This window comes from Pedobacter sp. Bi126 (assembly GCF_918698245.1).
Taxonomy (GTDB): domain Bacteria; phylum Bacteroidota; class Bacteroidia; order Sphingobacteriales; family Sphingobacteriaceae; genus Pedobacter.
The window spans coordinates 1-185,453 of the sequence record NZ_CAKKMS010000009.1; the positions used below are offsets into that span (position 1 = coordinate 1).

The window sequence follows — 185,453 nt, forward strand, 5'->3', positions numbered from 1 at the left end:
ACGTACTGAACTATTACGATGATTATGATTTTCCGGGCAACAGTTTTGGCCTCCCTACAGGCAGCCAGGCTCCGGCAGCACGCACCAAGAGCCTGCTTACGGGCAGCAAGGTGAAAAACCTGGGTACGGGAACGATGCTGCTTACGGTAAATTACTACGATCTTGAAGGGCGTGTGGTGCAGCGCAAAAGTGACCACCATATGAACGGTACCGATGTAGTGGACAATACCTATAACTTTAGCGGTGAGCTTACCGCGAGTACCCGCACGCATACCGCAAACGGAACGGCAACAACAATAGGCAACCGTTACGAATACGACCATATGGGCCGTAAAATCGCTACTTTTGAAAACATCAACAGCCAGGGAGAGGTGGCACTGAACCACCTGGAATACAACGAGATCGGGCAACTGAACAAAAAGAACCTTCATAACGATACCCAGGCGACCACTTTTGCCTATAACGAGCGCGGCTGGATGAAGAACAGTACATCCGATCAGTTCAGCATGGAGCTAAAATATAACGATGGCACTTTACCACAGTTCAATGGCAATATTTCCGGTCAGAGTTATACCAACGGTGCATCAAATGCTTTCAGCTATGCCTACGACATGCTGAACAGACTGACAAATTCTACAGCAGGCAACAGCCTGGGCGAGGCCATTGCTTATGATGTAATGGGCAATATCAGCAGTTTGACCCGAGATAATTTTGGTACGAACAGTTATACGGTTTACGAAGGCAACAGGCTTAAAACGATCAGCGGTTTTACCAATAGCAATTATGATTATGATGCCAACGGCAACCTGAAGAGTGACAGTCAAAAGAATATTACTTTAGGTTATAATTTCCTCAACCTGCCACAAACAGTAAGCGGGAGCCAGAATCTGAATTATACCTACAGTGCAGCTGGTGCAAAACTGAAAAAACAGAATGGAGCAACTACTACTGATTATGTTGGGGGCATCCAGTACACCAATGGAAATATAGATTTTATCCAGACGGAAGAGGGGATTGCGCGCAATAGCACAGGAAGTTACAGTTATGAATATAACCTGAGCGACCATCTGGGCAATGTGAGGGCTACTTTCTATAAAAACCCCAATACTGGACAATTAGAGGTACTGCAACGCGACGACTACTATGCATTTGGACTGAGAAAAGACCCAGTTGCAAAAGCGGGGCTTAACAAGTATCTTTACAATGGCAAAGAGTTGCAGGAAGAGTTAGCGCAGTATGATTACGGCGCTAGGTTTTATGACCCTGTAATTGGACGTTGGAATGTGATTGATCCACTGGCAGAGAAGATGCGGAGACATTCACCCTATAATTATGGTTTCAACAACCCGATAAGGTTTGTAGATCCGGATGGAATGATGCCATTTGATGATTACCACTTTGATGTAGATGGAAAACTAGACTATGTTGTTCAAACAAATAAAGATGATAAATTTATCCAGGCAGACCAAAATGGTAACAATAAAGAAATATCTTCATCTGAGCTTACTAGCGGTATGCAAGTAGAATATCGTTCAACTAAGATTGGTTTAGGTTTAGGCAGCTTGTCATTTGATAGAGGCGTTTATGACCCAAATGGAGCAAATATAGATGGAATGGCGACCGGGATTGGCATTATGGGTGCTGGTGGTGATTTGTTGTCTAAATCAAACGCTAGTTTTAGGATGACTAATGGTTTATACAATGGCTCTGGATTTAGCCCAAGAATATATTGGAATGGTTGGGGTGGAGGCAGTGTTGCCCAAATTACAACTTATAGTTTGTCGAAGTTTGGAACCAATTTATCTACTGCATCTGGTGCTGTAGGTGTAGGCTATGGTGTTTATCAAATTTATAACGGTAAACAAACCCTCATGACTTATCCAGATGTTGCGGTTGGAGCCGCTGGATTAACAGCAAGCGCAGCAGGGTACTTTGGAGGAGCGGCGGCAAGTGCTTGGATACCTGTTGTTGGCGAGGCGGCGGCACTTTATGGGGCTTCTAGATTATTATGGGATGTTTCCTTTAGTTTAGGACAAAATTATGGCCCAAGTAAATGGTATGGAACTGATCACACTAAATGGTTTAAGTAGTAGCATATGAAATTGTTTTATTTGATTTGGGCTGATGCAATTTTGAGTTTTAAAAGAAATAATCCAAAACGAAAAGATTGGAAAATAACATTGCTTTTATATTTGAGTTTCATCTTTGCGCTTAACTTTTGGATTTTACTCCTATGGTTGAAATTTTTTAATATACTTATAATCGAAATGCCAAAAATCAGGTTGTTCCCAGGAGATATCTTGAATGACTTTTTAGGATTTGTAATAGTGTTCGTTTTACCTTTTATTATAGCCAATTATTTATTGATTTTTTATAAAAACAGATATCAAGATATCGTAAATAAATATAAAAATTACAACTATAAATATGCTTTAATATATAGTTTGTCAATAATAGGCATGACCGTGTTTTCCGCTTTTCTGTATGGATTTTTAACAAGCTAACTTATCTTTCAATAAGTAAAATTGTGGCAAAGCCTAGCAGAAATGTTGGGCTTTGTTATTCTAAATCAAAATGAATCAGTAATCTGCCCACGCTGGTGCGAGCGTGTCGCTCGTATCAATATAATATCCAAAGCCTGGCAGTTTAAAAGCTTGCCAGGCTTTGTTATTTCTGTAGGAGTTCTAGTTTAAGGAGCCTTGCTTTAATTGCTCCATAGGTGCGGGAATGTAGTTTGGCGAGCTGGGTAATCTTAGCGCCATCGTTGAAACGTTGTGCCAGCAATGCATCTTCTTCTACACTCCAGGCTAAACCCTGGTTTCCTCTTTTTGGCGAGGGCTTCGAGTCGATTAATGGCGAAGAATAATGCCCTGATGATTTCGGGCTATCTGCAGGGAACACCCACGCTGGTGCGAGCGTGTCGCTCGTATCAATATATACCCAAAGCCTAGCAGAAATGTTGGGCTTTGTTATTTCTGCAAGAGTTCAAGTTTAAGCAAGGGTCAAAGAAAAAACGAATCAATAAATGAAAAAGTATTATTTTTTTTTAATTGTGGTAGTCCCCTTTTCTGGTCTTAGCGTCTCCAATGCTATTAAGTTAAGGTTTTTTGGATTTTGAGATAGTTTTTTTTAGTATATTTATATACAATCAAAAAAGATACATGAGTTTAATTTCCAGCAATATTTCCAAGGAGAAACATATCGTTTCTCCTAAAAAAAACATGTGATTTTATTCAAAAAAATCCTACCCCTGAGAAGTATATTACCAAAGCAAAGTTTTTCATCAGAAAGCGCTCACTTACCTTTCCTATCGTAGTTACCTCAATTTTGAATCTATTCAAGGAATCTGTTGAGTACAATATTTCAACTCTATTGCCCAAATTCAAAGTCAAAACAGTTACTGGGGCAGCTTTCTCACTGGCTCGTTATAAGGTCGAAATTTCATTTTTTAAGGATCTGAACAGCATACTTGTGGATTTTCATCAACGACACTATGTTAGACGTTGGAAAGGCTTTCAGTTGATCGCCGGCGATGGCTCAACGGTCTCGCTGCCTGCATCACCGGGTATAAAAAAACACTTTGACGTTTATTCTGAAAATGAAAATGGTGCCAAAAGTTGTCTTGCCCAATTGTTTATGCTTTTTGACATCAACACAAAGACGGTATTGGCGAGTCGGATAAGCGAGATGAAGAACTCAGAGAGAACTCTTTTCAAGGATTGCCTAAACAACCTTGCCGTCAATAAGGCTATTTTTATCTTAGACAGGGGATTTGGTTACTTCAATATATTCAAGAGGCTTATCGAAGAGAAAAGTGACTTTTGTATCAGGGTTAGCTCATCGAATTCTACCTTTGCCAAACAGGTAATGAATAATCCATCTGAGGATTTTATTACGGAGTGGCAACCAAGTTTAAGGGAAAAAAGGACCTGTGCCGAGCATGGGCAAGATTGCGAACCCATAAAAGTAAGAGTTTCGAAAATCAAACTAACAACAGGTGAGATCGAACTATTGATATCCTCACTTGAGCCTAAGAATATCAGCTTAGCAGATATTAACCAGCTTTATACGCTCAGATGGAGGATTGAAGAGGGTTTTAAAAAGCTCAAGCCCAAAATGAAACTCGAGCAGTTTGGTAGCCGTAAGCCAGAAGGCATAAACCAGGAATTTGAGGCCCATATTTTCATGATGAATCTCGTTGCTTTACTGGGGATTACCGCACAGGACAAGATTGAAAAAAACATGGATAAAAGAAGATACGGTTATATCTTCAACTGGCAAAATGCATTCAGATTTGTTAGGAACAGCCTAATTGAGTTAGTAATGGGATCAAAACTGAAAACAATAATTAAACAGCTAATAGAGCAAATTTCTAAAACTGTAGTTGCGGTAAAGCCAACAAGAAGCTTTCCCAGAATTAAAGTTCGGCAAAATAAAAGCAGGTTGCACCAAGCATATAAATAGCTTAACTTAATAGCATTGTTAGCGTCTCGCCAAGACCACCCTTGCTCTACCGATTATAACCTAAAATGATTAAGCGAATACAGTTGAACCTAAAGACATTAAAAAGACACATTATAAGAAGCTTAATTAATAGCTTTGTAAGCCAGCATATTTCATTTTACACTCCTTTTCCTTTTCAATTTAAAAAAACTTAATTTACGTTCGTCACGCCAAAACCCAATAATATCACTTCATTTCGATCGTTCGTCAAAAATATTGGGAAATTTATTAATTTCTTTGCATTTTACAGCCTTATCTCATTTAACCTAAAATGTGCTAAATAAATTAACGTTTACAATGAAAATAAATACATCTAAAAAGCTTAACGCCTACACCCTTACCGAGATTCTGATTGTTCTGGCTATTATTGGCATATTGATCCTTTTAGCACTGCCTAACCTAATGCCTTTGATTACGAAAGCAAAAACTACAGAGGCAAAAATGCAGTTGGAGCATGTGGCCAAACTAGAGCAGAGTTATTTTTACGAACATTCGAAATATTCGACAGATCTGCTTGAGATTGGATTTATCCAGGAAAAACTAACTTCTGATGCAAAGGATGGCAAAGCGAACTACAAAATAGAAATTACTGCCGCCTCTAATAATACCTTTACCGCTAAAGCTACTGCTGTAGCTGATTTTGATGGCGATGGAACTTACAATGTTTGGCAGATAGACCAGGATAAAAACTTAAAAGAAATCGTTGCAGACTAATGTTTTTGTTGCAGGGGGGGATTTTTATGGTGTTAGCGGGCATGCTTTATCAGGATTTAAAATACAGGGGGATTTATTGGTGGATGTTTCCTATACTTTTGCTGCTTTTGGCAATCGGTACCGTACAGATACTTGGTTTTTCCGAAATGATTGCGCAGGTAGTTAAAAGTTGTCTTTTTTTAGGACTACAATTTTTAGCCTTAACGGCCTACATTTCGATCAGGCAAAAAAAACTCACCAATGTATTCAATGGTTTTTTTGGCCTTGGCGACTTATTGTTTTTATTGGCCATATCTTTTGGTTTTTCCTTTTTAAACTATGTGCTTTTTTATCTTTTAAGTTTGATGATGGTGGTGCTTTTTACGGCGATTTTTGGTCATCACACTCAGGCACACGGAAAAAAAATTCCTTTGGCAGGTTATCAGGCCTTGCTGTTAATGATACTCATGGCGGTGAGTTGGTATAAGCCAGTTATAAACCTGCTTTCAGACGAGAACTTAATCAATCTGCTCAGTTATGGAAGTTAGACCAGAAATCCTCGGGCTCATATCCAAAGAGTTTGCCATGGAGTACCGGGTATTCCCAAAAGAACGTGGGGTGAATGGCGATCTGGTACTGTGTTGGGATGGCGTTGGCGATAGCAACCAGCTTACAGATGAGCTCCAGGTGATGCTGGGCTGCGGTATATCATTATTGCCTATAGATCAGCAGGAGATCAGCAGATTACTTTCCAAACATTATCTGGGCGATGTATCAAAAGGAAGTGCTGAAAAAGAAGTTTCGGTAATTACTGCAGGTGATGATTTTTTAAATGTTTTAATTGAAGAAGCCAGGCGATTGAAAAGCAGTGATATCCATATCGAAACTTTCGAAAAACGCTCGAGGGTTAGGGTAAGGATAGATGGGATGATGATTGAACGGTACCAGATAGAAAAGAAAGACTATCCGGCATTGATCAACAAAATCAAGATCATGGCCAACCTCGATATTGCCGAAAAACGTTTGCCTCAGGATGGAAGGATCCAATTCAGCTCTGCACGTTTTACTTCTTTTGATATCAGGGTTTCGGTACTGCCTACCCTTTACGGCGAAAAAATCGTGCTCAGGCTATTGAACAATAGCAGTACCGATATTGATCTGAGTACCTTGGGCTTATCAGAACAGGATATGCGTAATTACATGGAAGGCGTTCAGCGCCCGAATGGCATTATTCTGATCAGCGGGCCTACAGGATCGGGAAAAACAACAACACTTTATGCTACGTTAAAGCTTTTAAATAAAAGTACAAGAAATATTCTCACGATAGAAGACCCGATAGAGTATACACTTGAGGGCGTAAACCAGGTACAGTTGAGAGAAAATATCGGGCTTGGTTTCGCGGCCACCCTGCGTACCTTTTTAAGGCAGGATCCGGATGTGATCATGGTAGGAGAGATCCGTGATCCCGAAACAGCAAATATGGCCATAAGGGCTGCGCTTACCGGCCACCTGGTGCTGTCGACCATTCACACCAATTCGGCATGGGGAACCGTATCCCGTTTGATGGATATGGGCATACCAGGCTTTCTGGTGGCCAATACACTCAATACAACTGTTGCCCAAAGGCTGGTGAGGTTGCTCTGCCCTAAATGCAAAAAAGAAGAAACCGTTACTGAAGGGCTTTATCCGAGGCAGTTTAGACCGCCAGAGAAAGTTACCTCGCATTTTGTTGCCACAGGCTGCTCACACTGTTACTATACAGGTTATAGTGGAAGAAAGGCTGTGTACGAAGTGATCCCGATTGATGCAGACCTCTCTCAGGAAATCAGAAAAGGAAATATGGCCATTGAAACGATACTTGAAGAGAAAGAAATCAGTACACTTTCTAAAAATGCTTTTGCCCTGTTTGCCGATGGACTCACCTCCATGGAAGAAATTTACCCTTTATTACTCGCTATCTAAATGAACAATAAAAACGTATTAAATGTGCTGATCGGCATGGCCCTTTTGCTCTTAAGCCTGTCGGGTTTAACGGTATCAGCACAGGTTACCACTACAGCAGACCGCCTAAAGGCAATTGAAGAACGCTTAAGGAACCTCTCGGTAACGGTGCCGGGATTAAACCAGCCCGTTCAACTGTCCATGTCGGGCGCTTCTGCGCAGGAGTTTTTAAGGGCCCTGGCGCAATCGAACAATTTGAACATCAATATCGATCCTCAGCTCAATTTTAAGGTTTATACCAATTTCCGTAACGAAACGGCCATGAACGTGATATTGTTCATGGCAAAAGAATACGATCTGGATATCAATCTCATCGGATCGATTATGTCGGTTACGAAAGTACAGGTACCAAAGCCTGCTGTAGTACCGAAAGATTTCCGGGTAAACTATAATGCATCGAATGAATACCTGGGTTTTGAACTCAATAACGATACGCTGAGCCAGGTAGCCAAAAAAATCAGTCAGCTTTCGCAGAAGAATGTGGTGGTTCCGGTAGCACTGATGGGTAAAAAAGTAAGTGGTTTTATCGCCGCTGCACCTTTTGAGGTTGCGTTAGAAAAACTGGCTTATGCCAACGAGCTCAAAATGAACAAAACCAATGATGGGGTTTTTATTTTCCAATCTCTAGGCGAAGGAGAAGAGCTTTATGTGAACGGCGATAATGCAACCGCTGTAAAACGGGGCAATAAGGGCGCTGCACAAAGCGGTCCTTCTAACTTCAGCTTAAACGGGAAAAAAGATGCACAGGGCAACCGTACTGTAAGTGTTGATGCCCTAAATACACCTATATTAGACCTTATAAAATCGGCTTCGAGCGAGGTGGGTGCCAATTACTTTATTTATTCAGACATTAAAGGTACGGTGAGTACCAGGCTGAGCGGTATCGGTTATGATACTTTTCTCACCGCTTTACTTCAGGGTACCGAATATACCTTTAAAAAAGATGGAGGTGTTTACCTGATCGGTGACCGTAAATTAGAAGGCCTGCGGGCAAATCGAATTGTGCAACTGCAGCACCGCTCGTTGGATACCATCCAGATGATGATTCCAAATGAGTGGAAGAGGGGTGTAGAGATTAAAGAATTCCGCGAACAGAACACCTTGTTGCTTTCAGGATCTTCCCCTCAGGTAAATGAAATCGAGAATTACATTAAACAGATTGACCGGGTGGTGCCTATGGTACTGATCGAAGTAACATTGGTTGATGTTAGAAAAGGTAAATCTGTTAAAACAGGTATTTCGGCCGGGGTTTCGGATAGCGTTCGGACGGGAGGTACGATATTGCCGGGCATCGATTATACTTTTGGGGCAAATTCCATCAACAATTTTCTTTCCAAACTCGGTAGAAATGGTGCGGTAAACCTGGGTAGGGTAACCCCGAACTTTTACGTCAAACTTAGTGCATTAGAAAACAATAATAATGTAGATATCCGCTCGGTTCCGAAACTTTCAACCCTCAATGGCCACTCTGCCAATTTAAGTATCGGAAGTTCAAGGTATTACAGCCAGAGAACACAAAATGTAATCCCTTCACTTAATGCACAAACGGTTGTAACCGAGCAGTTTACCGAGGTAAATGCCAACCTGGAAATAGATATCAGGCCAGTAGTTTCGGGCGATGATCAGGTTACCCTAAACATTAAGGTAAACATATCCGATTTTATAGGCAACCCGCCGCTAAATGCACCTCCGCCAAAATCAACCAGTAAGTTTAGCTCTATTATCAGGGCAAAAAATGAAGATATGATCGTTCTGGGTGGTCTTGAACGTACGGAGAGTAGTGAGAGCGGTTCGGGCATACCAATCCTTTCGAGAATTCCTGTATTGAAGTGGCTCTTCAGCAGCCGTGAAAAATCAAATAACAAAGTGGTAACACTGGTATTTATTAAACCCACAATTTTATATTAAACATGTTCGAACCTTTTGAACATATACTGGGGATAGAACTCACGCTTTTACAGAATGAGACATACCGCTGTATTTATGCTGTGATTACCCGCAAAGGTGATAACATAGCTGCATCGGAACACCGCACCATAGAAGGAACACTTGTTAAAGTGTTGGAGCGTTTGCCACGTAAACATCCTGTAGTGCTCTCAGTCGGCGGTAAGGGAATTATACACAAGCAACTTAAAGGTGCTGAAAAAACGGATTTGTTTAGAACAGCTTTTTCTGCTGTTGAAAAAAAGGATTTTTATGTGCAGGAGGCTTTAGCTGAAGATTTGGCCTGGGTAAGTATTATCCGGAAAACCCTGGCAGATGATATTATAGGAAAGTTACAATCATCTGGCCTGAATGTTTATGCATTGAGCCTTGGTGGATTGCCAGTAATTTCTATATGGGAGTTGCTTAGTGGAACGGGTGAAGGCTTTTCGGCTAACGGCCATAAATTTGAAACCTCTCCGGAGGGCCACCTGATAGGCTATCGTTACCTCGAGGGGGAACAAAACACCGGAAACCTGAAACTAGGCGATACCAAGCTTGCATCAGCGCTTTTGGTACCTTACGCATTGGCTTTTCAGCTCTTTCTGCACGACAAACTTGCTGTAGTTAAAGTTGAAAATGAGCAGGTTGATCACCGCTTTAGAGATTTTCTTGAATTTTCGAAACTAAAAAAAACAGCTGGTATTTTTGTGTTTGCTTTGTTAGGATTGTTGGTGATCAGTTTTTTTGCACTTACGCACTACAATGCAGAAAATGCAAAACTGAACCTGCAGGTAGGGGCAATTACAGCTACAGCAGATCAAAGCGACCTGTTGAAAAAGGAAATTGCAGATCAAAAAGTATTATTGGAAAAACTTGGCTGGAATGGTGGTTATAGTCACGCCTTTTTGCTCAATGAAATTGGCAGCAGCAAGCCAAAGGCACTTACACTTAACGAAATACAATTCGACCGCTTAAAAGAGTCAGCAGAAAATAAGGATGTACTGGCTTCAATCAAAATCACTGGCGAAACCTCCAATTTATCGGCTGTGAACAACTGGATCTTTCTGCTCAAAGAAAAAAAATGGGCAAAAGAAGTCAGACTGCTTCGCTATCAGCAGGATACCGAGTCTGAAAGTTTTGTTTTTAACCTAATCATCCAATATTGATATGCTGGAAAAACTAAGCCCAAAGAACAAAAAGGTGATCATGGTTTTGCTAATGGCCATGGTCGTTTACCTAGCCTATGTATTTTCTTTCGAAAAGGCGATCTCAGCAGTTGCACTCAACAGGCAATTAAAACAGACGGAACATATCGGGCAGGAGCCTGATGCTGCTTTTCCACAGCTGGAAAAAAAACATGCCTTTTATCAAGCGGTACTTAAAGGTTATAAAGTACGCCGCGAAGATAGAGAAAACCGCTTGTGGCAATCCATCTCGGCCATGGCCATCGCTAAAAATGTAGATATCAACTTCAGTCCTAATTTGGGCAATGTAGAAAAAGATACCAGCGAACTCGCCCGTGGTATAGTGGTACAGAAATTCATTTTCAAAGGCAAATACTTCGATATGGTTAAGTTGCTTGATACCTTGGAAAAAAGCCAGGGAATAGGCCGGATCTCTGGTGCCAAACTGATGAAAAAGAAAGAAAATGGCAGCGAAGAAAAATCTGATAAACTTACACTCGAACTGCAAATTGTGGGCAAAGAAAATTAATCTTTTTACAGTTTTTTTGATAGAAGAATTGGTGTTTTAAGAATCGCCAAAATCAGTTCATCAAGAAAAAGGCATAGAATATCACTCGAAAAGCATCGTTCGTCAAAAAGATTTAACTATTTCTTTTTTATGATTTAGTTTCGCACGCCCATAATCGGGCCGATATACTTTAACTGAAAAAAATATGAAAACACAATTGACAGCTTAAATAAAGGCTGGTTTTGATTGAAAAAAATAGTCGAATTGTAATGTCTAAAACGCTTAAAAAATTACCAAAAAATACACGAAACCTCATTATGAAATTATTTAAATTATTCGTTATATTATTAATTAGTTCCCAAAATGTATTTTCTCAAAAAATACCAAGTCCATTTAATACTGTATCACCCAATAGTGCTGAACTTGTAACTAAAGGGGTTAATGTAGCCTCTAATCAATATAATGGTAGTTTAGGTGTTAATTTACCAGTTATAACTTTTAATCACAGAAATATAGAAATTCCAATAGAATTATCTTACCACTCTAACGGTATACGAATAGATCAGAGACCAACTGTTGTTGGGATTGGCTGGAATATTAATCTTGGAGGCGAGATTACAAGAATAGTACATGGTTATCCAGATGAAAAAAAGGCGACTAAATATACACCACATAGAGCAGGTTATTATACTACGAGCGGTGCTTATATCCCTCCAGTTCAATCGGTAGAAGATTTTGAAGATTATGATGGTTCTTATTTAAACTTACGTAATTTGTTAAATAACTTTAATGGAAATACACAGGATTTTATCAATAATTATGTTAAGCCTAATTATGATAATAAAATTATAGATCTGGCACCCGATGAATTTATTTTTAATTTTAATGGAATTAGCGGGAGTTTCTTCTTTAGTCCTGATGGAGGTGTAAAATTCATGAGTAAATCAGGTGTTCAGTTAAAAGTAGAATATACAATCCAAAATGGCGCAGTTATCAATGATTTATCCTTACCAAGAGCAATAACAAATTTTAAATTGACAGATAATAACGGTATTCAATACTTTTTTGGAGGAAAGAATGCAATTGAATGCAGTTATCCTGCGCAGGATGTATCGCCACTTGCAAGTTCTGGTCAACCGATCACAATAAAGTTTTATAGTCCAGGTGCAGCCGTTAATACTTGGAAATTAACCAAAATTATCATGCCAAATGGAGAAGGCATTTACCTGGATTATCATGTGAAAGAACAAATAATCGATAAAGCATTTATTAATATATTGGGTAAAATTGGTGCGAATGAATCTTTTGCAGACGGATATGATGTAAATTTATCAAGAAAGGCCGTAGTTAAACAATGTTTACTGGATAGTATATATGATACTATAGGGAACAAATTAAAGTTTAATTATCAGGTATCAACATCATTAGGGAGTATTACCACTTATGCTTCTGCTTTAGCATATAAACAATCATCAACAGGAGTAAATGCGGCTATGGGAAATGCTTTTCAAGTGTGTAGTAGTTATCCTGGATTAAACGATGGAACAATAATCGGGGACCTTAGAATTGCCCCTCAGCTATATGCATTGAAATCAATCACAAAGTCATATAATAACGCTATGATTGACTCCTGTTTGTTTAATTATAGAGATGAAACAGATAAACGTTTAAGACTTACCTCAATTTCAAAATCCGATTATCTTGGTAACCCCAGAAATATTTTTCAGTTCGAGTATAATCCGATTAATTTGCCTGAGTATACTTCTAAAAAAGACGATTTTTGGGGATTTTATAATGGAAATAATTTCTTTGATTATTCTGTTGAGGCAAAGAATTATACATACAATAAAATAAATTCGGACTTCATCAATTCAAAACAATCAAATTTTGATTATAGCAAGGCTGAAATTCTTGAAAAAATAATTTTCGAAACTAAGGGATATCAAAAATTTGAATATGAACCGAATGTTTGTTCTTCTATTTTAAATTATGATAATCGCCAGATTGAACAACTTTCATCAAATAACATTTCTGGTGGGATAAGGCTGAAGAGTATTACGGAATATAGTGATGCTGATCAGATTTTGACACAAAAAAAATATCATTACATTAAGAATTTTTCATTAAACGGTAATTTGTCTAGCGGTATACAGAGATGGAAAACAAGTACTATAGATAACTATTTGAAGAATATAAGTGAGTGGGTGTGGGATTTTCAATTAAAACCAGATTTTAAAAAAATTGGTCATGATGGAAATCTAGTCGCATACAGCGAAGTTACAGAAGAGATGGTAGGCAATGGGTTTAAAACATCATATTATGAAAATGATGATAGTATCTTAATTCCAGCCGGTCCAATCAATAATGGGTGGGACGTGCAGGAATTAAATAATTTTTATACCCTAAGAAATGGTTTGTTAAAAAAAGAGGAATACTATAATAAAGACAAAAATAAATTACATGAAAAAATTTATCATTACGATTATAATAACACGGAACATTTAACCTCAATTTCGTTTTTGCCTCCAATTCCTGACGCCATTTCGTCTGGAGACATGCTCATATTTGTTAACTATGTATTATTAAACGAAAACTATACAAATAATGTGTATACGCATAATCCTTTATTAATCAGTGTGGTAACGAATGATTTGCATGCTGGAAATATAATAACCAGTACTCAAAATTTTGAATATGATGTCAATTCTAAATTAATAAAGAAAGAGAGCATTTTAAATAGTAATAATCAAACCAGTTCAGTTGATTATAAATATCCTTATGACTTCCCTTCATCAAGTATTTACCAAGAAATGGTAAGCCGGAATTTAATAGCGCCTGTTATTGAAGAAATAAATAGTGTAAATAACATACAAACAAAATTGACCCGCACTAATTTTGATCAATTTGATTTCAGTGGTATATATCCTAAGAATGTTGAGGTACAGCTTGGTTCTGGCCCATTGCAAACTAAGACAAGTTTTTACAGGTATGATGCTTATGGAAATATTTTAGAGAAGCAAGATGGAAATTCTGCTTTAAAGGAGGTTTATTTATGGAGTTATAAATCTCAGTATCCAATTGCAAAAATTGTTGGTAATGACTTTACAACTATAAAATCCGCTTTAGGAGGAGATGATGCACTTTTATCTTTTAGCAGCACTGTCAACCCTGATAAAATTGCGGTTGATTCCTTTTTAGCACCTCTAAAAAGCGCGCTGCCTTACACTCAAATGATCTCCTATACGCACAAACCTCTAGTAGGAGTTTTGAGTATGACAGATATTAAGGGATTGAGTACTTATTATGAATATGATGGTTTTCAAAGACTGGCTTATGTGAGAGATCAGCATAAGAATATTATTAAAAGTTATTGTTATAACTATGCCGGGCAGATGGTTGATTGCAACCAGCTAAGTATCCCAACCCGTCCTTTTGGCATCAGAATAACAAACTAAAATATTTCTGCTGATTAATTACACGCTAAATCATAGTTTTATGAAATTTACAAACACCACAATAAAATACTTTATATTTTTTTTACTTTTAATACCTTTTCTCTCTAAAGGTCAAGTAACATTAGCTCCAAATGGTATGTTCTATTTGAGTAGCGATTTAGGCCCATATTTTTGGGATGAAGTGCCAACATATACTAACAAAATAATGTATGTCTCTCCGGGAAAAGATGTTGGGCCAGCGGCAATTTTTCAGACAATGGGAAGAAGATACCAAGGTAGCGGAAGTAGGTATAGTGATAGAAATGCGTGGTACTCACTTACTGATTGGGGTAATAGTAGTTCTAATAATTTTTTTGCAGGTGATGGCACTTTTAAATATGTGCCTAATCGAGCTTCTAATGGCAAAACGACCCCTGTTTATCAATTTGTTACTTTTTCGGGTCGAAAACCCAATAATCATACAACTACTCCGTATGATGCATTAAGATACAACACTTTTACAATTAAAGTAGAGGCACCAGATTTTGTTGGTATTGATAAACTACAGGAAATTACGGTCGGATCTGGCAATATTTCAATTTCGACTTTTTTTACTCCAGCAATAGCAGGAGTTACATTTACTTTTGACAATATTCCTGCTACCTCAATAGATTTAAGCAGTTTAACTAATGGAAGTCACACAATTAAAGCTACAAAACAATATGATAATGGCACTTATGTTGGACAGTTAAAAATTCAAGTTTCAAGGCAGAATATAATAGGCCAAGCTACTGAAAACTTAAGTAGAGAGAATAACTTTATATTAACCAGAACTTTTAAAAAAGCAGGTGTTAATGAAGTTAATATAGGTAACATCAGGTCTGTTGAAGATGAAAACCAAAGCGTTCAGTATATGGATGGCATAGGTAGGCCAGTCCAAACTGTTTCCGTTATGGGCAGTCCGGCTAAGAATGATCTTATACAGCCTTTTACTTATGATGCCTTCGGACGGGAAAATATAAAATATCAACCATATAGTACAACCAGTAATAATGGTGGCTTTAGAACGAATGCCCTCTCCGCACAATTGGATTTTTATACAAATCAAAATAGTTTATCCAGTATAAAAGCGACACAAAACCCTTTTAGTGTAAGTGTTTTCGAACCGAGTCCTTTAAATAGGATTGAGCAACAGGGCGCTCCGGGTGATGATTGGCAACCAGCTGCCAGTCACACCATAAAAATGGAATATAGTACCAATGGTACAAATGAAGTCCGTTTCTGGCAGGTTAATAATGATGGCGCTGTTGGAACAACTTTTTATGACGCGGGTAAACTATATAAATCAATAATCAAGAATGAAAATTGGATAAGCGGACATGAAAATACGACTGAGGAGTTTAAGGATTTTGAAGGTAAGATAGTATTGAAGCGTGGCTGGAAAGATAATTCTACCAGTTTAGATACCTATTACGTTTATGATGATTTAGGTGGTTTACGATATGTTTTACCTCCTGCTGTAAATGAGAATGGACAGAATATGATTGATAACTTTAATGAATCACTTCCTGCATTCCAGCATTTTATATATGGATATCATTATGACGGCTTAAAACGTCTAGTAAAGAAAAAAATACCGGGTAAAGGTTGGGAATATATGGTATACAATAAACTCGACCAATTGATCATGACCCAGGATGCGAACCAAGAGGAAAAAAAACAATATTTATGTATAAAATACGATGCTTTTGGCAGGGTAGTCATTACTGGTCTTTATACCGATACCAGAACAGCTGCACAGTTGCAAACCGACTTGGTAAATGAAACAGTTTTGTATGAAACACGTCTACCAGGATCAGATTATAATAACCTCTCTTTCCCACGCTCAGGTTTGGATATCTTAACGGTAAATTATTACGATGATTATGTTTTTCCAGATAATATTTTTGGTGCTGCTTCAGGTGACCAGGCTTCTGGTGAAAGGATCAAGAGTTTGTTAACCGGTACCAAAGTGAAAAATCTTGGCACCAGTGTTATGGATATGACCGTTAACTACTATGATATTGAAGGGCGTATTGTGCAAACAAAAGCCACAAACCATTTAGGGGGTACGGATCAGGTTGATCAAGAATATAATTTTCCGGGCGAATTGGTTTCCAGCACCCGTACCCATATTGCTAAAGGGATAACCACAACTATCGAAGATGTTTATACTTACGATCATATGGGTAGAAAGATCAGTACTAAGGAAAATATAAATAAACAAGGACAGGTTGTTTTGAATATGCTCGAATATGATGAGATCGGACAATTGAAAACCAAAAATATTTACGGTAAAAGTGCTACACCACAATCTCTTGTGCAACATGTGGTTCTTGATGCTGCAGACATAGTAGAGCCAGGGCAAACCCGGATCGTTACCGCAAGTAAAAGTATTACTTTAAGTGATGGTTTTATTGCCAAAGAAGGATCAGTATTTAAAGCCAGTATTATTGATGATTCGTTTTTACAAAGCACGCTATTCACCTATAATGAACGTGGCTGGCTAAATAAGGCGGAATCGGGGAAATTTAAAGAGGAACTTAAATATACAGCTACTGATTTAGCAGATATTCCTAATGCGCCGCAAGCAAACTACAATGGCAACATTTCGGCACAGCGCTACAATGGTAACCACAGCGGTGCACAATACTTTAAGTATGGGTATGATAAACTGAATAGGCTAGTTAGTTCCGTACATAGTAATGGTATACTATTAAACGAAACCATTGCATATGATGTAATGGGTAATATTATCAATCTGGAAAGAGCTGGCAATGGCAATCCCATAGTATATACTTATCAGAACACCAATCAGAGCAACGTACTGGATCATGTTAGTGGTGGATTAAACGGAAGTTATGGTTATGACCTTAATGGTAATGTGCGTACCGATGGTACCAAAGGAGGCACAGCTACCTGGACATATAATCATTTAAATCTTCCAATATCAATATCTGGTGCAGTAACGGCAAATTATACCTATGATGCTCTTGGTGCTAAATTGAAATCATTTATGGGGGGGATAAATCGAGATTATGTTGATGGAATTCATTATGAGGATGGAGTTTTAAAATTTATTGCAACAGAAACAGGTCGAGCTGTGAGGATTGGCAATACCCAGAGCTATAGCTATGAACACAATTTAAGCGATCATTTAGGTAATGTTAGGGTAACCATAGACGATCAGGGGAATAATGTAGCCAGGGTAGTACAAGAAAATGAATACTATGCATTCGGACTTGTAAAACCTGGAGGATATCTATTTGGAGATAAAAATAATTATCTTTATAATGCCAAAGAGTTACAGGATGGTTTGGGACAATATGATTACGGCGCAAGGTTCTACGACCCGGTTATAGGCAGGTGGAATGTAATTGATCCTTTGTCAGAAGCAGATAGATCTTGGTCGTCATACAATTATGGACGGAACAATCCGGTCAGATTTACCGATCCAGATGGTATGTTCTGGGGTGATTTTTTAAATGACAAAGGAAATAAAATAGGAACAGATGGGATAGCTGACAAACGTTTGTATCATGTCTCTAACAAGGCTGAACAGCAAAAAATAGCTGAAACTGACCGAGAAGGGGGAACAACTAAATTATCTGATGTTAGATCAGCACGAAGGGTTCTGAGTGTCGAATCGATTACAGGCGATCCTAGGGAAAATGAGAGAAGTGGTAAACCAGGGGGCGCAAGTTTCAATGGTACTTTTAACGAAAGTTTTACCCGCAATAAACAGGCATCAATAATCAATACGGCTTTGAATAGTGTGGACGGTTATATCGATGTTGCCCTAGAGTCAAATAGGGGTAAATTGGACTTTAAAAGTAAATTCAAAGCGGGAGAGTTAATTAGTTTAAATGGAATATATATGAACAACCATGAAGCGTTAAATTATTTATGGGGGGCGAGTATGAGCAGAATAAATTCGTCCAACAAAGCGGAAATAAGTGTCAGTGATGCGCTTCTGGGAGCAGAATTATACAATGTTTATGATTATACTTTTAAGGATAGTAAGACTTTTTCTAATCAGATGAATCATAGAGAGGCAATAGCGAGGGGTTATTTCGATTATTCGCTGGGATTTTCTTCATCGAATACCTACAGCAGAGATAGCAGAGTAAGGAAGGTAATCAGATAAGGTATGCAAGATTGTAAAATGATTAAAATTTTATGCACATTCTTTTTGTTTTTTTTGATCTGTGGATGCCATAATATCGATAACCGTTTACTCTTAATTAAGGCTGACATTGGTAAAGAGGATGAACTAGATACTTTAGAGTCCTATACCGCAAGGGATTTACACATTGTTCAGGTTGTTCGTCACAGCGGATTTGATGATTTTTCCCTCCACTATGGAGTACTGACACATAGTGGAGGAAGAACAATATTGTATGAAATGATAGGGACGGGCAAATATGGTAAAAGGATTTCTAAAGAGTTTATTACCGAGGTTGAACCCTATGGTAAAACAAACTGGGGTTGGTTTTCCGTTAAAAATGGCAAGCTTTCGGATACGCTGCCTGGAATGTCTAAGATACTTTTGGGGTTGGAATCTGAAAATAGCAAAGGGGAGTTCATCAAAGAAACAAATGGCTATATCAATTTTTATTTAAATGGTAAGACTGTAAAGGAAACTAATTATGGGGATTATGTTATAAAAGACTCGGCTTTGAATTTCTCTAGCATGAAATACGGTTTGTACAAGCTTTATAAAGGCAGTCTTAAATTAGTGGGAAAAAACGGAAACGATATTTTTAAAAAGAAAGATGGGGTGTTTTTTATCCCACAGCCAGGATATGGGGTTATAAATAAATATCGGAAAAGTCAGATCTTGGATGCGGTTGATTCAGCTGTACATCTTGGTGAGGAACAAAAAAAAATATGGATAAAACCAGAAAATTGATCTAATCAAGCTAAATCAAAAGGAATGATCCTTTTCTGAATAAACTGATGACACAGTTTGTTTTACCTACGCAGTGTATATGAATTTCATATTTAAGCTATTTAGTTTTAACGGCAATAAGTAGGAGGATACGATTTGTAAACTACCCTCCTTTATTCTAATATTTATTGAACAATTTAGACTTGACGTTCTAACTAGTTTGGATAAACCAATTTGATTAACCCCTTTCCCTCACTAGCGCAAGTCTATGCGTTAGGATTAGCGCGAGTGGATGTCTTATGCTTAAAAAATTATACTTTAGCCTGGCCTTAGTGCCAGGCTTTTGTGGCACTAAGCCTAATATGATTATGGAACGAGGTTTTGTGACCCCATAATTGGAGGGTTCAGGATTCAGTGGCGGAGTAGGTGAGGAGATATTTTACTTACAATTATGGATTCAATAATTTGATATATCATTTTTTCACACCTGCATCTTGTGTTATATTGCATATTGGGAAGTGGTATAAGACCGTTAGGAACCTTTGCTTGTAGGGATCTGAAACTTGTTTTAGTATTGTAATCTTGATAATCTCAAGACTAATCCATAGAACTTTGAGCCCAGAAGTTTTATAGAAAAAATTGTTAATCAGGCAGATAAGAGTCAGACTGATAAAGGCAGAATCGATATAATAGTTGAAAAACGCACAGAAATTCCTAAAAGTAGATTGTTCGCCCATGAAAAAATTAATTAAATTAATGGTGTTATTTGTTTTCTGTACTCAGATTGCAAGTTCACAGGATAAAATCAATGTACTGGAAAAAATCAAGGCCAATAAAATTCCAGATCAGTACTATGTTTTAGAAACAGATAGTGTAATTCATTTCAAAGGGAAAAGATATTTAATAGAATTTCGCGAATTTTTTAATGAAAATCAATTTGATAAAATTGCAATATGGAAACCACTTGGTTATTTGGAATTCTCTAATGTTGAAATTGCAAAATCCAGGAAGTTTATGCAGCTCTATAATATTAAACCAATAATTCAAGCTAGCATTACAGATGCTTATCACATCAATATTAATGGAAAAGCATTCTTAATAATTTCGCGGAATGTGAAATTGAAAGAGATATATTATTTTGATAGAAAATTTCCGAAGGAGCTATATATTTTAAAATACAAATAATAAATCTCGACTCTTTGGACGGGATTACAAATCTCGTCCATTTTGTAAAAAACCTTCCGAATAGATGAGAAAAATAGTACTATATATAATAATTATCTCATTTTGTTCTTGTGAAAGAAAAAATGAGATCGTAAAAGTGCTAGAACATAAAAATGACAATAGCTATTGGATACAGAAAAAACTGCTTGATGATGGGATATATTCTTTTAGCACGCTTCAATGGATCTTTTATAATGATGGTTCGTCTCAACCACTTTCTTCATTGGATGAAATAAAAAAGGTAGTCCATCATTATTAAATCTGGAAAGTTCGGGTAAAGGGACATGGAGTTTTAATAAAAAAGACAGTACCTTTAAGATTTGTGATGTTTGTGTTTTTAAGATAAAAAAAATCAGACATGATACTATTTTCATAACTGGGAAAGGTTATCGTGGTGATTTTATACTTGTTAAACACAAGTAGAGATTATTAACCTTATTGAAAAACAAAAGTGAAAGGAGATTTGCGTATAAAGCCTCTCAATTTATCTTAGTGCGTTATTAAGATAAAAGTAAAGTACATAACAAAGCCCAACAGAAATGCTGGGCTTCGTTTTAATAAGCCCGGTTGAATTAGGGGCTGCTTTCAACAAAATTTAATACATCATTTTTTCAATTTCATATTTGTGCATTAACTTGGAAGGTTTTTTCTAAAATAAAGCATTTTAATAAGCTTGGTAATGACATCGTGAAATAAAGTCATCACTCCAAAACATACGTTCGTCACTCGATATCGCACGTTCGTCAAAAAGATTTCTCTTTTTTGCTGATAGGTGATAGCTTGAGCATTAATTATAGATTAACTCAAGCCAAACCATGAAGATTAAATTTTTATCACTAGCATTAGTATTTATGAGCTGCTCTTCTGCAGTTTTTTCCCAACAAGTACTTGGAGATTTCACTAATACAGAAAACTTTGAATGGCCCAAAGTTATTTGGCAGCGGGATATCGCTGCAGGTTGGGATGAAGGACTTATTAAAACTTCACCATCTACTAGCGGTGTTGCCAGGAGTGGCTTTGGGATACACATGCACGAAAGTCGTCAGTTTAGTTTTTGGTCAACGAATCTTCAGCCGCTTTTAACTATTGAAGGAGGTTCCGGCAATACTTATATCAAAGGAAAGTTAGGTCTTGGAACCTATAATCCTCAGGCATTATTTGATATGGGGCAAACATTGGATGGTGGAAACCTGGGTATGGTGTTTGGCCGTATGACTGAGGGTAACAATGAAGGTAGCGGTACTTTTCTTGGTGTTAGGGGCTATGAAACTCAGAACGCTGCATACTCAGGTAAGGGGTTTTCTATTGAACATAATTTCTATGGGGTAACCAACAGCTCCATCAATTTTTACCGTGGATCGAGTCAATTTGGTGGTTTTATTACTTTTTCTACTAATAATAATACCGAACAGCTGAGGATAGATGGCTCAGGTAATGTGGGTATTGGCACAATATCTCCTAGAGAAAGGCTTTCTGTTAACGGAAACATCCGTGCCAAAGAAATTAAGGTAGAAGCCACCAATTGGCCTGATTTTGTTTTCAAGGAAGAGTACCAATTGCCATCCTTAAAGGAAGTTGAAAAGTATATCAAAGCAAACAAGCATCTTCCCGAAATACCTTCTGCAGCTGAAATAGAAAAAGACGGCGTTCAGCTGGGCGAAATGAACAGGTTACTTTTAAAGAAAATAGAAGAACTTACCCTTCATGTAATTAACCTGGATAAAAAAATGACTGCCTTAGAAGAGGAAAACAAAAACCTAAAGAAAAAATAGAAATGAGAAATAAAATAACTAAAATTTCGACTACGTTGATTTTATGCTTAGCTTTTACAGCGGCAGGGGCACAGAACTGGAATAAGTCAATATATATTGGCGGTGATGGTGTATCTGAATTAGGGAAATATATCGATTTTCATGAAAGTGATGGTGGTACTGAGGATTTTTCTTTAAGATTTTCAATTTTTGGAAATAGATTGATCTCTTCGGGTACATTTAGCATACCTGGGCTTGGTATCAATACCAATTCGTTTAACAATAACGAACTCCATATTTATGGCAGCTCACCCTCAGCTACAAATCTCATTCTATCGGCCAATTATGAGAACAGCTACCGATGGAAGTTCAAAACTACCGATAGGGGTAGTGCAATTGATCTCGATATTGTGGGAACAAACCAGGCAGATCAAGAAGAGCAGTTGATTAAGTTATCCCCATCATTTTCCGGCCGTCCTGAATTGAGTTTTATGAACGATTGGCTGGTGGTTAACAATGGTAATATTGGGATGGGTACGCTTACCCCGAACGAAAGATTATCCGTTAATGGGAATATCAGGGCGAGAGAAATAAAAGTTGAGGCTACCAATTGGCCAGACTATGTTTTTGGAGATAAGTATGCCATCATGCCACTTGATTCGCTCGAAGCTTATATAAAATCAGAAAAACATCTTCCTGAAATGCCAAGTGCAGCAATAGTGGAAAGTCAAGGCATTTCATTAGGCGAAATGAATAAAATGTTGTTAAAAAAGGTAGAAGAACTTACACTTCATTTAATCGAAAAAGATCACCAGATCAATAATCAACAAAAGAAGATGGATACCATGAACAATGATTTACAAGAAATAAAATTATTATTGAAAGATAAACTAAATGAAAAAAAGTAAAGAATTTTAAAGTTAACCTGTTTATTATCAAAAGGAAATGCTCTTTGAGGATATACAGGCCGGTGGATATGTTACCCGCCGAATCACTCACCTGTACTTTCTTAAACTCCCGGATAATCTTTTTATCCGGGAGTTTCATATTTGTTAGCCAATGTCTTGTTGCCCGCACCGCTTCATCATACGGCACATGGTAAAAAAGCACCATTGCTGAGCAACTGTATCAGATTATTGGCTCGTAAGGTTTATATTTTTAAAAATGCCCACTGCTGGTTACGTCCACCACTGTAAGACCATTGAACAGCTGTGCCACCGTTGTTGAGTGAAGATCCATTAATATCCAAAGCCTTTCCGCTATTTACATTAATGATCCTATAATATCCATTAGTGGTAATCTGAATTGACCATTTTTGATTTGCACCGCCACTGTAATCCCATAAAGCTGCCTGGCCGCCATCAGCAGTACTCCAGCCATTAATTTCTAAACACTTTCCGGTGGCATGCATTGGTGTTAACCTGTAATATCCACCTCCCACATCTTCCACCTTGAACTGCTGGTTTGCCCCCGCTACATAAGCCCATTGCTGAGCGGGTGTTTGATTGGCAGTACCCCATCCTCCAATCTCCAATGCCTTAAAACTGTATCTGTTTACAATCTGGTAAACCTGTCCCACCTGGATGGTTGAGGTTGTGTTATTTTGCGCGCCCTGCACCACCGCGGCAAGGCCTTGCTGATCAGCAACTCCATTTGTCTGCCTGTCAATGATTCTGAATGCATTGTTTCCACTTGATCCATCGTCGAAATAAAATGGAAGTAAGCCGTTTAAGAGTGCCTGATGGGTAACATGATTGATATAGTATGCCCTGCTGGCCAGATGCAGTGTCAACGCATCTCCAGAAAGCGTTGTCGACCGCCGGATTGCTCCATATTCTCCCAAAATAACCGGAATGCCCTTATCAATATATTTGGTCTTCATCAGCGAAAAATCTGCTCCGGCATTTGATTCTTCGCCAAAAGTGGCATTCCGTGAAGCATCAGTAGTAGAATGATAGCCATCTCCCCAATAATAAAACATATTGCCCCAACTTACATCCTGGGTAAGACCGGCAAAATTAAAGGGCGTATAATGGTGTACTTCAACCATCAGGCGATTGGCTGCAGGATCGGTGGGTAGGGTATTCATTAAATTATTGGTGTATTCAATGCTGGTTGTAGGTCCCTGGATAACCAACACCCTGTAACTATTTCGGCCACCAGTTGATCTGACCGCATTTACAAAGGTTTGATGATAGGAAAGCAGAACGCCCATTCCGGTAGCATCTGATACCGCAGGTTCATTAGCACTGGCAAACATAACATGTTCGTCAAAATCACGCATCTGCGTAGCAATCTGTTCCCAAAAGGCTTTTTGTAATGCATTAACCTGGGCCTGTTGGGCTGTGGTGCAGTTGTTCTCCAGCCAGCCTCCGTCCCAATGGATATTTAAGATTACATACAGGCCATCGTTAACACAGTATTGCACCACTTGCTTTACCCTATTTAGCCATGATTGCTGAAGTTCTGCTGTAGCACTGTTGGCCATGTATTGGTTCCATGAGCAAGGGATCCTAACGGCAGTAAAACCGCTTCTTTTCACCTGATCAATAAGCGCCTGGCTAACCATAGGATTGCCCCAGTTTGTTTCACCACCAATTGCCTCAAGTGTGTTGCCTATATTCCAGCCCAGTTTGAATTTTGCCGAAAGCTGCATCGCCGTGCTGTTTACTCCTGATTGGTCGGGTGGAAGAGGTGATAGATTATAACTTGGATAACTGGTTGCGGTTAAGGCCCTGGCAGTTGTTTTATTAGTTGTATCCGATTCTGGAACGGCAACTTCGGGCTTTTGGCATCTTGTTACTAAAAGGAACAGGAAGATGCCCATAAAATATTTTAAGGTTCTCATATTTTTGTAGATGATTTGGTTAGTAAATTGTATTAGATTGATATTCGATCCAATAACAGCTAATAATAGGTTAAGCGACTAGCTTTTTTACAGATGGTTTTTTTATTGATCGGATAGGAAACCATCGGTGCAAGTGATGCGGTTAGCCTTCTTTTTTTACTGAGTTAATACAGGAAAGCAGTTTGTTACCATCGGTTGATATTGTGTTTTTTCGGTTTCCGATTGTCGGTACACTGACGGGCCACGTACTTTTCGACATTAGCCAGAGCCGCAGTCTTGTTGGTTCTAACAGCCTTGTTAGGTTGATGATTTTCATGCTCATAATTTGTTTTTTTGGTTAGATATGATTTATTAGTAGGCTGAAGCTGATAAACCTGCAACGGAGGCAATATTAATTCGAACCAGCAATCACGCTGATTATAAATTAAGTGCCGGTGCATGGGTTTATAGAATCTGCATGCCAACAATTAAAAGTAACTATAGGTAATTTGTACACGGGGCATATATGTTACTAAATAGGTAACAAATGTTGCCTGTTAATTTTAGTATTTTACAGGCAAGGGTTGCTTACAATTATCCGTTAAAACATAAATGGTTTAGGGGATGTATTTGACTTTAGTTAACATAATCATTTCAGGATAAAGCCTAAAAATTGATAAAATGTTACATAAGGGAGCGATGTTTTTATAAGGCAAAATTATCTTGTTTTTTAGTTATTTGTCTGTTTTTCAGCGCTTAACAGGTTTTTTGTTTAGCTTTCTTATCAAAATACAATCGATAGTTATGTAACAAAAATATCCTTCTTTGTATCATTTGAGGCATTCGTCAGTTTGACTTGAAACTATATTTGACTATTCAAAGCCACTTGTTAATGGCAGGCAATTAAGATCAGTGATCACGGAAGAATAAACTCATCTACGTTTGCTGTTCTAAGGGCTGCTGCTTAATAAGGGGCGAAACAAACCAAAATAAACCAAATATGAACCAAACAATTTCTATTCGGAAATTACCGGCTTTTTTGCTGGTGGTAATTTTCTTAGTGCTTCTGCACTTAAAAGGTTATGCCCAGGAGAGGCAGATTACAGGAAAGATCGTGGGGAACGACAATCCCGCACCATTGCGCGGAGCCACCGTGCTGCTCAAGGCTAAGAACACGGCTGTATCAACAAATGAACAGGGACAGTATTCTATAAGGGCAAATACTGGAGATGTACTCGTTTTCAAAATGATCGGTTTTCAATCACAGGAAATAATGATCGGTGATGGTAGTGTCATCAATGTTACCTTAAGGATCGAATCTACTAAACTGGATGAAGTTGTTGTTATTGGCTATGGTGATAAGTCCAGGGGTGATCTTACGGGATCTATATCTTCGATTTCTGGCAAGGAACTCCTTAGAACACAGCCAACAACTGTTGATCAGGCACTGCAGGGAAAAGTTCCCGGTGTTGTGGTTCAACAGATTTCCGGCCAGCCAGGTGGAGGTGTTTCTGTTCAGATCCGCGGACTATCGGGCTTTAGTAATAATCCTCCTTTATATGTAGTAGATGGTCTTCAGATCTTGCCTTCAACCGGAGATAAGGGTACAAATCCATTATCCAGTATCAATCCATCCGAAATCGCTTCAATAGATATTTTGAAGGATGCTTCAGCTACCGCTATTTATGGTGCACAGGCAACCAACGGTGTGGTAATCATCACTACTAAACGAGGGGTTTCTGGTCCTCCGGTAGTGAGCTACGATGGTTATGCAGGTGCCCAGGCGCTGCCCAAATACTATGAAGTAATGAACCTTAAGGAATATGCAACCTTTATGAATGACAAGGCTGCAATCATCGGTTATGATCTCAGACCGCAGTTTGCAAATCCGGCATACCTGGGCGTGGGAACTGATTGGCAAAAAGCCTTATTCAGGACCGCACTCATGCAAAATCATAATGTGGCCCTTACCGGAGGTGATGCCAGAACGAAATATTATCTTTCAGGAACTTATTTTTCTCAGGATGGAATTGCTTTGGGATCTGATTTCAGAAGGATCTCCAGCCGATTGAATCTGGATAACAAAACAACCGATTGGTTAAAAATGGGGGTGAGCCTGCAATTGGCCAATGTAAAAGAAAATGTAACTACATCTGGGTCAGGTGTAATCAGACAAGCGTTAAACCAAACGCCGGATGTAAACGTAATAAATCCAGATGGTACCTGGGGTGGCAATGATCCCAATATTTATGGCGCTACCGGATTCAATCCATTTGCTTTGGCGAAAATCGTAAAAGACCTTAAGAACCGTTACGAATTATTCGGAAATGCTTATGCAGAAATTCAGTTTGCCAAAGGACTTACCCTGCGCAATGAGATCTCAGGGAATTTTACAACGGCTACCGAAGATCAGTTTGATCCTATTTATACGATGGGCGCTTACACCAAAACCTCTAATTCGGCAACTTATTTTAGCGGAAAAAATACATTTTATTCCCTTACCAATTACCTAACCTATTCGCATTCTTTTGCCAACAAATATAACCTGAATGCAATGGTTGGGCACGAGTCTAAACTGTGGGATTATGAAAACGTATCGGCAAAGAGAACAAATTTTCCCAGCAATAATGTACAGGCCATAAATGGGGGTGATGCCACAACGGCAACCAACTCTGGCGATAAAGGACAAACAGCTGGAGAGTCCTATTTCGGTCGTATTGATTTTAAATACGATGATAAGTATAACGTTACGCTTAACGTCCGCAATGATGGGTCATCCAAATTTGCTGCTGATAACAGATGGGTGACCACTTATTCTGGTGCATTCGCCTGGAAAATAAAACAGGAAAAATTTCTTAAAGACGTAAAAGCGATCGATGATCTGAAACTTAGGATCGGATATGGTTTGCAGAATAATCAAAATATTCGTGATTATGCCTACGGCTCAACTTTAATGACTGTAGCAACATCATTATCGGGTAATTCGCAGTTGATTGCTACCAGTGGTAATCCCGATGTAAAATGGGAAACAACAAAAGGATATAATACCGGTTTGGATGTAAGTATACTGAACAGAAGGGTCGACTTTTCGATAGATGCATATTATAAAAGAACGGATAACTTATTGTTAAGCCTCACCTTACCATTATATTCAGGTATGGTTGATGCTACAGGCTATGCCCCGGGATCGATCCAGTCTCCTTATATCAATATCGGTTCTGTGAGTAATAAAGGAATTGAATTTTCTGTAACCACCCATAATATTAAATCTAAAAACTTCAACTGGAGAAGTAATCTGACATTTTCCCGTAACAACAATAAAATCCTCACCTTAAATACCGATGCTGCCGCACTATACGGTTATGCAGGTAACACGGCAATTACCAAATCAACGGTGGGCCGATCGATTGGGGAATATTATGGTTATGAAGCGCTGGGTACCTATAAAAATGCAGAAGATTTTAAAAAGTATCCTGCCTTGCCGCAAAAAGGAGGTCTTCCAATACCAATTACCAATGGTTCGGGAGGCGTATGGGTAGGTGATGTTATATTTAAGGATCAAAATAACGATGGCGTGATCGATGAAAGCGACCAGGTTTATCTAGGCTCGCCAATTCCGAAATTCCAGTTTGGAATAAACAACAGCTTTAATTATAAAAACTTCGACCTGAATATTTTTATGGCCGGCAATTATGGCAATAAACTTTATAACCAGGTAAGGGTAGATGCCGAAAACCCGAATCAGAATTTTGGATACTTTAGAAATGTGGGAGATTTTGCCCGCATCGGGTTAATTAATCCTGCCGGTTCTGCTGCTGATATCAACAACGTATATATTACCAATCCCGAAACCAGTATCACCAGAATCAGTCAGTCCAGCGGTAACGATAATCAACGTTTTTCGAGCAAATATATCGAAGATGGTTCTTTTATAAGGTGTAAAAGCATTACACTGGGATATAATTTTAAAGAGAGCCTTTTATCTAAAATCCACCTGAAAAACTTGCGCCTGTATGCCCAGGTAACCAACGTATTTACAATTACAAAATATAACGGTTACGATCCTGAGATAGGTTCATGGAATCCCTTAGCAGCAGGTGTAGATAATGGATATTATGCGCAGCCACGTGTGTTTACTATTGGTGCCAACATCTCTATTTTAAACAACTAAGACCAAAAATTATGAAACATATTAAACTATACATACTCATTTTATTCGCCGCTACCACAATAATAAGCGGCTGTAAAAAAGACTTTCTGGATAGAGCGCCCTTGTCGCAAATAACAACAGATAATTTTTATAAGAGCGCTGCGGATTTAAGGCTTGCCACAGCTGCCATTTACGCGCAACCATGGAATGATTGGAACACTTTTCCTTTGCTTGGTATCGGCGACATTCTGAGCGGCAATATGTTGCAGCCTTATAATGCCGACCTTGCCCAGTTGACTTCCTTTGCGGTAACTAGCAATAATTCACAGATTGGTACATCTTGGCGCTGTTTTTATAAAATAGTGGCGCATTGTAACACCAATATTAAGGCAATCACTAATAAAGTACCAGATAGCGTATCCCTCAAAAGTAGAAATGGGGCGCTTGGCGAACTGAAGTTTTTGCGTGCCACTGCATATTTTCATTTGGCACAGTTATGGGGAGCAGTACCCATCATTGAGGATAATGATAAATTAATACAAAATCCCCTGTTGCCACGTCACCGGCTGAGCGATGTTTACAAATTTATCATCAGCGACTTAAGGTTTGCCGCAGGCGCGTTGCCGCCACGCGATCAGACGGGAAGGGTAACTACCTGGTCTGCCCAGGGTATGCTGGCCAAAGTATATTTAACAAAAGCTGGTATCAGCGGAAGCAGAAGCCAGTCAGATTTAGACAGTGCTGCATTTTTTGCTAAAAATGTGATCAATACTAGTGGATTAACCCTTTTGCCAAGTTATTACAATTTGTTCAGAACACAGTTTAATGATAACCAGGAATCACTTTTTGCCTTTCAGTGGGCACCTGGTGTAGGTTATGGAAATGGTAATGCGATCCAGACCCAGTTTGCACCCAGCGGAAGCATAGTTCCTCCTGGTGGAGGATGGGGCGGTGCCATTGGACCAACCGTTGATCTTGATACCTTATATACACCTCAGGATTCTATACGGCGCAAAGCGACTTTCATGCTTACAGGCGATCACTATCCCGAACTGAATGCTGCTGGCGGAGGATATACCGCAACCTCATGCAGTGTTAAAAAGCATATTGTTGGTACTGCCATCGATAATAATTCACCAACGATGGACATCTGGTCTTCTAGCGAACATAATGCGGTTTTACGCCTGGCCGATGTTTATCTGGTATATGTTGAGGCCTTACTAGGTACCAGTAGTTCAACTTCTGATGCAGAGGCATTAAGGGTTTTTAACATGGTAAGGAAAAGGGCTGGTGTTGATCCGGTAACAACAATTACTACAGAAACACTTAGAAATGAAAGAAGGATTGAGCTTGCATTTGAAGGGCAGTACTGGTTTGATCTGGTTCGCCTTTCATATTATAATCCACAAGGGGCTATTAACTTATTGAACAATCAGATTCAGAAGAAAACCAGGGTTCAGTTTGCTTATGATCCGGCTACAGGGAAGAAGACCAGAAATAACAATGGGATCGTGATTACTGCACCTACCATTGCAACCTTTACTTTGCCTATACCGGCCACAGAGATAACTGCCGATCCGAAATTATTGGATCCACCAGTGGCATATTATTAATTAGGACTAATTTATTTTTAATCAAAAAAGATATGAAAAATCTGTTAAACAGGGCCAATAGCCATTTGTTACTTATTTTAGTTGCAATAATATTTTTTGCAGTTCAAGGCTGTAAAAAAGATGCATCCTCATCATCATCATCAGGTCCGCCGGTTATTACAGGTGTACGTAATTATGTACCCAGTCCGGGCGATTCGCTCCTAACCAGAGTAGGAACCGGAAAATGGGTTGTAATTACAGGGAGTAACCTAAAAGGGGCACTCCAGATTTATTTTAACGGAGTAAAGGGCTCATTTAACGATGCTTGGTTTTCTGATACCAGTGCAATCGTATTAATGCCGGCAGTAATTCCATTCCCTTTGGTAGAGCCTTCGCAGCTTAATACCATACGTTTTGTAACTACAAAGGGCGAAACGACCTTTTCATTTCCGATCGTTGCTCCTGCACCCACGATTTCCGAAATATCAAATGAAAGCGCCAATCCCGGCGATAGCGTTACGATAAAAGGATTAAATTTCTTTTTTATTCAACGGGTGAGCTATGCGGGGGTAGAGGTTACGGGCTTTAAGGGCGCAAATGATGGTACCGTTATAAGTATGGCAGTTCCTGCAAGTGTTTCAACACCTGGGCCTGTTATTGTGACCACAAAATCGGGTACAGCCACCACCTTTTACAACGTTCATGATTTTACAACAGGTGTCTTAAATAACTATGATGGTATAAATACCTTTAGCTGGGGTTCCGATGTTTCGAACAGCGCTGTTAATTTCCCTGGGAATAATGGTAATTATGGGATATTAAAAGCCACAAATATCCCTGCTGGTAATGGAAGCTGGTGGGAAGGCGGACGTTCCATCAATACCAACGCTGTTCAATGGGTTCCTACAGCCAATTTGCAAGATACCCTGAACAAGTATTCATTAAAATTTGAAATAGCGGTTAAGAAGCCGTGGACCGATGGTTCCATTCAGATTGTTAAAGACTATACATTTACCTATTCTGCTTTTTATCGCCCTTGGAAAAATGCAAACGGGTCTAACGGTTCATTTAAAACAAATGGCTGGCAAACAGTCACTGTTCCATTATCGAACTTTTTAAAGAACGGACTGCCATCTCCAACCTTAACCGAGTTACTCGGTTCGACCGGAAACGGAGCAATCAACGTCACTTTTACCAATGATGGTTCAACGGTGGTCACCGATTTTGAAGCCGCTATTGATAATATCAGGATAGTAAAAACAAGATAAGCAATACCATCGGCCCGTAATTTTACGGGCCGGTATGCTTTAATTATAGTAACGAAGATTTTCTATCATCTTCGGAAGAAAATAAATAAACTTATGAGCCGCTTCGGAAATGTAAAAATAAAAGGATGCCTATATATGTTGGTATTGCTCGCCTTTAGCTTGCTTACCGCATATTGTAAAAAGAAAGAAGAAGTTCAACCCCAGCTCAACATTTCTACATCGGATGTTGCTTTTCTGCCTGATGGAGGCATCTCCAATATAACGGTTACCAGCAATGGTAAATGGAACACTAAAAACCCTGCCGATGTTTGGTTGCAGGTTAGCCAGACCGCAGGAAGTGAAGGAAATACTGAATTAAAGTTAACCGCAATGCCTAACCTTACAGGTGTTTCCCGTTCTGCGGTAATGGTGGTTAACTCGGATAACGGACAGGCCCGAAGGGTTACGATCTCGCAAACGAGCACGCTATATCCTTCCTATAATACATCGCCCAAAGCCCCTGACCAAACAGGTATGGGCAGCACAGCGGTACAACTGGCGGCGAAAATGAATTTGGGTCTGAATATTGGGAATACAATGGAAGCTCAGGGCGGCGAAACGGGTTGGGGTAACCCCCAGATTACCGAATCGTATGTGAAATTTGTAAAACAGACAGGTTTTAATGCCATACGCATTCCTTGCGCCTGGAACTGGAAACATTTGAGCGATGAGCAAAAGGCTACCATCGATCCTGCATGGCTTAACCGTGTTAAAGAAGTAATTAAATATTGTGTAGACAATGATATGTATGTGCTGCTGAATATCCACTGGGATGGGGGCTGGCTGGATCAGAATATCAACCAAGCGAAGAAAGATCTGGTTAATGCGAAACAAAAGGCCTTATGGGAGCAGATTGCTACAACCATGAGAGATTTTGATGAGCACCTGATGTTTGCCAGTGCAAATGAACCTCCTGCCGAAAATGCAGAACAGATGGCAATATTAAACAGTTACCACCAAACATTTATAAATACCGTTCGCGCTACAGGTGGCAGGAACAGCTATCGGGTGCTGGTTGTTCAGGGGCCAGGTACTGATTTCGAAAAAACAAATAATCTGATGAATACCCTTCCAACAGACCAGGTACCTAACCGCATGATGGTTGAAGTGCATAACTATACCCCATCTCAATTTACAATATTGCTTGATGGTGATGCCAGCTGGGGTAAAATGTTCTACTACTGGGGAACGGGGCATCATTCGGTTACCGATCCGAGCCGAAATGCAACCTGGGGTGAAGAAAATGAAGTATCAAGATTATATGCATTGATGAAAGCCAAGTTTGTCGATAAAGGAATTCCGGTAATACTGGGTGAATACGCAGCTTTCAGGAGAACAAATCCCAATTACCTGCCTTCAGATATGGCAAAACACAATGAGGCGATAGATTATTGGACAACTTATTCAACCCAACAGGCCATTAAATCTGGCCTTAAGCCATTCTTTTGGGAACAAGGCAGCGTTTTAGACCGTAGAAATAATAAAGTTCTCGATCAGGGGATCGTAAATGCCCTTATAGCTGGATCTAAATAAAAGCAGCTATAGTTATACATTAAGAAGTAATAAATCTACGGTTCTTCAAGGGCCGTAGATTTTGGTAAATATAAATCTCCCGGCCAGGTGGAAGCTTAGCAATTGATGGATGAAAACCTCCATCTCCGAGAGAGAATGATTATACACACAAATAATGAGCGTACGAATACAAGCCTGGTTTATATTTTTTATATTGCTCCTTTTTATCCAGGTAAAAGGTTATACCCAGATTGTTCTGCCAAAAATTTTTGGCGATAATATGGTTTTACAAAGAGGCATTAAAATTCCGGTTTGGGGAAACGCTACGCCCGGCGCACATATCATAGCTGAGCTCGGGCGATTCCGTGCTGTCGCGATAGCAGATCATAAGGGAAAATGGATGGTCCGTTTTCCGGTGCATAAAGCAGGCGGCCCCTATGCACTTAAAATTTCAGAACAGGGAAAACCGGAATCAGAAACCAAGCTTAATGGAATCCTTATTGGCGATGTATGGCTGGCTTCCGGGCAATCGAATATGGAGTGGCAGGTAAAGCAATCCTTGAATGCAGATAATGAAATTGCAAATGCCAATTACCCCGAAATACGCCTGCTTCAGGTAGCGCACGATAAGAAATTAACACCACAGTACAATATCCCAGGGGGAACGTGGGAAGTTTGTAATCCTGTAAACGTGCCGCAGTTTTCGGCTGTTGCCTATTATTTTGCCCGAAAAATACATCATGATCAGCGTGTTCCCATTGGCATTATCCAAAGCACCTGGGGAGGCACGCCTATAGAATCGTGGACAAGCCGGGCGCAATTGCTGACTTCACCGGTAACCAAAACAAATATAGCTGCCAACGATACTTTAAGTGAACAAAGTTTTGTAAATGATAGCCTTAAGCTGATCCGCTTCTGGGATATCGTATATCATCCGCAAAATAATACAGATAAAATAATATCAGCAACCGGGTATGACGATTCGGGCTGGCCGACTGTAGAAATGCCCCGGCTGATCAAAGATTTTGGCATCGGGCCTTATGAAGGGATGGTATGGCTGCGTAAAAAGATAACCTTGCCCGAATCCTTTTCCGGAAAAGACTTAACCCTGCATCTCGGGCACCCGGAGATGAACTATTCGATGTATTTCAATGGCGAAGAAATCTGTAAAACCATATGGAACAGTGATCCGAAACAATCCCATACCATTCCTGCTAAATTAATTAGAAAAGGTGAAAATACGATTAGCCTCAGGGTAGCAATGTTATGGGGTGGCGGTGGCTTAAATCCTCCAGCGGAGCGAATTAATATCACTGATGGTACCATTAAAGTTTCCTTAGCTGGAAAATGGCGCTACCAAAAAGACCTTGAACCAGGTTTGCCCAAAATAAAAAACTATCAAAATTATCCCTCATTGCTGTTCAATGCAATGATCAATCCGGTTATTCCTTTTGGAATCAAAGGATTTCTCTGGTACCAGGGAGAAGCCAATGAGGCTGACGCCTATAACTACCGAAAGTTATTTCCCATGCTGATTGACGACTGGCGAAAACGTTGGAAACAGGGCAATCTGCCATTTCTGTATGTTCAGCTCGCAAATTTCAAAACAAGAAAGCCGCTTCCTTCCGAAAGTGAATGGGCCGAACTGAGGGAAGCCCAAACGTTAACATTATTGCAACCCAATACTGATATGGCCTGCATCATCGATATCGGTGAAGCAGATAATATCCACCCAGTAAACAAACAGGAGGTTGGCCGGCGCCTGGCATTAAATGCCAATAAACTGGTGTATAAACAAAACGTAACAGCATCGGGGCCTTTGTATAAAAGTTATCGGAAAGAAGCAAATCGCATCTACATCAATTTTGCCAATGCTTCAGCTGGCCTTAGAAGCAAAGATGCCAAAGAAATAACAGGCTTCTCGGTAGCGGGTAATGATCAACAGTTTTACTGGGCGAAAGCCACCATAAAGGGAAAATATGTGGTGGTTTATGCCGATCAGGTGCGAGATCCTAAAGCGGTACGTTATGCCTGGGCTGACAATCCGGAATGTAACCTGATAAATTTCGAAGGTCTGCCTGCCATCCCTTTCAGAACAGATAATTGGAAAGGAATTACACAAAAATAATAAATAATCAATAACAGGTTAACCATACTTTTTACCGCATAAAATATATGAATAAAATTATAATCACAATTTTTTTGCTGCAGTTTAGCATTTGTGCAACAGCGCAGTACCAGGTAGCTCAGCACCCGAGGACACCGGGCTTCTATACGAATCCAATTTTTGCAGGGGATTATCCCGATCCCAGTATATTACGCGATGGGGATAATTATTACATGGTCCATTCATCCTTCGAATATTACCCGGGGTTATTAATCTGGCATTCAAAAGATCTGATCAACTGGAAACCGGTAACCCATGCTTTACACAAAAAAGTAGGTTCTGTGTATGCACCCGATCTGGTGAAGTATAAAAATAAGTTTTATATCTATTTCCCTGCAAATGGTACCAACTATGTAGTAACCGCAGATTCGGTCGAGGGTAAATGGAGTGAACCGGTTGACCTGAAAATCGGCAACATCGACCCCGGACATATTACAGATGAGCAGGGCAAAAGATATTTATTCTTTAGCGACGGAGGATTTGTGGCTTTATCTGATGATGGCCTTTCCACCACAGGAAACCAAAAGAGTTCATACAAAGGTTGGCCCATCCCCAGAAACTGGTCTATTGAGTGTTTTTGCCTGGAAGGCCCTAAATTGATAAAAAAGGGAGGATACTATTATATTACTGTGGCCGAAGGTGGAACAGCAGGCCCGATAACGGGCCACATGGTCGTATCCGCACGGTCAAAATCACTGTCCGGCCCATGGGAAAATTCTCCCTATAATCCGATTGTAAGAACAACAGAAAAATCTGAAAAATGGAGATCAAAAGGGCATGCTACCATAATTGATGATGTAAAAGGAAACTGGTGGATGGTGTTCCACGCTTACGAAAAAGACTTTTACAACAAAGGCCGCCAAACGATGCTTCTACCTATAGAATGGACAAAAGACGGCTGGTACAAAGTACCCACAGGTATAAACGACAGTAAACCGATCAAAAAGCCAAATTTGGCCCCTTCTAAAACCAATTTTAACCTGAACGACAATTTTGCGGGTAATAAATTAAAATCTCAATGGCAATTCTTTGAAGAACTGGATACCAACAGGTTTAAATTGGCTAATAACAGCTTGTCTGTTAAAGCAAAGGGAAGTGCTATAGGCAATAGTTCTCCCTTATTATGCATACCTGAAGACCATTCCTACACCGTTGATGTTGAAGTATTAATTGAAGGAAAAGCAACTGCTGGCTTGGCGCTTTTTTACAACAGCACTGCATCTTCCGGGATACTGGCCAACAATAAAGATATCGTAGCCGATTTGCGTGGCTGGAGGGCTCCGGCTGAAAAAAATGTAGTGAACAACCATGTGTTCGTGCGTCTTAAAAATGTAGAAAACACCGTAGATATGTATTACAGTAAAGATGGTGTGAAATGGAACAAAATTGAAAATTCCTTTGAGGTATCGGGCATGCACCACAATGTACTTAGCGGATTTTTGAGCTTAAGAATCGGCCTTTGTTCAATCGGAGAAGGAAAGGTAACTTTTAAAAACTTTAAGTATACTCCGATAAAATAGATATGATGTCAAACTGAGGGGTAATTTATTTTATAAAAATCAGTATGAATGACAGAGGGTTTTTAGTGCTATGTGCCAGCGAGGAATCGTCATTGCGAGGAGGCCTTCTCAGCCAACAAAGCAATCTTACAACTATCGCTAGTAGCGAGCGCTTTAAGATTGCTTCGTGCCTCGCAATGACGATTCTTCTACTGGGATCTGTCAATGGTAGCGGAGTCGATTGCTTTTAATATATCGAAAAACAGGTCTTCGACTACGCTCTCCACAGGAGTCCTTTGGACAGACTGACATACTAATGATTTATAATAAAATTTAAACAGGCTCTAAAAATCAGAATAAATAATATTAACCTAATTAAAATGAGATATACGCTTACCTTGGTTTTGGCACTTGTTTTTAGTGTTATAAACGCACAAACAGCCCCAAAAAAATATCATCAATGGGCATTAACACCGCCTCTTGGTTGGAACAGCTGGGATTGTTTTGGAACAACCGTTACCGAACAGCAAATAAAAGAACAGGCAGATGCGATGGCAAAATACCTTTTGCCAAGCGGATACAACTACCTCACAGTGGATATTCAATGGTATGAGCCTGAATCAAAAGGACATGCTTACGACCCGAAGGCGCTGCTTACCATGGATAAATATGGCCGCTTAACGCCAGGTTTGAAAAAGTTTCCTTCGGCTGCAGATGGAAAAGGTTTCAAACATCTTGCAGACTATGTGCACGCCAAAGGACTGAAATTCGGCATTCATATTATGCGCGGAATTCCCCGTCAGGCTGTTGAAAAAAATACACCGGTACTCGGCACAAACATAAAAGCGCAGGATATTGCCATTAAAAGTTCTACCTGTCCATGGAATCCTGATATGTACGGCGTTAATGCCAGTAGCCCCGGAGGTCAGGCTTACTATAATTCTATTGTGCAGATGTATGCTGACTGGGGAGTGGATTTTATCAAGTGCGACGATATTTCGCGTCCTTATGATGATGTACAAAAAGCAGAAATTGAGGCGCTTCGCAAAGCAATAGATAAAACCGGGCGGCATATCCTGTTAAGTTTATCTCCGGGAGCAACGCCGGTTGAAATGGGCGATCATGTGATGAACCATGCCAATATGTGGCGTATCACCGACGATTTTTGGGATAAGTGGGGATTGTTGCAAGCGATGTTTGAGCGAATGGATGTGTGGACACCTTTTCGTGGGCCCGGACATTTCCCAGATGCCGATATGCTGCCTATCGGAATTGTTGAATTCAAACGCCCGACCAATTTCACCAAAAGCGAACAATATACGCTGATGAGCCTTTGGGCTATTGGCCGTTCACCACTTATTTTTGGTGGAAATATGACTAAGCTTGACGATTTTACGAAGGAAATGCTTACCAATCCCGAAATGCTCAAAGTAAATCAACACAGCATAAATAACCGTCAGGTGTCGCGCGAAAAGAATCTGATCGTATGGACAGCCGATGTGCCTGATAGCAAAGATAAGTATGTGGCCCTTTTCAACGCGCAAAGCAAGGGAGAGCATATTGATTTCAACAATGCCGATTATGTAAGTCCAATAATTGCCGGCAATGGAAGTTCGCAAAAGGTAGAAGTATCGGTAAAAGACGGTAAAAAACTTGTTCTTCTCGTGAAAGATGGAGGCAACGGGTTTGATTCGGATCATATCGTTTGGGCAGATCCTGTCCTTCATGGCCCCAAAGGCGATCTAAAATTGACGAGCCTCAAATGGCTGAGTGCAACCTCAGGCTGGGGAGATGCAAATGTAAATCGTACCTGCGACAACAACCCAATTATTATAAATAATGAAACACGAGAGGGAATTGGTGCTCATGCAGCGTCTGTGATCGTTTATCAATTGCCTGAAGGATATGATTCTTTTACAGCAACTGGCTACGTAACACAAGAAAAAGGCTCAGTGACTTTTGGCGTTTTGGTTGATAAAGGAACATTAGATTTTCCCGACAAGGCCAATGTAAAAGTAAACTTTGAAGCTATTAATATAAAAGGCAAAGTAAAAGTGCGCGATTTGTGGAATCATAAAGATCTCGGAACTTTTGATGGGAGCTTTGAACGTGAATTGCCACAACATGGGGCTGGACTGTATCGGATAACGCCTTTGCGATAAGATACTAGTGCTAAGTTATTATATGGATTGTCATTTTATACTCCCGCTGATTACGCGGAATACGCTGATTTAGATGTTCAGCGATTATCACCTAAATCAGCGGGAAAATAGAACCGCCATTTACTATTATAACATTTAATCATACAAATTAATATAACACAACAAAGTGAGGAGCTTCAATTTATACAAAAGACAATATTTTGCAAAACAAATGGTATTCGCATTCATACTGTTTATCAGCTTTTTTTCAGGATATGCACAAAATGGTATCGAAAGAAAACAGTTATTTGATGATGACTGGAAATTCTTTTTAGGTGATACGCCAGAAGCTAAAGCAAATGATTTCAATGATTCGGGTTGGCGTACACTTGATTTACCGCACGATTGGAGTATCGAAGGAAAAACTCATCCTAGAAATGCTACAGGTGGAGGTGGTGGATTTTTTCCGTCGGGGATGGGCTGGTATCGAAAAACCTTTCAGGTGCCTGATAGCTGGAAGGTAAAAAAAACAGCTATTTATTTTGAAGGTATTTATATGAATTCCGAAGTGTTTATCAACGGAAAATCGCTGGGTGTGTATCCTTATGGTTACACTTCGTTCAGTTATGACCTTACACCTTACCTGAATTTCGGAAAAGAGAATGTTATTGCGGTACGTGTCGATAATGCACAACAGATGAACAGTCGCTGGTACAGTGGTTCGGGAATCTATCGTCATGTTTGGATGATGGTTACTGATCCTGTACATGTTGCACAATGGGGTGTTGCTGTTTCAACTCCTGACGTATCTTCAAAAAAAGCAACTGTGTTGGTAAAAACCAAGGTTAAAAATGAAACAGCATCCGCACAGCGTGTTGTTGTACAAACCCTTATTTGGAATAAAAATTCTAAAAATACGGGTAATGGCCAGATGAAGGTCGAGCTTCCTGCCAATAGCGAAAAGGAAATCACTCAAACGATACAAGTGTCAAGCCCGATGCTTTGGACACCAGAAACACCGAATCTATACGAGGCTCAGATTCAGGTGGTAAAAGACAAAAAAGTGCTGGACGATACAAAAACCAATTTTGGCATCCGTTCCATAAAATTTACTGTCGAAAATGGATTTCAATTGAATGGGAAAACAGTGAAAATAAACGGCGGTTGTGTGCATCATGATAATGGATGCTTAGGTGCTGCTGCTTTTGACCGTGCCGAAGAGCGTAAAGTTGAACTGCTCAAAGCCGGTGGGTTCAATGCGGTGAGAACTTCCCACAATCCACCTTCTGAAGCGTTTCTTGATGCCTGCGACAGATTAGGTCTTCTCGTAATGGACGAATCTTTCGACTGCTGGAAAATTGGAAAAAACAGTAACGATTATGCAAAATATTTCAACCAGTGGTGGAAAAAAGATTTGCAGGCAATGATTTTGAGGGATCGTAACCACCCTTCGGTTTTCATGTGGAGCATAGGGAACGAAATTGTAGAACGGGGAAAACCCGAGGCTGTTGAAACAGCTAAAATGCTTTTGCAGGAAGTAAAAAAAATAGATACTACAAGGCCTGTAACCTCTGCAGTTGTGAATTTTGGCAAATGGGAAAACCTGGATTCTTTGATAAACATACACGATGTTGCCGGTTACAATTACAACCTGAATACTGCGCCAGACGATCATAAAAGAGTGCCTTCCCGTATCATTGTTCAAACTGAATCCTATCCTAAAGATGCTTTTGCCAATTGGAAACTGGTACAGGAAAACAATTATGTAATCGGTGATTTTGTTTGGACAGCGATGGATTATCTGGGTGAGTCAGGCATCGGCCGTTGGTATTATTCTGGGGATACACCTGGTGAACACTGGGAAAATAATTTTTTTCCATGGCATGGCGCTTACTGCGGCGATATCGATCTTACCGGATGGCGGAAACCCATTTCCCATTACCGGAGTATGTTGTACAATACCAACGAAAAACTCTATATGGCCGTTCGTGAACCTGCTCCCGAACCTTTAGAAATTAAAGAAACCTGGTGGTCTGTATGGCCAACATGGGAAAGTTGGACATGGCCAGGTTTCGAAGGAAAAACAGTTCAGGTTGAAGTGTATTCCAAATACCCGAAAGTGAGGCTTTACCTTAATAATAAACTGATCGGCGAAGAGGCAACTACCATCGGACAACAGTTTAAAGCTACTTTTCAGGTACCATATGCTGTGGGTTTGATTAAAGCCGTAGGGGTAGAAGACAATAAAGAAACGGGATCAGCCGTCCTCAAAACTGCTGGCGAGGCTGCAAAAATAACACTAACAGCAGACCGGAAAGAGATCTTGGCCAATGGACAGGATTTATCGTATATCGCAATCGAAGTAACCGATAAAGCGGGAACAATTCAACCTAATGCGACCAACCGTTTACATTTCAAAATTGAAGGTCCGGGCGTAATTGCAGGAGTGGATAATGCTGATCTGAAAGATTTTGAACAGTACGTGGGCAATACACGTAAAGCTTGGAAAGGTAAAGCTTTAGTCGTGATAAAGAGCAAACATGAAGCTGGCGATATCAAACTAACGGTTACCTCGCCTGATTTACCAGCGGAAACTTTAACCATCAAAACAGCAATTAAGGATTTAAACCACAAGAACTAAGTTCTCATGTTAAAAAAAACTATACCACTAATTATATTAACACTGCTTATTTCGGTAATAAGTGTAAAATCGCAGGAAGTCAACCGGTTTTTCCCAGAAAAAGACCTGATTACAACAGGAATATACTATTATCCCGAGCACTGGAAAGAAAGCCAGTGGGAGCGTGATATCAAAAAGATTTCGGATATGGGCTACGAGTTTGTCCACCTTGCAGAATTTGCCTGGTTTAAAATGGAACCTGAAGAAGGAAAGTTTGATTTTAGCTGGCTTGATAAGGTGGTGGGTTTATGTGCGAAATATAAGCTTAAGGTGGTCATGTGCACACCATCTGCAACCACACCAGCATGGATGCGGGCCAATTATCCCGAAACCTTTATCATGGACGGGCATTATATCCGGGCCGAACACGGCACAAGGGGACTGGCTTCAATCGTTAATTCCAAGTATCGGTTGTTTGTCGAAAAAATTGTAACCGAGATGGGCAGGCGCTATGGTCAGCATAAAAATGTAACCGGATGGCAGTTGGATAATGAGCCCGATGCCAAACCCGATTATAGCGTGTCTTCGCAGGAGGCTTTCAGGCAATGGCTAAAAAGCAGGTATAAAACCATTGATGCTTTAAATGATGCCTGGGGTACAGCTTTCTGGAGCCAGTGGTACAATAATTTCGATCAGGTTATGATCCATAACACCAATCTGGTTGGTTGGTGGGGCAACAATCCGCATGCCCTGCTCGATTTTAAGCGCTACTGTGCCGATGCACAGGCCGAATTTCTTGATTTTCAGGCCGGCACCTTACGCGGACTCATATCGAAGCAGCAATATATCACCACTAATTATACCGCTGTTTCTCCCGGTTCTGATCCGGGGCGGACAAAGAAACTAGATTTTGCAGCTTATACTGCTTATCCCAATGGTGGCAGCGACAACATTGGCGAACTGGGATTTAGGATGGGAGATAGTAGGGTCATCCTTTTTGCATCAGAATATTTTAAGCGTGTAGGAGGCATCTCGGGGGTGATGGAAATTCAGCCTGGTCCTGTAAACTGGGGAAGCTACAACCCCCTTCTTTTGCCCGGAACGGTACGTATGTGGCTGTACCATACCTTTGCTGCAGGTGGGAAACTTGCCTGTTCTTATCGCTTCAGGCAGATTTTATACAGTGCCGAACAATACCATTCTGGTGTGATACAAACAGATGGGGTAACACCTTCGGCTGGAGGCGAAGAGTATATCCAGTTTATGAAAGAAATAAAAGAACTGAGGAAGCTGTACAAGCCAGGGGCTAAGGTGCCTGAAAAACTGATGGAACGCTCAACGGCCATTCTTTGGAACCTGGAAAATTACTGGACCATCGACAGGCAGAAACAGACCAACCAGTGGGACACATGGAACTATCCCGTTAAGTTCCTTGAAATGGCAAAATCTCTGGGAGCCCCTGTTGATGTAGTGCCAGAAACTACTAATCTGTCGAAATACAAGGTGGTAATTGTTCCTGCTTACGAAATGGCCGACTCTGCTCTGGTAAAGAAATGGAATGATTATGTAACCCGTGGCGGACATTTGATTATTACCTGCCGTACAGCAACCAAAAACCGCATGGGGCATTTCTGGGAGGGTAAACTGGCAGCGCCAATTTCGGGCCTTATCGGTGCGCAGATTACGGCAACCGATATGCTTTCAGCTTATGCGAAAGGAGACATCCAGATGGGCTCAGAACACTACAAATGGAATAAATGGGGCGATCTGTTGCAGCCCGATCAAAATACGGAAGTTCTTGCACGCTATGAAAACCAGTTTTATAAAGGAAAGGCAGCTGTTGTAAAACACAAAATAGGTAAAGGATCGGTAACCTACATTGGTGTAGCCACAGACGATTCGAAGTTGGAAAAGGATCTGTTACGCGACATTTACAGCAGAGCAGGGGCAACTACCGAAAATTATCCGCCAGGTATTTATGTTTATTGGAGGGATGGGTTTTATATGGCCGTAAATTATTCTTCCACTGATTATATCATAAATATTCCTGCAAATTCGAAGATTATTGTTGGAGAAAAAACATTGAAGCCCGCTGGCGTATTGGTTTGGAGCGAATAAATGCCTTTTGGCGAATGGCTGCAGTATTTTTCATCCGAACAGTGGTTTTTTGATCCAGAGAAGTGTTTGCTATTTAGATTTCCTTAAAGATTATAAGGATTTAACTGTAGCTTAGCTATACTGGAACCTTGACCAGTTATAACCATTTAGCGCTTTAACATTGATATTGGAGGCTACCTCAAATCATCAATCTATATTACAGTAACATATGTACCGGTTTTTTGCTTTGATCTTTGTATCTATCTTGTGTAATTCTCTTTTTGCGCAAGAAAACGTATATCAGTTTTCTCATCTCAACATTGCTAATGGCCTATCAGATAATCAGGTAAATACCATATATAAAGATAACATGGGATTTATGTGGTTCGGCACCCTGTCTGGCCTGAACCGCTATGATGGACACGAATTCAAGATATTTAAACACAGTTCAAAGGATAGTACCAGTATCCCTGAGGGTTATATCTTAGATATATTTGAGGGGCCGGAAAAACAGTTATGGATTGCCTCTGGTGGTGGTTTTAGCATTTACAGTCCCTCAACCGAAAACTTTGAACGGTTCCAGGATAAACACCTTAAAAAGTATAAACTTCCTGGTGGGTACCTGAAGGCGATAAAAACCAATAATAGCGGCAAGCTCTATTTCCTGATCGAAAACCTGGGTATTTTTTGCTATGATCCAAAAACTCATGCAACCATCAGGTATGGGCATCAGAAGGGCATACCCAATTCATTATATGCTGATCAGATAAGCGATGTTATTGATGACGAAAAAGGCAATTTATGGGTTATTTATACCAATGGTGTTCTTGATAAGTTCAACTTAAAGAACCGCAGGGTAACAAACAGGTATTTTGCCATCAACAAACGGTTTGGTGAGCAGGTAAATTCTTTCAATCTCAACCGCGATTCGGAAGGCAATATTTTTATTTATAGCAGGGGTAACCCTTTCGGTCTATATTACCTAAATGTGGCAAGCCAACAGTTTAGTTATTTTGGAAAAAAGCAGGATCAATCGGGATTAAGCTCGAATAACGTAAGTAAGGTAATTGAGGGCGACGATGGCAAAATCTGGATAGGGACCGATCATGGCGGAATTAATATCCTGGACAAGTATACCCACAAGTTAACCTATATTTTAAGTAAAGAAGATGATCCGAAGAGCTTAATTGATAATAGTGTAGCCGCCCTATATAAAGATAATAACGGAATAGTGTGGGTTGGGACCTATAAAAAAGGGATCTCTTATTACCATAAAAGTATTTATAAATTCCCCTTAAATCAGTATCTAACTGGGAAAAATGCGCTAAACGAGGATGTTAATTCATTTGCAGAGGACAACAAAGGCAACCTGTGGATCGGAACAAACGGAGCAGGCCTGTTGTACTTAAATAGAAGTACAGGCGAAATAAAAAGGTACCGTAATAATCCTGTCGGCAGTAATTCTTTAAGCAGTGATATTGTGATCAGCCTTACTATTGATCATTCAGGTGTTTTATGGATCGGTACCTATTTAGGAGGCCTTGATTCTTTTGACGGGAAGAAGTTTACGAATTTTAAGCACAGCGCTGATCCCTTGAGTATTTCAGATAACCGGATTTATGCTTTGCTGGAAGATTCTTCCAACAGGCTCTGGGTAGGCACCCTAAACGGTGGGCTAAATTTACTTGACCGTAGTACCGGAAAATTTAAACACTTCAACCCTTCGGTTAAAAATACATTAAATGCTTATGTGGTTACCTGTTTGTACGAAGATAAAAACAAAAACATCTTAATCGGCACCACGGCAGGGCTGAATATCTTGGATGCAAAAACCACTAAGTTTAGCTATTTTAAAAACAACAGCAGAGATACCAATTCCCTGATACAGGGCGTCGTAAATTCAATCACCAATGATAGCAGGGGATGGATTTGGATAGGCACAAGAGAAGGGATAAGCATATACAATCCTGCAAGCAGAAAGTTCACTAATTTAAGCGAAGAGGTTGGCCTGCCTGAAAATACAGTGCTTTCATTTATCGAAGATGAGGATCACAATATCTGGTACAGTTCCCTTAAAGGGCTTTATAAAATTTCGGTAATTGCTCAGGGGGAAAGCTATAAGTTCAGGTACAGTAAATACAACAAATCAGACGGGTTGCAGAATACGCAGTTCAACATCAATGCAGTACTCAAAACTAAGGTAGGCGAACTGGTTTTTGGAGGGCCAAACGGCTTCAATATTTTCAGGGCACGGCAGATCAAGAACAGCCAGTTTTCATCAGCATTGGTCATGACCGATCTAGAGGTGTTTTACCATAAGGTAAACGTTGGCGAAAAGATAAACGGGCATATTATTCTGCCCGAAACCATAACAGAACTTAAGAATTTAACCCTCACCTATAAAGAGAATATCTTTTCGGTCCAGTTTGCGTTGCTCAACTATCTTAATCCCCAAAAGGTAATCTATAAATACAGTCTGGAAGGATTCGATAAACGTTGGCTTACAGTACCTTCAGAAAGCCGTAAAGCTACTTTTACAAATCTCGATCCAGGAGAATACACACTCCATGTAAAAGCCTTTAACGAAAACGACGCTGCGCTCCTGGCCGAATCACAATTGAAAATTACCATTTTACCTCCCTTCTGGCGCACAACATGGGCGTATATCCTGTATGTTTTGGCCATTGGTTGCCTGTTGCTATTTATTAGGAGAAGGGGGATCAATAAATTAAGGAGGGAGTTTGCTTTGGTACAGGAAAGGATCCAGGCCCGGCAATTACGCGAGCAAGACCGTAAGGAGGCTGAAAGGTTACGGGAACTTGACCTGTTAAAAATTAAATTTTTAACCAACCTGAGTCACGAGTTCAGGACGCCTATTTCCCTGATCCTGGCTCCCGTAGACAAACTTTTGATCGAATCCAAAGAGAAGGAAAGGCACGGTCAGCTGGCCATGATCAAAAGAAATGCACGGCGGTTATTAAACCTGGTAAACCAACTGCTCGATTTCCGTAAAATGGAAGAGCAGGAACTAAGGTTAAATAATAGCGATGGCGAAATTGTTTCCTTCATTAAAGATGCAACAGATTCTTTTTATGATCTGGCAGAACGGAAGCAGATCAAACTTACTTTTAAAAGCACTATAGAGAATTTATATGTATCATATGATCAGGATAAGATAGAGCGGATATTGTTCAATTTACTTTCGAACGCATTTAAATTTACACCTACAGGCGGAACAGTAGGTGTTGAGCTACAAATACTGGATGGTAAACCAGGAGATGGCAGGGTTTCATTGGAGTTAAAAGTGATAGACTCGGGGATTGGTATTCCAAAAGATAAACAGGAAAAAATATTCGAACGGTTTTTCCAAAATGATACTTCTTCTTCCATTCTCAACCAGGGTTCGGGGATAGGCCTTTCCATCACCAGAGAGTTTGTCAAAATGCACGGTGGCGAAATAGTAGTAAAAAGCGAACCTGGTTTGGGGAGTTGTTTTACATTATCCCTCAATCTTGTACCTGTTGCAATTTCCGGGCAGGAGCAAAAATATCTTGAGGATGATGATGTGCCAGATGCCGCACCAGATAAAAAAGATGGAGAAAAAGAATCTGCCGACAAGCGCCTCCGCGTAAAAAATGCCCCTCTCATTCTGTTGGTTGAGGATAATGAGGATTTTAGGTTTTACCTTAAAGATAACCTGAGGGTTTTTTATAAAATCGAAGAGGCATCAAATGGTAAGGAAGGCTGGCAAAAGGCGCTTGCACTACATCCAGATCTGATTGTTTCCGATATCAGTATGCCAGAAATGACTGGCAATGAGCTTTGTGGGAAATTAAAATCAGACGAAAGGACAAAGCATATCCCAATTATTCTTTTAACGGCTTTAACGGGTGAAGAAGAACAGCTAAAAGGTTTAGAAATAGGCGCGAACGATTACATGACCAAACCCTTTAATTTTGAGATTTTACATTCCAAAATCAAGAACCTGCTCACGCTGAATCAAACCTTTAAAAAAACTTATTCCCGACAGGTGAGTATGGCATCGCCGGAAATGGAAATAGAATCCGATGATGTGAAATTCCTGAACACCGCATTGCTTTACATTGAAGACAATCTCCATAAGCCTCAATTATCAGTGGAAGATCTGAGTAAACATATGATGATCAGTAGGGTATCGTTATACAGAAAGTGTTTACGGGTTACCGGTAAAACCCCAGTTGATTTTATCAGGTCTGTTAAGCTCGAGAAAGCCGCTGTTTTATTGGAGAAAAGTAGTAAAACCATTTCTGAAATCTGTTATATGGTTGGTTTTAGTACTCCTAACTATTTTGCAAAGGCATTCAGGGAAAAATACCAGTTACTTCCTTCAGAATATAGAGCGAAAACAAAGGATTCGGATTAAAAACAGCTCCTTGCGCCTTTCGGACAGGATGATTGATTGATGGTGTTGAATTAAATAAAAACACAGCTGCGTTGCGGCTCGATGTTATTAAGTTAAGTCATCCCACACAAGCAAAAATAATTTAACCGCAGATAGAAAGGATGTATACAGGTATGAAATCTGTGTTTATCTGTGTGCATCTGTGGTTAAAAGCCCTTAACTTAGACATTTATCCTATCGGTTGGTGTCTCACCGACCGAAATAAAAGATATTCTTATTAGGAAATGGGTGGCCTGTGGTTCTTGGGGGTGCTCAGTCCCGCCATTCGCTAATTCCGATGAAGGATCGGAACCGCTGCTGTCGGGTTTAGGCACAAAGGTAGGTGCACCCTGCAAGCCAAAAAAAGAAACATTGTTTGAGCTGCTTAGCCCCGGTTGTAGCGTTACTAAAATGTTATTAAGTTAAGCCATTCGGCACAAGCAAAAATAATTTAATCACAGATAGGAGGGATGCACACAGATATGAAAATCCGTGTTTATCTGTGTACATCCGTGGTTAAAAGCCTTTAATTTAACGACATTGGTGTTGCGGCTTGGATAATATTATTCTTGGTGTGCGTTAAATGATCTGATTATAATCGTTGTTTTAACGTTTATTATTTATATTTGTGAAAGACCAAATATAAAACGCATGAAAAGAATAACATCAGTATTGCTTTTACTTTGTTCAATCTTCACAATTGATCAAACTTACGCACAGCAGAATTTTAAGAATTGGGCGAAGACTCCTCCAATGGGCTGGAATAGCTGGGACTGTTACGGCTCTTCAGTTACAGAAGCCGAAGTAAAAGTCAATACAGATTACATGGCTTCCAAATTGAAATCTTTCGGATGGGAATATATCGTTGTAGATATCCGCTGGTTTGTGGAAAATGATAAAGCAGGGGGATATAACCAAACGGATCCAAAATATGTAATTGATAAATTTGGCCGTTATCTGCCTGCTTTGAACCGGTTCCCGTCGGCAGCAGACGGACAGGGTTTTAAAAACCTGGCAAAATATATACATGCTAAGGGATTAAAATTTGGTATTCATATTATGCGCGGCATCCCTACGCTTGCCGTTAAAGAAAAGATGCCAATTAAGGGTACAAAATACACTGCCGATCAGATCTATAGCACTGCTTTGCAATGCAAATGGCTTACAGACAATTATACAGTGGATGCGACAAAACCCGGTGCCCAGGAATATTATGATTCAATAATGGAACTTTACGCCAGTTGGGGTGTCGACTTTATTAAAATAGATGATCTTTCCCGTCCTTATCATCAGGGCGAAATTGAACTCATCAGAAAAGCAATCGATAAAACTGGTCGCCCGATTGTGCTGAGCACTTCACCAGGCGAAACGCCGATAGAAAAAGCAGAACACGTTCAACAACATGCAAATATGTGGCGAATGGTGGATGATGTATGGGATACCTGGCCACATATTACGCACCTGATTAATGTTGCCCAGCCATGGGCGCCTTATATTAAGCCCGGAACCTGGCCTGATTGCGATATGATTCCTTTGGGTAGAATTTCCATTCGCGGAGAAAGAGGCGGCGACCGTGCAAGCAGATTGACCAAAGATGAGCAGCAAGTGCTGATGACCTTCTTCACCATATTCCGCTCACCCCTGATGTTTGGTGGTGATATGCCGAGTCTGGATCCCTTTACCACTTCGCTGCTTACCAATAAAGCTGTGCTTAAGATGCATAGAGAAAGTACGGATGTAAAATTTCTTTTTAACGATCGCAAGAAAGTTGCGGTAACATCAACGAATGCTAAAACCGGACAACATTATCTCGCCCTGTTCAATCTTTCTGATGAACCAGATCTAAAGGAAATTTCTGTAAAACACTCAGATTTAGGGATAACTAAAATAGCTAAAGTTACAGATAGCTGGACAGGGAAAATTGTTCAGAATGATGGAAAACAAATAACCGTAAATCTTAAACCTCATAGCTGCGTTTTGTATGAAATTAAGTAAGCTATCTATAGTGCTGGTGTTTCTGCTGTTTAGCAGAAACTCATTTGCAACAGAACCAACGCAACATGCTGCAGCTGATTCTGTTTACCTGTTTTCATACGTCAATGATGGATTACGGTTTGCATGGAGTGATGACCGAAATAATTGGACACCTGTTGGAACAGGACAGGTTTATCTTCGCTCAGACTTTGGCCGCTGGGGATCAGATAAAAAAATGTTTGCTCCATATGTCATTCAGGGGCGCGGGGGAGTTTGGCAATGTGTATGGAGCTTAAATGATCGGGTAAAGCAATTTGCCCATGCCCAAACAAGAAATCTGATTGACTGGGGGCCGCAAGGTTATCCCCTTTTTGAAAAAGGTAAGAATATCCTTCGTCCTGTGATTAGTTACCATAAAGATCTCGACATTTATCAGATTGTATACACAGATAGTGAGGGCGCCTATTTTCAGACAGAAACAAAAGACTTCAAAACCTATAGTCCGGCAAAGGAAGTACCCCTCTCTGCCTATAAAAGTAATACCATCACCACTACCATTCAAAACAATCCGGTAAGCGGACAGTTACACCGTGTTAAATGGGCGGTGGTTGAAGCGTTGAATAAAGCTGCGGAGCTCAGGAATTTCAAGGCACGGCAAGATGCGGAGACAACCAAAGAAGATCCGGTACGTTTTGCAAACTTAACAAAGCCCGAGCTGCATATTTCGGCCGAGCCTGAAAAAGCTAAAGCCATAAGCAAGCTGTTAACAGGGATATTTTTCGAAGATATCAACTATGCAGCAGATGGCGGGCTTTATGGTGAACTGATTCAAAATCGTGACTTCGAATACCAGCCATCAGATAAAGAAAACCATGATACAAAATGGAACAGCAATCATTCCTGGACATTCAAAGGCAAAGAAGGAGATTTTGCAATTCGAACAGATCAGCCACTACACCCGAATAACCCACATTATGCGGCACTAAATTTAACGGTTGATGGTAGTTCATTATCGAATGCTGGTTATGACGGAATTGCACTAAAAAAAGGAGAAAATTACCTGTTTTCCAGTTTTGTCCGGGTTGCAGAAGGAAAGAAGTCGTTTGAAGTAAGGCTCGTTAGTGAAAAATATGGCTTGCTTTCAAAGGGATTGATCAGTTGCAGTTCAAAATCCTGGAAGGAAATAAAAACAACACTTAAATCATCGGTTTCAGCGTCGGATGTTAGTTTGCAATTGTGGCCATTACAGAATGGCCGTATTGATCTCGACATGATTTCACTATTTCCCCAAAACACCTTCAAAAATCGCCGAAATGGCCTTAGAGCAGACCTCGCAGATACAATTGCAGCGATAAAACCGCGTTTTGTGCGTTTTCCCGGTGGATGTGTGGCCCACGGAGATGGGATCCATAACATTTACAGATGGAAAAATACAATCGGAGCCTTACAGGCCCGGGTTCCCGACCGCAATTTGTGGGGCTATCACCAGAGTATGGGACTGGGATACTTTGAGTACCTCCAGTTTTGTGAAGATATTGGTGCAGCACCAGTGCCTGTTATTGCTGCTGGGGTGCCCTGCCAAAACTCAGGAGCCAATGGAGGCGGACAACAGGGCGGAATCCCGATGGCAGATATGCCTGCCTATATTCAGGATATTATTGATTTAGTTGAATACTGTAATGGAGCCACAAATACAAAATGGGGGAAGGAACGTGCAGCAGCAGGGCATCCGAAACCATTTAATTTAAAATATATCGGCATCGGCAATGAAGACCAGATAACAGACGTCTTTCGTGAGCATTTCGCCATGATCTATAAAGCACTTAAAAAAGCACATCCTGAAATAACCATTATTGGAACTGCAGGGCCATTTTTTGAAGGCACAGATTATGAGGAAGGTTGGGCTTTTGCCAACGAAATGAAGGTTGATATGATAGACGAACATTACTATCGTCCACCAGGCTGGTTTATAAACAATCAGGATTTCTATGACAAATATGACCGCAGTAAATCAAAGGTATATCTGGGAGAGTATGCGGCAAGCCTCCCAGGGGGAAATAGGACAAACCTGGAAACCGCTTTAGCTGAAGCGTTGTATCTCACTTCCCTGGAGCGCAATGGAGATGTGGTATCTATGGCCTCCTATGCACCATTGTTGGCAAAGGAAAAACATACGCAGTGGAATCCTGATCTGATCTATTTTAATAATACAGAAATTAAGCCCACCATTGGATATTACGTGCAACAGCTTTACGGTCAAAACGTAGGAGATGAATTCATTCCTGCACGGGTTGATTTTTCAGTGAAGAGAGAAGATGTAATTAAGCGGGTGGCGTACTCCATTACCCGCGACCAAAAATCAGGAAAATTATTCATCAAAATTGTAAATATGCTTCCAGTCGCAGTTAAGACTAATATTGATCTGTCCAAGTTAAGTGCTGTGAGCAAACAAGTAATTAAAAAAGAAATATCAGGTCTTCCGGGCGATTACAAAATCCAACCTATAAAAACAGCTATGGATTTTTCGAATCTTAAATCTTTCGAACTAAAACCTTATTCCTTTACCGTATTTGAATTGTAAAACTAAATAAAAGCACTCGTCATCCGATAGTTATTGGATGCGAGAAGGCTTTTTTAGCCGACAGCCTGTGTCGATCTTTCGCGAAAGCAATCTTACAACTGTTGATACTAGTGTGCGCTTTAAACCCCTATCCGCCTATCGGCACCTTTCCCTGAAAGGGAAAGGGCTAAAAAACAAATTACCGCATCCTGCTATCTGCTCCCTGCTATCCGGCATAGCAGATTTTCGCAGGAAAAAGCACGGAAATCTGTGCATTTCCCCTCATTACCCCACAGCGCAAGGCAGGATCAAGCGGGTGTGCTGGGATAAGCCAGGGTAAGAGCCTCGATGCTGCCGCAATTAAGGTTTCCGTAGGTTTTTACAAGAATTGCGCAGCAATCTTTTATACCTATAAAAAACAATACAATCACATAAAAAACGGTGCAAGCCTTGATTTATGCCTTCTTAGTTGTTGTTTCATAGGTAGTCATGCTTTCGCTACGCTCAGGTTTGGTTACCTTTTTATCAAGAAAAAGGTAGGAGCCCCTTCGGCGGCGGTGAGCCGAGGCAAGGCCGAGCAAGGGGGAAAATCTACAATTATCATTCTGAACGCAGTGAAGAATCTTTTGGTAAAAGATCCTTAGTGCCTCAGGATGACAGAAAATTGTAGAAGCAAACGACGGAGTGACTGCCTATCTATCGCAGATAACCCATAGTGGTAAGATTGCTTCCTCGGCTGAAAAAGCCTCATCGCAATGACGGATTTATTGTTGTAGTAGAATCACCACCGTATTATAGCGGGCGCCTTAAACCCCTATCCGTCTATCGGCACCTTTCCCCTGAAAGGGAAAGGGCTAAAAAACAAATTACTGCATCCTGCTATCTGCTCCCTGCTATCCGGCATAGCAGATTTTCGCAGGAAAAAGCACGGAAATCTGTGCAGTTCCCCTCATTACCCCACAGCCCAAGGCAGGATCAAGCGGGTGTGCTTGGATAAGCCTGGGTAAGAGCCTCGATACTGCCACAATTAAGATTTCCGTAGGTTTTTACAAGAATTGCGCAGCAATCTTTTATACCTATAAAAAACAATATGATCACATAAAAAACGATGCAAGCCTTGATTGTTTGTTTCTTTATCATCAAGGATAAAGAAAGAGCCCCTTCGGCGGCGGTGAGCTGAGGCAAGACTGCGCCGAGGCAAGAATAATGACCGCTTTAAGATTAGCTTCGCTGAGCACCTCGTGATTTCCGCCTGCGCGGGATCCGATAGCTATCGGATGACGACAGTGTTATAGCTTATGCATCTGTCTGGGTTTACAATAAAAAAAGCACCCCAATCAGTGCTTACCAATTTACGGATCAGGAAAAAAATCGGATAAAAATATTTCCAATTCAAATGCTATTATTTAGCAAAAAAAGGTTTTTAGCGCTCAATATAACGCTAGTGTAACATTTCTTGCGGAAATTGAAAGATCTGATCTATTCCAAATGGTATCCTTGACCTAGTTTTGAGTCTAATAACCAATTATCCAAAAGAAGCTTATCCAGACTTCTTACTAATTATGAGAAATGCAAAAAAAGGAGTAAGGTGGCGTGCACACAAAGCTTCATTAATCACTAATACTATTGATAAGTTATGAACCGGTCAGTAGCCCAATTTTAAAGATAATGCGAAACCAACACAACACACTTAATTAACCAAATATTATAGATAAGCATGAATTTATATTCTTATTTTTTCATTGCCTGTGCATCGGCCTTTTGTTTTACAGGCAGGCCGGCTATTGCGCAGGAGACCAAAGTTGAGCCAATAATCATTAAGGCAGAACGCAATATCCTGCTCAGGAGTTTTATTGATCTTAATGGTGGTAAACGGGTTACGCATGCCATAAGCATAGGTAGTCCGTTGCAAGTGCATTATACCTACGACGCCGACAATGGCCAATTGGTACTATTGTGGAAAGGAGGATTTCTGGATGCCACACCAATGTGGCATGATAGGGGTGATGGTTCTTCACGGCCACTCGGAAAGGCAATCCAGATCGGCGATGCAATACCCCAGATTCAGCAGTTGGAAACACTACAAAGCGAGTTTAAAAAAGACACAGTAGGTTCGGGCTTCAAACCAAAGGGTTATACACTAGATGCATCCGGTCTGCCAGTGTTTAAATACCTTACATACGGATTGAGTGTTAAAGATGCAACCAGGGTCATTGATGGTGGCCAGGGCATTCGACGTGAAATTGAGCCAGATGGCAGTGCCAATGATTTATACCTGTGTCTCGCCAAAGCAAACGTCATCGAACAGAAAGATGGTAAATATGTTATTGCAGATAAAGCTTATTCCATTTCTGTTGCAGATGAAGCCGCATTGAAGCCTATCATTAGAACCATACAGGGAACTCAGGAGCTCCTTGTTCCATTCAAAAGTAAGATCGTTTACGCTATTCTTTTTAACCAATAACCCGATGAATATTTTTTTTAATTATAAAAACGGTATTTCGTGCCTGTTGACAATGACAGTTATATTGATGTCAATAAGCTGCTTTGCTCAGGCAGAATCGCCAAAGGAAGAAGATTATTTTAAGATCATGAAAGTGCCCGCTCCCGAAGGAGCAATTCTCGAAGTGGGCGGACTCTGTACATTGCCTAACGGCGATTTGGGTGTTACTACCAGGAGGGGGGATGTTTTTATTGTGAAAAATCCGTCTTCATTGAAACCAACATTTCAAAAGTTTGCTTCGGGCCTTCATGAAGTACTGGGACTTGCCTATAAAAACGGATCGTTTTATTGTGTTCAGCGAGGTGAACTTACCAAAATGACAGATACCAACAACGATGGAGTGGCCGATGATTTTGAAACCATATACGCTTGGCCACTATCAGGAAATTACCATGAGTATAGTTTTGGCCCTAAGCTGGCTGCCGATGGATCTTTTTTTGTAACCCTAAATCTTGGATTTCCGCCAACCTGGTGGAACCCGACAAGTATGGTTCCATGGAGGGGCTGGGCACTCCATATTTTTGAAGATGGAAGAGTAGAGCCTTGGGCTGCTGGTATGCGCTCGCCTTGCGGAATTAGTATGATTGATGATCAGCTTTTTTATACTGATAATCAAGGCGATTGGGTTGGCTCCGGAAGTATCATGCAAGTAAAAAAAGGCGCATTTATGGGGCATCCAGCCAGCTTGGTGTGGGGTAATCTGCCACAGTCTCCAATAAAATTGACCACAGAACAGTTCTTTGCTAAGAATGAGACAAAAATGATTTACGACAGTAAGGGAAACAGTGTAAAGCCAGAGAACGATGTGAATGCAAAGGTGGTAACCGAGATGGATATGAAGAAGAACTTTCCTGAACTGCAAATACCCGCGGTGTGGCTGCCTCACGGAATTTTGGGCATTTCAAATTCTGAGATCGTAAAAATTCCTCAAGGCTCCTTTGGCCCTTTCGCTGGCCAGCTTCTGGTGGGAGATCAGGGACAGAGTATGGTTAGCCGTGTGTTTATGGAAAAGATAAACGGAGAATATCAGGGGGCCGCATGGCCTTTCAGAAGTGGATTTCAGTCAGGTATCGTGCGTCTGGCTTGGGGGAAAGATGGATCATTGTTCGCCGGCGAGACCAACAGGGGATGGGGTTCGGCGGGTGAGGCCACAGAAGGGATCCAGCGACTCGTTTGGAACAACAAAATCCCTTTTGAAATGCACAGCATCAAAGCCATGCCCGATGGGTTTGAAATAGCGTTCACCAAACCTGTTGATAAGAAATACGCCTTAGATCTTGCTTCCTATTCAGTGGAAAGCTTTATTTATAAATACCATAGCGTGTATGGAAGTCCGCCGGTAAATAGCCAAAAATGCAATGTAAAGGGCGTTCGAGTTTCAGCTGATGGCCTCACTGCCCGAATTATTGTAGCCGGCCTGCGCAAAGGCTATATTCACAACATTACTTTGGATGGTATCCGATCGCAAGAACACTACTATAGTCTGGTACATCCAACAGCATATTATACTTTAAATAATATTCCGGAAGGAAAAGCGCTTAGCCTTGCAGAAGTAAGTACCAAAAATTCGGCCTCAACTAAAACGCTGCCTGTGGCACAAAGCAAAAAGTCTTCATCAGGTGGAAAAACATCAGTAGTGAAAATTCCAACTTATGAGCAGGTGAAAGGGCTGCTAACTAAAAATACTTGTCTGGCCTGTCACAACTCAGATAAACGACAAGTTGGTCCCTCTTTTAAAGAGATTTCCACCAAAAAGTACACGGTTGAGGAACTAATAAGCTTGATTTATACACCTAAGCCGGAGCATTGGCCGGGTTATTCTACACCGATGCCGCCAATGACTAATGTTCCAAAAGATGAGGTAAAAAAAATTGCGACCTGGATCAAATCATTAAATAAATAATACATCAATAGCTAAAGAAAATCAATCAATAATATGAAACGATCAATATTAATTGTTGGGATACTCATAATAAATGCACTGCTCGTTCAGGCACAGCAACCTGCTAAGCCAGAAGATACGGAAGTATGGACCCCGGTACCCGCAAAGGTAAGTCCGGCTAAAGTGCCTGGGGGAGCACCTTCAGATGCCATACTTCTTTTTGACGGGAAAGATCTGGATCAGTGGGTAAACTCAGGCGATACTGCTTCGGCAAAAAAATGGGCGTTATCTGATGGGATCATGACAGTAGATAAATCTGTGGGTGATCTCCAGACAAAAGAGAAGTTTATGGATTTTCAGCTTCACATTGAATACAGGATCCCAGAAAATATAAGCGGAAGTGGCCAGGGCCGAGGTAACAGCGGTATTTTTCTGGCTGCTCTTCCCTGGGGTGCTGGCGGATACGAATTGCAGGTACTGGACAATTACGACAATAAAACCTATGTAAACGGGCAGGCCGGTAGTCTCTACAAACAATCGCCACCGATGGTAAATGCCTGTTTAAAACCTGGAGAGTGGCAAACCTATGATGTCGCCTGGACAGCTCCCCGGTTTAACGATGACGGTTCTGTAAAGTCACCGGCTGTAGCGACAGTTTTTCACAATGGGATTCTCGTTCAGAATGCGACCATACTTAAAGGAGATACACCTTATATAGGCCAGCCAACCTACAGAAAACATGGCGCCTCACCAATTAAGTTACAGAGTCATGGAGATAAAAGTGAACCGATTAGCTATCGCAATATCTGGTTAAGGAAATTGTAGCAAGTGCCCTCTGTTGATCAATTTTTAATAGAAACCAATTATATCCCTATATGAGAACAGTAAATTATCCTTTCGGCACCGTCGTCATCCCTACGTTTACGAGGTGCCAAAAACAAGAACCTGGAAGTTTGGCCGGGAAACAATCTATTCCAAAAGCAGTGGATGCTGGCTTACCCAGGCATATGTCAACCTGGCTTAAGAAATCGGTTTCAACGCCATCCGAATTCCTTGCTCCTGGGATCAATATGGCCGCCAATAATGCAGCAAAGCTTCAACATGAAGTGAAAAGAAATCAGGTTTTTGACCTAAGTTGAAATAATTTTTTCAAAAGACTGGTCGTAAAAAAGGGCCTTCGACAATTTGAGGGTCGTGAAAAAATAAATTATAATCTAACCAAAATGAACAATATTATAAATATGAAAAATAGAAGTTATGGGATATTTTTAGGTTTCCTGATCGTTATTGCCTTATTCTCCTCGTCCTGTAAGAAGTCAGAAGTTGCAGCAGAGCTGGAAGTTTCTTCATTGGATATTAAGGCGCAGGCAGATGGCGAGCGTACAGAAGTAACGATTACCAGCAACGACGCATGGACAGCAATTATCAATGATGCAGTACCTTGGATAGAGATAGGTACTACAGCGGGCGGAGCAGGTGCTACACAGTTACAGCTAAAATTTTCTGGTAATGGCACAGGCGCATCGCGTTATGGTGTGGTTACGATTAAATCTGGGAATGGCCAAGCCAGGAGAATTAAGATTACACAAGTAGGTAATTTATATCCAACATATAATTTAACACCTAAAGCGCCCGATGCAACCGGTATGAGCAGTACAGCTGTACAACTGGCGGCAAAAATGCATTTGGGAATAAATTTTGGCAATACCATGGAATCCCCAAAAGAAGGTGAGTGGCAGAATAGTAAACTGACTGAATCGTATGTGAAATTTGTAAAGCAAATGGGATTCAATACGGTGCGGATTCCTTGTAACTGGAATTGGAGTCATTTAAGTGATCCCGGTAAAGCAGAAATTGACAAGGCATGGCTTAACCGTGTGAAAGAAGTAGTTGGATGGTGTGTAGCTAATGATATGTATGTGATGCTGAATACGCACGGAGATAATGGCTGGCTTGAAAATAATGTCAATGCGGCAAAGCAAGAGGAAATTAATGCAAGACTCAAAGCACTTTGGGAGCAGATTGCTACAACCATGCGTGATTTTGACGAACATCTAATTTTTGCCGGCACGAATGAACCTGCGGTTGAAAATGCTGAGCAGATGGCCATACTCAATGGTTATCACGAAACATTCATCAAGGCGGTTCGTTCTACCGGAGGCAGGAACAGTTACCGGGTGCTGGTTGTGCAGGGCCCCAGCACTGACCCTACTAAAACTTTTACTTTGATGAATACGATGCCAAAAGACGAAATCGCTAATAAGTTGATGGTCGAGGTGCATGACTACACGCCTTCTACATTTACGATACTAACGGACGGGGATGCAACCTGGGGCAAGATGGTTTACTACTGGGGGAAAGGGAATCATTCTACTATTGAGCCAGAACGCAACGCTACCTATGGAGAAGAGGATGTGATCGATACAGAATTCAAAAATATTAAACAGAAGTTTGTTGATAAAGGTATCCCTGTGCTGCTGGGTGAATATGCAGCCTGGAGAAGGAATGCGATTAACAACCCGAATTATCTTCCTAAGGATCTGGCTATGCACAACAAGTCTGTTAATGACTGGACATATTATCTAACCAAACAGGCTAAAGCAAATGGTATTCTGCCATTCTATTGGGAGATAGGTTTTATGTTAGACAGAGCTAATAATGTGGTAAAGGACCAACCTATGTTAGATGCCCTTATTGCAGGAGGTAAGTAAATAGTAAGAGATACTCTAACTAAACAGAAATACAGCTTTGTAGAGGTTCATGTATAGCATTGAATTTAAAAAGAGGTTGTATCATAAATATAGATTTGTCATCCTGAGAGGTTAGTTTTAGAAAAACAAAGGAGGGGTTATAACAGGGTCCGCAGAATCGTCATTTCGACTGCAGTGTTCCGAAGGAACTCCTTCGGAGGTGAAATCTTTAAATGAAGTATGTTAAAAGATTTCTCTCCCGAAAGTTCGGGACTGCGCTTCAGTCGAAATGACGACTGATTTCCTAAACTCTTACTACATATAGTTAATCTCACTAAAACCATGAATTTAAACTTAAAATTAATTGCAATTATATACACACACAAATTAGATCAACAATGAATATCAAGAAAGAAAGTATTGTAGGTAGCAGCTCGGGGGTGCAGGCCCAAAACCTGATTATAAAAACCATTTATGCATCCTATCCATTATAAATTAAAAATGAATACAGCAAGTAAAAGCATTTTTACGCTTGTCTCCGTTATTATCTTCAACTTAATAAGCATAAGTACGCTTTCCGCACAAACTGTTTGGTTAGATGAACTGGATCTCAGCCCAACTACACAGGGCTGGGGCATACCTAAAAAAAACAGGTCGGTTGATGGCAACATCATGACCATCGCAGGCAAAACCTTTGAGCGTGGCTTTGGTACACATGCGGAAAGTTCTCTTTTTATTCACATTGATGGTAAGGCAAATTCGTTTACCGCGCAGGTTGGCATTGATGAAGAGGTGAAAGGGCGTCCGTCCTCCGTAGAGTTTGTTGTATACGGAGATGGAGCGAAGCTTTGGTCGAGCGGTATAATGCATGAAGGTGATATTGCCCGGCTATGTAGTGTGAAGCTTTCGGGTGTGAAAAAACTTGAGCTGCGGGTAACAGACGCAGGAAACGGTGACAGCGATCATGCCGACTGGGCAGATGCAAAATTTGAGGCGGTCGGCGTATCAACTTTTGCTACTTTTTATCCTATCCCAAGTGAGCCCTATATTCTTACCCCTAAACCATCGGCAAAACCGAAGATTAATAGCGCAAGCGTTTTCGGTGTCCGTCCCGGCTCGCCGTTTCAGTTCAGGATACCTGCCACCGGAGACCGACCAATGACCTTTGTGGTTACGGGCTTGCCTCAGGGACTAAAGCTGGACCAAAAAACAGGGCTCATCACCGGTAAGCTTGTAAAAGCCGGCACTTACGTTATTCAATTGAACGCAAAGAATGCGAAAGGCATAGCCGAAAAAAGTTTACGCATTGTCTGTGGTGATAAAATTGCACTTAGCCCGCCAATGGGTTGGAATAGCTGGAATTGTTTCGCTGGAGAAGTTTCTGGTGAGAAAGTTAAGCGCGCTGCGGAGGTAATGGTGAAAAGCGGACTTATAAATTACGGATGGGATTATGTAAATATTGACGGGTACTGGCAAAATAACCGCGATTCGAAAGATCCCGACCTGCAAGGTAAGCTGCGGGACGAGGCTGGTAATATAGTTCCTAATAAAAGGTTTGGAGATATGAAAGCCCTGACAGACTATGTGCATGGTCTCGGTTTGAAGATCGGTATTTATTCCAGCCCCGGTCCCTGGACCTGTGATGGCGGTGCCGGTAGTTATGGCTATGAAAAGCAAGATGCCGAAACTTATGCCAAATGGGGTTTCGATTATCTGAAATACGATTGGTGCAGCTATGGAGGAGTGCTAAATGGAATCCCTGATAATGACCCGAACAAAGTAGTCTCCATATCTTATAATGGAGGTTATCAAATGTCTACGGCCGTCAAACCATACAAGATAATGGGAGATTATATCCGTCAGCAACCCCGCGACATTGTTTTCAGCTTGTGTCAGTACGGAATGTCGGATGTTTGGAAATGGGGCGATTCGGTAGGCGGAAACAGCTGGCGTACAACAAATGATATTACAGACAACTGGTCTAACGTTAAAGGCATTGCATTAGCGCAGGATCAGTCTGCAGCCTGGGCTAAACCCGGTAACTGGAACGATGCCGACATGCTGGTTGTAGGACATGTAGGCTGGGGTAACCTTCATCCAAGCTTGCTTAGACCAGACGAGCAGTATCTTCACGTCAGCCTTTGGAGCCTTTTCTCTTCTCCGCTGCTAATTGGTTGCGATATGGAAAAGCTGGATGCCTTTACCCTGAATTTATTGACAAACGACGAAGTGATTGCTGTTAATCAGGATGCGCTTGGCAAACAGGCTACCTGTATTCAGACGATCGGAGATCTGCGCATTTATGCAAAAGAATTGGAGGACGGCAGTCGTGCAGTAGGCTTTTGCAATTTCGGTCTGGAGAAAGTGGATATCGCTTACAAGGATTTAAATAAGCTTGGTATTTCAGGAAAGCAAAAGGTGCGTGATCTTTGGCGTCAGAAAGATATTATAACACTCTATGCGGAAAAAGAGCCTCTTTCGGTGAAGGTTCCGGCGCATGGAGTGATGCTGTACAAATTTACGCCGGTTAAATAGCTCGGCCGTGCTTTATGTGGAGCAAAAATTTGATGCATGATAAAAGATAAAAACATGAAACTTAAATTTTCAATCCGTTCATTTTGTACTTATTTACTGCCTTTAGAATAGCAATTGCATAAACTAATCCCGAGCTGGCGACAAGCGTGTGCCAGCTAAAGCAACGCCCATTAACGGCTATATTTATTTTATCACACACCAATTCATGAAATCAATTTTTAATTTACTACCGCTAATTCTTCTTTTATTTTTCTTTAAATCTAATGCACAACAAATCCTGCATCAGGATGCTGTCCAGATGGTGAAACTACAGGGCAATGCCGGGGGGAAGCGTTTCGATGGAATTGGTGTGGTAAATGGGGGAGGCGCTACATCGGTACTGCTGAAGGATTATCCCGAACCCCAACGCAGTCAGATTCTCGACTTTCTTTATAAGCCAAAATTTGGAGCTTCCGTAAGCGCACTGCTTGTTGAGATTCCCGGCGATGGTAATTCAACGCAGGGGTCTATGCCGAGCCATATGCATACGCGTAACGATCTTGATTACGCCCGGGGTTACACCTGGTGGATTTTACAGGAAGCCAAAAAGCGCAATCCCGATCTTAGCCTCGATGCTACTGCGTGGAGCGCTCCCAGATGGGTTGGAAATGGAAATTTTTGGTCGCAGGATGCAGCCGACTATTACGTTAAATGGCTTCAGGGGCTTCGTAAAGTTTATGGCCTTGAATTAGATGCCATTGGCTGCCGCAATGAAAAGGGATCTGACTACAATTTTGCGAAGACACTCCGTTCTACCCTTAATGCCAATGGCTTTGAAAAAATTAAGCTTCATGGGTTTGATCTCTGGTGGAAAGACAAACTAGACTTCGTTAAGGACCTGTCTAAAGATGAGCAGCTTCGCAACTCCATAGATATTATCAGTGCTCACACATTTTATGAAGGAGATACCGCTTCCCAACAAGTTCAGGAAATGGCTCGGAAACTTGATAAACCTATCTGGAACACCGAGGATCATGTTTATAAGAAAGGCTTCGATTGCCTGATCAGTATTGTGGAGTGTTTCAACCGGAACTTTATTCAAAGCGGTGCTACCAAGATAATGAATTGGTATGATATTGCAGGCGTTTATCCTATCGAGCCATATTCGGAAGATCCTGCTGCTGTACTGGCGCAGTCGCCATGGAGTGGGCACTACCAGGTACGTGAGGCTTTGTGGGGTTATGCACATTATGGGCAATTCTCGAAAGTTGGATGGCAATACCTGAATGGGGGTAGTGTTAAGCTTAAAGGTGGTGGGACTTTAGTAACCTTAAAGTCGCCTGAAAAGGACTACAGCATCATTATCGAAACAAAAAACGCAAAAGCTCCACAACAAATCCGTTTTCAGATCAGCGAGGGGTTGTCTCTAAAACAACTTTGCGTATGGCGTAGTAACGAGAAGGAGCATTTTGTACAGCAAGCTGATATAAAACCAACAAAGGGCACATTTACGCTTACCTTAGCGCCCAATTCAGTTTACTCTCTTTCTACCACTAGAGGGCAACAGAAAGGAAACTTTGTTAATATTCCCGATGCAAAGCCTTTCCCATTTCCATATTATGAAACATTTGAGCAATATTCCTCGCCTAAAGCATGGGGGTATTTACCACGTTATACTGCTGATATTGTCGATGCGTTTGAAATCACTGAACGCCCGGATAAAAAAGGCAAGTGCCTGCGCCAGGTTGTTCCCGAGGGAACCAACTCCTGGGCACCAGATTGGCGGCCTTACAGTATTTTAGGCGATGCGCAGTGGAAGGACTATGAAGTAAGCGCTGATGTTTATCTAAATGCAGGCGATAATGCCGGGGTTATGGGCAGGGTAAACCACGTTGGTACTGGGTATGGATTTATTCCAAAAGGCTATTACCTAAAGCTTGAAGATAATGGCAAATGCAGCATAATTGTAACCAGGGGAAAAGAAGATAAAAAGGAACTTACCGGAGATGCTGAACAACAAGCAATTATCAAAAAACAAAACGATGAAAGCGCAGGTGGAGAAAAGGTGCTTGGTGAAATACAACTTTCAAATATCACCCACAGCCAATGGCATAACCTGAAACTCCAATTCGAAGGATCTATTATCAGCGCATTCGTTGATGAAAAGCAGGTATTACAAGTAACAGATAGTTTGTACACCCAAGGAATGGCAGGACTGATTGCGGGTGACGGAAAAAAGCTCAGTACACCTTTTTACGATAATTTATTGATCAAGGGCAAAAATGCTCCTGTGCCGAAACCTTCTCTTGCAGCACCAGGACAACTGCCGATCTATATCGTTAAATAATGCTGTCGGCGAACAATCCCTTTGGGGCAAGAAGTTACTTCGTTTCCCCGTCTTGGTAAGCTTATGGACCGGTTTTGTGCGTCTGCTGAGCTTGTTCGCTATGGCCTGATGAAATCCAGGTTTAATGACAAAGAGATTTCTGTGATACGATAATTAATTAATTGAAAATAAGCCCTTTAACGGGTATTCGTTAAATAAATAAAAAACATGTTTAGAAAAAAAGTATTGTTAAGTACAGCTGTTGTTATGGCTTTTCTGGGAGGCAGAGAATTCGCAAAAGCGCAGACGAATGCAGGTAAACCGAAAATGGTTAAAGAAAACCTGGCAGAAAAATTCGCAAATGTTTCGCCGAAACTTAGCTCCAATAATGCCAATCCTTTATTAGATTTTATGTTTACGGCCGATCCAACAGCTGTAGAATACAATGGAAGAATTTATGTATATGCCACTAATGATCATCAACAGTATGAGCATGTAGGAAAAGATGGGAAAAATTCATACGAGCGGATCCGTACACTGGTGATGATGTCTTCCGATGATATGGTTAACTGGACTTATCATGGTCTTATCAATACTGCCGAGCTGGCACCATGGAGCCAGAATTCCTGGGCGCCTTCCATTACATCCAGAAAGGAAGCAGATGGCAAGACACACTTTTATCTGTATTACTCCAATGGTGGTGGTGGCTCAGCCATGCTTACTTCCACTTCTCCTGTTGGCCCCTGGAAAGACCCACTGGGAAAGAACATAGTCGACCGTTCTGTTCCCGGTGTGGATGTTGATGCTCCATTCGATCCTGGGGTTGTGATTGACGATCAGGGTATAGGCTGGCTGGCTTTTGGGGCTGGAAAACCTAAAACAAAATACATGCCGGATAATTCCAGAATCGTTAAACTAGGGAAAGATATGATCAGTTTGGCCAGCGATGTTGCTAAAATACCCGCCCCTTATTTCTTCGAGGCAAGCGACCTTAATTTCATCAACGGCACCTGGGTTTACACCTATAATACAAATTGGGAAGAACGCACAGAATGGCCTTATAGCAATATCGACAAACCAACCAAATGCAACATGTCATATATGACGAGTAAAACACCCTTAAGTCCGGAGAGCTGGAAGTATCGCGAGAATTACTTTAAGAATACTGGCGAGATTAACGTGGGGCCTTTTACAAACAACCACACTCACCTGTTCAAGTTTAAAGGGAAATATTATATTGCTTACCATGCCATGTATTTACAGGATTATTTTGGTACCAAGGGTGGTTTTCGTAATGTAGGCATCGAACCAATACAGGTGGATGAAAAGAATGTGAATATCCCCATGGTCAACGCAACTTTTAAAGGTCCCTCACAACTTAATCCATTAAATCCATTCGTTCTTCAGCAGGCAGAAACCACTGCAGGCACTTCGGGGCAAGTTCAGTTCGAAGCTGTTGGTAACCCTGGCAATATGGTTGCAAAAGGAAAAGCAGATCAACAATGTATTATGGTGCGGGGAGCCGATTTTAGCAAACAGATTCCTGCCAAATTCGAAGCCAGGGTGAAAGGAAAAGGCAAAATTGATGTTTATGTAAATAATCTTAAAGGTAGTCCTTTAGTTTCCCTAATATGTGATGAGCAGGAATGGACTACACTTTCAAAGAAAATGGACCTGAAAATAGATAAAGGAGTAGAGAATATTTATTTGGTGTTTAATGGGGATGGCTTTTTGTTTGATGAATGGAAATTCATTCGTTAATTCCGGTTGCAGGCTTATTAATGCTAATTACAATTAAATCGGTAAAGAATGAAAAACCCAAATGAAAATATGAAAAAAGCGGTTTACAGGTTATGCATAATAGCCTTAATTGTGACCCTTATGGTACCGTGTTTATACGCACAAAAAGCCAAAAATCCCATTATTTATGCAGATGTACCGGATATTTCAATAGTACGTGTAGGCAATAACTATTACATGAGCAGTACAACGATGCACATGAGCCCCGGTGTACCCATTATGAAATCGACAGATCTTGTCAACTGGAAAATTATCAATTATGCCCATGATGCTTTGGCAGATGTGCCGGCGCTAAATTTGACAGAAGGAAAAAACGCCTATAGTAAAGGCACCTGGGCAAGTAGTTTACGCTATCACAAGGGGATGTATTATGTAAGTACTTTTGCACAAACCACAGGTGAAACGTATATTTTTAAAACGAAAGATATAGAAAAAGGAAATTGGGAACGAATTTCTTTTAAGCCAGCGTATCATGACCATTCCTTGTTTTTTGATGATGACGGCAAGGTATATTTAATTTATGATGCAGAAAGACTAAAAATTGTTGAATTAAATGACGATCTAACAGAAGTTAAACAAGGCGTTCCGGAGCGGGTGCTCATCGAGCACGCCAGTGCACCAACAGGCAAAGAAGTAGGTCTTGGAGCTGAAGGATCTCAATTATTTAAAGTAAAAGGCAAATATTATTTATTTAATATTTGCGCACCACGCGGTGGAATGCGAACTGTACTTATACATAGGGCAGATCATATCAACGGCCCTTGGGAAGGAAAAGTTGGCTTACAGGATAGAGGAATTGCTCAAGGCGGACTGATCAACACGCCCGATGGGCGTTGGTTCTCTTATCTTTTCCGCGATTATGCTGCTGTTGGCCGCGTTCCTTATCTCGTTCCTGTCAAATGGGAAGATGGCTGGCCTGTATTAGCAGAAAATGGTAAAGTCCCAGACCAGCTAGACCTGCCGGCCAGTAGAGGTTTAATCCCTGGTATTGTGGCTTCTGATGAGTTTACCCGTAAAAAAGGCGAACCTGCTTTGCCGCTGGCTTGGCAATGGAACCATAACCCTGATAATAGCTTGTGGTCTGTAACTGAAAGAAAAGGATTTCTGCGCCTCAAAACAGGAAGAATCGACACTGATTTTTTTCAGGCCAGGAATACACTTACACAACGCACTATTGGTCCAACCAGCTCAGCTTCTGTTGCTCTTGATGTTTCCAAAATGAAAGACGGCGATTTTGCCGGACTTTCAGCTTTCCAAAAAGAGTATGGATCAGTAGGCGTTAAAATTGATGCGGGTCAAAAATCGATAGTAATGATCACTACCGGTCATGATAAGCCTGTCGAAGTAACCCGGATTCCATTGAATCAGGACCAAATTTACTTTAGAATCGATTGCGATTTTACCGGAAAAAACGATGAAGCCAATAACCTTTACGCGCTTAACGGGAAAGATGAAGCGAGTTTCTTTTACAGTCTTGATGGAAAAGTTTGGAAAGCAATAGGGCGACCTTTGAAGATGAAATACGACATTCCACATTTCATGGGCTATCGTTTTGCTTTGTTTAATTATGCTACAAAAAATATAGGGGGCGCGGCCGACTTTGACTTTTTTCGTATAACGGATTCTATCTCCACAGAAAAATAAAGTTTCTCCAATATTATAGACTGTAAATAATTATGAACCAAATATTAGGAGAAACGATAGCTGGCAGAACCTTAGGTTATCTGTTTAAGGATGGTTTGCGGAGGAATAATCCCCGTTGCTACAGCTGTTTAAGTGGTAAAAGTTTAGCCATATTGTTTTTGCTTTTGGTAAACTGCACGCTGGGAAATGCTCAAAGTAGGGCTAAGCTCACCGCTTTCCAGGCAAAGGATGTAAAATTAAATGCGTCTTGGATCCTCGAAAGGGAGGCCTTAAATACCACTTATATTGGTTCTCTGGATGCCGATCGATTGCTTCATAATTTTAGGATAAATGCCGGACTTCCATCTACGGCAAAGGCGTTAGAGGGTTGGGAAAGTCCTAACGTCGGCTTACGTGGTCATTTTGTTGGCCACTACCTTTCGGCTGTCTCGATGTTGGTTGAAAGGTATCAAGAGCCCATCCTCTCCAAAAGGCTCGAATATATGGTCACTGAGCTTGCCAAATGCCAGCAAGCCCTTGGCAGGGGGTATCTCAGCGCATTTCCCGAATCTGATTTTGAGAAACTGGAGACAAAATTTACTGGAGTCTGGGCTCCTTATTATACTTATCATAAAGTGATGCAGGGACTTTTAGATGTTTACACACGCACTGGTAACCAAAAAGCACTGGAGATCGTTAATGGTATGGCAGGATACGTAAAATTCAGGATGTCAAAGCTTGATAATCAAACCATTGAAAGAATGCTTTATACCGTAGCGGCAAACCCCGAAAATGAACCTGGGGCAATGAATGAGGTATTATACAAATTATATAAGATTACAAAGAATCCAATGCATTTTGAGCTTGCAAAGCTATTTGACAGGGATTGGTTTCTGCAGCCGCTTTCTAAAAATCATGACATTCTTAGCGACCTGCATGCCAATACCCATTTGGTTTTGGTTAATGGCTTTGCTCAACGGTATATGCTCACCGGTGAGCAAGCATATCATGATGCGGTAGTGAATTTTTGGAATATTCTTGAACATGACCATACTTATGTCAATGGATCAAGTAGTGGTCCGCGCCCAAATGTAACTACGCCAACCTCGCTCTCTGCAGAGCACTGGGGGCTGCCGGGGCACCTGAGCAACACAATGACGAAAGAGATTGCTGAATCATGCGTTATCCATAATACCCAAAAGCTTACTGCTGAGCTGTTCGAGTGGACAGGAAAGTCAACGTACGCCGATGCTTATATGAATGCTTTTTATAATGCAGTACTGCCTACGCAGAATGATCAGAATGGGACTTGTGTTTATCACCTTCCGCTTGGCTCACCAAGAACCAAGGCTTTTTTAAAGGAAAACGATTTTCGTTGCTGTAATGGAACGGCAATAGAAGCATTTGCAGGCCTCAATTCCAATATTTATTTCAGGGATTCATCAGGCCTTTGGATCAATCAATATATCCCTTCCCAGCTCAACTGGCGTGAAAAAAAGCTTATCCTTTACCAAACAGGTAATTTTCCCAAAGACAAGGAGGTTTTATTTTCTTTTTCAGCTGAAAAGGATATTCGGTTAGCCGTTAACTTATTTGTTCCCTCATGGGCAAATGGGCTGAAGATTTATGTGAATGGGCGCTTGCAATCCCAAACTGCTGTTCCCAATTCTTTTGTGCGACTGGATAGGATATGGAGAAACAAGGATCAGATTAAATTGGTATTTGATTATCGCTTTAGAATTGAGCGCATGCAGGATGACATCAACAAAGTTGCTTTTTTTTATGGGCCTACATTGTTGGCTTTTGATACGGATACCGAGCTCGCATTGAGGAGCAAACCTGAGCAATTATTAACAAACCTATCCGTAATTGATTCTGGATCTTTCCAATTGAAGGATGGTAAGCATGTTTATACACTACATCCTTTTTATGGCATAAGCAATACACCCTATGGTGTTTATGGATCGATCAGGGAATACTAGATTATTTAATTGTTAGTGATTTAGGAATCTTTATGCATGCTGCTTACCTATAATTTTCGTGTTTTATTAAAAAATATCAAAATATAAGCGTAGTTTGGTTATGTCAATATTAAACAGCCGTTTTTGTAACCAAATTTTGTTTTCAAATTAATTATTTGAAGGTGATGATGCTTCTGTATTGAGTAGAAAAATATATGTTTCGGGTTTTAATTTTAATCAGCACATTCCTACTGTGTAATTCTCTTTTTGCTCAAGAAGGTTTATACCAATTTTCTCATCTGGATATTGCTAACGGTTTATCGGATAATCAGGTAAAAGCCATATATAAAGATCATAAAGGATTTATGTGGTTTGGAACCCAAGCCGGCCTCAACCGCTATGATGGGCATGAATTCAGGGTATTTAAACATAACATAAAGGATAGTACCAGTATCCCCGATGATTATGTTCTCAAAATATTTGAAGGGCCGGAGAAACAATTATGGATTAAATCTGGCAGTGGTTTCAGTATTTATAATCCTTTGACGGAGAAATTCGAGCCATTTCAGGATAAGCACCTTAAAAAATATAAAATTCCGGGCGGATACCTTAAAGAGATACAAACCAATAATAAGGGAAAGTACTATTTTCACCTTGAAAATCAAGGCATTTTTTGTTATGATGCGAAAAGTGATACAACCACCAGGTATACTCATAAAAATGGAATAGTAAACTCCTTGTACGCTAACGAAATAAGCTATTTTTTGGATGACCAAAAAGGTAATTTGTGGGTTATTTATACCAACGGCGTTCTTGATAAGTTTAATCTAGCAGCGCGGAGGGTAACAAATAGATATTTTGCGATAAACAAACGTTTTGGAGATCAGCTAAGCGATTTCCACCTCAGCCACGATTCTGGAGGCAATATTTTCATTTATAATACGAGCAACCCATTCGGCTTGTATTATCTTAATGAAAAAAGTAACACTTTCCGTTATTTTGGAAAGAAGCCGGATCATTCAGGCCTCAGTTCGAATAATGTAAGTTCCATTATAGATGGCGATGATGGAAATATCTGGATCGGGACCGATCATGGTGGAATTAATATCTTAAATAAGCTAACCCACAAAATAAGTTATATTTTAAGTAAAGAAGATGACCCCAGAGGATTAACGCAGAACAGCATTGTTGACTTATACAAAGACAATAACGGAATAATCTGGATTGGCACCTTTAAAAAAGGGATCTGTTATTATCATAAAAGCATCTTTAAGTTTCCGCGAAATCAGTATTTAACAGGGAAAAACGCGATATATAAAGACGTTAATTCATTTGTGGAAGACAGTAAGGGGAATTTGTGGATTGGAACAAACGGTACTGGTTTGCTGTATTTAAACAGAAGCACAGGTGAAATTACTGCATATCGTAATAATCCTGCCAACGATAATTCTTTAAGTAGTGATATTGTTGTGAGCCTTTGTATCGATCATTCGGGCATTTTGTGGATTGGGACCTATTTAGGTGGGCTTAATTCTTTTGATGGCACTAAATTTACCCATTATAAGCATAGTACAGATCCTTCCAGCCTTTCAGATAATCGCATTTATGCCCTGTTAGAAGATTCATCCAACAGGCTTTGGGTTGGTACTTTAAGTAATGGATTGGACTTGTTTGACCGGAATGCCAAAACCTTCAGGCACTTTAATTCGACAGTTAAGAACACACTAAATTCTAATATCATTAATTGTTTATATGAAGATAAACTTAAAAGGATCTGGATTGGCACTACCCGTGGAGTTAGTATTCTGGATACTAAAACCTTTGAATCTACCAATTTAATTAATAACAGTAAGGATCCGAACAGCCTGGTATCGGGCAATGTACATTCCGTTATCGAAGATGGCAGAGGGTGGATGTGGATAGGTACCCGTGAGGGCATAAGTATATATAATCCTGTAACCAAAACCTTTAACAACTTAAGCGAGGAAGCCGGGCTGCCCGAAAGTGCTGTTTTGGATTTGCTTGAAGATGAAAATCATCATATTTGGTATAGTTCGCAAAAAGGCCTTTACAAGATTTCCGTAATTGCTGAAGGGGGAAATTATAGATTTATATACAGCAAATACAATGAGGCCGACGGATTGCAAGGCCCCACATTTAATATGAATGCTGCATACAAAACAAAAGCCGGTGAACTGATTTTTGGAGGGGCAAATGGTTTCAATATTTTTAAGGCAGACCAAATTACTAAGGAGCAGTATCCTTCAATGCTGGTGATAACGGGCTTAGAAATGTTTAACCATAACATACAGGTTGGAGAAAGCATTAACGGCCACGTTATTTTGCCAAAAACAATAACAGCGCTTGAAAATTTAACCTTTACCTATAAAGAAAACATCTTTTCACTCGAATTTGCATTGCTCAATTATATTAATCACAGCAAAATAACTTACAAATACAATTTAGAAGGATTCGATAAACATTGGCTTACAGTTCCTACAGAAATGCGTAAGGCCACTTTTACAAATCTTGATCCCGGAAATTACACCTTTCATGTAAAAGCATTTAATGGAAACGATCCTATCCCCCTGGCAGAGTCGCACTTGAAAATTACCATTTTGCCTCCTTTCTGGCGCACCACATGGGCATATATATTTTATGTTTTAGTAATTGGCTTTTCATTGCTATTTATTCGGAACAGAGGGATCAAAAAGTTAAGGAAAGAATTTGCCTTAGAACAGGAAAGAATTCAGGCCAGGCAGTTACAGGAACAGGAAAGAATTCAAGCGTTGCAGTTGAGACAGCAGGATCGTAAAGAAGCTGAAAGGTTACGTGAGTTAGATTTATTGAAAATTAAATTTTTAACGAATCTGAGCCATGAATTCAGAACGCCCATTTCATTGATTCTCGCTCCTGTAGATAAACTTTTAACGGAGACCAAAGAGACTGGACGTTACGGTCAGCTGGCCATGATTAAAAGGAATGGAAAGCGTTTATTAAACCTGGTAAACCAGCTGCTCGATTTTCGTAAAATGGAAGAGCAGGAATTGCAATTAAATAAGAGCGATGGCGAGATAGTATCCTTTATTAAAGATGCAACAGACTCATTTTATGATCTGGCAGAACGCAAGCAGATCAAGTTTGCTTTTAAAAGTGCTGTTGAAAATCTACATGTATCGTTTGATCATGATAAGATTGAGCGGATATTGTTCAATTTACTTTCAAACGCATTTAAATTTACACCGTCGGCAGGGACCATAAGTGTTGAATTACAAGAGCTGCCGCATCAGGGAGAAGATGGCTGGGTTTCATTGGAGATAAAAGTACTAGATTCTGGAATCGGGATTCCAAAAGATAGGCAGGAAATGATCTTTGAACGGTTTTTTCAAAATGAAACAGCCTCATCCATCCTTAACCAGGGGTCAGGAATTGGTTTGTCTATCACCAAAGAGTTTGTTAAAATGCACGGAGGTGAAATATTGGTTGAAAGTGAACCAGGCGTAGAAACTTGTTTTACCGTACGCTTAAAACTCGCTTCCAGTTCTATTTCAGTGCAAGAGCAAAAGGATCTTGAAAATGCTGAATTGCCATATGCAGAATCAAATGAAACCATTATCAGCATACCGCTTACAAATAGTAATGAACATGTTTATGATGGCTTCATAACCACTGAAGAACAATTATGTTCCAATGAAAAAAAGGATGAAAATGAGTCTTCTGAGGTCGGTATTCCCGGAACAAACGTGCCCCTTGTTCTGTTAATTGAAGATAATGAGGATTTTAGGTTTTATCTTAAAGATAACTTAAGATCTTTTTATAAGATAGTGGAGGCTTCGAATGGTAAGGAAGGCTGGCAAAAGGCCCTCGCATTGCATCCTCATCTTATTGTTTCAGATGTAAATATGCCTGAAATGAATGGTACAGAATTATGTAAAAAACTGAAAGGGGATGACAGGACCAAACATATCCCGATCATATTACTAACAGCTTTAACTGCTGAAGAAGAGCAGCTTAAAGGCTTAAAAACCGGAGCGAACGATTACATGACCAAGCCCTTTAATTTTGAAATTTTACATTCAAAAATAAAGAATCTGCTCACGCTTCATCAAACATTTAAGAAAACTTATTCCAGACAGATCAGTATTCAGGCGCCAGAAATAGAAATCGAATCTACCGATGTTAAGTTCCTTAACGAAGTATTGCCTTATATTGATGCAAATCTTGATAAACCTGAGTTGTCTGTTGAGGATTTAAGTAAACATATGAGGATGAGCAGGGTATCTTTGTATAGAAAGTGTTTGCAGGTAATGGGTAAAACGCCTGTTGATTTTATCCGATCTGTTAAGCTGGAGAGAGCAGCCGTATTATTAGAGAAAAGCGATAAAACGGTTTCAGAGATATGTTACATGGTAGGTTTTAGCGCCCCTAATTATTTTGCTAAGTCGTTTAAAGCAAAATATAATGTAGCACCATCCGAATATATGGCAGAAAAAAGGAAGGCCAATAAAGATAAAGACCTTTAAAAACTGAACAAATCTTTTTTATCATCCGAGTTGATGCGGACAAGTTATATTAACGAATCTAACATTTTGTCACACTGAGGGGATAATTTGTTTTATAAAATCAATATTAATAACACAAGGGGTTTTTATCCTATTGTAAGTTGCGAGGAATCGTCATTGCGAGAAGGCTTTTTCAGCCGACGAAGCAATCTTACAACGATCGCTACTAGCGTGCGCATTAAGATTGCTTCGTTCCTCGCAATGACGAGCTTTCCATGGATTCTGTCAATGATAGCCTGTCGAAGGACCTGTTTAAATACGCTTTAAAGTATTTCGACGACTTGTCCCGATTTTCATCGGGAGGCTCTCCGTAGGAGTTCTTTGGACAACATGACAGCATCTGAGCTGAAATCGCCTTTATGATACACCCTCTTCCATTCAATGGTAGCTACAGCTCTGCTGCGCTACATCCCGTCTGATCGCATTGCAAAAACTAATTTTACATGTCTGAAGGCATTTGTTTCACTCCATTCATTGTCATAGTTTAAACCGTAAGGCCAAAAATGCCCGCCTCCTGTATGTATTACACCACTAGTGCCATCAAAAATTTTGATAAGTGCAACTGTGTTTGCGCCCAAGAAATCGCCAGTACTGGTATTCGATGTCCATCCGGAGCTTAGGCCTACGCCATAGGTGTGGGCAATTTCGTGCATTGCCGTACGCACATTCTGGTAACTGGTATTTGCACCAAAACGTATGTTTCCGTTTGTACTGCCATCGGCTGTTGGCACACCTGTGTTATATTGTACGGTAAGTGTGCGGGCGGGCCAATTGGCGCCGGCATTATATCTTGCACAGGCATCATTCATAGCGCTGGTAATTCTGGCGAGTACATCAGCCGGTACCCCTGTACTGTTAAGCACCCAATTCAGTTGACCGCCTGCATTAACCGTTAACAAAGACCATTGCTGGTTTTCTCCGCCATTGTAAGCCCATTGCGCAACATTGGCACCATCAGCGATTGACTGGTTGGCAACTTCAAGGTCTTTACCACTGTTTCGGTTAATAATACGGTAATACCCGTTGCCCAAAGCGGTAAATTGCCATTGCTGGTTTGTAGCCCCCGAATAGGTAGATATATTCACATTAGCCCCATCAGCTGTTCCCGCCTGGTCTACCTGAAGTCCTTTGGCGCTATGCACACCAATAATCGAATAGTAATCACCAGGAAGCAGGGTCAGGGCCCATTTTTGATTTGTTCCACCTGTACCGCCATATTGGGAAACATTCGAGCCGTCAGCAGTCTGAAAACCACCCACATCGAGTGTTTTTCCACTTTTGCGGTTCACGATATAAAAGGTGCCATTGGTTATAGACAGTGGGGTTTCGTTTGGTGGTATTGCACTCAGTTTTGCCTTCACTGAAAGCTGATCCTTGCTGTCTGGATCCGGGAGATCGTTTTTTCTACAGCTGCCAAAAAATAAAACAAATCCGAGCATCAAAATGCCGGCTGAGGGTAAAGTAAATGGTTTTGTTTTCATAAAATTAGGTAAGAATGAATGAACAGGCATATGAACATGTTCGTTTGGTTATTTTAAAGAGGACATATGCTGCTCGTTTTAAGTGAGCCCCTCTTTTTATGGTTAATAAAAACTATTTAATCGCCTTGTTTTAAAAAGGTTATGCCTTTTAAAACGATCTGCTTTATAAGGCTTTTGGTTTATCCCGTAATCACGTGCCCATTCCTTACTGCTGCTGCCTAAACAGCGGTAACGATTAAAATAATTGTAAAGATACTTCTGGTAGTTTGCCAGATTTTTTATACTTGGTTGAAACAAATTAACTATAAAAAATGGGCTTGTAGTGAGGGGTAATCTGATATAAATTAGGGGGTAAACTCCTCGTTTCCCTGCTTTATTACAAGATGTTTAGCTAAATAGGGGAAAGCAATCTTTTTATAAGCGTCTTTTTTACGTTTATTTTGCCTGGATTTTGGAGAAATCTGCCTGTTCACTATCTCTTCAATTATGCGCTATAAATTCATAAAAACACATCCTGCAAAAAAAGAATTGTATATGTGATAAAACATACGCCTTTGGCTGTACCGGGACGCTGGCTGTACCAGGACGAGACCTGCTACTTTGACGGTCTGTCCGTCTTTTGCCTGGGCAAGGTACTGGGTTGGGAATAACCAAATATATCATTCCGGTTAATTTACAGTTAGTTACCTTAAGTCTGTGCGTATAACAATTTGACAATTTGAGACAAATCGACAAAAAGTTGAACAGATAATAATGGCGCTATTCCTTTACTTTGATTTCAATTAACCAAATAACAAACCTTACTGCAAATTTCTTCCACCAGCAACACTATGCTTTTGCAGTTTTAATGCTTTTTATGAGATACAAAATATTTGTTTCAGACGATTGATAATAAGTAATTTATCTAAACCAATAAACCAAGGAAATTATGACTAAAATGATGCTATGCTCAAATAAATACTTATCAGTTTCAGGTACATTCCGCGTATCAGAATAAAACAAATCCGTATTGATTCTATAAGAAAATGCTGAAAGATAGGCCAATTTTAGTCGCAATAGCGCTGCACACAGTTGAACATTTAGACTGCAGTATGGTGCCAATCAGATGTTATTAATGTGCTAAAATTATTGCTATTGACAATAAAACGATTTACTGATTAAGCTGACCTAAAACCATTAATTAAAATAAGAGGGTTACGCGCATCCTACACAATCTTGTGGGCCTGCAGCTTGATAAATAATGTTTTCTACAAAAGGTAACGGCTCCTTTCAGATCCGTGTTCGGAATTACAAGTTGTAATGCCGAAGGACATTGCTATGTCCATTCCTGGGAAATATTGTTACATGTTGTCAGTTTAACGGTACTACGATCCAGCTATTTCGAAAATTTATGGAATACCACAACCATTATTGGTTAGCGTTCAGCGTGGGAAAGAAATAATAAAATTCAGTGTAACCCGGCTAAATCCGGATAAAAGCAATATGTATATGAAAATTAAAAACAAGGTTAAAACCAAGCGTTGGCAGATCTGTTGGATGCTGTTCGGGTTGATTGCGCTTTCCTTAACACATTGTAAACATGATGAGTTGACGCAAGAAGTTGGTTACGATCCATCTAAGCCCGTAACCGTCAGCGATTTTTACCCTAAAGCCGGAAGTGTAGGAAACAATCTGGTGATATATGGCGAAAATTTCGGGAACGATCTTTCCAAAATAAAAGTGATGATCGGGGGAAAGCCAGCCAAAGTTGTTGGTGTAAAAAATAATGCCATTTATTGTATCATTCCCGAAAAGGCTTATGCTGGGGATATAAAAGTAAGTGTTCTTGGTGGTAACAATGAGGAATTGGCCTATGGAGCCTCAAAAGAACCACTTTCTTATACCAGAAAACTGCTCGTTTCTACCTTTTTGGGTAAATACTATCAGGTACCAAGTAATTTTGAGGAAAAGGAAGGCCCTTTTAACGATTGTGGTGGATTTAAGGGTATACTGTGGCTTACTTTCGATCCTAAAAACTATAACCACCTCTATTTCTCGGCCGATGTAAACAGTTGCCGTCTGATTGATTTTGAGAAGCAATATGTGAGTTATTTCAGAACAGATCTCGATAGGGTATCGATATTAAACTGGAGAATGGACGGAAATCAGGATATGATTGTATCCCATAACCATTCCAGCGATACCAAAAATGGCAATTATCTGTTCACCCGTGAATCTAATTTTGTTCAGAAAAAAGCAATCGAGGTTTATGCCAGGGGTGTAAACGGTACAATAGTTCATCCGCAAAACGGAGAGTTGTACTACTCACGGTACAGAGCTGGTGATATCCGCAGGTATGACTTTAATACCAAAGAAGATAAATTGGTATTCTCCAATCCTTACAGTGCAGTGGCCGTTTACATGGTGATGCACCCCTCCGGAGACTATGCCTATCTGGTCGAATTTGAAAAACATTTTATCATGCGTACCGATTACGATCGCGACAAGAAAACCTTCAAAACGCCATATACCATCTGTGGTGCAGCAGGTACGGCAGGTTATGCTGACGGAATTGGCACTAATGCACGTTTGAACAGCCCTGTACAGGGGGTATTTGTTAAAAATCCAGAATATGAAACGGCAGGAGGCGACCAGTATGATTTCTATTTCTGCGATAAGGCCAACCATGCAGTTCGCATTTTAACACCACAAGGAAGGGTAAGTACATTCGCCGGACGTGGGAACAACGGTACAAGCGGTTATGCAGATGGCGATTTACGTACCGAAGCCCGTTTCAATAACCCGCAGGCCATTGCCTATGATGATATGAAAAAATGTTTTTATATCGGTGATACCGGCAATTGGCTTATCCGCAAAATAGCTAAAGAAGAATAATTGATGAAGACCAAATATATAATGATGAGATTTATTTTACTAACGTGCATGGTGCTGATTGGTGTCTCCCTTAATGTTTTCGCACAGGAGGTAACAGTAAAGGGAACAGTAACCGACATTGGCAAACAACCCATTCCAGGGGTAAGTATATCTGTTGCCAACCTGCCCGGACTGGGGGCAATTACAGACGGTGACGGGAAATTCAGTATCAAAATGCCTCCTTACCAAACATTGGTATTTACTTATGTGGGTTACGAAAAACAGGAGGTACTGGTAAAAGAGCAGCGTGTTGTAAATGTTAGCCTGAAAGAATCAGATGCCAGTGTATTGAACGAGGTGGTAATTACCGGTACAGGCGCAGAAAAAAAGATCTCCATCACTGGGGCCATTACAACTGTAAATGTAGACCGGCTCAAATCTAATCCCTCTACATCGATGGCAGATGCGCTGGCAGGCGTGGTACCAGGTATCCAGGCCATGCAAACCTCAGGGCGCCCGGGCAGCATTTCAGAATTTTGGGTGCGCAGTATTTCTACTTTCGGAGCCAGCAATGCAGCGCTGGTATTGATTGATGGTTTTGAACGTGACATGAACGAAATCAATGTGGAAGATGTGGAATCCTTTTCTGTATTAAAAGACGCTTCAGCAACGGCTATTTATGGAAGCAGAGGTGCAAACGGTGTAATTTTAATCAAAACCAAACGGGGCAAGGAAGGCAAAGTAAATATCAATGCAAAAGTAGAAGGCTTTTATAATACACTTACCAAACTCCCTGAATTTGTGGACGGCTATGCGTATGCGTCGATGGCCAATGAGGCAAAAATTGTTAGAAATCAGGAGCCTCTCTTTTCGAGGCCAGAACTCGAAATACTGCGCCTGGGCTTAGACCCCGACCTGTTCCCCAATGTAAACTGGATGGATGTGGTGTTGCGTGATGCAGCAAAGAGCCAGCGCAGTATGATCAATTTAAGCGGAGGCGGAAAAACTGCACGTTATTATTTATCAGGAAGCTACCAGAATCAGCAGGGGATGTATAAAGTAGATGATGCGTTGAAAGACTACAATACCAACGCTAGTTTTAACAAGTATACTTATCGCTTAAGCGTTGATATGGATATCACCAAATCTACGTTGCTCACAGTAGGTGTTTCGGGTTCGTTACGGAAACAAAATGATCCCGGAGTAGGCAGTGATGCAATATGGACGGCGCTGATGGGATACAATGCAATTACCTCTCCACTTGTATATTCAGATGGGAAGATCCCAGCAAGTGATGATGGTGATACCAATCCAGACAATGATATGGACCGCTTTAATCCCTGGGTACAGGGTACCATGACCGGTTACAACGAAAGTTGGAGCAATAACATCCAAACCACATTAAATCTGAACCAGGGTCTGGATTTCATTACCAAAGGCCTCCGCTTTGTTGGCCGCTTTGGTTATGATACTTATAACAATAACTATATCAAGCGCTACAAGTTCCCTGAACTGTGGAGCGCCAACCGCTACCGCGATACCGAAGGCAACCTGGTATTTAAACGCATAAAGGAAGAACAGAAAATGACACAGACTTCTGGTTCGGACGGTGATAAACGTGAGTTTTTTGAATGGGAAACACATTATAACAATAACATAGGCGACCATAATTTCGGGGCCATGGTTAAGTATAGTCAGGCATCGAAGGTATTTACCCAGAATATCGGTTCGGATTTAAAAAACGGAATTGCACGACGGAATCAGGGATTGGCCGGACGAGCCAACTACAACTGGAAATCGCGCTATTATGTTGATTTCAATTTCGGTTATACGGGTTCTGAAAATTTCCACAAAGACTACAGATTCGGATTTTTTCCGGCCATCTCCGGAGCATGGAATATCGGGGAGGAACCTATCGTGAAAAAATTGGGATGGGTAGATATGTTTAAAGTGCGTTATTCATATGGAAAAACAGGGAACGACAACTTAGGCGATATCAGGTTTCCTTATCTCTATACTTTAGAGCAGATGGCTGCAGGAGGATACAATTTCGGTGATTTTGATTCTTCAAATCCATGGACGGGTATCCGTTATTCTTCAGTAGCGTCTCCCAATGTTACCTGGGAAATTGCGACCAAGCAAGATCTGGGAATCGATTATTCACTCTTCCATGATAAATTTAGCGGATCAGTAGATTATTTCCGCGAACGCCGTGATGGAATTTACATGAGCCGGAATTTTCTGCCCGGGTATGTAGGTTTGGAGAATAATCCTTCTGCCAACGTGGGCGAGGTAAAAGCAGCCGGATTTGATGGCAGTTTTACTTATAAACAAAAGGTAAGCAATGTAGATCTTACCTTACGCGGCAATGTTACTTATAGCAAAAATGAAATACTGGAAAGAGATGAAGAAAATACGATTTACACTTACAAGCTTCAGGAAGGCCATCGGGTAGACCAAGCCAGGGGGCTGATGGATTTAGGCCTGTTTAAAGATTATGATGATATCCGCAATAGCCCAAAACAATCTTTTGGTGAGGTAATGCCGGGCGATATTAAATACAAGGATATCAACGGCGATGGTATTATCGATGATAATGATATTGTAGCTATTGGGGCAACAACCAGACCAAATCTTACCTACGGATTCGGGCTCTCGGCGAGCTGGAAAGGTCTTGATATCAATGTGCATTTTCAGGGTGTGGGAAAGTCTACTTATTTTATTAACGGATCGTCTGTTTACATGTTCAGCTTAGGTCAGAATTGGGGAAATATCCTGAGTGATGTAGCCAGTAGCAACCGCTGGAAATTAGGTGAAAATGAAGATCCCAATGCAGATTATCCCCGGTTAACCTATGGGCCAAATGCCAATAACTATCGGGCATCTACCTTTTGGCTGAGAGATGGTTCTTACCTGCGTTTAAAGACATTGGATATTGGCTATTCGCTGCCAAAAACCTTGGTAAACAAGGCTCACCTCAATAATGTACGTTTCTTTTTTATCGGCACCAATCTGCTCACATTTACCAAATTTAAACTGTGGGATCCGGAATTAGGGAGCTCAACAGGGAAAGTTTATCCGCTTAGCAGAACAATGTCATTAGGGGTATCAGTTAATTTATAAGCAAAGAAGAATATGAAAAAAATAGTTATCGTTTTAGCTTTTGCAGGTATTATTTTAATCGCAGGCGGATGTAAAAAATATCTCGACTCTGATTACCTCTTCGATGAGCGGTTAACCACGGAAGAGGTTTTTACCAATACCGATTATGCAAACAGATGGTTGGCGCAGGCCTACTCTTTTCTGGGCAGTAATTTTATGCAGGATGTAAGCAGCAAGAAATATGTGCCCTTTAATTTTGCTGATGATATGTATTATGGTGATGAAAGCGACGGATACAAAAGATGGAAAAACGGACAATACACTGAAAATGGATTGAATGGCGAAAGCAAAGAAATTTGGAATGTAGCCTATAAAGGCATCCGTCAGGCTTCTATATTTATTAATAATATCGATATCAATAAGCAGTTTACCGCAAAAGAAATTGCAAACCTTAAGGGGCAGGCACGGTTTTTAAGAGCCTACTTTTATTGGGTATTGTTACGTACCTACGGCCCGGTGCCAATTGTACCCAATGAGGGGATTGATTACACTAAAGAGTATGATGAAATTGCACAGCCACGGAATACCTACGAAGAATGTGCTGTTTACCTCTCGAACGAACTGGTAGAAGCCGCCAAAGGACTTTCACTTCAGCAAGGGATACAACAGATAGCAAGGCCAACCCGTGGTGCAGCATTGGCGCTCCGTGCCCGGATACTTTTGTATGCCGCAAGTCCGCTGGCCAACGGCAAAGCACCTGCTGATGTAGCTGCGGCACTGGTTACCAAAGATGGGAAGCCTTTACTTTCCCGAACCTACGATGAATCCAAATGGGCCAGGGCTGCTGCCGCTGCTAAGGATGTAATGGATATGGGCCAATACCGTTTGTATGTTGCTTATAAAAAAACAACTGGCGATGCTGCTTATCCGGCAACTGTTACGCCTCCATTTGATAGTAATTTTTCTAATAGTGCCTGGCCTTCGGGCTGGAGTGATATCGATCCTTACGAGTCGTACCGCGCTTTGTTTAACGGAACAGTTCCTGCCTATCAAAATCCTGAACTGATTTTCACTCATGGCCAAAACCAGGGCGGAGAAGGCATAAATGTTTTGGTACTGCATCAGTTGCCGCGCCTGGAGGGCAAGGGCTACAATTCGCATGGCATGACCCAAAAGCAGGTTGACGCCTACGCCATGAATGATGGTAGCGATATACCAGGAATGAACGGCATGTATGCCGGCAGACAGGGTTATGAAGGCCGATATAATACCCAACCCCGCACAACAGGTTTTGTAACGCAGACGGAACTGACCAAATACCCGGAATTAGGACCTTTGGGCGTTGGCGTAAATAAACAGTTCGTTCAACGCGAACCCCGCTTTTATGCTTCAGTATCGTATAACGGTTCTACATGGAATCTCCTCAATGCAGAAAGCGTAAGAGATGAAAAAAGTAATGTTCAGATATTCTACTACCGTGGCGATCCTAATGGTTATAAAAACACGACCTACTGGCCACGTACGGGGGTGGGTATTAAAAAATATGTACACCCAGACGATATCAGCAATGTAGCTGTTACCGCTTATGATCAAAGCCGTATGAAGCAAAAAGTTGATCCTGCTATCCGTTATGCGGAAGTATTACTGATTTATGCAGAAGCCTTAAATGAGCTGAACGGATCTTACAATATTCCATCATGGGACGGAAGTAAAACACAGGTAATTTCAAGGAACATTTCTGAAATGAAAAGAGGAATCCAGCCGATCCGCATCCGTGCTGGATTAGCCGATTATCCGGGAGATGTTTATGCCGATCCAAATAGATTTCGTATAAAATTGAAAAGAGAACGCCAGGTAGAGTTATTTGCCGAAGGGCACCGCTATTTCGATCTGCGCCGTTGGACCGATGCGCAGTCGGAAGAGTCGGCCCCGGTTTATGGCTACAATGCCTATGCCACTAAAGCGCAGGCAGACCTTTTCCACAACGTGGTTGAAACGCCATCGTTACCTTCGATTTTTACGCTCAAAATGTGGTTTTGGCCAATTCATTTTGACGAATTGAAACGCAACAAATACCTGACACAAAATCCGGGCTGGACAAATCCTGAATAACAATCATAATCTGCAAAAAAATGAAGAAGTATATATATATTCTATTTTTATTGATAACAACATCGGCATGCTTTGTTTCATGTAATGATGAATGGAAGGAAGAACAATTTGTTCAAACGGCATCATTTAAATCAAATCCGACTGCCCAGGGGGTAAGTTGGAGTTATTTACGTTATAATGCCAACGGAAAGGTGAGGTTTAACCTTCCGATTATCATCAGTGGTTCTACACCAAATCTAAAAAACCGCACTATACATCTCGGTTTAGACCCTGATACGCTGGCAAAATTAAATCAGGAGCAGTATGGGCACAGGCAGGAGCTGTATTTTAAACAATTGGATAAAAAGTATTACACCATGCCCCAAACCATAGATGTACCGGCCGGGGTGAGCACGGTTACTGTACCCATCGATTTTACTTTAGGAGATCTGGATCAATCTGATAAATGGGTATTGCCGTTACAGATCTTAAACGACCCTGCTTATGATTATCAGGCCAATCCACAAAAATATTATCGTAGAGCTATGCTGCGGATCACGCCCTTCAATGATTATTCTGGAGAATATGGTGGTACTTTGTATAAAATATTTCTCGATGGGGATACTGAGCCCTTAACCCTAAATACCCACCGAACTTTTGTAGTGGATGATAAAACTATTTTTCTGTATGCCGGAATTAGGGATATTGATTACCTGGACCGCAAAAACTATAAGGTATTTATTAAGTTTACCGATCAGAATATCGATATCCAGAAGAAAAAATTAGAAATCTGGAGTGATAATACCGTAAACAATAAATTTAAAGTTGGCACAGCCCAATCTTATTATACCAGAGATGAAGCCTGGGATCCAAAACTTCCATACCTGAAACATATTTATACCACACTCTATTTATCATACGAGTTTGAAGATTACACTACAGTGCCCGGACAAAGGTTGAAATATAAGGTAGATGGTACGTTATCCATGCAGCGCGACCTGAATACATTGATACCAGATCAGGATCAACAGATTCAATGGTAGTTGGTAATTTATAGAAGTCAAGTTTTTAAAACTTGACTTCTACACACTAAACCCAGCCAGCACACGTGTGCTCCGTGTGAAATATAAGAAACCATGTATTAAGAATTAGGTCGTAGCCTTTAGTTACGGCCTTTTTTAGTTAAGAGACCAATGCTTTTCTATATCATTTAATCATAGTTTTATTGCCATATGCCTCAATAATAGCATTGAATGAACTGAAAAGGCAATTTGAAAATGCAGCCAGCGAGGGGCAAGAAATTTAAGTAAGTCCTTCGACAGGCTCAGGATGACAGCTATATAATGGAATCGTCATCCACTTCGCATTGCTTCGGTCGAGAGGACGGATTGATCGCGGTTGAAATTACGCGTAATATTCCTCTGCTCCCTGCTATTCGGCCTAGGGTATGATGGTAGGAGAAAACGTTAAAGCTTTTGCAAGCCCTTTCACCTATCACTACCCTGAGGCAGCACGCCCTACCCGATTTTTCATCGGGGGCTTGTGCTGGCGACCAAAAAAGCTTTGACGAATTTATCCGACATCAGATCCAAGCCTTGATTTTTTGTTACTTTTTCATCAAGGAAAAAGTAAGAGCCCTTCGGTGGCTAACCGAGGCAAGCCCGAGCCATAGACAAAGATCTCTCCACTGCGGTCGAAATGACGATCTTTATATTTAAGTCTGTTAGTGATAGAATAATTGAGTTTTAATGGTATTATTAAATATACGCATTTCCAAGCGGAAAATAATTCAGCTTTCAATGGCATCATTAATTATTCATTAATCTAAAGCTGTTAAAAGTGCCTGTTTGCGAACGATCTCCTTTTACCACAATACCAGCCCTGTATCCCATTCCCCAAGGTACATATTTGGCTGCTAAAAAATCTATACGATAAAAACTAAGCCATTCTGCTCCTTGTTTTTTATGGAAAAATTCTATCTGTTTCCCATCATTGCTGATCTGCATTTTTAATTGCACTGGGCCAGCTAAATTTTCTTTTGATGTTTTAAGAATCTTATATGCGCCTTCAAAATTATCAAAAACAGCAAAGCCCTCTTTCGAGACTGTAATGCCTATTCCACCGAGTTCACCAGGCCACTTGCTTTTAAAAATGGCACCGCCCAGGCAAATGCCTGTTTTTGCTGCATCGGGCTTTATTTCGGCACTGATGCTAAAATTTACAGTCTTAATGTACTGGCCCAGAAAGGTGCCAAGTGCATGGTTTTCATCAGATGCTGCTAATTTTAACCCTTTATCAAAAGACATCGATGGCCTCGTTGATTTAGAAGGCCATTGCCAGGCAAGATCAAGTTTTTGATCATTTTCAAAATTGTCGACAAAATTAAGGTCGGCCTTTGGCCGGTTGGGGAGGGTTGCATTATGTAATACAGGCCAGCCATCAGCACCAACAATTAATTCTTCTATAATGCCCTCTCTACCTACAAAAACATCATAACTTTTGTTAAATGCGTGGTATAGCATAAATAGCCTGTTGTTTGCGGTTTTTACCACTGTGCCATGGCCGGGGCAATTCCACTTGTCGTTACTTACCATTATCGGGTTGTTGCTGTATTTCTCCCACACACCGCTGTTCAGGTCTTTCGTTCTGGCAATTCCTGTTTTGTAATTGCATTTTGCATCACAGCAGCCACCAACAGAATATAGGCTGTACACATATTCTCCTAAGGTAAAAAAACAGGCGCCTTCAACCAATCCGGTTTCCCATGGCTGGCTATTGGTGAATACTTTGCTCTTTTGCCCGAGCAATTTTGTCCGGCTATCGTTAATTTCCTGTTTCCAGATCCAGCTTTCTTTGCCACAGCCATTACCGTCATTTTTCCAGAAAGCATAAACTTTGCCATTGTGCTGTAATTCAAACGCATCTATTGCGCCACAATCATCTTCAATAATAACAGGGCCATTGTCGGTAAATTTACCGCTTTCAATTTTATCTGCATCGATCCAGGCTGTGCCGCATTGCAAACCCGGATTACCTTTTGTTTCCTTGTTGTGGGCTGTATAATAGGCATAAATCCGGTTCTGTTTTTGATCATAAACCAGTTCCGATGCCCAAAAGTTATTTTCGCCCCATTGGTTTTTCATATCCTTAAATCCATCAGGAAAAACATGGTTGATCAGTTTCCAGTTTTTAAGGTCGGTTGATTTATATATGGTGAAATAAGGAGCCCACTCGTTTGTAGTAGAAGTGGCGTAATACACGTTGCCAACCCTGATAATAGAAGGATCCGGATTATCGCCCGGTAGGGCAGGGTTTAGCAACAGGTGCGCAGCGCCATCAGTGTTGGGATTTTCGGTCTGTGTTTTTTTTAATCCACAGGAAACCAGGCAAAAGCTCATCAGTAAATAAACCAGGCAAGTGCCCAAATGTTGTATTGTTAAGTTATAGGACTTTTTTACAGCTATTTTATTTGTTTTTTCTGCTGGTTGAACACCAATTGCATATTTTTTAAAAAATGTAGATAATCGAAAAGTGATCATGTATTTCAAGGTATAAATTGTCTTTTTGATATTTGGTTATTTTTCCGAAAATAAACAATTATACATAGGGAGAAAGGGAAGCCAAAGTTGGAGCACCGCGCATAAATGAATGTTTTATTACCAATCCTTGTGGTACAATCTACTCTTTTTTACTCCATTTTTCCGTTATTTTGTATATTTAAATTATTGATTTTTAATGTTTTAACTTGTTTTTATTCGTTTACTTATGTTTTTTGTAAACAAGTTTTTAATCTGGCGATTCTTCTTTCCTTTCAGTTTTTGATCAGGTAAAATGAGACAAATCAACAATAAATTGAACATATTTTACAAGGTTCATTGGCTTACTTTGGCATGATAACCAATTATAAACCCGTAAATCAAATCATATTGTAAATGCTATAACTACCGGCAAGCGGATATCAATGAAGCGCTTCTACTTACGTGGTTTTTGTTCTTTATGCATCCGCAAAAGTAATTGTAAACGTAAATCTTTAAACACATAAAATAACTATAAATTAAATTCAATGAAAAACTACAGGTTAATTTACATGCTAATATTGGGCATTTTTGCCGTAAACCTAACTTATGCTCAAAATATACTCAGCAAAAGCGAAAAAAAGGAAGGGTTTAAATTGCTATGGAACGGCAGGGATGCAAGCGGTTGGCGTGCGATATTTAAAGCACAGTTCCCTGCCAAAGGTTGGGAGATGAAAGATGGAATTTTAACGGTATTGGCATCCAATGGAAAAGAGCAAGGTTCGGGCGGCGATATTGTAACTAGAGATGAGTATTCGGCCTTTATATTAAAATTCGATTTCAAACTTACTGTAGGTGCTAACAGTGGCATAAAATATTTTGTAACTGAAGAAGAAAAAACCAATCTGTCTGGCATCGGTCTTGAGTTTCAGGTACTGGATGATGAAAAACATCCAGATGCGAAACTGGGCAAAAACGGTAACCGAAAGCTTGCCTCTTTATATGATCTTATTCCATCAAACAAGCCTGCTTCTGTAATTAGAGCAATTGGCGAATGGAATAGTGGTGAGGTTCGTGTTTACCCGAACAACCATGTAGAACATTGGTTAAACGGCGTAAAAGTAGTGGAATACGAGCGCGGATCGGAAGATTTTAAAAAACTGGTGGCTGGAAGCAAATACAAAACATGGAAAAACTTTGGAGAAGCTAAAAAGGGACATATCCTGATCCAGGATCACGGCAACAATGTTTCGTACAGAAACATTAAAATCAAAATACTTAAATAATGAGCATGATGGAAGAATCGAGAAGAGACTTTATAAAAAAGGCAGCAATTGCTGCAGCGGGAACTTATGTGGGTGCTTTCGGAATGTCGGCCAAAAGTTACGCGAATATTATTGGTGCGAATGATCGGGTTAGGGTTGGTGTGGTTGGTTTTTCCGATCGATTTAAAGATACGCTGTTTCCATGCTTTTTGAACCATAATAAGGAACTTAATTTTGATATTGTTGCCCTTTCCGACCTATGGAATTACCGCCGAGATTTAGGTGCTGAACACATTAAAAGCAAAATTGGCCATGGCATTACTGCCTGTAAAAACAACGACGAACTTTATGCATTGAAAGATCTTGATGCCGTAATCATCAGTACACCAGATTTTGCACATGCCTTGCACGCCATAGAGGCTGTTAAAAACAAAAAAGATGTGTATTGCGAAAAACCTTTTGCCGAAACCATGGATGATGCCAATGCTGCATTGAAAGCTGTAAGGTCTTCGAAACAGATTCTGCAGATTGGTTCGCAACGCCGAAGTGGACAAAATTATCAGGCTGCTGCCGATTTTATCAAAGCGGGTAAATTTGGAGATCTTACCATGGTAGAATTGAGCTGGAATGTAAATCAGCCTGGCCGCTGGCGCCGGCCCGATTTAGTAGCAAAACTGAAAGAGCAGGATACCGATTGGAAACGCTTTTTGTTAAATCGGCCATACGAAGCCTTTGATCCCAGAATATACCTCGAATACCGCCTTTTCTGGCCATATTCTTCTGGTATGCCCGGACAGTGGATGAGCCACCAGATTGATACGGTGCATTGGTTTACCGGGCTCTCTCACCCACGCAGTGTTACTGCAAACGGTGGGATTTATCAATGGAAAGATGGTCGCCGTAATTGGGATACCACTACAGCTGTTTTTGATTATGGCCCGCTAGATGATATGACTAAAGGTTTCCAAGTGGTATTTACTTCCAGGATGCATAACGGTGATGAAAGGCCGGCAGAAATCTACTATTCGAATGGGGGAGAATTAAATCTTATTACCAATACCATATCGCCTCATGGAGGTTTAACGGCAAAAGCTGCGGCTGCGATGAAAATGAAGCCGAACCTATTGCCCGAAATTAAACTTGCTGCGCCATCAGCTGCAGCAGCATCGGCCAATACAGGTGCCGACATATTAAGTTCTAACCATATGCGCAACTGGCTGGAGTGCATCCGAAGTAGAAAAGAGCCTAATGCGCCCGTTGAGGCAGGTTATCAGCATTCCATCGCCAATATCATGACCAATGCCGCGGTACGTACCGGTGGAAAAGCAAGCTTTGATGCCACTCGTCAGCAGGTTATGGTAGAGGGAAAAGTATTCAAATATTAACCGCTTTCAATCGATAAGAGATGGCCGGATTAAATCTGGTCATCTTTGATTTTGCTTAAATTTCTTCACCCTTCGTGTCCTTACTGAGCGAATTCATATATTCCTGGGGCGTCACTTTAAAATACCTTAAAAAATTTTTATTGAACAGGCTCTGAGAGCTGTAACCCACCATTTTCGCAATCTCAAAAAAGCTGAATTCGTTCTGAGCAATCAGCTTGGTGGCCTTTTTTAAGCGGGTAACATCAATCAGTTCTTTTGGTGATAGGGCAGAAATCGCTTTTATCTTCCGGTAAAGGGTAGGGCGGCTCATGTGCATGTGCTCGGCAAGCTGATCGATATCCAGATAGGGATCCTGAATGTTTTTACGCACATATTCGTCCAGTCTTTTCAAAAATGCTTCTTCAATTTTTGAGTTTGCCACTACGCGCACATCTTCGAAAGGCGCACTTGCAAAATGGGCTTTAATTTTTAAGCGGTTCTGGAGCAGGTTGGCCACCTGCACACGTAACAGCTGCGGCGAAAATGGCTTTTTGATATAAAGATCTGCGCCCACTTCCAGCCCTTCAATGTGCGCCTTATACGTGTTTTTAGAAGTCAATAATATAATGGGGATGTGGCAATATTCTACGTTTGATTTGATCAGTCTGCAAAGTTCAAAACCATCAATCCCGGGCATCATAATATCGGAAATAATAAGATCTACGATTTCTTTATCCAGAATTTCCTGCGCAACTTCTCCGTTAATTGCCAAATGCAATTTATAAGTGTTTCCGAATACCTGCGTTAAAAACTCAAGAATATCTTCATTATCATCAATAATTAAAATACTGTCAGTCATGTTTATTTTATCTTTTTCCAACTACTCAATTTAAATTCAAATTTTTGATGTATAGGCAAAATTAGTTCAAAAACCACTTTATCAGCATCACCTTCTAACAACGTGAGCGAGCCGTTATGCAGTTCGGCCAACGATTTTGCCAGCGAAAGCCCAATGCCTGTACCAGGTTTATCTTTACCATATAACCTGAAAAACGGTTCGAAAATCTGCGCACGGTATTGCTGGGGAATGCCTTTCCCATCATTGGCGAAAGTAACGTTAAAACGGCCTGCTGTTTCACCTGAAGTATAGAGCCGAACAATTGCTTTGCTTGTTCCATATTTAATCGCATTCGAGATTAAATTGTTAAAAATCTTTATCAATGCCTCTCTATCGGCAAATGCAATGATGTGCGTTTTGGGCAGTTCAAGATCAAGTGAGATATTGCTTTTTTGAGCCTCCTGCTCAAAAGCATTCACCTGTTCTTTTAACAGGTTATTGATATCGGTATTTACAAAATTTAAGCCGAACTGGTGCATTTCTGTCTTACGGAAATCAAGCAGTTGATTGGTCAGTTTGGCCAGGCGGTTCGCATTTTTTTCGACCATGAGCAAACTGCTTTTTATGGGCTGCTCCTTCGTCTCTTCCAGCATCATTTCAACAGGACCTAAAATCAAGGTCAGCGGTGTTTGTATCTCATGCGCAATATTGGTGAAAAATTCGATCTTGGCCTGGTAAATCTCCTTTTCCTTTTCGTGTTCGAATAACTGTAATTTATTGAGGTTTTTGCGCTCAATATAACGGTGATAATAGCGTATAGCCAGAAAAAGGCCGGTTGCTATCATCAACAGGTAGCAAATGTACGCCGTAATACTTTTCCAAAATGGTGGAAGGATTTTAATAAAAAGGCGGCGCTCTTTTCCAGTCCAGCTCTCTACATTACTTTTTGCCCTTACCAGAAAAGTGTAACTGCCTGGAGACAAATCTGTAAAATAAGCTTTTCTATTGTTATTCAGGTAGGTGGTGGCCTGATCTACACCTTTCATTACATACTCATACCTGGTCACTTCGGGCGAGGAGTAGTTGAGTGCCGCAAATTCGATACTGAAATTGTTCTGGTTGTAGGCAAGTACAATCGTATCGGTATAGGAAATTGATTTGCTAAGCGGACTATTTTCAATATTTGGAAGGACTTCCTTATTGTTGATCTGGAAACCCGTGATAAAAGTAGGCGGTGCGATATCTTTTTGCTCAAAATCTTTTGGGTTAAAAGAAATCATTCCCCTTACCGATCCGAAATACATTCTGCCATTTGGATCTTTATAAGCTGAACTGAAGTTAAACTGATCGGTAATTAGACCATTTGATTTGGTGTAGATTTTAAACTTTTCGGTCTGCATATCAAAACAGATCAGGCCTTTAAGAGAGCTTATCCACAAATGTTTTGAACTGTCTTCGAGCACACGGAACAGAATATTGGTAGGCAGACCATTTTCGGTGGTGAATTTTTTCAAAACTTTCCTGTCCGGACTAAGCCTGATCAGTCCACCGCCTTCGGTAGTAAACCACATGGCATGGTTGCTATCTTCAATAATGCCACATACCGGAAATTCGTGAACGCTCTTATTGCTAAGCTTGTCGCCAAAGGTGATATTGCCATGTTTACCGGTTTTAGGGTGGTAATAAAACGCTCCCCTCGATACGCTACCAGTCCAAATATTACCAAACCTATCTTCCCAAATGTCGTAAACATAAGAATTTACTGGGATTTGTGTAATCCGTTTAAATGTTCTTTTCTTTTGATTAAAAACAAATAGGCCCGACCCCATATTGTATCCGGTACCCACATAAATTGTACTGTCTTTAGCAAGGTGTATAGAAAGCACAAAATCGCTGGTCTCTTCGTTTTCTTCGCCAATGGTTTTAAAACGGTCTATGACTTTTCCCTTGTTAATATCCATAATTTCCATCCCGTGTAAAAATGGGCCCACCAGCAGTTGATTGCCCAAAGCAAGTAAACCATGAATGTTGGGGTAGGATAAATTGCCTGCTTTACCATTGGCGGTGTAATTGGTAAATATTCCGGTTTTTGGATTGAATTTGTTCACGCCGGCATCTTCAGTACCAATCCACAAATTGCCTTTGTTATCGGGACAGATTTCCCTTACCGCATTTCCTGAAATGGAATTGGTGCCCAATAATGGATAATATTTTTTAAACCGTGCATTGTTTTTCGAGAAATAACTCAGTCCACCAAAATAAGTACCTGCCCACATGCCACCCTCGTTATCTTTACAAACCGTATAAACGGCATTATCTGGAATAGAATAAGGGTCGCCGGGCCGTTTGCGCAAGTTGATGTTGGCATGGGTTGCTAAATTGTAGATATAAATGCCCGATTCGGTGGCAATCCAATATTCGTGGTTTTCACCCGCAGTAATATCACGTACATAAATATCGGTATTATCACTGTTTTTAAGAATCAATGATTTAATCGCACCAGTTTTGGTATTATAGCTTTTTAAGCCCTTTTTAAAGCACCCTACCAATATGTTATTATTCCCCGTTGGAAATACTTTACTGATTGACCGCAGGTTTACAGGTACATTTTGGCCGATTATTTTTACACTGGTTTTAGAACCATCCTGAGGATTGTAGGTTATCAGTTCTCCATCATCATTACCTATTACAATGTTCCTGTGCTCATCAATGGCTATGCAGGCTGCACTTATTTTAAGGTCTATTACCCTGTTATCTTTCTGCACGTATTTAAAAAGCACTCTGTTTGCTAAAAAGAAAAGGTTGTTTTGATGATCTACTAAAATGGAATTGATGTATTTTTTCAAGCCAGGTGCAAGTGGGGTAAATACTTCTTTAACGGGGTCATATTTAAAAATCCCGCGACCTGTACCCACCCATAACATGCCATTTTTATCTTCTGCAAGGCTAACAATAATGTTGTTGCCGATGTTTCCGAATCTGCTTTTTTCGTTTTTAAAAGTTTTAAACGTATAACCGTCAAAACGGTTTAAACCACCTCTGGTTCCCACCCAGATCATGCCTTTTTGATCCTGTATAACCGTATTTACCGAATTATGCGCCAACCCATCATCTGCCTGGTATTGCTTAAAATAATAAGATTGTCCCTCGCAGGTAGAAACTGCAAAAAACGTACTCCATAGCAAGAAAAATAATACAAACCGCATATTCAAGTTAATATCAAATATATATAAATCGGATTGTTGTGTAATCTATGTTTTAGCACCTTATGATCAGGTTTTAAACAGTAGTTTTGTTGTAGTCTGATTATCAGTTGTTTGTCTGGCTTTTGGGAAATGATTTGAGACATATCGACAAAAAGATGAACAAATTTTACGGGCATCATTCCTTTACTTTGATTTGAAATTAACCAAATTAATAACCCCGCTGCAAATTTCTTCTATCGGCGTACCATGCCTTTGCAGTTTTATTATTTTTTATGAGAAATAAATTATTGATTCATTTGGCAACCGCATTTGTGGTTTTAACAGGTTCTTGCCAGAAAGGACCATCAACCCATAGAAATGACGCCCTAAACAGCGTTGAAAAACTGGCTGCATTAAATGTAATTGCTGCTGCACCGCCTTTAGGCACCTTAATTGACGGTGCAACATATCGGATCCGTGGAATGTCATCCTTACCCGATGGACCGGTGGTGGAGGTTACGGGTAACTCAACGGCAGAAAATGCAGCCATTCAGCAATGGTCATGGTTTCCTAACAACGGGCAGAAATGGAAACTGGTAAAAACAGATGCCACTTATTGCAAACTGATTAATATCACCAGCAATAAATGTTTAAAATCGCCATCAACAACATCTGGCGCTATTCTGCAACAAGGTACTGACGATGGCAGTGATGCGCAACAATGGGCCATCACTTATACGGGTAGTAATAATGTATATACCCTTACCAACAAAGCCACAGGGATGAAAATGGCCGTTGATCCCGAAAGCAGTACACCCGGTGCTAAAATAAGGCAAAAAACTACGCTAACCGGTACACAAGGGATGTTTAATTTCCATGATACGAATTTCCAGAACCCGCTGATCAATGCAAGCAGGGCCGACCCTTATGTTGCCCAAAAAGATGGCTATTATTATTTTATGTATACACGGGGCAATAATATCGGACTTAGAAAAACCAGATCAATGTCGTTGTTATCTACAGCAGTAGAAACTGTGGTTTGGACACCTCCGGCCGGTGCTGCTTATTCTTCTAACATCTGGGCGCCCGAATTACATTTCCTTTCTGGTAAATGGTATCTGTACTTTGCGGCAAATGATGGGGGCGACGTTAGCCACCGCATGTTTGTGCTGGAAAACGCTAATGCCGACCCTACCACCGGTACATGGACTTTTAAAGGGAAAATAAGCGATCCGAGCGATCAATGGGCTATTGATGGTTCGGTATTAACCATAGGCACTACAAACTATTTTATTTGGTCGGGATGGGAAAATGTGGCCACCAAGTACAAACAGTATATCTACATCGCGCAGATGGCTAACCCATGGACAATTAGTAGTGATAGGGTAAAAATATCATCACCAACCAACAATTGGGAAAAATACGAACCAAGCGGCTCATTGGGTGCGGGGGTTAACGAGGGGCCGATTATGCTCAGAAAAGATGCCAACAGTCCGGTTTTTATTATTTATTCTGCCAGTAGATACAGCAGCGATAATTATTGTTTGGCACAGATACAGTTAAAAGATGGTGGCGACCCCATGCTACCTGCCGATTGGATCAATAAAAAGCAGGTGTTTGTTAAAAGTGATGCCAATGGGGTTTATGGACCTGGCCATAACGGATTTTTTACCAGTAGCTATACCGATCCAAATGGGGTGTTGCACAGCGAAAACTGGTTTATTTACCATGCCCGGAGTGTTGCCAATACCACCAATGGATCCAGAACGCCACGGATGCAGAAGTTGACCTGGAATGCAGACGGCTCGCCAAATTTTGGAACTGCCGTTGCAACAGGAGTTAGTATTCCGGTGCCTGTTGGAGAATAATGGTATCGGGCTAAATGGGGTATAAGTTTCTCGAAATATAACCATAAAGATCAATTTGAGATAAAACGACAAAGGAATGAACAGTTTATACGGCTAGCATTTTTTTACTTTGATACAGGAAACCAAATATAAAACATTGGCGGCTTTGCAAATTTCACTTTGCCGTTTAATGTCGATTTAACCCTAAGGTTTCCACATATAATAACCTAACCAAATATGAAATATAAAGTTCTACCCAAAAGAATTATAGCCGTAACTTTTTTACAGGTCGTGACATTGGCCATTTCTACAACAGCAAATGCCAATAATAAAGGTGATGTAGCTTCGATACTAAGTAAAAATATTTGGTTTACAGACATTGGCCAGGCCGATATTGGTATAACTGGTAAAGTAATAGACGAAAAAACAAAATCGCCGATACCAGGTGTTTCTGTTAAGGTGAAAAATGGTAAAACGGCAGCTGTAACCGACGAAAATGGTGTTTATAAGATCAATGTAGCCAATGAGCAAACCGTTCTTTTGTTTTCTTATATCGGTTATGATGCACAGGAAGTAACCGTAGGCAGTCTTAAAAACATTAATGTTATTTTAAAATCTTCACAAGCCAACTTGGATGAGGTGGTGGTGGTGGGGTATGGTACCCAGAAAAAGGCTGATGTGACGGGATCGGTAGTGAGGGCAAATCTCGATGATTTTAGGAATGCACCCACCACTAACGTGGCCAACCTTTTACAGGGAACGGTTCCGGGTTTAAATGTGGGGCAGGTTAACCGCGCTGGTGCAACACCAGGTATTAGCATCAGGGGACAAAATACGTTGGGTGGCAACCAAAATGTACTGATTATTTTGGATGGGGTACAATACAATGGTTCCTTAACTTCTATTAATCCTGATGATATTGCCACGATAGATGTACTAAAAGATGCAAGTGCTACGGCAGTATATGGCGCACAGGCGGCAAATGGTGTTATCCTCATTACCAGTAGAAAAGGTGCTATTGGTAGAACCAGAATTTCTTTTTCTTCTCAATATGCTACCCAAAAACCAAATATCGATTTAAAACCAATGGCCAGGGATGAATATTTGGATCATATTAAATATTTATACTATGACCAAGCCTTTCTTGCTCCTGGCTTTACACAACCAAATCCGGCATTCGATCTGGTAAGCAAAGTTGACGCATCGATGAAGGATGTGCAGGGAAACCTGCTGCCGAATGATTTTAGCTGGTATGATGAAGCCACCAAAACGGGAGCAATTGTAGATAACCAGCTTAGTGTTTCGGGTGGAACCGATAAGATCAATTACCTTTTATCAGGCAGTTTAACCAGAAATTCGGGTTTTATCAATAACGATGTTTTTAAAAGAAAAACCATCAGGGCAAACATCGAAACCAAAGCAACAGATTGGCTTACCATTGGCCTGCAATCGTTCGCGACCTTTGTAAATGAGGATGGGGTAGAGCCAAATTTCGTAGATATCAATTTAATGTCGCCATTAATCCTTCCCTGGGATAATAACGGAAACCTGAAAATCAATCCTTTTAATACGAATGTAACCAATCCGCTGTTAAATTACCAAGCTGATGATTACGACCGCCACAATTATTTCTTTGCCAATGTTTACGGCAATGTACAACTGCCTGTTAAAGGTTTGAGCTATAAAATTAGTTTCGGTAACAATTACCGTCTCGATTTTAAAAACATTTCAAATATGTACGATGCTAACCTTACCGGGCAGGCTTCAAAAGAAAATACCACTTATTACGATTATACCTTTGATAACCTTTTAACTTATAATAAAATTATTGGCAAGCATAGCTTTACCGGAACTTTACTATATGGTGCCATTGAACGCGATAATAGCTATACCAGGGCTTATTCAACAGGTTTTTCGAGGTTGACCCTCGGTTATGACAACCTACAGCAGGGCACTAACCGGTTTGCGATATCCAATGCCTGGAAAGAAACCCTTAATTATCAGATGTTCCGTTTAAACTACAATTACGAAAGTAAATACCTGTTTACCGGTACACTTAGGAGGGATGGATTTTCTGGCTTTGCAGAAAATAACAAATACGGAATTTTTCCATCAATATCAGCAGGTTGGGATATTTCGAAAGAATCGTTTTTTAAAGTTAATTGGGTAGATAACCTTAAATTAAGGGTAGGCTATGGTGTTGCCGGAAATCAAACCACAAGATATTCTTCATTGGCCAATGTAGGCGTGAGTGCTGCTTATGTTTTTGGTGATGGCGGTTCTACGCAGTTTGGTCAACAGGTAAATTCATTGTCTAATCCAGATTTAAGATGGGAGCGTACCACAGGTGCAAATCTGGGTTTGGAATTTACCCTTTTCAAAAATAGGCTATCGGGTGTAATTGAATATTACGATACCAAAACAACCGATCTTTTATATTCGGTTAATATCCCAGTGGTTACGGGTTTCAGTAATATCCTCACCAATATTGGGCAACTGAACAACAAAGGACTTGAACTTTCTTTAAACTCGAAAAATATCAATAGTGGCGAATTCAAATGGACTTCTGCCTTAAATTTTGCCAGAAACGTGAACAAGGTGGTTAAACTTTTGGGTGATCTTAATGGCGATGGAGTTGAAGATGATCTTCCGCAAAGTGGCCTTTTCATTGGGCAGCCTACCGCCGTAATTTACGACTATCAGGTAAATGGAATTTGGCAGGTTGGGGAGCAGATCCCAACGGGCTATTCACCAGGGACCTACCGCATTGTAGATCAAAATGGCGATGGGGCAATCAATGCCAGCGATAGAACTGTTTTAGGGTCATCAGCTCCGGCCTTCAGGATCAGTTTGCTGAATAATTTTCAATATAAGAATTTTACCTTGAGTATATTTTTAAATTCAGTGCAGGGCGGCGATAAATCTTATCTCGCCGGCAATACCCCAAGGCTCATCAGAGATGATAACTCCATCAGGAACAATTACCTCAGTGGAATAGACTTTTGGTCGCCTGATCATCCCGATGGTAAATATCCCCGTTCTATCGTTTCGGCAACCTTAAATCCGCCACTTTTTCAAAACCGAAGTTTTGTGCGCTTACAGGATGTATCGCTCTCCTATAAATTTAGCGGAAAACTGATTGAGCGTATGAAACTACAAAACCTAAATGTATTTGTAAGTGGAAGAAACCTGGCTACATGGACCAAGTGGGACGGTTGGGACCCAGAAACCAATCAAGGATTAACCAACGACGGAAGGCCTGTATTTAAAGGATATTCTGTAGGCCTTAATGTTACATTTTAAACTAAAAGCGATGAAAAAGATAACCTTTACCATTATAGCTGCAACTACTATCCTGTTTTTCTCCTGCAAGAAATCTTTTTTGGATGAAGAACCGCTCGATTTCTTAAGTACAACCAATGCCTACACCACTGTTAAAGATTTTGATGCTGCAGTTAACAATTTGTATAGCCGCGTAAGAAGCGAGTTTTATAACAGTGGAGAGCAAAGGCCATTCGATTATGTATTTGGTTGCGATCTGGTTTTTGATGGTCAGCCGGCTACCACGAGGCACACTAATATGGTTGCCGCCTATTCGCCATTGAGCACCGAAATCCCTTTGATCCACTGGACTTCACTATACAAGATTATTGCAGAATCCAATACCATTATCGGACGAATCTCAGCTTCTGAACTGGCACCAACCGATAGGACACTAATGGAAGCGAGAGCGAAGTTTTTCAGGGGTATGGCCTTTCGTACCCTTGCCTATCTATATGGCGGTGTACCCTTAAATACAACAGAAGTGGTATCGCCCAAAACAGATTATGTAAGGGCACCCAAAACCGAAGTACTGGAGCAGGCTATCAGCGACCTCAAATTTGCATCGTTAAATTTGCCGGCCATTAATCTGGTGCAGGATGGAGAGGTAAACAACCTTGCAGCGTATCATCTTTTATCAGAAGTATACCTGGCTGCAGGGCAGTTTCAAAATGCGGCAGATGCTGCGTCTACTGTAATCAGTAATCCCAATGTTGGCCTAATGACCACCAGATTTGGAGTTAAAGCATCAGATGCCACAAAAAATGTGTATTGGGATCTTTTTCAGAGAGGGAACCAAAATAGAAAAAATGGTACCAATAAAGAAAGTCTTTGGGTAATCCAGTTTGAAACCGATGTTCCGGGCGGTGGTGCCGTTTCTACAGGTATCAGCGGTTCTTATCAAATGGAAAGACATTTTGCACCACAATTTCTAAACTTTAGACTCTCTGGTAGCAGTATTCAGCCATTTCTGTATCCAATTAGCGATTATACTGGTGGCAGGGGGATCGGTTGGGCCATACCGACCAAATATTTTTCGGATGTAATATGGCAAAGCGATTTTAATAACGACCTTAGGAATGCACCCTTTAATTTTGTACGCGAATTTAAAGTAACCAATCCTGCACACCCACGTTTTGGTCAAACCATATCTACCATTAATCCACCTGCGGGTATAACTGTACCAAGAAGAGATTTCTATGCCTTTCAATCAAAAGTAACCACGCCAGGCGATCATCCTGATGGCATGTTCCAGGATAAATCACAGCTGTTGCTTAAGGCAAGTGCTGGGGGGACTTATGCCGATCAGTATATGTTCCGATTGGCAGAAACTTATCTTTTAAGAGCCGAAGCTTATTTTGGCTTAAATCAGTTGGATAAAGCAGCTGCAGATATCAATGTGGTACGCAGCAGATCAAATGCATCGGCTGTATTGCCTACTAATGTAAATATGGATTACATTTTGGACGAGCGTATGCGCGAACTGGGCTCCGAAGAAAAAAGACGGATAACCTTGATGAGGCTGGGACTGGTTTACGATCGTGTAAAAAAATGTAATCCTTATTACAACGATGTTTTAACCACCTATAACCTGTGGCCAATCCCCGCTTCCGAAATTGAACGAAATAATGGTGCAAAATTGGAGCAAAACCCGGGTTATTAGCCGCAGGATAATTACTACAGGTAAAAGCTGTCTTTAAAGGTGACAGTATGGAAAAAATGATCGGAAAAATAGTAAAAAAATAGAAGTCCTAACTGATCTTTTTAGGCTATAGTATCGTGTAATGGCCATTAGCATACAGCCTAAGTTGAGAAATTTTTCCTGTAATCAAAAAGACTTTAAACCAAATTATAATTTATATGTGTAGAAAATTAATTGCCTTATTTGTCCTTTTAACTTCATCCCAGTTCCTGTTTGCGCAGAACAATCTGCTAAAAGATTTTCCTCAGGGATTTGGTCCGAAAGAAGTAGGGAAACGATTAGCTTACCGCTTTCTTGACAAAAAACATATGCTCCACGCGGGGAAATGGATCAGCTATCCCGAAACTTTCAATTGGACCGGAGCACTTAAATATGCTAAATTAACAAAAGACAAAGCGCTCTTGTCGCACCTGGAAGAAAGGTTTGAGAAACTAACTTCACAGGAAAAGCAACTATTGCCAATTATGAACCATGTTGATTTGAATATGTTTGGCAGCCTTCCTTTGGAATTGTATCAGATTACCAAAGATAAAAAATATTTTGAGTTAGGCATGCCGTATGCAGATAGCCAATGGGCGGTTCCGCAGAAAGCAAGTTTACAGCAAAAGGAATGGGCTGATAAAGGTTTTTCATGGCAAACCCGTTTGTGGATTGACGATATGTATATGATCACGATCGTTCAGACCCAGGCTTACAAAGCTACCGGTGATAAAAAATATATCGATCGTGCGGCTAAAGAAATGGTGCTTTATCTGGATGAATTACAGCGGCCTAACGGTCTTTTCTATCATGCACCTGATGTGCCGTTTTATTGGGGGCGCGGCAATGGTTGGATGGCTGCAGGCATGACGGAGCTTTTGCGGTTGTTACCCAAAGATAATAAAGACCGTCCACGTATACTTAAAGGCTATGAAACAATGATGAAAAGCCTGAAAGATTACCAAAGACCAAGCGGAATGTGGAACCAGCTGATTGATGAGCCAGACTGTTGGGCCGAAACATCAGGATCGGCGATGTTTACCTATGCGCTGATTAGTGGGGTAAAACATGGCTGGTTAGATAAACAGGAATATGCTCCTGTGGCGCGGAAAGCCTGGCTGGCATTGGTGCCGTACATCAACGAAAAAGGGGATGTGGCAGAAGTTTGCGTTGGAACAAATAAGAAGAACGATAAACAGTATTATTACGACCGTCCACGGAATGTTGGCGACTCGCACGGACAATCTCCATACCTATGGTGCGTTTTTGCACTGTTGGAAAAGTAAACTATGGTAGCAATGTAAATAATTTTGATAGTTTATAATCAGGCAATCATCTGTATAAAAAAAATGATCTTTCGTGTGCCGTATTTGGTATAACGCCGGCAGATCTCATAGTAATGGCGAGTGCACACGGTGATAATCCTGGGGCATTGTCCCCAGGTTATCTTTAAAATTAAGCAGTAGTCCCAACTCATGATCAAAATTGAAGCTTAGCGCACTCATGGCAAAATAGTGAATGACGATACAGCCATTAAAGCCGGGAAGAAGTAAGATTGGTATTTTCGTGAAGAATTTTCACATATGCGTTATTTGGTTAAAAAAGCCACTAAATACCAAAAAATAAAACATCACTTTGGTAATGTTTGAAATTAATAACACTTAGAATAACTTTCGAATAATTTCAATTTAACAACTTCCTGAATTCCAGAGGCGAAATATCCGTTTTAGCTTTAAATAATTTGCTAAAAGACTGAGAATGCTCAAACCCCAATTCATAAGCAATTTCACTCACTGAAAGTTCAGTTGTTGAGAGTTTTTCTTTGGCTTTTTCAATCAGCTTTTCGTGGATGTGCTGTTGTGTGGTTTGTCCGGTTAAAGTTTTTAAAAGACTCCGCATATAGTATTTCGACATGTTGAATCTGTCTGAAAGAAACTGAACACTCGGCAAACCTTGTTCTTTGAGGTTATTTCCTTCGAAATAATCTTTGAGCAGAATTTCCAGTCGTTCTAAAAATTGATGATGCACTTTGTGACGCGTAATAAACTGTCGCTGATAAAACCTTTCAGAATAATTCAAAAGCGTTTCCAACTGAGAAATAATAATGCTCTGACTGAATTTATCAATGTTGGTTTGATATTCCTGCTTGATATTATCAGTGATTTGCTGGATTTTTATTTCTTCATCTTCGGATAAAAATAATGCTTCATTGACAGAATAATCAAAGAATTCATATTTCTTGATTGCGCTTGCCAATGGCGTATTCCAAAGAAAATCCGGATGAATCATCATCATCCATCCTGACGGATTTTTGCCCTTTTCTTCTCGTATGACGCTCAGAATCTGATGTGGAGCCATACAGAACATCACGCCTTCATCAAAATCGTAATCCTGCTGCCCATATCTATATTTATGATTCATATCTCTCTTGACAGAAATCATATAAAAATCAAACATCAAACGCTGCTTTCCATTTTCCAAAGCCGGCGCCATATCTTCAAAATTAATCACACTGATGAGCGGATGTTTTGGCTTTGGCAAGCCACGTAAAGTATGGAACTGAGAGATGGTTTTTATTCTTATTGGCGAATCAGACATCCGTTTATTGTTTAATCAAATTTAATGAATATAAAGGTACAGACTATTTTACCTCAGAGAAATAAACATCATTTTGCAAATCTTCCATCAATGTTGGGTGTTGAGGATCCCAACCTAATGTTGTCTTAGTTGCTTCACTTGAAGTGAGGTTATTAAGCTTTGCAAAATGTGCAAACCAGCCGAAATGTGCTGCTGCTTCATCGTTTGTTAGGGAAACAATTGGAATCTGCAATTTTTCTGCAATAAAAGTTGTAATGTCTTTAAACGGAATTCCCTGTTCTGCAACTGCGTGATATCTCGTTCCGCTGATGAAAGGTTTTTCCAAAGCTAACCGGTACAGTTCTGCTGCATCAAGTCTGTGGACAGCAGGCCAGAAATTATGGCCATCATCAATAATTGCAGCCTTTCTTTTTTCTTTTGCAATATTAATTAAGGTCGGAACAAAACCAATTACATCTCCTTTACCGTGAACAGATGGAGAGAGTCTTACTACGGCAACTTTCACACCTTTTGCAGCTACGGCATCGGCTGCATTTTCTGTCGCAATTCTGGGATGCGGATTGTTTGCAAAGCGATCTTTTTCGGTTGTGATTCCGTCTTTTGAAAAAAGTGCAGTTCCTGAAGTAATGAGAAAAGATTTGTCTGTTCCCAATAAAGCTTCGCCTATTGTTTCAATTACTTTTCCATCGAGTTTACACATTTCCTCGAATCTGGTAAAATCGTGGACAAATCCTAAATGAATCACTGCATCTGAAGCGATAGCTCCTGATTTCAAACTTTCAAAATCGTTTAGATCTCCGCGGTGTACTTCTGCGCCGGCTGCAATTAATTTGTTTACTGATTCTTGCGAACGGGCCAATCCCAAAACCTGGTGTCCATTGGCTAATAATTCCTGTACTACGGCAGTTCCTACGAAACCTGTAGCGCCTGTAACAAATACTTTCATTTTGATATAATTTAATGAAGCAAAGTTCAGATTTCGTTTCTGTACTCTTGTAGCCGAAAAATACTTTCTTGTAGCCGAAAATTTAATTAGATGACTTTCTGAATTCCAGATGGATTAGCCTGTGAATTTTTCATGCAATGACATACTGTTGTCATCATGCCATTGCACTTTTGCTAATATTAATTTAAAAACAAAAAGAAGGATGAGTAAATCAAATTTAGTATCAATGAGAATCATTACAGCTGACATAAGACGATTAGTTCAGTTTTTTGAGGATGCAACAGGAACAACGGCCGAATGGGCAACAGATGACTTTGCGGAGGTTAAATTGGAGTCTTTTACTTTGGCAATTGGAAGTACACGAACATTGGCTTTCTTCGGAGAAGGTGTTGCGCAACCTGGAAATAACAAAAGTATTATCATTGAGTTTCTTGTTGAGAATGTAGATGATGATTACGAAAGGATTAAAGATTTAACTGGCGACATTGTTCAGAAACCGACAACAATGCCTTGGGGTAATCGTTCTTTACTATTTCGAGACCCAGACGGTAATTTGATTAATTTTTTCACTCCCGTAAGTGACCAAGCGAAAAAGAAATTCTTATAAAATAAGCTATCCGATACAAGCAGTTCAATCTTCATTACCATTAACGCAGCGCCAGGGCTTCATGGTTTGTTCATGTTTGGCTTCTAATTTTACAATATACATATTAGTTATATCATTTGGTTTAGTAAATAAGCCGCAACGGATGTTGTGGCTTATCTGTTTTATTCCATGAGGGCAGTTGAGCTGCTGTAATGTTCAATAAGTTAATATTGCTTTATATACAACGCCGGTATAGGTTTCATTTTCGTTATATTGTTGAATTTTTATTGAACCAAAGGGGATTTCTCACAGAAAGGTAATTTACCTGTGGACCGTTCGGGAAAAGAAATAAAAGGTATAATATTGCATTTCCGGACCGCTTGTAAGCACAGATCTGCTCGAATAGTGCCGGTTATTTTTTCGATATATATATGAACATAATCAATTTGATCAAGCTAAATCTCGCTGTGCTCTGCTGCGTAGCATTACTATTTCCTACTATGGCCGTTGCGCAGAATAAGGAGCAAAAAAGAATAAAGGCTTCAGTCCAGGTACTTTCGGGTTTCGGGAAAATGAAAGAATCTATTCCCTCAAGGCTGCTTGAGCTTACCCAGGGCATTGTTATTGTTCCAAAGCTGATCAATGCAGGTTTTGTGATCGGAGGAAAACGTGGAAGGGGCATTGCTATGGTGAAAAGGGCAGACGGCTCCTGGAGCAATCCTGTATTTGTAACCATTACCGGCGGAAGTGTAGGTCTTCAGGCGGGTGTACAGTCGACTGATCTTGTGCTTGTTTTTACCCATGCCAATAGTCTGAGTGCGATCAAGAAAAGCAGCTTTACCCTTGGTGGTGATCTTTCTATTGCGGCAGGTCCCCTGGGACGGAGTTCTGCTGTGAATACAGATTACAAACTCGATGCCGAGGTGTATTCCTATTCCCGTAGTAAGGGGCTTTTTGCAGGGCTCTCCGTAAATGGCGCATCGCTGGAGATTGATGCGGCTGCAAATGCTGTGGTATATGGCAAAGATATGGATGTTGCGGAAATCTTTGCTTCCGATGGGGATCCTGATGATGAAATAGGAGAGCTTAAAGCCGCGCTTACGAAAATGAAATAATTGAATTATTATGCTTATGATCATGAAGAAAATCATTTTTGTTTTATTGCTGGTAATCGCTGGTTTTTCAGGTTATGCACAAACCTATCAGGGTATCACAAGTAAGAATAAGACTTATCTGGAAACACTGAAAGGAGTGAGTTATACATATAAGCAAGGGGTTGTTACCTTGAAGAATAATGGAAAGTATGATTTGGGTACGATAAGTATAGTCGTTTCATCTAAGGTGGACAGTACTTTGTTCGGGATTGCCTTGTTTGAAGAGGGACTTGAGAAAGGGACTACTGTTAAGGCTGATGTTTATTTTACTGCAGGTCTGGGCAGTGGTGTTCATGAGGTTTCGTTAAAAGATATTGATCAGAAGAATCTGGTGCTGTCTTTTGATAAGGCGACCAGGGCTGTGAGGTGATTGCTGTATGGGAAAAGTACGGTAGGGTGAAAGTCGGGTGGTATTTATATCTTGATTTTTAAACAGATTATATGATATAGTTATGGACAAATTCAGACAGATAAAGGATTGATCGCTTCGGTTGAAGCTGATGTAGGAAAATTTTATGATGGTGGAAACAATGCAGCTTACTTGAAATTTCTACCCCCGGGAATGGCTGAGGCTACTGGAGCACCTTTATCTGGTACATCTCTGTTGCCGGAGTATGGTGCGGTCCTTTCATCAGATCTTGAGAAAGCGACTGCCGGGAAACCATTGTTTTCTTCCCTGTCCATTGATCGGATCAGGCTGGTTAGATCAAAGCAGCGTTTAACGATTACGTGGATCACTTCGCCTTCTATCTGCAGTTTTCCCTCAACCATAAGTAGTCTGGACTGGATGATTTCTTTGCGGAACTTTTCAAACAGGTTCTCAAATACGACCAGGTTAGTGAAACCTGTTTCATCCTCAATGGTAATAAAACACACACCTTTGGCCGTGCCTGGACGCTGGCGGACCAGGACGAGACCGGCTACTTTGACGGTCTGTCCGTCTTTTGCCTGGGCAAGGTCCTGGGTTGGCAAAACGCGGAGGAGGCTTAACTGTTCACGTACAAAACTGACCGGATGTGCTTTTAGTGACAGGGAAGTAGAAGCGTAATCCTGGATTACATGTTCGCCTTTGCTCATCAGGGGCAGGGTGGCCTGCATTTCCAGGCTGCTTTCTGAAGGCTGGTTTTCAAAGAGTGCAACCGGGCGGTCAGCCATGGCGGATACTTCCCAAAGGGCAGCTCTTCTGTCCAGGCCAAGGGAGCGGAAGGCATCGGCATCGGCAAGCCGTTCCAGTGCAGATAGGCTGAGCCCGGCATCCATCAGTTCGTGGATATGACTATATGCTTTTTTTCTGCCATTGGTCAGGTATTCGATATCTTCAGCATTCATGCCCTTGATCTGTCTAAAACCAAGACGCAAAGCATGGTATTTATTGGTTTTTTCCTCTAACAGATTGTCCCATCCGGAATAGTTGATGTCTATGGGCCTGATTTCCACACCATGCTTTTTGGCATCGATGACGATCTGGGCAGGCTGGTAAAAGCCCATGGGCATGCTGTTGAGCAGGGCGGTGGCAAAGACATCGGGATAATAACATTTGAGCCAGCAGGAAACATAGACCAGCAGGGCAAAACTGGCCGCGTGGCTTTCTGGGAAGCCATAACTGCCAAAACCTTCGAGCTGCTTGAACACCCTTTTGGCAAAGTCCTCGGTATAACCTTTGCTGGTCATGCCGGTGATGAGTTTTTCTTCAAACCTGGTTACCATGCCCTTGGCCTTAAAGGTGGCCATGCTCCTGCGCAGTTCATCCGCCTCGGCTGGGGTAAAGCCTGCGGCAACAATGGCGATCTTCATGGCCTGTTCCTGAAACAAGGGAACGCCCAATGTTCGGTGCAGGATATCTTTTAACTCTTCGGAAGGATATTCTACGTTTTCTTCTCCGTTACGTCGTCTTAAGTATGGATGGACCATATCACCCTGGATGGGACCCGGACGGACAATGGCCACTTCGATCACCAGGTCATAAAAACATTTGGGTCTTAACCGTGGGAGCATGGACATCTGTGCACGGCTTTCGATTTGAAATACTCCCAGGGTATCGGCATGGCTGATCATTTCATAAACCTTTGGATCTTCTTTTTCGTTGATCTTGGCCATGGTCAGATCAAGGTTATAATGTGCTTTGGCCAGATCGAATCCTTTTCGGATGCAGGTAAGCATGCCCAGGGCAAGTACATCTATCTTCAAAAAGCCTAACGTGTCAATATCGTCTTTGTTCCACTCGATATTGGTCCGCTCTTCCATACGGGCATTGAGGATAGGGCAGAGGTCGGTCAGTTTACCCCTGGTGATGACAAAGCCGCCTGTATGCTGACCCAACTGTCTTGGAAAGCCCATCATCTGGGCGGTAAGGCTAAGCACTTTTCGAAGCAGTGGATCATTCGGGTTGAGGCCCTGTTCGGTAAGTTTTCCGCCCTCGAACCATTCATCGGTAAATTCCCAGATGGAGGAAGAGAGCCGGTTAATGGTATCCACCGATAGCCCCATCACTTTGCCCACATCCCGGATTGCGCCTTTCTGGCGCTGCTGGGTGACGGTGGCTACAATCGCCGCGCGGTCGCGTCCGTATTTACTATAGATGTATTGGATTACTTCTTCCCTGCGTTCATGTTCAAAGTCCACATCAATGTCGGGCGGTTCGTTGCGGGCGGAAGAGATAAAGCGTTCAAATAAAAGATCGAATTTGGTGGGGTCAACCGAGGTAATACCCAAACAGTAACAGATGGTGGAATTGGCAGCAGAGCCGCGTCCCTGGCAAAGAATATGCTGGCTTCTTGCAAAACGCACAATATCATAAACGGTGAGAAAATAGGAAGCATAGTTCATTTCCTCCACAAATTTCATTTCATGGCTGATGTTATCTGTTACTTTTTTAGGTAGGTGTTCACCAAAGATTTCGTGGGCCCCATTCATGGTCAGGTATTCGAGTTCCTGTTGCGGCGTTCTGCCTTCCGAGGTAATTTCTTCGGGGTAGATGTATTTTAGGCTATCCAAACTGAAGGTACAGGCTTGGGAGATTTTTACCGCATTTTCCAGCGCATCGGGATATTGGCGGAAAAGCCTTTTCATTTCTTCTTCGGGCTTTAAGTGCCGCTCGGCATTCTGGAAAAGCAAGTAGCCTGCATTCTGGATGGTGCATTTTTCCCTTACGCAGGTCAGCACATCCTGCAGTTCACGTCTTTCGGGGCTATGATAATAAACATCATTGGTTGCCACCAGTGGAATATTGGTTTTTTTGGAGGTTTCTGAAAGACGGAACATCCTCTTCTGGTCTTCTCCCTGATAGCTCCTGTTAATGCCTAGGTACAAGTTTTTCCCGAGTGCTTCTTTGTAGCGCTGAAGGTCTTCATAAAAATCCGCCTGAAAATCAAAATTCTCTGAAAGGCTATCGGGCGCGATGGCGATGAAAATAATACCTTTTGAATATTCAAATATATCTTTTTTATAAAGTTCGCAACTTCCTTTTTCGGTGCGAAGGTTGCCAAGGCTGAGTAGTGCAGACAGCCTTCCGTAACTTTCGGTGTCTGTAGGGTAGGCAAGCAGGGATACACCGTCCATGAGGTTTAACCTGCAGGCAGGGATGAGCTTGAGACCAAGTTTTCTGGCTGCTGCATGTGCACGCACGATCCCTGCAAGGGTATTGTGGTCGGTAATGGCAATTTTTTTATAACCCATCCTGGCTGCTTCTTCCACGATTTCTTCAGGGTGCGAGGCGCCACGGAGGAAGCTAAAGTTGCTGGTAACCTGAAGTTCGGTATATTCCATCTCTATTCTTTTTTAAGGTTTAGGCAAAAAATCCATGGATAAACCAGGCCGAGTTTTCTGCTGCATAGTGGCCAGCGCGGAAGAGCCAGTAACGGTTCCCTTTTTCATCTTCCACGGTATAATAATCGCGGTGTTCCCCTTCTTCCAGCCACCAGGCACGCTCAAGTCTTTCCGGCCCGTCTGCTTTTTTGATGCTGTGGCGCACACCCTGGTAGATAAAGAGCATGGGCGGATAATCGGGGATAGGTGCGGTAACCTCGATGCGTTCCGGTCTTGGAAGCAGCTGTATGGGACGGTTCAAGGGATTGTGGAAACTTATTCCGCTGTCTTCGCTGAGATCTTTAGCCTGTTTAACTGCCCTTTCCGGCCAGTAGTCTGCCCTTGGCAGATAACGGTGGATGGCGTTTTTACCTACCTTTCCAGCCACGCGGTCCAGTAATTCTGCCAAGGGCTGGCTATTTAGGCCGGCCTGACCGGCCCAGATTTTTTCCTGTGGACGTTCCATTTTTTCAGTTTTCTCAGCACTCAGCGTGAAAAGCTCAATGCCCATGCCGGGTGCAATTCCCGAAATGTTGAGCGCAAAGAGTTTCATCAGGTGTATGGGATCATCACTTGGACGGTTGGTGCCGATAGGAGTTGATATTGTTTTTCCATCTATCCGGTAACCTTTCAGTTCTGCTTTTCTCAGGCCCAGGCCTTCTTTTTTAAGTCTTAAACAAAGTTTACCAAGCAGTCTTTCGATGGCGATTTCAATAGCCTTAGCTGTGCGGATAGGTTCCATACAGGCCAATCTTTCTTCGAATTCCTGAATAATCGTAATTGGGATGAAGGCTTCAGGTTCATCGCCCATGGCCTGTGCTATTTTGATGAGCAGGTTCTCGCCAAACCTTCTGCGCAGGGTACTGCGTGGCATCTGGATAAAGCGTTCGATTCGGTTTAAGCCCAGTTTGTGCAGTTTTTCAGTAATTTCACCGGGGATCCTGAGCGCTGCCGGTGAAAGGGGAAGTAAAGCAAAGTGTTGCTGGTATGGTGCTACAATCTCAACTCCTTTACCATACCGGGATAGTGCCCAGGAAGTACCAATGGTATCGGCGATTGCCGCTTTTATGGTATAACCTGATGACTGGAGTCTGCTGGTGATGTGCTTAAGGTAAGCTTCTTCTCCTCCCCATAAATGACTGCATCCCGTGATGTCGAGTAGGATGCCATCAGGATCGGTAGAAGAGAGCGGGGTATAACGGATGGCCCATCTGGCAAGGCCTTCGAGCAGTTTTTCTTTTCTTCCCGGTTTTTCATCAAAAACTTCGAGCTCATGGACAATGGCACGCGCATCTGCAAGTGGCATTCCGTTATGGATGCCCTGGGCGTTCGCTTCCTTGTTTGCAGCGATAACCATCATACGGCCGTGACTGGCTCCAGCACATACCATTGCCCGTTCTTTCCATTCAGGGCGGCGGATAGTCTTCCAGTCCGTTAGTAGAAACGGAAACCATATGCTTAAGAATCGCTTTGTCATCTTTATCCTGCCTGCAGTTCATGGATAGGTAAGGCCCTGATGTTTTCTTTTTGTGGCTGCTCGAATGTGCTGCCAGACCAGCATACTTCAAAGGTGCCACCCGCGCCGTTACGCACTTTTAGTAGTTCTGCTTTCCAGCTGGGCTGGCCAACGCCCGGCATGCCTTCGGGCAATATGCTGGGCAATGGACTGATCTTCCAGCGGGCTAAACAGGTGGTATTGGAAAGAATCCTGGGGTTTTCCCTTAAGAACAGGGCGGTGACCTTGCTTTTTTCGATCACCAGCTGAAATCTTCTGGAAGTGGCAAAATTCAAGTCTGGGATTTCTGAGACCACAGCAGCGAGCCCTTCGCACTTAAGTGCTTCTTCGGTTACCCATAAGAGTTCTTTTTCGTTTTGAAGGTCAATAAAGATGATCGATGCAGCATTCAGCGAAAATCTTTTGGCCGCTGGCGGGAAGAATTTTCTGGAGGCACTGATCCAGATACAAGGACTGCCGTCTTTCATCAGTGTGGACAGTATTCCGCTGATAAAGCCACTGCTGGCCGCGGTCTGTTCGCGGCTTTCCGATATGAATTCATGGATGCCCTGCAGGGGAAAGCTGTGGACTGGAAAAGCAGGAGCAAAAAGCTCAAGACCTGAGATATTCTGTTGACTTTTGGATACGGTCTTATAACCCTGCATGGAAAGGATCTGCTCCCTTAAGCCCTCAATGACCTGTTTTTTTACTGCCTGTTCCATGATCAACCTCCTTTTTTAGAATTACATGGACAAATATAATACTAAAAATATTAGTATTTTGAAATTATTTTGCACATTTGTGTTGGATATGGAACAGCTGAGTTTTTTTAGGGAATCAGGCCAGACACCCGGGCTGCCAAAAGAGGTGCTGGAGTATATGCCGGGATTTATTGATATTGAAGAGGCAGACGTTTTGCTTTTATCTTTTATTTCAACTACACCCTGGACGCAGAAGATAGTGAAGATGTATGATAGAGCGGTAATTACCCCCAGACTTTCTGCATGGTACGGGGATCCTGAGGGAATGGATTACAATGTTCTTGGAAAATCCACACCTTTGCCATGGACAGTTGAACTTTTAAAACTGAAAGCTTTTGTCGAAGCAACGGCAGGGATCAGCTTTAATAGTGTGCTGCTTAACTATTACCGCGATGGACAGGACTCGGTTGCCTGGCATAGTGACAACGAAACGGTTATGGGTTCACACCCCGTTATCGCATCTGTGTCTTTCGGGCAGGTGAGGGGTTTTGATATCCGCCGGAAAACTGATCATGCTGAAAAATATACCGTCAGGCTTGAACATGGTTCGCTGCTATTGATGAAAGGAGATTTACAGACCATGTGGGACCATAGGATTGCAAAATCAGCCAGACCGATGGGGCCAAGGGTCAATCTGACTTTTAGAAAAATCATTGGGGCTTAAAATTCACATATAATCTCATGATTTCAGCTCACTATATTTCTATTGCTGAGCAGGCAAAATGTCAATCCCCGGTTTCAAAATTGGTCATACTTTTCTAGCTTTCCTTTTGTGCTGGTTTTTCTGCCAGGATTTGAATTGTTTTGCACAAAAAAAGCGGCAAAGTAATTTGTCGCTTTCAAGGGTTAATTGCTGTTCAGAAAATTTGATCAGTAGCAGACGGTTTTCAATCTTTGCGAAGCTATCGGAAATGTATGCTCTCCTTCATGGTAAGAAATCAGTTGGAATACTGATATTTATCGGTTTCATTCAACAGGATTTATTTGGAACTTTGCGGGACAGTTTTATGGCTTTGCTTTAAATTGCTTTCCTGTCCTGGAAGGTTAGCTTATTTAGAAATGGCTACAGGTATGCCCATTCAATGATTTGTTTAATGGTTTTCTTTATTTCGGACTGTGCTTCCTCTTTCCTGATATCAACTCCACAGATCAGGCCATTATTCGTATGAGCAATCATGGTAATGTAATATATACCCCCTACTAAAAGGGCTGCAACCGGCCTGATGTTTTTGTCTTTGTCTTTAAAATATTCGTCAGTAAGTTCACTAAAAAACAGCTCTCCCAAAGATTCACGTTTCTCATTCAACTCCTCTAATACCTTTGAACTTTCGCACACTCCCCAACTGATGATCTTTCGCATTTCTTCATTTGCAATTAATGAATCGAGCTGATCTTCCAATAAATGATACAACATCTCTCTGCCCTGATCACTTCTGTTTTGCTCGATTATTTCTTTTGACTGATCGATGTTTGCAGTATAAAAATCGCTGTTGTTCAGGTATTCCTTTACCAGACCTTCCATACTGCCGAAATAATCATAAACTAACTTTCGGTCAACTTCGGCATTTAATGCTACTTTGCTAACGTTTAAGCCAGTAAAACCGTCATTTTTTAAGATTTTACCAACAGCGGTCAGAAGTTTTTGTTTTGTCCATTCTTTATTTCTGATGGGGCCGCTCGTAGGTTTTCTTGTCATTCGGGAATTTTGGGTTACAACAATTTCTTGATCTGGAGATTATCCAAATATATATAATGCAATGCTAATTGTTCCATCTTTTTCAACAGAACACATTTAAACGGCACTATTTGCTGCATTGCTTTTTATCAATTTGTTGATTTATCCTGTTTCAGTAAATAAAGTAAATAAATAAGCCACTATATATTTTTGGCCTTTACCTCTTGCAGCACATTTTTTATAGCCGTTTTGAGCTTTGGAAGAAGACCACTGTCGCTGCGTTTTTCTGAAAGTAGGGTGCTGATGAGGCGGGTGATTTCCTGGATCGAAAATGGTTTCTCCAATATCGCATCGCAACCGTAATCAGACAGTGAAAATAGTATTTTAGTATAGGCAGAAATAATGATGATCGGGATGTACTCAAATCCATCGATAGCGCGGATGGCACTACAAAGCTCTCCTCCGTTCCATTCGGGCAGCATGTAGTCTAAAATGACCAGATCCGGACGGTAATGCTCAATTAGTTTAACCGCTTTTTCCGGATCGTGGCAGCCTTGGCATTGATAACCGTACAATTTAAGGACTTCTTGCAGCGTTTCCAGTAACATCAGGTCGTCCTCTACAATAAATATTTTTTTTGCTTCCATAGTCTTCTCCTTGTTAACATCAGCTATTTTGAAATCGTTCAATCTCCGGCCGGATAGGTGCTGATGCCCTCCAAAACGTTCATCATTTTTTTGTCTATTGCAATGGCTTGATTTCCAGGTCATCGAGTTGCGCAATCCGGAAGATTTCTTTCGAAATAATCGCTACGTTTTCCTTTAGTTGCTCCAGGTTACAGGATATTGTTCCTAAAGGTACCGGAAGACCTGCAATTTCTTGGATAAGTTCCATCTGGATCATACAAGCACCTAAAAATTCCTTTTTTCCTTTGAGCATGTTAAAGGTTTCAAGTGCAGCGTCCCGGTCTGTTCCAAGCGTAAATTTTCCATAGGTAATTTTGGTGCCCTTTAAATGAAGCACCACTATTATTGCAAATGCAGATTCCATTTCGTTTTTATTTTTCTATGATCAGTATACTTCGGGATTAAAAAAAATGCCGCTTGGTGCGGCATTTTCAAATTTATTAGCGAATCTCAATCTGTCTTGAAACTGCCTTTGCTTCCTCTTTTTTTGGAAGTGTGAGCTTAAGTACCCCGTCGATATAACTTGCCTGGATACGGTCCACATCGGCACTTTCAGGAAGTGTGAATGCCCTGGTGAAAGCCGAGTAGCTGAATTCACGTCTGTTGTAGGTTTTTTCCGATGTATTGTTTTCGCTGTACTGCCCGGTAGAAATAGTGAGCATATCCCGCTCTACCGAAATTTTAAAATCTTCTTTTTTCAGGCCGGGAGCGGCAAGCTCGATATCATATTCTTCGCCGGACTCTAAAATGTTTACAGCTGGAAGGCTGTTGATTCGGCGGTCTGAAAAAAAAGTATCGCCCAGTACGGATTCGAAAATGTCATTAAAGCCTGGCAATAATGTGCTGTTTTTCTTTTCTGGATTGAATTTAACCAATGTCATAGTGTGTTCTCCTTTTAAAAAAAAAAATGGACTATTAATCAATTAATTTTCTATAAACCCTTTTAAACGGTTTTGAAATATCAACTTCAAGTGCTGTGCCAATGGTACTTTTAAGAATATTCAACTACTTTTTAGAAACCCTTGCTGAAAAATTTTCATAAATTCTGAACTTTTTTCAGCTTTAAACTGAAAAATTTTCAGTTTGCTGGTCGGGTGCTTATAAGTGGCTGTTAATTTTATATTCTTGAACTTTAGCGCAGCAACGATTAAACCTTTTTGATAATTTGATTGTTAATAAAGGGAAAATTTACGGAACAGACTATCAATATTTTGACATCGATGCCCTGCAGTTAAAGGTCTCGAAGACAATGAAGTTCATCGGGGCTTATAGGTGGAGTGATAAAGAAAACAATGTATCCGGAGAGCTGGCTGGAAATCCAGAAGATTAAAAAGGCGTTTATTTGCCTTTTCGACCTTATTTTTCAAATGAAGATTTTCTGTTTGTTCATCAGTTATTTTGTTGGTTTATGTAAGGATTTCAACCTTATATTAACTAGACGCACTCCCGGAGGCTGATAATTTTCCGGGGTTTCGCTGATGAGTAATACTGAAAACGTGAATAAATGCACTTAAATAACAGTTGATATGCATACAGTTTACCAGCTTCCTGGCCGTCCTTATCCGCTTGGATCTATCTGGGATGGCAAAGGGACTAACTTTGCGCTTTTTGCTGCGCATGCACAAAAAGTAGAACTCTGCTTGTACGATGAACACGGTACAGAAATTGGGCGGGTTGAGATTGCCGAACGTGATCACCATGTTTTTCACTGCTATATTCCCGATATTGGCCCCGGGCAGTTATATGGTTATCGGGTACATGGAGATTATGAACCCATTAATGGCCATAGGTTTAACCCCAATAAATTACTTATTGATCCTTATGCAAAAGCAATATCTGGTGATGTGGAATGGTGTTCTGCAGTTTTTGGTTATGATCTGGAAGGAGAAAAAGACGATCTGAGTTTCTCGGAAACCGATAGTGCGCCCTACATGCCCAAATCGGTAGTTGTTGATATGACCTATGATTGGGAGGATGATAAACCCTTGCAGATTCCCTATAACCAAAGTGTTATCTACGAACTTCATGTAAAGGGTTTTTCTAAGTTAAACCCTTTAATTCCCAAATCTCAACGTGGTACTTATGCGGGGTTGGCACATCCGGCAAGCATCCAATACCTCAAATCGCTTGGCATTACTGCCGTTGAGCTGATGCCGGTACACCAATTTGTTTCAGATGGCCATCTTATTGAAAGGGGATTGAATAATTATTGGGGGTATAATACCATAGGTTTTTTCGCGCCCGAATCCAGGTATTCTTCTTCTGGTACCAGTGGAAGTCAGGTCAGGGAGTTTAGGGATATGGTAAAAGCGCTGCATGCCGCCGGAATAGAGGTGATTTTAGATGTGGTTTATAACCATACTGCCGAGGGCAACGAAAAAGGCCCTACACTCTCCTTTAAGGGCATAGATAATTTAACCTATTATAGGCTTGAAGAAAACAACAAACGATATTATACAGATTATACGGGAACGGGGAATACCTTAAACTCAAGAATGCCTACCGTACTCAGGTTTATTATGGATAGTCTGAGGTTTTGGATACAGGAGATGCATGTAGATGGATTCAGGTTCGATCTGGCTTCAACTTTGGCAAGGGGGCTGCACGATGTTGACCGGTTGGGTGCTTTTTTTGATATTATCCACCAGGATCCGATCATTTCTACGGTAAAACTGATTGCTGAACCCTGGGATTTGGGAGAAGGTGGCTACCAGGTAGGCAAGTTTCCTCCTGGCTGGGCAGAATGGAATGGCAAATACCGTGATCTGATGCGCCGTTTCTGGAAAGGTGATCAGGGAACACTCGGGCAGTTTGCAAAAAGATTTTTGGGTAGTCCTGATATCTATATGCAGGATTATAGAAGGCCAACAGCGAGCATCAATTTCATTACGGCACACGATGGGTTTACCCTTCACGATCTGGTAAGCTATAATGAGCGGCACAATATGGCAAATGGTGATAATAATACCGATGGCGAGGCCGAGAACCATTCGTGGAATTGCGGTGCGGAAGGACAAACGGATGATAACAACATAAACGCGCTCCGAGCAAGACAAAAACGTAATTTTTTAGCCACACTGCTGCTTTCACAAGGTATCCCGATGATCACCTCGGGTGATGAATTAGGAAAGACCCAAAAAGGCAACAATAATGCCTATTGCCAGGACAATGAAATTTCGTGGATCGATTGGCAGCACAAAGATGAGGGACTTTTGAAGTTTACCCAAGACCTGATCAAACTCCGCCTAAAACATCCAAGCCTGCGTAGAAAGGAATGGATAGTAGGTGATAGGATAGATTCGGATGGTCTTTTGGATATTGCCTGGTTTTCTCCAAGCGGTAAAATTATGGAAACAGCTGATTGGCAATCGGATAGTTCTGGGAGTATCGGGATTTTTCTTCATGGGGAGGGAATACAGGGGAAAGCAGAAAATGGAGCGGATATTCTTGATGTCCATTTTTTTCTCATCTTCAATGCCCATCATGAAAGTGTAACCTTCAAACTGCCTGAAGAGAAATATGCGCCTAAATGGTCTGTTGAGATCTCTACTGATGAAGGTATAAATCCGAAAGCGCAATTTGAGGCAGATAGCAGTATAGCGGTTGGAGGAAGAACATTAATGGTACTTAAGGCAGGATAGCTGGCCTAAGGTTAATAACCCTGAAGACCATTCTTGGTTGCTAAAAAACTATTGCTAAACGCTGTACTTTAAAAGGGAAATCATTGGGTTGTTTCAGGGTAATTTGCCACCGATGAAAAATGGGTTAATAAAAAAAGCCTTTCGTTTCTGAAAGGCTAAATTGATTAATCTAAATCGTCCCGTTGATTTAATTTAATGACGTAAATTTAACTTCATGAGCGCCTGATCTAAAATGGTTTTATACTGGAAATGAGGAAGATAAATACCTGTTTTCGTCTGTTAGTTTGATCTTTTCATTGTCTGTTAATACCTTTTTCATTCTCCAAGTAACCGTAGCACGCTCCAGTTCGATGGTATTTGAGCTTAAGGTAACCGTATCAAGAAAGGGATATTTTGGCGCATCGTATCCTGGAATTGACATAGGCTTTAAATTTTCGGAAACTATGATAAACAGATAAAGGTTTATACCTATGGACATGATCCCGACCATTCGTCAAAAAACAGAAATAGGGTTGATTTTTTTGCTTTTCCGGTTGGCCAGGTCTTATAACTATGTTATATGAAAACTTTAGCCACGTGATGGTTGTTTTTTCATTATGAAAGACCTTGCTAAAAGATTTTTGTCAAATCCGATCTTATTACCCAAAGATATCACACCCAGTAATAGTTCCCTTCAGGTTATCTGCCTGTTAAATCCAGGCGTTTTCCGTTTTAAGGGAAAGACATGGCTATTGGTAAGGGTAGCAGAAAACAAGGCGCAGAAAGAGGGCTTTGTGTTTTTTCCCGTTATGAACGAACTGGGCAAGCTGGAAATTATCGAAGTTGCCATTAACGATCCTGATCTGGTTTCTACAGATGCCAGGGTTATGAATTACCGGGGACTGGATTATCTTACCACCGTCTCCCATCTCAGATTGCTCAGTAGTGACGATGGTGTCCATTTTTCAGAAAGCGACAGATTTCCCGGACTTTTTGGGATGGGTGAGCTGGAGCGTTTTGGGATAGAAGACTGCAGGGTTACTGAAATTGAAGGAGTGTATTATCTAACCTATACAGCTGTATCTGCCTCTGGCGTAGGAGTGGGACTTCGCACCACTACGGATTGGGAAAACTTTTCCCTGCCAACAATGATCCTGCCTCCACACAATAAGGATTGCGCACTTTTCGAGAGAAAAATTGACGGAAAATTTTTTGCCCTTCACCGTCCAAGTTCGAAAGAAATTGGTGGTAACTTTATCTGGCTATGCGATTCGGTTGATGCTAACCGATGGGGAAACCATAAATGCATTATTAAGACCAGGGAAGGTATGTGGGACAGTGCCCGTGTAGGCGCCGGGGCTTCGCCCATATGGACCGAGAAAGGGTGGTTGGCGATATACCACGGGGCAGATGAGCGCCATCGTTACTGCCTGGGTGCCTTTCTGCTCGACCACCAGAACCCTTCAATTGTTTTAGGAAGATCGATTGATCCGATTATGGTTCCAAGCGAGCCATATGAGTTAAGCGGGTTTTTCGGTCAAGTAGTCTTTACCAACGGACATGTAGTTGAGGGGGATAAGCTCACTATTTACTACGGAGCGGCAGACGAATTTGTCTGCGGCGCTGAATTTTCTATCGCGGAGATTTTGGCTGTAACGGTTTCCGTTCGATGATTGATTGAAACATAATTAACCTCCATCAACTATACCACGCAGGCCTCTGCAAGATTTATCAAGGTAGCTTTAAAATCAGCATATCATTTACAGCAAAATCTACAGTGGTGTTAAGCCAATTTATGCATACTGGTTTACCCGGGCAACGAAATGGTCGATATTAAAGGGCTTTGCTATAAATTCTGCGCCACATCCCGAACCCATAATTTCGTTCTTGGTCGTGTTGGCAGACATCATGATGATATTAATGACTGAGGTACGCTCATCCATGCGCAATTGCCTGCAGATATCAAGTCCGTTACCATCGGGTAACATGATATCAAGAATCGCTATATCAGGCAATCTCTGCGAGATCATATGGTTGAACGCCGCAACGGTAGGGCAGCCATTTACTTCATAGCCTTCTTCGGACAGGATATAACTGACCACTTCACTGATATCCGCATCGTCCTCCAGGACATAAACTAATTTTTTGCTCATTTGTGTTTGTCTTTGTTAGATTAGATTTAATGTGTGTGTTACAGACTAGGGACCGCAAATTTAAATGCAGCACCTTTACCGGGTTCGCTTTCCACCCATATCCGCCCTCCATGGCGTTCAATAATCTCCTTTGTAATGTAAAGGCCCAGTCCAAGTCCGGATATATTCCTGTCCTTTTCTCTTACCCTGTAAAACTGGCTGAATATATGGACCTGTTCGGCCGCAGGAATCCCTGCGCCATAATCTATCACGGAAATAACTATTTCATGGTTATGGTTTACAGCCGTTATATTAATATCGCGGGAATTTGGTGCATACTTTACTGCATTGCCGATCAGGTTTGTGATTACCTGTTCCATTCTCATTTTATCCCCTTGTAATACAAGGTCTCCTTCGCGGAAATAAATATAATTATGTCCGGGAACGGTCTGCTCAAATGTTTCGCAGATATCACCGATCAGTGCACCAAGGTCCAGCCGCTCAAAATTGAACTGTAATTTGCCAGCCTGGACTTTGGAAATGTCAAACAGGTCGTTGATCAGGATATTGAGTTTGTCTACCTGCTTGATCGCCTTGTTTAAAAAAACTTTGTTCAAACCATCCGAAGCTGTTTTTTGAAGCACCTGGAGAAAGCCGCTCATAGAGGTAAGTGGTGTTTTGAGTTCATGGGAAGCCAAGGCTATAAATTCATCTTTTTTAAGGCTAAGGGTTTTAACCTCTTCAAAAAGTTTAGAGTTATCGAGTGCTATGGCTGCCTGCGAAGCAACCCCAACTACCAGGTCTTCGTGATCCTGCAGAAATACACCTGGTTCTGGGTGACCAAAGAAAAGCCCGCCGATTACTGTCCCTGTTGAGGAAATTACAGGTACAGCCAGATAACTGACCACAGGTAGGTGTCCATCGGGCATCCCAAAATGGGGAGCCATTTTGCCATAACGTTCATCTTTTCTGATGTTGTCTACACGCACAACCCCTTCACCGCTAAAGGTAGTGTGGAATACTGCTGTATTACGGGGCATACCAAATTTTTCAAATGCCTCCCGGGGAGCGCCCGAGAGCGTATAGAGCATATAAGATTCACCTTCGGCATTGGTTTTATTGTAAAAGAAAGCGCCAAATGCCGCCCCTGTAAGTTCTGTTGTCGCATCGGTCACTTTTTGCAAAATGACATTAACATCCAGTTGTTCACTGATGCTCTTACCTATCGAATTCAGGATCATGAGCTTTTGGGAGTTGCTTTTTAAGGCGTTTTCCGCTTCTCTCTGGGCAGTGATATCCCTGGCTACCTTTGAAGCGCCAATAATTATCCCATCACTGTTCTTGATCGGGGATACTGTTAAGGAGACCTGGATTTCCTTGTTTTCCTTGCTTATCCTTATGGTTTGAAAGTGATCTATCTTAACACCTCTTTTGATACTGCCTATGATGCGTTCTTCCTCATCAAGACGGTCTGGCGGAATCAATAGAGAGATGTGGCGGCCAACGGCTTCGTTTTCGCTATAGCCGAAAATATTTTCAGCCCCTTTATTCCATGTGGTGATTATACCGTCGAGCGTTTTGCTTACGATGGCATCATCAGAACTCTCTACTATGGCTGCCAATGCGGCCTGCTTCTCATCGGCAAGTTTTTGCGCTGTAATGTTACGTGCAATTTTACTTACCCCAATAATGCGCCCCTGCTTGTTCCTTATGGGTGATACGGTAAGCGATATAGGTATTTCAGTTCCGTCCTTGGTCAGGCGTACTGTCTTGTAATGTTCGATTTTCTGGCCTGCCCTTACCTTAGTGATAATGTAATCTTCTTCATGTATCCGATCTTGAGGGATGAGGATGGTAATATGCTTCCCGATTACCTCTGATGCAGCATAACCAAAAATTCCTTGTGCTCCATTGTTCCAGCTGGTAATGAAACCATCCAGCGTTTTAGAGACGATTGCATCTTCGGATCCTTCAATAATGGCCGCCAGTGTAGCTTGCTGCTCTTCAGCGGTATACTCATCTGAAATGTCGCGGATCATTTGGGAAATGCCTATCAATTTTTGCTCAGCATCAGTAATTGGAGAGATGGTAATGGAAACATACAGGTCTTCCCCGGTTACCGATCGGCGTACGGTACGGAAATCATGGACCTTCGCACCACTCCGCACAGTGTCCACTAAGCGCTTATACTCTTCAAAAACGGCTTTTTCCATTATTCCGGAAACTGCCTTTCCGATCTGCTCCCTTGTAAAACCGAACAGTCGCTCTGCCGCCGGGTTTATATCTGTAATTTTAAAATCAATGTCATTGCAGATTACTGCGTCTTCCAAGCTTTCAAAAATCGACTTAAAGGTAAACAGTTGATTTAGGGAAGTTAAGTCCATACTGGGCGGTAATTATTTAATTAAAGGAGGTACATTCACATTAATACCCGATCTATGTCAACAACCCTGAGCGATAATAGTTTTAAGAATAAAAAAATGCATCCCTTTTGGGCTATCCATTTTAGCCTTTTTGATTGAACCCATCGACTTTGAGCTGGTGTTATGCAAAAATAAAAATTTCTTTAATTGAACTAAATGTGATTTTCGCATAATTATACGAGTTATTATTAAAATCGACTTTGCGGTGTAGAGTTTTGATTCAATATCAATAAATCTTCAGCTATACTCAGGCTGACGACCACAGGGCTTAACTTAATGATATAAGGCGTGCAACAGATATAAGACCATAGGTAACCGGTAGTAACATTTACAGCGGTTGCCATTTTTCTATTGATGCCTTAAGTTATTATATTATGGCAGAAAATGAAAAAACTTCTGATAATCACCAAAGGCGAGGAAGAACCCGACTAGAGCGAACGTCTTTTGATAACTTTTGTTGGGTTTCTCGTAATCACGATTTTTTCATCCAGGATGGCTTGTGCGACTGTTTTACCCATTGCTTCAAAATCAGTTGAGATAACAGTAATCCCATCTTCAAGCACTTCTTTCACGAGCGTATCATTATAAGAGATGAGACCTATATCCTTTCCCAACTTAAATTTCTTTTTTCGGGCGAGCTTAATTAACATCACATCATCGGTGTCGTACCTGCTAAAGGTTACATAAGCATTACCTTTTTGAAAAGTCTTTTCATCAATTTCAGATTGTATCAGGTAGGGGTACTCAGTTTCAGTACAATAATGTAAAAAACCTTCAATTACCAGCTTTGCATGGACGGCTTCGGGATGGGCAACCAAGATCAGCCGATCGTATTTTTTCAACTCGGCCTTTAGCTTATGAAGGCTATTATAAATGTCATAGCCGTAATCCTGATATATACTACTGTAATTGCCTGATAAACCTTGCTCGTTTAAATCAATAATTATTCTTTTCTTGTCGGGAATCAGGTTGAGGAGCGGGGCTACATTTTCTTTTAAAAAAGTTGCAATGACATAATGTGTATATGATCCCAGGTTTTCTTTGATCAATTTTTCGAATACCTGATAATTATGATGGTGAAAGTAGATGTCGATATCGGCGCGGTTTTCCAGTTGATTAAAAAGCGTTCTATAAAACTGTTCACGCAGAATATTCATTTTATCAAGTAGCAAAAACACGCGGAAGGAATGATGAATGGACTTTTTGCGTACATAATATCCTTTCCTATATACCGATTCTACGATACCTTTTTCAACAAGCTCATTTAGGCCTTTGAGTAAAGTTTCCTTACTCATTTTTAATTGCAACTGCAGCTGCTTAAGAGAAGGCAGCTGATCTCCAATACGTAGCTGATCAATTTCAATCAGTGACATAATGTGATCGACAAGCTGTTGGTATTTCATTTTGCCTTGATTGCCTTTCTGCAGTGTGTTTTCGGAGGTCATGGGTATATTATTTAGGCAAATGTAATTAATACACCATACAAACCAAACCAGTCCACCTAACAAATATTCAATAATTAGCCCATTTCGGGCGTAAAGAGCTTTTTTTATTTTTTTTATCTTTTGAAAAGAAATAAAATATACTATATTTGTTTACTTACCAGTCCAGACCAGACTAATGTTATGAGCGTTTGGTTTATATGCGTAGGAATTATTGTTATACCGCTCTAATTGCTATTCTCGGAATCTGGATGAGGTTTTAAATGCTTTAGCAAGTCATTTAAAAATATACTGCGGATATGTAAATGTCTGTCGTAGCAATGCAACCAAATATAATAATGAATATGAAACCAAACTTACTCTTAACTGTGCTATTGGTTCTGGGCATTCCGCTTTCCATTCTGGCCCAAGCGGTAAAAACCATTACCGGAACTGTTACAGAAGAAACCGGGAAACCCTTGCCGGGTGCGAAAGTAGTCATCCAGGGGAAAACGGCTTCCCGCGTAACAGATGATCAGGGCCGCTTTAGCTTTTCCAATGCAAAGGAAAGTGAACTATTGGTTGTCTCCATGGTTGGCTACATCAGCAAAACTGTGGTTATCACCAGTCAAAACCAGTATAAAATTCAGCTGGTACCTAACAACACTGCTTTAGATGATGTGGTAATTGTTGGTTATGGCCAGGTAAAACGAAAGGACCTTACTGGTTCGGTCGGTTCTGTAGTGATGAAAGATATGGAAAAAGCACCGGTGGTTTCTTTTGAAGATGCTTTGGCAGGAAGGGTGGCAGGAGTGCAGGTCGGTTCTGGTGATGGACAGCCAGGCAGTATTAGCAACATCACCATTCGCGGAGGAAATTCCATTACCCAGTCTAACTCACCGCTTTATGTAATTGATGGCTTTCCTTTGGAAAATCCCGACAACAATACCATTAATCCGGATGATATTGAATCAATAGATATATTGAAAGACGCATCTTCTACCGCAATTTATGGAGCGAGAGGGGCCAATGGGGTAATCATAATCAAGACCAAGGAAGGTAAGGTAGGCGCACCGGTAGTTAACTATAACAATTGGCTGGGCTATCAGTATCCGTCAAAACAGATAGAAGTGATGAGCCCTTATGAGTTTGTGAAGTATCAGCTGGACCTGAATAAGACTTCGGCTACCGCTTTGTATCTTAAGGACGGCAAAACTTTAGATGCGTACCGCAATGAGCGCGGGATAAACTGGCAGGATAATGTATTACAGAATGCATTTATGCAAAATCATAGCTTCTCTATGAGGGGCGGCACTGCGGCTACAAAATATTCGGTAAGCAGCTCTTATTTAGATCAGAACGGAATTGTTATTAATGGTGGATATAAGAGATACCAGGGGCGGTTTCAGATCGATCAGCGTGTAGGGAAAAACATGAGAATTGGCATTAATACCAATTATACATACGGAATCAAAAAAGGTCAGATCGCAAATCTAACCAGTGATAACTTAAACAGCAGCTCGGCCGGAAATGCCAGTTCGTATTTGATGTACAGTACATGGGGATACAGGCCTGTTACTGGCAATGCGGATGATGAAAATTTCCTTGATCAGCCATTTGACGATGATGTGGCGGGCAATACAGATTTAAGGATAAATCCGGTGGTAAACTCCAACAACTTGTATCAGTATGCTTTTAACAAATCACTTACTGCCAATGCTTTTGCGGAGTATGCTTTCCTGAAGTATTTTAAGTTTAAGGTGAGTGGCGGGATGACGGATACCCGTTTGGTTTTTGAGCGTTTTAACAATTCTAATACGGCAGCTGGAAATCCACGGACCGTTTATGGGCAAAGCTATGGCATTAATGGTTCCCTCGAAAATCAAAATATCCGCAGTTTACTGAACGAGAACCTGCTCACATTTAACAGGACATTTAACAAGAAACACCGTTTAGATGCAGTGGCTGGATTTACCATGCAGCGAAATAGTATGGAAGGTGATGGATTTGTATCTATTTTATTGCCAAATGAGTCATTGGGTGTCAGGGGGCTTGATCAGGGGACTGTCCTGGTAAAAATAACCTCAGGTAGTTATTCAACGCTGGTGTCTTTCCTGGGACGTGTGAACTATACGTTTAATTCCCGCTACCTGTTCACGGCTTCTATCCGTAGTGATGGATCTTCAAAATTTGCCCGGGATAACAGAGTGGGTTATTTCCCTTCCGGGGCCTTTGCCTGGAATATTGGGGAAGAAAATTTCCTGAAATCAGTTAAAGCCATTTCTTCCGCAAAACTGAGGGCTTCCTATGGAATTACCGGAAACAACCGGGTATCAGACTTTGCGTACCTGAGTATTTTGGATCAGGAAGTAGGCGCCAACACCGGAAATACCAGAAGTGGCTATTATTTTAACGGACAATACATTAAAGGAACTATACCTGTTGGGCTGGGAAATGAGAACCTTAAATGGGAGCGAACCGGAAACCTTGACCTTGGAATAGACTTAAGTTTCTTTAAGCAACGCATCAGTTTAACTACCGATTATTATTATAAAAGAACCACAGACTTGTTGCTGAATGCTTCATTGCCTACTTCAACCGGGTACCTTGCCGCATTTAAAAATATTGGTGTTGTGGTAAACAGGGGCTTGGAGTTTACCTTAAATACAATAAACGTGAGTACAAAGAAATTTAGCTGGACATCCAATTTTAACATTGCCTTTAATACCAACAAGATCGAAGAGTTGAATGGTGATCAGCCTAGTTTGATTACACGTGTTTCGAACTGGAACGCCAATTTCAATAACTCTTTACCCTATATTGCCTTACCAGGGCGTCCCGTAGCCTTGTTTTACGGCTATGTTTTTGATGGCGTGTACCCTTTAAGTGATTTCAATGTACTATCTAACGGTAGCTATGAGCTGAAACCTGATGTACCGAATAATGGGAGCGCCCGCTCGCTCATTAAGCCGGGCTTCATCAAATACAAAGACATTAACGGAGATGGGGTGGTAGATGCAAATGATCAGACGATTGTTGGTAATCCTAATCCGAAACACATTGGAGGTTTTTCCAATAATTTCACTTATGGACCATTTGACCTCAATGTTTTCTTACAATGGTCTTACGGAAATGACATTTTAAATGCGAACCGGATTGTATTTGAAGGCGCAGAAGCCAGACCAAGTCTTAATATGTTTAAAACCTACGAGAACAGGTGGTCTCTGGAAAATCAGAACAGCGATTTGCCTGTCGCAGGTGGTTATGGTCCTAATGTATTCTCCGACAGAAATATAGAAGATGGCTCCTTCCTACGGTTAAAGACGGTCTCGTTGGGCTACAACCTTTCTTCTACAATAACGAAAAAGCTGAAAATACAATCAGCCCGCTTTAATGTTTCGGCACAAAACCTGATAACCTGGACCAACTATTCCGGTTTGGACCCTGAAGTTTCAGTGCGCCATTCTGCGCTTACACCGGGTTTCGACTGGAGCCCATATCCAAGGGCGCGCACCATCACCTTTGGTATGAACCTAACTTTTTAACGATAAATGTTTTTACAAATGAAAACAACTTTATTATATATCGCGATGATGCTGGCACTGGTTGTTAGCTCATGTTCAAAGATCCTGGATACAACCCCACAGGATTTTGTATCGCCAGTAAATTATTACAATACAGAAAGTGAACTGCAATCTGCACTGGCCGGAGTATACGACCGTTTGGGCGATAACAGGGTTTATTCACAAGGGATGTCTTGCTACATGGTTTTTAGTGACGAATTTTTTATGAAAAACCAGACATCGGGAATGAATGCCAATATTGTGGATGCTTCGACACTGGAATTAAACAGACATTGGGAAACGCTTTACACGGGTATTGAGCGAGCGAACATGTTACTCGAAAACATAGATAAGGCCGTTAAGGTGACTGCTGAAAAACGCAACGAAATAAAAGGGCAGGCACTATTTTTAAGGGCTTACTATTATTTTCTGCTGGCAGATGAGTTTGGAGGCGTGCCTTTAAAGCTTCAATCGAGTAAATCACCTGAAGAACCGCCTCTTCCTGGCACGCCGTTAAAGGACCTTTACGAACGTATCGTTACTGATATGAAACAGGCAGAAGGCCTGGTGAAATCCGTTTCTGATTATGGCTATAATACCCGTATTACGAAAACTACCGTACAGGGTATACTCGCGAGGGTCTATATGACTATGGCAGGCGCCCCGTTAAATGATGTTGCAAAATATGCTGATGCCAGAACTTATGCAGAAAAAGTAATGCTGTCAGGATTGCACAGCCTTAATCCCGATTTCAAACAAATCTATATCAACCATGTTCAGGAGATTTTCGATACAAGGGAAAATTTGTGGGAAGTAGAATTTAAAGGCGTAAACCAGGGCGAAATACAAGAGGGCGGCATGATTGGAAGTTATAATGGTATTACCTGTGGAAATATTGAACTGGGATATGGTTATGATTATGTTCATGCTACGGCGAAACTTTACAACGCTTATGCAAATGGCGACCTGAGAAGGGACTGGACAGTTGCTCCTTACCGGTATGTTACAAGCGGACAAACGGCTGTGCGGACCAATTGGGCAGCAGATCAGGTATACGACCGTAGCAATGGGAAATGGAGGCGCGAGTATGAACTTCTTTTACCAAGAAATCAAAACTATACCGGTACAAACTGGCCGCTGTTAAGGTATGCCGATGTATTGCTGATGTTTGCAGAGGCTGATAATTATACCAACAATGGGCCCTCTGCAAATGCGTATAAAGCGATAAATATGGTGAGGCGAAGAGGCTATGGAAAAGATGTACTTGTTCCTGATGTGGCGGCCGATGCTGCTGCTAATTTGTCGCAGCAGGACTTCCTTGATCTGATCAGGAATGAACGGTTACGTGAGCTTGCTTTTGAGGGCATCCGGAAGCACGATCTTGTACGATGGGGTATTTATCCATCCGTTATGCAAACACAGGCAAGAGAATACCAAACCAACATGCCAACTGCTTTAAAAGACGCGGCTGTTACACAGGCACAGCGCGTTACAGATCGTGCTGTTTTATTCCCGATCCCGAACAGCGAACTGGCCGTTAACCCTAATATCAAACAAAATACAGGATGGTAACTACAAAATTGTATAAGATGAATAAGCTATTAATTGCATCTGTAATATTATTTTCCCTGGCTTCCTGCCAGAAGACCTATGAGCTGGCTCCGCAGGATGATTTTTCTGTTGAGTTGGAAAAAAACAGTTATAAAGTTGGAGAGCCCGTTAGGTTTATAATTAATGGTAAACCAGAGAACATTGTATTTTGGTCGGGAGAAGCCGGACGCAAATATGAGTACCGGAAAAGAACGGTTGTGGAAGGAAATGCGGTTTCCCTCAATTTTAAAACTTATGCCCAGTTCGGCTTAATGCCCATCGATCAATCGGTGATAAAACTGTACGTATCTACCAATTTCAACGGAATATATGATGCTACAAATGTAAAGGCTGCTACCTGGGAAGATATTACAGATAAAGCTGTATTATCTGCCGGCCTGGATCAGACCCCCTCAGGAAATATCAGCCTGAACACTTTTGCCGCGCGGAACAAAAATATGGCGCTGGCTTTGGTTTATAAGACCACTGTTATAAAACCAGAAGCACAGCAAAACCGTTGGGTGGTCCGTTCTTTCGATCTAAAAAGCACCAATCAGCAAGGGGAAGAAACGGTACTGGCCACTATGGCTACCGCCGGCTGGACTGCTTTTAATTTTAGTGGTCCTGCAACCAATTGGAGTATTAGTTCAGCACAGTTGCTTACGGTGAGGAACAGTACCGATCTTGATGACGACTGGGTAGTAAGCAAACAGTTCAACCCTAATAGTATTTTGCCAGACGTAGGGGAGCCTATTAAGAATATTTCCCAGAAACTGACAGATTATACCAGGGTTTATACTAAAGCTGGTGTATATAAAGTGTCGTTTGTGGCAACCAACGCCAATGTAGAAGAATCACTTACAGTTGTAAAAGAAATAGATTTAACCATTACCCAATGAGATTAAACCCTTTAATTTTAATCATGCTGTTGCTTGCTTTTGCAAATAGCAGCTATGCCCAGCTAGCGCCCAAAGCCCGATTAACAAATGATGTACTTCGCCTGAACTGGGAAGATACCGGTAAGGGATATCAAATAAAACAGCTGTCAGTAAAAGGTGAAAACGGATGGCATTCCCTGTCTGGCACATTGGGGCAATATAACCTGCTTTACAGTGCAGATCAACCCAGGATGGATTCGGAGGCTAAGGACAAAAACGGGAAAGAAATTCAGTTTCCTGAACCTGAATACCGCTATATCATTCCTACCTGGAAGGCGAATACCTCTGCGGTTTCTTTAAATAAGGAAGGTCGTGCCATTTTATTTTATCCACAGCAGTATAAGCAGGTTGGTAATACACTCGTTTTTCAGCAAAAAACAGCGGTTTCTACCGTAAAAGCAATCTGGAAACTAGATCCTGTTTACAAAAATGATCTATGTGTTTCTATTCATTTAACAGCCGAGAGGGATGGATATTATTCCATAGCAACTCCGGCATTGAACACAAACGACAAAAAAAGTTTTGAATGGGGCTGTATCCCAGGTGTGTTTCAAGGCAGTACCATCAACAATAACTTTACAGATGCCTATGCTTATGGACACGGAATTCCGGATAGACCGGTGGTGGTAAGAGAAAGAACAGCGGCTGCACTTACAGCTATGCTCACCAATAGAGATGGAATTACACTCGCCGTAACGGCCGAGCCGGGAACAGCCAGACACCCATGGGAATATGATAAATCTACCCAGTCGAACTGGCTGCTTGGCCTGTCGCTGATCAACAGGCAGGAACAACTGAGCCCAACCTTATATCATCCGGTACTGGGGCAAAACAAGTCGTATTTAAAAAAGGGGGAAAGCATCTCCTTTGATTTCAGGTACACCATCAATACTTCAAACTGGTATCAGGCATATCAGCATGTCGTAAATGATGTTTACCGCTTTGATGAGTTACTGCACTTAAAGCAAACCAAGCTTTCCTTATCTGATCGCATGGAACAGCTTTTAGACTATGTGAAAAAGGACAGTACTTCACGGTGGCGGACTTTCGATTATCACGGCCGGACGATCGGTGCCCAGGAATATTTGGGTGGAGTGTACGGCTCTGAAAAAGACGCCGTAAAAAATGCCGATTATGGGGCCATGTGGATGTTGGCGAATATCACTCAAGATCCGATTCTGGTTCAGAAACGTCTTAAAGATGCATTGAACTTTAAATTGGCACAGCAAAATACCTCCGGCGGGTTCTTTCACGGAGCTGCAGCTGGTCAATATTACCTCCACAATTCAAAACGGTTTACCGAAGAGTGGGGGCCTTATACCGAGCCAATTGCAACCACTTATTATATGCTGCTTGATATGGGAAATGTGTCCTTATTTGAGCCAGATAATCAGCAGCTTAAATCGGGTATACGTATGGCGGCCGACTGGCTTTTGACTAAAATGAAACCAGAAGGTTATTGGGAAGTAGCTTATCATAACGACACGCAAAAACCTATGTTTGAAGATCTGAAAGATTACAGACCTACTTTTTACGGGCTGTTGGTAGCATACCAAACGCTTCGGGATAGGAAATACCTGGAGGCGGCTGTAAAAGCTGCAGACTGGTATATCAAAAATGCTGTAGAGAAAGGATACTTTTTAGGTGTTTGCGGAGATGCCAGGTTTGCGCCTGATTTTGCAACGGGACAAAGTGCCCAGGCTTTGCTCGATCTGTATGAAATTACAAAGGATGTACGATTTAAACAGGCTGCCATTAAAACTGCACAATTCTATACCACCTCCATCTATTCTCATCCGATTCCGAATAAAGAAAGCAAAAAAGTTGGGTCGAGACAATTGGAAGACTGGCAAATAAGCCAGGTGGGGCTAAGCTTTGAACATGGAGGAATTTTAGGTTCCGCAAATAACAGCGGCCCCATTATGCTCGCAAGCCATGCCGGCATGTTTGTAAGGTTATTTCAACTGACAAAAGATTCGCTATACCTTAAAATGGCAAGGACTGCAGCTTTAAGTAAAGATGCTTTTGTAGACCCCGCCACAGGAGTCGCTTCCTATTATTGGAGCGCCATGAACAAGGGAGCCGGGCCTTTTCCTCATCACGCTTGGTGGCAGGTGGGTTGGATCACCGATTACCTGATGGCAGAACTTTCCTTACGTTCGCAGGGGCGGATTGATTTTCCTTCAGGTTTTCTTACGCCTAAGGTTGGCCCTCACAAAACATTTGGCTTCAGGCAGGGAAAAATATTTGACAAGCAGGGAGACCTGGCATTGATGGAAAAACTGGTTTTATTGAACAATCCCAATATGGACTATGTATGCGCTGTGAATAAGCAGGATAAAGTGTTTTACCTGTTTGTATTGAATAACGATGACGAAATACAGGAAAGTACACTCAAGCTAGACATGTCCCGTTTTATTTCAGGGCACAGCCTGGATTTGAAAACTGCCAAATGTTTTTCTGCATCAGGTTCAAAAATTCCTTTTTCTACAGGAGACCCTATAAAAATAGCACCTTATGGCCTCCAGGTTTATGCATTTACATACAAATAAATTAAAACATGTACCAGAAAACCAGGCTATGTTTATTATTAACAGCATTCTTGTTTTTAACAACGGGAACTGTGATTGCTCAGCAAGAAAAAAGCCTGTTGCTGGGGACTGATTTTCAGTTTAAAGGCAAATGGTTTAATGAAGTCAATAAAGACGGCATCAGTGGTAGCATTTTAAGATTTTTAGAAGGAGAACAGGACAGTACATCTGATGCATTAACCGTGATGAATATCGGAAGAGCAGGTCGTTATGCCATCTGGATAAGGACCCCAGATTTTGATACCCGTCCTGGTACCCGGTTATTCCAGCTTTCGGTTGGAAATGCCAGGTTAAAAAAAGCAGGTGGACATGGAAAACCAGGATATGCCTGGGAGCGTTTAGGAAGTGCTGACCTAAAGGAGGCTGATGTGCTGTTGCGCCTCCATAATTTTAATTTTGGCCGCTGCGATGCTATTCTTTTTACGCAGGATAGCACCATCAATCCAAATGATATAGACAAGAAAACCCTTTTATCCTGGAAAAAGCTTCCTGTTATGCAGGAAACACTTACAGCGGAAAAGAAAAACACGAGTCCCGCACTTCAACTGGGCAAGACGGATAAGGTAATTGCAGGAATTGAAAACGAGGCCGTACGTGTGCAGTTTGTACGAACGGGAGCTGACCATAAGGCTATTGCTTGTAAAACAGAGATAAAAAAAGATGGGGCCTGGCAACAGGTAAGTACTGCAAACATTGAAGACCATAGGATTTTTTTAATCAGTACTAATGCCACCGCCATCCAGTTTAATAAATACTACCCGACCTGGGATAGCCAAAAACCAAATGCATATTTTGTTTTTAAGGGGAATAAATATGCAGTTTACCAGCCGGGAGCCGATCTCAATCCTTTTGAGGCGGGGAACCTAAGCGAGGCCATTCCCATAACAGCAGAAGCTGTAAATAAACAGACCATAAAAGTTCAATATGTGACCAGGAATGGTTCTGAAATAACCGGTTTGTGGACATTACATCCGGGGCAGCAACATATTGATCTGCGGTTGATCTGCAAAGTTGCCCAGCTAGGGTATTACAGTATGGGGATCGAAGCTTTTCAGGCTGTTTCCGATCAGGAGCTGGAAAGCGTGCTGATGGCACCCATGTTTCAGTATAAGCGGCTTTCTGACGGTCCGCAAATGATGATTACTTCAATGATGCAGCAACCCTTGGCTATTGTTTCTTCAAAAACAGGGCAAGGTATTGTTTCAAGTTATGTGGCAACAAGCCCTGAATTGTTTAAAAAGGATTGGGGTTCTGTAGACTATGCGCCTGCGGGTTTCACACTGAAGAACCACAATAACCAGATACAACCGGTTATGTTTTCTCCTGTTTTGGGAATGAATGATTCTAAATACCGTGCAGGCGAGCTGATTGACAGACGATTTATTATTGGTGTAAAGGCGGGCAACTGGGATTCGGCTATGGATTATGTATCGAAAGAAGTGTTTGAGGTAAAGGACTACCGGAAACAACAACAAGCTTCGCTTACCGATGCGGTATTCAATATGATTGAACTGGTAAAAAACGACAATGCTGCGGGATGGTCAACCAAGCTAAAAGGTTTTTTTGATATTGAAGGCGACCCTAAAACAGCACCTACAGTTGTAAATGCCACGCCATTGGCCAACATCGCGCTTTCTGTATTGCAGAATGATGAAGAATTTTACATTAGCCGGTCCTTGCCGACCATAGAATTTACGCTTTCAAGAAGCGGGTACCGATGGGCGACAGATATTGTTCCGACAGCCTATAATGCTACACGAAAAACGCTGGAGTTCAATCCGCTTACCTCTCAGTTCACCACATCTTATTACGTAGGATTGGATCGCATATTGGGCGGATTGAATCCCTGGCTGAAAAATATAGCACTACCGGGAGATAGCCTAAGGGTAGCAAAAGGCTATTCAACAGATTTCCATTCATGGAACCAGGCGCTTTGGGCATACCAGCTCACAGGACAGGCAAAATGGTTGCAACAGGCAAAAAAAGATGCCGATCTTTTTATTCAGCAAAAAATATATAACAATACCAGTACAGTATTGAGTCATGTGCCTTTTTACAATGCCAGTTTTTATCCGCCCTGGTGGGACCTGCTGGATCTCTATGATACAACAAAAGATAAAAAATACCTGAAAGCCGCAGAATATGGTGCACATTTTACCATTGCAGGAATACGCAGCTATCCTAAAGTGGAAGATAGCCTGCAAACAATTCACAAGAATAATCATTATGATGGTGTTACACACATCTGGTGGAAAGGCAACAAGCCTTATCGTTTAGGCTTTCCCCGGAAAAATGGCGATGTACAGGAGAAGAAAGTACCCGAATGGTTGGTATCGCCAGTGGGTTTGGGCCTGGAGCAGCCCAGTACTTATTTTACCCGAGTAAAAGATCAGACGGTCCGTCCGGTATTTATGAGTAGCTGGGCACCTCATTTGTTGCGCTTGTTCCAATACGAGAACAAACCCATCTACGAAACCTATGCCCGCAATGCAGTGATCGGTCGTTATGCAAACTATCCGGGCTATTACGGCACGGGTTTTACAGATATACCCATGTCGGTTGATTTTCCCTATAAAGGGCCAGATGTGAGTTCCATTTATTATCATCATATCCCACCACATATCGCTTTTAGCCTCGATTACCTGATCTCAGAAAGCATCCAGCGTTCGAATGGAAATGTAGTGTTTCCTTATAGCAAACAGGAAGGATTTGTCTGGTTTAACAATCGGGTATATGGTGGCGGAAAAGGAAAGATTTTTGGCGATCAGGAGGCCACACTATGGATGCATAAAGGGCTGGTAAATATTCAGCATCCAGGAATCAATTATGTTACCGCAATTTCGGATAAGAACTTCTGGATCCTGCTTTCCTCGGAAGCTGAGTCTGAGCAAAAAGTAGCTGTACAATGGACTGATGCTACGGCTGCGCTAACGGATGGGAAAGCCCTGGTTTATGCGCAAAGCGATCAGCAGGTCCCCCGGGATTTTAAAGCGGCTAAGATTGATGTTGTTGTCCCTGCAAAAGGATTCAGGGCCATTGCTATTCCCTTAAAGGCGACTCCCGTTACAAAAAAATCTCAGCCGGTAAAAGATGGCATGAAGGTGATTGATTTGGGGGCTCCCTGGGGGCATGTATTCTTGTTCCGTATCCGCTCTCCCTTTGGTTGGGATACTTGTTATGGATTTGCAGAAACGGCTCCTTTAAATGGATATTCCGTAACCGTTAATTGTAACAATCAGACTCAGGAAATAAAGCAGTACCCTTACGAATGGGGTTTTAACAAACTGGCGATGGGTGAGGACGCAAAACTGGAGCTCATTTTTAAAAGTAATGATGGGAAAACAAAATCAAAAAAGATTGTACTCAATGGTAATGAATAAAAAAGGTGTGAAAACTGCATTGCTTGGTTGTTTATTAATGTCTGTTACTGCATTTTCTCAAACCAGGCCTGATCGTGATAAGATTGCGGCCTCCCAGGCAGGGGCTTCTCCGCTTTATTTTGATGTTTCTGCAGCGAATATCCCGGTGATTGAAACGGGTGATTTTAACAATGAACTGGAATGCAATGCCAGGGCAGGCTTTCCGGGCTTCTTTGAAAAAGTAAATGCGGGTAAAAAGGTGGTGGTTGCTTTTATTGGAGGAAGCATCACCCAGGCAAATTTTGGTTATCGCCTTCAAACGGCCCGGTACCTGGAGCAAACTTATCCTCAGGCCAGCTTTCAATGGATCAACGCAGGTGTATCTGGCACGGGAACGGAGCTTGGCGCATTTAGAATCGATGAACAGGTACTCAGCCATCAACCCGATCTTATTTTTATAGAATTTGCCGTTAATGGTGCTTATGCAGCCGGGATGGAGGGCATAATCCGTCAAACAATCAGGAAGAACCCGAATACAGCTATTTGTTTGCTGTATACTATTTTAACCGGGCAAACTGTCTTTTATCAAAAAAATGACTTGCCCCCAAATATTAAGGGATTGGAACAGATTGCCGAGCATTATGACCTACCTTCTGTGAATTTAGGTGTGGAGGCAGCAAGCCTGGAAGCTGCGGGAAAGCTGATCTGGAAAGCGAACTCAGTTGATCAGCAGAAAATTTTGTTTTCTGAGGATGGAATCCACCCGACAACAGCGGGCGGGAACCTGTATGCGGCCGCCATTGCCCGTGCATTTAAAAAAATTGAGGCAGCAAAGCCTTTAAAAAAGAAGGAGCTGCCAAAACCATTAATTACTGCCGCATGGGAGGAGGCAACGATGGTAGATCCATCAGCTTTGCCGGTTACTGATAAGGGTTGGAGGGTGTTGCCAACAGATACTGATCCAGACCTTAAAAAATTCAGTCCCTGGTTTTTCAATGTACTTTCTGCAAATAAACCAGGAGCCACATTTAGTTTTCGTTTTGAGGGAGATATGCTGGGCGTATTTGATATTGGCGGACCAGAGGTTGGGCAACTGGAGTGGATCGTAGATGGGAAACCGGTAAAACTAAGCAGGGAAAAGGAGGGGAATTTTATTTATTACCAGGCAAAAGATACAACTACTGCGGATGTATTGAACAGATTCAACAGCTACTGCAATAACCGTTACCGTGGACAACTTGATGTAATTAAAGTGCCGCAGGGAGACCATTTGGTAAAGGTAACCCTGTCTGGCCGGAAAGCCAATAAACTCATGATACTGCCTGAAGACAAGAGAGGGGATATCATTCAACATCCTGAAAAATATGATCAGACAGTGATCTATTTAGGTCGCATCTTACTAAGGGGGACATTATTGAAATGAAACAGATTTCTAAATTAAAACAGCATATTAAATTCATTTGCTTTTCAATTGCGTGCTGTTTATGCATACAGTCGAATGCGCAAATTATAAAAGATAATCAGGGCTTTAAAATTATCTCAAAAGACAAAACTTACCTGTTTAAGCCAGATTTTGTTGTTGTTTGGAATGAAAAGGATCCTGAACTTGCATTAAAACCTTCAGGCTTAAAAAAAGTATCTTACAATATTCCTACCTGGAAAACCAGCGACAGTAGCCTGGCCGATTATCGCCAACAAATTGTTAGTGCCAGTGTTGCCGGAGATGGATTTGACGATAAAATATTAAGAAGTGCGAAGCAAGATAGAACGGCCAATATCTATCACGCCGGAAAAACACATTTTCTTAGCGCCATTAAAACAATCAGTTCTGGAGATTCCATTCATTTTATCTTTCCGGAACACGCCTTATTTACGCTAAAAGCGTGGCTGGTTAAAAGTAGTTTGCCTTATCCTAAAATAGCGTTTTCGTTTACACCAAAAAAGAACGGTTTTTATAGTGTTGGGTATATCGGGGCGCCATCTTTTAAAAGTGATCATGTTGATGAAGTATGGCAGCCGCTGATCTGGACCGAAAAACGGGTTCCCCAGCAGCCCTATCTAACGCCCTCGTTTATGGCAACAATCCCTACTACACTGGTGAATGACGGGTATAACTCAATAGGTGTACTGGCTGATTCGAGGTATTTGCCTTTTCAACCTTTACCGCTTTTAACCAACAGCCAGTTTGGGATTGCACTTCTAAATAACAAATCAGCATTACAGCCCCAGGTTTTCGCCCCGATGCCAGGTGGTTTCAATTCTCAGATGAGTGCAGGGCATTCTTTTGAGTTTTCAATGAACCTTATTGTTGAGCCCTTGAGCATCACAAAAACATATGAGCAAATTGCAACAACTGTGTTTGGCTTTAAGGATTACCGTACCAATGCTACTGTTTCAATGAATACAACCCTGGACAATCTGATTGATTATTCAAAGACCCGCTATGCCTGGTTTATTGATAGCCTGAAAGGCTTTGCCTATGCTACGGATGTACCTGGCGCAGTAAAGAATGTTTCGAGCCTGAACCCGCTTGAATTGGCTATCGTGAGGGATGATCAGGAAATGTTTGATAAAAGGGCATATCCTTTAATGGAGTTTATGTTGTCGCGCGAAAAGTTCCTGTTTGCGATTGATAGCAACCAGAAAATTCAGTCTCCATCCAGAAAGTTGAGGGGGCCTATTGCGCCATTGTCCGAATTACAGGTTTTATCTGATGTTTTTGGTGGGAACAACTCCTTTTATGCTACGATGGCAAAAAAAGAGTTCGGAACGGCGCGTGTCAGAAATCTTGATGAAGAGCAGAAAGGTCGCAACTGGGTCAATGCAATGTTTATGTTTAAACTGACATCCGATTCGGCTTATTTAAGTTTAAGCAAGACCCTGGCAGATAAATATCTGAAAGAAAGAGTAAATACAAGGTTAAAGGCGTTTGGTGATCCCTTGTTTAGTTCCAATTTCTTCTGGCCAACCTTTACCAATAACTGGTCAGCGCTTTTGGAGTTATATGAACTTACTGCTGATCGCCGGTATCTGGAAGCCGCACAGGATGGGGCCAGGCATTACACCTTGTTTACCTGGATGACACCCGCTATACCGAATGATGTGGTTACTGTAAATAAAGGAGGGAAAGCACCGATGTATTGGTACCTTAAATCAAAAGGGCATCATCAAATGTATTATCCTGAAGAAAAAGTGCCCGCGTGGAGGCTTTCTGAGATGGGACTTACACCAGAATCATCGGGAACTTCAACCGGGCACAGGGGTATTTTCATGTCCACTTATGCGCCCTGGTTGTTAAGGATAGGCTATCATACAAAAGATCCGTTTTTAATGAATGTAGCTAAAGCTTCGATTGTTGGCCGTTCCGAAAGTTTTCCGGGATATCATATCAATACGGAGAGAACTACAGCCTATGAAAAGGCCGATTTTCCACTCCACGAGCATAAAGACCAGAGTGTAAACTCCTTTCATTACAATCATATCCTACCAATGGCTTCTATGTTTGTTGATTACCTGGTTTCGGATGCTTATGTAAAAAGTAGTGGCAGGATAAACTTTCCAAGCGATTATATAGAAGGATATGCCTATTTGCAGAATAAGTTTTACGGCGCTAAGAAAGGCCGGTTCTTTCAGTTCGAAAATGTGCAACTCTGGATGCCTTCCCGCCTGTTGAACACCGCTAATATTGCTTTAAACTATGTGAGTGCAAAAAAAGGAGATACCCTTCTGCTTGCTTTTATGAACCAATCTAAAGCGGATATCAGCACCCGTGTTTCTGTAGACGCTTCGAGGGTAGATTTTTCAAACAGTACCGGAGTGCAGACTTTGTATCCATCAGTACGGGTTTTGGATTTAAAAGACGGTACTTTCCAGATCAATGTCCCTGCCGGCGGCATTACTGCCCTGGCTATCCCAGGCGTAAAAATCAGCAGTGCTTTTCAGGACCAGATCCTGAATGTGAAAAAAGATCAGAGAAGTGATTATATCAATATCCCCGAAGGAGAGGCAAAGGCATTATTGTTTAAGCTTGGTGCTTATGCCCAAAAACTTTTTGTATTTCTTCAGGAAGACGATACAAAATGGAAGAAGGCTCGGTTGGTCTACAAGATCAATGGAAGCAAGGAAAAGATTATAGATAAAAATGAATACCCATTTGAATTTACAGTACCTGTTGATAAAGATAAAGCGGTTAGTTTTTACCTTGAATTAACAGATGTCAATGGAAAATTGATGAGATCCAAAGAAACGGAATTAGGCAAATAATATTGATTCGGATATTCGACGGCGGTGCACCAGGATAATGATGCCAAAGGTAGAACCGCTGAGGGCTTTCGCCACAGGCTTTAAAGGATGTGGTCAGGCACTAGCGAAGGCTGGAGTTTGCATTTGAATAAGTTTTTAATATAGAAGGATTTCCCTCGTCGTCATTCAGAACAGACAATTGGAAAAGTATAACAGAAGGAAAGAAATAATACAGAATATTTTATGATAACAAATCAAGGAGGCGAAAAGAGGCAACTGCGATCTAACGAACTTGCGGCAGATCTTGCCATTATAGGCGGCGGAGTATCAGGAACCTGTGCCGCAATTACCGCTGCGAGGCAAGGTTTAAAGGTTGTACTGGTGCAGGACAGGCCCGTGCTTGGCGGAAATGCGAGCAGTGAGGTAAGGTTATGGATGCTGGGCGCTACATCACATATGGGAAATAATAACCGTTGGGCCAGGGAAGGTGGTGTTGTGGATGAGTTAATGGTCGAAAATATGTACCGGAACCCTGAAGGAAATCCGTTGATTTTTGATACGGTTTTGCTTGATAAAGTTATTTTAGAGCCAAATATTACCTTATTGCTCAATACCGGGGTTTATGATGTAGAAAAATCAGCCACAGATCAACTGAGCGCCATAAAAGCCTTTTGCAGTCAGAATTCTACAGAATATATCATACACGCACCACTTTTTTGCGATGCATCAGGAGATGGCATTGTGGCCTTTCTGGCGGGTGCGGCATTCAGGATGGGAGCAGAGGCCAAAGAAGAATTTGGAGAACAGTTTGCGCCTACAAAAGAATATGGCGAACTGCTTGGCCATAGCCTGTATTTTTACAGTAAGGATACGGGCAAACCCGTAAAGTTTGTAGCTCCTTCTTATGCGCTTGATGATATTACAAAAATCCCCAGGTTTAAAAATTTTAATGCCAGGGAGCACGGATGCAAACTTTGGTGGCTGGAGTATGGAGGAAGACTGGATACGGTACATGATACCGAAAAAATAAAATGGGAGCTCTGGAAAGTAGCCTATGGTGCATGGAACTATGTAAAAAACTCTGGCAATTTTCCCGAAGCCGAAAACCTTGCGCTAGAATGGGTAGGTACCATACCAGGCAAAAGGGAAAGCCGTCGTTTCGAAGGCGAATACATCATCAAACAACAGGATATCGTTAACCAGCAATTGCATGATGACGCTGTCGCATTTGGTGGCTGGAGCATAGATCTGCATCCGGCAGATGGGGTGTTCAGCGAGAAACCCGGTTGCAATCAATGGCATAGCAAGGGCATTTATCAGATTCCCTACCGCGCTTTGTACAGCCGCAACATCAGGAATCTTTTTCTGGCTGGTAGAATTATCAGTGCCACGCATGTTGCCTTTGGCTCTACCAGGGTTATGGCTACTGCCGCCTATGCCGCGCAGGCAGTTGCCATGGCAGCGAAGATCTGTAAAGACAAAAATCTGTTGCCAGCGGAACTCTATCATAAAGGATTTATTCCTGAACTGCAGACTGAGCTGCTGCGCAGTGGGCATCACATTCCAGAGCTTGTACTCCATGATGCGCTCGACCTTGTGCGCAATGCGCAGGTTACCGCATCCTCAGAACTGTCGCTGACAGGTCTTCCTGAAAGTGAATTGTTTAAGCCACTTGAGTTTTCTGTTGCACAGATGATCCCCTTAAAAGCAGGTGCAATAGGGGCTTTTGTTGTACATGCAGAAGGAGATGTGGCAACGGAGCTGGAAGTGGAACTTAGAATCAGCAGTAAAAAGAGCAACCATACGCCAGATTTGACTATAGATAAAGTTTTACTGCCAATAAATGTTGGGCGTAATTGCTTGAAGATCAGCTTTGATGCGGTAATGCCTGAGGAAAGTTATGCGTTTCTTACCTTTATGAAGAATCCTAATGTTAAACTGCAGTTCTCAGCGAAGCGCGTTACGGGGCTATTATCCGTGTTCAACGCCATTAATAAGGACGTATCCAATTATGGAAAACAAAGTCCGCCAGCGGATATCGGGGTAGATGAGTTTGAATTTTGGTGCCCCAAGCGCAGGCCCGAAGGGCACAATATTACATTTAACTACAAATCGGGCATCAATGCTTTTGGTGCTGCAAATGTTACCAATGGCATTGATAGGCCGGTCTCTGCTCCAAATGCGTGGGTGGCCGACTGGAAAGATAAAAATCCGGCACTAACCATCAGCTGGAAAGAAATCAAGACCGTTAAACGGATCGAGTTGTTATTTGATACTGATTTTGATCATCCGATGGAGTCTGTCCTGATGGGGCATCCGGAAAATGTGATGCCGTTTTGCGTAAGGAATTATGTAATTAAAGACGATAAAGGGACCGTTGTTTTTACTAAAACCGGTAATTATCAAACCAGGAACATCATTGAGCTAACTGAGCCTTTAAATACCAGGAGCCTAACGATATATTTGGAGCATCCTTCAGGTGATGTACCTGCAGCTTTGTTCTCGGTGCGTTGCTATCAATAATACTAAATAAAAGATAAATTAAATGGGAAAATTAGATTTTGTGGTAATGGCGGTTTTTGCCTTACTTATATTCGGTATCGGACTTACATTTACCCGCGTGGGTAGTAAAAGCGGACAGGCTTTTTTCGAAGCCGGGGGAGAAACACCCTGGTGGATTAATGGCCTATCCTTGTTTATCAGCTATTTTTCGGCCGGAACCTTTGTGGTTTGGGGATCTATAGCTTATAAACATGGGCTGGTTGCCAATGCAATACAATTAACAATGGCCATCAGTGGCTTAATTGTCACCTTTTTTATTGCCGGAAGATGGAAAAAAACAGGTGTTGCAACAGCAGCCGAATACATCGGCAAACGGTTTGGTGCGGCCGAAAAACAGTTTTATACCTATATGACCTTGCTGCTGAGCCTGTTTACTACTGCAGCTGTATTGTATCCGGTTGGTAAAATGGTGCATGTAGCTACCCCATACTCCCTAGAAACCTGCATTATTGTGATCGGATTGATCATTGTGGTATATACCGCTGCTGGCGGTTTATGGGCGGTTTTAGTAACCGACGTGGTTCAGTTTGTGATACTTACAGCTGCGGTACTGATTGTGATCCCTATTGCTTTTTCCCAGATCGGAGGACCGGCAAACCTCGCGGCAAAAGCGCCGCCACATTTTTTTGAACCTTTTAACCAGGACTATACCTTTGGGTTTATGCTGGCTTTTATTGTATATCAGACCTTTTATATCGGCGGAAACTGGTCATACGTGCAACGTTATACGAGTGTGTCTAACCAGAAAAACTCAAAAAAGGTAGCAGGTATATTTACCATGTTGTATTTTGTAAGCCCTTTTATCTGGATGATCCCACCGATGATCTACCGGGTGATCAATCCAAATCTTCAGGGACTGGAAAGTGAAGATGCATACATGATGTTGATCCAAAAAGTAATGCCGGCAGGTTTGATAGGACTTGTGCTGGCCGGAATGGTTTCTGCCACATCAAGTAAGGCCAATACAACGATTAATATGGCCTCGACTGTTTTTGCACAGGATATCTATAAAAACCTGCTCAGACCGAAAGCTTCAGAAAAAGAAGTGATCTGGATGGCCAGATTCTTTACCCTTGTTTTTGGCGTATTAACAATAATTGTTGCCATTTGGATTCCAAGTGCCGGGGGAATTGTTGAAGTGGTTTTAAGTACTGCCTCTATTGCAGGGGGAGCATTATTTGCACCGATCATCTGGACACTTTTTTCTAAACGTCAAACGGGATTTTCAGTCGTTACCGCCACCGTAGCATCATTGCTGATCAACCTGTTCTTTAAAGTAATTGCCCCTAGTATCTGGGGTTTAAAGCTCGACCGTACCATGGAAACATGCATGGGTATGGGCATTCCAATAGCGGTTCTTTTGTTTTTCGAAATATATTATACTGCTAAGGGGCATATTTCAATTAAGGTAGAAGAAATGGAGCAGGAAAAAGAGCTTACCGCGGTCCGGGTTGTAGATCCGGCCCTCCATATTGAGGCTGCAAAACAAAATAAATTCGGGATAGGTGTTATTGCACTTTCAATGGGTATTGTGGGGATAGGCATTGGGATACTTGGATATATCGCAAAGGACTTTTCAATCACCGTTATGGCTGTTGGCGGCCTAATCCTGATATCGGCAGGGTTAATATGGCGGGTAGCCAGTAAAAAGTTGGTTGTTTAAGGCAAACCGTACAAAAGTTTATGGAGTGGGTGCTTTTTTATTTTCAGGAGTAGGACCCTATAAATACATGAAAGCCCACCTAGGCGAAGTAAAAACAAAAATTTATAAATATGATACAATTCTTTTTAAAGTACAAAGGCAGCAGATTATTCATTTTTTTGCTTGCTTTTAGTCTTAATGCTTTCAGTCAAACCAATAACAATACATTACACTTATTTGTAATTGGAAATAGTTTTTCGCAAAATGCGACCAGTTTTCTGCCTCAAATGGCCAAAGAAATGGGTAAAAATTTAATTATTGGTAGGGCAGAACTTGGCGGTCATTCTTTGGAGCAACATTGGGGTTATGTAGAAAAATTTGAAAAGGATTCAACCGATGTTAAAGGAAAGCCATACGGAGGCAAATCGCTAAAAATGTTATTGTCGCAAGGTACCTGGGATGTAGTGACGATCCAGCAATATTCATATCTTTCCGGCGATTCATCAAGCTACAATCCATACGCAAAAAAACTGGTAGACTACATTAAAAAGCTTCAACCAAATGCAGAAATCGTGATTCACCAAACTTGGGCTTACCGTGTTGATGCAAAGAAATTTGGGAAAGTTGGGCCAGCGCAATTGGCTAAAAACCAGTTGGAAATGTGGCAAAAATCTCGTGAAGCATACCGCAAACTGGCGAAACAGTTTAATGCAAGGCTTTTACCTGTTGGCGATGCGTTTGAAGAAGTGGCAACCAATAAAAAATATGGCTATAAAAAGGATACAACTTTTGATTTTGAACATCCTGTTGCATCCAGTTTGCCCGATCAAACGCATTCTATCAATGTGGGCTATTTCTGGAACAAACAAGAATTGGCCTTTGATCCAAACCATGCGAATGATGCGGGGAAATATTTAGGCGGTTTGATTTGGTACGGGATACTTTTTAAAGATTCCCCGAAAAAAATAGGATTTAAACCCGCATCTGTTTCAGATGATTTTAAAAGTTATCTGCTTGAGGTTGCGAGTAAGGTTATAAAGGTTTCCAAAAATTGATTTTGTTTCTTACCGCTCCTTGCAGAATATGCTGCCTGATTTAATAAAGGAATGGAATTTCCCTGACCATTTGGCCAGGGAAACGCAATTTAATAAGATACAAGTGTTGTAATGCTTGATGCAGAAAGGTTAATGCCAAAGCTTCCGCCTGAAACCGCGAAACTGTTTGAGCCAAGATTTGTGGTGCTTGTTGTAAAATAGCGGTTAAATCCATTAACCGAAATCCCGGTATAGCTAAAGGGCTGATAAGTAACAGCTGCATTTTGGTTTATGATAACAAGTACTAATTTTGTTCCGCTTTTGTATGCGGTAACATAAACACCGGTACTTGGATTTGAAGTACAACTGATTTTGGTATATCCCGGGCGGACATATCTGGCGTAATGTGCCATGATATAACCTAATTTTTGAATATTGCCACTTTCACTGATAGGTCCGTAACTTCTTCTGATGTACCACCATACATACGCACTCCATCCTGCATTCATGCAATCATGGATCTCTTTGGCTGCTGTCATGGCATTTGGCCAATCTTCCCCGCTTATGCTCGAATTGGTATAATGTTCGGTCATCCACACTGGTTTGCCAATATTCCCCAGGTTATAAGGCGTTTTACCATAAATGTGGCCGCATACAAAACTGGTTTTTGATTTTGCAGTTGCATTACTGAGATAGGTATTAATATAAGTCTGGTTCATTTGAAATGGTTCAGGTGCCATAATCGGTGCGCCGCAATTGCTGCCCTGTGCAGCAACAAAGTCGGCTACTTCCGGAGCGGTAAGCTCCATAGATTCGTAGTTGACCTGATAATCCGGCTCATTCGTGGGACTAATGGCGGCGAGGCCGCCAACTGCACTATTAAATGCACTTAAATGTGCAGCATAGGCAGAATAAGAAGCTGTTTTGATTTTGCCACCTACTACGCTTCCATTGGTCTTCATCGATGCGGGTGCTGACCATGCTGAGGCGATGGCCGATCCTCCATATGACTTACATGCATCGATAGTTGCTTTTTCAGTAGCAAACTCTGCGGAGGAATTTGGAACACGTACGCGGACGATGCTTAAACCAATGCCGTTTGTAGGTGAAAATGCCGTACTTCTTTGGGTACTTGTCAAGTCCCCTGTCCATGCCACAATATTGGCTCCACCGAACCCTTTTATAGACTGTTGTACAGTAGAGGCATTAATTTCGGCGGTACCCTGTACAGCGAGCGCTGCCATGCTTCCGTTAACGGAGTCCGATCTGAGCGCTGCGGTCGTTTTTTGCGGAATTAACAGTTCTGCTTCGTTGATTTCATTTTTTGAACAGCCGGCAAACAATAGTGCTGCGATGAGCACATGTGAAATTTTGTTTCTCATAAGTAGATTTGGTTAGTGATTTAATTAATCAATTTTAAATAAATCAAGTGTTAGCGGATACTTCATATGGTTTTTTTTCTGACACATATGTTGAAAGACCGAGGCTTTGTCGCCCTCCCACATCAAGAGGATTAGCGTTGCTACATTTAACTAGGGGATTTATGTGTAAAATTTGAACAGAAAATTTAAATTTGAATAGAGGAGAAACGAGTGTTTGATGAGTCCTTTAAGAAAGCGGCTATAGATTTATCCAATAGCCGAGGGGCTATAAAAGGAGTTGAATGATGCCCAAATAGAACGCGATATATTAAAATAGCCAATAAAGTAGATATTTAATTTATGCCTTGTCCATATGTCGTCAAATAACCAATACCAATCTGGCAGTGCTACCCGTTTACGCAGGCTTATTGCCTTGCTTACCGTTTTGCAGACCAAGCGAATTGTAACCGCAACTGATCTTGCCACCCGGTTTAAAGTTAGCACAAGAACTGTTTACAGGGACATCAAACTATTGGAAGAGGCCGGTGTTCCGGTTTTTACGGAAGAAGGAAAAGGATTTTCGTTGGTAGAGGGCTATAAAGTACCCCCATTGTTGTTTACGGAAAGCGAAGCAGCTGCTGTTATCACCGCTGAAAAACTCGTTGCCGGTAATAACGATGATTCACTGGTTAGAAATTATCGCAACGCGACAGACAAGGTAAAAGCTGTACTGCGTTATGCGGAAAAAGAGAAAATGAACCTACTCTCTGAACGTGTAAAAGTGTATGTTAATACCGATGAGAAGCCATCGAGCAGTCATTTGGCGGAGTTGCAACAGGCACTAACCGATTATAAGCTCATTAAAATCGAATACTGCGCTTTAAAAGAAAATGAAATTACAGAGCGTGTAGTCGAGCCTTTTGCTTTGTTTTATGCGGCAAACAAGTGGTTGTTACTTGCCTTTTGCCGGTTGCGGAAGGATTACCGTTTTTTTAGGATTGACCGGTTCCAGTCCTTTTATATCCTTAACGAAAGATTTGAGCCACATAAAATGACGATCTCTCAATACCTCAACAGACTGGCAGAAGATAGCATACATCCCTAACGCTGCAGCTTTTTTCTGAACCATCGGTTTATTCCAGCTTCTTAATTTGTCTAAACGCGCACCGGTTAATAAAAAATCCCAAGTTGAAAATACCTATGACAGAGAGTTGTCACAGTAGCTTGTATTTTTGATCTATTACGAAATTTAACCTATAGCATTATGAATATCATATCTGGAGGAACGGGGCAGATCGGATCTGCCTTAGCAAAAGCCTTGCTCAAAAGCGGCGAGGCGGTAACCATTATTTCCCGAAGCTCGAAGTCTGCAGCTGATTGGCAAGCTAAAGGCGCAAAATTTACAGTTGCAGATATTTATGACACCGAAGGTTTGAACGGGATCTTTCAAACTGGAAAAAACATTTTTGTACTGAATCCGCCTGCTGACCCGTTGACGGACACGGACCTTCAGGAAAGGAAAACGGTCGCTTCCTTAGTGGAGGCCTTAAAAGGAACGCAGGCAGAAAAGATAGTTGTTGCTTCGACACTAGGGGCACGGTCTGGCAGCAGGATTGGTGATCTCAATACCTTGTATGAACTTGAGCAAGGAATAGGGACTCTTGGATACCCTTATCAGATCATCAGATCAGCCTATTACATGAGCAATTGGGCATCATCGTTGCCGATCATAAAAGAAACCGGCGAACTTATATCGTTCTTTCCAAAAGCGCTTAAGATACCGATGGTCGCGCCTCAGGACATTGGGGAATTGGCGGCAAGGTTTATGACAACCAACAACGGACCGGAGTTGAATGCCATAGTAGGCCCGGAACTTTATTCGCCACAGGATGTGGCTGACGCGTTTTCTGATGCACTGGGCAAGAAGGTAAGCGTAAAAGTGATTCCGAAGCAGGATTGGACTAATGCTTTTAAATCTGTAGGGTTTTCTGATGAGGCCGCTGCGTCTTACGCGGCTATGACCGAAATAGCAGCTAATGATATCGAGGCGCCGAAGAACGCTGTAAGGGGAGAAATTACGCTACAGCAGTATATCCATGATCTGGTAAAAGAATAATACAGAAACTGACCGATCCGCCCAGGTCACAATATATTTGATCACCTACCAATGAGGCGGACAGTAAATTTGTTATTAATACCTTAACAGGTAAATAATGTAACTATGAATTGGATTTTATTAGCAATCGCCGGCCTATGCGAAGTCGCTTTTGCGTCATGTTTAGGCAAGGCAAGGGAAGCGACCGGAAGCGCTGTTTATCTATGGTACCTTGGCTTTTTTATAACCATGTCTCTTAGTATGCTTTTATTAATGAAAGTTACACAGACTATGCCTATTGGAACTGCCTATGCTGTTTGGACAGGTATTGGCGCTGTAGGTACAGTAGTGGTTGGCATCCTTGTGTTTAAAGATCCAGCTACTTTCTGGCGCCTCTTTTTTCTGAGTACATTGGTGATATCACTGATTGGACTTAAACTCGTAGCGGAATAGTTTTGCAGTCTTTATTTAGGTCAGGGTCTTGCATTCAAATTTGTTTTTATTGAAGCATGACTCGACCTAACTCAGTGTTAACTGGATTACCAGCTTGAGCAAGATCATTTTACAGGCATAAGCTCTTTTTAAATGCAGTATAGTGTCTGAATTTTTAAAGATTGATCTTTTTTTTATTGTATTGTTTTGGTAGTCAATTACTTATAGTGTTTTTTTTGATCTGAAATAATGAGCTTTTACTATGTGCGAAATCAGGCCCAACCACTGAAAAAGATCATTTAATATGCTAAATATAGAACCTTATTCAAGGGTCGGATTAGAAATAGTTGAACAATTAAAGAGAATTATTTTCAATCCGATATCACGTCACAAACATTTGCTGATATCGTTTTTCTGTCGCCATTGTGTTTAGCGTCGCTCATTTAAGTAGCAGACCGGCAGCAGCTATCTAATGTATTTACCATGGATGAGGCTACGCAGGACCATTTAGGTTACGCTTCAGACAAGACTTCGGAATTCGACCGAGGCAATTCTTCCATGAGCCTAATGTGTTTATCCTACAAAGACCTCGCTTTTGCTGGCATATACGCGACAAGAGGTCTTAAATTTCGGCTAAAAATTCATTTTGTACAAAACTGAACCATTTCTGTACAAAACCGAACCCTTCGGGTAGGCAGTTTAGCTAGTTTTGGACTCACCAAATACAATAGCTACAAATTATTATGAGATCGATCGGCGAACATTTTCGCATACTGTTGGAAATTCTCCAATACCACAAACAGCATCCAATTAAACCACTGCCGGGTCAGGAGAAATCAACACTTAAATAACAGTATAACTGATGAAACAAAAAATACTACGCCTATTCCTTTTAACGTTCCTAACTATCCCCGCAATCGCCCAAAAGAGGCTTAGTGTTACTTCGCCCGATGGGCGGTTGCAAGTGGGTGTTCTCCTTACTGATACTATTGGCTATCAGCTGTTTCACGATGGCAAACTGATACTGAGTGCTAACGCCATTGCCATGAAACTGGGTAATGGAAACGCCTTTGGGATCAGATCCCAATTGAAGCAGGCCAAAACCACGCTTGTTAAAGAAAAAATTGACGCACACTTTTACAAAAGAAGCCGGATAAATGATGAATATTCGGAATTAACACTTGATTTCAAAGAAGATTTCAAATTGATTTTTAGGGTTTATAATGAGGGAATGGCCTATCGTTTTGTATCCAATGGTAAAAAAGACTTCATCGTAAATGAAGAACTGGCATCGTTCCGATTTCCTAAAGATTACAAAGCCTACATTCCGTATGTAAAAACAAAGGAGAAGACGCTCGAAGGACAATATTTCAACTCATTTGAAAACACATACGACTACAGTCTTCTAAGTGAAATGAACAGGGATAAACTGGCTTTTTCTCCGTTGGTGGTAGAACTTGATGGCGGGAAGAAAGTATGTTTAGCCGAGGCAGATCTGCAAAGCTATCCTGGTATGTATCTTTATAATCCTGGTGGCACCACCACCCTAGAAGCAAACTTTGCACCTTATCCCAAATCTACAAAACAGGGTGGCCATAACCAGCTGCAGCAAATTGTAAGTTCCCGTCAGCCTTATCTGGCTAAAAGCAAGGCAGAAACAAAGTTTCCCTGGCGTATTGCTATCGTAACTACAACTGATAAAGCATTGGCCGATAATGATATGGTTTATAAACTGGCTGAACCCAGCAGGTTAAAAGATGTGTCATGGATAAAACCAGGAAAAGTAGCCTGGGAATGGTGGAACAATTGGGGCATCAGCAAAGTAGACTTTGTTGCAGGGGTAAATAACCAAACCTATAAAGCCTATATTGATTTTGCATCCAAAAACGGAATTGAATATGTTATTCTCGACGAAGGCTGGGCGGTAAACCTTAAAGCCAGTTTATTCGAGGTTGTACCCGAAATTAACCTGAAGGAGCTTGTTGCCTATGGAAAATCTAAAAATGTAGACCTGATTCTTTGGGCTGGATACTACGCTTTTGAGCGAGACCTGGAAAAAGTGTGTAAACATTATTCGCAACTGGGGATAAAAGGTTTCAAGATCGATTTTATGGATCGTGATGATCAGGAGATGGTTGATTTTCATTACCGGGCGGCAGAAACAGCTGCTAAATATAAACTGCTTGTTGATTTTCACGGAACCTATAAACCAACAGGTCTGAACCGCACTTTCCCGAATGTAATCAACTACGAAGCGGTGAACGGCCTTGAGCAAATGAAATGGACCGGACCTGAAATGGATATGGTTACCTATGATGTTACCATGCCCTTTATCAGGATGGTTGCAGGGCCTGTTGATTATACCCAGGGTGCCATGCGTAATGCAACCAAACGAAGCCATAGGGGAATAAATGATGAACCGATGAGCCAGGGAACCCGCTGTAGGCAACTGGCTGAATATGTGGTATTCGAATCGCCTTTGAATATGCTTTGTGATAGCCCCGATAATTATGAAAGGGAGCAGGAATGCACTGACTTCATCAGCGCAATCCCCACAGTATGGGATAATACCATCGTGCTTAATGGTGAGATTGGAAAGTATATTACCACCGCACGCAAAAAGGGCGATACCTGGTATTTGGGATCGTTAACCAACTGGGATGCCCGTAAGCTGGAACTTGATCTCAGCTTCCTTGGTACAGGAGATTATGTTGCAGAGATTTATCGTGATGGCGTAAACGCCGATAAAATCGCATCCGATTATAGAAAAGAGCGGATCACTATTCCTGCCAATCGCAAACTATCCATTACCATGGCCCAGGGTGGTGGCTTCGCTATGAAAATCGTTAAAAAGTAAACAAATAATTTTATGAAGCTAAGCAAAACCATTTTTTCTTTGCTAATACTGCCGTGCTGCTTGCTGTCGAACATTTTTGCACAGGATATTTTGGTCAATGTATATGGAAGAAAAATGCAATCTCTTAATGGGAAATGGGATGCCATTGTAGATCAATATGATCAGGGGAGAAAGAACAAAATTTACCTGAATAAAAAGCCTGTTAGCAAAACAGATTTTTATGAATATTCCTTTGATGGCGGCTTAAAACTAAATGTACCATCTGATTGGAACAGCCAGTTGCCGGAACTGAAGTACTACGAAGGCACCGTTTGGTATGCAAAACATTTTGATGTACCTAAAGCGCAAAATGGACGCTTATTTATTTATTTCGCAGCGGTAAGTTATCGCTGTAAGGTATACCTCAATGGAAAAGAAATTGCTGAGCATGAAGGCGGCTTTACGCCTTTTCAGGTGGAGGTTACGGACTTGGTCAAGAACTCGGATAACTTTTTAGCCCTCGAGGTAAATAATACCCGGACTACTGATGCCATTCCTGCAAAATCGTTCGATTGGTGGAATTATGGAGGCATTACGCGTGATGTGATGCTGGTATCAACACCCAAAGTTTATATCCAAGATTATTTTATTCAGCTGGATAAACACCGTAACAATCAAATCAATGCAGCGGTTAAAGTTGCTGGTAGCCAGGTAAATGTAGCGGTAACTGTCGAAATTCCCGAGTTGAAAATTAAACGAAAGCTGGTTACAGATCAGCAGGGAATCGCCAGGGCTACAATCAACAATATAAAACAGCTGCAGCGCTGGTCGCCAGAGTCGCCCAAGCTTTATAGCATACGCGTATCTACTGCCGAAGATGTGGTAAACGAAATGATCGGTTTTAGAAACCTGGCTGTAAAAGGAACCGAGATTTACCTCAATGATAAGCCGGTTTTTTTAAAATCCATCAGCTTTCACGAAGAGATTCCACAGCGAAAAGGTCGCGCTTTTTCTGAGGCCGATGCCGTGATGCTTTTGTCTGAAGCGAAGGCATTGGGTTGTAACATGATCCGTTTGGCACATTATCCTCAAAATGAATATACGGTACGTGCGGCCGAAAAAATGGGCTTTTTGTTATGGGAAGAAACACCAATCTGGCAGGGAATTGATTTTGAAAATCAGGAAACCAGAAAAAAGGCAGGAGCCATGATAAAGGAAATGGTGATGCGGGATAAAAACCGGTGTGCGCTCTCATTTTGGGGCATGGCAAATGAAACACAGCCCTCAAAAGCCAGAAATGAATTCTTGAAATACCTGATCAAATGTTCAAAGGAGATTGATAGTACTCGTTTAATCACAGCTGCATTCGATTTAGTGAAGTTTGATCGCAACAGGCAATGTTTTGTTATGGATGATCCTTTCATTAAGGAATTAGATGTGGTAGCCATTAATAAATACATGGGCTGGTATCATCCCTGGCCAGTTACACCCGATAAGGCCATTTGGGATGTAGCCAGAAACCAGCCTTTAATCATCTCCGAATTTGGCGCAGAAGCCTTGTACGGTAAAACCGGAGACGCTGATGTAGCGAGCTCATGGAGTGAAGATTATCAGGCCCAGCTGTATAAAGACAATCTGGAGATGTTTAAACACATTCCAAACCTGCGGGGAATTTCTCCCTGGGTATTGTTCGATTTTCGATCACCTTTCCGTTTCCATCCTACTTACCAGGATGGCTGGAATAGAAAGGGCCTTGTTTCAGATCAGGGATTCCGCAAAAAAGCCTGGTATATCGTAGCAGATTATTACAAAAACATTAAGTAAACATTTATATGAGGGATATTTTTTAAGTCTTCAGAACTACTTAAAGCAGAAAAATATGCACCCTAGTAAGTAACCCTTATTTCGCTAAAATTATTATAACAATTGCCCTTTAGTGCCTCCTTTGTACAAAAACAAACCATTTCCGTACAAAAACGAACCCTTTGGAATGGGCTTTAGCGGTAGTTTTGTACTAACCAGATATCACAACCAAATAATATGAGCATTCAACAGATCATTGATTTTCGGGCCGTTGTCATTTCCGCCAAGCCTGAGCAAAACATCAAAGTTGCCAGCAAATCATCAGGCCCATGATAAACATCCAATCTCTTCAAGCTCATGCCTACCGGGAGCAAAAAAAATAATAATCCGAATACTAACCATATATAATTCTACATGATAAAAAAAATACGAATCAGGCTCCAGGGCCATATTATAATGCTTGTGCTGATTTTATTGATGATAAACATCGGTTATGCGCAGGACCTGAAAAAAATAACCGGTAAAGTTACCGATGAGAAGGGCGAGGTACTCGTTGGGGTTTCCGTAAGGGTTAAAGGAAGCAATACGGGTACTTCGACTGATAAAGACGGAAATTATATCTTGCAGGCACCACCTGCTGCTATTCTGGTATTTTCTTATGTTGGTTTTAGCAACCAGGAAGCAAGTGTAAATGCCTCAGGGATCGTTAATGTTAAAATGGCTGGCGATAAACAGCTGGATGAAGTGGTCGTTGTGGGCTATGGTACCGCCAAGAAAAAAGACCTGACCGGAGGGCTGGCTGTAGTAGGAAAGGAGCAGATTAATATGGTTTCTACGCCGAATCTCATGGATCGTTTGGTTGGTCAGGTAGCAGGTTTTAATATCACAACAGGAAATGCTGCTCCAGGTCAGGACCAGGCTTTACTGATCCGTGGAGAAAACTCATTATCGGCCAATAACTCACCGCTAATTGTTTTGGACGGTATACCTTATAGCGGATCTTTGGTAGACCTTGATCCCAATAATATCGAAAACCTGACCATTTTAAAAGATGCATCGGCAGTGGCCATTTATGGTGCCCGTGGATCTAATGGTGTCATCCTGATCCAGACCAAAAGAGGGATGCTGGGTAAAGCGCAGGTTGCCTATCGCGGGCAATTGGGCTTTGCTGAGCCAATGCAACGGATTGATGTAATGGGACCAAATGAATTTATCCGTTTGAAACAGGATATCGGTCGTTTAAAATCAGGGTACACCGGCGACCAGCTCGATCCTATTGCCGGAAATATCATGAGTGTAACAGAGCGGGAGAACTATAAAAATGGCATTACTCATAACTGGCAAGACTATATCTTTAAAAGGGGAATAACGATGGACCATCAGTTAAGTATCTCCGGTGGCACACAAAACACCAAGTACATGGCGGCAGCTTCTTCGCTCAGTCAGGAAGGGGTAGTTTATAATTCGAAGCTTTCGAGACTGAATGTTACTGCCAATATCGACCAGACTTTTAATAATTGGTTAACTGTTGGCCTTGGTACCCAGTTTTCGCAAAGAAATGATGGAGGCGTTACCCCGAATATTGAACACGCCATCAAAATGAGCCCTTATGGTAAATATATAGATGCTGCGGGTTATTATGTTCCCGAGCCGATGGAGTCTTCGCTCATTGTTAACCCCATGCGTAATGTGAATGCAGACCAGGATAGAATAAACCGTAGCTTTTTTCTAAGTGGTTATGCTGATATTAAGTTGCCCTTGAAAGGACTTTCTGCACGCTCGAATTTCGGTTACAACTACAGGAGCAGCTTTGCAGGCACCTATTACGGAAGAGATACCTTTGACGGTCGTGAACAGGCCGGTTTAGTTGGCGGTAGGGCATCTATCAATAATGGACATTATAACGATTATACCTGGGAAAACGTACTGAAGTACGAACGCACCCTCGGCGATCACCGTTTTGATGCTACAGGCTTATTTAGTATGCAACAAACCAAAAGCGTTGGTTCATCACAGAGTGGCGAGGGCTTTGTAACCGATAACACCAGTTATTACATGATGAGTACTGCGGCACGCAACCTCACCATGTCATCAAATTTATCAGAAACAGCACTTTTATCTTATATGGGGCGGATCAATTATGGCTATAAAGGGAAATACATCGTAACCTTTACTGGCCGCTCGGATGGTGCTTCCGTATTTGGTGAAAATAATAAATATGCTTTTTTCCCATCAGCTGCCCTGGCATGGAATATCGGTGAGGAAAGTTTTATTAAAGATAAGTTAAACTGGGTCGATTTACTCAAACTAAGGGTTTCCTATGGTGCTAATGGTAATCAGGCCATCACGGCTTACCGAACATTAGATCGCCTTTACTCGAGCGTAAAATACATCTGGGGTGATGGTGGTACGGCCGTAAATACCGCTTACCTTGCTGGTGATGGCGTTGGTAATCCCAATCTGAAATGGGAAACAACTTATACCACAAACGTTGGTCTGGATTTTCAATTGTTTAAAAACCGTTTAAGCGGTACAATTGATGCCTACCTGTCTAGAACCAAAGACTTACTGATGACCCGTACCGTTCCGATTATGAACGGTTACAGTAGAATCTGGGATAATATCGGCCAAACCCAGAATAAAGGATTAGAGATTACCTTAAACTCGCTCAATATTGATGCTAAAAACTTTAAATGGAATTCGACAGCTGTTTTCTCCTTAGACCGAGATAAAATTGTAGAACTCAGGGGCGATGGGCTTGATGATGTAAATAACAGTTGGTTTATTGGTAAACCGCTGCGGGTTTTTTACGATTATAATATGGTTGGCATTTGGCAAAAAGGTGAAAACTATACCGTTCAGCAAGGTGCAGCAGCAGGCGCTGCCAAGCTAGAAGATGTGGATGGTAATGGGCTCATCGATTCTAAAGACCGCAAAGTTATTGGCTCTAAGATGCCAAGGTATACCGCCTCGTTAAGCAACAGGGTAAGCTACAAAAACTTTTACCTGTCGGCATTGGTAACCGGGGTATTTGGCGTTTGGCGCGATGATAATATGGCCAATATCAGTTCGTGGACTTTCGGAATAACCAATTATGTACACAATGCCAATTACTGGACGCCAGAAAATCCGGAAGCAACTATTGTTTCGCCGGGATACAACAATAATTTCGGGCATGGCTACTATAAAAAAGTTTCTTATGTACAGGTAAAAAATATCACCCTTGGGTATCGAATAGCACAACAATTGGCCAAAAAGCTTGGTGTAAATGGTATTGATGTTAACGTAAGTGTTAACAACCTAAATACAATTTCGAACATCAGGCAGGTGCTTAACTATGATAATACCTGGATGGCCTCATATCCAACTGCCCGGTCTTATATGTTCGGTTTAAACGTAAATTTCTAACGCTTTTTATCACATGAAAAAAATTATAAAAACAGGATTGGCACTCATCATATTGTTTTCGGCAATGGGGTGTAAAAAATTTCTGGTAGAAGATTTGAAAACAGAGTTGGCACCAACCAATACTTATACCAGTACCTATGGTTTTGAAGTAGGAAGTGCCGGATTATACGCCCTTACCCGCTCTGAATACAACACTTTTGGCGAAGGTGGAGCTTATATCCACAATGGAGCATGCCCTTACGAGGCTTTACAGGCTGCAACAGATATTGCTGATGTCATCAACAGCGATGCATCACTGCTGCCTTTTGCAAATCTTACGTTAAACTCATCAGAAAGGTTTGTTGGCACTTACTGGAACTGGGCATACAGTATTATCTCATCGGCCAATTTAATGCTTATCTATTCGGAAAAAAATACCAATTGGGATTCACCTTCCGATAAGGAACGTTTTCAGGCAGAGGCCAGATTTTTCCGCGCATATGCTTATCGCACCTTAGTATATTTATATGGAGACGTACCCTATGTAGAAACCATTTTATACGATTTTAAACTCAATTTTACCCGTACCCCAAAAGCAGAGGTATTGGGGCATATTATTGACGATTTGACTTTTGCCAGCCAGCACTTACCTGCAAATCCAGATCAGGTAAAGGACGGGAAGCTTACCAAATGGGCTGCTTACCATCTACTGAGCGAAATGCACCTGCTGAACAAAGCCTATGTACCTGCTGAGCAAGCTGCACTCGCGGTAATCAACAGTGGCTATTATGGTTTAATGAAAACACGATTTGGCGTAAATAAAGATAAGGCTGGAGATGTTTTCAGTGATCTTTTCCTGGAGAATAACCAGAACAGGTTAAAAAACGCAAACCGGGAAAGTATCTGGGTTTTGCAGTTCGAATTTAATACTGTAGGTGGTGGTACCAATTCAGACGATTGGAGCCGCAGGGCCTGGAGTCCAAATTATTCTACCATGACGGGTTTCGTTTTAGCAGATACCCTGGGTGGAAGGGGCCTGGCACAGCTCACTCCGATGAAGTGGTGGGTTGGAACCGCAGGCACAAATGCTACAGGTAATGTTCCAGGGATTTTTGAAGCAACGGATATCCGTAATTCCAATTATAACATCAAACGCAACTGGTACTATAATAACCCCGGCGAAACCTCATTATATGGCAAAAAAGCAAATATTACCGAACAAACCTGGTTTTCTACCAAAAGTTTATTTCCGGCAATTACTAAGTTTTTTTACGGACGGGCAGAAAACCTTGGCCTAACCGGAAGTTATAAAGACCGGGTGAAATTTAGACTGGCAGAAACCTATCTGCTGCTCGCAGAAGCTTATTTAGGACAAGGAAACCTGGCGAAAGCCGCCGACGCAGTAAATGAGGTGCGTAAACGTGCCGGTGCCTCGGTAGTAGGCGCAGGCCAGATGACCATGGATTTTCTCCTCGATGAACGCATCAGGGAACTGGTGGGAGAGGAAAGCCGACGTTTTACATTAGTACGTACCAATAAGCTGGTAGATCGGGTGAAACTTTATAATACGGCCATCAAAGGCAAAATTATGGATTATCACGCCCTGTGGCCAATTCCACAATCGATTATTGATGCAAACCGTGATGCGGTATTTCCTCAAAATCCAGGCTACGGTAAGTAGTGCTGAGCGTGCTAAAATAGAACAAAGTTAAATGAATACTTATGCTATTATATCAGATGAAAAAAAATAGATTTTTATATAAAATATGGCTTTTACTGTTTCTGTCGATCGGTTTTACAGCTTGCAAAAAGGGAGTCAGCGATATTGAAAAAGTTGAAGAACAATTGGTGCTACAGCTATCTTCGGCGAATATAACACTTGATGAAAACAACCTCAGCAAAGACATTGTCACCTTTTCGTGGCATCCGGCGAGGCCGCAATCAAATGATCATTTAGTTTCTTATATCACCAAGCTGGATCTGGTTGGGAACAACTTTGGTTCGGCCACCGCCATTATGAATTACGAAGATGATGGAACATTTAGCAGAAGTTTCACTTCTGAACAATTACAAAACTGGGCAAATCAAAAATGGGGCATTCCTACCAACAAATCCTTTACACTAGAGTTCAGGGTTATTGCACAATGGGAGGGTGGTGCCACTTTTGAATCGCCTGAAGTAAGAACAGTACAGGTTAACGTAACGCCTATCCGAACAGTTGTTTTTGATGCCGATAAAATATTTTTGGGCGGAAGCGCTGTTCCGGGATTAAGTAAGGTTGAAATGCCCAAAACTTTAGAGAATTTAAATCAGTATGCCTACCTGATCGACTTACAGCCTGGCGAACTACAAATTCCTGTTGAATATAATGGTTCAACAAATTATATCGCCTCTGCTGATGCGGCTACGACGGTAAAAGACGGGACCGCTATTGGCATAAAAATGCGTGAAACCGCCTTTTCATGGAAAATTGAGACTGCAGGGAAATACCGAGTTGTAGTGAATATGCAAAAAGCAACCGCAACCATTTATTCTCCGGCGCAGGCATTGGCACCAAAAGTTGTAACCTGGAACGGTGATGGCGGAATTGCCCAAACAACCACCATTGCTGAGTTATGGATGCACGGGGCCGTGAATAGTTTTGGAACCCCGATAAAAATGGACTGTAAAGTGAGTTTGGCCGATCCTCAGATTTTGGTATATACCGGAGGCAGGGTGGGTAAAACCAAGTTTATTGTTTATGGAGGTAATGATAACAATAAAAACCTGGCCTACGCATTTAGCTGCCCACTTACCGCCACCGGTACCGCACAAGAACTTACCCTTGTGCAGGGTACCGTTGCGCCACTATCTGGCGGCTCTACCAGTGCACAGCGCAATTCTTATTATACTATTCCATCTGGTACAAATGTGATTGTATTCGACCTGCGTAATATGACCATACTGGCAGAAAAACGATGATACAGTTAGTGATGGGACCTCAAAAAAATAAAAGATGAAAAAAATGAATTATAAAATACTGATTTCACAAGCATTATTAGCCCTGATGGGTGTTATGGGCTTTGCCTGTAAAAAAAATGTCGATGAAGAAACGGCTAAGGCTGAAGGTACTTTGGTTAAACCTAAGTACAACAGGAGTGCTGTATTTCGCAACCCGCTTAACGGTTGGGTAATGTACGGCTCGGGTTCTGGTAACGAATCTTATTGGGATACCGAATATTATGTCCCCGATTTAGGAAAAAAAGTAAAGGCGATAGATTATGCTTCTGCCTGTTATATCCGAACCAGCTGGGCAACATTCAACCCCTCAAACGGCGTTTATGCATGGCGAAATCCAGGTTCAGCACTTTATAAAATGATTAAAGGTGCAGAAAGCAGGGGCTTGCCAATTGCTTTCAGGATTGTTGTAGATGGCCGCGACCAGGGTTTAAATACCCCGCAGTTTGTATTCGATGCCGGAGCGAAATATTACCTGGAAGACAGTAAATTTCCCAGCCGCCGTACGCCTTATCCTCAGGATCCAGTTTTCCAGCAATATTATGCCAAATTTATTGAAGAACTGGCCAAAGATTTCAACGATCCGGTTCGCACTTCTTTTATCGATGCCTATGGCTTGGGTAAATGGGGCGAGGCACACAATGTAATTTATGAAGATCCCAATACTTCAACTGGCGCAAATACCGAAGCGCTTAAGGAACAGGTTTTTGACTGGGTAACCAACCTTTATACTAAGAATTTCGATAAAGTACCGATGGTAATCAACTATCACCGCTTAATTGGCCATCCGGCAAGTTGGGGCGCAGCCAATGCAAACAGCGATAAACTTTTAGTAAAATCAATTAACAAAGGTTACATTTTAAGACAGGATGCTTTCGGCATGAGCGATTATTACCAAAGCTGGGAAAAAAACTTTGCCAAAACATGGAGTTTTAAATGTCCGGTTATTATGGAAGGCGGCTGGATTACGACAGGCACTCACCGCTACTGGACCGATCCGAATGGTAAATACAGGGAAGATCATCCTGAAGATGTGCGCCAGGGCGAATTTGATGCCTCGGCAGACGCAGCAGTGAACATGATGGATTTCCGTGTCGGAGAACTTGAAAGCTGGTTTACAAAGGCATTTAACTTAACACAACGTTTTGTTTCTGAAGGCGGCTACCGTTTATATCCGGATCAGGTGTACCTGCCAGAAAAATTGACTAGTGGAAGCGAAACCACCATTACACACCGTTGGAGAAACATGGGCTGGGGTTACTTTCCAAACAATATTAAGCAATGGAACTTCAAATATAAAGTGGCTTTTGCACTCCTTGATGATAATAACAATGTGAAGAAAGTTTTTGTTGATACCAAAGCCGAACCATCAACCTGGTTAAAAAATAACCCTGCCACTTACGAATTTAAGCTAAGCGCAGGCGTACCTGCAGGAAATTATACCTGGGCAGTAGCCATTGTTGATACTACAAAAGAAAATCAACCGGGGATAAAAATTGCTGTAAATGGCGATTTAACTTCCACAGGGTGGCTCAAGCTGATGGATGTAGCTGTTCAATAAGAAGGTCTTTTCGAAGCGTTTGTTTGCTTTAGGGTAAACGAGCGCTTCGATCTTAGAAATTATTGAACACCATCATTTAATGATTTCCCTTCCAGGCGTGTAACATCGTGAATATAAAAGAGAATAGAAATCGAAATAAATTTATAGATAAAAATTTTAGTGGTAATTTCAAAATCCAATACTTTACCTGCTTCTGCTTTAACCTTATGGATATCCGGAAAATCATTTGTTTGCTGTTTTGTTTCACTGCATTTCTACTAAAAAGTGCATTTGCGATTGATATTTCCAGGTATCGTTTTCATGTAATGCCCGAAACATTCTATTACGGAGGCATTCAGAGCATCACTAAGGACAGCTTGGGGCGAATCTGGTATACCGGCCCTGATGCTGTTTTTATGTATGATGGAAACAGCTTTTATCAGTTAAACGAACTGGCTTCATTGAGTAATCCGAAGGTAAAGTGGGCTTATGGCTCGGTTGTAACTGATAAAAAGGGCGGATTGTTTTTAGCAACAAACCACGGCCTGTTGAGGTTTAATTACGAACGGTTTAATTTTGATTTAATTCTTCCAGGGAAAATCCGCTCAATCTGTCTGTATGACGATGGGAATGTTTACATGCTCTCGGGCGATAGCCTGCTAAGATATAACCAACAAAACAAGTCGGTCAAAAAAATTAAACTGCCTACCAGCAGATATTTCAATAGCGTAATTAGCTTGAAGGGTAACATTTACCTCTCGCAGGAAAATTTACTGTATAGGTTCGATACCAAAACGTCGCGCTTTACTGTTTTTGCCGATTTGGGCAAAACCTCCTATGTAGTTAACGATGCAGTGGCCTATCGGGGCGATTATTATTTTCTTACACAATACGGGGGTATATTCATTACCGATGCGAAGGGAGTCATTAAGAAAAATATTCCAATAATGGCCGGAGGGCCCCAGGCAACTATGGCTAAAAAGATTTTCATCGATCAGGTCGGAATGATGTGGATAGCTACACAGTCGGGGCTTTTGCTTTACGATCCAAGGACAGAAACAAGCAAATTGCTCAAAATGAACCTGAACGATGCTTTTTCCCTGCCAAATAATTCAATCTGGACCATTTATGGCGATCCGGATCAGGGTGCCTGGATTGGAACATACGGTGGTAAAATTGCTTATTGTTCACTCTATGACGCATATGTGCGCTATTTTACACCGAGCGCAGGAGGGCTTAACCATCCAATAGTTAGCGGTTTTCAGGAAGACGACCTGGGTAATGTTTGGATTGCAACCGAGGGCGGCGGGCTTAACTATTGGAACAGAAAAGAAGATACTTTCCAGCATTTCACCAAAGGCGAAGCCAACGCCATCAATTCGAACATGGTAAAGCGCTTAAAATTTGATCCTGAGCGAAAACACCTGTTTGTATCTTCTTTTAATGGTGGCATTTCTGCCTATGAAATGGCGACCGGGCGCTTTAGCAACCTCGACATACGCTCGCCAGAAAGTAAACAGCCCTTAACCGTGTATGATTTTGTACGCGATGCCGAAGGTACCTGGTGGATGACTGACCCTGATAAAACCTTTTTTCACCGGAAGAAAAACCAGCCAGCGTCAGCAACTGAAATCGTGAAACTTATTGGTTTAAATGGTCAACCTTTGGATGTAGAAATTGAGGCCATTTCGCTCGATCAGCAACAGCATTTACGGATCGTTAGCCATCAGGGCTTGTACATTGCAGATCCCAAAACCCTAAAGGTGCTGCGGCATTATGTCATCAAAAATGGCCCATATTCGGTTAATCATCTCTGTAGCTATTATGAAGCATCAAATGGAGATCTTTGGCTCGGCACTTCCGGAAGAGGAGTTAACATTTTAAAGAAAGATGGCCGATACCTTAATTTCAATGGCGCAAATGGATTCCCTCCAAAGATTGTTTTCGGTATTCTTGAAGATGATGCTTCTGGAAATATTTGGTTCAGCACCAATGATGGACTGTATTTTTTCGATCAAAAAAATCAAAAATTTGAAAAAGCGAGGTTTTATAAGGCAAACAGCTGCGGTTCTTTTTACCTAAGATCGGCCTATAAAACCAAAAATGGAGAGATGTTATTTGGAGGTACAAATGGCTTTTTACTCTTCGATCCGCAATACCTGAACAAAAACCTACAAAAGCCGAAGGTATTTTTCACTGGCCTGCTCATCAACAACCAACAGGTGAGCAACATTTCCAAAGATTCACCATTGGCGAAAGATATTTCTACTTTAAGCAACCAGGAGAACGGAAGGATTTCACTCTCCAGTAATCAGTCAAACATCGAAATCCGGTTCTCCTCAAACAGCTATCTATCTGCCGATAAAAATCAATTTTCTTATCGTATGGTCGGTCTTAGCGATAAATGGCTCAAGATCAATACCAGTCAGCATGCTGTACAGTTTTTCAATTTGCCTAGTGGCGATTATACTTTTGAAATAAAGGCTTCTAATAACGATGGGCTTTGGGGCAGCGAAGTTTCTAAACTTTATTTTCATGTGAATCCACCGTTTTTCCTGTCGTGGTGGGCTTACTCCATTTATACTTTAATTGTACTGGGGCTCCTGTTTTTCATTATGCGTTACTTTACCAACAAGAAGGTTTTTAAGGAACGGCTGGCTTTAGAAACGATGAAAGAACAGAATATGCGGGATCTAAACCAGGCGAGGACAGATTTTTTCACCAATATTTCACATGATCTGAAGACACCGCTTACCCTGGTGCTCGAACCCCTTAAGCAGTTAAAAGAAACGGTGCAGAAAAACGACCACGCCACTGGATATATGCAGTTAATTGAGAAAAATGTTGCCCGTATCCAACGTACAATCAGCCAATTGTTACGCTTCAGGGAAATCGAAAGCCAGAAAGTGACACTAAACCCTCAGGTTGGAGATTTTATCAGCTTCGTACACGACGTTTTTGGCCTTTTTGAACTTTATGCGAACAAAAAAGAGATTGAAACCAACATAACGGCACATGAAGATCATTTATATGTTGCTTTTGATTACGATATTATCGAAAAGATTTTGACCAATCTTTTCTCCAATGCCTTAAAATATACCTCTAACAAGGGTTACGTTGGCGTAAGGATTTACCAATCTACAGCGGAAGAAAGACTGCGTGTGGATGTTATGCCAGATCATCAGGACCGGGAATATATTTCTGTGGAGGTATTGAATACCAGTATTGGGTTTTCTGAAGCGCAGATTGCTACCTTATTTACCTCTTTCAATCGTTTGTCGTCTTACCGGCCAACTTTTGAAGAAAGTTCGGGGCTTGGCCTTGCTATTGTAAAAGAGCTCGTGGATGCCATTGAGGGGAAAATCTGGATGGTGAATAAAACCAATAAAGTTTCTTTTACCATGATGCTTCCCCTAAAAAAAGAAGCCGGCTCGGGAGATATGCAGTCGAGCGTATACGATTATACCATCTCAGAGATAGACGATATCCTGTTAGAAGCTGAAGAGCCTGATCATACATTAAAAAATGCCAGAAAAGCCACCAGCATCTTGTTGATTGATGATGACCCTAATCTTCGGAATTATCTGGAACGGCGACTGTCTGAAAAATACAACGTATACATGGCCAGCGATGGGATGGAGGGTATTTTTAAGGCCGAAAAAATCTATCCACAACTGATTATTACCGATCTGGTGATGCCTAATACCAATGGATTTGAGGTTTGCAGCCATTTGCGACAGAATTTTAAAACCAGCCATATTCCTATCGTAATGATATCTGGTATGGGCGATGTACACCAGAACAAAACCAAAGCGCTTGAACATGGAGCCACGGTTTTTATCGATAAACCTTTTGAAGTAGAATACCTCATTCAGCAGATTGATACCATTTTAAAAAACCAGCAAGAAATGCGCGAAATGTACAGCAAGCGCCTGGTGGTCGACCCATCTAATGTTACCATTACCTCAATGGATGAGGAACTGCTGATTAAGGCCATGAAATTTATTGAGCAGAATATGGCCAATCCCAATTATTCGGTCGACGATTTTGTATCTGATATGAACACCGGAAGGACTATTCTTTATCAAAAGATCAACGATATTGTTGGCATGTCTATTAAAGAATTTATTTTAAATATCAGATTGAAAAGAAGTGCCTATTTGCTCGAGCATGCAGATTTAACCGTGGCTGAAGTTGCTTATCAAACCGGGTTTAACAACGCAAAATATTTTAGTGTTTGTTTTAAAAAACAATTCGAAGCCAGTCCGTCTGAATATAAAAAGCGTTATAGCGCTGAAAGCAATACAGTGTAACCATGATAGGCGATGGGCAGATATGCTGCCTTATTGGACATAGCAAAAAAATTAATATCATACATAAAGGGAGCATTGCGTGATTTCAGCATCCCATTTTAACCAAATAAAATACCATGAACCATTTAAAGTTTTTTCTTTTCATTTTTCTCACAACATTCCTTTTAAGTACGCTGCAAGGACAGCAAGTGCTTGCGCAAAACCAACTTAAGGGTATGCACCCACAACAACAGATTAATTTTGTTAAAAGGCAGCTCAAAGCCAAAAAAGAGCCATATACCTCAGCTTATAAAGCACTGATCAGCAAAGCAGATTCTGCCTTGCTGGTAGAACAGCATGCAGTAGCAGATTTCAGCATTCCCGGATTTTACCAGGACAAGGATGGCCACCGGAAAACCTCGCTGGCACTTCAGGTTGATGGTTTTTCGGCTTATAGTTGCGCCTTGGCCTATCAACTGAGCGGGAAGGCTAAATATGCCGATAAAGCAATTTATTTTCTCAATGCATGGGCATCTGTTAACAAAAAATATTCACAATTAGATGGTTCGCTGGTAATGTCGTACTCAGGTACTACCATGATGATCAGTGCAGACCTGCTTAAAGATTATAAGAAATGGAAGCCGCAAGATGTTGCGCAATTTAAATTATGGACTAAAAACGTTTTCCGGGAAGCGGCAAATAGCATTCGTTTCCGCAACAATAACTCTGGCGATTGGTCCCGGCTGGCTTCTATACTGGCTGATACCTATCTCGATGATCAGGAAGATTTACAAAAAAATATTGCGCTGATTAAAAATGATCTTTTCGATAAGATTGCTCCTGATGGTCACATGGTTGAAGAAGTAAAAAGACAGGGCAAAGGAATCTGGTATACCTATTTTTCGCTGGCCCCGCTAACGGCTTCGAGCTGGGTGATCTATAACCAAACCGGTGAAAATCTTTTTGCCGCAACAAAAAACGGCGCATCATTTAAGAAATCGCTAGATTATTTGCACTACTATAACCAGCATCCTGAAGAATGGAAATTCTTCAAAAATCCTGCTACGGGAGCGGTGTATACAGAAACGGGCTTCTGGCCGGCCAATCTTCTGGAGGCCATGAACGGCATTTATTCCGACACGGAATATGAGAAATACCTGGCGCCATATCGCCCGATCATGTATCCAAAACACGATTATGCCTGGACTTTTCCAACACTGATGCCTTTACGTTTAAACGGATACCAATAAATCAACCCCAATGAAAAAACATTTATTAAAACCCTTTTTAATGGCCTGTACGTTCTTCGTAGGCTTATCTGCAGTAGCACAACAGCAAAAACAGCCTATGCTGCCAGCACTCACCGCCGATGGTTTCAAACTGGTATGGGCCGAAGAATTTAATGGCAATGGCGCGCCCAATCCGGCTAACTGGACCTACGAGCTTGGATTTGAACGCAATGAAGAATTTCAATGGTATCAACGCGAAAACGCCAGGTGTGAAAACGGAAAATTAATCCTCGAGGCAAAAAGAGAAAAAAAGGCAAACCCCAATTTTAAGGAAGGAAGCAACGATTGGAAAAAAAACCGCAAAGAAGCCGATTATACTTCCGCCAGTATAAAAACGCAAGGACTGCACAGTTGGCTTTACGGCAGGTTTGTGATGCGCGGTAAAATTGATATCCGCGATGGCATTTGGCCAGCCTGGTGGACATTGGGGATAAAAGGGTCGTGGCCTGCAACCGGCGAAATTGATATAATGGAATATTACCGAAAAAAACTACTCGCCAATATTGCCTTTATGGGAGCCGATCGAAAAGATGCCTGGTTTAGCACCGAGAAAAATATCGATTCCCTGGGCGGCCAGGCCTGGGCAGATCAGTTTCATATTTGGCGAATGGATTGGGACGAGAACAGCATTGCACTTTATGTAGATAATCAGCTCTTAAACAAGGTGCCTTTAGATAAGCTGGTGAACCAGAATGGTACCAATATTAATCCTTTCAAACAACCGCATTATATGTTGCTCGATTTGGCAATAGGTGGAAAACAAGGTGGAGATCCTTCAAAAACGTCTTTTCCGGCCAGCTTCGAAGTAGATTATGTGAGGGTTTATCAAAATAATAAATTAGAAAATTAAAATATGAAACACATGAATTTTAGACACTTGCTTTTAATATTAATACTAACTGGCTGTTGCAGATTCAGCGCTTTTTCTGCACCAACGCATGCAAAAAGAGATTCGGTTCTGCAAAAGACTAACATTTTTAAAATGATGCAGCGGGTGGCAGACTGGCAATTGGATACCTGGAAAAATAAAGGTTTTAACCATCGAAAAGCTGACTGGACAAATGGGGCCTGTTACACTGGTATTTTCGCTTTTGGCAACATTAAAGGTAATGAGCATTATCTTAAAACGCTGGTAGATATTGGCGATGAGCTGGGTTGGAATACCGGACATTTGCGCTTCCATGCAGACGACTATTGTGTGGGGCAAACTTATGCTCAGCTTTATAGTAAATTTAGAAAGAAAAAGATGATTGCTCCGTTTATTTTGCAGGCAGACAGCATTGTAAATCAACCACATAATGAGCCTTTAAACTGGAAAAATAAAATCCAAAACAGGGAGTGGGCCTGGTGCGATGCCCTTTTTATGGGGCCTCCTGCTTTAGCTTATCTGAGCACTGCTACCAAAGATGAAAAGTATTTAAATACAGCGGTAAAACTCTGGTGGAAAACCACCGAATTCCTCTACGACCCAACAGAGAAGCTGTTTTTCAGAGATGAAAGTTTCTTTAACAAAAGAGAAAAAAATGGTCAGAAAATATTTTGGTCGAGGGGTAATGGATGGGTTTTGGCGGGTTTGGTAAGGGTGCTGGAAAATACGCCGAAAAACCATCCCGACAGGGCTAAATTGGTACAACTCTACCAAGATATGGTGGGTAAAGTTGCCAGCTTACAGCAGCCAGATGGTAGCTGGCATGCATCATTATTGGATCCTGCGAGTTTTCCGGTTAAGGAGATGAGCGGTACAGGTTTCTTTAGCTATGCAATTGCCTGGGGCTTAAACCATGGGCTTCTGGAAAAGAAGCAATATCTTCCTGTGGTAGAAAAATCATGGAAAGCTCTGGTATCTGCTGTTCATGATGATGGCATGCTGGGTTATGTGCAACCTATTGGCGCAAGTCCGGATGCCGTAAATGCAAATAGTACCGAGGTTTACGGTGTGGGTGCATTTTTGTTGGCGGGAACTCAATTGTATCAATATTTAAAATCGCAGGAGAAGGCTTATAAAAATTAACAAGAATGAAGATTAACATCAAAATACAGCGCGCTCCTTCAGCTAAATCAATAGCTTTTTTTCTGCTGTTGATCTGCCTGGTTACCGATCTTTTTGCTCAAAACCGGCAGGATACCTTACGCTTATTTATCATAGGAAATAGCTTTTCGCAAAACGCTTCGGCCTTTTTGCCACAAATGGCTAAAGAGAGGGGAAAGACCCTCATTATCGGGCGTGCCGAACTCGGTGGACACTCACTCGAACAGCATTGGGGGTATGTAGAAAAAGCAGAAGCCAATGTAGACGATCCCAAGGGCAAACCTTATAATGGTAAATCATTAAAAATGTTATTGGGGCAAGGGAATTGGGATATTGTGACCATACAACAATATTCTTTCCTCTCGGGCGATTCCTCGAGCTATTATCCCTATGCCAACAAACTGGTTGCCTATGTAAAAACACTTCAACCTCAGGCCCGTATCGTCATCCATCAAACCTGGGCTTACCGTTCTGATGCAAAGAAGTTTGGGCGTATAAGTGAAGGCGTAACCGCGAAGAATCAGGAAGAAATGTGGCAAAAATCCCGTGCAGCTTATCATCTCCTTGCAAAACGGATCAATGCCCGTATTTTACCAGTTGGCGATGCTTTCGAAATGGTGGCTACCGAAAAAAAATATGCTTTCAAACCGGATCCTTCATTTGATTATGATCATCCAGTTGTGCCAAATTTGCCAGATCAGACCAATTCGCTAAATATCGGGAACTTCTGGAACAAGGATCAATTAAGTTTCGATCCCAATCACGCCAATGATGCAGGGAAATATTTAGGTGGATTAATCTGGTACAGCATATTATTTAATGATGATTTGAAAAACGTCTCTTTCAAGCCCCAACGGGTATCTGACGACTTTGCAGCTTACCTGAAAAAAGTGGCAAGCAAAGTTGTAGGGAAAGCGCAGGATGGACAATAAGGATATGATATCCACAGATTAAAATGATTTCCGCATTTTTTGCCCTCAGCATCAGTCTGAGGGTAAATTTAATCGAAATAATGCGCTAACTGTACAAAACCAAACCATTTCCGTACAAAAGTGAACCCTATGTAAGGGCTAAGTACTATAGATTTGTGTTAACCAAATAATAAACCCAACTAAGTATGATAACCCATTTCTCAACCATCCCGGCCATTGCCAATGAGGAAAACACAAAGGCTAAACCACAAGTCAGTAAAATAGAATGGCACAGGTATTTAACTGATGTCTCACGGCATAAGGTTTAAGCCAAAACGGCAAAGTCAAAATAATTGAATTTGTAATGCTTTCATATCTCTTTTCTTAAAATTCAGCTGATAAATCTACCCTTTTTTGGGATTTATGAGGACGCTTGTATGGTATCCTGAAGGTGAATTATGCGTGATAAAAAGCGTGACCATTTTAATTCAATTGATTTTGCCTGAAGCATAAGTGTAAATAAAAATGAGGCTGCAACTTTAAAATCAGGTAAAGAAGGCTCATTCTTTTCGAAAAAAATAATTCTAACCATATATCAAATAGATGATAAAAAAATTAAACCTCAGTCCCAAAAGCTGGTTTTTCGTGGTTATTGTGGTGTGGTGTCGGGCACATGCGCTCGCTGCCGAACCCATAAAAATAACCACCAGCGCTGTTACTACATCTCCCAAACTATTGTTTCAGGAAATAACCGGAACCGTTAAGGATGAGAAAAACCAACCCATTCCAGGAGCAACAATTAAAATAAAAGGAACTACCACCGGTGTTCAAACCGATCTGGATGGAAAATATAAAATCAACGTTAACCGAGGTCAGGTACTTGTTTTTTCTACCATTGGTTTTGAAAGCAAGGAAGTAACTATAGGTGCTTCCAGTGTAATTAGTGTAACCTTAACATCTTCAAGTAGTTCGCTTAATGATGTGGTGGTAAATGGTTATTCTACACAAAGAAGATCGGCCGTTACAGCCGCCATCAGTACCGTTTCAGGTGCCGATTTATTAAAAGCGCCAGTAACCAATGTCAATAACGCTTTGGCCGGGCGGGTACCTGGTTTGGTCGTACAGCAAACCTCCGGACGGCCAGGAATTAACGGTGCAGCGCTGTATATCCGCGGACAGGTTTCTCCCTCAGCAACAGCACTCATTATTGTGGATGGTGTTGAGCGGACTTCTTTCGGCGATATTGATCCAAACGAGATCGAAAGCATTAACATACTTAAAGATGCATCATCTACCGCTTTATACGGTTTAAAAGGCGCCAACGGCGTATTTGTAATCACCACGAAAAGGGGAGTTGAAGGGCCTGCAAGGGTAACCCTTTCTGGTAACGTGGGCATTGTCAGTGCCACATCCCGTCCTGAGATTTTGGGCGCCTACGAAAGTGCGATGTTGCTTACCGAAGGCCAGCTTAATGTTGGTGAAGCCCGCACATTTACCGATGAAGATTTAGCCACATTTAAGGCCCGAAACGGTAATCCGTTGCTTTATCCAAATGTAATGTGGTACGATGAACTCGTTAAAGACCATTGGATGCAGAACCAGCAGAACCTGACAATATCAGGCGGTAGTGAAAAAGTAAAATATTTTACCTCTTTTAGCCACCTGCGCGAAGATGGAAATTTCAAGGAATTTAAAACACCTTTAGATTATTCTACCTCGCCGAGCTATAGCCGTTATAACTTCAGGGCCAGGGTTGGCATAGATCTTACCAAGACTACAAATTTTGAAGTTAACCTTGCAGGCAGAAACGAGCACCGCTACAGTCCTGCAGGCATGAGCGAACACAATGACCCTGCTGGTGTGGTGAGCAATGGTATTGAAGGGCTTGTGGGCAGGGCGCTGAAAATGCCGTCGTGGGCAGCCCCATTTTTTAAAGAATATACCAACTCCGACGATCCTAGAGTGATTGCGTTGGATGGAAACTATAACCACATCGTAAATTATGGACTTGGTGGGGTAAATGCCTTCAATCCTTACGCTTTGTTAACCTATGGAGGATATGCTTTTACCGATAACAACATTGCCGAATCAATTTTTACGGTACGCCAAAAACTTGATTTTATAACAAAAGGCCTGAGTTTAAAAGCCCAGTTTGGTTATGATGCCACACAATTATCAGGAAAGTTGCAAAGAGGCAGTACAGGATACCTCGAGCTAAATCGGTCAACTTTAGCGCTTACACCAGTTGGAGGAACTTACAATGATTTTTTTGGCGCACCAGCTTATTCAAGAAGTGGGTTCACCAAAACGAACTTACAGCTGTTTTTAACCTATGGCAGATCATTCGGTAAGCACAACTTGAGTGCTAATTTAATCGGTCAGCGCGAGCTTCAAGGCTCAGCCGCTGCCGCCGCCCCATATGCTAATCAAGGTATTATTTCAGAAGCAACCTATAACTATGGTAATAAATACTTTTTAACAGCCAGTGCTACTTACAACGGTTCGGAGAACTATGCCAAAGGCTATCGTTATGGCTTCTTTCCGGCTGCAACTGTAGGCTATAATCTGGCCAATGAAGAATGGATGAAAAAGTTTACCTGGATCAGTATGCTCAAAATACGTGGTTCGATTGGAAGGGTAGGGATTCCCAGTCCGGGTACAAGCCGGTTCTATTACCAGAATAGGTTTGGGGCAGGGGCAAATGTCGTATTTGGAAACCCAAACAGCAATTTCAGTGCGCCAACCTATACCCAATTGCAATATGGTAATCCATTTATCACCTTTGAGATCTCGTTAAAAAGAAACATAGGGCTTGATCTCTCTTTATTTAAAGATAAACTGAATATCACGGCAGACCTTTTTGATGATGAGCGTTCGGATATTTTAACGACCCGATCAGCAACAAGTTTTGCCACTTATGGAGCCACGGTTCCAAGTACCAATTATGGCATCAATTATAACCATGGATATGAACTTTCAGTAACTTATCGCAATAAGATTAATGAATTTAACTACTCCTTCACCGGAAACCTGAGTTATGCACGTAACCAGCGCAGGGTACTAGACGAGGCTCCCGGCCTTGCAGAGAACCTGCGGGTATCAGGCAGGCCTATCGGTACTTATTTCGGATACCATGTGCTTGGCTTTTATGCAGACCAAAAAGACATTGACAGCAGTCCGCTAAACAAAATAACGGCATATCCGTCTATACCCGGCGATTTTAAATATCAGGATGTAAACGAAGATGGCATAATCAATAACCAGGATGTAGTGGCCATTGGGCATCCAAACATCCCTGAATACAATGCCAGCTTGAATATGCAGTTCGGCTATAAGGGATTTCAGTTGTCGGCATTGTTTAATGCGGTAACCAATGTGAGTTCTAACGTAGTGTTCCAAAGCGGTGGCCTTAACCAGTATTATGCACCGATGCTGGAAAGATGGACGCCTGGCAATACCAACGCCAGCTGGCCGGTAATCCGTCCGGGCCTGAATGCAAACCCCAACGAAAGTTTGAACGATTTTACCTTGCAGGATGCATCTTACATCAAGCTGCGAAATGTGCAGCTCAGTTACAGTTTGCCTAAAAAATGGATAACCAGACTTCGGTTAAGTAGCCTTACGGTATTTGTTAGCGGGCAGAATTTAAAAACATGGACTAATTTCTATGGTATAGACCCTGAAAATAGCTTGTCGGGAAATGCTTATGCTTCATCCGTTGCCACTATTCCAACCACCAAGGTCTTCAATTTTGGGCTTAATTTATCACTCTAATTAAAGGTATAATCATGAAAAAAATCATATATCTCTTGTTTTTAGTCGCCTCGTTAATTGGTTTTTCCTGCAAAAAGGATTTTCTACAACGAGATGTGGGGATCCAGAGCGACCTCGAAGAGGTTTTTAAAGACCCCTTGCTGGCTTCCCGTTTCGGCGATTTTACTTATACGTTTTCCATTTCAGATTATGGCCGCCTGAGCGGTTACAAGGGCATGACCTCACAATTTACAGATGAATCTATTGTCAATAACGGTCAGATAGAGGTTGCCGCGATGAATAGCGGCCAGTTTTTAGACCCAGGGGCTTCAGATGTAACAGGGATTTATGCCCAAATGTACAGAGGAATCCGAAATGCAAACCTGATGCTGGCCAACATGGACAAAACCCCATGGACAGATCTTTACAATCCCAATTATATCAAAGGTGAGCAACTTTATCTCCGGGCATATTTTTATTTTGAGCTTTTAAGGCGCTTTGGCGGGGTGGTTATATTAAAGCAGCCTCAGGATTTTACTGAAGCTTCAACAGACCTTCCCCGCGCGAGTTATGCAGAAACATTAGGGCTGATTTTGAGTGATCTGGAGCAGGCCATCACACTATTGCCATTAACCAATGCCGATTGGCCGAATCCTGCTGCACAGTCTAACAGGGCTACAGGCGCTGCAGTTATGGCGCTTAAAGCAAGAGCGTTGTTATTCGATGCCAGCCCGTTAAATAATCCCAACAATGATTTAGTTAAGTGGAAGAAGGCCGCAGAGGCATCAAAAGCAATTATAGACCTGAATAAATTTTCACTCGAGCCCAACTATGCAAACGTACTCACTGTGGCAAACTCTAATGAATACATCCGGATCTGGCCACGCGGAGGGAGAGGGTTTATTGGTACCTACCTCAGCGATTTTTTGATTCCTACAAGTTATGGGGGGGCACAATCTAATCTTTCGCCAGTTCAGAATCATGTTGATCTGTATGAAATGGCGAATGGCAAACCGATTACCGATGCCACGTCGGGATACAATCCGCAAAATCCTTACCTCAATAGAGATCCACGGTTTTATGTCAACATTCTTTATAATAATGTTACCTGGCAGGGGCGTGCGGTACAAACCTGGCAATCAGAGCCCAATGCACAGGGGATTATCACTTATGGAACGGATATCAGTACGGCTACCTCCATTACTAAAACCAGCTATTACCTGAAAAGATTGTGGCCTGAAGCTTCGCGTTCGGGCTCTACTGCATCGGCGCTTCTGAATTATGTTTTCTACAGGTATGCCGAAGTACTGATTAATTATGCTGAGGCTTTAAATGAAGAAGCAGGAGCAACTGCCGAAGTGTATAACGCGGTGAACGCCATTCGTTTGCGGGCTAAAATGCCGGTTTTGCCAGCTGGCCTCAGCCAAGCTGAAATGCGCGAGCGCATCAGAAATGAGCGTGCCATAGAATTTGCTTTCGAAGACATGCGCTGGTGGGATATACTCCGCTGGAAAAAAGGACCGGAAATCGTGGCGCAGCCAATGAAAGCCATGAAGGTGATTAAAAATGCCAATGGATCATTCAGCTACAGCGTAATAGAATTGCCCGCATTTAAAAAGGTGTTCAACAATAACATGTATTTATACCCGATCCCGAGAGCAGAAATGAATAAAACCAGCGGCGCTTTAAAACAGAATCCAGGCTGGTAATCATTCAGTTATATATAATTTAAAAGATAAGAAATGACAAGATATACTAAATGTTCAGGCATAATTTTGGGCATCATATGCTATCTGTTTACCTGCACAGCTTTAGCACAAAATACAAATCAGAAGGTGTCTATCACAAAGGAAAACGATGGACAGACAGACTCAACTAATAAATTGATTGAAATTCCCTTTGGCACCCGCAGTCGGGAAGAAGTAAATTTTGCCCAGAGTTCGCTTCGCTATAACCAACTTACAAAAGTGCCCATCAGTAACCTGTCTGGTTTACTCGCCGGAAGATTAAGTGGTTTTTTGTTCAGATGGACAGGTAATCAACCTGGTGGCGGCAATGTATCCTATCAGATCCGTGGAAGGTCATCTTATGCGCAGGGCTCAACACCGGCTTTTTTGGTAGACGGAATTGAACGTGATTTCGAAGATATGGATATCAGCGAAATTGAAAGCGTAACTGTATTAAAAGATGCTGCTGCTTTAAACTGGTACGGACTAAATGGAGGCAATGGTGCCATTCTGGTGACAACCAAAAGAGGCAAAATTGGAGAAAACCTGATCTCTTTCGATGCCCAGGGCGGTTTTCAGTCGGCCAACAACCTGATCAAACCCTTAAATGCCTACGATTTTGCCACCCTGTATAATCGCGGCTTAACCAATATCGGGCAAACGCCAGCCTACAGCGAAGCAGCCCTCGAAGGGTACAAAAATCATACAGATCCCTATTTGTATCCTGATAACAATTATTTAGATCGTTTTCTAAACAAACGGGCTGCTACCCAAAGGTATGCACTTACCTTTAGTGGCGGGAGCAACAAGGTGCGTTATTTTAGCTCTGTTAGTTACTTTAATCAGCAAGGACTTTTTAAAGAAACAGAAACGCCCAATTACGATTCTAATTACGGTTATAAACGTTATAACTTCAGGATCAATCTGGATTATGATGTGACTAAAACGCTTACGTTGACTTTGTTGGCAGGGGTTAGAAGTGAAGTACGGAATGATGTTGGAGATGGTACTGCAACAGTATTTAACAACTTGTATAATCTGCCGCCAAATGCGTTTCCTATTTTAAATGCGGATGGATCTTACGGTGGAACTTCACTCTTTCAGAATAATCCACTTGGCCAGTTACAGGGCACAGGATTTTCGCGTACCACCACAAATATTTTACTGGCCAGTATCATGGCCGATCAAAAACTGGATTTTATAACGAAAGGCCTTTCTGCCAACTTATTCTTCTCTTACGATGGTTATGGTAATTATGGAGACGGATTATCTGAAAATTATGCAGTTTTCAATCAAACAGTTACCCCAATACAAACCTATCGTACACCTGCGGTAATTGCTTACAGAACTGCAGCGTTCCAAACCAATACCAAAAACAATGAGCTCTGGTTTGGCTTCGATTATAACAGGACCATCGGCACAGATCATCAAATAAAAGCCAATATACGTGGACAGCAATATGTAAGTGCAGCGGTAGATCGGTTAGATTATCGTTCCCGTATGCTTGTTGGGCGAGCAGATTATAGTTTCAAACAGCGCTATATGCTGGGTTTAATAGCAAGTTATTCCGGATCAGAAAATTATGCTCCGGGAAGACGTTTTGGGTTTTTTCCGGCGGTATCGGCAGGATGGCTTATCTCCAAAGAAGATTTTCTTAAAGATGCCTCTGCAATCAGCTACCTTAAATTAAGAGGATCTTATGGCCGTTCGGGCAATATCGGACCAACTTATGATGCCAGCGGGAATGTGGTAAGGCTGCCTTACCGTACGTTGTTTACCAGAGATGCTGGGCCATTTCTCGGTTCTACTTTTTCTACTTCAACAACAGCAAGATTGGTAAGCCCTGCCGGTAACCCGTTAACCACCTGGGAAAAGGTTGACCGCTTAAATTTGGGTACAGATGTAGACTTTCTCAAAGGAGCACTTTCGTTCTCTTTTGATTATTTTGATGAAAAACGGACAGACATTTTAGGGCCTGCAAATTTACCAGGTATTGTTGGGATAGCCATTGCACAGGTAAATTCAGGGAAGGTAAGCAGTAAAGGATTTGATGCCAGCGGTGCATTTAATAAAAGAATCGGCGAAGTGTTAATCAGTACGAACGCCAACTTTACCTATGCCAAAAACGTGATCTTGGAAAGAACTGAAAACGTATTGCCCAATCAATCTACAATAGGACGCTACGTAAATGGTGGAAATTATTACCTGGCTGAAGGTATTTTTCAAAACCAGGCTGAAATTAATGCAAGCCCAAAGCAAACCTTGTCGAGCCTCGTAGTACCTGGCGATCTTAAATATAAAGACGTTAACAACGACAATCTCATAGATGCAAATGATGCTGTATCAAGCGACTATACCGATATTCCGAAAGTATATTATGGCTTTGGTTTTAACATCAGGTATAAACAGTTTGATCTCGGCGCACAGTTTCAAGGTGTAGAAGGGCGAACAATTGATCTTTCCGATATTATGTATGCCGGCCCTAACGGATTGAACCAGTTAAGCTTAGATAGCTGGACACCCACCACTGCAGCTACGGCAAAATATCCACGTGTTGGAATTTCAGATAATGGGAATAATACCGCAAACTCTACCTTTTGGTTGTATTCAGGTGATTTTTTGAAGCTTAGATCCGCCGAAATCGGTTATAGTACTTCAAATAAACTCAATCAACGCTTACGTTTTAAAGGCGCCAGGATATTTGTAAGTGGCAATAATATTTTTACCATTTCCAAACTCAATGCGCTGGATATTGATCCCGAAACACCCAATGCAGGTCGTTTTTCCTCTTATCCCTATGTAAAAACCTTTGCCGTGGGCATAAATGTCAAATTTTAATTCAAAATGAAGATGAAAAAGAAACTATATGGTATGTATATCCTTCTGGCCGTTTTGCTAATGGGCCTTGGTGCTTGTAAGGATGAATTTTTTGAACCTTCATACAGTGAAGGTCCCGTAAGTGAAGAAGCAATCTGGAATACCGACAGGCGTGTACGGGAGTATTTGAACAACGGATACAATTATATGCTGGCCAGATACAATGTTGACGGTTCGGGCGCATTAATGGCCAGCGGAAGTGACGAAGCCGTAAATTCAAATTTAAATAGCAACGTTAATGTTTTCAATAATGGTAACTGGAGCAGTTTAAGGACCTTCGACGAACAATACACCAACCTTTATACTGGATTATGGGTGGTAAATACATTTCTGGAGCGATCGCCCACGGCGGTTATCTTTCCGGCAAGCGATCTGCCCGCGCTAAGGGGAGAGGCCTTCTTTCTGAGGGCTTTATTCCATTATGAATTATTTAAGCGGTATGGCGGAATCGTGCTCGCCACCAGATCCTTTTCGCCGATAGAAGATCTTAACCTTCCACGAAATACGGTTGATGATGTGGTAAAACAGATTGTTAAAGATTGCGACTCGGCAATCAGCCAGATTCCTGCAGCTTCTACCAAAGATTGGGATGCGGCCAATTACGGTCGTGCTACAAAGGCCGCTGGAATGGCACTAAAAGCCAAAACGCTGTTGGTTTATGCAAGTCCGCTTTACAATCTAAATAATGACCTGCAGCGTTGGCAAAATGCCGCAAAAAGTGCAAAAGATTTAATGGACTTAAACAAACACAGCTTGTTGAGCACGGCGTTATTCCCTAGCTTATGGGACTATACCACCACCGCTACTTCTTACAACAACGAGGTTATTTTCGCCACACCGGCAAGCAATACCAATACAATAGAGTCAAATAACGCACCCATTAGCTTCACCGGCGGGTTGGGAAGAACAAACCCTACACAGAACCTGGTCGACGCCTTTGAAATGACCAATGGCAAAGCCATAACGGATCCTTCATCAGGTTATGATCCGCAAAATCCGTACGCCAACAGAGACCCTCGTTTAAACCAGTTTATCGTGTATAATGGGGCAAATTTTAAAACGGGAAGTTTAACCCGTGCGGTGGAAACTTATGAGGGAGGTCGGGATAATGTTCCTTCTAATGTAAACAGTACAAAATCAGGCTATTATCTACGTAAATTTCTAAGTGGCAATGCAACTTATAACATCACAGGTACCACAAGCGTAAGAAGGCCCTGGGTTTTGTTTAGGTATGCAGAAATCTTACTGATCTATGCAGAAGCTTTAAATGAATTTGGCGGTCCGAACGCAGAAGTTTATAATGCCATAAACGCTGTGCGTACCCGGGCTGGGATGCCCGCGCTGACCGGGTTGACACAATCTCAAATGCGCGATCGCATTAAAAACGAACGCCGCGTAGAATTATGTTTTGAAGAACAGCGGTTTTTTGATGTGAGGCGATGGAAGGATGGGGAAAGTAATTTTAACGGACCCGTTAAAGGCATAAAAATTACCAAGGTGGGTACTACTTTAGCTTATAGCCCTTTTGTAATTGAAAACAGGACCTTTACCAGTAAAAACTATTGGTATCCTTTTCAGCAGTCTGAAATCAATAAAGCAAATAAACTGATTCAAAATCCAGGTTATTAAGTATGATGTATAGATTAAAATTTTCTCCCCATCAAAGCAGATTTGTAATTACCGATTCGGTAAGAAAAACGCTGATTTTTTTGCTTGCGCTAATCCTATTTTCAGGTAGCGTATATGCGCAGAAAACGGATAAGTTTATGGGAGAAATTGTCAATTATGATGAAAGCACTGTTCCGGCCTACACCTTACCCGAAATACTGCTCACCACAAAGGGAGAAAGGGTGAAAAACACCTCGATTTGGGAGAAAAAGCGAAGACCTGAACTTTTAGCTCTTTTTGAAGAACATGTTTATGGAAAAACACCCGGTAGTTTTGATAGCTTGAAGTTTATGGTAACCAATGAAAAAGCTGATGCCATGCAGGGAAAGGCTCATTTGAAAGAGATAAAGATTACCGCCTGGAATAAAGGGAATTCGATATCCTTTCCTGTGGTGCTCTTTATTCCAAACAAACGGAACAAACCAGCTCCTGTATTTTTACTGATCAACAACCGGAGCAGCAGAAATATGGATCCAACAAGAGTAGAAAAGAGTACTTTTTGGCCAGCAGAGCTGTTGATCGACAGCGGTTATGCTATTGCTGCTTTTCATCATGGAGATGTAGCCCCTGACCGTAAGGATAGCTATCAGAATGGTGTATTGGCGCATTTGTTTCCGGCAGAACTGGAAAAAGATAATGGAATGAAAGCAATCGGCGTATGGGCTTGGGCCGCAAGCAGAGTAATGGATTACTTCAAAACCGATAAAGCAATCGATTTTAACAAAGTTGCGCTCGTTGGGCATTCCCGGGGTGGTAAAACGGCTTTATGGGCCGCCGCCCAGGATCAACGTTTTGCAATGGTGTTTAGCAGTTGCTCAGGCAGTACGGGTGCATCGCTTGCAAGGCGTAAATATGGCGAAACAATAAGCCTGATCAATAAACAGTTTGGTTATTGGTTTAATAATAATTACAAGAAATATAGCAATGATGTAAACAGCCTGCCGGTTGACCAGCATATGCTCATTGGTCTCATTGCTCCACGGCCAGTGTATACCACCAATGCTACCGAAGATAGATGGGCAGACCCTTACGGCTCGTTTTTGTCATTAGTGAAAGCCAAGCCTGTTTACGATCTCTATGGTAAAAAAGTTAACCTTCCAAAAGATATGCCCGTAGTGAACAGTCCCATAATTAATTCGGCTATGGGCTACCATTTCAGGGAAGGAAAACACGACCTAAATGTTTACGATTGGACAAATTTTATCCGCTTTGCCAAACTCCATTTTTAGTTATCCTATTGGATAGATGATGAGGCAAGTCGCTATTTTACAATATGTTGTGATAGCATAGCCTAAAAGATAAGATTGGTTAGTTTTAGTTAACGGAGGAATGCTGCAAAGCGCCTCCGTTTTTTGTTTTCTGGTGATATGCAATGGTTTACCAATATTTTTTGAAGGCGAATGCCCGTTCTAATACCATTCAGGGCAAATTTTTTCTTCTTGTACAAAATTGAACCATTTCCGTACAAAAACGAACCCTTTCGCGCCCTCTTGTCGTGTATTTTTATCACAACCAAATTATATTCTTATGAGCCAATAGCTAAGTTCCCTTAACCCAAAGCAAGGTGAAATGGGAGGCTAAGTGTATTAAATGCGTCCAGATTGGATGCATTAAAGATCTCTTTTGCCTTTCCTAACCAGCGTAACACCGTACGCTGATTACCGATTTTTTTAAACCCCATCATTTTAATTCGAAACAACGATCTGTCGACAATCGCGCTTCGATTTATAATGTCTCTTTACGTCAATCCCTTATTTAGGTAGCAACTGGTGCAAATGTAATTTTAGCAAAGGCAAAAATTGCCCTCTGCTTGAAGCATTGCTGCATTCAAATTTAAAGAATTTTTAAATCCAATAATTTAATGTTTATTACTATGAAAAAACCAAATTTAGAGAAGACCGGAAAGGTCGCTTTGCTGGCATTATTATGCTTGCAAATGCTTTCGTGTACTAAAAACAAAGACGAAGATCTTTTAGAAACCTTTAACAACGGAGCACAAAAAATGGCTGTTGTTGGTGCCGCCAATAATGTACTGATCAGGCCCGTATATAACAGTACAGCTGTATTGCGTAATCCGTTAAATGGCTGGGTGATGTATGCAAAGCGAGATGCTGTTGATACTTATTGGGATAGTCAATTTTACGTGCCAGAATTGGGCAGAAATGTAAAGGCTATTGATTACGCATCCGCCTGTTACATCCGTACAAGCTGGCGATCGCTTAATCCCAGTCCCGGCGTTTATGCCTGGAGAGACTTGAGCTCGCAGATTGGTAAATTAATTAATGGGGTTAAAACCAGGGGATTACCCATCGCGTTCCGGATCGTTGTAGACGGGCGTGATCAGGGAGAAAATACACCTGCTTTTGTGTTTAACGCCGGAGCTGGATATTGGTTGTCAAACCCCGCCGCGCCTACACAGAAAACCCCTTACCCTCAAGATCCGATATTCAGACAATACTATAGTACTTTCATAGAAGAGCTGGCAAAAGACTTTAATGATCCCGTTCGTACCTCTTTTATTGATGCCTATGGCTTGGGCAAGTGGGGAGAAGCCCATAATACGGTATATGCAGCCCCGGGTGTGTTAACGGCCGCACAAACAGAGACGGTAAAGGAAGAGACTTTAGACTGGATTATGGCATTATACAACAGGACATTTACCAAAGTGCCGCTGGTGATCAATTACCATAGATTAATAGGTCATCCTACGAGTTGGGGGGCAGCAAACGCCAATAGCGACAGGTTACTGGTTAAAGCGATCAATCGAGGGTATAGCTTGAGGCATGATGCCTTTGGAATGACCGATTATTACCAAAGCTGGGAGAAAAATTTTGCGGCAACCTGGAAACATAAACGTCCGATTATTATGGAGGGAGGATGGATTGTGAGTGGTACCCACCGTTACTGGATCGACTCAAGCGGACAATATCGCGAAGGGCATCCTGAAGATGTAAGGCTGGGTGAATTTAACAGGTCGGCCGAAGCTGCGGTAAACATGATGGATTTTAGGGTTGGGGAAACAACCTCCTGGTTTCAGACCAGCTTTCCGCTGGTACAACGTTTTAATGCAGAAGGAGGCTACCGGTTATATCCTGATGAGTTATCGTTGCCAGATGCAATTGCCAATGGTGCCACGGCTACTTTGAGCCATCGCTGGAAAAACATGGGCTGGGGGTATTGCCCTAACAATATTCCTCAGTGGAACTATAAGTATAAAGTTGCCTTTGCTATTCTGGATACTGCCGGTGTGGTAAAAAAACTTTTTATCGACGAAAACGGAGACCCTTCTAAATGGCTGAAAGATAATCCTATCACTTATAATTTCACCACAACGGCAATCAATTTGCCTCCTGGCACCTATAAATGGGGGGTTGCCATTATCGATAAAACAAATTTGAATAAACCGGGTATTGCACTTGCTGTAACCGGCACCTTTAAAAATGGATGGCTTGAACTCGGTAATCTGCAGGTACAAGCAGAGGCGCCCATTGGCCAAACGGTAAAATTAAAAGGCCCCAACAATATGTTTGTATCCGGCGAAAATGGGGAAGCACCAATGAGATGTAACCGTGCGAACGCGTCTGGCTGGGAAACCTTTGCCATTGTAGATGCAGGCGGAGGAAAAGTTGCCTTGCGAAGCATGAACAAATATGTATCCTCAGAAAATGGGGCTACTACCGGGATAACCTGCAGCCGAACAACCATCAGCGATTGGGAAAAGTTTGATTGGGTGGTTAACGCCAATGGCAAAATCTCACTTAAGGGGAATAACGGTAAGTATATTTCTTCTGAAGGTGGGCAGTCGGTAATGAAATGTAACAGGGAAACTATCGCAGGCTGGGAAGCTTTCGCTTTGGAGTAGGCGTAAAATCACTCAGGTGAAACTGTCGTCATTGCGACTTTTTCAGCCGACGAAGCAATCTTTGTAGCGTTGATCGCTGTCATGAAAGATTGCTTCGCCGTTCCTCCTCGCAATGACGTATTTTCACTATTCTGGTCTTAGCGTCTCCAATGCTATTAAGTTAAGGGTTTTTGGATTTTGAGATAGTTTTTTTTAGTATATTTATATACAATCAAAAAAGATACATGAGTTTAATTTCCAGCAATATTTCCAAGGAGAAACATATCGTTTCTCCTAAAAAAAACATGTGATTTTATTCAAAAAAATCCGACCCCTGGGAAGTATATTACCAAAGCAAAGTTTTTCATC

Annotated in this window: 103 protein-coding genes; 83 read left to right on the forward strand and 20 right to left on the reverse strand. The window is 41.4% G+C overall.

From position 1 onward, the window contains the following. A partial coding sequence (locus LQ201_RS23775; protein ID WP_230146573.1) for an RHS repeat domain-containing protein occupies positions 1-2,090 on the forward strand: 2,090 nt, incomplete at its 5' end. 577 nt (positions 2,091-2,667) lie between these two features. Here LQ201_RS23775 and LQ201_RS23780 read toward each other — a convergent pair. After that, positions 2,668-2,901, reverse strand: a complete 234-nt coding sequence (locus LQ201_RS23780) for a hypothetical protein (RefSeq protein WP_230146574.1) — start codon at positions 2,899-2,901, stop codon at positions 2,668-2,670. A 381-nt stretch (positions 2,902-3,282) separates the two neighbouring features. Between LQ201_RS23780 and LQ201_RS23785 the strand changes: the two genes are divergently transcribed. From LQ201_RS23785 to LQ201_RS23845, 13 genes are all read left to right on the forward strand, one after another. After that, positions 3,283-4,464, forward strand: coding sequence for an IS4 family transposase (locus LQ201_RS23785; protein ID WP_256449215.1), 1,182 nt, complete (start codon positions 3,283-3,285; stop codon positions 4,462-4,464). A gap of 336 nt (positions 4,465-4,800) precedes the next feature. Beyond that, positions 4,801-5,217 (forward strand): type IV pilin protein, encoded by a 417-nt coding sequence (locus LQ201_RS23790; protein ID WP_230146155.1) that lies wholly within the window; start codon positions 4,801-4,803, stop codon positions 5,215-5,217. Continuing rightward, a complete protein-coding gene (locus tag LQ201_RS23795; protein ID WP_230146156.1) occupies positions 5,217-5,744 on the forward strand; it encodes a hypothetical protein in 528 nt (175 codons plus the stop codon). The genes LQ201_RS23790 and LQ201_RS23795 overlap by 1 nt, the downstream gene beginning before the upstream one ends. Continuing rightward, positions 5,734-7,158, forward strand: a complete 1,425-nt coding sequence (locus tag LQ201_RS23800) for a GspE/PulE family protein (protein ID WP_230146157.1) — start codon at positions 5,734-5,736, stop codon at positions 7,156-7,158. Before LQ201_RS23795 ends, LQ201_RS23800 begins: the two co-directional genes overlap by 11 nt. Continuing rightward, a complete protein-coding gene (locus tag LQ201_RS23805; protein ID WP_230146158.1) occupies positions 7,159-9,105 on the forward strand; it encodes a type II secretion system protein GspD in 1,947 nt (648 codons plus the stop codon). 2 nt (positions 9,106-9,107) lie between these two features. After that, a complete protein-coding gene (locus tag LQ201_RS23810; protein WP_230146159.1) occupies positions 9,108-10,289 on the forward strand; it encodes a hypothetical protein in 1,182 nt (393 codons plus the stop codon). A gap of 1 nt (position 10,290) precedes the next feature. Then, complete coding sequence (locus LQ201_RS23815; RefSeq protein WP_230146160.1) at positions 10,291-10,836, forward strand: hypothetical protein; 546 nt, start codon at positions 10,291-10,293, stop codon at positions 10,834-10,836. A 248-nt stretch (positions 10,837-11,084) separates the two neighbouring features. Beyond that, the gene (locus LQ201_RS23820; RefSeq protein ID WP_230146704.1) at positions 11,085-14,270 is read left to right on the forward strand and encodes a hypothetical protein; all 3,186 of its coding nucleotides are present in this window, start codon (positions 11,085-11,087) and stop codon (positions 14,268-14,270) included. Positions 14,271-14,310: 40 nt separating this feature from the next. Further along, entirely contained in the window at positions 14,311-18,435 is a 4,125-nt protein-coding gene (locus LQ201_RS23825) for a DUF6443 domain-containing protein (RefSeq protein ID WP_230146162.1), read from the forward strand. A gap of 18 nt (positions 18,436-18,453) precedes the next feature. Continuing rightward, positions 18,454-19,200 carry a hypothetical protein gene (locus tag LQ201_RS23830; protein ID WP_230146163.1) on the forward strand — a complete coding sequence of 249 codons (747 nt, stop codon included), beginning with the start codon at positions 18,454-18,456 and terminating at the stop codon, positions 19,198-19,200. A gap of 714 nt (positions 19,201-19,914) precedes the next feature. Further along, complete coding sequence (locus tag LQ201_RS23835) at positions 19,915-20,364, forward strand: hypothetical protein (protein WP_230146164.1); 450 nt, start codon at positions 19,915-19,917, stop codon at positions 20,362-20,364. Between the two features lie 854 nt (positions 20,365-21,218). Further along, positions 21,219-22,175: a hypothetical protein gene (locus tag LQ201_RS23840; RefSeq protein ID WP_230146165.1), complete on the forward strand. Its 957-nt coding sequence runs from the start codon at positions 21,219-21,221 to the stop codon at positions 22,173-22,175. 2 nt (positions 22,176-22,177) lie between these two features. Further along, positions 22,178-23,062 carry a hypothetical protein gene (locus LQ201_RS23845; RefSeq protein ID WP_230146166.1) on the forward strand — a complete coding sequence of 295 codons (885 nt, stop codon included), beginning with the start codon at positions 22,178-22,180 and terminating at the stop codon, positions 23,060-23,062. A gap of 242 nt (positions 23,063-23,304) precedes the next feature. On the opposite strand, the gene LQ201_RS23850 is transcribed toward LQ201_RS23845, so the two are convergent. Then, on the reverse strand, positions 23,305-25,002 hold the full coding sequence (locus tag LQ201_RS23850; protein ID WP_230146167.1) for a cellulase family glycosylhydrolase: 1,698 nt from the start codon (positions 25,000-25,002) through the stop codon (positions 23,305-23,307). A 979-nt stretch (positions 25,003-25,981) separates the two neighbouring features. Between LQ201_RS23850 and LQ201_RS23855 the strand changes: the two genes are divergently transcribed. The 23 genes from LQ201_RS23855 to LQ201_RS23965 all read left to right on the forward strand — a co-directional run bounded on the left by LQ201_RS23855 (position 25,982) and on the right by LQ201_RS23965 (position 74,842). After that, positions 25,982-29,152, forward strand: coding sequence for a TonB-dependent receptor (locus LQ201_RS23855; protein ID WP_230146168.1), 3,171 nt, complete (start codon positions 25,982-25,984; stop codon positions 29,150-29,152). A gap of 11 nt (positions 29,153-29,163) precedes the next feature. Continuing rightward, entirely contained in the window at positions 29,164-30,744 is a 1,581-nt protein-coding gene (locus LQ201_RS23860; RefSeq protein ID WP_230146169.1) for a RagB/SusD family nutrient uptake outer membrane protein, read from the forward strand. 32 nt (positions 30,745-30,776) lie between these two features. Further along, positions 30,777-31,991 (forward strand): glycan-binding surface protein, encoded by a 1,215-nt coding sequence (locus LQ201_RS23865; protein ID WP_230146170.1) that lies wholly within the window; start codon positions 30,777-30,779, stop codon positions 31,989-31,991. Positions 31,992-32,084: 93 nt separating this feature from the next. Then, on the forward strand, positions 32,085-33,563 hold the full coding sequence (locus tag LQ201_RS23870; protein WP_230146171.1) for a cellulase family glycosylhydrolase: 1,479 nt from the start codon (positions 32,085-32,087) through the stop codon (positions 33,561-33,563). A gap of 154 nt (positions 33,564-33,717) precedes the next feature. Beyond that, positions 33,718-35,670, forward strand: a complete 1,953-nt coding sequence (locus tag LQ201_RS23875; RefSeq protein WP_230146172.1) for a sialate O-acetylesterase — start codon at positions 33,718-33,720, stop codon at positions 35,668-35,670. A 47-nt stretch (positions 35,671-35,717) separates the two neighbouring features. Further along, entirely contained in the window at positions 35,718-37,229 is a 1,512-nt protein-coding gene (locus LQ201_RS23880) for a family 43 glycosylhydrolase (RefSeq protein ID WP_230146173.1), read from the forward strand. A gap of 359 nt (positions 37,230-37,588) precedes the next feature. Further along, the gene (locus tag LQ201_RS23885) at positions 37,589-39,370 is read left to right on the forward strand and encodes an NPCBM/NEW2 domain-containing protein (protein ID WP_230146174.1); all 1,782 of its coding nucleotides are present in this window, start codon (positions 37,589-37,591) and stop codon (positions 39,368-39,370) included. 211 nt (positions 39,371-39,581) lie between these two features. After that, the gene (locus LQ201_RS23890; protein WP_230146175.1) at positions 39,582-41,990 is read left to right on the forward strand and encodes a sugar-binding domain-containing protein; all 2,409 of its coding nucleotides are present in this window, start codon (positions 39,582-39,584) and stop codon (positions 41,988-41,990) included. 6 nt (positions 41,991-41,996) lie between these two features. After that, positions 41,997-44,087 carry a beta-galactosidase gene (locus tag LQ201_RS23895; RefSeq protein WP_230146176.1) on the forward strand — a complete coding sequence of 697 codons (2,091 nt, stop codon included), beginning with the start codon at positions 41,997-41,999 and terminating at the stop codon, positions 44,085-44,087. Positions 44,088-44,295: 208 nt separating this feature from the next. Next, on the forward strand, positions 44,296-48,468 hold the full coding sequence (locus LQ201_RS23900; protein ID WP_230146177.1) for a two-component regulator propeller domain-containing protein: 4,173 nt from the start codon (positions 44,296-44,298) through the stop codon (positions 48,466-48,468). Between the two features lie 669 nt (positions 48,469-49,137). After that, a complete protein-coding gene (locus LQ201_RS23905) occupies positions 49,138-50,481 on the forward strand; it encodes a glycoside hydrolase family 27 protein (RefSeq protein ID WP_230146178.1) in 1,344 nt (447 codons plus the stop codon). Continuing rightward, positions 50,468-53,041, forward strand: coding sequence for an alpha-L-arabinofuranosidase C-terminal domain-containing protein (locus LQ201_RS23910; protein WP_230146179.1), 2,574 nt, complete (start codon positions 50,468-50,470; stop codon positions 53,039-53,041). Before LQ201_RS23905 ends, LQ201_RS23910 begins: the two co-directional genes overlap by 14 nt. Before the next feature lie 1,696 nt (positions 53,042-54,737). Then, positions 54,738-55,484, forward strand: a complete 747-nt coding sequence (locus tag LQ201_RS23915; RefSeq protein WP_230146180.1) for a hypothetical protein — start codon at positions 54,738-54,740, stop codon at positions 55,482-55,484. A 4-nt stretch (positions 55,485-55,488) separates the two neighbouring features. Further along, positions 55,489-57,426: a c-type cytochrome gene (locus LQ201_RS23920; protein WP_230146181.1), complete on the forward strand. Its 1,938-nt coding sequence runs from the start codon at positions 55,489-55,491 to the stop codon at positions 57,424-57,426. Between the two features lie 33 nt (positions 57,427-57,459). Then, positions 57,460-58,230 carry a DUF1080 domain-containing protein gene (locus tag LQ201_RS23925; protein WP_230146182.1) on the forward strand — a complete coding sequence of 257 codons (771 nt, stop codon included), beginning with the start codon at positions 57,460-57,462 and terminating at the stop codon, positions 58,228-58,230. 50 nt (positions 58,231-58,280) lie between these two features. Next, positions 58,281-58,544, forward strand: a complete 264-nt coding sequence (locus tag LQ201_RS23930; RefSeq protein WP_230146183.1) for a hypothetical protein — start codon at positions 58,281-58,283, stop codon at positions 58,542-58,544. Between the two features lie 84 nt (positions 58,545-58,628). After that, on the forward strand, positions 58,629-60,116 hold the full coding sequence (locus tag LQ201_RS23935) for a cellulase family glycosylhydrolase (protein WP_230146184.1): 1,488 nt from the start codon (positions 58,629-58,631) through the stop codon (positions 60,114-60,116). A 480-nt stretch (positions 60,117-60,596) separates the two neighbouring features. Next, positions 60,597-62,630, forward strand: coding sequence for an NPCBM/NEW2 domain-containing protein (locus LQ201_RS23940; RefSeq protein ID WP_230146185.1), 2,034 nt, complete (start codon positions 60,597-60,599; stop codon positions 62,628-62,630). Between the two features lie 205 nt (positions 62,631-62,835). Then, complete coding sequence (locus tag LQ201_RS23945; protein ID WP_230146186.1) at positions 62,836-64,956, forward strand: hypothetical protein; 2,121 nt, start codon at positions 62,836-62,838, stop codon at positions 64,954-64,956. A 207-nt stretch (positions 64,957-65,163) separates the two neighbouring features. After that, entirely contained in the window at positions 65,164-66,696 is a 1,533-nt protein-coding gene (locus LQ201_RS23950; protein WP_230146187.1) for a glycoside hydrolase family 43 protein, read from the forward strand. A gap of 48 nt (positions 66,697-66,744) precedes the next feature. After that, positions 66,745-68,379, forward strand: a complete 1,635-nt coding sequence (locus LQ201_RS23955) for a glycoside hydrolase 43 family protein (protein WP_230146188.1) — start codon at positions 66,745-66,747, stop codon at positions 68,377-68,379. 32 nt (positions 68,380-68,411) lie between these two features. After that, positions 68,412-70,340, forward strand: a complete 1,929-nt coding sequence (locus tag LQ201_RS23960; RefSeq protein ID WP_230146189.1) for a beta-L-arabinofuranosidase domain-containing protein — start codon at positions 68,412-68,414, stop codon at positions 70,338-70,340. Between the two features lie 194 nt (positions 70,341-70,534). Next, complete coding sequence (locus LQ201_RS23965) at positions 70,535-74,842, forward strand: two-component regulator propeller domain-containing protein (RefSeq protein WP_230146190.1); 4,308 nt, start codon at positions 70,535-70,537, stop codon at positions 74,840-74,842. Between the two features lie 443 nt (positions 74,843-75,285). Here LQ201_RS23965 and LQ201_RS23970 read toward each other — a convergent pair whose 3' ends face one another. After that, entirely contained in the window at positions 75,286-76,362 is a 1,077-nt protein-coding gene (locus LQ201_RS23970) for an RICIN domain-containing protein (RefSeq protein ID WP_230146191.1), read from the reverse strand. 1,488 nt (positions 76,363-77,850) lie between these two features. On the opposite strand from LQ201_RS23970, the gene LQ201_RS23975 reads away from it, so the two are divergent. The 4 genes from LQ201_RS23975 to LQ201_RS23990 are packed head-to-tail and all read left to right on the forward strand — an operon-like array spanning position 77,851 to position 85,451. After that, on the forward strand, positions 77,851-79,236 hold the full coding sequence (locus tag LQ201_RS23975; protein ID WP_230146192.1) for an IPT/TIG domain-containing protein: 1,386 nt from the start codon (positions 77,851-77,853) through the stop codon (positions 79,234-79,236). 24 nt (positions 79,237-79,260) lie between these two features. Further along, a complete protein-coding gene (locus tag LQ201_RS23980; RefSeq protein ID WP_230146705.1) occupies positions 79,261-82,338 on the forward strand; it encodes a TonB-dependent receptor in 3,078 nt (1,025 codons plus the stop codon). 12 nt (positions 82,339-82,350) lie between these two features. Beyond that, complete coding sequence (locus LQ201_RS23985; RefSeq protein WP_230146194.1) at positions 82,351-84,429, forward strand: RagB/SusD family nutrient uptake outer membrane protein; 2,079 nt, start codon at positions 82,351-82,353, stop codon at positions 84,427-84,429. 20 nt (positions 84,430-84,449) lie between these two features. Beyond that, positions 84,450-85,451 (forward strand): DUF4973 domain-containing protein, encoded by a 1,002-nt coding sequence (locus tag LQ201_RS23990; RefSeq protein ID WP_230146195.1) that lies wholly within the window; start codon positions 84,450-84,452, stop codon positions 85,449-85,451. Positions 85,452-86,216: 765 nt separating this feature from the next. On the opposite strand, the gene LQ201_RS23995 is transcribed toward LQ201_RS23990, so the two are convergent. Further along, a complete protein-coding gene (locus tag LQ201_RS23995; protein ID WP_230146196.1) occupies positions 86,217-87,947 on the reverse strand; it encodes a glycoside hydrolase family 43 protein in 1,731 nt (576 codons plus the stop codon). 524 nt (positions 87,948-88,471) lie between these two features. Here LQ201_RS23995 and LQ201_RS24000 point away from each other — a divergent pair. Beyond that, complete coding sequence (locus LQ201_RS24000; protein ID WP_230146197.1) at positions 88,472-89,209, forward strand: DUF1080 domain-containing protein; 738 nt, start codon at positions 88,472-88,474, stop codon at positions 89,207-89,209. Between the two features lie 8 nt (positions 89,210-89,217). Continuing rightward, the gene (locus LQ201_RS24005) at positions 89,218-90,573 is read left to right on the forward strand and encodes a Gfo/Idh/MocA family protein (RefSeq protein ID WP_230146251.1); all 1,356 of its coding nucleotides are present in this window, start codon (positions 89,218-89,220) and stop codon (positions 90,571-90,573) included. Positions 90,574-90,628: 55 nt separating this feature from the next. On the opposite strand, the gene LQ201_RS24010 is transcribed toward LQ201_RS24005, so the two are convergent. Together LQ201_RS24010 and LQ201_RS24015 are read right to left on the reverse strand one after the other, a co-directional pair. Then, entirely contained in the window at positions 90,629-91,411 is a 783-nt protein-coding gene (locus LQ201_RS24010; protein WP_230146198.1) for a DNA-binding response regulator, read from the reverse strand. Positions 91,412-91,413: 2 nt separating this feature from the next. Continuing rightward, a complete protein-coding gene (locus LQ201_RS24015) occupies positions 91,414-94,596 on the reverse strand; it encodes a two-component regulator propeller domain-containing protein (protein WP_230146199.1) in 3,183 nt (1,060 codons plus the stop codon). 272 nt (positions 94,597-94,868) lie between these two features. Here LQ201_RS24015 and LQ201_RS24020 point away from each other — a divergent pair, with 272 nt between their 5' ends. From LQ201_RS24020 to LQ201_RS24035, 4 genes are all read left to right on the forward strand, one after another. Then, a complete protein-coding gene (locus tag LQ201_RS24020; RefSeq protein ID WP_230146200.1) occupies positions 94,869-96,443 on the forward strand; it encodes a family 43 glycosylhydrolase in 1,575 nt (524 codons plus the stop codon). Positions 96,444-96,659: 216 nt separating this feature from the next. Then, positions 96,660-99,725, forward strand: a complete 3,066-nt coding sequence (locus LQ201_RS24025; protein WP_230146201.1) for a TonB-dependent receptor — start codon at positions 96,660-96,662, stop codon at positions 99,723-99,725. A 10-nt stretch (positions 99,726-99,735) separates the two neighbouring features. After that, entirely contained in the window at positions 99,736-101,406 is a 1,671-nt protein-coding gene (locus LQ201_RS24030) for a RagB/SusD family nutrient uptake outer membrane protein (protein ID WP_230146202.1), read from the forward strand. Between the two features lie 197 nt (positions 101,407-101,603). Further along, the gene (locus LQ201_RS24035; protein WP_230146203.1) at positions 101,604-102,710 is read left to right on the forward strand and encodes a glycoside hydrolase family 105 protein; all 1,107 of its coding nucleotides are present in this window, start codon (positions 101,604-101,606) and stop codon (positions 102,708-102,710) included. 397 nt (positions 102,711-103,107) lie between these two features. On the opposite strand, the gene LQ201_RS24040 is transcribed toward LQ201_RS24035, so the two are convergent. Further along, positions 103,108-104,022 (reverse strand): AraC family transcriptional regulator, encoded by a 915-nt coding sequence (locus LQ201_RS24040; RefSeq protein ID WP_230146204.1) that lies wholly within the window; start codon positions 104,020-104,022, stop codon positions 103,108-103,110. A 43-nt stretch (positions 104,023-104,065) separates the two neighbouring features. Next, complete coding sequence (locus LQ201_RS24045; RefSeq protein WP_230146205.1) at positions 104,066-104,968, reverse strand: SDR family oxidoreductase; 903 nt, start codon at positions 104,966-104,968, stop codon at positions 104,066-104,068. Positions 104,969-105,194: 226 nt separating this feature from the next. Between LQ201_RS24045 and LQ201_RS24050 the strand changes: the two genes are divergently transcribed. The 3 genes from LQ201_RS24050 to LQ201_RS24060 all read left to right on the forward strand — a co-directional run bounded on the left by LQ201_RS24050 (position 105,195) and on the right by LQ201_RS24060 (position 107,078). Next, positions 105,195-105,575 (forward strand): glyoxalase/bleomycin resistance/extradiol dioxygenase family protein, encoded by a 381-nt coding sequence (locus tag LQ201_RS24050; RefSeq protein ID WP_230146706.1) that lies wholly within the window; start codon positions 105,195-105,197, stop codon positions 105,573-105,575. Positions 105,576-105,985: 410 nt separating this feature from the next. Next, positions 105,986-106,669, forward strand: a complete 684-nt coding sequence (locus LQ201_RS24055) for a lipid-binding SYLF domain-containing protein (RefSeq protein WP_230146207.1) — start codon at positions 105,986-105,988, stop codon at positions 106,667-106,669. 22 nt (positions 106,670-106,691) lie between these two features. After that, complete coding sequence (locus LQ201_RS24060) at positions 106,692-107,078, forward strand: hypothetical protein (protein ID WP_230032652.1); 387 nt, start codon at positions 106,692-106,694, stop codon at positions 107,076-107,078. A gap of 167 nt (positions 107,079-107,245) precedes the next feature. Here LQ201_RS24060 and LQ201_RS24065 read toward each other — a convergent pair whose 3' ends face one another. From LQ201_RS24065 to LQ201_RS24075, 3 genes are read right to left on the reverse strand one after another with little or no spacing between them, the layout of a single operon-like run. Next, a complete protein-coding gene (locus tag LQ201_RS24065; protein WP_230146208.1) occupies positions 107,246-110,473 on the reverse strand; it encodes an error-prone DNA polymerase in 3,228 nt (1,075 codons plus the stop codon). Positions 110,474-110,492: 19 nt separating this feature from the next. After that, positions 110,493-111,989 (reverse strand): DNA polymerase Y family protein, encoded by a 1,497-nt coding sequence (locus LQ201_RS24070; RefSeq protein WP_230146209.1) that lies wholly within the window; start codon positions 111,987-111,989, stop codon positions 110,493-110,495. Positions 111,990-111,991: 2 nt separating this feature from the next. Further along, entirely contained in the window at positions 111,992-112,729 is a 738-nt protein-coding gene (locus LQ201_RS24075; protein WP_230146210.1) for an ImuA family protein, read from the reverse strand. A gap of 58 nt (positions 112,730-112,787) precedes the next feature. Between LQ201_RS24075 and LQ201_RS24080 the strand changes: the two genes are divergently transcribed. Next, a complete protein-coding gene (locus LQ201_RS24080) occupies positions 112,788-113,432 on the forward strand; it encodes an alpha-ketoglutarate-dependent dioxygenase AlkB (protein WP_230146211.1) in 645 nt (214 codons plus the stop codon). A 399-nt stretch (positions 113,433-113,831) separates the two neighbouring features. Here the strand turns inward: LQ201_RS24080 and LQ201_RS24085 are convergent, their stop codons facing one another. From LQ201_RS24085 to LQ201_RS24100, 4 genes are all read right to left on the reverse strand, one after another. Further along, on the reverse strand, positions 113,832-114,464 hold the full coding sequence (locus LQ201_RS24085; RefSeq protein ID WP_230146212.1) for a TetR/AcrR family transcriptional regulator: 633 nt from the start codon (positions 114,462-114,464) through the stop codon (positions 113,832-113,834). 179 nt (positions 114,465-114,643) lie between these two features. Then, complete coding sequence (locus LQ201_RS24090) at positions 114,644-115,090, reverse strand: response regulator (protein WP_230146213.1); 447 nt, start codon at positions 115,088-115,090, stop codon at positions 114,644-114,646. Positions 115,091-115,184: 94 nt separating this feature from the next. Then, positions 115,185-115,493 (reverse strand): hypothetical protein, encoded by a 309-nt coding sequence (locus LQ201_RS24095; protein WP_230146214.1) that lies wholly within the window; start codon positions 115,491-115,493, stop codon positions 115,185-115,187. Between the two features lie 76 nt (positions 115,494-115,569). Continuing rightward, positions 115,570-116,010 (reverse strand): Hsp20/alpha crystallin family protein, encoded by a 441-nt coding sequence (locus LQ201_RS24100; RefSeq protein WP_230146215.1) that lies wholly within the window; start codon positions 116,008-116,010, stop codon positions 115,570-115,572. A gap of 645 nt (positions 116,011-116,655) precedes the next feature. Between LQ201_RS24100 and glgX the strand changes: the two genes are divergently transcribed. Beyond that, the gene (gene glgX, locus LQ201_RS24105; RefSeq protein WP_230146216.1) at positions 116,656-118,770 is read left to right on the forward strand and encodes a glycogen debranching protein GlgX; all 2,115 of its coding nucleotides are present in this window, start codon (positions 116,656-116,658) and stop codon (positions 118,768-118,770) included. Between the two features lie 238 nt (positions 118,771-119,008). Here the strand turns inward: glgX and LQ201_RS24110 are convergent, their stop codons facing one another. Beyond that, on the reverse strand, positions 119,009-119,191 hold the full coding sequence (locus tag LQ201_RS24110) for a hypothetical protein (RefSeq protein WP_230146217.1): 183 nt from the start codon (positions 119,189-119,191) through the stop codon (positions 119,009-119,011). Positions 119,192-119,390: 199 nt separating this feature from the next. Here LQ201_RS24110 and LQ201_RS24115 point away from each other — a divergent pair, with 199 nt between their 5' ends. Further along, entirely contained in the window at positions 119,391-120,422 is a 1,032-nt protein-coding gene (locus LQ201_RS24115) for a glycoside hydrolase family 130 protein (protein ID WP_371823068.1), read from the forward strand. Positions 120,423-120,542: 120 nt separating this feature from the next. On the opposite strand, the gene LQ201_RS24120 is transcribed toward LQ201_RS24115, so the two are convergent. The 3 genes from LQ201_RS24120 to LQ201_RS24130 all read right to left on the reverse strand — a co-directional run bounded on the left by LQ201_RS24120 (position 120,543) and on the right by LQ201_RS24130 (position 124,749). Beyond that, positions 120,543-120,902, reverse strand: coding sequence for a response regulator transcription factor (locus tag LQ201_RS24120; RefSeq protein ID WP_215126336.1), 360 nt, complete (start codon positions 120,900-120,902; stop codon positions 120,543-120,545). 38 nt (positions 120,903-120,940) lie between these two features. Further along, positions 120,941-123,265: a PAS domain S-box protein gene (locus tag LQ201_RS24125; protein ID WP_230146219.1), complete on the reverse strand. Its 2,325-nt coding sequence runs from the start codon at positions 123,263-123,265 to the stop codon at positions 120,941-120,943. 467 nt (positions 123,266-123,732) lie between these two features. After that, complete coding sequence (locus LQ201_RS24130; protein WP_230146220.1) at positions 123,733-124,749, reverse strand: GntR family transcriptional regulator; 1,017 nt, start codon at positions 124,747-124,749, stop codon at positions 123,733-123,735. Between the two features lie 341 nt (positions 124,750-125,090). Here LQ201_RS24130 and LQ201_RS24135 point away from each other — a divergent pair, with 341 nt between their 5' ends. The 10 genes from LQ201_RS24135 to LQ201_RS24180 all read left to right on the forward strand — a co-directional run bounded on the left by LQ201_RS24135 (position 125,091) and on the right by LQ201_RS24180 (position 146,267). After that, positions 125,091-128,270, forward strand: coding sequence for a TonB-dependent receptor (locus LQ201_RS24135; protein ID WP_230146221.1), 3,180 nt, complete (start codon positions 125,091-125,093; stop codon positions 128,268-128,270). An 18-nt stretch (positions 128,271-128,288) separates the two neighbouring features. Next, positions 128,289-129,860: a RagB/SusD family nutrient uptake outer membrane protein gene (locus LQ201_RS24140; RefSeq protein WP_230146222.1), complete on the forward strand. Its 1,572-nt coding sequence runs from the start codon at positions 128,289-128,291 to the stop codon at positions 129,858-129,860. A 17-nt stretch (positions 129,861-129,877) separates the two neighbouring features. Continuing rightward, positions 129,878-130,777: a DUF5017 domain-containing protein gene (locus LQ201_RS24145; RefSeq protein WP_230146223.1), complete on the forward strand. Its 900-nt coding sequence runs from the start codon at positions 129,878-129,880 to the stop codon at positions 130,775-130,777. Then, entirely contained in the window at positions 130,774-133,368 is a 2,595-nt protein-coding gene (locus LQ201_RS24150) for a glycerophosphoryl diester phosphodiesterase (protein ID WP_230146224.1), read from the forward strand. Before LQ201_RS24145 ends, LQ201_RS24150 begins: the two co-directional genes overlap by 4 nt. A gap of 8 nt (positions 133,369-133,376) precedes the next feature. Further along, a complete protein-coding gene (locus LQ201_RS24155) occupies positions 133,377-136,787 on the forward strand; it encodes a hypothetical protein (protein ID WP_230146225.1) in 3,411 nt (1,136 codons plus the stop codon). Then, complete coding sequence (locus tag LQ201_RS24160) at positions 136,738-138,189, forward strand: SGNH/GDSL hydrolase family protein (RefSeq protein WP_230146707.1); 1,452 nt, start codon at positions 136,738-136,740, stop codon at positions 138,187-138,189. The genes LQ201_RS24155 and LQ201_RS24160 overlap by 50 nt, the downstream gene beginning before the upstream one ends. Beyond that, positions 138,186-141,029: a hypothetical protein gene (locus LQ201_RS24165; protein ID WP_230146227.1), complete on the forward strand. Its 2,844-nt coding sequence runs from the start codon at positions 138,186-138,188 to the stop codon at positions 141,027-141,029. The genes LQ201_RS24160 and LQ201_RS24165 overlap by 4 nt, the downstream gene beginning before the upstream one ends. A 222-nt stretch (positions 141,030-141,251) precedes the next feature. Further along, positions 141,252-143,531, forward strand: a complete 2,280-nt coding sequence (locus tag LQ201_RS24170) for an FAD-dependent oxidoreductase (protein ID WP_230146228.1) — start codon at positions 141,252-141,254, stop codon at positions 143,529-143,531. A gap of 22 nt (positions 143,532-143,553) precedes the next feature. After that, entirely contained in the window at positions 143,554-145,233 is a 1,680-nt protein-coding gene (locus LQ201_RS24175; RefSeq protein WP_230146229.1) for a sodium:solute symporter family protein, read from the forward strand. A 110-nt stretch (positions 145,234-145,343) separates the two neighbouring features. Beyond that, the gene (locus LQ201_RS24180) at positions 145,344-146,267 is read left to right on the forward strand and encodes a DUF4886 domain-containing protein (RefSeq protein WP_230146230.1); all 924 of its coding nucleotides are present in this window, start codon (positions 145,344-145,346) and stop codon (positions 146,265-146,267) included. Positions 146,268-146,356: 89 nt separating this feature from the next. Here LQ201_RS24180 and LQ201_RS24185 read toward each other — a convergent pair whose 3' ends face one another. Continuing rightward, positions 146,357-147,628: a hypothetical protein gene (locus LQ201_RS24185; RefSeq protein WP_230146231.1), complete on the reverse strand. Its 1,272-nt coding sequence runs from the start codon at positions 147,626-147,628 to the stop codon at positions 146,357-146,359. Between the two features lie 352 nt (positions 147,629-147,980). Between LQ201_RS24185 and LQ201_RS24190 the strand changes: the two genes are divergently transcribed. The 20 genes from LQ201_RS24190 (at position 147,981) to LQ201_RS24285 (ending at position 185,105) form a co-directional block, all read left to right on the forward strand. Continuing rightward, positions 147,981-148,712 (forward strand): YafY family protein, encoded by a 732-nt coding sequence (locus LQ201_RS24190; protein ID WP_230146232.1) that lies wholly within the window; start codon positions 147,981-147,983, stop codon positions 148,710-148,712. Between the two features lie 159 nt (positions 148,713-148,871). Then, complete coding sequence (locus LQ201_RS24195; RefSeq protein ID WP_230146233.1) at positions 148,872-149,723, forward strand: NmrA family NAD(P)-binding protein; 852 nt, start codon at positions 148,872-148,874, stop codon at positions 149,721-149,723. Positions 149,724-149,828: 105 nt separating this feature from the next. Continuing rightward, positions 149,829-150,155, forward strand: a complete 327-nt coding sequence (locus tag LQ201_RS24200) for a multidrug efflux SMR transporter (protein ID WP_215126290.1) — start codon at positions 149,829-149,831, stop codon at positions 150,153-150,155. Positions 150,156-150,996: 841 nt separating this feature from the next. Then, positions 150,997-152,991, forward strand: coding sequence for a glycoside hydrolase family 97 protein (locus LQ201_RS24205; protein ID WP_230146234.1), 1,995 nt, complete (start codon positions 150,997-150,999; stop codon positions 152,989-152,991). Positions 152,992-153,003: 12 nt separating this feature from the next. Beyond that, complete coding sequence (locus LQ201_RS24210) at positions 153,004-154,794, forward strand: glycoside hydrolase family 2 protein (protein WP_230146235.1); 1,791 nt, start codon at positions 153,004-153,006, stop codon at positions 154,792-154,794. Positions 154,795-155,187: 393 nt separating this feature from the next. Next, positions 155,188-158,181, forward strand: coding sequence for a TonB-dependent receptor (locus LQ201_RS24215; RefSeq protein ID WP_230146236.1), 2,994 nt, complete (start codon positions 155,188-155,190; stop codon positions 158,179-158,181). A 13-nt stretch (positions 158,182-158,194) separates the two neighbouring features. Beyond that, a complete protein-coding gene (locus LQ201_RS24220; RefSeq protein ID WP_230146237.1) occupies positions 158,195-159,841 on the forward strand; it encodes a RagB/SusD family nutrient uptake outer membrane protein in 1,647 nt (548 codons plus the stop codon). Between the two features lie 56 nt (positions 159,842-159,897). Next, entirely contained in the window at positions 159,898-161,121 is a 1,224-nt protein-coding gene (locus LQ201_RS24225; protein ID WP_230146238.1) for a SusE domain-containing protein, read from the forward strand. A gap of 34 nt (positions 161,122-161,155) precedes the next feature. After that, positions 161,156-162,718, forward strand: coding sequence for a DUF4832 domain-containing protein (locus tag LQ201_RS24230; RefSeq protein ID WP_230146239.1), 1,563 nt, complete (start codon positions 161,156-161,158; stop codon positions 162,716-162,718). 206 nt (positions 162,719-162,924) lie between these two features. Then, a complete protein-coding gene (locus LQ201_RS24235) occupies positions 162,925-167,010 on the forward strand; it encodes a hybrid sensor histidine kinase/response regulator transcription factor (protein ID WP_230146240.1) in 4,086 nt (1,361 codons plus the stop codon). A 116-nt stretch (positions 167,011-167,126) separates the two neighbouring features. Beyond that, positions 167,127-168,239 carry an alginate lyase family protein gene (locus tag LQ201_RS24240; RefSeq protein WP_230146241.1) on the forward strand — a complete coding sequence of 371 codons (1,113 nt, stop codon included), beginning with the start codon at positions 167,127-167,129 and terminating at the stop codon, positions 168,237-168,239. Positions 168,240-168,249: 10 nt separating this feature from the next. Next, positions 168,250-169,128: a family 16 glycosylhydrolase gene (locus LQ201_RS24245; protein ID WP_230146242.1), complete on the forward strand. Its 879-nt coding sequence runs from the start codon at positions 168,250-168,252 to the stop codon at positions 169,126-169,128. Between the two features lie 132 nt (positions 169,129-169,260). Continuing rightward, positions 169,261-170,289, forward strand: coding sequence for a glycoside hydrolase family 105 protein (locus LQ201_RS24250; RefSeq protein ID WP_230146708.1), 1,029 nt, complete (start codon positions 169,261-169,263; stop codon positions 170,287-170,289). 5 nt (positions 170,290-170,294) lie between these two features. Further along, positions 170,295-171,239, forward strand: a complete 945-nt coding sequence (locus LQ201_RS24255; RefSeq protein ID WP_230146244.1) for a DUF4886 domain-containing protein — start codon at positions 170,295-170,297, stop codon at positions 171,237-171,239. Between the two features lie 582 nt (positions 171,240-171,821). Next, positions 171,822-174,992: a TonB-dependent receptor gene (locus LQ201_RS24260; RefSeq protein WP_230146245.1), complete on the forward strand. Its 3,171-nt coding sequence runs from the start codon at positions 171,822-171,824 to the stop codon at positions 174,990-174,992. 14 nt (positions 174,993-175,006) lie between these two features. Continuing rightward, positions 175,007-176,680, forward strand: coding sequence for a RagB/SusD family nutrient uptake outer membrane protein (locus LQ201_RS24265; RefSeq protein WP_230146246.1), 1,674 nt, complete (start codon positions 175,007-175,009; stop codon positions 176,678-176,680). 126 nt (positions 176,681-176,806) lie between these two features. Beyond that, positions 176,807-179,536, forward strand: coding sequence for a SusC/RagA family TonB-linked outer membrane protein (locus tag LQ201_RS24270; RefSeq protein ID WP_230146247.1), 2,730 nt, complete (start codon positions 176,807-176,809; stop codon positions 179,534-179,536). Positions 179,537-179,548: 12 nt separating this feature from the next. Next, on the forward strand, positions 179,549-181,204 hold the full coding sequence (locus LQ201_RS24275) for a RagB/SusD family nutrient uptake outer membrane protein (protein ID WP_230146248.1): 1,656 nt from the start codon (positions 179,549-179,551) through the stop codon (positions 181,202-181,204). Between the two features lie 2 nt (positions 181,205-181,206). Then, positions 181,207-182,472 (forward strand): S9 family peptidase, encoded by a 1,266-nt coding sequence (locus LQ201_RS24280; protein ID WP_230146249.1) that lies wholly within the window; start codon positions 181,207-181,209, stop codon positions 182,470-182,472. 644 nt (positions 182,473-183,116) lie between these two features. Further along, entirely contained in the window at positions 183,117-185,105 is a 1,989-nt protein-coding gene (locus LQ201_RS24285; protein WP_230146250.1) for a DUF4832 domain-containing protein, read from the forward strand. The last annotated feature ends 348 nt before the right edge of the window (positions 185,106-185,453 follow it).

What these genes read in the sequence shown, in the direction of transcription:
- LQ201_RS23790 (WP_230146155.1), top strand. Translation starts at nt 4,801, where the DNA reads ATGAAAATAAATACATCTAAAAAGCTTAACGCCTACACCCTTACCGAG.
- LQ201_RS23795 (WP_230146156.1), top strand. Translation starts at nt 5,217, where the DNA reads ATGTTTTTGTTGCAGGGGGGGATTTTTATGGTGTTAGCGGGCATGCTT.
- LQ201_RS23800 (WP_230146157.1), top strand. Translation starts at nt 5,734, where the DNA reads ATGGAAGTTAGACCAGAAATCCTCGGGCTCATATCCAAAGAGTTTGCC.
- LQ201_RS23805 (WP_230146158.1), top strand. Translation starts at nt 7,159, where the DNA reads ATGAACAATAAAAACGTATTAAATGTGCTGATCGGCATGGCCCTTTTG.
- LQ201_RS23810 (WP_230146159.1), top strand. Translation starts at nt 9,108, where the DNA reads ATGTTCGAACCTTTTGAACATATACTGGGGATAGAACTCACGCTTTTA.
- LQ201_RS23815 (WP_230146160.1), top strand. Translation starts at nt 10,291, where the DNA reads ATGCTGGAAAAACTAAGCCCAAAGAACAAAAAGGTGATCATGGTTTTG.
- LQ201_RS23820 (WP_230146704.1), top strand. Translation starts at nt 11,085, where the DNA reads ATGTCTAAAACGCTTAAAAAATTACCAAAAAATACACGAAACCTCATT.
- LQ201_RS23825 (WP_230146162.1), top strand. Translation starts at nt 14,311, where the DNA reads ATGAAATTTACAAACACCACAATAAAATACTTTATATTTTTTTTACTT.
- LQ201_RS23830 (WP_230146163.1), top strand. Translation starts at nt 18,454, where the DNA reads ATGATTAAAATTTTATGCACATTCTTTTTGTTTTTTTTGATCTGTGGA.
- LQ201_RS23835 (WP_230146164.1), top strand. Translation starts at nt 19,915, where the DNA reads ATGAAAAAATTAATTAAATTAATGGTGTTATTTGTTTTCTGTACTCAG.
- LQ201_RS23840 (WP_230146165.1), top strand. Translation starts at nt 21,219, where the DNA reads ATGAAGATTAAATTTTTATCACTAGCATTAGTATTTATGAGCTGCTCT.
- LQ201_RS23845 (WP_230146166.1), top strand. Translation starts at nt 22,178, where the DNA reads ATGAGAAATAAAATAACTAAAATTTCGACTACGTTGATTTTATGCTTA.
- LQ201_RS23850 (WP_230146167.1), bottom strand. Translation starts at nt 25,002, where the DNA reads ATGAGAACCTTAAAATATTTTATGGGCATCTTCCTGTTCCTTTTAGTA.
- LQ201_RS23855 (WP_230146168.1), top strand. Translation starts at nt 25,982, where the DNA reads ATGAACCAAACAATTTCTATTCGGAAATTACCGGCTTTTTTGCTGGTG.
- LQ201_RS23860 (WP_230146169.1), top strand. Translation starts at nt 29,164, where the DNA reads ATGAAACATATTAAACTATACATACTCATTTTATTCGCCGCTACCACA.
- LQ201_RS23865 (WP_230146170.1), top strand. Translation starts at nt 30,777, where the DNA reads ATGAAAAATCTGTTAAACAGGGCCAATAGCCATTTGTTACTTATTTTA.
- LQ201_RS23870 (WP_230146171.1), top strand. Translation starts at nt 32,085, where the DNA reads ATGAGCCGCTTCGGAAATGTAAAAATAAAAGGATGCCTATATATGTTG.
- LQ201_RS23875 (WP_230146172.1), top strand. Translation starts at nt 33,718, where the DNA reads ATGAGCGTACGAATACAAGCCTGGTTTATATTTTTTATATTGCTCCTT.
- LQ201_RS23880 (WP_230146173.1), top strand. Translation starts at nt 35,718, where the DNA reads ATGAATAAAATTATAATCACAATTTTTTTGCTGCAGTTTAGCATTTGT.
- LQ201_RS23885 (WP_230146174.1), top strand. Translation starts at nt 37,589, where the DNA reads ATGAGATATACGCTTACCTTGGTTTTGGCACTTGTTTTTAGTGTTATA.
- LQ201_RS23890 (WP_230146175.1), top strand. Translation starts at nt 39,582, where the DNA reads ATGGTATTCGCATTCATACTGTTTATCAGCTTTTTTTCAGGATATGCA.
- LQ201_RS23895 (WP_230146176.1), top strand. Translation starts at nt 41,997, where the DNA reads ATGTTAAAAAAAACTATACCACTAATTATATTAACACTGCTTATTTCG.
- LQ201_RS23900 (WP_230146177.1), top strand. Translation starts at nt 44,296, where the DNA reads ATGTACCGGTTTTTTGCTTTGATCTTTGTATCTATCTTGTGTAATTCT.
- LQ201_RS23905 (WP_230146178.1), top strand. Translation starts at nt 49,138, where the DNA reads ATGAAAAGAATAACATCAGTATTGCTTTTACTTTGTTCAATCTTCACA.
- LQ201_RS23910 (WP_230146179.1), top strand. Translation starts at nt 50,468, where the DNA reads ATGAAATTAAGTAAGCTATCTATAGTGCTGGTGTTTCTGCTGTTTAGC.
- LQ201_RS23915 (WP_230146180.1), top strand. Translation starts at nt 54,738, where the DNA reads ATGAATTTATATTCTTATTTTTTCATTGCCTGTGCATCGGCCTTTTGT.
- LQ201_RS23920 (WP_230146181.1), top strand. Translation starts at nt 55,489, where the DNA reads ATGAATATTTTTTTTAATTATAAAAACGGTATTTCGTGCCTGTTGACA.
- LQ201_RS23925 (WP_230146182.1), top strand. Translation starts at nt 57,460, where the DNA reads ATGAAACGATCAATATTAATTGTTGGGATACTCATAATAAATGCACTG.
- LQ201_RS23930 (WP_230146183.1), top strand. Translation starts at nt 58,281, where the DNA reads ATGAGAACAGTAAATTATCCTTTCGGCACCGTCGTCATCCCTACGTTT.
- LQ201_RS23935 (WP_230146184.1), top strand. Translation starts at nt 58,629, where the DNA reads ATGAACAATATTATAAATATGAAAAATAGAAGTTATGGGATATTTTTA.
- LQ201_RS23940 (WP_230146185.1), top strand. Translation starts at nt 60,597, where the DNA reads ATGAATACAGCAAGTAAAAGCATTTTTACGCTTGTCTCCGTTATTATC.
- LQ201_RS23945 (WP_230146186.1), top strand. Translation starts at nt 62,836, where the DNA reads ATGAAATCAATTTTTAATTTACTACCGCTAATTCTTCTTTTATTTTTC.
- LQ201_RS23950 (WP_230146187.1), top strand. Translation starts at nt 65,164, where the DNA reads ATGTTTAGAAAAAAAGTATTGTTAAGTACAGCTGTTGTTATGGCTTTT.
- LQ201_RS23955 (WP_230146188.1), top strand. Translation starts at nt 66,745, where the DNA reads ATGAAAAACCCAAATGAAAATATGAAAAAAGCGGTTTACAGGTTATGC.
- LQ201_RS23960 (WP_230146189.1), top strand. Translation starts at nt 68,412, where the DNA reads ATGAACCAAATATTAGGAGAAACGATAGCTGGCAGAACCTTAGGTTAT.
- LQ201_RS23965 (WP_230146190.1), top strand. Translation starts at nt 70,535, where the DNA reads ATGTTTCGGGTTTTAATTTTAATCAGCACATTCCTACTGTGTAATTCT.
- LQ201_RS23970 (WP_230146191.1), bottom strand. Translation starts at nt 76,362, where the DNA reads ATGAAAACAAAACCATTTACTTTACCCTCAGCCGGCATTTTGATGCTC.
- LQ201_RS23975 (WP_230146192.1), top strand. Translation starts at nt 77,851, where the DNA reads ATGAAAATTAAAAACAAGGTTAAAACCAAGCGTTGGCAGATCTGTTGG.
- LQ201_RS23980 (WP_230146705.1), top strand. Translation starts at nt 79,261, where the DNA reads ATGAGATTTATTTTACTAACGTGCATGGTGCTGATTGGTGTCTCCCTT.
- LQ201_RS23985 (WP_230146194.1), top strand. Translation starts at nt 82,351, where the DNA reads ATGAAAAAAATAGTTATCGTTTTAGCTTTTGCAGGTATTATTTTAATC.
- LQ201_RS23990 (WP_230146195.1), top strand. Translation starts at nt 84,450, where the DNA reads ATGAAGAAGTATATATATATTCTATTTTTATTGATAACAACATCGGCA.
- LQ201_RS23995 (WP_230146196.1), bottom strand. Translation starts at nt 87,947, where the DNA reads ATGATCACTTTTCGATTATCTACATTTTTTAAAAAATATGCAATTGGT.
- LQ201_RS24000 (WP_230146197.1), top strand. Translation starts at nt 88,472, where the DNA reads ATGAAAAACTACAGGTTAATTTACATGCTAATATTGGGCATTTTTGCC.
- LQ201_RS24005 (WP_230146251.1), top strand. Translation starts at nt 89,218, where the DNA reads ATGGAAGAATCGAGAAGAGACTTTATAAAAAAGGCAGCAATTGCTGCA.
- LQ201_RS24010 (WP_230146198.1), bottom strand. Translation starts at nt 91,411, where the DNA reads ATGACTGACAGTATTTTAATTATTGATGATAATGAAGATATTCTTGAG.
- LQ201_RS24015 (WP_230146199.1), bottom strand. Translation starts at nt 94,596, where the DNA reads ATGCGGTTTGTATTATTTTTCTTGCTATGGAGTACGTTTTTTGCAGTT.
- LQ201_RS24020 (WP_230146200.1), top strand. Translation starts at nt 94,869, where the DNA reads ATGAGAAATAAATTATTGATTCATTTGGCAACCGCATTTGTGGTTTTA.
- LQ201_RS24025 (WP_230146201.1), top strand. Translation starts at nt 96,660, where the DNA reads ATGAAATATAAAGTTCTACCCAAAAGAATTATAGCCGTAACTTTTTTA.
- LQ201_RS24030 (WP_230146202.1), top strand. Translation starts at nt 99,736, where the DNA reads ATGAAAAAGATAACCTTTACCATTATAGCTGCAACTACTATCCTGTTT.
- LQ201_RS24035 (WP_230146203.1), top strand. Translation starts at nt 101,604, where the DNA reads ATGTGTAGAAAATTAATTGCCTTATTTGTCCTTTTAACTTCATCCCAG.
- LQ201_RS24040 (WP_230146204.1), bottom strand. Translation starts at nt 104,022, where the DNA reads ATGTCTGATTCGCCAATAAGAATAAAAACCATCTCTCAGTTCCATACT.
- LQ201_RS24045 (WP_230146205.1), bottom strand. Translation starts at nt 104,968, where the DNA reads ATGAAAGTATTTGTTACAGGCGCTACAGGTTTCGTAGGAACTGCCGTA.
- LQ201_RS24050 (WP_230146706.1), top strand. Translation starts at nt 105,195, where the DNA reads ATGAGAATCATTACAGCTGACATAAGACGATTAGTTCAGTTTTTTGAG.
- LQ201_RS24055 (WP_230146207.1), top strand. Translation starts at nt 105,986, where the DNA reads ATGAACATAATCAATTTGATCAAGCTAAATCTCGCTGTGCTCTGCTGC.
- LQ201_RS24060 (WP_230032652.1), top strand. Translation starts at nt 106,692, where the DNA reads ATGAAGAAAATCATTTTTGTTTTATTGCTGGTAATCGCTGGTTTTTCA.
- LQ201_RS24065 (WP_230146208.1), bottom strand. Translation starts at nt 110,473, where the DNA reads ATGGAATATACCGAACTTCAGGTTACCAGCAACTTTAGCTTCCTCCGT.
- LQ201_RS24070 (WP_230146209.1), bottom strand. Translation starts at nt 111,989, where the DNA reads ATGACAAAGCGATTCTTAAGCATATGGTTTCCGTTTCTACTAACGGAC.
- LQ201_RS24075 (WP_230146210.1), bottom strand. Translation starts at nt 112,729, where the DNA reads ATGGAACAGGCAGTAAAAAAACAGGTCATTGAGGGCTTAAGGGAGCAG.
- LQ201_RS24085 (WP_230146212.1), bottom strand. Translation starts at nt 114,464, where the DNA reads ATGACAAGAAAACCTACGAGCGGCCCCATCAGAAATAAAGAATGGACA.
- LQ201_RS24090 (WP_230146213.1), bottom strand. Translation starts at nt 115,090, where the DNA reads ATGGAAGCAAAAAAAATATTTATTGTAGAGGACGACCTGATGTTACTG.
- LQ201_RS24095 (WP_230146214.1), bottom strand. Translation starts at nt 115,493, where the DNA reads ATGGAATCTGCATTTGCAATAATAGTGGTGCTTCATTTAAAGGGCACC.
- LQ201_RS24100 (WP_230146215.1), bottom strand. Translation starts at nt 116,010, where the DNA reads ATGACATTGGTTAAATTCAATCCAGAAAAGAAAAACAGCACATTATTG.
- glgX (WP_230146216.1), top strand. Translation starts at nt 116,656, where the DNA reads ATGCATACAGTTTACCAGCTTCCTGGCCGTCCTTATCCGCTTGGATCT.
- LQ201_RS24110 (WP_230146217.1), bottom strand. Translation starts at nt 119,191, where the DNA reads ATGTCAATTCCAGGATACGATGCGCCAAAATATCCCTTTCTTGATACG.
- LQ201_RS24120 (WP_215126336.1), bottom strand. Translation starts at nt 120,902, where the DNA reads ATGAGCAAAAAATTAGTTTATGTCCTGGAGGACGATGCGGATATCAGT.
- LQ201_RS24125 (WP_230146219.1), bottom strand. Translation starts at nt 123,265, where the DNA reads ATGGACTTAACTTCCCTAAATCAACTGTTTACCTTTAAGTCGATTTTT.
- LQ201_RS24130 (WP_230146220.1), bottom strand. Translation starts at nt 124,749, where the DNA reads ATGACCTCCGAAAACACACTGCAGAAAGGCAATCAAGGCAAAATGAAA.
- LQ201_RS24135 (WP_230146221.1), top strand. Translation starts at nt 125,091, where the DNA reads ATGAAACCAAACTTACTCTTAACTGTGCTATTGGTTCTGGGCATTCCG.
- LQ201_RS24140 (WP_230146222.1), top strand. Translation starts at nt 128,289, where the DNA reads ATGAAAACAACTTTATTATATATCGCGATGATGCTGGCACTGGTTGTT.
- LQ201_RS24145 (WP_230146223.1), top strand. Translation starts at nt 129,878, where the DNA reads ATGAATAAGCTATTAATTGCATCTGTAATATTATTTTCCCTGGCTTCC.
- LQ201_RS24150 (WP_230146224.1), top strand. Translation starts at nt 130,774, where the DNA reads ATGAGATTAAACCCTTTAATTTTAATCATGCTGTTGCTTGCTTTTGCA.
- LQ201_RS24155 (WP_230146225.1), top strand. Translation starts at nt 133,377, where the DNA reads ATGTACCAGAAAACCAGGCTATGTTTATTATTAACAGCATTCTTGTTT.
- LQ201_RS24160 (WP_230146707.1), top strand. Translation starts at nt 136,738, where the DNA reads ATGATGGGAAAACAAAATCAAAAAAGATTGTACTCAATGGTAATGAAT.
- LQ201_RS24165 (WP_230146227.1), top strand. Translation starts at nt 138,186, where the DNA reads ATGAAACAGATTTCTAAATTAAAACAGCATATTAAATTCATTTGCTTT.
- LQ201_RS24170 (WP_230146228.1), top strand. Translation starts at nt 141,252, where the DNA reads ATGATAACAAATCAAGGAGGCGAAAAGAGGCAACTGCGATCTAACGAA.
- LQ201_RS24175 (WP_230146229.1), top strand. Translation starts at nt 143,554, where the DNA reads ATGGGAAAATTAGATTTTGTGGTAATGGCGGTTTTTGCCTTACTTATA.
- LQ201_RS24180 (WP_230146230.1), top strand. Translation starts at nt 145,344, where the DNA reads ATGATACAATTCTTTTTAAAGTACAAAGGCAGCAGATTATTCATTTTT.
- LQ201_RS24185 (WP_230146231.1), bottom strand. Translation starts at nt 147,628, where the DNA reads ATGAGAAACAAAATTTCACATGTGCTCATCGCAGCACTATTGTTTGCC.
- LQ201_RS24190 (WP_230146232.1), top strand. Translation starts at nt 147,981, where the DNA reads ATGTCGTCAAATAACCAATACCAATCTGGCAGTGCTACCCGTTTACGC.
- LQ201_RS24195 (WP_230146233.1), top strand. Translation starts at nt 148,872, where the DNA reads ATGAATATCATATCTGGAGGAACGGGGCAGATCGGATCTGCCTTAGCA.
- LQ201_RS24200 (WP_215126290.1), top strand. Translation starts at nt 149,829, where the DNA reads ATGAATTGGATTTTATTAGCAATCGCCGGCCTATGCGAAGTCGCTTTT.
- LQ201_RS24205 (WP_230146234.1), top strand. Translation starts at nt 150,997, where the DNA reads ATGAAACAAAAAATACTACGCCTATTCCTTTTAACGTTCCTAACTATC.
- LQ201_RS24210 (WP_230146235.1), top strand. Translation starts at nt 153,004, where the DNA reads ATGAAGCTAAGCAAAACCATTTTTTCTTTGCTAATACTGCCGTGCTGC.
- LQ201_RS24215 (WP_230146236.1), top strand. Translation starts at nt 155,188, where the DNA reads ATGATAAAAAAAATACGAATCAGGCTCCAGGGCCATATTATAATGCTT.
- LQ201_RS24220 (WP_230146237.1), top strand. Translation starts at nt 158,195, where the DNA reads ATGAAAAAAATTATAAAAACAGGATTGGCACTCATCATATTGTTTTCG.
- LQ201_RS24225 (WP_230146238.1), top strand. Translation starts at nt 159,898, where the DNA reads ATGAAAAAAAATAGATTTTTATATAAAATATGGCTTTTACTGTTTCTG.
- LQ201_RS24230 (WP_230146239.1), top strand. Translation starts at nt 161,156, where the DNA reads ATGAAAAAAATGAATTATAAAATACTGATTTCACAAGCATTATTAGCC.
- LQ201_RS24235 (WP_230146240.1), top strand. Translation starts at nt 162,925, where the DNA reads ATGGATATCCGGAAAATCATTTGTTTGCTGTTTTGTTTCACTGCATTT.
- LQ201_RS24240 (WP_230146241.1), top strand. Translation starts at nt 167,127, where the DNA reads ATGAACCATTTAAAGTTTTTTCTTTTCATTTTTCTCACAACATTCCTT.
- LQ201_RS24245 (WP_230146242.1), top strand. Translation starts at nt 168,250, where the DNA reads ATGAAAAAACATTTATTAAAACCCTTTTTAATGGCCTGTACGTTCTTC.
- LQ201_RS24250 (WP_230146708.1), top strand. Translation starts at nt 169,261, where the DNA reads ATGATGCAGCGGGTGGCAGACTGGCAATTGGATACCTGGAAAAATAAA.
- LQ201_RS24255 (WP_230146244.1), top strand. Translation starts at nt 170,295, where the DNA reads ATGAAGATTAACATCAAAATACAGCGCGCTCCTTCAGCTAAATCAATA.
- LQ201_RS24260 (WP_230146245.1), top strand. Translation starts at nt 171,822, where the DNA reads ATGATAAAAAAATTAAACCTCAGTCCCAAAAGCTGGTTTTTCGTGGTT.
- LQ201_RS24265 (WP_230146246.1), top strand. Translation starts at nt 175,007, where the DNA reads ATGAAAAAAATCATATATCTCTTGTTTTTAGTCGCCTCGTTAATTGGT.
- LQ201_RS24275 (WP_230146248.1), top strand. Translation starts at nt 179,549, where the DNA reads ATGAAAAAGAAACTATATGGTATGTATATCCTTCTGGCCGTTTTGCTA.
- LQ201_RS24280 (WP_230146249.1), top strand. Translation starts at nt 181,207, where the DNA reads ATGATGTATAGATTAAAATTTTCTCCCCATCAAAGCAGATTTGTAATT.
- LQ201_RS24285 (WP_230146250.1), top strand. Translation starts at nt 183,117, where the DNA reads ATGAAAAAACCAAATTTAGAGAAGACCGGAAAGGTCGCTTTGCTGGCA.